The organism is Desulfovibrio desulfopostgatei (genome assembly GCF_053570645.1).
In genome coordinates this window covers 2537167-2767852 of the sequence record NZ_JBRBQS010000002.1, presented here as the reverse complement: position 1 = coordinate 2767852, position 230686 = coordinate 2537167, and the positions used below count along the sequence as shown (strand labels likewise).

Below are 230686 nucleotides of genomic sequence, written 5' to 3'. Positions count from 1 at the left end.
GTCCCGGCCGTTGGCCACTGCACGACGTAGATAACGGTTGACGTATTCCATGGATTTTTCAGCGCAGGCGTCGGTCATGGGGGTCGCAGCAATGGAAACATAGGCCTCCACGGCATGGGTCAGCGCGTCCATGCCCGTAGCGGCGGTCAGTGCCGGAGGCATACCCATCATCAGCAATGGGTCGTCAATGGCCACGCTGGGGGTGCAGCGCCAGTCGCCAATTGCCATTTTGACCTTGCGGGAAGTGTCGGTGATGACGCAAAAACGGGTCATTTCCGAAGCCGTGCCCGCCGTGGTGTTGACAGCTACATAGGGCGGGAAGGGATTTTTGGACTTGTCCACGCCTTCATAATCGTGAATTTTGCCACCATTGCTTGCAAGAAAACCCACGCCTTTGCCGCAGTCGTGCGAACTGCCGCCGCCAAGCGTAATGATACTGTCGCATTTTTCTTTTTTATATACACCAAAGGCCTCAACAACGTTGTTGTCGGTGGGGTTTGGAACGGTCTTGTCATATATGGCGTACTTCATTTTTGCAGCATCAAGGATGTCGGTGATCTGCTTGAGTATGCCGGCGTTGACAATGCCTGGGTCGGTAACAAGCAAGGGTTTGACGCCGCCAATATTTTTCAGACGATCAGGAATTTCTTTGGAACACCCCTCGCCGACGAGAGTGACGTTGGGAATAAAAAAGGAGGTGATCTGTCCCATATGCATCCTCTTAAGCTCCGTACTCATTCGTGACTCCTTTGGTTATACATGACAACTTTAGTTTTAATTGTCATGCATGGATTAAGGTATGTTCTGTGAGTAAAGATATGCTTCATCGATTGACAAATCAAGAAAATAGCAACAATTACTCAATTCTTTGTTCTAATTTTTTACATAATACATTATTTTTTGTTCAATATTAAATTTACAAGTGTTTTATTACATTTTAGATAAGATTGATTGATTGAACAACAAGATTTTTTAATCCATGATTCGATATCTTGCACAAATATTCCTTTTTACTGAGAGCGCGGCACGCAGCAATCAGAGGTCAGGGAAACGAGGTGGCAAAGAGGATGTTGCATCGGGCCGAGGCGAATAAAATTGGCGCGCGCATTGCCCGTTAGCGACACGTGAACACAGGCGACCTGCGCAATCTGCATGCGACAGGCCAGCTCAATTCGCTCCGAATTCCTTCAGGCAACAGGCTGGAAAAGTTGACGGGAGATCGGGATGGACAATTCAGAATTGCCATTAACATGCAATGGCGCATATGCTTTCGGTAGGAAGATGGAAACGCATATGATGTGGAAGTGGTGGATTATCACTAGCGGCAAAGCTACTGGCAAAGAACAGCGAAACACCACGCATGGTTAGGAGATGTTTTATGATTGCTATTCACCCCGGCGAGATATTGCGCGAAGAATAATGGCCCCCCTTGGCCTCACTGCCTCCACCCTTGCGCTGGAGCTGCGGATTCAGGCCTCAAGAGTGTATGAGATTATTAACGAGAAGAGGGGCATTTCTGTTGATACGGCCCTGCGGCTTGCAAAGTTTTTTGAAACTGACCTCAATCTGTGGGTCAACTTGCAGGCTCAGTACGAAGCGGATTCGATGGATGCCCAGAAGCGCACGGATATGGAGAGGATTGTTCCTTATAGCGAGTTGCAACGCTCAGGTTTCGTGCAGAATTGATTAAGGCATTTGAAGAAGATGCCATTCCCCCGCCAAAGGCAATTTTCATTGAACCTGTAGGGCAAAACAGGTAGATATTGGGGGACAGCAAAAGGGCAATAAAGATGATTATAAATACGTTTCAGCATATTAAGGGAATTAGTAAGCAAGGCGAGTTGAACCTCTGGAGAAAAGGGGTTTTAGACTGGCGGCTTTACACTAATATGCATCCCACGCAACTTTCTTTGTTTGGATCAAGTCCTCATCCGATATTTAAGAAGTCATTTGAGGCACTTGCCGCAGGTGATATGTCTTATTTCGCTGAGCACCTTGCTTCGACTGAATTCTATCGTGTTGCTCTAGCATTTCCCAATGAAATTATGTTCTTAGATATCGAAACAACTGGTTTAAGCCACTACTATGACCAGATTACGATTGTGGGGTGGTCGATTGGGACCAATTATGGCGTGTACAAGGCCGGTGGCGATGATACATTGTTCCGTGAAGACCTTGCCAAGGCAAAGGCTATCGTGACGTTTAATGGGGCTCGGTTTGATCTGAAATTTATTAAAAATCATTTTCCTGGGATAACTTTTCCTAAGATACACATCGACTTGGTATATCTTGCAAGACGAGTAGGGTTGACTGGTGGGCAGAAAGCAATTGAAGAAGAGATAGGATTCAAACGGCAAAAATCAATTGAAGGTATAAAAGGAGAAGCTGCTCCAATCCTCTGGCATATATACAGGAGAGGAGACAACCGCGCTTTAAAAAAGTTAATAGTGTACAATCATGCCGACATAGAAGGGATGAAGTCAATTCTTGATGTTTGTATAGATAGGATATTTGTAAAAGATAATATTCCGCGTAAAATTAAGCCAAAGTTTAAGTTTAAGAGCATAAAAAGTAAAATATTGTGGAAAGTACTAGATCAAAATTCAAGGTATGTTATTCCAATTTCAAATTATGACGGTGAATATCCTGTTACATTCAGTGCTCTTGACGACCTTAAACGTGTTGGGACTCCAACTGTTGTAGGTATTGATCTTGTTTTTCGTGAGAGCAAAGAATCTGGAGTTTGTACGTTAAAGGGGAATGTAGCATCTACCTGCCGACTTAAGACAGATGAAGAGCTGATTCAATATGCATTAGAAGCAAAAGCCGATCTCATTTCAATTGATTCTCCTCTTAGCATTCCAAAAGGAAGAACAACTTACTGGAATGATGATCCGTATAGAGACGAATTCGGAATTATGAGAGAGTGTGAACGCATCTTACATAAGCGAGGCGTATCGAGTTATCCTTGTTTAATTGATAGCATGCAAGGGCTTACTCGTCGTGGAATGGAATTGGCGAAAAAATTTCGGCAACTGGGGATACCCGTTATCGAAAGTTATCCGGGAGCTGCTCAGGTTGTTATGCATATCCCGCGCAAGCAGGATGGCCTTGAATTCCTTGTGGACGGACTCAAAGAATTTGGAATTACTGGCGATTATGAGACATCTTCCATAAGTCATGATGAATTAGATGCTATTACATCTGCAATTGTGGGGCTTTTCTTTTGGGCAGGCAAGTACGAAGGTCTTGGCAATGAAGATGAAGAGTACTTGATTATTCCAGACGTCCACGCCGATCACAGGCGTTGGCTAGAAAGACAAGTGATCGGCATTAGTGGTCCCATCGGCGCGGGAAAAACGACTCTCGCGACAGAGCTACAAAGAAAGGGTTACGCTTATTCGCGCTTTAGCATGGTCTTAGATGACATCCTTTCAGAGCAAGGCAAGGTTGTATCTAGGTCTTCCTTGCAGGAACTTGGGGCCACTCTTCGTGAGGAGAAGGGCCAAAGGTGGCTTGGTAAGCAAACAATCCGCAGGGTTCAGGATAACGCAAAAATTGTGATTGATGGTATTCGCTTCCCGGAAGATCACGCCCTGCTTGCAGAAACTTTTGGGCCATCATACAAACATGTTCATGTAACAAGTTCGTTCGATGTGCGGAGAGCACGTTTAGCTAAGCGCGGCAAAGAGGATGTTGTTTTTGACGAGGCAACTGAAAATCCGCTTGAGGCAATGACAGCGAGTCTGATTAGCCTAGCTGATTTTCAGCTGGATAACTCTGGCAATATGTCAAATATAGAGAGCTTCATTGAAAGCCTAGGTTAAAGGATTATCATGCCAGTTACCGTAGTTGTTGGCGGGCAGTTTGGCTCAGAAGGGAAGGGAAAGGTCGCTCATTATCTTGCAAAAGAAATGAGTGCCACGTTTGCAGTTCGCTGTGGTGGGTCAAATTCCGGACATACCGTTATTGATGAACATGGTAAGATTAAAATTTTTCAGCAACTACCGACAGCTTCAATCCTTCCTGATATCAAGTTAGCCCTTTGTGCAGGGTCATATATTGACGTGGATATTCTTCTTGCAGAAATTGCTATGGCAAAAATTTCTCCAGATCGTCTTTTTGTAGATCCAGATGCGGTCATCATAACAAATGAGATGAAAAAAAGAGAGCAACTCGGCGGTCTGATAGAGAGCATTGGGTCAACGGGGAGTGGAACTGGGGCAGCGGTCGCAGCGAGAATTAATCGCGAGACATCGCTCGTGTTTGCTAAAGATCTCCCCCAGCTTAAGGTGTATGTAAAGGATGTTTCATCGCAGCTTAGGGCTGTGCTAAACAACGATGAGCGTGTGATTGTTGAAGGAACTCAGGGGTTTGGGCTTTCGCCGCTCCACTCGCGATTTTTCCCAAAGGTGACAAGTCGAGACACTACAGCAGCTGCATGCATCTCCGAAGTAGGGTTGAGCCCCTTGGACGTAGACGATGTGGTGCTAGTTATTAGGGCATTTCCTATTCGGGTAGCTGGAGATTCTGGCCCGTTAGAAAATGAAATTACGTGGGAAGATGTTGTCAGTGAAGGGCTTCATGAGCAGCGCATTGAGGAAAAGACAACCGTGACCAAAAAAGTTCGACGAGTGGCACGCTTTACTCCGGGCGTAGTTAAGCGTGCAATTTTAATAAATAGGCCTACTAAAATCGTACTAAACCATGCTGATTATTTCATGTCAAAAAATAATTATAAATTCAAGCACGTTGTCGCAAGTCAGCTTTGTGAGATTGAGCAACTAGTTGGGCAAAAGATAGATCTTGTGGGAATTGGTCAACGCGAAATCTGCCCTAGAAATCTGTTTATTGAAGAGTGATCATATGAGTCAGTTCGCAATATCAGATCAAGAGGCAGGAGAAAGGTTTGAACGTTTTAAATCGATAGACCCTTTTCCTGAAATATTTCCAGCACTTTTAAATTCTGCGGACATCCTTGACTACGTTGCCGCTACTGGGATGATTTATCCTTTCGACCCTAATAAAGTTGGCCCTGCTTCTTATGATATGGTCATAGATGGAGAATACTTATACTGGGACGCTGACGGGAAAAAACGCCAGGGCCTTTTTAACCCATGTACTCCTATCCCGATTTTAAAAAACTCTATAACCTACGTTACGGTGCGGCAACGGTTTAGGCTGCCGGACTATATTGCATTACGTTTTAATTTTAAAATCGTTCATGTTCATAGGGGGTTATTGCTCGGAACGGGGCCGCTAATAGATCCCGGATTCCAAGGTAAGTTAATGATTCCGATCCATAATTTGACAAGCAATGAATACTCAATATGCCAAGGAGAGCGTTTAATCAGCGTAGAGTTTACAAAGATTAGCACAAATTCTCGGTGGAATTCTGTAAACCCTATAGAGTCGCAGCTGACAGACCCTTCTCATTTTGGACAGTACGCACCAAATACAATGAGGTTAAAAGATAAAAAATTTGAAGATTACTTAAAGGTTGAACTCCCTGTTGGGACGATTTCTGTGGAGAGTTCGCTTTCGGGCACTCTGGCGCAAGCTAATAAGTCGATCAAACAATTCAAATTGTGGCAAAAATTTTCATATGGTGCAAGTGTCTCCGTTTTTGTTGCTGTTGTCGCTGTTATACTCAGCACATGGAGTCTTATCTCTGACGCGAATAAGAATGTTGCAGATGCGTCTGCCGCAATCAAAGCTCAGCCTTCGGTGGTGGAGCACTCACCTAGTCCACTTTCAAAAGATTTCGATTTGCTAAAAAGAAAGGTTGAAGATCTGGAACAACTGGTCAAAAATTATGAATCAAAATTAAATTCTTCAAAGCAAGACCTGCAAAGTGGAAGTGTTGAAAATTCAAACAAGTGAGTTGTGACAATTGAAAGGCAGCTTAATGGGTAATGGAGTAGGTGAGGTCATAGGAGTTTGTGGGGGCATTGCCTCGGGCAAAACAACATTATGCAAGCAAATAGAACGAGCTGGTGCAAATGTTATTTATGAGAACTTTGAAGATAATCAGTTTTGGGAGAAATTTTATTCCGAACCTGTAATTTATGCCTTTGAGACAGAAATATCCTTTTTGCTACAGCATTGTGCAGAGATAAAATCCGGACGGGTTTTTAAATCTGTTATTTGTGATTTTTCCATTCTTCAAGACATCGCCTACGCCGATGTCAATCTACACGGCAAAAGACATCACATTTTTTGTGCACTTGCGGATGAACTTATGCTCGAAGTAGGCCAACCTACTCACCTGATCTATTTGACTTGTCCTGCGGAAGTCCTTCAAAAGCGCATAGAGCAGAGAAATAGGGAGGCAGAGCGAGAAATTTCACTTGATTATTTGGTCAGGCTTAATAATGCGCTAGAGAAGCGAGTCAAGGATGTCTCTCGTATGACATCTGTAATTACAGTTGATAGTAATCGCATTGATTTTCGATATGGCATTGAGGCTCTGCCGGAGGTAGTCAGCTTGGTAAAGGAGGGAGCTTGGCGTTGAGGTATAATCGTCAAGTGTGATCGGTCAGTTATTCTGTGTTTCCTCGTCAATGGTTGTTCATTTGTGAATATTTTAGTGCGGAAGTTAAAGAGAAAATCGGGTGTAGTTTTGGACATAAAACCGTATATTGTTTTGTGCAGAAAATTAATTATAAAATAAATTTAATGGCTTGGGAATTTTTTCGAATCCCACCCTCTCCGCCATTAATACGTAATAAAAACGGCGTGTTGCTTTAGATAGCAACACGCCGTTTTCGCGTTCAAAAAGGGTATGTTTTTAGCGAGTGCGCGACCCAAATACATGCCGTAATCATACCTTGGCCCTATCTGTAAGAAAAATTAGGAGAGGGTCATTTTCGTTCATCTAGCCTTTGGCACGTTGGTGCTTTTTCAACTCGGGCGGCATCGACTTTGTGCTTGCTGAATCAAAAGCATATCGGCTAAATAGTCGCAGCGTAAATCTTAGCTCTACTCAGTAGATTCCTTTTCAGGGCAATGTAATAAAAAACATTGCTTAAATTATAGTCCAGCGACAGCTGACTATTCACTATGCTAGCACGGGGTTTTTGCTGCCTCTGCACTATTGTGAGCAAAACATGAATGCACCCATCCGACTTTCACTTGTAATCCCCTGTTATAATGAAGAACGTACCCTTCGTGATTGTGTAAGTCGTTGTCTTGCACTGCGTGAGCGGAATATTGATCTGGAGCTTGTCGTTGTAGACGACTGCTCCACAGACAATAGCCTCGCCGTTGCTCGTGAGCTGGAATCAGAGATTCCGGGGATCACGGTAGTGCGGCATGAAGTCAACAAGGGCAAAGGCGCAGCGCTTCGAACGGGTTTTCTGCACGCAACAGGTGACTACGTGGGCGTTCAGGATGCGGATCAGGAATATAATCCTCTGGATTATCTCAAGCTGCTTGTGCCGCTGGTGGAGGGCGACGCCGATGTGGTGTACGGCTCGCGATACCTGCGCAGGCAGACACGGCGCGTGCTTTCTTTCTGGCATACCTGGATGAACCGCACGCTGACCTTTATCTCCAATATGTTCACAGGCCTTGATATCAGCGATATGGAAACCTGCTACAAGCTTTTCAGCCGGGCCGCCATTGCCGAAATCGCTCCGCTCCTCAAGGAGGAGCGCTTTGGTTTTGAGCCAGAAGTGACGGCGCTGATAGCCCAGAAAAGGTTTCGCGTATATGAATGTTCCATACATTACGAGCCGCGCGGCTACGAGGAAGGCAAAAAAATCGGCTGGCGAGATGGCATACACGCGTTGTACTGCATTCTGCACTACAGCGCGCACTGCGCGCCCCTGCCTATGCAGGTTCTCATCTATTTGTGCATAGGGCTTGTGTGCGCGCTGACCAATATCAGCATTTTTTCAACACTCATCGGCATTGGATTCAGCGCTGCCGCTGCCATCTGGATTGCCTTTTTGCTGGCTGCCGGGCTCAACTATCTGCTGTGCATTACGGTGCTGTTCCGCCACAAGGCGCGCTGGTCCGGCCCACGCGAGGTTGCCATCTACATTGCCTGTGTGCTCCTTATGGGCTGCGTGGACTACGCCATTACATCCGGGTTTATCCTCTGTGGCATTTCGCCTTACTGGAGCAAGGTCTGGTCAACACTGCTGGGCTTTGTGGGTAATTTTCTGTTGCGCAAATTCTGCGTGTTCTAGGGACGGAAGATGCTGCTTCTGGCTGTTGCACTACTGACGTGCTCCCTGCTGCTCTGGCTGGCTGGCGTGTTCTTGCTGGAGGCACTGGGGCTGCAAAACAGAAATCCCTTTCTGGCATTCTGGGCGGGGATGTTCCCTATTGGGCTGACAGGTTTGTTGCTCTCTCTGTTTGTTCCGCTTCAAGGGGCTGCTGCCGCGCTGTGCTTCTGGGCCAGCGGATTGGGCCTTTGGCGGCTCTGGCGCATGGGTTTTCGCGAAACGGGCCTGAGCGTTCCGGGAACTGCGCTGACCTTGGTGCTTATAGCGCTGCTGGCTTATAAAACCGGCTATGCGGAATTCAAGGACGGCGGCGGAGGCGATACGCCAGGCTATCATCTCAATCTGGTGCGCTATCTGCACGACTACGGCACGGTAGCGGGCATTGGCAATCTTCAGTTCCGCCTGGGCATGAACTCCACCTGGCATGCGCTGGCGGCGCTGTTTGAGCAAGGGCTGCTGCTTGGGCGCAGCGCCTACCTCATGCAGGGTTTGCTGGGCCTTGGAGCCGTGGGCTGGTGTGTTGCCGAAGTCACCACAAGCGCGGTTATCTGGCGCAGGCTCTACGCAGTAGTCCTCATCCCCATGGTGGCATACTACCTGCGCGATATGCGTCCCTCGCTGTACTACGACAACGCGGCGCTGTTTTTATGCGCGGTTGTTTTTTCCATCTGTCTGCGGATTCTCTTGCAGAAAGATAACCGAACGGTCATGGCGCACTGTGTTCTGGTGCTGACGGCAACGGCTTTTTTGCTCAAACCGTTGAATCCGTTTTTTGTGTCTGGTTGCGTGGGGATTGCCGCCTGGGGCGTATGTCAGGATTCCCCTCGGGGGCGTCTGCGGCGTCTGGCTCTTGTTTGTGTGCTGCCAGGTTTTGCAGCGCTTGTCTGGGTTGCCAAAAACGTGCTGCTCACAGGGTATCCTGTGTATCCATCGACCATTTTCCCCTTTCCTGTTGATTGGCGCATGGCGGAAGCAAAGGCGCGGGAATGTCTGGAGTGCATTCTTGGCTGGGCCCGAATGCCCAATGGGCTGTACCACGAAAGCCTCCGGCAAGGGCTGGGGTTCTGGTTCCCCTCCTGGTTTGAGCGCCAGATTCAGTCGTTTGAAATGTGGTACAACGGCTTTGCGCCGTTGGGCCTTGGGTGCATTGTCTGGCTGCTGGCATGCGTGCGCCAGAGAGGCGCTGTAGTCTGGTGCATTCTTGGGCTGACACTGGCAAGTCTTGCGGGATGGTTTGGCAGCGCTCCCGAAATTCGTTTTGGCTCTGCGTATTTTTGGATATTTCTGGCTGCCGGAGTGGCCTGCCTTTTCAGAAACCAGACTGCATCGGACGTGACGCCCAGAGTGCGGGTGGTGTTGTGGGCCTTGGGTGCTTCGTTGCTTGGCCTGCTTGTATTTTTTTATCAGCGCGGCTCACACCACAGCGAACGCGACTGGTTGGCGCCCGCTCCTGCGGTGCTGGGCAATGCCGTTCCCGCGCGTATTCAGCCGGATGACGGAGCAGAGCCCTTTGACGTTTTTGCGCCGCGCGGAGAGGGCAAGGGCTGCGCCAACGGACCTGTGCCATGCACCAGTGAGCCGAACGGTGGTTTCTGCCTGCGTGATCCTCAGCAATGGGCCAATGGATTCCGCGATTGTCAGTCGCACTTTGCTGGCTACGTTTCGCCCTGATCTCAGCTACACGAAAATATGCAATTTTTCGGTTACATGCGCGCGGTGGTTAGCTGCTATTTACGCAGATAGCGCTGTCAATTGGTGGAGGTCGTCAGCATGCGTGATCGGCATCCATGTGCATCAGGCAACACTCCTTCACAGATGCTTTGCCGCAAGAATGCTTCACGGATGGTCACATCATCTGTTTGTCCATCAACACCCGCTGAAAAAACTCCAGCGTCCGCTGCTCAGCGTCTGTTGCGGCAGAGCGGTTAAAGCCGTGGCCTGCGCCGGGGTAGATGACCATCTCAGCGGTTTGCCCAAGGCTGCGGGTCAGTTCCACCAGTTCCTTGCCTCTTTCCATGGGCACAACGGTATCCGCATCGCCGTGCAGTTCCAGCAAGGGCGGCATGTGGGTAATGGGGTGCTTGCCGTCAGCCCTGCGTTGAGCGGGGATGCCGCCGTAATACACAACCAGCGCCGCGATTCTTGTATCCTTGCTGGCTACGGATGTTCCCAGATATCCCCCCTGAGAAAAGCCCACGATGCCAACGGGGCGGGCCTTCTGCCCCTGCGCGAGCACGTCTGTCACAACATCGCTGACCATCTGCGACCACGCGCCTATACGTTTTGAAAAATTTGCGCGTCGCGTTTCCACAGTTTTGGAGCATGCGACATCCTGTTCATTATAATAATCCAGCACATAGGCATCAAAACCAGCGCGGGCGAATTGTGTGGCGTTGCGCTCATAAAATGCCCGAAATTTATCCAACCCCTGGCTGCCGTGCAGCACAATGATAGCCGGGTGCGGCCCTTGCCCGGCGGCAAGGAAGGCCTTAACCACAACTGGGCCCTGGGATGTTGTTTGCGTGCCCTCGTGAACCTGAATATCGCCCGCAAGGGCGCGGCCAAATCCGCCAAAAAACACAAAGAGAAAACACCAGCAAAAGATTTTTGCGCTCCGCATATTCCCGCCCTTGGGTGATGAGTGAAATTCCGTCAATGCTTTCGGCTACTCGCTTTGTGCGAGTAAGACAAGACCACCTTTGCATCCATGTTGTGCGGATGCGCCGCGCACAGGCTTGTCAGCGGCCCGTTGCGTCAGTTTCGCCGCTGGGGTAATGATACGCCTCTGCAGGGCGCAGGTGCCGCGTTTTTTTTTTGCGCGCAGCGCTGGTCACCCGGTTTGCGGATCGCGCAACGCACCATCGCAGGGCAGGCACAACCCAGAGCAACTACAGCTATGGGCAGAATCATATCACCGTGTTGGAGAATATTTTGGCATTTTTGAGCATGCAGGGCGTTACCCTGAACCTCGGCGGCAAGCCGCTACTGGATTCTGCGGATTTTTCGGTTGAAGTGGGCGACAGGCTTTGTCTCGTGGGTCGCAACGGCGCGGGCAAGTCATCGCTGCTGGCGCTGCTCGGCGGGCAGATGCAGCCCAATTCCGGCATGATTATCCGCCCCGGCACGCTCATAGGCCAGATGCCGCAGGATGTGCCGGAACGCTGGCGCGGCACGGTTTTTTCTCTGGTGGCGGAGGTTCTGGGCGAGGAGGGCACGGCCCTTGCCGCAGCCCATGCCGGGGCCGAGCACAGCCTTGAGCTGAGCAGCGGCTGGGAGCGCTACGGCGATGTGCTTGCCGTCATCAATCATCTGGGGCTGGATCCCGATGCAGATTTTACCTCGCTCTCCGGCGGCACCAAGCGGCGCGTGGCTTTGGCGCGGGCGCTGATCTGCTCTGAAGACCTCATTCTGGACGAACCCACCAACCACCTGGACATCGCCACCATCACCTGGCTGGAAGATTTTTTGCTGCGCAAAGCCCGCACACTGATTTTTGTCAGCCATGACAGGGCGTTTGCCAAGCGCCTTGCCACACGTGTTGTGGAGATCGATCGGGGCAAGCTGCACAACTATTCCTGCGGGTTCGACCGTTACCCCGAGCGGCGCGAGGAACGCCTTGCCGCCGAGGAGCGCGCCTTTGCGCTGCAAGACAAAAAGCTTGCGCAGGAGGAAGTGTGGATTCGTCAGGGCATCAAGGCCCGCCGCACGCGCAACATGGGCCGGGTGCGTGCTCTTGTGGCCCTGCGGACCGAGCGCGCCGAACGGCGCGACAGGCAGGGCAACGTGCGTATGGCCGCGCAGGAGGCCGGGCGCTCGGGCAAGCTGGTTATTGAGGCCGACAATATTTCAGTCGGCTATCCCGGTCAGCCGCCCCTTATCCGCAATTTTTCCACAATCATTCAGCGTGGCGACCGCGTGGGCCTGATAGGCGAAAACGGCACGGGCAAAACATCTCTTATCCGCGTGTTGCTGGGCGAGCAGCAGCCCACAGAAGGCGAGGTGCGCCTGGGCACCAATCTGGAAATCAGCTATTTCGATCAGTTGCGCGAAACGCTCGATCCGGAAGCCAGCGTCATGCACAGCGTTGCAGAGGGCAACGACGTGGTCACAGTGGGCGGCAGCACGCGCCATGTGGCAGGATATTTACAGGATTTTCTCTTCACTCCCGACCGCTTGCGTCTGCCGGTCAAGGTGCTCTCCGGCGGCGAGCGCAACCGCCTGCTGCTGGCAAAGCTCTTTACCCGGCCATCCAACGTGCTGGTGCTGGACGAACCCACCAACGATCTGGATGCGGAAACCCTTGACCTGCTGGAAGAGCTGATTGCGGATTATTCCGGCACCGTGCTTGTGGTCAGCCACGACCGCAGTTTTCTGGATAATCTTGTCACCAGCGTCATCGCGCTGGAAGGCGACGGCATGGCGCACGAGTATGTTGGCGCGTATACCGACTGGCTGCGTCAGCGCTCGACCCCTGCGCAGGAGCGCAAGCCGGAAGAAAAAACCGCCCGTACAAGCCAGCGCCTCGCCTCGGACAAGCCCCGCAAACGCAGCTTTAAGGAACAGCGGGAATTTGAACAACTGGGCAAGGAGCTGGAAGCCCTGCCCGAGCGCATGGACGCCCTGGAGCAGGAGCAGAAAACTCTGGAGGCAACCCTTGCCGATCCTGAGCTGTTCGCTCGAGATCCAGAAGCTTTTGCCAAAACCACAGACCGGCTGGTGGCGCTGGAAACAGAGCAGACCGAACTGCTGCTGCGCTGGGAATTTGCGGAGCAGCGCCTGCAAGAGCTTGGTGAACTGGCAGGGTAGAGCAAACTCCCCCTGTCAGCGTCAGCCCGCATGTATGGTGTCATGCCGTACATGCGGCACCCGTCCTTTTTTTGAGTTAAGCAGCCTTCCCCCTCCCCCCGCGCCATTCTGCACTCTTACCGGAGTGCAGCTTCCGCAATCCTGCGTTTGCTATGTGAATACCGCCGCCCGGTCATATGCGACTTTATGTCACACGTGACTATCATGGAACACGTTTGACCTTGAAGCGCGCATGCTTTCCTTTGTTGCTGTAGTGAGAAGTTTTAATACTCATTGTTTTGTTCAGTATAACAGTGATTATTTTGTTTATTTCCAAAAAAATTATTTTTTCAGCTAATAAAAAATTTAATGCATCCGTTATGTCTCAAACAAGGCAGGTGCTATGGTCAATGGATGGGGCGGTGAATCTCTAGCGACTTTTTTTGATTTTATTATACAGACTACTCAAGAATGGGTAGGCTCTTTGACATCGATTTAAAAGATAGGAAGCTACCGTATTTCTTTAGTGACAGTTGTATTTAAATTTGTATAATTATATATAAAAGTTGTTAATATTCCCGTTGAGTTGTTTAGCCAGCATTTTTATCGGAACCGTTTTTGCTTCCTGAAAATCGACAATCGACTACATCAGGGGATCTGTCATGGCTATTGCATCAGGAACAAGCCTCTCATTCCGGTTATTTTCTTCTGCTGCCGTGCTGATGTGCGGTGGCGCAGCATCATTCACATATGGCGTTATTTCTAATGCATCGTTTATAATACACGGCGCATTATTTTTATTGGCGGCCACGGCTGGTCTTTTTTTAATATGGACGGTCTATAGGCAGCTGATACTTCCTTTACGCAGCATACGTAATTACGCACAAGAGATCGCCAGTGGCCGCCCCGCAGCATACCCAGCGTGTTCCATGCCCAAAGAATATTCAGACCTGCGCGAAAGTATTTGCACTATGGTTGCCTCGCTGGATCAGGCGCTTAAAGATGCCCGGCATAAAGGCGACGAAGCGCACCGGCTCGCGGCAGACAGCGAGCTTGCATTGCAGGAAAGCCGCGCTGCGGAAGCGCAGGTGCGGCAACTGCTCAATGACATGCGCACCGCCTCGCAAAAAGCAGCCACTGCATCCTCGAGTATTTTTTCCGGTATCCGCGAACTTGGTCAAAACATGGAGAATGTGGACCGCGATGTGGTGCATCAGCGGGAGAGAATGCAGGAAGCCTCGCAGGCCATAGAACAGATTAATTCCGCCATTCAGAGTATAGCGCTCAATACCGTTAAAGCTGCGGATGACGCTGCTTTGGCGCAGCAGGGGGCTGTGTCGGGCGCGCAAGGGGTGCGCTCGGCAGTTCTTTCTATTGATCAGGTTAAAGAGCGCATTCTGCTGCTCAAGGAAACCATGGCCAATCTTGGGCAACAGGCCGAGGGCATTGGAGCTGTGCTTGGAGTTATTTCCGACATCGCGGATCAAACAAATCTGTTGGCCCTGAACGCCGCCATTGAGGCCGCCAGGGCAGGCGAAGCCGGCCGCGGATTCGCCGTGGTCGCCGACGAAGTGCGGAAGCTCGCGGAAAAGACAATGAAGGCCACCAGCGAGGTCGGCGAGTCATTGAGAAATATTCAGGCCAAGGCGCGCGAAAATGTTCAGGCTGTAGATGCCGCCGCACAAGATATTGTTACAAGCGCCAGCGCCGCAGAACAGGCCGCCGAAGATGTGGACAGGATTGCGGGATTTGTTCAGCAGGCCGCCAACGAAGTTTCTGCCATCGCGGCGTCCAGTCAGGCACAGACCGCAGCGAGTGAAGATGTTCGCAGAGGTGCGGCTGAAGTCAACACCATTGCAAAGGAAACAGCGGAACACGTCAATAATTCCATCCGCGTGCTCGTGGAAATATCTGGTCAGGCAGAAGAACTGGACGCCATCGTCAGCGCCATGGGGCAGGGAAATCTTGGCGGCGTTGTTGATTCCGATCAGCTTATATGCTGGACAAGCGATCTTTCTGTGGGAATTGCAAAGATTGACGAGCAGCACAAGGCTCTTGTGGCCCTTATCAATGAGCTTAATTCCGCCATGCGGCAACGCCGCTCAGAAGAGGTGCTGGCAGGCGTGCTGGACAGGTTGAAGCAATACACGGTAAAGCATTTTGCCACGGAAGAAGAGCTTTTTGACCGCTATGGCTACGCAGAAGCGCCTGCACACAAAAAAGCGCACCGTGATCTGGTAGAAAAAGTTCTGGCCTTTGAGCAGGAACTTAAAAATGGTCGCGCCAAGGTCACCATGGAAATCATGCGTTTTTTGAAAGAGTGGCTCGTGGGCCATATCATGGGAACGGATAAACGCTACGGCCCATTTCTTAATGGCAAGGGCGTGCAGTGACCTGAAAAGCAAACTCTGATATTTGTAAAAAGAGCCGGAGTATGGTCTACCCCGGCTCTTTTTGTTTGTATGCTCTGGGCATTAACGGCAACGCTCTAAATTTGATAAACCATCGCAACAAGCCAATATAACAAATACATCAGATGCTGGAGCGCAAGCAATGCAGATACCAACAGATGGAATCAACTGGTTTTATACAACAGAAGGACAGGGGGAGCCTCTTCTCTTTTTGCACGGCGGGCTGGATACCTGCGAAAATTACGAAACCCTGCTGGCAGAACTGGCAAAGGATTTCCGCGTGATTGCTGTTGATCGGCGCGGGCACGGCAGAACCGCGGATACCGACGCTCCGTTTGAGTATGCCCTGATGGCGGATGAACTGATCTCTTTCACACAGGCGCTTGATCTGCCGCCTTTTCACATTGTTGGCTACAGCGATGGGGCAAACCTCGGCTTGCATATGGCAAACCGCCTGCCAGACAAGGTAAAGAACCTCATTGCCATATCGGCCAATTATCTTGGCGTGTCGGGGATGTCGCCAGGCTGGCTGGAAACGGTTGAGGCTTTGTCTGTGGATTTTGTTCAGGAGCATATGCCGGAAGTTGCGCAGCAGTATGCCGAGCTGAACCCTGCTCCAATGCTTGAGAGTTTTATCAGTAAGACAAAAGAGTTGTGGAGCAGGGATTGCGTTGTTGAAGTTGAAATTTTGCAAGCCCTGCAAACGCCAACGCTTATTGTGGGCGGCGACCGGGATATCGTTTTGCCAGAGCAGCTTGTGGACATGAAAAAACTGGTCCCGGGTGCCTCCCTGCTCATGCTGCCGTATTGCGGACATTTTGTTTTTCAGGATTTTGCCTGGAGCAACACTGCGGCCTCATCTGTAGCCGTGTTCAAGGATTTTTTGACAACACGTTTCAGCGCGCATAATGCGGATTTTTTCTGATCTGTTGTATCCCGGTATAGAGCATGATTTCACTGAATCACCAGATATTTCTTGCTGTTAACGCCAGCGACGCGGCCTCTCCCTTTGCAGTGTGGGCCGGGGCCATGCTGGCTGAGTGGCCTGTCGGCATCGCCATGCTGCTTGCTCTGCTGGCTGTTGTGCGGCAAAAGCCACGCGGGGTTGCCGTTGCTCTGGCGTTACGCGTGGTTTTGACCGTCGCGGTGTCCATGGGTTCAGCCTGCCTGATCCGAATGTTTCACTATAATCCCCGCCCCTTTGTATTGGGGCTTGGGCGAATGCTGATTGCCCATGACCCCACATCGTCCTTTCCCAGTTTGCACGCTACTTTTTTGTTTTCGATGGCGTTTGCGCTGCTTTTGCAAAAGGGTTCGCGTGGCATTGCGCTGTTTGTCATGCTGCTGGGAGGTGCTACGGCCTGGGCCAGGATTTTTGTGGGGGTGCATTATCCGCTGGATATGGCGGGGGCGTTTTTGACAGCTTGCCTTGCCGCCGTGGCGGTAAATTTCTGCTTTCAGCGAGCCAGAGGCGGCTGGGCTGTAAAAAATGGGGGAGCAAGGGGTTAGGACCTTTACTGGCGGGCATGCGGCTGATTTTTCTGGCACCATTAAAAAGGGCGGGTTTTCCCGCCTTTTTTAATGGTGCGCAAGCTGCGGGCCATTGCCCCGGCGCTAGACAGCCTTGTGATTTTCTTCGTCCAGAATCAGGTATTGATCGTTGGCTTTTAACACCACAGCGCGTGAACGGGCATTGTGCTTGGCGTGGTACAGGGCTTTGTCCGCCCGGTCAAAAAGCTGCTCTGCCGTTTGGATTCGCGGCGCTTTGGCATCCAGCAACGCTATGCCAGCGCTGACGGTAATGTGCAGGTTGTTTTTTTCAACATTGCCTTCCGTATCGCGGATGAGCAGGTTGAAATTTTTGATGGCCCTGCAAAAACGGCTGATGATTTCGGGCAACATATGCGCGTTGGCCCCTGAGGCCACAAGGGCAAACTCATCGCCGCCAAAGCGCGCTGCAAGGGCATCTGTCTCTGTATCAATTTCTTCGCGCGCCCTGCGGAGGTGCGAGCCAACAACCTTAAGCACCTGATCGCCGATAAGGTGACCGTAGGTGTCGTTAAAGGTTTTGAAGTGGTCGATATCAAAGAGGGCCAGGGCAAGGGGTTGCCCTTCTTCGTGCCACCGGGCCGTAGAATTTTTGATAAAAAGATCAAGGCTCAGGCGGTTGGCAACCTGAGTCAGGGGGTCAATGAAGGCGAGGTTTTCAAGGTTGCAGATGTCTTCCTCAAAAAGAACTTTGACCCTGTGAAAGGCTGATTGCAGCTTTTCAAGCATGACGGTGCTATCGCCGTTTTCCGCCACAATGGAAAGGCTTTCTTTCTCAAGGTGGGCAATGTCGCCGTAGCGCGAAGACAGCTTGCTGAAGAACTGGTCTATGATGGAAGACGTTTCGTGAACCATACTGTCGAGCTGATTCACAATTGGCTTGCTGAAAATTTCGCTGCATTTGCGGATTGTGGAAACAAGCTGTTCATCAGAGTAGTGTCTGTTTTTTAACAGTTCTTCCATCTGCTCGAGAATGGCAATTTTTTGTTCTTCATCAAGAAAATGGTAGTCCTTCATTTCCCTGAAAAAAAGCAGCAGGGAACGCCAGCGCGTTTCTGGCGGGACGCCTGCTTTGTCAAACATATCAAATAATTTGAGATATGTGTTTTTGCAGTGAACAGAAGACTCTTTGGATTTCACCATGGCGCTTGTTTCGCAGTAATGTAAAATATGGATAGATTGTGGAGCGGATAGCGGCGTTATAATCTTGGGGAGGATATCTTCTCGGGAAAGGCCTGTCAAAGAGGATGATGATCGTTTCCCAGAGCCGGTATGCCTTTATTCATGTTTGGCTGCGGCTTCTTTTGTTGTTCCTGATTTTTCCAGCAAAAAATTCTGCGCGAGTTTTTCCGCCTTCATGGCGGCGGGGGCATTGTAGTTTGGTGAGAAAGGGTCGCAAAAGCCATGCCTTGCATTAAATATCTCGCCGCGCACATTTGGGATGGCAGAAAGTGAGGGCAATATGCTCTCCGGCGAAAAAGACGCCTCCTGACCGGCGAAGAGAAGCAAAACGGGACAAGACGGGGTAAGTTGCAGGTGGTCTCTGATACGAGAGCCGTAATGACATACGGCTCCATCAAATATCCCGCTGGCGGAAGATATCCAGGCAAGGGTCGCCCCTACGCTGAACCCCAGTAGAAAAATTTGCTTATATTCTCGGCGTATGCTTTCACACAGGTCTGTAACAAGGCTGTTCCTGTCAAATCCTCCATGCTTGATGAAATGAGCGTAGGCGATATCCTGTCTGTCGTAGGGAAAATATTCAGATCTGCCCAGAAGATTTGGGCAGTATGCATCATAGCCCAGTGAATGATATTTTTGGCAAACAGCGTGCATAAATGGATTAATGCCATATATTTCATGCAAGACAATAATAGCCGCATCTGAATTTTTTGTAAGTCGCAATCCTTCTGGCATGTTGCCGGTTCTCCCGATATATGCGGTCTCTTTGGAACTGGCGTTCCGTTCCGCCGTAAGTTTGTCTGCGAAAGATCGTAGTCCGCGCCTTGCAGAAATCCGTGCGAAGCATTTTCGGCGATTCAAGCTTGTAACGCCAGTTTTTTATTGGGGCATAGGAAGATGTTTTTTTTGTCTTTCAATCTGGTTACGCAAAAAGCGGCGGCACATATGTGCCGCCGCTTTTTGCGTAATGCTGCTATCCGCCTCCCTGTTCAGGGCAAGGCTTTGGTATGCTAGGGTTTGCCGTAAGCGCCGGGCAGGCGCGGCTGTGCCGCTGCCGCCTGCGGCGCGGCCTGATCAAAAGACTGCACATGCGCGCGCTGGGCATCGCCCGTCTGGCGGGGAGCCTCCGCCGCCGGGGCTGCGGGGCGCATGGCGCTACGGCCATAGGCAGCCTGAGCGTGGGAGCGCGGCACGGCGGTAACTGTTGACGGTATGATGGGCTGCGCGGATCTGGTCATTGTTCCCATGGGTTGCAGGCGGGTGGCGATATCGTTACTCGCCTGACGGGCCTCTGGGGTTTCAATAATCTGGGCATAGGCGCCGCGCAGGCCCGAAAGGATAGATTCCACACTGTTGAGTGAATCCATATCCATTTTCAGGTTGGCGCGCAGCAAACGGGCCGTGCAGAGCAGGTACAGGTTGTTCAGGTTCACAGCCAGGCTGCCGCCCTTGTCCATGTTCAAAGAAGCGGAAAGCTCATTGATTATGTCGATGACCTTGGAGATAAGGATGCCCTTTCCCGCATAGTCATTGGCAATCATTTTTGTGCGCGCCTGCTGTATGAATGTGAGTGCGCCGTCATAGAGCATGAGCAAAAGTTGCCCCTGATCCGTGGTGCCGACCTTGGTCTGAAAATATGCTTGCGCCGCTTTGTTCATAGTGTGTCCTTATGGCGGTGTTCTTTGGCTGACCTTATTGTTGTTTCATGCAGGTTAGGAGGAGCTGCTTGACGAACTGGAAAGCTGCTTGAGCTGTGACGTGAGCTGATCTTTCTGGGTATTGTATTTTTTAAGCAGGGTTTCAAGGTTGGCAAAGTATTTTTTTTGCCGGGCTTCCCACGTATCAAGGCGCTCCTGTTCCTGGGTAATCTTTTTATCGATATTTTCCATGATGCTCTGATAATTGTTTTTCAGAACCATCAAGGCGCCGTTTTTCGATTTAAGCGCAATTGCTGCGGACGTCTGCTCTGCGGTACCAGTGCCCGAGACGTTGACGTCCGTATAGGTTAGTTCACCCTTGAGGAATGTGCTGACCGTCTGAATCAGCCCTTCCTTGATGCGTATCTGGCCCGAGTGATCGCCGGGGGTGAGGTTGTCTATCTGGAGCGAGAGACCCCGCGCATCACCTGAAGCAACGCTGTAGTAATAGCCCGGCTGGCTCGTGTCGCGCGTTGCGGCCACGCCGCCAACCGTGACATTGGTAATATTGCCGCCAGCGTCAACCGAGTAGTTCACATCATACGAACCACCCTTGGTAATGCCCGCAATGTGGCTGCCGTAGCGAAAATCAGAACTGGTAGTCGTGCCGGTGCCGCTGGAGCAGAAAAAATCCACAACATCCGAAAGGTTGCTGTTGATCATTTTTTCATAATTGCTCTTGTCCATCTGCTGCAATTCAGCAATGCCGGACGAAGGCGCAATTACCAAAAGCCCATAGTTGGAACTCGACTGGTCGGTTTCAACCTTGATGCCCATGTTGGCGAGGTTGGCAAGCACATCGCCCGACAGCACATCAGAGGCAGACGTCCGGCTGGCAAAACCAGGGGGCGCGCTGTTGATCAACGAAGTGAAGCGCGATTTGAACAGTTGCACGCCGTAGTTGCCCTGCAACAGGCCGCCTTTTTCAGTAGTCAGTTGCGAGGTGCTATAGTTGCTGCTGCTCGTATTTTTGGGATCGTTGGTGGTGACGTCCTTGTTCGGATCAAATTTTGTGTAATCATTGATGGTCATCAAGACAGAGTTGACGGAATCAAGAAACGTCTGAATGGATTTTTCCACCGAGGTGATGTCTGTATTGACCGTAATGGCTGCGCTGCCTTTGTCCTGAATGGTAAAGACCACGCCCTCGATCACGTTGCTCACGCTGTTGGTGTCGGATTCCATGGTCAGGGGCCAGTTGTCCACCGTAAATTTGGCGTTGGCCGCACCGCGGATATTCCAGTTGGAGGACGATGTCACCTGACCGGTAATGCCCGGCCCGCTGAGGGAATCAATATTGTCGAGCTTGAGAAAATAACTGCCGGTCGTAGGCAGAGTGCCTGTTTGCAGGTCAATGGTTGTTGCCCCGTCCGCGCTTACAAGTGAGCCAGACAGGCCTTTGCTCTTGAGTTCGGCGATCACGTCCGCCATCTTGGAGCCGCCAGGAATCGTAAATGTCTGCGGCGTGGAGCTGTTATTGGCGGTGTAGGTATAGGTCAGGGGCGGGGGCGTCTCCAGTGTGCTGGCTGCGGCCATGTTGGTGATGGTGGCCGTGGAGTCTGTCTTGACGGTGATTCCGTCCATGCCGCCGCCCGTGCCGCCTGCGCTCAGGTAGAATTTTTCCGTATTCGCAAAAGTTACGGTTTTGCCATCTCCACTTAATGTGCCGCCAAAAGATTGAAGCTGGGTCAGCAGATCCTGATAGGTTGCGTCCTGCTTGATGGTCAGGCTTTGCGTTCCGCCATTGTTGTCAACAATGGTATAGGTAAAATTTTTTGTGCCGTCAGCGCTTGTGCCGCCAAGTTTCTGCGAGAGCTTGGCGCTGTCAAAGGTAATAGCCGTGCTGGCGGTAAAGCTCTGCGAACCGGAATCGCCCACCACCTTGGTGCCAAGCTTGGTCTGGTCGGCAACGACGGTCGAAGTCATCTTGCCAGAATCGCTGGCGCTGTCAGCAAAACTAAGGGTTGCGCCGTTCACATTGGAGAGGTTCAGCTCCCAACCGCCAGTGGCGTTGTTGTAGGTCATTTCAGCCGAACTGGCGCCGGAAGCCTGGGCGATCTGCAATGCGGCATCCTTCATGGTGGTGCCGGCAGCAATGGTCAGGGTGCGTGTGCCAGTGGTGACGCCATCGTTGATGTTCAGATCAACAGTCAGGGCGCCCGTAAGCTTGGTTGTTGTGGGCGTTGAGCCCATGGAAAATTTTGTGACCGGGGTGCTGAACGATGTCTGCGTACTGCTGTCGCGCCGATACATGGCCTTGACGTCAGCAAGTTGCAGATTGCCGGAGCCGTCAATGCTGGCGATGCTGCGCCCCACCTGCGCATTAATGGCGGTTGCAAGATCCTGGTTGGTCTTGTCGCCGTTGATTTTTACCGAAAATGTGTTGCCGTCCTCCATGATGAGGTCGTAGGCATATTTTGTGGGGTTGTTGAGCGTGCTGCCCATGTCCAGCACATTGTTGGTAGACCATGTGGAGGATGCGCCAGATGCGCTCATGCCCACAAGGCCGGAACTGTGAATGACCAGGTCGTTGGCCGCGCCGGTGCTCTTGCCCGCAACCTGAAAAACATAGCCGGAGCTGGCCTGAACAATGCTGACCTTGATGCCGGGGTTGTCGGAAGAATTGTTGACCATACTCACAAAGGAATCGAGCGTGGTATTGGCCGGAACGGCCATGCTGTATTCCTTGCCGGCATAGCGGTATGAAAATGTCTGCGATGTGCCGGATGTGTTGATGATGTCCGTCTTGCTGGAAAAGACATGCCCGGTGTTGGCCCATATGGCGTTGCTCGCCACCTGGCTGACATTGATGGTGTGCTGAACGTCGTCCGCGGAGGCGCTGGCAACAGCAGAAATAATATTGCTGTTGCTGCTGGTTACGTTCTTGGTAACAAAGCTGTTTTTGTTGGCGAGGGTTGCGAGCACATTGCTGGCGGTGCTGACCTGCTCAATAACTTTGTCAAAAGCATCATAGCGAAGTTTCCAGTCGCTTTTCCACGCAGTAAGACGATTGAGTTGCGTGGACTCAACTTTCTTGAGGTTCGCGAGAACCGTATCAAAGTCAGTATCCGAACCACTGAGGTTGGATATGGCGTTGGAGCCGGATATGGTACTGGCCATGGGTGCCTCACAAGAAAGATGTGCCGTTCCCGGTGCGGGCATGCGCAAACCTCGGGGAACCGCCAGCCGTCATGCACGTTGTTGGCGGCAATACATGCCGGAGACATGACGGACACTCAAAAATTTGCAAAATACGTGCAAACTGGTGGATACGGCGGGGCGGGGGTATGCAATGCCGGAAATGCTGAAAAAAAATCAGCAGATAGCGTGAATGCCCGTCTTGGTCGTATTTTTCCGCCTGCGCATGCGGAGCATTCGTTTTGCTCCGGGCTGCCGAAAAGGCAGTTTTTGCCTCCATGCAAAATTGCCGAAGGTCTTGCGCCTCAGTTATTTTAACGGAGCAAGGGCGAAAAAGTTTAGAGACTGGCGGCGCGTGAAAAATGGGCAGGTATGGTTGGCGGCTGACCTGGCTGGCATAAAAATGACAGGCTGGTTCCCCGGTACTCGGGGGGGGGCTGCGTCTAGGCAGGAGGGTGCAGCCCGCTGGCCTTGCAGCCGGGGCAAAAAAGAAGAGGCGGGTTGCCCCGCCTGCTCCTGATTCTTTAACTTTGTAGCCATGCGACATTTGCGGGCGGTTTGTCCCGTCCGCATCATTGGTGCGTGCCGCGCCTTAGTGCATAAATTCGGCCCAGCGGGCCAGCAGGGCGCGCAGGGCATTGCCCCGGTGGCTGCGGGCGTTTTTTTCGTCCCGCGTCAGTTCTGCGGCGGATTTGCGCGCTGATGGATCAAAAAAAATAGGGTCGTAGCCAAAGCCGTTGTCTCCGTGCGGGCTTTCCAGCAGGGTGCCTTCCCATGTGCCGCGCACAACCATTTCATCGCCATTGGGCTTGGCGGCGGCCATGCAGCTGACAAAGCGGCAGGCGCGTTTGTCAGCGGGCACTGCGGCCATTGCGTGCAGCAGCTTGCGGATGTTGCGGGCATCGCGGCTTTCGCCGGGCAGGCTCTCCCAGTCATCGGAATAGCGGGCGGAGTACACGCCCGGTGCGCCGTTCAGGGCGTCCACTTCCAGGCCGGAATCATCGGCAACACTCACAAGGCCGGTCAGGGCCGCCACGGCCCGGGCTTTGATGAGAGCATTTTCTTCAAATGTGGTGCCGGTTTCTTCGATGTCGCCGATTTCAGGAAAGGACGAAAGCCCCAGAACTTCCACGCCGAATTCGGTCAGAGGGTCGGCCAGTTCGCGAACCTTGCCCGCATTTTGCGTGGCCAGAACGATACGAAGTGTCTTGCTGTGCGCCATGTCTGCATCCTTTATGGGTTTGGGCAAAGAACATATCCGCAGGTGGGGCGCAGGTAAAGAGCGTTGGGCAAAACGGCTGGATAGTTTAAATGTATAGTTATTATAGTGCATTATGAGAATTTGCCGCAGCGTATGCTTTTCTTTTGCATCTTGCGGGAGTATAGTTTTTACCCATCATTCATCAGAGAGGAAATGAGCATGAAACTCATGGAAATATTCGACGTCCCCACTCAGGAAACCCATATCCCCGTTCCCTATGTTATTGCCGAGGCTGGCGTGAACCACGAGGGCAGCATGGACATCGCCCGCCGTCTGGTTGACGAGGCCGCCGAGGGCGGGGCCAACGCCATCAAGTTCCAGACCTACAAGGCCGGAACCCTGGCCTCCAAGGATTCGCCCGCCTACTGGGATACCTCCAAGGAACCCACCTCCAGCCAGTACGAGCTCTTCAAGAAGCACGATTCTTTCTGGAAAAACGAATTTGAAGCCCTCAAGAAATATTGCGATGCTGCGGGCATTGCCTTCATGTCCACGCCCTTTGATGTGGAGTCGGCGCACTTTCTCAACGACCTCATGGACGTGTTCAAGATTTCCTCGTCCGATATCACCAACAAGCCTTTTATCCGCATCCTTTGCGATTTCAAAAAACCCATTATTCTTTCCACCGGCGCGGCGCATCTGCACGAAATTGCAGAAGCCGTGGAATGGATTGAAGAAAAGGGCAACAAGCTGGCCCTGCTGCACTGCGTGCTCAACTATCCCACTGCGGATGAAAACGCGGCCCTGGGCATGATTCCCGCGCTCAAGCGGCATTTCCCCCAGCATGCCATCGGCTATTCCGACCACACCCTGCCCAACGACATGCATATTCTTGAAACCGCCACCCTGCTGGGCGCGCGTATTCTTGAAAAACACTTTTCGCACGACAAAACCTTGCCCGGCAACGACCACTACCATGCCATGGACAAGGAAGACCTCAAGCATTTCTACAAGCGGCTCAACGCCACGCTGGCCAGCGTGGGCGGCATGGAACTGCGCGCCCTGCCGGAAGAAGAACCGGCACGTCAGCATGCCCGCCGCTCCCTGGTGACGGCGCGGGCCGTGCCTACCGGTCAGCCGCTGACCGCTGCCGATCTTACCTGGAAGCGCCCCGCGCATGGCATCTCCCCCCGTAATTACGACGAGGTGCTTGGTATGCGCGCCCGCCGAGATCTGCCCGAAGATACCGTGCTTTCCTGGGCCGATCTTGACAGGGCCTGATTATGAGCAACGGGCGCATAACCCTTGTTCTTGGGCGCATGCCCCACAAGGCCGACCCTGCGTTTTTTCGCGCGGCCGGGCCTTGGTGTTTTGCCGAGCAGGAAGAATTTTTTCCCGACTGGGATAAAAAATTCACCTTTGCTCCTGAGCCGCTGGTCGAGATTCCCTTGCAGGAGCGGGCCTGCCAGGAGGTAAAGGCTCTCTGTGCAGATATGCTGCCTCATGTTGCCGAGCGTATCTGCCCGCATGCCCGCAATTTGCCCCCTGCCTATTGGGAAACCCTGCTCACGCCCTGGGCAATGAATGTTTCCAAGCAGGTTGTGGAACGCTGGTGGCGGGTCAAGGCCATGGTGCAGGCCTGGGGGCAGGAGCCGCTGCATGTGCCGCTGCTGCCGAGGGACTGCTCGTTCAGTTTTGCAACCGGGCCGGACTTTGTGATGCACGGGGCGCTGGGGCATACCTACAACCACTGGCTGTTCTCGCGCCTGCTGGAAGAGGTATTTCCCGCAGCCTGGAGCATGGAATATCTGCCTGCGGTGCAAAAAAACTATGGCGAGCAGGAAAAGCTCTCCGGCAAGGAGCAGGTGCGTGAGGTGCTGCGCAAGCTGATGTTGCGCCTGCCTTGCCCCCGGCTCAAGGGCATGAGCATTGCCCAGACCTTGCGTTTTTCGCTGGCCTTGCTGCACCGCAGCCATGGGCCGGACAGATCGCGCCCGCAGGCGGAATACAGCAGCGCCGCCACCGGTATTGCGGCGGATCTGCCAGAAAATTTCGCCAGCACGCTGGTGACGCTGTTCATGGCTTCCTTGCCGCAACTGCTGGCAAGCCACAGACATCCGGCCCGTCTTACGCCTGATCCGCTGGGGCCGCGCCTGCGTGTTGCCAGCGTGCTGGCCTATGAAGATGCGGATTACCGCCAGTCGCTGGCCAAGTGGCGGGGGCGGGGCAACCGCCTCATGTATGTGCAGCATGGCAGCGACTACGGGCAGGTGCGCTGCGTGTCGGATGTGGAGATGGTGGAATACAGCCAGCATGCCTTTGGCACATGGGGCTGGAAGCAGCATCAGGGCAGTGCGGGCAATTTTATTCCCCTGCCGTATCCGCAGCTTGATGGTCTTGAAGGGCGCTGGCAGGGGCAGAAGGGCGAAAACCTGCTGTATGTCGGCACGGAAATGCCCGCCTTTCCCTATCGGCTTGACGCGCATCCCTCGCCCTTGCAGATAGTGGAATACCGCAAGGACAAGGCTCGATTTTTTGAAGCTCTGGGGCGCGATGTGCAGGCCTGTTCGCTGTACCGTCCCTATTTCCCGGTTCCCGGCTCCCTGCGCGATGCGGATTGGGTGCTGGAGCGTTTTCCCGCGGTGCGGATGGCCACGGGCACGTTGTCAAACCACCTCTATGCCTGCCGTTTGCTGGTGCTGGACCACAACGGTACAACACTGCTGGAATCGCTGGTTGCCAATATCCCCATGGTGCTGTTCTGGCGGCGCGAGGCCTGGGCGCTGACAAGCGATGCCACGGCCCTGCTGGACATGCTGGCCGAAGCCGGTATATGGCACGAAACACCCCAGAAGGCCGCCGCCAAGGCCGCCGAGGTCTGGAGTGATCCGCTGGCATGGTGGATGAGCGATAAGGTGCAGCAGGCGCGCAAGGCGTACTGCGCGCAGCAGGCCCTGACCGTTCCGGGCGGTCCTAACCCTTACTGGCTGAAAATGCTGAAGAGTCTGTAACACATGCAAGTTCGTGTTTTTTCGTTGTCGCTGTTGGTGGCTGCGGTATTCTGTTCTGTTCTGCTCATGGGCGGCACTGTTCTGGCTGATGACGCCTCGACCCTGCGCGAGGCTCAGGCCGCGCTGGACAAGGCCGATTACGATCAGGCCGTGCGCGTGCTCAAGCCGCTGGTGGACAGCGGCAATGCTGAAGCTCTCTATGTCATGGGTCGCCTGATCCTTGAAGGCAAGGGCGTGAAGAAAAACAATACGCGCGCTGCGGAATTTTTCCGTCTGGCGGCGGAGAAGGGCGACGTCAGCGCCATGAATTCTTGGGCCACGTCGCTGGTTACCGGGGATGGCGTTCCCCGCAATTACCACGAGGCCGCCCGCTGGTTCCGCAAGGCCGCCGATCAGGGCCTTGCCATGGCCCAGTACAATCTTGGCTACCTCTATGCCTATGGCAAGGGCGTACCCAAGGACGAAGCCGCCGCCATTGACTGGTACACCCGTGCCGCCAATCAGGGGCTGGCTTCGGCTCAGTATTCCCTTGGCTGGACCTACATGAACGGCAAGGGCGAAAATCAGAGCGACACCAAGGCGGCCCACTGGTTTGAAAAGGCCGCCGAGCAGGATCACGCCAAAGCCCAGAACAACCTGGCCTACATGTACGCTGAAGGGCGCGGCTATGCCCAGGATCCCGCCAAGGCAGTGCAGTGGTATACCCGTGCGGCGGAGCAGGGCTATGCGGAAGCGCAGTACAACCTCGGCTATATGTATGAGCAGGGGCGCGGCGCAGCGCAGGATTATACTCAGGCTGTGGACTGGTACCGCAAGGCTGCGGAGCAGAACGAAGCTGCCGCCCAGTACAGCCTTGGCCTCATGTACGAACAAGGTACGGGCGTTCCCCGCAACCTGACCGAAGCCAGCCGCTGGTATCAGCTTGCCGCCAAGAACGGAGACCCTGATGCCAAGGCCGCCCTGCGCAGCATGTCCACCAAGGCTCCTGCCAAGGCTGCGGCTCCCAGCAGCCCCACCAAACAGACCCGCGATAAAAAGAAACAGTAAAAGACGGGCCAGAAGGCCCGACATTCAACAATATAAAGGCCGCCCGGCATACCCGTGAGTATGCCCCGGGCGGCCTTTATTTGTTTCTGCCAATCTGCACGGCCTGTTCCGGCGGCGGCCCTGTTGCCGCCATTGTGGCAGAAAAAAACTATTTTTTGTCATTGCTGCCAGTACGGTCGTTTTCTATTCTGCACACATGAAACAGCGCGTTGTTTTCTTTCTTTATCCCGGCATTGTCTCGCTGGATGTATCCGGCCCGCTGGAGGTTTTTGCCACGGCTACGGATATTCTGGCGCACAGCAACAAAAAGGATCAGGGCTATACGCCCGTATTTGCCGCGTGCACGCCCGGCCCTGTGCGCACGTCATCCGGCCTTGTGCTGACGGCGGAGACAACACTCGAAAATCTTTCACCGGATATTCTTGTTGTTCCCGGCGCCGTGGATGCGGAAGCCACATCGGAGAATCCGGAAATCATAAAGCAGGTAAGCGCGGCGGCGGCCCTGTCTGCGCGCATAGCAAGCGTGTGCAGCGGGGCGTTCATTCTGGCGGCCTGCGGTCTGCTGCACGGCAAAAGGGCGACAACCCACTGGCTGGTGGCTGACCGCCTGGCCGAACTGTACCCGCAGATTACAGTGGAGCCTGACGCCATTTTTGTACGCGATGGCAACACGTCCACAAGCGGCGGCGTTACGGCGGGCATAGATCTGGCTCTGGATATGGTTGAGGAAGACTACGGCGACAAGCTGGCAATGGAAGTCGCCCGCGTATTGCTTTTGTACCGCCGCCGCCCCGGCAACCAGAGCCAGTACAGCTCTGCCCTGGCCGCGCAGGTCAATGCGGGCAGGTTTGCTCCTCTGGTGCGTTGGATGGAAGGGAATCTTGGCAAAAATCTGACTGTTGAGCGCCTGGCCGAGGTGGCGAACATGAGCCCCCGGTCGTTCGCGCGGGTATTCCCCGCAGAAACCGGCAGCAGCCCCGCACGCTTTGTGGAAGGCTTGCGTATTACCCGGGCGCGGGAGCTCATTGAATCCGGGGCTGATTCCTTTGCCTCGGTGGCGCAGTCGGCTGGTTTTGGCAGCGAAGACCGTTTGCGCAAGGCTTTCATCCGCCGCCTTGGCTTGAGTCCCCATCAGTACAGCCGACATTTTTTTAAAGGAGAATAAAGATGAAAAAAGGCCTCACATACGGAATATATATTTATGAACAGGTGGCGGAGCTGGATTTTGTAGCGCCCATGCAGGTTTTTGCGGCATCCAACCAGTTTGCCGGGGGCGGCAGGGTGGTGACGCTGAGCTGCACTGGCCAGACGCTCTGCGGATTGAGCGGCTTGCGCATCACGCCGGACTACAGCCTGCAAAACGCCCCGCCGCTGGATGTGCTGCTGTTGCCCGGCACTGCGGAAGTTTCCGAATACGCCTGGAGCGACCCGGCCATTCTGGACTGGGTGCGCCAGCAGTACGAAAAAGTGGAATACCTCGCCGCAGTGTGCACAGGTGGGCTGATCCTGCAAAAGGCCGGTCTGCTCAAGGGGCGCAGGGCCACAACGCACTGGCAACTCATGGACGCCCTTGAAGGCGACCCGGAAATAACGGCTCTGCCGGATGCGCGCTATGTGCGCGATGGCAAGATCGTCACCTCGCAGGGCGTGTCTGCGGGTATGGACATGGCCCTGTGGCTTGTGGGCCAGATTCATGACCCTGATCACGCCCGTCTTGTGCGCAAAATTTTGCAGTACGATCCGGCCCCGCCGTACACCGCCGAAGTTTAGTCGGATTCAGGCTACGCCAGACGGGATTGTCTGGCAGAAAATATAACGGCGCAGCGCTGTGAGGGTAACAGGGCTGCGCCGTGCGTGTGATGGTAAGTTGCGGAAATATTGTCAGGTTATTTAGGGCGCTTAATCCATTTCATCCACAAACGGCCTTACCGCAGGCCGTTCTTTTTTTGAAATGCGAGGATGGACAGAAATTCAAAGCCGATGTTGGCGGCCAGATAGGCTGTCAGCTCTGCCTGATCTATGCCGGGCATGACTTCCACAATGTCAAAGCCCACGTAGTGCAGATTTTTGAGCGCGCGTACCAGGCTCAGCACCTCCCATGAGGTAAAACCGCCGACCTCGGGCGTACCGGTGCCGGGGGCGTAGGCAGGATCCACAAAGTCGATATCAAAGGTGAGGAATACTTTTGTGTCGCCAACGCGCTGCTGGATGGCTTCTATAACCGCAGACAAGCCCATCTCACGCATGATGTGCGCGGGCAGCACCTTGAAGCCAAGGTCGGCGGCAATCTTGAAGTCGTCCGGGTCATAGAGCGAACCGCGCATGCCCAGCTGGATAGAGGTGGACGGGTCGATGAGGCCTTCTTCCAGCGCACGCCGAAAGGGTGTGCCGTGGTTGTACGGCTGCCCGAATACGGATTCGTTCAGATCCAGGTGCGAATCAAAATGCAGCAGGCTTACCTTGCCGTGCTGGGAGGCAACGGCGCGCAGTTCGGCCAAGGTGATGGCGTGGTCGCCGCCAAGGCCCAGCGGCACTGCCCCGGCTTCAAGCAGGGGCTGCATGAATTGGGTGATGGCAGCGTAGGAAGGTTCGATGTAACCGGGCACAATATTGACGTCGCCAAAGTCGCCGCCGGTCAGCTCGTTGAGAATATTGACTTCAAAGATCACGTTGTTGGGCTTGATCATGCTCGAAATATGCCGGATGGCCGAAGGCCCGAAGCGCGAACCCGTGCGGTAGGAACTGCCCGTATCAAAGGGAATGCCGAAAACCGCAAAATCCATGCCCTTGGGGTCGTCCATACGCGGCATGCGCATGAAGCTGCCGGTGTTGCAGAAACGTGGGGACGAAGACGCGCTGGGTGGTTGCATGGAAGCCATATAAACCTCGATGTTTGGGCCGGAAGAGTTCGGTCTGTTATGGTGCGCCGCCGCAATGGGGGCCGGTACTTGTCTTTTTGCCGCGCGATCAGGCCGCGTAGACCTTGTATTTGATGTCAGAAGGCACGCAGTTTTTACCGTTGATGGGCAGAATATCCTGCGGGCAGGCAGACATGACCACCACGCAGTCAAAATGGGCTTCAAGCACCACGTAGTCGCCCGCCTTGCTCAGGGGCGGCAGCCAGTGGGCCTTGTTGTCCACAATGGGGGTGTTCATCCACAGGTTCAGGGGGCAGGGGCAAAAATCCAACTGCATGCCCAGCTTGCGCAGGGCCGCATACATGTTGTCCGTGCAGTTGGCGTGGTAGCCCTGCACGCCAAGGGCCATGTAGCGGTAGATGTCGCAGGCGGCCATAAAGGTGTCGTGCGCGCCGTTGCTGGTGTCTTCCTGCATGGTGAGCACCGGGCGGCGGCAGTTGGTCACCAGCCTGTCGCCCGGGCCGGGAATGCCTTTGTTGAGGTCGGGCCGCACATGCTGCATGGACATATATTCCTGCGGATTGCGCAGGTTGAAGGCCCAGGTGTCCACCACCTGCTCCCCCGTGATGTTGACGATCTTGATGCGTTCACCGGCCCGCACAATGGCGGCATCGCCGCAGCGGCCGGGAATGGTGATGTATTCGCTCATGGGCATGTTCTCCTGCCAAGTGCTTGTGCCAGATACTGTGCCTGCCGCTCGTAACTGATGTTGGCGGCAAGTACCGCGGGCGCTAGGCAACCTGTCCGTTGCGGTGCGTCCAGCTTTTCAGAAAGGCCGCAAGGCGCGGGCTTTCCGGCGTATGAAAAAGTTTGTCCGGCGGCCCTTGCTCCACAACGTGCCCGCCTTCCATAAAGACCACCCGATCCGCCACCTCGGCGGCAAAGCCCATTTCGTGGGTCACTATGAGCATGGTCATGCCGTCGTTGGCCAGGCTGCGCATGACTTGCAGCACATCGCCCACAAGCTCGGGGTCAAGGGCAGAGGTTGGCTCGTCAAACAGCATGATGCGCGGCTCCGTTGCCAGGGCGCGCGCAATGGCAACGCGCTGTTGCTGCCCGCCGGAAAGCTGGGCCGGGTAGCTGTTGCGTTTTTCGGCAAGGCCCACGCGTTCAAGGCATTCCAGCCCTTTTTTTTCGGCGGCGGCGCGGCTTTTGCCAGCAACGGAAATGAGCGCCTCGGTGATGTTTTCCATCACCGTCATGTGCGGCCAAAGGTTGAAATGCTGAAACACCATGCCGAGGTCGCGCCTGCTTTCGCGGATGCGTGTTTCGCTGGCGCGGCGGCGGGTGCCGTTGTACTGCACTTCGTAGCCCATCAGTGCGCCTTCAACCAGAATTTCGCCCTCGTCGTACACTTCAAGAAAGTTGACGCAGCGCAAGAGGGTGCTTTTACCGGAACCGGAAGGGCCTATAAGGCAGACCACTTCCTTGGGCATGACTTCCATATCAATGCCCTGAAGCACTTCGTGCTGCCCATAGCGCTTGCGCACATCGCATATTCTGATGGCAGGGGTGATTGTTTCTTCCATGACCTGTTCTCCTTTGGAGCCTTGGCGGCGCGGATTTCTGTATAAATCCGTGCGGGTCTGATGCAGCGCTAACGCGTCAAATGCCTGGTCAGGCGGGCCTCCGCCTTGCCGCACAAAACTGCCACTGCCTCGGAAATAATCCAGTAGAGCAACGCCAGCAGGCACAGGGGCATGACAATTTCAAAGCTGATGTTCATGATGCGGGTGGCAGTCTTGGTCAGTTCCGCCACGGTGATAATGGAGAGCACCGCTGAATCCTTGATGAGCGTGATGATCTGGTTGACTGCGGGCGGCAGGACTATCTGGGCCATCTGCGGCAATTCTATGCGCCACAGCCTGCGCCAGGGGCGAATGCCAAGGCAGTGCGCCGCCTCGCGCTGACCTTCGGGGATGGACTCGAATCCGGCGCGGAAGATTTCGCAAAAATAGGCGGCGGCATAGAGCGACATGCCCAGCATGCCTGCGGGTTCCGCATCCAGCACAATGCCGATTCTGGGGCCGCCGTAATAGAGCAGATAGAGCTGGATGAGCAGGGGCGTACCGCGAAAAAACTCCACATAACAGGCCACGGGCTTGCGTAGCCACGGGCAGATGCGGCGGCCAAGCTCCGCGGCAAAACCCAGAGCCAGACCGCACACTATGGCAACCAGGCTGATGCGGATTGTCACCCAGAGCGCTGCGCCAAAATCCGGGCCGTTCTCAATCAAAAAGCTCTGCCAGCGGGCCAGAAAGGTGGTGAGGGCGTCCATCAGTGTTTCCCCTTGAGGCGTTCGCCCAGGCGAGAAATAATCAGGCACAGGGCCAGATAGATAATGGCTGCTGCCAGATACACTTCCACAGGCTTGTAGGTTGTGGACACAAGCTGCTCGCTGCGGCGCATGAGTTCTGTGACGCCGATAACAGAAATAAGCGACGAGTTCTTGAACAGGATGATGAACTCATTAACCAGCTCCGGCCCTGTGAGCGACAGCACCTGCGGCAACTGGATGCGCGTGAGAATGCGCATGCGGCTGAGGCCCAGCGCCTTGGCAGCCTCTATCTGGCCCACGGGTATGGAGTTGAAGCCGCCGCGGTAAATCTCGGCCTGAAAGGCGCTGGTGTTGAGGCCAAGGGCCAGCACGGCAACCAGCAGCGAGGGTACTTCAATATTGACTGCCGAGGGCAGGTAGAACAGCAGAAACAGAATCACCAGCACGGGAATGCCCCGCATAAAGCTGATGTACAGCCCCGCCGCCCGCTTGAAACCCCAAAACTGCGACCGCCGCATCTGGCACACCGAAATGCCCAGCACAACACCCAGCGAGATTGCCGCCATAGCCACAAGAACCGAAGTTATTGCGCCCTGGAGCAGCTCCGGCATTATGGAAAGGATGAAGCTGCATTCGTTCATGATAGCCTGCTGTGGATGCATCCACTCGGTTGGGCGTTTTCGGCGGGGAACAGTGGGAGGACTCCCCTGCGGCACAGCTCCCCGCCTGTCAGTATGGTGTTTTGAGCAAACTGGATGCCATCTCGGCAATTGTTATTTATTTACAGTAAGTTGCTCATTTTTGATTGATATTTTTCAGAGGGCCATGAGAACAAAAATGTTTTGATTTCGGGATGTTGGATTTATGCAAAACAGTTTTGTTTCATCAGATCAATCTGCGGTCCGAGGCTGCGCGCCTCGAAAGGCTGCCTGCGCCGCAAGAAAGGCAAAGATCACGGAGGCTCCTGCCAAAGCGGTAATGCCCGCCACGTCCTTGTCGGGCAACACTTCCACCAGATCCATGCCAACCGCGCGGCGCTTGCTGCAAATGCCGCGTACAAGGCTCATGGCCTCGTAGGTGGTGAAACCTTCCACCTCTGGCGTGCCGGTGCCGGGGGCATAGGCCGCATCAAGAAAATCAATGTCAAAGCTCAGAAACACCGGGGCATCGCCGATGCGCGCGAGGGCCTCGCGTATCACAGCCTCCAGCCCCATTGCGTGGGCCTCGTGCCCCATGATGATGCGCAGGCCCTGCTGGCGGGGCCAGTCAAGGGCGTTGCGGCTGTAGAGCGGCCCGCGAATGCCGATCTGCGTGGAATGCTGCGGCAGGATGAGGCCTTCTTTCAGCGCCCAGTAAAAGGGGGTGCCGTGGTTGTAGGGCTTGCCGTAATAGCTGGGTATGGTGTCGCTGTGCGCGTCAAAATGCAGCAGGGCCACTGGCCCCAGCTCCGCATGCACGGCGCGCAGGTTTGCCAGGCTGATGCTGTGGTCGCCGCCCAGAATGACGGGCAGGGTTTTGGAGGCGAAAAAAGGCTTCAGGCTGCTGGTGATGGCGGCAAAGCTGTCTTCCATGTAGCCGGGTATGGTGTCGATGTCGCCGTGGTCGGCAATGGTGAAGCTCTCGTTCACGTCCACATCAAGCTCGGGCGAGTATGGCTTGAGCAGGGTTGAGGCCTCGCGGATAGCCGCAGGACCAAATCTGGTGCCGGGCCGGTATGATACGCCGCTGTCAAAGGGAACGCCGATAATGGAAACATCGGCCTGCGGGGTTTCACCCGTTGCCGCCGGCTGCCGCATGAAGGTGCGGATGCCGCAAAACCGGGGGGATTGCAGGGAATTGACCGGACTCATACCTATTCTCCTGAAATAATGTATAAACTGTCAAAAGCAGGCCCCGGCCTCATAAGACCGGGGCCATGTGCGGAGGAAGGAAAGGCTATTGAACGGGCGTGGGCAGCTCTGTGGGAATTTCCATGGTAAAGCCAAACCACTTCTGCTGAAGCTCTGCCATTTTGCCGCTGGCGATGAGCTTGCGCAGACCGTCATCAAAGAAAGCCGCAAGGCTTGCGCTGTCCGCATCGTTGCGGCCAACCCAGGTAAAGTAGACCTTGGGGCCGAAGGGAGGGGTGAGGATCTTGAACACGCCGGGGCGGCGTTTGATAACGTCCGCAAGGTTGGGGTAGGACTGCGCCACGCCGTCAAGGCGTCCTGCGGCAAGGTCGGCGTAGGCTTCGTCAAAAGCCACGTATTCCTTGATCTTGATCTTGTCCTTGCCGCCAAGTTTTTCGGCAAGCAGGTCGATGGCCTTGATCTGGGCGGAGCCGGTCTGGCAACCCACGGTTTTGCCGCTCAGGTCTTCGGGCTTTGCAAAGGGGCTGTCTGCGCGTACCAGCATGGCCACGGTGGCGTCAGCTACGGGCACGCTCAGTGCGTAGTGCTCGTTGCGTTCCTTGGTGGCGGTGACAGACGTGACGATATAGTCAAATTTTTTAGCGCTCAGGCCGGGCAGGATGCCCTGAAAGGGAATATCCATGCGCTTGACCTTAACGCCGGGCATGTCCTTCATGATGACTTCAAGCAGGTCGGTGCTGTAGCCCACGATTTTGCCATTTTCCATAAACTCAAACGGCGTAAAACGGGCTTCGGTACCAATGACGATTTCGCCCTTGGCCTTGATATCCGCAAGCAGGTCGGCACGGGCGGTATTGGCGCCCATAAGGAGCGAACTTGCCAGCGCTGCACCAACCACAACTTTTTTCAGCAACATATTCATACGAAAACCCTCCAGATTTTGCAGAGGGTATTGCAACATGATTGCCAAAGTTGAAAATTGTTTTATTTCAGTAAATTAAATATTTTTAATTGAAAAAACAGGGTGGTACCAAAACAATATTGTTTTGTTAACCTCGGAAAGCCACTGTAGATTACAAATTTGTATTGCATCCGGGGCAAGCATCTGTTTGGAATGGGCCTTGCCTTAAATAAAAGGCCTCCACGAGGAGGCCAATAATGATGGAAAATTGCAGGTGGTTTGGGCGCTACAACCATGCCCGCCAGATGCAGACGAGAGCAGCAGCGGCAATGATGCCGCGCAGCACGGTGCGGAAGCGTTCAGGATTGATTCTTTTCGCTACAGGGAAAGCGCACAGCGTGCCCAGCACCGTGGCAGGCATGCCGTATGCGGCGTAGCGCAGCACTTCGGGCGTGTATAATCCCGCCCCGGCCTGGAGAACGCAGGTCAGCGAAGCCCTGATGATAAAAAATACGCCCAGCGTGCCGAGAAATATCCGTGGAGTCCACCCGGCATAAAGGCCGTAGGCGCCTACAGGGGGGCCGTCAAAAGAGATGGCCGACCCCAGCACGCCCGAGGCAAAGCCCGCAAGCCCGCCTTTGAGCCAGGATTCCTGCCCGGTCTGGCTTACGCGCGAACGGCTCTGCCAAAGCACAAATGCCAGCAGGAGTATGCCGGTCATGCCCTGGAGCATGCTGCCAGGAACCATCTGGAGAATGAAAAGACCGATGATGGAGCCGGGGATGGCACCGGCAAACAGAGGGTAGAGCGCGCGAACCTTGCAATACCGAAAATGCATGGCGGCGATCGCGCCGTCCATAACCAGATTAAGTATGCAGCTCAGGGCGATGACAACCTGAATGGGAATAAACAGGGCCGCAAGGGGCAGGGCGATCATGGCGCCGCCGATGCCGCTTGCACCTGAAACAAAGCCGCCCACAAACCAGGCGAGCACAACTACAAGAACAGGAGTATCCATAAGGCCTTCGCTGATCCGGCATCAGGGCCGGGGTGGAACGTATTCAACAGGCAACACGGCAGGTTGCAGCCACCTATTGGCCTTACGCGTGAAGGACGGTGCAGGTCAACCAAGCGGAAAGGGGCGGCAGTGCAAAAGGCGTGCTCTTGTCTGGCAGGCTGGGGAAGTTATTGCGCCTTTTCAGGTATGCATCAACATGCTAATCTTGCTTAATGTTTCTGGGGCATTCTGACCTTTTTTGGCTTATTCCCAACCGTTACGGATCGTTGCCAATGATTGATCTTTTGAGCAACTTTGATGCCTTCACCATGGCAGTTCTCGTGGCGGCTCTCTATTTTTCGCTGTCTTCCGTGCTTGTGTACACGTATCTGTACCGCCGAACCTATCCTGGGTTCGGGAGTATGACGCTCGGGCTGGTTTGCTGGTCTGTAGGGCTGTTTCTTAACTACTTCCGTCCCTTTGATCTGTTGCTTTCCCTCTACATTGGCGGAGTGCTGATGCTGCTCTCCGGGGTTTTTCTGTTCCGTGGCCTGTTGCTGTACGGAGGGGTCAGGCCGAGGCGCCGCATGGCAGTGAACTATGGTGTTTTTGCGGTTATTTCAGCCGCAATAGCCTACTATATGTTTGTTGATTTCGACACCTGCACAAGGGTTGCCGTATTTTCCCTTGGCATGGCTTTCATGTTTTTCCGCATCGGGTTTGAACCGTATGTGGTCAAGGGCTGGAAACGATATGCGACGCAATCCCTGCTGTCGGCGATGTTTGTTGTTCTTGGGGCGGTGTTTGTGCTGCGCGCATACAAGGCCTTCAACGCTGTGCAGTGCCTTCCCTCCGGGCCGGATGACATGGCCAAGGCCCTGTTGCTCATGGCAATGTTCATTGCCTCAATTTTGACTTTCAGCATCATCACCATGACATTTGCCAGAATGGAAGCGGAACTGCGGGTCGCCAACGAAGAACTTCAGGATATGTCGGAGACGGACGCCCTCACCAGCCTTGCCAACCGGCGCAAGTTTGATGCCGCGTATGAGAGCGAATGGAAGCGGGCCGTGCGTGGGCGGCTTGGCATGGCGATTGTGATTCTGGATGTTGACGACTTCAAGAATTTCAATGACCAGTACGGCCATCAGGAAGGCGACGAGTGCCTGCGCAAGCTGGCGCAGGTTCTGCAGGCTCATGCCCGGCGCACCACGGATGTAGCCGCCCGCTATGGCGGGGAGGAGTTTGCCCTGATCCTGCCCGGCATGGGCGCTACAGAGGCGTTTGCGCTGGCGGAGGATGTGCGGCAGGCCTTTGCAAAGATAGGCATTGAGCATGCCACTGGCAGGCACGGCAATGTTGTCACCGTGAGCGCCGGAGTCGCGGTGCTGGAACCTGCGGGAAAGAAAAACAGGCGTGAGCTGCTGCGCGCGGCAGATGCCGCCCTGTACGCCGCAAAGGCCAAGGGAAAGAATATCGTGATGCACTCCGCCGGAGCGGAGGGGGCTACTGGTCGCGTGTGATAATTGTTGGCCCGGTGCTGACGAATCCTCTTTTTTCCAGTTCTTCCACAGAAAGCGCTTTTGCGAAAAAGAATCCCTGCCCGATATTGCAGCCCATCATTTTGATTTTGGTGAACTGCCCTTCGTTTTCAATGCCTTCCGCAATGGATGCTATGCCCAGATATTTTGCCAGATCAATAACCGTCTGCGTGATGGCGCAGGCATCCGGGGCCTCGTCCAGATCCCGCACAAATGATTGATCGATCTTGAGCCTGTTGATGGGGTAGTGGCGCAGGGACGACAGCGAAGAAAAGCCGGTGCCAAAATCGTCAATGGAAATTTCCAGCCCCATATCGCGGAACTTGCCCAGAGCGCGGCGAGCCTCCTTGGGGTCAGTCATGAGGGCGCTTTCCGTCAGCTCAATGGCAAGCAGATACGGCGGGATGGAATATTTGTTGAGGATACGCTCAATCATGGGCAAGGCCGCGCCACGCAAAAATTGCGATGGTGAAATATTTATGGAAACCTTGGGCGGGTTGAGCCCTGCGGCGCGCCATTGCTCGATCTGCGCGGCGGCACTGTCGGCAACCCATTCGCCCAGCTTGTCGATAAGGCGTGTTTTTTCCGCCTGGGGAATGAACTTGCCGGGGAACAGCAGCCCGTCATTGGGGTGCTGCCAGCGCACCAGGGCTTCAAGACCGATTATGCGCCCGGAATCCAGTTCCACCTGGGGCTGGTAGTGCAAAACCAGCTCATTTTCTGTAATGGCGCGGGGCAAGCCGCTTTCTATCTGCAGCTGGATGGCCGCCTTGATCTGCAACTCGTCGTTAAAGAAGCTGAAAGTATTTTTGCCCTGCCCCTTGGCATGGTACATGGCAATGTCGGCATTTTGCAAAAGGGTGCTTATGTCGCTGCCGTGCTGCGGGTACACGGCTATGCCAATGCTGACTCCGGCGTAGATTTCAAAGCCGCATACAGAAATGGGCTGGCGTAAAGATTCAATGATGCGCTGCGCAGTGGCCGCCGCCTTGGCATCGTCCACATTTTCCAGCAGCAGGGTAAATTCATCGCCGCCAAAGCGTGAAACAACGGCATCCGCGCCCGCTGCGGTGGTGAGGCGGAGGGCCATTTCTTTAAGCAGGCTGTCGCCCGCCGCATGCCCGATGGAATCATTGACTATTTTAAAATCATCAATGTCGATAAAGGCAACAGCAAACTGGCAACTGGTGGGCGGGTAGCAATCCAGCGCTTTTTGCAGGCGGTCGCAAAACACGGCGCGGTTGGGCAACTGCGTCAGTTCATCGTGCGTGGCCAGAAACTCAATGCGCCTTTGGGTTACGGCAATTTTTTTTATGTCGGCAAACACGCCGATATAGTTGGTTATGGCCCCGCGCAGGTTGCGCACTACCTTGATGTTCAACCACTCAAGGTAAAAGGTGCCGTCCTTTTTCTTGTTCCAGATTTCGCCTTCCCACCAGCCGTTTGAAAACAGCTGATCCCACATGTGCTTGTAAAATTCCGTCCCGTGACGGCCTGAGGCCAGCACACGCGGGGTCTTGCCTATAATCTCCGGCTGCGAAAAACCCGTGAGGCGGCAGAAGGATTCGTTGACGGCCAGAATGTTTGTTTCGCTGTCTGTTATGCAGATGGCCTCTCCTGTGAAATCAAATACCTGCCCCGTAAGTTCCAGCTGTTTTTCGGCTTCATCTCGGCGGCGCAGGCTGTCGTAGGCAAGAAAGGCCAGAGCCACCAGCAGGGCAGATACCAGCGCTGCCGCGCACAGTGTGGCAGTGCGTATCTGTTCAAAGGGCGCAAAGGCGTTGCCCACGGCGCTGCCCACCACAAAAGTCAGCCCATACTGGCCAAGTTTGTAATAGCCGAATATTCGTTCAATGCCGTCAATTTGCGATGGGCGGCGGAAGTTGCCGCTGATGGGGGAGTTTGCTTTCAGATAGGCTGTGCCGCTGATGATGTGCCCGTAGATGAGGCCATCGCCGGTGGAGCGCACAAGCAGTGTGCCGTCCGAGCGGATGACATCGATGGAATCTTGCACGTCAAGGCCCAGGCTGCGAAAAAATGAGGCAAAGTAGTCTGGCTCAACAGAAATAACAATGACGCCGACAAGTTTGTCTTGCCGGACAATGGGGCTGGAAAACTGGATGGTCCATTTGCCGGAAACTCGGCCCAAAACCGGCTTGCCAACATGAATTTCCCGCCAGGGGGGGGTGAGGTGCACACTGAAGTGCTCTCTGTCGGCTATGCTTATGCCCGCAATGTGCGGCAGGGTTGAATAGGCAACAAGGCCGTTGGGTTCAACTATGGAAATTTGCAGCGCAAGATCGCCGATAATTTTTTTCAGCCGCTCTGCTTCTGTGCGGATATCATTTTGATCGGGAGTCCATGCTGCATCCAGTTCCTTGATGGCAAGCTCAAGGCGCTTGATTGTGGACAGCATGTGTTCGCTCAGGGCGCGGGCCAGGGTGCGCGTGGTAATTTCAACGGTAGACTGAACTTCTTTTTCTGAGCGCGCAATGTCCCACAGGGTTGCCGACCAGATGATCGTCAGCAGAAAAAGAAGGGACGCCGCCGTGATGGCAAGCATGCGCCTGTTGCAGTTGCATAACGCGCCTTTCTTCTCTCTGGTGCTTTGCTCTGCTATGGGCATGATCTCACCATCATTTGAAAGGAATTCAGCCGGGTGCCAGTGAAAGCCGATTCTCCCGCCTGCCGTGCTGGTGCAGCACCAAATACTCGCTGTTGCACCAAGTTTACATGATGCCGTATGTTTTTTGAATAAAAATAGTTGGATAAAACATAAATATTTAAAATTGTAGGGTTTCTTTATTGGTTGAGGCCGCAGAGTAAAAATATGCGCCGACATTTAAGGTACGCAAAGGCGGTCGCTGCTCTGCGTACAGCCTGGTCTTGATCAAATATCTGCTGACCTGGTTATTGTGTCGGAAATGGATAAAGGTGCTCCATACACGTGCCAGTCTTTGCAGCGCATAGAAAATATGGTGTTGAATAATGCATTAATTGTTCTATGCATATATTTTTTATTTTCTGTCGGTTATAGTTGTGGTTTACAAAGGTGATGTATGATGAAAATTTATTTCTATTAATATATCGTGCCGTTAGTTTGTTGTTAATGGAGTATGTATCTATGAGATTTATAAAAATCATAAAAACAATATTTAGAACAGGATATATAAAAAGGAAAATATTAGTGGCAATAATGTGTTAAATTTCATCTTTGTACGACAATTTTGTACTGAAATGATGCCGCATTAATGTGATGAAAAAATAAAGCTTATAGAATTGTTGCGGTTATGAGTATTGCGAAATAACAATATTTTTATCTAGTCAAGCCGTATTTACAATGCTATTTCTCGAACATCTTCAGCTAAGCACTGATGTTCGGAGGAAGCATGGATAAGTTTTTGCGTTTTATCTGTTTGTGTTCTGCCCTGACCCTCATGCAGCTGGGGGCAATGGCGCTTGTTTCAGGAACCTCCCTTGCGCAAAACGACAGAGGCACGTCATCCGGCCCTGTCCAGGCCAAGGGGTATCCTCACCCCGACCAGTATCTTACTGTCCCCAGCGTTAAAATTGCCGACAATCTGGAGCCTGTCATCCCCCATCCGGAGCAGGACAAGGCCGTTCGGGAAAAACTGGCTGCGCTGGAAAAAAAGTTCGGTAAAAAACCCAACATCCTGGTTTTTGTGCTTGATGACGTGGGCTGGATGGATGTGGGCTTTAACGGCGGCGGCATAGCCGTGGGCAACGATACGCCCTCGCTGGACAAGTTCGCTTCCGAAGGGCTTATCATGACCTCGGCGTATTCGCAGCCAAGCTGTACGCCAACACGCGCCACCATAATGACCGGGCAGCTGCCGGTGCATCACGGCCTGCAATACCCGCCCATGTATGGGCAGGCGGGCGGTCTGGACGGGGCCATCACCATTGCAAAACTGCTTTCCGATCAGGGCTACGTGACCCAGGGCATAGGAAAGTGGCACATGGGTGAAAACGAAGGCTCCCTGCCCAACAATGTCGGCTTTGACGATTTTCGTGGATTTCTGTCGGTTTCTGACGAATACACCGAATGGCGCGACATCAATGCCAATCCAGAAATTGCCCTCAATCCCCCCAGATTTGCCGCGTTTGAAAACGCCCCCTTCAGCCACAGCGAAGTGCAGTGCAAAAAAGGCGAAAAAGGCTGCAAGGATCTGCGGGTTATTGATCTCGACAGCATCAAGCATCTGGATGACGACCTGACGACCTACGGCGAAAATTTCATCAAGGCTCAGGCAAAAAATCCCAAGCCTTTCTTTCTGTATTTTGGCACGCGCGGATGCCATTTTGACAACTATCCCAGCGACAAGTATCTGGGCAGATCCCGCGCCTGCACACCGTATTCCGACTGCATGGTGGAAATGGACGATGTCTTCGCCCGCCTGATGAAGGCCCTTGAAGATTCCGGCCAGATTGACAATACGCTGGTCATTTTCACCTCGGATAACGGGCCGGAAGGCGAAGTATCCCCCTATGGCCGTTCGCCGTTCCGCGGATACAAGGGCACCACCTGGGAAGGCGGCACCCGCGTGCCCACGTTTGCCTATTTCAAGGGCGTGATCTCCCCCCGCAAGACGGAAGGTCTTTTTGACCTGGCGGATATCCTTCCCACTGCGCTTTCCCTTGCGGGCAAGCCCGGAGCAGAGCTTGCCAAGCTGCTGCCTCCAGACCGTTATGTGGACGGCATCGACCAGCTTTCCTTCCTGCTGGCGGACAAGGGCAATTCCAACCGGCGTAGCATCCTGTACTGGCTGGGTACTACCTTTGCGGCTGTGCGGATTGACGAATTCAAGCTGCACAAGGCTGTGCAGATCACCGACATGATCACCCGCAAGGGCTACAATGGCGGCTTTACCGGCGGCATCGTGGAAAAAACCGGCGGCCTTGTGATGTTCAACCTGTATACCAATCCGCAGGAAGACGATTCCGTTGGTATTCGCCACATACCGGTGGGGAATGTCATTAATTCGGAATTTGGCCGCTATCGTGGCGTGTTGCAAAAGTATCCGCCCAATTTCCGTTTGCCAGGGTACTAGGCTTGAAAATAGCAGAAAATATATGCAGATGCGGGCAGGCCCTTTTGCTGGGGCTTGCCCTTGTCTGCGGGCCGGACGCGACTCTTGCGGCAGACGCCTCTGATGGATTTGCCGGTTCGCAAAGCTGCAAGAGCTGCCACGAAAAATTTTATTCCCTCTGGTCCACATCCCGCCACGGGTTGGCCATGCAGCCGTATTCAGATGCCACGGTTGGCGCGCAGCTAGCCCCGCAGGGTAAAGGCATTGAATCCGGCGGGCGGGTGTACCGCGCCTATTGCGGGCCAGGGCAGGGCTTTGTGCGTGAGACTGGCCCGGACGGCGAGCACGACTACGCCATTGCGCAGGTGCTTGGCGGCAAAAACGTTTATTATTTTCTTACCAAGCTTGAGCGCGGGCGCTTGCAGACCCTGCCTCTGGCTTTTGACGTGCGTAACCGCCAGTGGTTTGCGGTTGCAGACAGCACGGCGCGGCGCAGCCCCCATTTTCGGGCTGGCGGGCGCGAAGGCCTCAACTGGCGCGACCGCGCCTACACCTTCAATACCTCCTGCCACGCCTGCCATGTCAGTCAACTGGCCACCAATTATGATGCGGCAACCGATAGCTACAGCACCACATGGCGCGAACCGGGCATCAACTGCGAAACATGCCACGGGCCGTCGCAGGCCCACAATGACGTCTGCCTTGCCGCGCAACAGGGAAAGCCGCCTACGGATCTGAAAATCATCCGTATAAAAAAAGATCTGGATCGCCAGCAGCGCGACGATTCCTGCGCCTCGTGCCATGCAAAAATGTCGCCCATCACGGATTCGTTCCGCCCTGGCGAGCGTTTTTTTGACCACTTTGATCTGATCCTGCTGGAAAATGAGGATTACTATCCAGACGGGCGCGACCTGGGGGAAAACTTCACCTTCACTTCCTGGCTGTCTGCCCCCTGCGTGCGCGCGGGCAAACTGGAATGCATCTTTTGCCATACTTCCAGCGGGCGTTTCCGTCAGGCCAAGGATCCGGATCAGGCCTGCCTGCCTTGCCATAAAGACAAGGAAGCCGGGCTGGACAAACACACCAGGCACAAGCCGGAAAGCCCCGGCTCCCGTTGTATTGCATGCCACATGCCCAAGACGGATTTTGCGCGCATGAGCCGGAGCGACCACTCCATGCGCCCGCCAACGCCTGCCGCGACTGCCAGTTTTGGTTCGCCAAACGCCTGCCTTGGTTGCCATCCGGACAAGGACGCAGCATGGGCAGATGCCCTTGTGCGCCAATGGCGGCCCCGGGACTATCAGGCCCCGGTGCTGGCCCGCGCCCGGCATATTCTGGATGCGCGGCAGCGTAACTTCAGCCAATTGCCAGCCATGCTTGCCTCCCTGACGGAGCCGGGGCGAGATGCTGTCTACGCCGCATCCATGTTGCGCCTGCTGCGCGCCTGCCCGGACAGCGCCAAGTGGCCGGTGGTTCGCGCCGCCCTGAACGATGAATCAGAGCTGGTTCGCGCCAGTGCCGCAGCCTCGCTGGCCGAAAATCGCGAGGCAGCTACGGTGAGCGCCCTTGCCAAAGCCTGCGCCGATCCATCCCGGCTCGTGCGGGTTCGGGCTGCCGAAGCCTTGGCTGGCGTGCAGAGCCAGGATATTCCGGAATCCTTCTTACAGGTTGTTGCCAGGGCCAGGTTGGAACTTGAGCAATCCTTTACCGCCAGAGCCGATGACTGGACGGGCAGTTATAATCGCGGCAACTACCTGTTGCGCTCGGGCGACCCCGCTGCGGCTCTTGCGGCCTATGAGGCCGCCTTGCGCCTGCGGCCGGACGCCAGCGCCGCGCATGTCAATTCCGCCATGGCTCTGGCCCGTCTGGGCAGTATGGCCGGGGCGGAAGCCTCCTTGCGCAAGGCATACGAGATTGATCCCGACAATGCAGCCATTGCCTATAATCTTGGCCTGATACTGGCAGAACGAGGTTTCAGGGCGGAGGCAGAGCAGATGCTGCTCAAAGCTTTGCGCCTTGCACCGACCATGTCTGATGCCGCTTATAATCTTGGCCTCCTTGCTGCCAGAACTGACCGCGCAAAGGCGCTGGAGTTTTTGTGTCAGGCCGCAGGAATGCAAGGCGGCAATCAGCGTTATGCCCAAGCCGTCCAACAGATCAGCGGCGATTCCGATATTGAGAGCGCGTGCGCAAAAAGTTCTGCCAGGCAGGCGCAGTGAGAGCCGGTATGGCCTGGCTGCGGGCTGTGATTTACGGCTAATGGGGGAGATTTGCGACTGCTGTGCGTGCAGGCAGCAGTAGTTTTGGCAGTAACAGTTTGGGAAATTGAGATTTTTTTGGTTATCGTGCGGTTGGGCTGTACTATGAATCAGGCAGCGGCAGGGATAACTTCAAGGTCAACGCTGTTCAGCATGGCCCTGTTGTAGGGCTGGCACCTATATTCTACTAGGTAAAACCTCTTCTGGCGCAGCCGGAAGGGAAGGTAGCCGCCCCTGATCTTTTTTGCTGAAGATCAGGGGCGGTTTTTTTTTGTGTGGGTACTGCAGTGTTTGTGTTGCGATGCAAAGCATGGGGGCTGGTGTGGAGCAGGCGTGAAAATGCCTATGAGCGGTTGTCGCGTGCCTGATGAACGCTTCGGGTGAGGAACTTGTTGAAATAAAACGAAAAAAGCCTTTGCGATTTCTCGCAAAGGCTTGCTTTCTTTTGGCTCCCCGAGACGGACTTGAACCGCCAACCTAGTGATTAACAGTCACCCGCTCTGCCAATTGAGCTATCGGGGATCGTTCAGGCAAGGAAGTGTTTACGGAAAATCAGGGGCAAGGTCAAGCGAAAATTGCAAAATTCTTTTGCTCAACCCTTGATGCACCGCAAAAGTTTTTTCTGGTAGCGCTCCGCCTCGCTGTAAACGCAGCCGCAGTAGGGCTGGCGGTAGAGTTCCATGGCCTTTGAGCGGTCTATGCCTTCCTGCCAGTCCGCGCGAAAGTCGCGATAGGCAAAGCCCGGCGCGCCCTCCTGAGCCGCCAGTTGCTCACCTGCGGCCTTGATGACCTCGTGGGGCTGATAGCGCGAGTAGAGCAGGCTGCTGCTCACCCAGGCAAAGCCCTGCTGCCGCGCAAAGGCAAACGCTGCCTGCATGCGGCTTTCGCAGCAATAGGCGCAACGGGCGGGCGGCGTGTCGCGCCCCGCCACAGCGCGCAGCCAGTTGGTGATGTCCCATGTTTCATCGGCGTAAATGATTGGCACGCTCAGACGTTCGGCGCATTGTCCGGCGGCCTCGCGGCGGCGCAGATATTCTGCCAGCGGCTGAATGTTGGGATTCATGAACCATGCGGTTACGGCAAAGCCTTCGTCCAGCAGGCGCGTGATGGGCATGACGGCGCACGGGCCGCAGCAGACATGCAGTAGCAGGCTGTTGGCGGGCAAGGGATTTGCGGGTGCAGCATCAATGGAGCCTGCCAGAGCAGAGCCTGCGGGTGCGGAGTCAGCGGGGGAGTGCTGTGCAGAAAAAGCAGCCGGGGTTTGCACCCCGGCTGCCGTGCCGTATTCTAAGGACGAACCATTATTTCCAGACATTTACCATAATCCTGCTCAATCTCGCGCAGGGTGTCGCGCTTGTGGTTCAGCAGATAGAGGGCCAGTTCCGGGCTTGCCGGGTATACGCATTTTTCCTTGGGTTCCGCGCTGACCATGCGGCGCAGTTCGCGCAGGGCCTGCAATGCCTGCCATTCGATATTGCGGCGCATGCCTGTGCCGCCGCAGGCGGGGCAAGGCTCAAGCGAAATGGCCAAAGCCGAGGAGCCAGTGCGCTGGCGCACCAGTTCCAGCAGGCCAAAGGAACTCATACGGGCAACATCGTGCCGGGCACGGTCGTTCTTCATGGCTGTGCGCAGGGTTTTTTCCACTTCAAGCACATGTTTTTTGTCGCGCATTTCAATGAAGTCGATAACCACCTGGCCGCCGATGTCGCGCAGCTTGAGGTGGCGTGCAATGGCTTCTGCGGCTTCCATATTGGTTTTGTGAGCCATGGCCTCAAAGTTGCCCTTGCCGGAAATTTTGCCCGAGTTGATATCGATGGCCATGAGGGCTTCTGTCTGGTCAAACACCAGACGCCCGCCAGAGGGCAACAGCACCTCGCGCGAATAAATCTGCTCCAGCTGGCGGCGCAGATTAAAGCGCTCCCACATGGGCGTGCGCATGTCGGTATGTACGCGCACAAGATCCTTGCGGCGAGGGAACAGCAGGTTCACCGTGTCGCGCACGCTCTGCGCCACTTCGTCATTATCAACCCAGATTTCGCACACGTCCTCGGTCAGATAGTCGCGCACAGCGCGCTCTGAAAGGCCCGGCTCCTGATAGATAAGGGTCGGGGCGGAAACCTCGGTGGCCTTTTTGCGGATATCGCGCCAGACACGCTTGAGATACTGCAAATCATTCTTGAGCGTCGTCTTGGTGGTCCCGGCGCTGACAGTGCGCACAATGACGCCTAGCCCCTGACCGGGGTCAATGCCGTTCATCATTTCACGCAGGCGCGAACGCTCGTCGTCGTCATCCACCTTGCGGGAAACGCCGATCTGATCCTGCCCCGGCGTAAGCACAAGGAAGCGCCCGGCAAGGGAAAGCCATGTGGTCAAAAACGCGCCCTTGCTGCCGGTGGGTTCTTTGACCACCTGCACCAGCACTTCCTGACCAGCCTTCAGCACCTTCTGAATGGGCGGAAACTTTTTGCCCTTGGAGGGTTCGTGGTGGGCCAGCCAGTATTCGGGATGCACTTCGTCAATCTGGAGGAATCCGTTCTTGCCCGCGCCGTAGCTGACAAAGGCGGCCTGAAGGTTGGTGTCGATATTGTGGATGACACCCTTGTAAATATTGCCCTTGATTTTGCGCTGGTGCAGCATGTCCAGATAGTATTCCAGCAACTGGCCGTCTTCAGCCAGGGCGACTTCTACCTGTTCGCCGGGCAGCACGCTGATGAACATGCGCCGCTTGCCCTTGGGGGCTTCGGCAGGAGCCTTGCCAGCATTGGCGGGCTTGTTGCCCTCAGCGGATTTGTTGCTTTCAGCAGGCTTGCCGGTTTCAGGCTTGCTCTGTTGCTGCTGCTGCTGGGGCTTGGCCTGTTTGGCGGGCTTGCTTTGCCTGGGGGCGTTCTGGGGGCGCGTATTCTGCGCACGGCTGGCCTGTTCTGGCGCATCATCGGCCGGATCAAGTGCGTCGTCATCATCGTCGAGGGGGGCCATGCTGGCCTGATCCTCGGCGGTTTGCGCGCCATCCTGCCCGTTCAGCTCTTTTTTGCGGTTGCGGCCACGCCCGCCACGACGTCCACGCCTGTTCTTGCGGCGCGGGCCATCCCCGGCAGCGGCCTCGCCAGATGCCTGGGCAGAACCGCTTTCAGCGGCCTGTTCTGCACCCTGTTCCGCCTGGACGGCAGGTGTATCGGCGGCCTTGTCCGTGGGCTGGCTTGCGGCCCGGCTTGTGTTTTGGCTCGCGTTTTGGTCAGCAGCCTGTCTGGGGCTTTGCCCACGTTCCGATGCGGGGGCGTTCTGGCGCGGCGTTGCGTCTGCGGGCTTGTCTGAAATTTGTTCTGACGCCAGATTTGCGCTCGGCTCAGCCGCTTTTACAGGGGCTTGTGCCACAGGGGCCGGGCTCGTGAGAGCCGCAGAAACCGCGGGTTTGTCTGCTGCGGGGCTCGCGGCCTTGGGGGCTGTGTCTGCAGGCGTTGCGTCAATGGTCTGCGCAGTTGCCTGAGCCGTGCTTTTTGCCGCTGCTTTTGCGGGCCGACCTTTGGGAGCCTTTGAGGCAGGCTTTTGGGGAGCGGCAGATTTTTGCTGTGTGGCTTCCTGCCTGGAACCCTCAGACGCTTCGGAAGCTTTGGCCGTGGCAGTGAATTCCGGCGCGTTGGCTTCTGCGGCCTTGCCCTTGCGGGGCGTTGCGGCTTTGCCAGCAGTCTTGCCCGCAGCCTTGGCAGGGGTTTTGGCAGAAGATTTGCTCGCCGTTTTGCCAGCAGCCTTGGGGGACTCAGCAGCAGGGGCCGCAGTTGACTTGGGCGCTACGGCATCTGCCGTGCTGCCAGAAATTTCTTTGGAGGCGTCGGCCGATTTTTTGGCCCTGGTGGTAGTCGTCTTTGCTGTTTTGCCCGCGCTGCGGCCTGCGGCCTTGGCAGTGGCGGCGGCTTTTGCTGCCGTGGTCTTGGATGAAGCTGATTCGGCCTGGGCGGCCTTGGAATCGGAAGCGCCTTTAGAATCAGAAGAATCCTTGGCGGGCGTTGACTCGGAGGATTTGGACGCAGCCTTGCCGGAAGCTGTTTTGCCAGAGGCTGGCTTGGCGGCTGGTTTGGCTTTGCTGCGTGTTGTGGTTGAACGTTTGGGTTTGGAAACTTCCTGCGACGATGCATCCGTGGCTGGCTGTGAAGCGGCCACGGGGGTGTCTTGGTCTATGGTCATGAAAATCCTTTTGCTGCGGGGCGCTGAGCCACCGCGAAAATTTCAGCCAGCATGCCATGCACTTACGGGAATGTGCCGTATTTGCTCCGCCGCAGCGCCAACAAGGCGCGCGAAGGCGGCAGCATGCTAATCCGCTTTTTGGAGAGTACGTTTTTTTTGAAAATATGCAAGCGGGCAGGGGCGGGGCGGGAAAATGCGGGAGGCAAGGCTGCATCATGTCATTATAAGATGCTGCGGCGGCAGAAGAAAAATTGTTGAGGCGGCGCGGAGCTGGGGCAAGGGCCGCATCCGCCGAAGTGCATCCTTGCAATGCGTTCCGGCAGATGCGGCAGGCGAAAATCAGTCTTCAAGCATCTTGAGTTCGGCGGAGAGCTGGCCCGAATTGGAGCGCAGCAGCACGTAGCCGCCCTGCGCCAGCATGCCGGGGTTGACCACAAGGGTGCGCCCCACGCGGTCCATGGCGCGTGATTCGTGGATATGCCCGCACAGGCAGATGTCCGGCTGGGCTTCTTCCAGAAATTCGCGCACGGCAGTGGAGCCTACATGAATGCCGCCGGGGATCATGTCGCAAGCGGTATCCTTGGGCGGATTGTGCGAAACAAGCACGCTGTGCGGATAGTGGCGGGCTTTTTGCCAGCAGGTTTCAAGCCACGCGGAGAATGCGGATTCCGGAAATTCGCTCGGCGTGCCAAAGGGCGTAAATGTGGAGGCCCCAACGCCAAAGATGGCGATTTCGGGCGTAAGCTCACGGGTGACGGCGTGGAGGTTCCAGCCTTTTTCGCTCAGCCACTGGTCAACTTCAGGCCTGTCCATGTTGCCGATCTGGGCCAGCACGGGGATGTCGTGGACGCACAGGGCGTTCATGACCAGCTCTGCCTGCTTGACGCCGCCGGTGATGGTCAGGTCGCCGGTAACGATAATGCCGTCAGCCTGCGAGAGTTCCGGTATCTGGGCAAAACGTTCAGGCTCGTCGTGGATGTCGCCCACGGCGATCCAGAGAAAATCCTGAGAGTCGGCGCTTGGCATGGTATTGCTTCCTTTGTTACAGTGGCACAGGTGTTGAGAATGCCACACATTGCACCACAAGGAAAGAGCCGCTTGCCCTCCAATGCCACGCCCCCCGCGCCTGTGCCGCCCAGCCAGTCAGTGAATCAGCCGGATGCTCCGCCAACGAGTTTGGCGGGCAATCTTTCTGGCGAGTTGTCCGATGCTACGGCTCAGGCCAGAAACGATGTGCGTAAAGTTATGCGCCGTCTGCGGGCGGAGCAGTCGCCCCAGTTGGCCGAAATCCGCAGCGAGGCGGCGCAGAGCAGGCTGATGGAATCCGCCCTGTGGAAGAATGCCCACTCCGTGGCCCTCTATGTGGGCGTCAGGGGCGAGCTTGGCACGCAGGCCCTGCTGCGCGCAGCGTGGCAGGCCGGTGTGCTTGTGTGGCTGCCGCGTGTGCGGCGCAGCGAACCGGGATTTATGGATTTTGTGGCCTGCAGCGGCCCGGATCAGTTGCGGCCCGGCCCTCTCGGCCTGCTTGAACCGCACGATTCCCTGCCCGGTTTCGGGCCGGAAGCAGCGGGCGGCAGCGGCGCGGGGGAAGCGCACCCACTTGCCCCCGATCTTGCGCTCCTGCCCGGCGTGGCCTTTGATCTCGCTGGCGGGCGGCTGGGCTATGGCGGCGGCTATTACGACCGCTTTCTGGAAAAAGGATTCACCTGCCCCCGCGTGGGCCTGTGTTTTGAATTTCAGCTTGTGGAATCCCTGCCCCTGGCCCCCTGGGACCAGCGGGTCAACTACATATGTACTGAAGAGCGTATGCTGTGTCTGTAAGCTATATTCCCTTTGTTTTCCCCGGTGTTCCGCAGGTGCGTTGCGCCTTTCAGACCCGCGCCGGAGGCGTGAGCCTTGGCGAGTTTGGCGGCGGCAACATTGCTTTTACCGTGCAGGATAACCCCGAACACGTCATTGCCAACCGCCGCAGCCTGCTGGAAGGCCTGCGCCCGCAAGGCATGACCGCCTGGGCCGAACTGATGCAGGTGCACGGCGATGGTTTTGTTTTTGAGCCGGAAGCCGTGGCCTGCGAAACGCCCGTCACGGCGGAGGGCGACGGCATGGCCACAGCGCGTCCCGGCCTTGGCCTGCTCATTAAGACGGCAGATTGTCAGCCCATCCTCATTGCCCACAAAAGCGGCGCGTATATCGCCGCCATGCACGCGGGCTGGCGCGGCAACCGCTGCGATTTCCCCATCACGGGCGTAGCCCGCTTCTGCGAGCGTTATGGTCTTGAACCGCGCGATCTGCTGGCAGTGCGCGGCCCCAGCCTCGGGCCGGGCAAGGCGGAATTTGTCAATTTTGACAAGGAGTGGGGCGATCCCTACCTGCCCTGGTTTGACGCCAGCAGTAAAACCATGGATTTGTGGGGCCTTACGCGGCACCAGCTTGAGCGCGCGGGGCTTTTGCCGCGCAATATCTACGGGCTGGACATCTGCACCGCCAGCAACAACGAGCAGTTTTTTTCCTACCGCTGCGCCAGACGCTCGGGCCGTCAGGCCAGCCTTGTGTGGATAGCAGCCTTGAGCCATTGACAGGCCGCAGGGCCGCGCCTAGAGTGTTGGCGGCATTGGTAGCCGGGTAGACCGGCTTGAAAAGGGAATCCCGTGAAAAACGGGAGCGGACCCGCCGCCGTAAGGTTCTTAACCTTGCTCCATATTGCGCCACTGGAAACGGGAAGGCCGGAGCAGGGGAACCAAGCCGGAAGACCTGCCATGCCCCAAGGTGCGCAGTCATGGAATGACGGCACCACGGTGCGGCATTGGCCGCCCCACGGCAACGGGTTTTTGCCGGCAGGACAGAGGAAATACGGGCCTCTTCCACCACGAGTGGAAGAGGCTTTTTTTATGCTCGCGCGGCGCAGGCCGCCACTGGGCAAGGGTCTGACCCCTGAGGTCAGCCAACGCTTTGGCCCGCGTGTGCCCCCGCAGGCTACGGCCAGAGGGCTGGCATGACCAGAACGACCGCATCTTCTCACTCCTCCTTCCCGCAATCCCGCAGGCTGTGGCCGGTTTTTACCGGTCTTGTGGTCGTGTGGCTTGTTTCGCTGCCGCTGGCCTGTTTGCCGGGGCCTGTGCCCTTGAGCGCACAGAGCGTATTTCGCGCTTTGGCGGCATTGGCAGGCTTTGCGTCCGCACCCGATGATCCGGCCCTGACCGGGGTTGTGGTAAGCATCCGCCTTGCCCGTGTGTGCCTGGCCGCCCTGTGCGGCGGCGCTCTGGCTATGGCCGGGGCAGCATTGCAGGGCGTGTTGCGCAATCCGCTGGCTGATCCTTTTACTCTGGGCATTTCCGCCGGGGCTGCCTGCGGGGCCAGTATGGCTATAGCCCTTGGCGGGCCGCTGGTGGCCATACTGGGGAGTATTCCGTGGTTGGGCGGCGTGCCGGGGCTGGCCGGGTTCAGTCATGCCGGGCTGGTGGCCCCTGCGGCCCTGATCGGCGCGCTGGCGGCCCTTGGCGGCGCACTGTGGCTGGGGCGCGGAGATGGTGCGTTCAGCCGGGAGAGCATTATTCTTGCGGGCATTGCCGTAGCTGCATTTTTGGGGGCGCTGGTGGCCCTTGTGAAGGCCCTCAACGAGGAATCCGTAACCAGCATCGTGTTCTGGATCATGGGGTCTTTTCAAGGCCGGGGCTGGAGCAGCCTGCCCCTCTTGTTGACGACCCTTGTACCGGGCTTGCTGGCAACGGCCTTTGGCTGGCGCGCTCTGGACGTGCTTTCCCTTGGGGATGAGCAGGCCGCCCAGACAGGCCTTGATGTGGGCCGCGCCCGCCTGTGGCTGCTGGCCGGGGCAAGCTGCATGACCGCGGGCTGCGTGGCCGTGGCCGGGGTGATCGGCTTTGTGGGGCTGGTGGTGCCGCACGTGCTGCGTCTGCTGCTGGGTTGGGGGCACGGCCCCTTGCTGACTGCGGCCTTTTTCGGCGGCGGGGTGCTGCTGGTCTGGGCGGATGTGCTGGCCCGTTGCGTGCTTTCCGGCGGGCAGGAATTGCCCGTGGGCGTGGTCACGGCCTTGCTGGGCGGGCCATTTTTCGCCCTGCTGGTGCGGAGGCGCTGATGCTGCGGCCTGACCAAGATATTCGTCATGAGGGGCGCACTGCACCGCCTGTGCTGCGTGTTGCCGGGGTGCGCGCCGGATACGGCGGGCAGAGCGTGCTGCGGGACGCGGGCTTTACCCTGCACGCCGGGGAGTGCGCCGCCCTGCTTGGCCCCAATGGCAGCGGTAAAACAACGCTGCTGCGCACCCTTTCGGGGGTGCTGACGCCGCAGGCTGGCGCCATTGAGATTCAGGGCCGTCCGCTGGCAACATTGAAGCCGCGCGAGCGCGCCCGCATGGTGGCCGTGGTGCCGCAGCGAGGGCAGTTGCCGCAGGGCCTTACCGCGCGGCAGATGGTGCTGCTCGGGCGTTTTGCCCACCTTTCGTGGCTTGGAGCTTATGGGCGGGAAGATTATGCCGCAGCAGACCGGGCGCTTGAAGAAACCGGGGCCGCGCCGCTGGCGCACCGCAGGCTCACAGAACTTTCGGGCGGCGAGTTGCAACGGGTTTTGCTGGCCCGCGCCCTTGCGCAGGAAAGTCCGCTCCTGCTGCTGGACGAGCTGGCCGCAGGGCTGGACTGGGCACGCATGGTCGATCTGTTCGACTTGCTTGAGCGCCGCCGCGCCGCAGGAGCCTGCGTGCTCATGGCCGTGCACGACTGCAATCTGGCGGCTCTGTATGCCACGCGCCTCATGGGACTGCGGGATGGAAATCTGGTTTTTGACGGGCCGGTAGCAAATGTTTTTACCGAGGAGAATCTTGGTGCGCTCTACAACATACCCATCTGCGTGTTGCCCCACCCCCGGTGGGGACTGCCTCAGGCCCTGCTTGCCAGCGCAAAAGGCCCGTGGAGCGGGAAAAAAACTGCTAGCCCGGCTGCCCCTGCTGATGCTGCTGAGCCTGATGCTCCGTCTGGTTATGTTCCCGGCAGGAGCGCAGGCGGCCAACTCTGAAAACAGCAAGTCCAGTGATTCCGTCCCTATTGTCATCACGGACGACACGGGCGCAACAGTAACTTTTGCCCAACCCGTCAAAAGGGTGATCGCCCTGTACGGTGCGTTTAACGAGATTTTTCTGGCTCTGGGCGCTGGCGACCTGCTGGTGGCGCGCACCGCTGCCGACGGCAATCTGCCGGAGCTTGCGGCCCTGCCTGCCATTGGCACGCACATGCGCCCCAATGCCGAGCTTGTGCTGGCGCAACAGCCGGATGTTGTCTTGCAGCTTGAAGGCCGCAGCGAAGCCCAAACCCAGACCGAGAATTTGCGTTCCTTGGGACTCAAGGTACTGACCTTTGAAGTAAATTCCTTTGAACGGCTGTTTGAGGTGACGGAAACTCTGGGGCGGCTTGCCGGGCGCGAGGATAAGGCCCAAACCATCGTAAACGGCTGGAAGAGCCGTGTGCAGGCATTGCGCAGCCGCAATGCTGGCAAGCCCGTGGCGCGCGTCTTTTACGAGGTGCGTTATCCCAATCTGCTGGCTGCCGGACGCGGTGGCATCAGTAGCGAGATACTGGCCCTTGCGGGGGGCGAAAACGTGGTGAGCGACGGTAAAAAACTGGTGCGCTACAGCGAGGAATCCCTGATTGCGGCAGACCCGGATGCGTACATTATTCAGAAAGGTCCCATGAATCCTGAACCAACGCCTCTGGCCGAGCGCGATCATTACAGGGATTTGCGCGCTCAGCGCGCTGGCCGCGTACTTATAGTTGACGAAGAGCGGTTTGCCCGCCCCGGCCCTCGCGCCCTGGATGCGGCGGAAGAGCTGGAAAACTGGCTGCACAGCTGATTCCATAAATATTTCAGAGTATTGTAAAGAGAGCAGGTAATGAACGGAATTCTCTACGGCGTGGGCGTCGGCCCCGGCGCGCCCGATCTTTTGACCCTGCGGGCAGTCAGGGTGTTGGGCGAGGTGGATGTTATCCTTGCGGCAGCCTCGCCCCGCAATGACTTTTCTGCGGCGCTGGACACGGCGCGTCCGCACCTGCGGGCTGATGTGCGCGTATTGCGGCTGGAATTTCCCATGACGCGCGACCGCTCCGTGCTGCGCGAGGCATGGCGCGTAGCGGCCCAGACCACCAGGGACGTGCTGGAAAGCGGCCAGAGCGCCGCCTTTCTGACCATTGGCGATCCGCTGGTGTACAGCACGTTTGGCTATCTCATGCGTACCCTTGGCGAATGCGCGCCGCATCTGGCGGTGGAGGTTATTCCCGGCATCACTTCCTTTCAGGCGGCAGCTGCCCGCACCCGCACCGTTTTGTGCGAAAACGGCGAGACCTTGCGCATCATACCGGGCATCAACAGTCGGGAGAGTCTGGAAGAATCATTGCAACAGAGTGATACTGCTGTGATTCTCAAGGCCTATCGCAACCTGCCCGCCATTGCGGAAGCCTTGGGCGCAACCAACAGGCTGGAGTCGTGCGTACTGGCAAGCCATGTGGAGCAGCCTGCGGAGAAGGTCTGTCAGGGCCTTGGCGGGGCTTGTGCTGCGGGTGAAACTCCGCCCTATATGTCGTTGATTTTAAGCCGTAAGCCGCAAGTGTAGCCCTGCGGCACAGGGAATGGCTGGGAGGGTAAGAAAAGGCGGGAAGAGTTTGGTGGCGGGGTGGGTGAGCCTGTCAGGCTGATTACGCAAACCCGACTTTTACGCCCTGAATGCGTCAGCGCCGGGATTTTGATGCTCACGTACTTGAGTACGCTGCGCTCAAAATCCCGGCGCTTCCTTTTCAGACCGCAAAAAGCGTATTTTGCAAATTCGCCCAACACCAGCCGTCGCCTCCGCCTTGCTGCGCGCCGCACAGGCGTCCCAACTCCGCCGGACGGCAGAATCTAACGCTTGACCGGCATAAACAGGTCAAACGGCATACTCGGATTCCAGTCCGCAGGGTACAATTCAAAGCAGGGGGCCTGCTCGTTCAGTTTCCATTTCTGCTGCCCGCCAAGCCACGTCTGGTACATGAACATGTATCCCGCACCGATGCTTTCCAGATTTGGCACAGTGCAGCGGGCGTAGGAGCCGGACGGTATGGCGGTGGTTTCAATCCCTGCCGGAATCTGTTCGTCAGCCTCAACAGCGGCCCAGTAGTCAAAATCCTGGGCATTGAGCATGATGGAAACGCCGTAGCTTTCCTTGCCATAAATTTTGGGCATTTGCGGGCAGAAGTTCTGCCATAGGGTTGGACAATCTTCCTTGGCTTTTGCCATGTTGGTACGCACCTTGATGCCCATAAGCTGCTTGGCCGGAAAATCCACAACTTTTATTTCAAATCCGTTCATAGGTACTCCTTGCGGGGATATATTGTGTGGGGTCAGCATGTTCCTGCTGGCGAAAATTCGCTCGACTTTTTTTGCGCTTCTGCCCACCGTGGCCCTTGGCGGGCAGAACCGAGATGGGAGAATAAATGGAAACACTTACCTACCAGCAGCGTATAGGCCTTGTGCTGCGCCACATTGAGCAGCACCTTGATGCCAGGCCAAATCTGGAAGAGCTGGCGCGCATAGCCTGTTTTTCGCCCTACCATTTTCACCGGATATTTTCTTCAATGGTGGGCGAGAGCGTTGCAGCATACGTGCGCCGTTTGCTGTTGGAGCGCGCCGCCATGCAACTTGGGCATTCCCCTGAATCTGTCACCCAGATAGCCCTTGGCGCGGGCTACGATAGCGTGGACGCCTTTACGCGGGCTTTTCGGGCGCATCTGGGCATGCTGCCATCCGAATACCGCCGCAGGAAGGGGCATCTGGAGGTTGCCCGCAGGCGAGATCTTACGCGTCCCCTGTTTTACCATGAAATGAGCGATCTCCCGCCCATGAATGTACGTGTTGAAAAATTTGCGCCGTGCTTGGTGGCTGCTGTGCGGCATACAGGGCCGTATGACGAGAGTTTCCCTGCATGGGAAAAACTGTGCGGCGCGCTGGAGGCTAACGGCCTGCTTTCTGATGCCTCAGTGGCGTACGGCGTGAGCTATGACAACCCGGACATTACCGCGCCCCAAAAGTGCCGCATGGATGCCTGCGTCAGCCTGCCGCCAGGATTGCTGGAAGCAAGTGCTGAATTGTGCCCCCTGCTACAGAATGAGGAGATTTTTTTGCGGCATATTGGCGGTGAACAGGAGTATGCCGTGCTGCGCATCAGGGGGCCGTACTTCCTGCTGCATCCTGCTTACAGGTCGCTATTTGGCGTATGGTTCCCGCAGAGTGGACGCGAGCCGTATAATGATCCGGGCTTTGAAATCTACTGGAATTCACCGCAAAAGACCCCTCCCGCAGACCTGCTGACGGAAATATGCATTCCTCTCAGGCCGATTGATAAGTCCTGATTTTCCGAGCGTCGTGTGCACACGCTGCTGGACACTATGGCAGGAATTTGGTTGGGCAGCTAAACAAAGGATTGTAGTGTGTTATATGAAAAATATTTTTAATTACTTTTGCTGATAACCTAAAATGTTTAAAGACTATGCCGATAAAGAATGTAGTGTGCTAATAGTATAAAATCCCCCTCCCCTGGAGAATTGACCATGAGCCTTTTAAAAAATACACGACTGCAAACAAAGCTCATTGTGAGTTTTATCCTGTCTTCGCTGATGACCTTGGGCGTAGGTGTTTTTGCCGTTTTTGAACTGGGAAAGGTCAATAATGCGGACACAATCCTTTATGAGCGCGCCACCGTCCCAATGGCGGATCTGCTGAAGCTGGCCGTAGGTTTTCAGCGCATTCGCGTCAATATGGAAGGTATCGTTGGTGCATCGTCTGATGCGGAGGTTAAGCAACGTACTGCCCAGATTGAAGCGCTGCGCAAAGAAATAGACGAAAGCTCAAAAGCTGTGGAGAAAACTCTCATTTCTGCCAAGGCAAAGCAGATTATCGAAGAGTATAAGGTGCACCGCGCTGCGTTCAGAGGCATGACGGACAAGGTTCTCAAATTGAAGCAGGCTGGTGATTCCGCCGGAGCCGAAGCTTATCTTGACAGCGAAGGAAACAAGCTGGCCGACCAGTATCAGGATTCCATAAACCGCCTTGTGGAATCCAAGGAGGAGCAGGGCCATCTGCTCGCCCAGTCCAATGACGAACTGGCTGATTTTTCCAAAAAAATGATTTTTGCGGCCATTGCTATTGGTTTTATGCTGTCTGTGGGGCAAGGCATTTTGCTCACGCGCGAGGTTATGCGGCAGCTTGGCGAAGACCCTGGCTATCTTGCCGAAGTAGCGGGCAAGATTGCTGACGGCGATCTTAACGTGACTTTCCGTCCGCAAAAGAAGCCCGGCGGCGTTTATCATGTCTTGCAGAACATGGTGGGAACCATGAAGGACAAGATCGCCGAGGCGGAGCAGAAAAGCGCAGAAGCTTCGGAGCAGGCCCACCATGCGGAAATAGCCACGCAAGAGGCTCAGGCTGCCAAGGTGCAGGCCGAGCGCGCCAAGGCCGAGGGTATGTTGCAGGCCGCGCACCAGCTTGAAAGCGTGGTTGAGGTGGTATCAACTGCCACAGAGCAGCTTTCTGCATTGATTACGCAATCGAGCAATGGGGCAGAGGAACAGTCTCGGCGGGTTTCGGTTACGTCCTCTGCCATGGATGAAATGAACGCCACCGTGGGCGAAGTTGCGGAAAATGCCGCCAAGGCCTCTGATACCTCCGATACCGCGCGCACCAAGGCGCAGGAAGGCGCGCAGCTGGTTCGCAATGTGGTGAGCGACATCACTGAGGTGCAAAAGCAGTCGCTTGAAGTCAAGGCCGATATGGCCACGCTCGGCAAACAGGCCGATGGCATTGGGCAGATCATGAGCGTTATTTCCGATATCGCAGATCAGACCAACCTGTTGGCCCTTAATGCCGCCATTGAGGCCGCTCGGGCTGGCGATGCCGGGCGCGGCTTTGCCGTGGTGGCCGATGAGGTGCGCAAGCTGGCGGAAAAGACCATGACAGCCACGCAGGAAGTGGGCGGCGTTATCCGTGGCATTCAGGAAGGAACCCGCAAAAGCATTGACGGCGTGGACAAGTCTGTTGCCACCATTGAAAGCGCCACGCGCCGGGCCTCGCTCTCTGGCGAGGCGCTTACGCAGATTGTCAGCCTTGTGGAACAGGCAAGCGATCAGGTGCGCTCCATTGCCGCAGCCAGCGAGCAGCAGTCGGCATCCAGCGAAGAGATCAGCCGCTCCGTGGAGCAGGTAGCAACGATTTCGGCAGAAACCGCGCAAGCTATGGGAAGGGCCAATCAGGCCATGAGCGAGATGGCCCAGCAGGCCCAGGTGCTGCGGCGGCTTATTCAGGAAATGAAGGCTGGCTAACGGAACGCCGTAGCCAGGTTTGAGATCAGGAAAAAGAAGAAAGCAAAGAGCGTCTGAAGGCGACAGTGGCCGCAAGATGCTTGTTTGCTGATTATCCGCCAGTTTGGCAGCTATGGGCAAGGGGAGGATCGGAAAGATCCTCCCCTTGCGGATTTTTATGATTTGTTTGCGCTTGCTGCTGCATGATATCTGGCAGGTTGCTGCGTGTGCCTGCCAGATATTTTTTAAGTATTGCAGTGATGTTGCGGTCTGGTCACGTTCTTGCGCAAGTTGCCGCCGCCCGGTTTACGCGCATTGCGCCTTGCTGGCGGTTGGGTTATGATTTTGCGCATCGAAAGTTTGCCTGGGGCGCAATCCTGCGCGAGGCGAGCTTTTGCGGCCATGTCTCGGAGGCTTCAACGTGCGGCGTTTTTATCAGGAAAGCTGGCAGGGCATACCCTTCACGTCCTTTTCACATATTTCATTCTTTCATCTGGCGGAACCAAAGTTTTATGCGGTTTTTTACGAAGAGCTGTTCCGCCGCTACAAGAATTGGGATGATTTGCCATCTGTCTGGCGCGAAAACAAGCGCACAGACGCAAAATGGCTTATCGGTCAGTTGCGTGCAAAACTGGCGCAAGACCCCGCAGGGCGCACGGAACCCGTGCGCGTGCTGTCCATTGGCAGCGGCGTGGGCTATATGGAAAAGATTTTGCTGGAAGAAATGCCGGAGCTTGAACTGCACGTCAACGAGCCCAGCACAGTAGGCATGAAGTGGCTGCGGGAATACATACCCAGCGACCGCATCTATATCGGGCTGCCGCCCATGTGCCTGCCCTCTGATGTGCAGTACGACATGATCTACCTGTCTACTGTCGACTACGGCATTCCTACGCGCGAGTTCCAGCATCTGCTGTGGGAACTGCGGGCGCAGCTTGCCCCCGGCGGGGAACTGGTGCTGCTTTCTGCGTCATTGCTGGAAGAAGATTCGTTTATCGGCAGTTTCGTGAACGCTATCAAGATCGGCATCCGCGCGGCCCTGCACTATATGGGTATTCGTCGGCAGCAGTTCTGGGGCTGGCGGCGCACGCAGGATGAATACCGCGATCTTTTCAAAGAGGCTGGCTTTACCCGGGTGAAGGACGGCTGGCTTGAAGACGGCTTTGAAACCTACTGGATTCGCGGCCAATAACGGTCATGCAGGCGTGAGCGCCTCCGCTGAAGAATGTAAACGGCCCAAAGGCAACTATGCTTTTGGGCCGTTTGTTGTTTGCCGTGCGGGATTTTGTTGGGTGAAATGCCGGAACAATCCGGCACCTGCCGGGTTGGGCTGGCTGGGGTCGCTCTTGTTATGCTTCCGCAAAGGTCTGCAAGGATCCGTAGCGCGCCAGCACGGCGCTCAGGCTGCCGTCAAGCAGCATGGTCTTTTCTGCCAACCGTGCGTGGCTCTGGTAAAAACCGCGGTGTCGTATGCAAGCATCGCTGGCGTCATGCCCTCCGCCGGGGTGACTCATGATTTCCACCAGCGGGGCGCGCTCCTTCTGTCGCTGTATGGCCGCAAGGGACGCCTCGGCCCGTGCCGCAGTAAGGTTGCCGCCGCTAACAAGCCCGCACAAAAAACTGTTGTGGGCAACGCCTGTCTGATCCAGCAGGGCCGCAAACCCCTTCGACCAGTGCGCGAGCAGGGCGCGCCGCATGCATCCCACAAACATCTGCGTCAATGGCAGCGGGGGCAGGTGAGCGGGTTCCCTGGGCAGACGCACATAGGCAGGCGGGTGCTCCCGCATGAGGTCGCGCATGATTCCGCGCAGGGCGGGGATCGTATGCACGTGCAGATGCCCGTCCAGATGCAGCCCTCCCCTTTGCCGCAATGGTGAAAAGCCGCTGGCAAAGGCATCTATCTGGGCTTCAAATTCATTACGAATGGCTGAAAGCAGGGCCTTTTTGCTGGGGCCACTGCCAGTGGCAAGGTTACAGAGCATCTGCCCAAGCCCGTACCGAAAGATGCCATCTGCATCAACCAGCGGGCGCACTTGTGAAACGGGCGCCGTGCAGCGCCCTTCAAGAATATTCAGGTGCAGGCATACGCGCACACTGGGCATGGCAGCCAGTTGTTGCAGACTCTGTGCCGCGTCTGAGCCGCCCATAATAACGGAAACGGAGTTGAGCGACCCCTGTGCAAGGCAGGCAAAGATATCCTGGCTGATCTGCCGGGTCAGGCCGCAGTCATCCGCATGGACGATAAAACGCATGGAAGGCAGTTTTTCGGCATCGCTTTGCTGGCGCATGAATCAGGCGTCCGTCTTGTCGCCTTCCAGCGTTTCGGCCAGAAGATAGCGGGGTCTGCCCTTAAGCTCGACAAAGGCGTGGTGCAGGTAGGCCGACAGAATGCACAGGCCGGTGAGAATGGCGCTGCCGGTCAGCAGCATCAGCAGAATGACCGTGGTAAATCCCGATTCCGCTTGTCCTGTAGCATAGCTCCAAAGAGCCTCGCAGCCCACCATAAACGAAAGACTATAGAACAGCAGGGTAATAATGCCAATGACCAGCAAGGGCTTGCCGCTGAAAGACGTCATGGAATCAACGGCCAGGGTAACCCTGCGGGCCAGGCTCCATTTGCTGGTGCCGCCGCAGCGGGCGCAGGGCGTAAACAGTATTTCCTTGTGTCGAAATCCCATCCACGAAGTCAGCCCCCGGTAAAAGAGCTTGCGTTCGCCAAGATTTTTCCAGGCATCAACCACCTTGCGGTCAAGCAGTTTGAAGTCCCCCGAACCTTTGAGGTCATATGAAGTCAGCATCTGGAAAATGCGGTAAAACGATACGGCGCAGATTCTGCTTAAAAACGACTCCACTTGCCGTTCCTGCTTGCGTACATCAACCACGTCTACAGCGCCGGCGCGCCACAAGTCCACCATTTCTGGTATAAGCGCAGCGGGGTGCTGCATGTCGCTGTCCATGGTGATGACGGCATCGCCCCGCGCGGCCTCCAGGCCCGCGGAAAGGGCGGCATCCTTGCCGAAATTACGGCTCAGGCGCAGGCAGCGCAGGTTGGCATATTGTCCGGTCAGTGCACGCATGGCGGCCCACGTGTCGTCTGTGGAGCCATCGTCAACCAGTACTATTTCGTAGCTGAGGCCGGTTTCTGCCTTCAATGGGGCGAGCACCTCGACGAGAGCCGCCACAAATTCGTGCAGATGGCCGCCCTCGCAGTACACGGGGGCAACAACCGAGAGAGTGATTTGGCGCATGCAAAGCCTCACTGCGTGACGTGTTCAGCCGCAATGCCGCGTCTGGCGATAAACCAGCGGTCATTGCTCCAGAGAACGGTTCCCTGCTGCTCAATGTTCTGCCGCTCAGACATGGTGCCGCACAAAACCCACTGGGTGCCAGAGGCAAGCCATGCTGCGGTCAATCCCTGTTTATCCCGAATGGCGGTCAGGTCAAGCCAGCGGGCGGCCCCTTGCGCGTCCTGGCTGTACAGATAGGAAGATCCGTCTTTAAAAGCGTAGGCCAGGGGCCGGTACAGGCGATAGCGCACGGCCATGGCATCGGGGTCTGCAAAAATGGGGGCATCTTGCGGGACAATCCGCTGCACGGCTTGCAGGGCTTCGGCGTAGTCTGCTCCCCGGCGCAGACGAGCCTGTACTTTGGCAGGCTGCGGCAGTTCCAGTACATGTCTGAAAGCGAACCTTACCCCATAGGCCCATCGACCCTGATCGCACACAAGAACGACGATGACAGCGGCGATGGCAACAAGGCCCGCCCACTTGGGCGCGCGTTGCCAAAAGCAGGCAAAGCCGCAGACAATCATGAGCCAGCATAAAAAGATGACAAAGCGGACTCCACGGGGAAGCTCCGCTCCCATGGGCATTCTGCCGAGAGCCTGGGCTATGTGTGTTTCTGCTACGGAAAAGAGCAAAGCCAGGCACAGGCCCAAAAGCAGGGTGGGTACAATGGATGCCAGGCGTTTCATTAGTGCAGTGCCGTAACGGCGCACGACAAAAAATCCGGCAATGCCGCCAAGAATGAGAAAAAAGCTGTCGCTTCTGTAATGCAGGTGTCCTATCAGTCTGCTCCAGAGCCCGCCTTCGTCTTCAAGAAAGCGGCGGTCAAAAACCTGCTGGAGCACGGCCAGATCCTGCGGCGAAAATGGCGTGGCGGATTTGATGGAGCTTGTCAGATAGAGCAATGTGGGAAGGCACCAGGCAACAAGGCTCAACAGAAGCCATGCCCCGTGCCGCAACAGGCTGTCGCCCTTGGCCCTGTGAAGTAAAAAGACGGTAAACAGCATGCAGCTCGCCACCAGGGAACTGATGCTGTGCAGGTACATGCCGCAGCCCGAAACAAACATGATAAGAGGGCGCAGCTGTGGTTTGTCGAGAGCGGAAAGTGTTGCTGCCAGTAGTGCTGGGAACAGAGCGGCATAAAAAACACGCGGCGTTATGTCACCCGAGCCAAAGCCCCAGTATGTGCCAAAGCTGACCCATACTGTCACGCCTGTCAGCAGGGCAAACAGGGCGGCAATCAGCGGCGTGCCAAAAAGGCGGCGTCCGAGATAATAACAGGCAATGTAGTGGAAAAACACCCCCACAGCGCCAGCCCGCAGCATCCCCTGCACAATGTCGTCACCGGGCTGAAGAAGGCTTGCCAATGTTGATTCAAGACTGATGATGGAATTTGCGGTGGTTGGAACTGCTAATAGTGGGTCAAGTGAAAACAGTTCACGACGCAGTTCGCCAGCCATATTTTGTACATAGCAGCAAAGGTCGCTGCTGATTTTAAGTCCATCGCACGAAAGCAGGCTCACTCCCCACAGTCCAAACAGGGTATAGCCAGCAATGGCAATGATAAAAATCGTATCCCATAATGCGTAATTTTTTGAAAATCTGAAGAACATTTGCTGAACGCCTGGGTGGATTAGTTTGTAAGTCAGTCTGGTTAAGTAAAAGTATATCTGTGAGTAGTGGTTATGCGGTGCAGTTAGGTATAGGCTATTTCTGTTCTGTGCATTCTTTTGCGCGAGTTGGGTGCACACATCTTGATGATGCTATATGTCAGTTTAATTTCAGTGAGATAGCGAATTCAGGCTATTGCAACCTAACATATTTATCAACCTTGTAGAAAGTATGGATTATGTTTGGATGGAGATTGAACAGTATGTTTTCTATGTATAATATCGCGTTTATAATTAAAAGACACGCAAAAATATACAGGGGGCGTGGCTCAGGCCTGGCGATTATGCGATAAGGGCGGCAGCAACAGGCGCTGGTTAGTGCGTGCCCGAGTTGCGTGTCTGATTATAGTCCCAAGGGTCTTGGGTATATCGCAGGAGAAGTGACGCATGGTGGCGGGGGGAAGCGCCAGTGGGTGCTACCCGCCTTGAAGCGTCCGGGCGTATGTTGCTGCTTGGCGCTGGCCAAATAAAAAAAGGCCGGGACTTGTCCCGGCCTTCAATCACAGGTTGATTACAGCGTGCGGTGTCACATGCTGTGCTTAAAAGCGGTCGGCGGCTGCCAGCATGCGACGCCACCAGTTCATCCAACCACCCCAAACAGAGCCGAGGATTGAATCCTCTTTGCGGCATCCGACGGTCCCCAGCATAACGGCATATTCCATACTTCGCCTCCTTGGTTCTGGTGGTTGCGAACAAAAAAACTTCGCAAGTAAAAAATAGCACTCTCATAAATGGCTTGCAATAGTTTGGGGGCCTTCGGAGGCCGGGATATCCGGGTTGGAAATCTTGCCTGCTAATACTGCAAGGTATTTTAGCTGGTTGTGTTGGTAAGCAGAAATAAAAAAATCTCGTGCTCAATGTGCTGCCATCCTCAAAACCCAAAGAGCATCACAACTGGATAAGGCGGTGATTGAGAAAACTTGATGCTTCACCATTTGGAGTATGCTTGTTTTTAAATGCTCCTCGCATTATTCAGCAGTATATGTGATTGCGTTTTAGTTAACGGATTGGAGGGGGCATGTCGCGTCCGGATTTAAATTTGCTTTTGGCCTTAGATGCGTTGCTGGATGAGGGGAGCGTCATTGGCGCAGCCCGTCGCATGAATTTGAGCTCCCCCGCGATGAGCCGCACCTTGAGCCGGATTCGGGACGCGCTGGGTGACCCCGTATTTGTTCAGGTGGGCCGAAAGCTCATCCCAACACCTAAAGCGCTCGCTCTGCGCGAGCAGGTGCGCATGGCGGTCGAGCAGGCTGCGCAGGTTTTTTCATCCAACGCTGAGATCGATCTGAAATCGCTGGAGAGGCGCTTTAATGTCCGCGCCACCGATGAATTTGTAAGCATGCATCTGGGGCATCTGTTGGGAATTATGGCAACGGATATGCCCCGCGCCATGTTGCGTTTTTCGCCGGAAGAGGATGACGTGGACGAGGAGGCGCTGCGCAATGGCCGCATTGACCTGTTCATCAGCGGTTCACGCAAAATGGGGCCGGAGATTCGCGTGCAATCGCTGTTCACCACGACTTACGTCAGCGTTGCCCGAGCAAATCATCCGGTTTTTGACGACGAAATTACCCCCGAGCGCCTCGCCCGCTGGGAGCATATCAACGTTTCTCGGCGCGGAAAGTCTGTTGGGCCCGTGGACGCAGCGCTGGAAGAACAGGGGCTGCGTCGTCATGTTTCCCTTGTCGTGCCGAATCCGTACACGGCATTGTTCGCGCTGCAGGATTCTGACCTGTTGCTGATCTTGCCCAAAAATCTGGCCAGCAGCGCGCTTGCCGCAGGTTTGCGCATCCGCCTGTTCGAGCTGCCGGTTCCATTGGAAACAGTGCTGCTGACGCAGGCCTGGCACCCCCGGTTGGAGAACGATCCTGCCCATCAGTGGCTGCGGCGTACAATCCACGCCCTCTGCAACGGCAATGCTGCGCAGACGGCCAGACAAGCAAAATAGTGAGTGAGGGGCAACCTTCAATGCGTGCGTTTAACGCAATCATAAAAATGCAATAAATTCACTTTTCGGAATGGTAGGGCATATCTACAGTGGCGCTTATTACGTCATTGCAGAAGGGTTCTATCATGTCTTATGCGAATGTGCCTTCGGCACCTTCAGGTTTCTTTACCTCCCATCTCTCCCTGCTCCGGGGATGGTTTCTCCGCGGGCTGCCGTATCTTGACCTGACCACGCCACGCGCGACCTACGTGATGCGTTCGATTCTTGCCGCAGGCATGGCGCTTGTAGTTGCCTATATGCTGGATCTGCGCGCGCCGTATTCGGCGGCATCCAGTGTTCTTCTTGTCATCAACCCGGTGCAGGGCGCTGTGATAGGAAAAGGCGTGTGGCGGATACTCGGCACGCTGGTCGGGATGCTGGCGTCCTTTATTCTGATGAGTTTATTTGGCCAGAGTCCCTGGCTGTTCCTGCTCGGCTTTGGCCTGTGGATGGGCGTGTGCGTGGTGGGAATGACGCTTCTGCGTCATTTTCGGGCGTATGGCGCTACCCTTGCGGGGTATACCGTGGGGATGGCGGCCTATGGAGCCATGGAACATCCGGAACTTACGTTTTCTCAGGTGATGGGGCGCGGGGCTTCCGTGTCGATCGGCGTGGTGTGCCTGGTGTGCGTGTCTGCACTTTTCAGCACCCGGAGCGTAAGAAATCGTTTGGAAACGCAACTGCGGCGGTTGGCAGCGGCCACCGCAGGCATCCTTTCGACAAATCACCAGGCGACCCATACTGGTGAGACACCGGAAATCAGGCCTCTGGATGCGGGCAGGCGCAATCTCATTATTGAAGCGTATGGCGTGGATGACCTGCTGGCGCTGGGAAAAGCCGAATCCCCCGACCTGGCCCAACGTGCCGGTACAGTTCGGCAGACAATGGTTTCCCTGTTTTCCGCATTGGTAGGCGGCATGCCCCCCATGCGCGAAGGCAGCGCAAGCCTGAGCGCCCTGAAAGCGCTCAAGCCTGACTGGGAGCTGGCATGGCAGCAAGTCAGTCAGGCGCTGGCGCAGGAACAAGGCCCCATCGGGGTGGATCGTGCCGTTCAGATATTGGCAGATATGCGCGCTCGATTAACAGACACGCTTTCCACGGCATCGCTTGATGAAGCGTCGGAGCATGCCGCACTGATGATCGCTGGAGACCGGCTGCTCGAACAGCTCGACGACTATATTGAAGCCCTTAAGGGCATTGAACTTTTACATGCTCCGCTACCAACAGCGGCGCAAGTCTCCGTGCCGTTCTACCGGGACAGGACGGCGGCGATGCAGAACGGGCTGCGAGCAATGCTGACGGTGCTGCTTGGCGGCGCTTTCTGGCTAGCGACTGGCTGGACGTACGGAAGCCTGATGCTGGCGGGCTTGGCATCAGGCTGCGCGCTACTGTCCACGGCTCCCAATCCGGCTCTCGGCGCCGTTGAATTTATGAAGGGTACTGTGGCTGCCGTTGTAATGGCATTCCTCTGCACCTTTATAGTGCTTCCCCATGTTGAAGGGTTGCCGCTGTTGCTCCTGGTGTTGGGGATATTCTGGCTGCCGGGCGTTTACGCAACCTCCATGCCCCGCCACATGGCGGCCGGGGCCACCTATCTCGTGGCTTTCACCACGCTGGCCGCGCCAGACAACCCCATGAACTATGATTTTGCGTTATTTCTCAACAGTTCCGTGGCCTGGATACTGGCAGTATTTTTTACGCTGGTGGGGTTCAAGGTTCTGCTGCCGCGCAATCTGTCGCGCGACGCCGAGCGTTTGCACCTTGCTATCCGCGATAATGCGCTTGGCACCTTCAGAGGGAAACGGACGGATGCGAAAGTCTGGCAATGGAGCCAGCAGCACCGCACGGCTCAACTCGGTGCGCTGCTTAGGGCGCAACCGGAGGTAATGGAGCGAGAGATCGCCAATGCGCTGGACAGTATTCATCTGGGGCGGGAGGTTTTGCGCCTGCGCAACTGGCTGCGCCATGCGCCCAAAGATTCTGAATTGCGCCGCCAGCTCGCAACCGCTTTTCGCTACATGAACCGCCGGGTTGGAGAACCCAAAATGGCGGCTCGGCATGCCCGCCGTGCTGCAAGGTCCTTGTCGAAATTGTCACTGACAGGGAGCGCCGCCACAGCCGAAGCGCAACGATTGACGGTCGTGCTGCTTGATATTGCAGCGCTGCTTGAAAACCGCGCGGATTACTTTTCACAACATTCTGGAGGTCGTACCGATGCTGAGTGAGTTCTCGGTGGCTGGCATCTACCTGCCGCCATTCTTTGTCTATGCGTGCGCCGCGCTGCCAATATACCTGGGTCTTCGCTCCCTGCTTACACGCTGCGGCGCGCTGAGGTGGGTCTGGCATCCCGGTTTATTCGGGTTTGCCCTTTCCCTCTGCATAGTTTCGATGCTGATTCTCTTTGTTTAACCGCTTATTCCCAGAAAAGGTGTTGGTTTTCCATGTCTAACAGTTTGTTTCCGGCAAAACAGATATTCAGGGCAGGGCTTACAGTCACTGTCGTCATTTTTGCGTGGATTTTGGTAAGCGCGCTCTGGCGTGCCTATGTCTTGGCCCCCTGGACACGGGATGGCCGCGTCAGTGCGCAGATCGTCCGCATAGCCCCGGAGGTGTCAGGTACGGTACTGGATGTCTCGGTGGTTGATGACCAGTTTGTGAAACAGGGGGATGTGCTCTACCGCATAGACCCTGCCCACTTTGCTCTGGCTTTGGCGCAGGCCGAGGCTCAACTGGCTGCGGCGGACGTGTCGTTGCGTCAGAAAATGGAAGACGCGAGACGCCGCCGGGGTATGGAAGATATTGTGCCCGCAGAAGAAGTCCAGCGTGCGAATCAGACAATGGCCATCGCCCAGGCCGAGTTGCGCAGTGCGCAAGTTGCTGTAGACAGGGCAAAGCTTGATATGGAGCACACAGTGCTGCGGGCCCCTGTGGATGGATATATAACGCGTATGAGGCTGAACAAGGGCGACTATGCGGTGACTGGCCAGCCGAATATCGCGCTGGTGGACGCGAGCAGCTTCCGGATCATCGGCTATTTTGAAGAAACCAAACTGCACGGTATTGAGCCCGGCGCCTCAGCGCAGATCCGCCTGATGGGTTTTGATGAGGTGATTCCTGGCAAGGTGGTGAGTATCGGGCGTGGAATAGCCGATGCCAACCAGCAGGCTGATGCGCAGGGTTTGCCAAGCGTTGCGCCAAGTTTCAGCTGGGTTCGCCTGGCGCAGCGCATTCCGGTTCGCGTCGAATTTGGGCAACTCCCGCAAAATCTTGTTTTGGCCGCAGGCATGACAGGCAGCATCGAGGTGACTGCGCCAGGAGGCGACAGGCCACCCCAGGGTCGCCTCGCAACGCTTTTGCAACGTTGGCTGTAGGAGTGCGCATGTACACAGCACGAAATCATGCGCGACTGCGTATTTGCAGCGTGTTTCTGCTCGTCTCGTTGTTGCTGGGCCTTTCAGGCTGCCTGTCCGTAGGCCCTGACTATACCAAACCCACATTGAACCTGCCTGCAAACTGGGTTGAGGCCAACAGTGCCTTGCCTGGCAGCTCTCAGGATGGACTGCGCATGTGGTGGCGGTCATTCAACGACCCGCTGCTCGACAGGTTGGTCGAGCAGGCGCTGGAGCGGAATCAGGATATTGGTATCGCGCTGGCGCGGTTGCGGCAGGCGCGCGCGGAGCGGGTTCAGACCGCGTCGGCCTTTGGGCCGACGGTTTCCGGCGGCGGGGCAGGTGAGGCACGGCGCACCAGCGAGGCCCTCACCGGGCAAGTCGGCGGCGAGTCGCGGACTTGGCTTGCTGGCTTTGACGCGAGTTGGGAGCTGGATATCTTTGGTGGAACGCGCAGAGCCGTTGAAGCGGCAGATGCGGGCATTGAAGCGGTTGCCGAAGATCATCGCGCATTGCAGGTGAGTCTGGTTGCGGAACTAGTGTCCAACTACGCGGGCCTGCGTGCAACGCAGCTACGCCTGGCCATCGCCCATGACAACATCCGTACGCTGCTTGAGAGTGAGCGACTGGCTGAACAGGCCCAGTTGAGGGGCATGGGCACCCTGGCCGATGTGATGCAGGCCCGGGCAGAGCGCAAAACAGCCGAGGCGCAGCCGCCTTTGATGGAGGCGGATATTGCCCGGTTCAGTCATGCCATCGGCGTACTGGCTGGCGGTTTTCCTGGTGATTGGCGCACAGCGCTGGCCGAACCGTCTTCATCTTTGCCTGTGCCCGCTCGCCTGCCGCTTTCATTGCCATCGGAGGTGATGCGCCAACGCCCAGATATACGGGCGGACGAACGGCGCCTTGCAGCAGCAACCGCACAGATCGGCGTTGCCGAGGCCGAGCGTTTCCCCAGGTTTACCATTCCGTTAGGCATCAGCAGCACCGTAAGCCTCATCCATGACCTCTTTTCCAGCGCCAGCACGGCCTGGTCGGTAGGGGGGCAGGTCAGCCAGTCCATCTACGATGGAGGGCGGGCACGCGCTGGCGTGAAGGCGGCGCAGGCCAATGCCGATGCGGCACGGCTGGTGTATGAGCGAGACGTGAGGCTTGCCCTGCGGGACGTGGAAGATGCCTTGACGGCATTGAATAGTGAACGCCTGCGGCAGGCCTCACTAAAAGAGGCCGTTGTCGATAGCCAGAAAGCCCTGGAACACTCGTCCCGGCTCTACGGCAGGGGGTTGAGCGCCTATATGCCGGTGCTTGTTGCGCAGCGCACCGTTAACAATGCACGGGATGCCCTGGCCCTTAGCCAGTGGGAAGAACTGCGCGGCGTCATTGCCCTCTATAAATCATTGGGGGCAGGGTGGTCAGATGACACATCGGCAGCAGGAGCAGATCAAAAAGATGCGTTCAAAACGTCAGCCGCCCGGTAGCTGACCAACATCAGGCCAACAAAAAAGCCCTTGCAGTTTTAAACTGTAAGGGCTTTATCTGTAAGCTTTTATGGAGCGGGAAACGGGATTTGAACCCGCAACCTTCAGCTTGGGAAGCTGACACTCTACCGTTGAGTTATTCCCGCAAAAGTGGAGCGGGAGACGGGATTTGAACCCGCGACTTCAACCTTGGCAAGGTTGCACTCTACCACTGAGTTACTCCCGCATGGTATGCGAAACGGCGAAGCGTAAAGGATGCTGTTGGAGGCGGCATCCAGATTTGAACTGGAGATGGAGGTTTTGCAGACCTCTGCCTTACCACTTGGCTATGCCGCCAGCAAAAAAAATGGAGCGGGAGACGGGATTTGAACCCGCGACTTCAACCTTGGCAAGGTTGCACTCTACCACTGAGTTACTCCCGCTCAGCGAGAAAACGTTCTACGCGGACTAGGCTGAGGTGTCAAGCATTGCTGGACTTTTTTCGCCGCTTTTTTGACAAATTTGTTAATTGGCTGAAATAACGAATAAAATATCCAACTGTCATCCGCCGAGACTGTGCCCCTTCTTTGCAACCAGGGCCATCGGCAGTGCCGATGGCCCCCACACATGCCTCACGTGCCGCGTTTAGGCGCGCATGCAGGCCGTATATTTCGCTTGGCCGGTAGCCTAATCCTTGCGGTTATCCACAATACGCTTGGCCTTGCCCTCGGAGCGCTCAATGGAGCGGGGTTCCATCAGGCGTACCTTGGCGGAGACGCCCAGGTATTCCTTGATGGTCTTTTGCAGGCGGCCTTCCAGCATTTGCAGCTTGCGGATTTCATCGGCAAAGAGATTCTCGTTCATTTCAACGCGCACTTCAAGCGTATCAAGGTTGTGCACGCGGTCCACGATGATCTGATAGTTGGGGGAAAGCCCTTCGCTTTCCATCAGGATGCCCTCAATCTGCTGCGGGAACACGTTGACGCCGCGGATGATGAGCATGTCGTCGCTGCGGCCCTGGAGGCGCGAAATACGCACGTGGGTGCGGCCGCACCGGCAGGGGGTGTAATCAAGGCTGGTGAGGTCGCGCGTGCGGTAGCGCAACATGGGGATGCCTTCCTTGGTCAGCGTGGTCAGCACCAGTTCACCCACTTCGCCGGGGGGGAGCTGGTCGCCCGTAACGGGGTCAATGATTTCGGGCAGGATGTGGTCTTCCCACAAATGCATGCCGCACTTGGCTTCTTCGCATTCCATGGCAACGCCGGGGCCCATGATCTCGGACAGGCCGTAAATGTTCATGGCGCTGATGTCCATTTTGTCTTCAATGTCGCGGCGCATGGCTTCAGACCACGGCTCGGCGCCGAACACGCCCACGCGCAGGGGCAGATCGCGGAAATTAACGCCCACTTCCATGGACGCTTCCCACAGATGCAGGCCATAGGACGGCGTGGCGCAGAGCACTGTTGCGCCAAAATCGCGCAGCAAACCGGCCTGACGCCGGGTCGCGCCGCCAGAAGCGGGAACAACAGTGGCGCCAAGGCGTTCTGCGCCATAGTGCGCGCCCAGCCCGCCAGTAAAGAGGCCGTAACCATAGGCCACATGTACTACGTCCGAGCGCACCACGCCTGCGGCTGCCAGGCTGCGGGCCATCAGTTCCGCCCAGGTTTCAAGGTCGCGCTGGGTATAGCCCACCACAACAGATTTGCCCGTGGTGCCGCTGGAGGCGTGCAGGCGTACGATGTGATCCTTGGGAACCGCAAAAAGGCCATAAGGATAGTGGTTGCGCAGATCCTGCTTTTCCGTAAAGGGCAGCAGCTTGAGATCCGCCAGCGACTTGATGTCGGCAGGGGTGATGCCTACCTCGTCAAAGCGTTTGCGATAAAAGGGCACGTTGGCGTAGACGCGGTTGCACAAATCACGCAGGCGGCGCAGTTGCAGCGCCTCCATTTCTTCGCGTGGCAGAGTTTCCTGTTTAATGTTGAAAAGCACGGCCCTCTCCTTCTGCGGCTGGCGTTTGGCGGCGCAAAAGCGCGACGCTGATCCCTGAAAAGCTTCGTTTGGGTATGCCGCAATGCGCTGGCGCGGTCAATACGGATTGGCGCGATTTTGCGCCCGTTTCAGCGCGCTGGCGGCTTGCAGCGCCATTGCTCTTGCCCCGTCTTTACGTTATGTGCAGGGGTATGGAAAACAACACTCCTTCTTCACCTGCAGGGGGCACTGCCCCCAAGCGTTATTCGGATGTCCCCCTGGAAGAAAAGCTGGCGGACGTGGTCACCTGGCTTGAAGAGCACAAGGCCGCGCGCGTGGTCAGCATAGATATGGCCGGGCAGGGCGGCTTTGCCGAGGCTCTGGTCATTGCCAGCGCTGGTTCGGTGCGCCACGCACAGAGCCTCGCCGATGGCGTGGGCGAACTTTGCCGCCAGCGCAATTTTGAATATCTGCGTATGGAAGGCTACACCGCCGGCCAGTGGATTCTGGTGGACATGAACGACATTGTCGTCAACGTCTTTCTGGAGCCGGTGCGCGAGCTTTACGGCCTTGAGGCCCTGTGGGGCAAGGCTGCATCACTGGCCGAAGCCCGAAGCGGGGAATAATCATGACGCCCACGCTCTTGCTGATTCTTGACGGCTGGGGAATTGCCGAGCCGGGGCCCGGCAACGCGCCCTATGTTGCAGCTACACCCAATATGGATGCGCTCGTCGCGCGCTGCCCTCATTCCCAACTGGCGGCCTCCGGGCGCGATGTGGGGCTGCCGCGCGGCTACATGGGCAATTCCGAGGTGGGGCATCTGAACATCGGCGCAGGCCGCGTGGTGTATCAGGACATGACCCGCATCGACGTGGCGCTGGAAGACGGCAGCTTTGCCGCCAATCCGGTACTCAACGGGCTGCTTGAATCAATTCGCAAGAGCGGCGGCAAGCTGCATCTGGCGGGGCTGCTTTCTGATGGCGGTGTGCACAGTCACATCCATCATCTTGAAGCCCTGTGCGGCATGGCCCATAAGGCAGGGGTGCCTGTGCGCATCCACTGCCTCATGGATGGGCGCGACCGCGACCCGCACAGCGGCGTGGATTTCATGCGCGCACTGCAAAAAAGCATTGAAGGGCAACCCAAGACGCGCGTCGCCAGCATGGTGGGCCGTTTTTTTGCCATGGATCGCGACAAGCACTGGGAGCGCCTTGCGGAAGCATGGGAAGTGATCGTTCACGGCATCCCTGCAACCACACTTGCGCCCGTAGCGGCCATTGAAGCCTCTTACGCGGCTGGCATCACAGACGAGTTCATCAAACCCCTGTGTTTTGCTGTGGGCGATGATGCCGGTATGGCCGATGGCGACGGTCTGTTCATGTTCAACTTCCGCGCAGACCGCATGCGCCAGTTTACCCAGGCTTTTATTCAGCCGGGGTTTGACGGTTTTGACCGTGGCCGCGTTCCGGCTCTGGCCGGGGTTGCTTCCATGACCGCCTATGAATCAAGCTTCAATATACCCGTGGCCTTTCCCAAGGAGGCCGTGAGCATGGGGCTTGGCGAGGTGGTTTCCCGGCAAGGGCTGAAGCAGCTGCGCCTGGCGGAGACGGAAAAATACGCGCACGTTACCTACTTTTTCAACGGTGGGCTTGAAGAGCCTTTTGCTGGTGAGGATCGCATTCTTGTGCCGTCCCCCCGCGAGGTGAAAACCTACGATCAAAAGCCCTCCATGAGCGCCGTTGAAGTGACGGACAAGTTTGTGGAAGCCTGGAATTCCGGCGTGTACGATCTTGTGGTCTGCAATCTCGCCAATGGCGACATGGTGGGCCATACGGGCATTCTTCAGGCTGCGGTCAACGCATGCGAAGTGGTTGACGCCTGCCTGGGGCGCATGGTCGCCGCAGTGGAGGCCCGCAAGGGCCGTATGATTGTCATTGCCGACCACGGCAACTGCGAAAAAATGCTCACGCCCGAAGGGCAGCCCCACACGGCCCACACCACCAATCCTGTTCCCTGCATTCTGCTGGAGCCGGATGGAAAGGTGCGCACTCTGGCAGACGGCAGGCTGGCCGATGTGGCCACCACCATTCTTGGTCTTTGGGGGATGCCGCCTTCTGAACTGATGACCGGCCGCAATCTGGCCGCGCCACAAAATGAAGGGGAGGCCAGCCGTGGCTGAGCGCAAGCGACCCGTCCAGCCTGTTGCGCCTGACGGGATGGAAATCCTGTTTTTTTATCAGTGCCCCAACTGCGGCAAGCACGTGCCGCAAGCCAGCCCAACGGAGCCTCGCATGGTGCGTTGCCCTGGCTGTTCGCAGTCCTTTCCCATTATCCCGGTTGACGAGCACAGCCTGCACTATGTGCGCATCATGCTGGCAGAGGGCAAGGCTGCCGCTGATCCTGATTTTCTGTAAGTTGAATTACAGGTAATTTCTGATTTTTGGGTGAGCCCGTGGCCCGCCCCTGTTCATGATGCAGCGATGCTGGCGATGAACAGGGGCGGGCTTTTGCGTGTGAACCTGCCTCCTTTAAGATGATGAGGCTTTTTTACCCTGCAAAAAATTTGAACGCATACTTGCGGCAAGTCCGTCCAGAGAGCTTTGGCCAAGAATGCAGGGTGAATGGCTTCCTGTATAGCAACGCCCGCGGTTTTAGATCGGTAGAATGAAGGACTTGGCATTGCCTGTATGGCATTTTAGCGTCATATTTCTGCCATTGTGACAGTCTGGTAAAAATTTTTTGACGAAAACGGTTGCCTTCATCCATGATTCTGGGTATGTTTTCTCAGCCTGTGTTGGAGCAGGCCTGTGTCAACCCTGTGGGAAAAACTAGAGAGGAAGGGATTTATGAAACGCATCTGTACGCTTATCCTGGCCGCCGGCCTGGTGTTCGGCGCGGCCACCGGTGCCAGCGCCATTGATTTCAAGGCCAAGGGCCAGTGGCTCATGGGCTTCGGCGTGGGCACTGACAGCCCTGTCAGCAAAATTTCGAAGAATGGCAACAAGACCAAGGCCGACAATACCGACACCTTTGACGCTCAGCAGCGCGTGCGCTTGCAGTTGGACGCCGTAGCTTCTGAAGCCCTGTCCGGCACCGTGTACTTTGAAATCGGCACGCAGAAGTGGGGCAAGAGCGATAACGGCGGCGCCCTCGGCGCTGACGGCAACAACCAGGTTCGTGTGAAAAACGCCTACATCGACTGGGCTATCCCCCAGACCGATGCCAAGGTGCGCATGGGTATCCAGGGTCTTGCCCTGCCTAACACCTATGCTGGTGGCTCCGCTGTCATGGATACCGACGTGGCCGCTGTTGTCGGTTCTTACAAGTTCAACGAAAACGTCAGCATGACCGCTTTCTGGGCGCGTCCCTTCAACGATAACTTCAATGGCAAGGATGCTCGCTACAGCAACAACCATGCGAACTATCTTGACAACATGGATCTGTTTGGCGTGACCGCTCCCCTGACCTTTGACGGTGTGAATCTCACGCCTTGGGTTATGTACGGCATACTGGGCAAGAACACCCTGACCAACTATGTTGACAACACTGATGATGGTGTAGACAACGGCTCCTATAGCAATATCGGCAGCCGTGACGGCAACCCCCCCTATACTTTGCTGCCCTTCCCCGTCGCTTCCAATCCTAGCAGCCTTGGCGGCACCAGCAAGGCTTACGGCTCCATGTTCTGGGCCGGTCTGCCCCTGGCTGTGACCATGTTCGATCCGTTGAACATCGAACTGGACATCAACTACGGCTATGTTGAAGGCATGGGCCGTTATGATGTGCAGAAGGGCCAGGGCGGCGACATGGTTCGCGGCAGCACCCAGCGTCAGGGCTGGCTGGCCAAGGCCCTTGTTGAATACAAGATGGATTGGGCCACCCCCGGTCTGTTCGGCTGGTACGCTTCCGGCGATGACGGCAGCGTGAAGAACGGTTCCGAGCGCATGCCTTCCCTGGTGCCCACCGGCAACTTCACCTCCTACATGGGCGACGGCAACTACGGCTGGCTGCGTCAGGACTACGGCGTTGACTATGCCGGTACCTGGGGCATCGGCGCCCAGTTGAAGGACATGAGCTTCCTGGAAGACCTGAAGCACACCTTCCGTCTGGCCTACTGGGGCGGCACCAACAGCACCAGCATGGTTAAATACATGAGCTCTGCCTATGCCTGGACTGAAGGCGTGGGCGCTGCCACCGTGCCTTACCTGACCACCAAGGACGGCCTTGTGGAATTCAACCTCGTGAACTCCTACAAGATCTATCAGAACCTGGAAATGAACCTGGAACTGGACTACCTGGTCAACTGCATGGACAACAGCACCTGGAAGAAGGCCAACACTCCCAGCTCGTTCAGCAAGCAGGACATGTGGAAGGCTCAGGTTACCTTCGCGTACAGCTTCTAATCCAAGCGCAACCGTCTGCGGACGGCTTGATACGCATTCAAAGGGAGGCCTTCGGGCCTCCCTTTTTGCGTCTGCGCCAAGGCTGTTCTTTGAGCGATGGCTCTGGCTGTCTGCCCCGCATAAAGCTGTCGGCAGCAGTTCGGCTGTGGATCGCAGTAGGCAGAAGCGCAAGACCGCGTGCCTTTTCGTAAGGCTGACACCCTCTCAGCTTGTCTTTACAGCGGATAGAACGAATCCAAGCCCGCCGGATGGGCAGCCATGCAGCAGCTTGCCCCTTGCCTTTAGCCCTCGTGGCAGGATCAATACGACCAGAGCCCGCTCGCGCGGGCTCTGACAGAGAGGAGGGAAGGAGAGGGTATTGGAGTTTGGAGGAGGGAGGGTGTGAGATTAGTGACGCTTCTGCAACCTGTCTCGCAGGATGATGGCAAGCAGGTTCATGCCCAGTACCAGCAAGAGCAGCACGAGGCCGGTGCCGTATTGCAGGGGGCGGGTCTTGTCGATTTCCGTGCCTGCCGTGGCAAGAACATACATATGGTAGGGAAGCGCCATGACCGGGCTGAATATGGAATCCGGCCCCTTGGGCATATAGAATACCGAGGCCGTAAACATGATGGCGGCGGTTTCGCCCGCGGCGCGCGCCACACCAAGAATGGCCCCAGTGAGCATGCCGGGCAGCGCACTTGGCAAAATAACGCGGGCAATCGTCTGCGATTTGGTTGCGCCCAGAGCAAGCGAGGCCTCGCGGTACGTGTCCGGCACGTTACGCAACGCTTCCTCGGCTGTACCGATAATAACCGGCAAGGTCAGAACCGCAAGGGTAAGCACGCCAGAAACAATACTAACGCCAAATCCGCAGAAGGTAACAAAAAACGAAAGCCCGAACAGGCCAAAAACAACAGAAGGCACACCCGCGAGGTTGTTGACCCCCAGCCGCACAAAGCGGGCAAAGGCGTTGCGTTTGGCGTATTCATTGAGGTACACGGCGGAGGCCACGCCCAGAGGAAAAGCCAGCAGCAGCGAACCCAGTGAAAGAATCGCCGTGCCAATGATGCAGGGGAAGATGCCGCCCTGGGTCATCATCTGGCGGGGGGGCTCGGTCAGGAACGACCAGCTTAAGGCAGGTAAACCGTTTTGCAGCAAAAAGGCGCATACGGCCAGCAGTGCCAGCACGTTGCAGGCGGCAATCGCGCGCAACAGCCAGAACATGAAGGTCTGGTACTGCCCGCGGCCCTTGCCGCTGGCAAATTGTAGGCGCACGCCTTCTTCACGCGGCGGTTCTTCTGCATCGTGGTGTTTGAGGTCTGCTTCCAGAGGGCGCGGCGTTAGCTTGATGCTCGGCCCGGTGGAAGGAACAGGGGTAAGGCGGCTGGTGGCTGACATGGATTTTTCCTCGTTCTGAACTGGCGTCATACTGCGCAACCTTGCAACACTGTGCGTTTACAGGCTGGAGGTTCCCACCTGACGGTGTTTCTCGGCTATGTATCCGGCGGCCAGATTGAAGGCCAGCGTCAGGAAAAAGAGCACAATGCCAATGGCAAAAAGCGCGTGGTAGTGCTCGCTGCGGAAGGCGGCCTCCGCCATCTCGGCGGCAATACTGGCAGGCATGGGCCGCACCGGATCGAGCAGCGAGGTGGGGATGATGCCCGCTCCGCCAGCAACCATCAGTACTACCATGGTTTCACCGATGGCGCGCGACATGCCGAGCATCACAGCCGTGCCTATGCCCGAAAGAGCGGCAGGAATAACCACTCGCACAGTTGTCTGCCAGCGTGTCGCGCCCAGTGCCAGCGAGGCCTCGCGCAGGTCGCGCGGCACGCCGAACAGGGCATCTTCAGACACGGAGCAGATGGTCGGCACGCTCATGAGCGCCAGCACCAGCGAGGCATTGAGCAGATTCAGCCCTGTGGCCGCGTCCAGAAAATCCTGCAAGAAAGGCGCAAGCACCACCATGCCCAGAAAGCCCAGCACAACCGAGGGCAATGCCGCCAGCAGCTCCACAAAGGGCTTGATGATGCGGCGCACGTTGGGGTGGGCGATTTCCGTCAGGTAAACCGCTGTCAGTACCCCCATGGGCACCGCCAGCAGAGACGAAAGTACCGTCACCGCCAGAGAGGCAACCAGCAGGGGAAATATGCCGAACAATCCCGGTTCCTCAGTGGGATACCAGAGGTGCCCAAACAGAAAATTGAGGAAGGGGTATTCGCTGAAAAGCGGCAGACCTTCCATGAAGAGAAAAATGACAATACCAGCCAGAGCCAGCAGCGAACTGCCTGCCATGGTGGTAAGGGTGACGCGCACCGCTTTTTCCTTGATGTCTCTGGAGCGCATTGCGCTTTCTCCCCGGCGGGTGCGGGAGGCTCATGCCTTCCCGCTCCGCCGATGCTGTGGGTGTAACGCGGGTAGTAAGTCTACCTACTTGCCCAGGGGCACATAACCCACTTCAAGCACGTTCTTCTGGCCCTTGCCGGGATCCAGCAGGTAATCCACAAAGGCCTTGGCGCCGCCAGCAGGCGCGCCGTTGGTGAAGACAAAAAGTTCGCGGGCGATAGGCCACTGCTTGGAAAGGGCGGTCTGGGCGGTGGCGGTCACATCATTGACCTTGAGGCCCTTGGTGGACTTGTCGAGATAGCCAAGGCCAACGTAGCCGATGGCGTTCTTGTTTTTGGAAATGGCCTGCACCACGGCGCCGTTGGAAGCCTGCATGAGAGCGGCGGGGTTAACGCGCTCTTCCTTCATGATAAGTTCCTGCCAGCATTCAAAGGTACCGGAGGACGTATCGCGGGAGATGACAACGATCTTGCCGTCCTGGCCGCCAATTTCCTTCCAGTTGGTGATCTTGCCGGCATAGATGTCGCGCAGTTGGGCAGTGGTGAGGGCGGCAACCGGGTTGGCGGGGTTGACCACAGGCACGATGGCGTCAATAGCAACAACAACGCGGTTGGGGGTCACGCCGTTTTTCTTGGCGGCTTCAACTTCCTTTTCCTTGATGTCGCGCGAGCTCATGGCGATGTCGCACTGCTTTTCAATGAGGGCCTTGATGCCGTTGCCGGAACCGCCGCCGGAAATGCTCAGTTCCACATCGGGGTGGGAGGCCATGAAAGCTTCGCCAGCTTTCTGAACCACAGGAAGAACCGTGGTGGAACCGTTGATGACGACCTGTTGGGCAGCCATGGCAGGAGCGCTGAGGCTCAGAACCGTGAGGGCAGTGGCGAGCAGTTTTCCGATAGACATGGATTTTCTCCTTGGTTTCTGGTGTTGGTGCCGGGGCGTTTCCCGGTACGTTTCTCTTTTTGCCCGCCTCTGTTACAAAAATATGACGAAACGCAGAAGACTGCGTGAAGCTGCAATATGCGCAACTAACATGCTGAAATGTTGCAGATTGTTTAAATTGTTTTTCGTCACGCAATTGTAACATGCCCTCCATCAGTTTGGCGCACAAAGCCGCTGTACTCTGTTTGCGTCATAGAGGTGAAACATATGAGCCAGCAAATACTGATAGTTGAAGACGAAGCCGACATTCGTGAACTTTTGCGTTTCAATCTTGAGCGCGAGGGATTCACAGTGCATGAAGCCGCCGATGGCACACAGGGCCTGGCCCTTGCCCGGCAGCATACCCCCGACCTGGTGCTTCTTGATGTGATGCTGCCGGGTGTGGATGGATTTGAAGTGTGCCGCCGTCTTGGCGCGCAGGCTGAAACCTCCCACATCCCGGTGCTCATGCTCACCGCACGTGGTGAAGAAGTGGACCGGGTGGTGGGGCTGAGTCTTGGTGCCGATGATTATGTGGTCAAACCCTTCAGCGTCCGTGAGCTGATGCTGCGGGTCAAGGCAGTGCTACGACGCGGCGGGCGCAAGGTTGAAAGCCCTGTGCTTGAGCGGCATGGCATACGCCTGCGCACCGAGGCGCATTCCGCCGAAGTGGAAGGCGAATTGCTGAACCTCACGGCTACAGAATTCCGACTGCTTGAAGACCTGCTGCGGCATGCCGGATCAGTCCGCACCCGGGAGCAGCTCCTCAACAACGTGTGGGGCTATTCCTTTGAAGGCTATGCCCGAACCGTGGATACCCATGTGCGCAGGCTGCGCGCCAAACTGGGCGAGGCGGCTCCCATGCTGGAGACTGTGCGCGGCGTTGGCTACCGCATCAAGGAATAAGGGCGCAGAGGCGGGAGCCGGGCAGTGCGCCTACGGTGGCGGGGCGTCTGGCTAATGGTAGACTGCGTTATCGTTTGATCGTTTTGAGGCTGCACATCTTCAAAATGTAATTGCCCACGACAGCATGTTACGAGCGAGAAAAACCATGCTTTCTTTCAGAACACGAATTTTTTGCAGCGTGCTTGCCGCAGCGCTCATTGCTTCGGGAATTGCCGTTTATTACGGCAGAGCTTCCTTTGAGCAGAGTCAGGTTGACGCGGCGCGCGAAAGACTGTTGCGCGAAACGACGCTGTCTGCCGCTATTCTTGACAAGACAGGGGCGAATCCTGAAGGTCTGCGCGAACTCGCGGCCATATTGCAAATGCCTCAGGAACGGCTCTCGCTCCTTGACAACAGCGGCAACGTGCTGGCCGACACCGCGCCGGGCGCGCAGCCGGTTTCCAAGCTCGACAACCATGCAGACAGGCCGGAGGTACGGGCTGCCATGCAGGGCGGGCAGGGGTATTCTGTGCGTTCGAGCGGAACTCTGGGTACAGATATGGCGTATGCCGCGGTGCGCGTAAATGATGCGCGGCTACTGCGCATTGCCTTGCCGCTGAACAACCTGCAACAGGAAATCGAAAGCCGCGTGGCCGTATTTACCAGAATCGGCATTGTGACGCTGGTGCTCTCGCTGATTCTTGCGGGTCTGCTCTCCGGCGCGTTGCGCAATTCGCTTTCACAGATGGTCTCTGTGGTGGAAGCCATCTCCTTGGGGAATTTTCAGAGGCGTTTACGGCGCATTCCCGGCAGGGAGTTTGCCCCGCTGGCTGAAGCCGTAAACCGCATGGCCGAAAATATTGAAGACCATGTCCGCACGGCTGCGGAGCAGACAGCACAGCTTGAAAGCATACTGGAAACCATGAGCGATGGCGTGCTGGTGCTGGGCCCGCATGGGCGCATCCGCCGCTGTAACCGGGCATTGGCTCGTGAATTTCCTGCTGCGGCATCGGCCTTGGGCGCGCAGGTGGTGGAGGTTATTCCATCCCCGCAGTTGCAGGCCGCTGTGGATGCGGCCATGGCCGCCTGCCCCGTGCCAGGTTCTGTGTCAGGTTCCGTGCCCAGCTCTGGGGCAGGCCATGCAGACGCCGCACAAAACAGTGGTGCTCCCTCTGCGGAGCATGAAGGCGCTGCCGCTGGCGAAGAGCCAACGCTCAATCGCGAGCAGTGGTATCTGCAACTGGAGCTTTCGTCCGGTCAGGTCATGTCGGTATGCATTTCCCGCCCCTGCGGCCTTGAGCATCTGGGCCAGACAGGCGTGGGCGCGGTGGCGGTATTCCACGATATTACAGAGCTTATGCGGCTGGAGCGCGTGCGCCGCGATTTTGTGGCCAATGTGTCGCATGAGCTGCGCACCCCGCTGACGGCCATTCAGGGCTATGCCGAAACCCTCATCAGCCTGGATGCCTCGCCCGAATGCCGCCGCTTTGGCGAAATAATTCTGAAGCACGGGGTTTGCCTGAGCCGCATGGTGGACGATCTGCTCACCCTTGCCCGGCTGGAGGGCAAGACAGGCAGCCTGGAACTCAGCCCCACGGATCCACGTGATGCAGTATCGCAGGCCGCGGGCATGTGCCGCGAAATGCTTGAGCGCCGTAAGTGTTCGGTTGTTGTGGATATCCCCGAAGATTGCCGCGTCATGGCAAGCCAGCCGCATCTGGCGCAGGTTTTCAGAAACCTTATTGAAAACGCGGGCCGTTACGCGCCGGAAGGCGGAGATGTTCGCATCAGCGCGCGCGTGAGCGGCCCGGATGTGGTTTTCCGCGTGGTGGACGACGGCCCCGGTATTCCCAAGGCTGATCTGGAGCGCATTTTTGAACGCTTTTATCAGGTGGAGCGGCACAGGGGCCAGGCAACTACCGGTCTTGGACTGGCCATCTGCAAGCATATTGTTGAACGGCACGGTGGCCGCATCCGGGCGGAAAGCCCGGCGCAAGACGGCAGCACGGCTCTTGTTTTCACCCTATCTTCCGTTTACGGAGCGGCACTTTCATGAACGAGCATCTGCTGGCACGCAACGTCAGTGTATACTACGGGCAAAACAAGGCCCTGCACGAAGTAAGCCTGAATTTTGAGCCGCGCAGGGTCACGGCCCTGATTGGCCCCTCGGGCTGTGGCAAATCAACCTTTCTGCGTTGTCTTAACCGCATGAACGACCTTGTTCCCGGCGCGCGCGTTGAAGGCGAAATCCTTCTGGATGGTCAGGACGTGAACCGTCCCGATACGGATGTGGTTTCGCTGCGCTGCCGTGTGGGCATGGTGTTTCAAAAGCCCAATCCCTTCCCCAAAACCATTTACGAAAACGTGGCCTACGGCTTGCGCGTCAATGGCTTGCGGGACGAAAGCCTGATTGCCGAAAAGGTGGAGCTTTCCCTGCGCAGGGCCGCCATTTTTGAAGAAGTCAAAGACCGCCTGCAAAGCCCGGCGCTTGGGCTTTCCGGCGGGCAGCAGCAGCGCCTGTGCATTGCCCGTGCCCTGGCTGTGGAGCCGGAGGTGCTGCTCATGGACGAACCCGCCAGCGCCCTTGATCCCATTGCCACGCAAAAGATTGAAGAAAGCATCCGCGAACTGCGCGAATCGCTTTCCATCATCATTGTTACGCACAACATGCAACAGGCTGCCCGCGTTTCTGACTACACGGCATTTTTTTACATGGGCAGGCTTATTGAACACAACGCAACGGATGTCATGTTCACCAGACCGGCCAAAAAGCAGACGGAAGATTATATTACAGGCCGTTTTGGCTAACCGCCTGCTCTCGCAGCCGTCAGGACGTCATGTTCAAGCGCTGCCAGCGCGCCGCAGAGAGCGCAGGGCAGTTCACATTCAAGCGTAATTGTTCCGGGAGAACGATCATGCAGCAACAGGCCAATTATTTGCAACAACTGCTCGTATCACTGCGCACCAGGCTGCTGGTCATGTGCGCCAGCGTGGGCATTGCCCTGGAAGACGCCGGCAAGGCCATGGCGGCAGGTGACCCGGGCCGCGCAGCATCCGTCATTGAAAACGATGCAGCCATTGACGCTCTGGAAAATGAAATTGACGAGATGGCCCTGCAACTGCTTGCCCGCACACAGCCCGTTGCCGGAGATCTGCGTTTTGTGGTCAGTGCCCTGCGTATGGTGGTTGACCTTGAGCGTATTGGCGACGAGGCCGTGAGCATGGCCGAGCAGGCTATTTTGATGCAGGACAAGCCGGGCTTTGGGGTGATTCCCCATGTGCGCGAAATGTACTACAAGGCCAGCGATGCTTTTGACCGCGCCGTGCGCGTGTTCCGCGAGAACAATGCGCAAGATGCCCTGCATATGCTGCGCGGCGATGAAGAGGCCGTGCAAAGCGAAGTGCGCATCATCCAGCAGATTATGGAAAGCCTTTCTGACCCTGATTCCAGCCTGGATCCCTATCAGGCCATGCACATCATACTTGTGACCCGCTCGCTCACGCGCGTGTGGCGGCGCTCCATCAACATTGCGGAGCAGGTCTATTTTATCAGCCAGGGTGAAAGCGTGAAGCACAAGGGTGATGAACGCGGGGAAGTCGCGCGCGCTACTGGCGATGTCCAGTCAGCCGGTATGGCTGACTCCGCGTCCGGCACATCATCGGTTTCCGCCATGCATGAAGACGCGGACGATGCGGCTGATGATGCGGCAGACGATATAGCTGGCCCAGAAGACCGCGCCTGATATCAGATTTTTGTTGCAGGCTGAACGCAAAAGCCCCCGAACCTGAGAGGTTCGGGGGCTTTGTCATATCTGCTGCAGCAAGGCTAGATGAGGTTCTGCTGGCGCAGCACTTCAATGAGCTTTTGCTTGGTGCCTTCGGCCATGGGGCAGAGGGGCAGGCGGATTTCCGCTTCCATGCGGCCCATGAGCGCAAGCGCTGTCTTGGCCGGAATAGGATTGCTCTCAAAGAACAGGGCATCGTGCAGGGGAAAGAGCGCATGGTGGATACGCGCTGCTTCCTTGAGGTCGCCCTTGTTGAAGGCATTGCACATGGCTGCCACGCGGCCGGGCACAAGATTGGAGGTAACGGAGATGACACCCTTGCCGCCAAGCGCCATGAGGGGCAGAGCGGTAAAGTCGTCGCCGGAGAGAACGCTGAAGTTCTCGGGACAGCTTTCAAGCACGCGGCTGCCCTGAACCAGGTCGCCGGTGGCTTCCTTGACGCCCACAATGTTGGGGAAGTCGCGCGCCATGCGGGCCAGAGTGGCGGGCAGCAGATTGCAACCCGTGCGCCCCGGCACGTTGTAGGGCACCAGGGGCATGTCCACAGCCTGGGCAATGGCCTTGAAGTGCTGGTACAGGCCTTCCTGGGTGGGCTTGTTGTAATAGGGGGTGATGAGCAGCGCGCCGTCGGCCCCGGCCTTTTGCGCAAACTTGGTCAGGCGGATGGCTTCCATGGTATTGTTGGAACCCGCGCCCGCAAGAACCGGAACACGGCCCTTGACCTGATCTATGCATATTTCGATGACCCTTTCGTGTTCCTCGTGGGTCAGGGTGGCGGATTCGCCCGTGGTGCCGCAGGGAACCAGACCGTGAATGCCTTCGCTGATCTGGTGTTCAATAAATGCGCGGTATGCTTCTTCGTCCAGAGCGTTGTTTCTGAACGGGGTTACAAGCGCGGTCAATGCACCTGAAAATTGCATTACAGACTCCTGTGTGTCAGCGCGCTGCAAAAAGCGAACAAAAGCCCGCGCGAAGGTTTGGCCCTCGCAGGCAGGCGGCCCCGCACGGGCCTCAGGTTCGGCAGCGCGTTACAGCCTTACTGATTGATAAATTCTTTCAATTCCTTGCCCGCTCGGAAAAAGGGCAGGCGTTTCGATTCAACAACGACGCTTTCGCCGGTTTTAGGATTGCGGCCGGCGTAGCCTTCGTACTCCTTGATTTTGAAGCTGCCGAAGCCGCGTATTTCAATACGCTCTCCGGAAAGCAGAGATTTTTTCATTGCGTCAAAGAAGGTGTTGACCACCAATGACGCGTCGTCCAGAGGGATGTTGGTTTCGTCGGCCAGTGCCTTGATAAGCTCGCTCTTGTTCATCATGCCTCCGTGACCGCGTTACAAGTTTGCCCAACAGGGCGACAACGTCGGGCATTTATTAGTAATTCAACCCTATACCTTTTTCCAGACAAGGTAAACTGTTTGACAAAAAATCTAGTCCTGAACCGGAACAGGTTGCAAAATGTTGCGCGAGCCAAGCCAGTCAAGCATTCCCAGCCGGATGCGTTGCAAGCGCGAGGCCATATTCTGCAAATCCAGCGCAGCGGGGCTGCCCGGAGAGTGCATCATCAGCGGCTTTTGCAGGCAGACTGCTTCTGGCAATTTTTTGTCGGAGCGCACATGCCCCAGCAAAACAGGCTCTATGTGCAGAAAATGTTTGCACGCGCCGGAAAGTTTGTCGAATGAAGATTTTGCCTCGGCCTGGGAGGTTGCCTGATTGACCAGCACCATGAAGTCGCGCAGGCCGTAGCGGCTGTTAAGCACCTTGATGAGGGCGTAGCTGTCCGTCAGGGATGTGGGTTCGGGCGTGATGACAACGATGCGCACCGAGGCCATGGCGGCAAAGGTCTGCACAGTGCCGGAAATACCCGCGCCTATATCCATGAAGACAAAATCATATTTGTGCAGCACAGGTTCCAGCCGGGAGAGCAGCAGGTCGCGCGCGTCGGGCTGCAGCTCGGTCAATTCCGGCACGCCAGACGCTGCGGGCAGCACGGCAAAGTCCTCGCCATCAATCTGGCAGAGCACGTCCGATACATCGGCTTCGCCCAAAAGGGCCGTCTGGAGGTTGCCTTCCGGCGTAATGCCCAGCAGTACGTCAAGATTCGCAAGACCCAGATCGCAGTCCATCAACAGGGTTTTAAAACCCTGCTGGTGCAGGGCGCAGGCTATATTGAGCGACATGTTTGTTTTGCCCACCCCGCCTTTGCCGCTCAGCAGGGCAACGCTCAATGTCGTATTCGCCATCAGTTTCCCCCAAAGAAGAGAAATCGTTTTTCGCTGGAATGCATAAGGGTGGTTCTGGCGTCCAGGGCAGCGCCACCCGCTATGCAAATGTGGCCGTGCTTTTGGGCCAGAGCCTCGTCCGTGGCCTGTGCGGCCTTGCCCAACAGGGCCTCGGGGGTTGGTCTGCCCCCCTGATCGGCGCAGGCTATGCCCAGGGCGCAATTGGCCTTTGCCGCATGCCTGCCCTTGCTGGCAATGGGAATTTCCGCTGCCCGGACAGCAAAGATTTTTTGTATCTGTTCGGCCATCAGGCGTGCGCGCAGCACGCTGACGCCGGGCAGGAGCAGGGCAAAGCGCCCAAGGCCGGTACAGCCCAGGGTATCGCATTCCTCGCGGCACTGCCGCAGGCAGTCCACAAGCAGCGTTTCCAGCGCCAGTACCGAGGCCTCGTCCAGATGCGTCTTGTCCAAAATAACAGCCTCAATCACCGCCAGATCCCCCCCGGTACGGGAAAGGCGCAACAGTTCGCGGTTTATCTGCACCGTAAACATTTCGGCCATGAGCAGGTGGGCAAGGTGCCCAGGGGCATTGCTGGGGCCACCGCCAAGTTCCGGCAAAAGGCCGGGGTTGGCAGGCAGTGCGCACCAGCGCCCGGTGGGGTAGCGGCGCAAAAATTCCTGCCACCTGCTGACGTTGAAACCCGGCAACAGCCGGGCCACCAGCACAGATTCGCCGCTGCTGCGCGAAGCTGCGCCGTCTGCCTGCCGCAAGGCAAGCAGCTCGTTGGCAAGTGCGTCAAAATCAGCGTTGTTGCTCATGTCGGTGCAGCAGGTAATCGTGTTGGAACTGGTCGATCTGACCGTTCAAAACGCCTTCCACATCTCCGGCTTCGGAGCCGGTGCGGTGATCCTTGACCAGCCTGTAGGGCTGCAAGGTGTACGTGCGGATCTGGCTGCCAAAGGCGATGGCGTCCTTGCCGGCGTATTCCGCCTGTCGTTCCGCATCGCGTTTTTGCAGTTCAATGTTGTACAGGCGGGCGCGCAAAACGCGCATGGCCGTATCCTTGTTGTGGTGCTGCGATTTTTCGTTCTGGCACTGGGCGGAAACACCCGTGGGGATGTGGGTCACGCGCACGGCCGAACTTGTGGTGTTGACGCTTTGCCCGCCGGGGCCGCTGGAGCGGAAAATATCCACGCGGATGTCGGATTCCTTGATGTCCAGCTCGATATCGTTGCCCACGTCGGGGATTACGTCCACAGATGCAAAGGAGGTGTGGCGGCGGCCCGATGAATCGAAAGGCGAAATGCGGATAAGGCGATGGATGCCGCGCTCGCTCTTGAGAAAGCCAAAGGCATGCGGCCCGGCAATGCGCAGGGTAACGCTTTTAACGCCCGCCTCGTCGCCCGGCAGGTAGTCCAGCTCTTCCACTGTGTACTTGTGGCGCGCGGCCCAGCGGGTATACATGCGCAACAGCATTTCGGCCCAGTCCTGCGACTCTGTGCCGCCAGCGCCGGGGTGGATTTCAAGGATGGCGTCCTGATTGTCTTCCTCGCCGGAAAGCAGCATGACAAGCTCGGTTTCGTCCAGCAGGGCGGCAAGATCGCGGTTCTGCTGGTCAAGGGATTCCAGAGCTTCGGGGTCTTCGCTTTCAGAGGCCAGGGCCAGCCATTCGTTCATGTCGTCATGGCAGGTCTTGAGGCGGCTGAGACGCTCGATTTCTTCTTCAAGACGCCGCTTTTCCTGCAAAACAGGGGTCAGCGCTTCAGGATTATCCCATGCGCCGGGGCGGGAAATTTCGTGTTCGATGTCCTGCAGGCGCTTCTGGCTGGCGGCAACGTCAAAGACGCCCCCAGAGGGTGGCGAAACGTTGGGAAAGGGGCTGGCATGCGGCGCGCAGATCACTGAGTTGCAACATTGTGGATACTATGGGGGTTAAGGTGAATGCCCTGAGGCGTAAAACCGCGCAACCGGGAGGATCAGACCTCCGCGTGCGCGCGGCGCTGACTGCGTCAAGGCCGAAAAAAAATCAGGAACAGCTGGCGGCTTTGTCGCGGTCTTTTGCAAACCTGCCGCCGGGGCCGAGCAGCAGTAGGGTCAGAAATACCAGGGCAGCTCCGGGCATAAGCCAGGGCGAAATACTGTGGAACAGGCTTGGCGCAGTTACAAGCGCTGCCTTGCCCCAGACGGCCTGAGCCTTGAACTGGCCTCCCTGCATGGTCAGCCGGGCGCGCGGATCCACCACAACAGAAATGCCCGTGTTGGTGCCGCGTAATATCCAGCGGTTCTGCTCCACGGCCCGCAGGGCAGTGAGGTAGAGATGCTGCCGTGCCGCCGGAGTGTTGCCAAACCAGCCGTCATTGCTGATATCTACAAGAATGTTTGCCCCATCCGCCACGCGGTTCTGGGCAAGCCACGGGAATATTCCCTCATAGCAGATGAGCATTCCCAGAGCAAGATTGTCCTGCCGCAGCGGGGCGACAGCCGTGCCAGTCTGGTACACGCCAACCCCTTGCAGCAATGCCTCCAGAAATCCCCAGTTGAGCCATTCTGGCAGATATTCGCCAAAGGGAACCAGGTGTTCCTTGTCGTAATATCCGACAGTATCGCCCTTGGGGTTCAGCAAAAAGGCCCGGTTGAAAACATCGGGATCTTTTTTGCCGGGGTGGCGCTCGAGGCCCGGCGCGCCAAACAGCAGCGGGCTGCCGCTGTGGGCCGCCAGCTCGCGAATGCGCGGGGCATGCAGGGCGTTGACCTCAAAAAAGAAAGGCATGGCTGTTTCCGGCCACACAATGAGGGGGCGGGCATCGGGTTTTTGCGCAAGGCCCTGATACGTCAGGCCCAGATACAGATCCACAGTCTGCCGCTGAAAGGCTGGAACCCACTTCTGGTTCTGGTCAACGTTGCCTTCCACGTAGAGCACATCCACGCTGTCCTGCCCGCTGGGTTCGGTGACCATCGGGTTGGCGTAAAGCCGCCAGCCCCCGTAGCACAGAAGGGAAATCGTGAGCACAAGGCCGGGGATCAGGCTTGCGCGGTCGGGGCAGAAGCGCCGCGGCCCGCAGACAAAGGCAAGGCAGCACAGCAGGGCCGCCATGCTCCACAGGCCTGTAAGGGCGTAACCGCCCACCATGTCCGCAGCCTGCACCAGTATGGGCCAGGGGGACAAAGCCCCGGCCATGTCAAGCCAGGGAAAGCCCAGGGCAAGGGCATAGACCGCCTCAAGCAGATACCACAGCAGGCCAAGCAGCACGGCCTGCACCCAGGCGGGCCTGTGGCGGAACATGTGGGCCGCGAGGGCAAACAGGCCGCCGGCACTGCCAATGCAGGTTACGATGAACAGCGCGCAGGGAACGGCCAGCAGCCAGGGCAGGCCGCCCACGTTGTGCACGGGCAGGGTAAGCCAGTAGAGCGCGGCCATGCCGCCAGCAATGGTGCCAATCCAGCCCATGCGCAAGGCAATGGCGCGGCTCGCGGCCTCCCGGCCAAGCAATGCCAGCGCCACAGGCCACAGGAGCACCAGTGGAGGGAAACTGATAAGATCGTTGGGAAAGCCCAGCCACAGGCCTAGTGCGGCAGCAAGGCACAAAACCCAGCCGCGCTGCGTGGCCCCTGGCGCTTCAGGACGGAACAGCTTCATGCTTTTGCCGCTTCTTCCTCTTCCGTGGCCGGAGCGGGCGCGGCGTGGTCAGCAGGTTCCATGCGCAGGCGGATAATGAGCTTCCTGTCAGCTTCAAGCACGGTAAAGGCCCAGCCTCGCAGGGTAAAGCGCTCGCCAGGGCCGGGGACGTGCCCCGCCTCCATGCTCAGGTAGCCGCCGATGGTGTCCACCTCGTCCGAATCCAGATCAACGCCCAGATCTTCAAGGTCTTCCAGCAGGGCGCGGCCAGTGAGTTCATAAACATTTTCGCCGAGGGGGCGGATGTCTTCCTGACGCGGCGCATCGTGTTCGTCTTCAATATCGCCCACGATTTCTTCCAGCACGTCTTCGATGGTGATAAGGCCGGATGTGCCGCCGTATTCGTCAAGCGCAATGGCAATGTGCTGTTTGCGGGCGCGAAATTCCTGCAGCAGGGTGCGGATGGATTTGGTCTCTGGCACAAAGAAAGGCTCGCGCATGACCCGCGAAACTGCGGGGGCGTGTTCCCCCTGATCCAGCAGGCTGCTGAGAACATCCTTGGCGTGGAGAATGCCCACGATATTGTCGCGGGTGTCCTTGTAAACGGGAATGCGCGAATGACCGGAACGCACAATGATGCGCGCCACTTCCTGAAGCGGCATGTCATCGGGAACGCAGTCTATATCGGTGCGGGGGATCATGGTATCCTGCACCTGAAGATCGTTGAAGCGCAGGATGCCAAGGAGCATGGATTCCTCGTAGGGTTCCACCTCGCCGTCGGCTCGTGCTTCCAGAATGGCTTTTTCGAGAGATTCCTGATCGTCGTGCCCGAACAGTCTGCTCAGGCGCGACCAGATGGTACTGTGACCTTCCGTGCCGCCGTCCAAAATAACCTCCTAGGTTGGCGTACTCACTACGCGCCGCGCGCGTTTGCCTGCGGTGCAACCGCCACGGCAGAATTTTCCTGCCTTGAGCGGATGATTTCAAAATCCGACCCAGGCAGCACGTTATTCAAAGATAGTTTGATCTAGCCAGTCAGCTTGCGCTGCTGGATATCCATCTGCATCACCCACTGGGTAATGGGCGAAACACCGCTCTTGGGGGTGCTGTGGAACCAGTTGATATCGGCCTTGCCCTGTTCCAGAACCGCCCAGTTGCTGAATTCTGTTCCCAGAACCAGGGCCGGGGTGGGTTCTTTCTGCATGCGGATATTGAGCACGTCACAGGTGCACCAGAATGTGACCACGCGGTCTTCCTTGCTCATCTGATAGATGATGAGACAAAGTAACTGGGAACCTTTGTCGAGGTCAACTGGCTTGTCTTCCAGCGATTCAGCAGGAAAGCGCAGAGCCATGCCCGTGGCGGAAATGTCGGCCACCTGCACGAGCTCGTTTTCCATGCCGGATTTATAATGCAGCAGGGGTCTGCCAATTTCTGCCGTGTTGCGGGGCATGGGTTTGGCGGGATCCATCTCCCACACGCCGATAACACGCACCAGATCCTTGGGCGGTTTAACGCGGATGAAATGGCGTTTTTGCCCGGCGTCTATATCCTTGGGCATGGAAAGAAGAAGGCGCGATTTGTCATACGCGCCCTTTACCTGCTGAATCTGTGCCTGGAATTTAAAAAAGGAGGGGCCTTCGGGCAGGGTGGCGCGAAAGAATACTTCCACCGGGGTGCCTTCAAGCTCACGTGATACATAGGAAAGAACTTCCATCTCAAGCTGCGTGGAAAGTATCCTGACGAGGGTGCCGGCCATGCCCTTGCTGTTGTGGAGTTCCTCAACATTAAGGTCGAATATTTCGTTCTGTTCCTGCGCAGTCTCAAGCATGCGGCGGATGATCTCCGCACGCTTTGCCGCGTGGCGCATGCTCTGCAACCGGCCTTTGACCGAGACGAGCGTGGCGCAAAGCGCCGCAAGCAGAATGCCGACAACAATAAGAAGTTGGGTGCCCGTCATAGATTCACCGGTGTCAACAGTTGTGTGGCGTCATCCCTCACTGCGGGGATGCAGCAGCGCCATTGGGGTATTTTTCAGGGCGCAGCAATCCAAGTTTGTGGAGGTGAACCTCCAGGCATGCAACCGCCGCAGGGGTTACGCCGGATATCCGTCCGGCCTGCCCAAGGCTGCAAGGTCGCACCCTGTCCAGTTTTTCTACCACTTCATGGGATAACCCAGCTACTTTGGCATAATCGAGTTGCGGGGGCAAGGCCGTTGCCTCAAGCCTGGCCGAGCGCGCGATAAGTTCGCGCTGACGTGCCAGATAGCCCTCGTACTTGATTTCTGTCTGCACGCTCTCACAGGCGCCGGTTCCGGCGGCAGCTCTGGCAGCCGCCAGATCAGCCCCGGTTTCGGCCAGCGCTTCGTGTTGGGTCGCGGTCAGCATGGCTTCAAGCGAGTCCAGGTCAACATCCGGGCGTTTCAGGGCTTCTGCCAGAGTTTTGCCCACAGGCAACTGGGCCTCGGGCGCATCCTCGGGCAACTTGTGTCCGGGTATGCGTTTTTTGCCCAGATATTCCCTGAAACGTTCGGCGGCTTCCTGTTTGATGCAAAACGCGCGCCACTGTTCGTCGCTCACAAGGCCAAGTTCACGGCCAATCCGGGTCAGCCGCGTATCGGCATTGTCTTCGCGCAGCAGCAGCCTGTGCTCCGCGCGCGAGGTGAACATCCGGTAGGGTTCCTGAGTGCCGAGTGTTACAAGATCATCAACAAGCACAGCCATATAGGCCTGATCGCGCCCCGGCGTAAAGGGGGCAAGACCGCGCATGGCGCACGAGATGTTCAACGCGGCCCACAGGCCCTGCGCTGCGGCTTCCTCGTAGCCGGACGTTCCGTTGATCTGCCCTGCAAGCCACAATCCCGGCACGGCCTTGGTTTCAAGGGTGGGGCGCAGCTGGATGGGGTTGGCGTAGTCATATTCAATGGCGTAACCGGGGCGCAGCACCACAGCGTTTTCCAGCCCCTTGAGGGCGTGAACCATGTCGAGCTGCACATCAAGGGGCAGGCTGGTGGGAATGCCGTTGGCATACACCTCCGCGCTGTTGAGTCCCTCCGGCTCCAGAAATATCTGGTGCCGCTCCCGGTGCGGAAAACGGGCCACCTTATCTTCAATGGAAGGACAGTAGCGCGCGCCAGTGCCCTTGATGACGCCCGTGAACATGGGCGAGCGGTCAAAACCGCTACGGATGATTTCGTGCGCGCGTTCGTTTGTCCACGTCACATGGCACGACACCTGTTCCAGGGCCGGGCCGGGGCCGTGAAAGCTGAAGCCCGGAGGCGGCGTGTCGCCCGGCTGTTCTTCCAGCTGGGAATAGTCGATGGATGATTTGAGGATACGCGGCGTGGTGCCGGTTTTCAGACGGCCAAGGGTCAGGCCTAGGCTGCGCAGACTGTCTGAAAGGCCCAGCGCCGGGGCATCGCCCAGGCGGCCGCCGGGCAGATTGGTGAGGCCCATGTGGATGCGTCCATCCAGAAAGGTGCCCGTGGTCAGCAGCACATGGCGCGCTGCAAAGGTCAGCCCCTGAGCCGTGCGCACGCCAGTGACGCGGCCGTCATCGGTGGTCACGTCCACCACGGAATCCTGCCAGATGCGCAGGCCGGGCGTGTTGTAGAGCGTTTTTTTGAGCACGCGCTGATAGGCCTCGCGGTCGATCTGGGCGCGTGTGGCCCGCACCGCAGGCCCCTTGCTCATGTTCAGCACGCGAAACTGTATGCCCGCAGCATCGGCCCACAGGCCCATCATGCCGCCAAGGGCGTCAATTTCGCGCACCATATGACCCTTGGCCAGGCCGCCGATGGCGGGGTTGCACGAGAGGTAGCCCAGCCGGTCAAGGTTGCCGCTGATGAGCAGCACGTTGTGCCCCATGCGGGCCAGGGCCACGGCGGCTTCGCTGCCAGCGTGACCGCCGCCCGCGACAATACAGTCAAATATGGAATCAGACATGGGCTGCGTTCATGAGGATGTGGGCAAACACCTGCGAATCCTTGATGGTAGCGGTGATGGATGAGCGTTCGTCCGGTTGGTGGCAGGTGTTTTCAAGGCAGCCCCAAACGGCGGCGGGCAGGCCCTTTTGCCGCAAAAATGCCGCAACGGTTGCCCCGCCTATGCCCACGGCCTGCGCCTGAACGCCGTAAATGCGGGCGATGGCGGCCTTGAGCGCTGTAACAACGGTGCCGGTTTGCGGTATGGCCGTGGCGTCCTGCCGCTGCACCACGCTCACCTGTATCTGTACGGTGTGCTTTTCCGCCACTTCGGCGGCCACTTCACGCATCTTTGCAAGCACGCTGTCCATATCCACATGGGGCAGGAGGCGGCAGTCAATGTAAAAAACATCATTGCCTGGAACTGTGTTGATGTTCGGCACATTGGCTTCGTGCTTGCCCGGCACAAAGGTGGAATAAGGCGGGTCAAACAGGGGATTGGCATCGGCAAAGGCGGAGCGCAGGGCATTGTGGCACGAGAGGGCCATGTCCGCCCCTGCCAGAAATGCGTTGCGGCCCTTTTGCGGCGTGGAGCCGTGGCACTGGATGCCCGTGGTCTGCACCTTGAGCCAGAGCTGGCTTTTTTCTGCGATCTCGATGACATCGCCCTTGGACGAACCGGCGTCCGGCACGATGTAGAGATCATCGGGATTAAAAAAGTGCGGGGCTGTGTTGAGAAGATGCTCCAGGCCGTAAAGACTGCCGGTTTCTTCATCAGCCATGAAAACAAGACCCAGTGAAAGCTCGGGGGTAATGCCCTGGGAGAGCACTTCTTCCGCCAGCAGCAGCATACTGACTATGGCCTGCTGGTTGTCTTCCACGCCGCGTCCGTACAGAAAATCGCCATCGCGGCGCACCTGCCAGGGGTTGCTGGTCCAGGCTGCGAGGTCGCCCGGAGGCACCACGTCCGTATGCCCGAAAAGCCACAGAGTGCGGCTGCTTTTGCCGGGGATGCGGGCCACAAGGTTGGGACGCTGACCATCGGTAACGCGCGGATCCGGCGCGTCAACGCGTGAAAGGGCGGTTACGCCGCAGGCCTTGAGCCAGTTGGTGATGCAGCGCACCTTTTCCATTTCGCCCTGGCCGCCGTTGTCCGGGCCAAGGGCCTGGCATGCCGTAAGCACGGCCTGAAGCTCCGCAACGCGGTCTTCTCGCCCGGCCAGCCCGCGCAACAAGGTGTCGAGTGTCTTGAACATGGGGTTTCCCGTATGGCGTTACAACGCGCAAGAGGCTGCTCGCGCAGCCCCTTGAAAAAGTCTTCAGCCCCGGCATGACCGTTGTTGAATCGGCCTGTTGCGATAAAATCGCAAACTGACCGCCAGCGGCATGTCGGAACCGATGTAAGCCTGGTTGGCCTAGCGGCCACCCTTGGCGGCGCGCTTGGACGCCTTCAAAGGGTTGACCTTGGCGGCAGCGGCAACAGAGGCCTTCACGTGCGTGGCAAAGTTGCAACGGCCAGCAGTCCACTTTTTGGCAGGGACAGGGTAGCTGGAGCAGAACTCTTCGCCTTCAAATTCGCGCACGCGGTCACAGCCAGAACACTGTTCAACCACCGGGGAAAGAACAAAACCGTTGACCACCACGCCTTCAGCGGTTTTGGTGGCTTTTTCCAGAGGGGTCATAGCAAAACCTCCATGCGCAGCAGCGCCGTATTGCTAAAATAACGGCGGAATGGCCGCCGCGTTGGAATGGAAAAATATAGTTGAAAGCAATTTTCTGTCAAGTAAAAGAAGTGGAAAATTTTTCAGCCGGCTTGCGGTGCGGGAACCTCGTGCTATTGCGGCCGCTTGTAAAAAAACAGTCGCCGGTCTGGCTAGCCGCCCAGATAGGCCTCGCGCACGCTGGCATTGGCAAGGAGGTTTTCGGCCCGGTCTTCCATGACCACGCTGCCAACTTCAAGCACATAGCCGCGCGTGGCCAGCTTCAGCGCCGCACGGGCGTTTTGTTCCACCAGCAGCACCGTTACGCCTTTCTTGTTGATGGCCCGCACGGTTTCAAAGATGGAGCGCACCAGCAGCGGGGCAAGGCCCAGCGAGGGTTCATCCAGCAGCAGCAGGCGCGGTTCGGCCATGAGGGCGCGGCCTATGGCGAGCATTTGCTGTTCGCCGCCGGAAAGCGTACCCGCGAGTTGATCCTTGCGTTCGTGCAAACGCGGAAAAAGATCAAAAATCCATTCCAGCGTGCGCTCGCGGCGGGCCTTGTCCTCAATGCAGAATGCCCCGAGGCGCAGATTTTCCAGAACGCTCATGATGCCGAAAACACGCCGCCCTTCGGGCGACTGGGCAATGCCAAGGCCCACGACCTTGTGGCTCGGCATGCTCAGCAGGTTTTGCCCTTCAAAGAGAATTTCACCTTCAAAGGGGCGCACCAGCCCGCTGATGGAGAGCAAGGTGGTGCTTTTGCCCGCACCGTTGGCCCCGAGAATGGTGACGATTTCGCCTTCGTCCACCCTCAGGTCGATGCCGTGCAGCACTTCAACACTGCCGTAGCGCACGCGCACATTAGACAATTGCAACAGGGACATGGCTTACCACTTTTCGTCGTCTGCGCCCAGATAAGCCTCAATGACGGCGGGATCCTGCCGCACGTCTTCGGGCTTGCCCTGGGCAATCATGGTGCCGTGTTCCAGCACCACCAGTTTTTCGCAAATCTTCATCACCAAGCGCATGTCGTGCTCAATGAGCAGCACGGTGATGCCCCTGTCGCGGATAGCCCGGATGGTATGCACCAGGGCGGCGGTCTCCTGATCGTTCATGCCGCCTGCGGGTTCGTCCAGAATCACGAGGCGCGGGTCGGAGGCCAGTGCCCGGGCTATCTCAAGCAGGCGCTGGTTGCCGTAAGAAAGGCCACCTGCGGCCTCGGTATAGCGGTCGGCAAGGCCCACAAATTCCAGCTCTTCCATGCAGCGGGCAACGGCGGCTTTTTCTTCCTCGCGCTGACCCGGCGTGTGCAGCATGCACGATATCAGACCGGATTTCATGCGGCAGTGCCGTCCGGCCAGCACGTTCTCCAGCACAGAAAGGCGGCCAAAGAGGCGGATGGTCTGGAACGTGCGGGCGATGCCCAGTTCCACCACCTTGTGCGGGCGCAGTCCGGCAATGGATTTGCCGTCAAAAAAGATGCGGCCCGACTCCGGCGTATAGTTGCCGGTTATGCAGTTGAACACGGTGGTCTTGCCAGCGCCGTTGGGGCCGATAAGCCCCACAATGCTGCCAGCGTCAACGTCAAAGGTAAGATCGTTCAGGGCAATGAGGCCGCCGAACATCTTGCTCATTTCTTCAAGGCGCAGCAGGGTCATGCGGGCCTCCCGTCACTGGCTGCTGGCGGCGCAGCAACCTTGTAGCGCCGCTGCCTCGGGGGCAACAGGCCCTGGGGCCGCCAGACCATCATGACCATCATGGCAAGGCCGAAGATGAGCATGCGCGCATTGGAAAATTCGCGCAGCACTTCGGGCAGGCCGATGAAAAGAAACGCGCTGATAAGCACGCCAAGCTGGCTGCCGCCGGAAAGTATGACCACTGCAAAGATGATCACGGATTCCATGAAGTTGAACGATTCCGGCGCGATGGTTGTCATCTTGGCGGCATAGAGCGTGCCAGCCATGCCCGCCCAGAAAGCGCCCAGAACAAAGGCCGCCAGCTTGTAGTGGGTGACGTTGACCCCGCAGCCTTCTGCGGCCACGTCGTCTTCCTTGATGAAGTTCAGCGCGCGGCCAAAGCGGGAATGCCACAGGCCGTAGAACAGCAGCAGGCTCACGCCCACCATGCCCCAGACCAGAAAATAGAACTGCAGGCTCTTGACGATCTTGAAGCCAAAAAACATGGGGCGACTGATGCCGAAAATGCCGTTGGCGCCGCCTGTGAGGCCGAAAACATCGTTAATAAGCGCAATGCGCACAATTTCCACAATGCCGATGGTGACGATCAGCAGATAGTCGCCACGCAGGTGGATGATGGGGCGGGCCACAATAAGGGCGAAGATAGCCGCCGCCGCGCCGGAGAGAGGCATAACCCACAGCACGGGCCAATGGCAGACCGTGTTGAGGATGGCGGTGGTGTAGGCACCCACGGCAAAAAAGGCGGCGTGCCCCATGTGGAATATGCCCGCCTGCCCCAGAATGACGTTGAGCGAAAGGGCCAGCAGGGCGTAGAGGCCAATGCTCACGCACACGTCAAGCCAGTAGGCGTTGCAAAAGAGCGGCAACGCGCACAAAAAGAGGCCCGCAGCCGCATACACGGCAAAGTTGCACGGAAGTTTTTTCATAGTTTGTCCGCCGTGCGCTCGCCCAGAATGCCGGTGGGGCGGATAATCAGAATGAGAATGAGCACCAGAAAGGCGATGGCGTCCTTCCAGGCAATGGCTATGTAGCCTGCGGCAAGGGCTTCGATAACGCCGAGCAAAAGCCCGCCCAGCATGGCGCCCGGGATGTTGCCGATGCCCCCCAGGATGGCGGCGGTAAAGGCCTTGAGGCCGTAAGACCAGCCCATGGTAAAGTCGATCTGCCCGTAGTAGATGCCCACCATCAGACCAGCCGCGCCGCCAAGGCCGGGGCCGATAAGAAAGACCAGCGAGATGATGCGGTCAACATTGATGCCCATAAGCTGCGCAGCGCCGGGGTCGATGGCCACGGCACGAATGGCCGCGCCTGTGCGCGTGCGCTGGATAAAGGCCCAGAGGCCGAGCATCAGCACAACGCTGGCCGCGATGACCAGCAGGCGCACGCCGGGCACTTCAAGGCCGAGCATCCTCACCGTAAAGTCGGGGCGCAGATAGTCGGGGTACACGTAGAAGCGCGCGCCGTAGATCAGCATGACCGCGTTCTGGAAAAATATGGATGCGCCAAGGGCGGAAACCACGGCGGAAAGGCGATTGGCGTTGCGCAGTGGGCGATATGCCGTACGCTCAAGCAAAAAGCCAATAATCGCCACCAGCAGGGCCACCATGACAAAAACGGCGGCTACAGCCAAAAAGGGATTGAGCGCGCCCGCCATATTGCAGCTGACAAGCAGGGTAAGCCCCAGGTAGGCGCCAATGGTAAACAGGTCGCCGTGGGCAAAGTTGATGAGCTTGAGCACGCCGTACACCATGGTGTAGCCCAGCGCCACAAGCGCATAGATGCCGCCCACGGCCAGGCCGTTCAAAAGCTGTTGGAGAAATTGTTCCATAATGTTCGGCGTTGGTACTCGGCATTTGGCGGGCGACCGGGATACCGGTCGCCCGCCGTAATGAACGCGTCCTCAAGGGGATTGCGCTTTTCGCCGGGGTGTTTATGCCCCGGGCGTGTATCTGTGCAACATGGGCGCGGCTAATGACCGCGCCGCATTACTTGGGCTGCAAAACGAAGTTGCCCGTGGCGTCAACCTTGTAGGTGCGGTAGAACTCACCCACGCGGTCGCCCTTGGCGTCAAAACCCAGGTTGCCGGAAAGACCGGGCATGCCCTTGAGTTCCTTGAGCCATGCGGCCATTTCCTTGGGAGTGTCCTTGCCGGCTTCAAGCGCGCCTTCAATAACCTTGAATGCATCGCCAGCCAGCACGGCCCACACGGAAACAGGCACGGTATTGTACTTGGCCTTGAAGGCCTTGAGGAATTCCTTGGCTTCAGGCGTGTCCATATCCTGCGGCAGCGGCGGGCTGATGAAGAAATAGCCCGTGGCGGCTTCGTTACCGGCGATCTTGACCAGATCCTGATGGTTTGCGGCATCGCCGCCCATCATGGGAACGTTCCAGCCCATTTCTCTCTTCTGCCGCAACAGCATGCCGGTTTCCGGGTAGTAACCGGTAAAGAACACGAGGTCGGGATTGGCAGCTTTAAGCTTGGTCAGAATGGCGGTGTAGTCGCGCTCTCCGGGGGTAAGAGCATCGTAAAACACCACTTTCATACCGTCTTTTTCAAGCACTGCCTTGGTTTCTTCCGCCAGGCCCTTGGCATACGAAGAATTGTCGTGCAGCAGGGCCACGGCCTTGTAGCCGCCCTTCTTGATGGCTTCGGCGGCGGACTTGCCCTGCGCGTCGTCGCGCGGGCAGGTGCGGAAAAAGAGCTTCAAGCCCTTTTCCGTAAGGCGCACGCTGGTGGAGCCAGTGCCGATCTGCACCAGTTCCGCCTCGTCCAGAATGCTCTGGCTGGCCTCGGTCACGGCGGAGCCGTACGTGCCGATAACGGCCACAACACCAGCGGAAGCAAGCTTCTGCGCGGCCAGAGCGGCCGTGCGCGGATCGCCCGCGTCGTCTTCGACAACCAGCTGAACCTTGCGGCCCTTGATGCCGCCCTTGGCATTCACATCGTCAACCAGCAGGGTAACGATGTTCTTCATATCCAGGCCTTCGGAGGCCCATTTGCCCGTAAGCGGGCACATAAGGCCAACCTTGATGTCACCAGCCAGCGCCGCAACGGGCACGAGCAGGGTAAGGGCCAGAGCCCCAAGCCAACGACCAAGTGCTTTCATGAACTACCCCCGTCAGGTATGCAAATATTGTGAGCAACGAACAAGCGTACCCTAAAAATGAAGAAAGAAAAAGCCCCCAGTACAGCCGGGCCGCGCATTGGCGCAAACAGACGCAAGCCAGCGAGGGCGGCAGGGCTGCGTTATGACCATACAGCTTGCGCGGCAGTTGTAATCAGTAGTGAGTACATGCGCCGTGTTTATACTGCAAAGCATTGTGAACCTGTTCAGGCAACCATGGTAACTTGCGCGATTGTAACGCGATGCTCACACGATGATTTCAGATTGGTCAAATTCTTCATATAATATTAGCCAGCTAACAAGCACGTCGTGTTTAGTGCATCGCTAAGGCGATAAAACTGGAAACAAAAGTGGCACGCGCTCGACAGTCAAAAAATAATGGGGTAAGGTAAAGCTGTAAAAACAGAGAACACCTTTATTTTCTTAAATGTTTTTCTGTTGCGGTTTTCGCGGTCAGAGGTTCGGCTGTTTCAGTTTCTCTCTGCGCCCTTTCCGCCGTACCCCTTCCGCAAGCATTGCCGCAACTTGGGCCGCCCAGCATCGTCTGGCGGTCAGGCGGCGATTGCGCCCTTCGTCTTCCCGCAGCATTCGCCGTCGCGCTCCATATGGGCGCCAAGGAGGCCGTATGCGGTTCAGCTTTGACAAGGCAGCCTGCCAGAATACGCGCAGGGCGCTGCACCGGGAGTGGCTGCTCACCAACGAACGGGGCGACTGCTCCGGCAGCAGCATTTTGTGCTGCAACACGCGCAAATATCACGGCCTGCTTGCCGTCAACACGCCGTACGGCCGTCATGTGCTGCTCTCTGCCCTTGAGGAATCGGTGTGCGGCGGCGGCAGGGAATTCTTTTTTTCCACCCGCCAGCATCCTGGCACGCTCTATCCCAACGGGCACGAGTATCTTGAAGCTTTCCAGCTCGATCAGTGGCCGCAGAGCACCTATCGGGTGGGCGAAGTAAGCCTGAGCCGCGAGGTGCTGCTTGCGCGGGATAAAAGCCTGCTGTTGTTGCGCTATGAACTGCGCGGGCCGGAGGATATCCCCCCGCTCACCCTGCGCATCAAGCCTTTGCTTGCCTACCGCAATGTTCACGCGCTCACGCGGGTAAACCCGGCCCTGCGAACGGATACCCTCCTTGTGGCTGGCGGTTTTGCAGCTCGCCCGTATGAGAGCTTGCCCCCCCTGTATATTCAGGCCGCCGGGGATTCCGGCAAGGCTTGCGCGAGGGCTGCAAATGCCGAGGGCGCGGCGACCAGCGAAAAATGCGGGCCGCATGCCGCTGCCAGTTTTTTTGCCGAGCCGGACTGGTGCCGCAATGTGGAATATTTTGAAGAGCGTGAGCGCGGTTTTGACGACAGTGAAGACCTCTTTATGCCCGGCACGCTTGAAATAGCTCTGCCGCCGTTGCCACAGGGCGGTTACGTGTATGTGGCGGCTGGTACGGAAGCCTGCGGTGAAAACCTGCGCACCCTGTGGGAGACGGAGAGCCGCGCCCGCACCGATGCTCACCTTGCGGGCGGCGGTCTTGCCGGGCAACTGGCGCAGGCTGGCGGCCAGTTCTGCATTACGACGCCGTCTGGCCGAGCCACCGTGATTGCCGGATATCCCTGGTTTGACGACTGGGGGCGCGACACCCTCATCAGCCTGCCGGGTTTGACCTTTTACGCCGGACGCGAAGAGTTTGGGCTGCACGTTCTGGCCGAGGTGGGGCGGCATATCCGCAACGGCCTTGTGCCCAACATGTTTTCGGAGTCAGGCGAGCATGCCTACAATTCAGTGGACGCGTCCCTGTGGTATGCCTTTGCCCTGCAACAGGTGCTGGCCGCTGTTCCCGATGGTCTGGCCTGGGCGCGGCAACATGCCTGGGACGCCCTGAAAGCCATCATCAAGGGCTACCGCAAGGGGCCGGGCATGGGCATCTTTGTGGATGCCGAGGGCCTGCTGCATGCGGGCGATGCCCACACCCAGCTTACCTGGATGGATGCCCAGGTAAACGGCTGCCCGGTTACGCCCCGGCACGGCTGCCCTGTGGAAATCAACGCCCTCTGGTACAACACCCTTGCCTTTGCCGACAGCCTTGCCGCCGCATTTCAGGAGCCGCTGCTCACGGGCGAGCGCCAGCGCGCCGCCATGCGCGATGCGTTTTTGCGCCGCTTCTGGACAACGGAGGCGGGCGGCTATCTGGGCGACGTGTGGCGCAACGGACAGCTCGACCGAAGCGTGCGTCCCAATCAGATATTTGCCGTGTCCCTGCCGCATGCCGTGCTTGCGGACGATTTTCAGCCGCAGGTTGTGGAATGCGTGCGCAACAGGCTGCTCACGCCTTTTGGCCTGCGCACCCTTGCCCCTGATGCCGCCGCATACAAAGGCAGATACGAAGGCAACGGCGAGAGCCGCGATGCCGCCTACCATCAGGGCACTGTCTGGCCCTGGCTGCTGGGCCATTATGCTGATGCACTGCTGCACACGGCCTGGGATATGAACGGCGCTGTTCAGGGTTTGCTTGATATGGTTACGCCCCTGTTTTGTCAGCATCTCTGCGAAGCCGGGCTTGGCAGCATTTCAGAAGTGTTTGACGGTTCCCCACCCTACAATCCCGGCGGCTGCACCGCCCAGGCCTGGAGCGTGGCCGAGTGCCTGCGCATGCTCAAAAAACTGCAAAAGGCCGCGCCGGATGTTTACGCCCATTGGGAGCAGAGGGTGGCGCATTGTCTGGCCCATCCCGCATCCGGCGACAAAACCGGCATATGCAGGGCAACCATGACTCTGGGCGTGTCAGCGTCCGGCAGTGAAGAATAAGGGTTTAGCCATGCGAGTGCTAATGTTTGGCTGGGAATTTCCGCCCCATATCAGTGGCGGCCTGGGAACGGCATGCTTTGGCATGACGCAGGCTCTGGCGAAAAAAGGGGCGGAGATCGTCTTTGTGCTGCCCCGCGTGGACGGCGGCAGCGGGCAGAACAGTTTTTTGCGCCTGCGGGGGGCCTCCGGCACTCCGGTTGCGGCCCAGCTTGCGGAAAGCATGACGCAGGCAGGGCATGAACTCTGGGCCAGCAGCATCCGCTGCCTGCCGGTGGAAAGCCCGCTTGTTCCCTACCTCACGCCGCAGGGCTATGCCGAAGCGCTGGAAAATCTGCGTCAGGAGCCAGGCAATGCGGCGAGTACGCGCGCTTTTGCGCCGCATGCGGGCCATACCGCCTGCGAAGGCGAAATTACGTTTGAACTGCACGGCGGTTATGGGGCTGACCTTATGGCCGAAGTGCAGCGTTACAGCCGTCTGGCCGGGGCCATTGCCGTGCAGGAACAGTTTGACGTCATCCACGTGCACGACTGGATGACCTACCCTGCGGGCATGATGGCCAGGGCGCTGACGGGCAAACCGCTGGTGGCGCATATTCATGCCACGGAATACGACCGCAGCGGCCTGAACATCAACGAACAGGTGGCGGGCATAGAACGCGCCGGGCTGAATGCCGCCGATGTGGTGGTGGCCGTGAGCCGTCTGACCCGAAAAACCGTCATTGACCGCTACGGCGTGGCACCCGAAAAGGTGGTGGTAGTGCACAATGCCGTTGCGCGGCACGAGGCAGGGCGCTGCTATCTTGTGCCGCAACGCATACGGCATGAAAAGCGGGTGCTGTTCCTCGGCCGCGTGACATTCCAGAAAGGGCCGGAGTACTTCATGGAAGCGGCCCGCCTTGTGCTGCAAAAAAATCCCAATGTCCGCTTTTTCATGGCTGGCAGCGGAGACATGCTGCCGGCGTTGATCCGCAGGGCAGGGCAGTTGCGTATGGGGCGGCGCTTCCATTTTGCCGGATTTTTGCGCGGCGAGGATGTGGACCGCATGTTCGCCCTCAGCGATCTTTATGTCATGCCTTCAGTCTCCGAGCCTTTCGGCATAACGCCGCTGGAGGCCATGCTTTACGATGTGCCGGTGCTGCTCTCGCGTCAGTCGGGTGTTTCAGAAGTGCTTGAGCACGCCCTCAAGGCTGATTTTTGGGATACGCGCGACATGGCCGACAAAATCTGCGCCGTGCTGCGTTACCCCTGCCTTGCCGCCGAACTGGTGAAAAACTGCCGCGAAGAAATGAAATCCATTAGATGGGAAAATGCCGCCGACCAATTGCTGACCATTTACCGGGATGTCCTTGGAGGTCACTGATGCCTGCGCTATGTCTGTGTTTCAATATACATGAGCCGTACCAGTTCCGCCGCTACACGGTTTTCGATATGGGGCAGAGCTCCGTTTACGAAGACGATGACCGCAATTGCGAAACCATGCTGCGCGCGGCGCGCCTGTGTTATCTGCCAGCCGCAGAAATGCTGCTCAGGCTTGTGCGCCGTCATGAAGGCGCGTTTGCGGTATCGCTGTGCGTTTCGGGCACCGCTCTGGATCTTTTTGAGCAGTACACCCCTGAAGTCACAGAAAGCCTGTGCGCTCTCGCGGCTACGGGCTGCGTGGAATTTGTCGCCGAAACTTCGGCGCATTCGCTGGCCTTTTTGTATTCACGCGAGGAATTTGACAGGCAGGTCAAGGCGCAAAGTGCGCGCATCAAAAAACTGTTTGGCAAAAAGCCTACCACCTTCATGCATACGGAATGCGTGTTCAACAATGACCTTGCCGCTGCCTTGCAACAGCTTGGTTTTAAAACCGCGCTGGCCGAGGGTGCGGATCAGGTGCTTGGCTGGCGCAGCCCCAACTGGGTGTACCGCCCGGTTTCCGGCCCCAAGATGAATCTTTTGCTGCGCAATACGGCCCTTTCTGACGACATGGGCCTGCGCTTTGGCGACAGGGGCTGGAGCGACTGGCCGCTTACTGCAGACAAGTTCGCCTCGTGGTGCCACAGCCTGGGCGACAAGGCGGATGTAATCAATATTTACAATGATTTTCATGTATTTGGTCTGCGTCACGGGCAGGATTCGGGCATCTTCGATTTTATGTCGGCCCTGCCCGAGGCCCTGCTGCGCGACAACCGCTTCAGGTTTGCCACGCCCGGCTCCATTGCCGGAAAGCGCGCCCCCGCCGGAGAGGTGGATGTGCCCCAGTTCGTGTCGTGGGAAGAAAGCGGCCATGACCTGACCTCGTGGCTTGGCAACGACATGCAGAAAGACGCCATCCATACGCTTTACAGCCTGGCTGCTCGGGTGAGCGCTAGCGGCGACAAGATGCTGCTGCACGACTATGAGCGTCTGCAAACCGCCGACCATTTCCGGCACATGTCCACCAAGTGGTTTTCCGGCCCTCGGCAGGACAGGCCCAGCCCCTTTGACAGCCCCTATGATGCCTACATCACCTATATGAATGTGCTGGCAGATTTTGAGCTGCGTCTTGAAGCCGCAGAACTGGCAGGCAAGGAACTCAAGCCCCGCAAGGTACGCAAGAACAGCCTCCGTTCCGGCACTAATGCGTCCGTTTAAGCCAATCGGCCTTTCCATAAGGAGAAAGCATGAATTTCGATAACACCACCGTCACGTTGTTTGAGGTCAGTTGGGAAGTCTGCAACAAGGTGGGGGGCATCTACTCTGTGGTCAGCAGCAAGGCACTGCAGGCTGTAGAGCAGTTTGGCGAGGACTATTTTCTCCTTGGCCCGTCCCTGGCGGAGAATGTGGGTTTTGAAGAAACGGACGAGAATATCTGGGATTCGCTCCGTCTGGCATTTGCTACAAAGGATCTCAAATGCCGTATGGGCCGCTGGAATATTCCCGGTCGTCCCAAGGCCATCCTGGTGGATTTTTCCAAGAGATATTCCAGCAACCAGCTTTTGTACGATCTGTGGAAAAATTACGGTGTGGATTCGCTTTCCGGCGGATGGGACTATATTGAACCCGTCATGTTCGCAACAGCCTGCAGTGCGGTTATTGCGGCCATTCATGAAAGCCGGGTGGAACCCCTTGAGGGACGCAGCGTTGCCCTGTTCCACGAATGGATGTGCGGCGCGGGCCTGCTTTCGCTCAAAAGGCTTTCTCCCGGCATAGGCACTGTGTTCACCACCCACGCCACCATGCTCGGGCGGGCCATGGCAGGGACCGGGCGGGATATCTATTCCAACCTGCGCAGCATTAATCCCGCCAACGAAGCCGCAGCCCTGAACATCACGGCCAAGTGGTCTCTTGAGGGGGCCAGCGCCCGCGAGGCGGACGTGTTCACCACCGTCAGCCCCATCACCGGGGAAGAATCCGCGGTGCTGCTGGGGCGGCAGCCCGATGTCATCACCACCAACGGTCTGGATATGCGGGTTATCCCCGATTATTCCGTAGACCGCTCCCGCCCGGCGGAACACCGTGCGCGCATAGTGGAGGCCTCCAGCCGCTTTCTGCGTTGCGAACTGCCAGCCAACACACGCATTTTCGCCATTTCCGGCCGATATGAAATGCACAACAAGGGCGTGGACATCTTCCTTGATGCTCTGGCCAAGCTTGAGCAGAGCCTCGCGGGCACGGACGCTTCCATTCTGGCCCTGTGCCTTGTCATGGGTGGGCATACGGGCGTTAATACCGCTGCGGTTTCTGGCGACCCCGAGGCCAACGACAACGGCCTGCCCTTTATCTGCACGCATTTCGCCTGGAACGCGCCGCAGGATCCGATTCTCAATGCCTGCCATCGGTTGGGTCTGAACAACAGGCCGGAAAACAGGGTCAAGGTCATCTTTGTGCCAGCCATGCTCAATGGGGAAGACGGCTTTTTGAATATGCCCTACGATGATGTCATGTCGGCCTGCGATGTGGGTTGCTTCCCCTCCTGGTACGAGCCGTGGGGGTATACGCCGCAGGAAAGCGCGGCCTGGGCCGTGCCCACCATTACCACTGACCTTTCAGGTTTTGGCATGTGGGCGCGCACGCAGTTGCAGGAGGGAGCCGTTACGCCCAAGGGCGTGTGCGTCATGCCCCGCCGGGGTATGAATTTTGAGCAAAGCGCCACAGTGCTGCACGAGCATCTGATCCGCGCCGCCACCTGCGCAGTGGATGATTTGCCCCAATGGCGCGCGGAGGCGCGTGCGCTGGCGGAAAAATCATCGTGGCAGTTCTTTTTTGAAAACTATGTCAGGGCCTTTGAAATAGCCTTCAAAAAGGCCTCCACCCGGATTAACTGCGATTGCGGGCATGCGGCTCTGGCGAGGGTGCTTTCCACATCGTGTTCCGCCACGCCATTTTTGCGGCCCATCATGGCCGTTGCCGAGGTGCCGAAAGAGCTTTCCCGTCTGCGCGACATTGCCCGCAATGTGTGGTGGTGCTGGCACGACAAGGCCAAGGCCCTGTTCATGGCCCTGAGCCCTTCCCATTGGGAAAGCTGGCGTAATCCTCTCAGGGTGCTGGAGCAGGCCGATCCGGAGCGCTTCCGCGATCTGCTGGAAAACGAAGACTACATGAATCTTTACCGTGAGGTCGTCGCCAAGTTCGATGCCTACATGGCCGAACCCATCCGCTCGCTCAGCACGGATGTGACGCCAGAAGCCCCCATTGCCTATTTTTCTACAGAATACGGCCTGAGTGAATCCATCCCCATTTATTCCGGCGGGCTTGGCGTCCTCTCTGGCGATCACCTCAAGTCTGCCTCGGATATGGCTATCCCCCTTGTGGGCGTTGGGCTTTTATACAAGAACGGCTATTTCCGGCAGGATATAGATGCCGATGGACGGCAGGTGGCCCAGTATCCCGTCAACAACTTCGGCCTCATGCCCATTTCGATGTTGTACGATGCGGACAATCAGCCGGTCTATGTGCAGCTTGAACTGCCGGGCCGTCTGTTGTTTGCAAGGGTGTGGAAACTGGCCGTGGGGCGCATAACCCTGTACCTCATGGATACGGACACCCGCCGCAACACTGACGAAGACCGCCGCATTACCGACAAGCTCTATGAGGCCAACCGAGAGGTACGCCTGCTGCAGGAAATGCTGCTGGGCATGGGCGGCATGCGGCTGCTGCGAACGATGCGTATAATGCCCAGCGTTTTTCATATGAATGAAGGGCATTCGGCCTTTATGGCCATGGAACGCCTTCAGGAATGCCTGAGCATGGGCATGAACTATGCCGAGGCAACTGTGCGGGTGCGCTCCAATACGGTGTTTACCACGCACACGCCCGTGCCCGCTGGCAACGAATCGTTTTCTCTGGAGCTGATGGAGCGGTATTTCAGCGGAATCGCCGCCAACCTTGGTTTGTCCTGGCAGCAGTTTGTGCAGCTTGGGCAGATAGAGGGCGGCAACAGCAGTTCCTTTGAAATGACGGTGCTTGCTTTGCGGCATTCGTGCTGGGCCAACGGTGTGAGCCGCCTGCACGGTGTTGTTTCGCGCCACATGTGGAACAACCTCTGGAAAAGCCTGCCCGTGGCGGAAACGCCCATCGGGCATGTTACCAACGGTATTCACGTGCCGTCCTATGTGGGGAGCTGGATGCATGAACTGCTGCACCAGTATCTTGGTTCTGGCTGGATGCAGTCGCCTCCCGGTTCCGGCGTATGGGACAAGGTGGACCAAATTCCTGACGAGGCCTTCTGGGCGGCCCGCATGCACCAGAAGGAAGCCCTGCTTGATGACCTGCGCCGCCGGATTCCGGAATTTATCCAGAAGTTTCATCTGTCATCGGATGAGCGCAAGCGCATGGAATCCATGCTCAAACCTGATACCCTCATTATCGGCTTTGCCCGCAGATTCGCCCCCTACAAGCGCGCCACGCTGATTTTTGCAGATCTGGACAGGCTGGCCCGCATCCTCAGCAATACCAATCGGCCTGTGGTGCTGGTATTTTCCGGCAAGGCGCATCCAGCGGACGAGGCGGGCATCAACATGATTCAGGAAGTGCTGCGCATGTGCCGCGACGAGCGCTTTCTGGGCCGCATATTCTTTGTGGAAAACTACAGTCTGGCTGTATCGCGCATTATGGCGCAGGGCTGCGATGTCTGGCTCAATACGCCGCGCAGGCCGCACGAGGCCTCGGGCACCAGTGGGATGAAACTGCCCGTCAACGGCGGCATCAATCTGAGTATTTCTGACGGCTGGTGGTGCGAGGGCTACAACCGCCAGAACGGCTGGACCATTGGCCCGGTTGTTTCCACAGAACTGCCCAGCAGCGAGCAGAATGACTACGCCGATGCAGAGGATCTGTATTCACTGCTGGAGAACGCCGTTGTCCCCCTGTATTTTGAGCGCGATGCAGAAGGACTGCCCCTGGAATGGATTGCCACGGCCAAGCGTTCGCTCAAAAGTCTCACGGCCATGTACAGCAGCAACCGCATGCTCAACGATTATATACGTCAGTTTTATCTGCGGGCAGCGCGCAGGCGCAACATGCTGCGCGACAATAACTGGGAGGCCTGCCGCGCCCTTGCAGCATGGCAGAGTGATTTGCCTGCGCGTTTTGGCACGGTCAAGGTGGACGAACTGACCATCAGCGGGGTGGAAAACAACACCATGATCTGCGGCGAACCCGTGAGTGTGCAACTGCGCATGCATCTTGGCGAAATGAAGCCGCAGGAGATACTGGTGCAACTTGTGATCGGGCAGGCGCTCATTAACGGCAGCTTCCGCGACAAGCCGGAAATATTGCGGCTTGAACCGAGATCAGGAGAAAACGGACAGGACGGCATGCGCTATACCGCAAGCTACATCCCTTCGTTCAGCGGCCACTACAGATATGGTGTACGCATCATGCCCGTGCATCCGGCGCAGGCTTCGCCGCTGGAAACGGACAATATTCTCTGGGCCTAGGAGTTTTACCGTTCTTTATGGGCTGAAAGCGTAGTTCTGCCGCGCTCCGAGTTTGATACGGGGCGCGGCAGTTTTTATCAGGCGGGGCAAAGGGGGCGAAGAGTGTTATTGCAGAGGGTCGCCCTGCTGGGCATCGCCATTCATCTCTTTATAGAACACGCATCTGTTTCTGCCCAGTTTTTTTGCCGCATAGGTGGCCTTGTCTGCCTTATTGAACAGTTCGGCATAGGTTGTGCCGTCCCGTGGGCTGCATGCCACGCCAACGCTGGCGGTCAGGGTGAGGCATGAGTGCTGGTCGCAGCACTGGGTGTGCAGTTGTTCCACTAGTATGTGGGCGCGCTCGCGTATTCCGTGCAGCGACATCTTTTCTGTACAGAAAACCAGAAATTCATCGCCGCCGATGCGTCCCACAATGTCCACGCCACGGAAATTGCGGCGGATGATCTGGGCCATGTCAAAGAGGGCCTTGTCGCCCATGGCATGGCCGAAACGGTCATTGACGCCTTTGAAATTGTCAAAATCAACCATGAACATGGCATAGAATTGCGGCAGGGGGGATTCGTGCGTTTCCAGAAATTGGGATACTGCCTTCTCCGTAGACATCTTGTTGCGCATTCCGGTGCCGCTGTCGCGTGTGGCCTGGGTGCGTAATTGCAGCTCCAGAGATTTTTGCTTGTCGATATCAGTAATAATGCCAATGGAGTAGATGGGGGAACCCTGGGTATTGGCTATGTTGGAGGCCTCAATGCGAAACCAGCGGTATTCCCCCTCGGCATCACGCAAACGCGCTTCAAGGGTGCATTTATACTGATGCGGCGCAAGGCGCACTTCTTTTTGAAAAGCCACCAGGCGTTCCTGATCGTCAGGAAACAGCGGGATGGCCGGGTCGTTCTCGAGGATATTGAAAACAGCTCCGAAGGTGTGCAGCCATTGGGCCGAACATGAAAAATAGCCATTGACCAGATTTTGTTCAAATATGTTGATGTCGTGCTGTTCCAGAATAAACTGGTAACGCTCATCGGATATGCGTTTGGAAAGCGCCGCTTCTTTATTGCGGGTAATGTCAAAGACAATGCTTTGTATGTACGATCGGCCGTGCTCAATGTTGACCACGGACCCTTTGTGGTACAGCCAGATCAATGCTCCGTTCTTGGTGCGGGTGCGGTATTCCACGTCTATGGGCTGGCTGTTTTTCATCTGCTTGCGCATGGTGCGCAGCGTGGATTCGCGGTCTTGCTCATATACTGTGGCAGAAAAGCTGTTGCCGTATGTTTTTTTAAATTCCGCCTCGGTAAATCCGAGCATTTTTACATAATTGGGGCTGACAAAAAGGAATGTGCCATCAGGGCTGAAAAATTTGAGCACCCCGCCGGACATGCTGGTGATAATGGAGCGGTAATCCTCCTGCTGGCGGCGCAGCTTGCGTGAGGAGTTGCGCTCGAGCAGCAGCAGGAATGTGAGGATTATGCCAGCCAGAATGACCAGCCGCCAGACAAGCTCATTGGTGATGAGCGACTGTTTTGAAGCTGCCGCATTGCCTGCTTGCTGCGGAACAAAGGAAACCATGCGCCAGCCAAAACGTTCAACAGGCGTTGTGGCGATGAAAAGGCCCGTGGCTTTGTCGAAAAAAGTTATGGACTGCTGCGCGCCGTCTGCAAATTTTTGTCGCAATATGTCCGTCACATTCGGGGAAAGCCCGCATGTGGCGAACGAAGCAAAGAGGTCGTCCATGGCCTTGCCGGGGGGCGGCGACCAGAACAGGGGCTGGCCTGAATCGTCAAAAACCATGTTGTAGGTGTTGTTGCTGAACGCCCACGTTTCCATATTGCTTTCTATGGCTTCTGCCGGGAATTCGCTGATAAGAACCGCCTGTACCTTGCCGCGGGCAACCAGCGGGTTGGCAATAATCAGAAGCCGCGGGCCGGTGGTGCTGCCAGCAGTCGCAACATGGGTCAAGCCCTGGCGTGCGCGTAAAAAAATCGGGTCGTTGCTGTAGTCTGTCTGCGCCCCTCCGCCGTCAAAACCTTTGCCTTCAGCATCCGCAATGCTGAAACGCCGCACGCCATGGGCGTAAAACAGAGGGGCAAGGCCAAGCACGTATTCCCTGCTGACGCGGTAATCCTGTTGCGCCAGATACTTGGTCATGCCGCTCATTTCCATCATGCTGTTGCGCACAGCCTGATAAAAATTGTTGCCCGCGCGGGCGTTCACCTCGGCAAGGCGCGTAAGTGTAGTGGCAGAGATGTTTGATGTAACATCGCTTGCGTAATCATGAATAAAAAATATTGGGGCAAGAAACAGGAGGACAAGAACGGCAAATGATATGAGAGGCTTGGAGATATCTGACATGTCTCATTATCCGTGGTGTTTGAACCAGGGTAGGCCGTTGAGACGAAAGAACTCCTGAGCATGGCCCGGGAGTTTGTATCTGCACGGTGCGGCAAAAGAGCCGCTGAGTATCAGTTGCTGCCGCTCCAGCTGTATAGGGGGAGTCTCTGTATCACTGCCAAAAGCCGGGAAAGGGAAAATTCTTCTGTTTGTACTTTTCCTGTTATGCGTAAGGAAAGTGCAATCAGTATCAGTAGTCGTGATATTTTCTAGAGTTTACGTGCGGTTTCCAGATGTTGTCAACATATATAGTCTGGATAATATTGTTTATTTGTAACAAGCTATAACACGATGGATTAACTGTTAAAAATATTGTTGAGGCCCAATTTGCAATGGCGGATGTGATCTGCCTCCTGTGCGGCAATCACATGACAGCTTGGCAAAAACAGCAAAAGGCCCTGCAAAAGCAGGGCCTTTTCTATACATAACCGCTTACAGCAAGATGTTTACCGGGCAGACCGCCGAGGCAGGCGCTCTTGGCTGTAGAATGGCAAACTAGGCAAGCTTGGAGAGCAGGGTTTCCTTGATGGAATCAATGCTGCCTTCGCCATTCAGTTCGATGTATTTGGTTTTGCCAGCGCCAGCGAGGTCTTTGTAGAAGTACGCGGCGGCCAGGGTGCCATCGGTGGTGTTGTAGTAAATGTCGTGACGTTTGTTGATGGCGGTTTCGTCCTGATCATCGGAGCGGCTGGAAAGCGCGCCGCCACAGACGCGGCAGACATCGCCGTTGGGCTTGATGGCGTCGATGAAGATGTTGTTGGGGTGGTTGTTGTTATTCTTGCAGAGGCGGCGGCCCATGATGCGGTTTTTGGCCACTTCGCGGGGCAGAAGAATTTCAACCACGTAGTCAAGCTGCATGCCTTCTTTCTGAAGGGCGTCCCACAGCTTCTGGGCCTGCACGGTATTGCGGGGGAAGCCATCAAGCAGCCAGCCCTGCTGACCCTTGGTCTTCAGGGTTTCCAGCACCATGGGAATGGTGATGTCATCGGGCACGAGGTCGCCGCGATCAATGTAAGCCTTGGCTTTTTTGCCCAGCTCGGTGCCGCCGCCGATGTGTTCACGGAAGATGGCCCCGGATTCGATGTGGGCGAGGTTGTACTTCTGCTTGATCAGGTCGCCCTGAGTGCCTTTGCCGCTGCCGTTGGGGCCAAAAATAAGGATATTCACTGGTACTCTCCTTGCCGGAACCGAGTTAGTTTGTGCAAAAAAGAACACAACTGGCACCCTATCCCCTAAAATAGGCCCTGTCAACGGGTGCTGGGAAGAATGCTCGACATGTTGCAGCCCGCAGGCCGCTGCTTACCGAAAGAGCTTCCAGGTGCCTTCCACCACGCTGCCAAGCACATCTACAAAACCCTGGGTGATGCCGCCAATGGTGTTGAGCAGCAGTTTGCCAGCGCCAATAGATGTTTTGCTGTTGTCCAGGCTGCCATAAAGGCGCATGGGGAATTCTGGAAGATTCTTCATGTTTACGGTAAAGTTACAGTCAAGGGTCTCACTATTGAGGTCTATCCATCCGCCGCCGGTAACGGTGAGATCCTGCCCCTTGAGATAAAAATCACCACTTTTTGCAATGCCGTTGGTGATTGCGCCGGAGCTGCCCGCAGCATCAAAGCGGGTGGGTTTGCCCTTGAGCTGGCCGTCTTTGTCGCGTGACTGGTAAAAGCCATTATGAACGTTGAAGCGCCATTTGCCGTTCAGGCGCGCAGGGAGCTGGTTTGCCCCTGTCAGCTCTGCGTCAACCTCGGAGCTTATGCTCGCGCGCCCGCCAAGGGCAGCGCTGCCGCCGCGATCCTTGCTTGCTGCGGCAAGGTCAAAGCCCTCGATGGACAGGGCATTGGCAAATCCCATCCCTTTGTTGAAGCGCATTTCACCATGAGCAGACACGGGGGAGCCATAAAATTTGCCGCCCTGGCTTTCATAACGCAGGGTTCCGTTTTCCATTTTGGCTTTAAGGCGCAGGTCATCGGTGCGCAGTTTCCACAGGGTGAGCTGGCCAACGTGCGCTTCGCCTTCAGCGGAAAATGCCCGCATGAAGCGCAGATCCCACGGTTTGCTCTCAGCCTTTTTTTTGTTCTTGCCGCCATCTGCCTGCCCGGCGGCCTTGTCGCCCACGTAGCGGTCAAGATCAATCTGCGGAGCGGAGAGCTTGAATCTCAGGGCCAGCTCCTTGCGCCAGTCGAGGCTGATACTGCCGGAAATATCGTTTTGATCCACCTTGGCGCGGAACTCTGACAGCGCCAGGGATCCGCTATCGCCCTTAAAGGCAGTGTCCAGCTCGATCCGGCGAAGGGGTTGGGGCACATTGGGGTTGGCAGCGCCAAGCAGGCGCAGTGTTTTTGTGCTGTCCGGGATAAAGGCGGAAACCTTGCCCTGCCAGACCATGCCGTCCTTGCCCATGCCCAGTTGCCCTGCGCCGGAAATGTCCGCCCCCAGGGCGTTCACGTGCATATCTGTTGCCGAAAGCTGGTTGCGCGCCGCCTGACAACTGAATTTGCCGCTGATCTGCGCTTGCAGGCCCTCTGGCTGAAAGGATTTTTCCGGGCTGAGGCCCAGGCTGATGGTGCCGGGCAGGTTTTGAAAATCCATGTTGCCGCCGCCCTGGCCATCGCCGCTGAACCAGAGCCTGCCGTTAAGGCCCACGCTGGCGTCAATGCCTTCATCTTCAATGGTGGCGGTCCACTGGCCTTCAAGGCCCAGACGGCTTTGCTCCCAGGCCGCCGTGCGGACTTTAAGGTTTACATCAAGCGCTTTAAAGCCCACTGCGCCGGGGGAGGCCTTGCCGGGGATATTGTTCGGCGGGCGCAACTGGCCTTTTTCGGCCCTGGCGCTTACCGTGCCGCGCAACTTGCCCAGAAAAACATCCAGCTCCCGTCCCTGGCTCATGACGTCCACATCACCGCGCAGCTTGCCGCCGCTCACGGGCATGACCGGGAGGTCTTTCGCCAGATTTTCGCCGTTAATGTCACGCATGTGCAGGCGGATGGCGTAGGGGGTATCCGGGTGACCGCCCATGATGGTGTCGCCCTTGACGCTGCCGCCGTATAACGTGCCGTCAACAATCAGCAGCGTGTCTTCAAAATGCGTGACCTGGTCGACCAGCCCCTGCTTGATGACGACCAGCGCGTCGCTGATAACAATGGGGCCGTAGTTCACCCGGGTTGCAGCCAGGCGGATGTTGTAATCAAGACCGATTTCGCCGGGTTCGACCGGTTTGCCGGGCATGGGAGTGAGCGGCCCGTGGCCGTATCGCGGCTCGGCAGGCAATACCCCCACAGATTCAGGGATGGCGCGCCCCAGATTCACAGTCTCGGCCTTGAGATCCAGCAGCAGTTCAGGCCTGGCCCAGCTCGCAACGCCGCCGGAACCCAAAAAGCGGCTGCCAGCGGCGGTTACATCAATATGCGGAACGCGCAGCCCTTTGCCGTCCACTGAAAAATCAAGGGTGCCAAGGGTTACTTCGTCCAGGGCCACCTGAAGGCCGGGCGCCAGATTGCGGGCAAAGCCCAGCCACTCCGTCAGGCTTGCGCGCTGCAGCTGCAGGCGGCCTTCGATACTGAATGTGTCCGGCCCGCCAAGGCGCAGCATGCCATTGACGTTCACATCATCCTGCCCAAGCCGCAGGCGCAGGTTTTCAAGGCTGATGCCTTGATCTTCCTTGTTGCGTTGGGCCACGGTGCCGGTCACGTGGGCAGGCAGCAGCACTTCATCCTTGCGCAGTTCGCCTTCAAGGTCGCTGGTCAGGCTCCAGCCATTGGCATCAGCCTTGAGGCCCAGTGCGAAGTTGAGGCGGGCCAGCCAGTTGGGCAACTGCATGGTGCCTTTGGCCGCCAGTTGCGGCGTTTTTGCCAGTGGGGCCGAGAGGTCTGTCTTGCCTTCCAGATTGAGGTGTTCAATCCGGGCTGGCAGTTGGCCTTCTGGCTGAAGAATCGCTGTGGCGCAAAAAAAGTTGCCCTCAAGGCGCGTGGCCGAGGCTGTTTCCACATCGCATTGCAGCCCGCTTGCCGCCAGTTGTGTTTTGTCCGCGCCTGTGATGTCCACTTCGCCCTGTGAAACAGCCAGCCTGAACCGACCCGGCAAAATGCCCGGCAAAAGAGCCGTGCCTCCAGTCGTGTCCCCGGCAAGCCGGGCAAGCCATGATTGCACGGAATTCTGCGCAGGGGGCTGCTCTTGCGCGGCAGCGCTTTGCAGGGGGGCCGCCGCATCGGTTACGGCTGGGATTGTTGCATCTTGTGTCGGCGGATTGCTGGCCTTTGCCGTGGAGGAAGCGGCAGGCTGAGGGGCGGCTTTTGGGGGAGTTCCGCCATTTGCTGGCGCAGCCTGAGCTGCAACAGGCTGGTCGGCTTCGGCAGTGTCAGGGAACAGAAAGGGCAGGCTGAGAGCCACGGGCAGTTCGCCCTTGAGGCGGGGGCGCAGCAGGGTGATATTGCGGGGCAGCAGTTCGCCGCGCAGCAGCGCCAGAAAGTCGGGCCGGAGTGTGGCGTAGGCAACGGTAAAACTAAAGTTCTTGCCCTCCACGCTGGCATTGCTGACAGCCAGGGAGGGCAACGGCAAAAGGGCCACATTGACCGATTCAACAGTAATATTCAGGCCGGTGCTGGCGGCAATCTGTTCAATATAATGTTGGGCCAGTGCCTCGGGATTGCGTTGCAATAGCCAAAAGACCGCCGCCGACATAGCCGACAGGGTTAACAGAAGCGCCAGAAAAATGCGCGTGAGAAGGCGAAGTCGGCCAGGGTTGAGCAGCATGTGCATTCTCGCGTCTTGACGCCTTGGGGCGTCGAGGCTAGGTTTTGAACCTATTGCAAATCGGGCCTGTTGGCAACTGTCAGGCATGAGATGCCAAGCACTGTGCGCAGTTAGCGCAGAACCACATTACTGTTGCCGGGGGCGCATGAAGCGGCTTTTGTGGATAGGCAGTCCTTTTTTTAGCGACGCCCTTTCTTCCTGCGGCTGGGATGCTGTGGCCCGGCATAATTTTGAGCATGCCGCCGTGTTTGGCTGGCATGATCTGGTGCGTATTGCGGGTTTTGAGCCAGACGTGCTGGTAGTGGCCGACAAAAGCCGCGCTCCCTATGTGCTTGGCGTAGAGGACTTTCCGTGCCTCACTGTGTTCTACAGCGTGGATTCTCACATCCATTCGTGGCAACCGTATTACGCTCAGGCTTTTGATGTCTGCATTGCGTCTTTGCGTGATCATTTGCCGCGTTTTGCAGGGCCATATCTGCCCGCAGATCGGGTGTGGTGGTCACCTGCCTTTGCCTGGGCTCAGGATGCGCCCGAGCCTCAGACAGCCAAGGATATGGACTGCGTGTTTGTGGGCACGGTCAATGCCAATCTGCCGTGCCGCACAGCCTTTCTGGAAAAGTGCCGCAGCGGATTGCCGGAATTGCAGATTGTAACCGGCTCCTACCGCCATTTATACGCCCGGGCGCGGGTGGTGCTGAACCACTGCGAGCACGGCGACCTGAACTTTCGGGTTTTTGAGGCATTGGGCTGCGGCAGTTGCCTTGTGACCCCGCGCATCGGGCACGGGCTGACGGATATCTTTGCCGAGGGCGAGCACATGCTCTGCTATGGGGCGGATACGGCGGACAATGGCAGTATTGTAGATGCTGCAACCGCTGCTGGCGAGGCCGTGGCCCAGGTGCGCTATCTGCTTGAGAACCCGGATGTTGCTGCGCGCATGGGGCAGGCCGCGCTGGCCTGCATAGATGGAGGCCATAGGGCGGTGCACCGCGCAAGAACATTCAGCGACAAGGTGCGCGCCCTCCTGATCAGCGACCCGCAGTGCGTTGCGCGCCGCAGGGGCAGGGCCGCAGCTATCCGCAAGGATTACCTGCGATTGCCCTATTTGCATTGGGCCGAGGAGTTGCGCAGTACCGGGTTGAGCGAGGCCTATCTGGCGGCTGCCAAGGGAGAATTCGGGCTGACAGGGCGGGAATGAGCATTAAAAAAACGTTGAGAATGGGTATTCTCAACGTTGATGGTGTTTAATTTCTGCTGTTCCTGCCCGATGAAGCAGGGATGCCCACAGCCGGGTCAAAATGCAGATCCAGCGCCGGGTCTACAGCGGGCGCAACGCTGACGCTCTGCGCGGGTTCATCAAAACTCAGATGCAGCAGGGGGTCTTGTGCTGGCTGCGGGGCAGGGCGGGGCGCAAGGCGGGCGGCTCCCCTGGGGGAGAACTCTGCATCGGCAGGTTCCGTCATGTCCAGCGCGTCAAGGCGCGATTCCAGCGAGCGCAGCAGCACACGCATCTGGGCGTGCTCTTCGTGCAGCGCCCTGCAAAGTTTTTCCTGGCTGCGCAGCATGTGATACAGCACGGCCAGTATTCCGAAAAAACACAAAAAAATGAAAAGCATGATGGAAAACATGGCAGGCCTCCAAAAATACGGGCCGGGAAGGCCCGGCCAGCAGTTTTTATATACGTTCAACACCTCTTGGGCAAGGAGCTTTTATGGCCGCGCAACACATTGAACCGCATCTTGTAATGGCAGACGAGCGCGGCAATATCTATGACGATCCCGATCTGCTCATGGTCTGTCGGCGTGGCGCTCAGTGGGGGCTGCCGCGTCCGGACGAGCTGATTCCCCTGCCGGAGGAAAGCGAGTTCTTTCTGTTGCCTGGCAGGCAGGCTGTGGGCCTTGACCCCGAAACCGGGCGCATCGCGCCCCCTGAGGGCGAGGCCCAGCTTGCCGTGGCGGCCTTTGCCTCACCCGGCTACACGCTTTCGGCCCACCCTGCCTATGAAAGCGGCGAAAACGCACCCATGTTGCCCCTGTTTGCCTACGGAGCCGTGGGCTTTGCCAGAGGGCGGTTCTATATCTGCGCCCGCAGGGTGGATAGCGAACCCCGGCAGATTTTCAGCAATATTCCGCGTGGCCGCATTGAGCAGGGTGCCCGCGCCCTGCTGCGCGATTACCCCAAGAACAGGCTTATCCGGCATATTATGGATAACTGCGTGGCGCGCTACGATTGCCCTGCGGCCCGCAACTTTGCCCTAGGCCGCTACGAGGCCCCGTTGCCGTCGTCCCGCGCCTGCAACGCCAGCTGTATTGGCTGTATTTCCGCGCAGGAGAAAGATTCGCCCATTCAGTCAACGCCGCAGTGCCGCCTTGCCTTTACGCCCAGCCCGGAAGAACTGGCCGAGGTCATGCGCGTCCATTCCGGGCGTGAAACCCGTACGCCAATTTATTCCTTTGGGCAGGGCTGCGAGGGCGATCCGCTCATGAATCCCGATCTTCTGGTGGAGAGCGTGCGTCAGTTCCGCGCGGGCGATGGCCCCGGCACGGTCAACTGCAATACCAACGCCTCCCGGCCCGAGGCTGTGATCCGCCTCGCGGAAGCCGGGCTGACCAGCATGCGCGTGAGCCTGAACAGCGCCCGAGGCGGCCTCTATGAGCGCTATTACAGGCCATCCGGCTATTCCTTTGACGATGTGCGCGCCTCCATCCGCGAGGCACGCAGCCGTGGCATCTGGGTTTCGTTGAACCTGTTGGTCTTCCCCGGTGTTACGGATACGGAAGAAGAGCTGGACGCTCTGGCGCGTCTGGTGGGCGAAAACGGCGTGAGCATGATCCAGTGGCGCAACCTCAATATTGATCCCGAATGGTACTTCAAGCTTATGAGCGGCGGCGAGGGGCAGCAAAAACTGGAACTCTCGCCCAGCATGGGGCTGACATCGTTCATGAAGCGCCTCAAGAAGCTCTGCCCCTGGCTGCGCTATGGCTATTTTAATCCCTATCTGGGTGCAAAGGCCGAACTTGCCGCGCCCATGCCGGGCGAATGGACCATGCCAGCCCCGCGCGCCAGGGAAGCGGCAACGGAAGATGGTCTGGACGCCGGGGCGGAAGAGGACTCGCACAACGGTTCAGACAGCGAATAATTAGCGTATTCTACCGGTTAACATTTTCGGAGCCTTGCGAGTTGCGCGGGGCTCCGTTTTTTTCGCCTTTTTTTATTTTTGTGACCAATATCACAGTTTTTTCCTGCTGGCAGTGCTGAGGTGGAGTTGCGCAGGGTGTGATTCCCGCACAATCTGCTCGAAAAATGCCGGGCGTGGGTGACAGGGATGTAATAAAAGAGTCATGGTGATTCTTCCCCTTGACAGGCGAATCGAACATCCCTATCCATTTAGAAAATGAATTTCAATTTTAAATAAGACGCAACGAAGGAGAATGTCATGAGTAAGGTACTGATTGTTTTTGGTTCCAGCACTGGCAATACGGAAAGCATCGCCCAGAAGCTTGAAGAACTGATTGTTGCTGGCGGGCATGAAGTCACGCTGCTCAACGCGGCGGACGCCTCGGCAGAGAACCTGGCTGACGGCTACGATGCCGTTCTGTTTGGCTGCTCGGCCTGGGGCATGGAAGACCTGGAAATGCAGGACGACTTTTTGTCCCTGTTTGAGGAATTTGACCGCATCGGGCTGGCTGGCCGCAAGGTAGCCGCCTTTGCATCCGGCGACCATGAATATGAACATTTTTGCGGCGCGGTGCCTGCCATTGAAGAGCGCGCCAAGGAACTGGGCGCGACCATCATTGCCGAGGGGCTCAAGATGGAAGGCGACGCCTCCAACGACCCCGAAGCCGTGGCCTCGTTTGCCGAGGATGTGCTCAAGCAGTTGTAAAATTCTGCTGCGCACGGCGTTAAGCCTTTCGGCTGCGTCATATGGGCCCGCTGTGTTCCAGGTCAGTGTCATGTCTGTCCTGAAGCCGGCGGGCTTTTTCTTTGCGTTCATCGTGCAGCTCTTCTCCGATTCTCACTCTCAGGCTGTACCGGTGCGCAGACAAGACATTGCACCTCTTGCCAAACCCTTACGTCGAGTGCAGAATTATTGTTCGCAAGAGCGAAACGTAACGGACAAGCGAGGAGTTCATGGCAATTCTGGTTTGCGGCGGTGCCGGATATATCGGTTCCCACAATGTGCGCGCCCTTTTGGAGCGTGGCGAAACACCTGTGGTGCTCGACAATTTTCTTACGGGACATCGTAGTTCCGTTCCGCAGGATGTGCGCCTCTATTCCGGCGATATGCGTGATCCGGCATTGCTTGATGCCGTATTTTCAGAACAGCCCATTGAGGCCGTGCTGCACTTTGCCGCCTGCTCCCTTGTGGGTGAGAGCATGGAGCAGCCGCTCAAATATTTTCAGAACAACATACATGGCATGATGGTGCTGCTTGAAGCCATGGCGCGCCACGGGGTGGACAAAATCGTGTTTTCGTCCACGGCTTCGGTCTATGGCGAACCTGATGTCGTTCCCATTCCCGAGCACGCGCCACTGCGGCCCACCAATCCCTATGGCGAAAGCAAGCTCGCCATGGAGCGCATGATGCACTGGGTGGGCAGGGCGCACGGTATACGCTCTGTTATCCTGCGTTATTTCAATGTGGCTGGCGCATGGCCTCAGGGCCTTATTGGCGAGGATCACAGGCCGGAAAGCCATCTTATCCCCATCATTCTTCAGGTGCCGCTGGGCAAAAGACCCCATGTCACCATTTTTGGCGATGATTATCCCACACCCGACGGTACGTGCATTCGCGACTATCTGGACGTGATGGAACTGGCCGACGCGCACCTGCGTGCTGTGGATTACCTGCGTGGCGGCGGCGGCAGCGAAGTGTGCAACCTGGGCAACGGCACGGGATTTTCTGTGCGGCAGATGGTGGAAGCCGCGCGCCGTGTGACCGGGCGCGACATTGCCGTCAGCATCGGCGCACGCCGCCCCGGCGATCCGGCGCGGCTCATTGCCTCCGCTGAGCGCGCCGCCGAGGTGCTGGGCTGGACAGCCCGCGCTGATATAGACAGCATCATCGCCTCGGCCTGGAACTGGCACTCGCGTAATCCAGAAGGATTTTCCGAATAACATGCTGGTTTGCGCCGCAACCGTCTTGCGCCTGTCCGCTCTGCGGATGGGCGCTTTTTTGTGCGGTGCGCCGGAAGGGCAGACCGTGCATCCCCCTCGACATGATCGCCCTTGTGCTTATGTAAAACGTATGCGCTGCCTGCGCCGGGAGGAACCCATGCCCAGATTAGGACGAACGAGTTGTCTCCTTATTTGCACATTCATGCTGTTGGCTCTGCTGCCGGGTCTGCCGTTGGCGGTTTCTGGCGCTTCGCCCTCAGCTTCGGAGGTTTCGATGCAAAACACGTATCCCATGCCGCCGCTTTCAGGCCTGGAGGCGGACGTGCTGTTGCGCAAGGCCACAGAGCCGCCCTATACGGGCAAATATGTCAACAATCATGAGGCGGGCACCTATATCTGCCGCCAGTGCGGCATGCCGCTCTACCATTCTGACGACAAGTTTGAGTCCGGCTGCGGCTGGCCCAGCTTTGACACGGCAGTGCCCGGCGCGGTGCGCCGTGTGCCCGATGCCGATGGCCGCAGGGTTGAGATTATCTGCGCCAACTGCGGCGGGCATCTGGGGCATGTGTTTGAGGGCGAAGGATTTACAGAAAAAAACACGCGATATTGCGTCAATTCGCTGTCCATGAGTTTTGCCCCTGCGGGCAGCGATGCGGAAAAAGCGGCTCTGGCGCGGCTGGCCGCCAAAAAGGAAACCTCCGCTGCCGGGGGCGCTCCGCTGGCGGCTACGGGGGCTTCGGCGCTGACAGGTGCCTCTGGAGGATGCACGGCCACAGCCATTGTGGCTGGCGGCTGCTTCTGGGGGGTGGAAGACGCTTTTCAGAAAATACCGGGAGTGTGCGAGGCGATCTCGGGCTACACGGGCGGTCACACGGTCAACCCCAGTTATGAAGACGTGTGCCGGGGAGATACCGGCCATGCGGAGGCCGTGCTGGTGCGCTACGACCCCTCGCGCGTAGGCTACGAGCAGATTTTGCGCCGTTTTTTTGAAATTCACGATCCCACCCAGCTCAACAGGCAGGGGCCGGACTGGGGCGAGCAGTACCGCTCTGCGGTCTTTTATCAGGGCGCTGAGCAAAAGGCTGTGGCAGAAAAGCTGGTGGCGCGCCTGCGCGAGCTTGGCTACAAGGTGGTTACGCAGATTGCGCCTGCCGGGCCTTTTTATGAGGCCGAGGCCTACCATCAGGATTTTGCCCGCCGCACGGGGCGGGGCGTATGCCACATGTCTGTGCCGCGCTTTTCGCAACGGGTGGATGGAACCCCGGTTAAATAAAGGGCTTGGCTGACAGCGGCACGCTATTTTCCTCTGCTGAACGCAGACAGGCCCGTTTCAGGTGGCGGAGCGTCTGCTCTCCCTGAAACGGGCCTGAATTTTTTTGAATTTTTTGCAGTTAACGCAGAATCTGGGCAGTGGAGGCGCAGGGCAGCCCAAAGGCTTCGGCCACGCCAGCAAAGGTGCACTGCCCATCAACCGTATTGAGGCCGCGCTCAAGGGCGATATTTTCGCGGCAGGCGCTCTTCCAGCCTTTGTCCGCCAGCTCCACGGCAAAGGGCAGGGTCGCGTTGGTCAAGGCATAGGTTGAAGTGACCGGCACGGCCCCTGGAATGTTGGCAACGGCATAGTGGATGACGCCGTGCTTTTCATAGGTGGGTTCGTGGTGGGTTGTGGGCCTGCCCGCCGTGGTTTCAAACGAACCGCCCTGGTCAATGGCCACGTCCACCACCACGCTGCCGGGGCGCATGGTTTTGATCATGGCTTCTGTCACCAGTTTCGGGGCCATGGCGCCGGGAATAAGCACGGAGCCGATAACAAGGTCGGACTCCTGTACAGCCCCGGCGATATTGTATTCATTGGAAGCAAGGGTCTGGACGCGGGAAGAGAAAATGTCGCCCAGATAGCGCAGGCGGTTCAGATTGTTGTCAAGAATGGTAACTTCCGCGCCAAGGCCCATGGCCATCTTGGCGGCTTCCGTACCCACGGTGCCGCCGCCCACAATGGCGACCCTGGCGCGCTGCACGCCAGCCACGCCGCCCAGCAGCATACCCGCGCCGCCTGCCTGTTTGGTCAGGATGTAGGAACCCATCTGCACGGCCATACGGCCCGCCACTTCAGACATGGGGGCCAGCAGCGGCAGGCTGCGGTCCTTGGGCTGTACGGTTTCGTAGGCAAGGCCCACCACCCCGGAATTGAGCAGGGCGTCGGTAAGCTCCTTGTCCGCCGCAAGGTGCAGGTAGGTAAAGAGCAACAGGCCGGGGCGGAAATATTTGTATTCGCTGGGCAGTGGCTCCTTGACCTTCATGATCATTTCAGCCTTGGCCCATACATCGCCCACTGGCAGCATGCTCGCGCCAGCCTTGGCAAATTCGTCATCGCCAATACGGCTGCCAAGCCCTGCGCCGCTTTCTACCAGAACCTTGTGCCCGTGGTCAGTGAGCGCCTTGACCCCGGCGGGCGTGATGCCCACACGGTATTCATCGGCCTTGATCTCCTTGGTGACGCCAATAATCATGGATAGTCCTCGCAAGCTTATGGTTGTGGCGAAACCGGCAATACCGGTTACGCTGGGGGCATGCTTCTTCCATGGTCTGGGGCGCAGGGGGGGATGACGCCTTGCGGGCGGCCTGATCCGCCCGATATGAAACCGTATATTTTTTCCCGTTTATCAGCAATGAAATTGCGATGTTTTGCGGCGTGTTCTTACAGACAATCGCACAAGGTGCGTTCCCGCAATGATTTGAGCCGGATGCCGCCGTTGAGGATTTCACCCCGCAGTTCGCGCAGACGGCGATCCATATCCGGGGGAAGATTCTTGCCAGCCGCAGCCTTGAAAGGCTCCATGGATGTAATGTCCACACCACCGTTTTGCAGGTCGCGCACGAGGATTTCCTTGCCTGCAAAGTGGCCGGAGGCCGCTGCGGCTATGATCTCGTACACGGCCTTGTTGGGGTGCTTGAGGATGGAGGTGAGTACATGGCCGGGCAGCAGGCTGTCCTTGTCAGTGTTCAGGCCCACGGCGTAGGCGTTGCGCGCTTTAACCTCCTGCAATGCAGGGCCGTTGCCCATGCCGCTGGCCAGCACCAGAACATCCGCACCCTGGTCGAGCAGATTTTTCGCTGCGGCGCGGCCAGCCTCCGCATTGGCGAATGAGCCTGTAACCACGTTGACGACACGCACCTCAGGATCAATCACACGCGCGCCCTCGGTGAATCCTCCCAGCAGGGAGCGCATGGCGGGGCAGTCCTCGCCCGTTATCCAGCCGATAATTTTGCGTCCGCTTATGCCGGGCATGCCGGTCTGACGCGCAAGCATGGCCGCAGCCGCCCCGGCAAGATAGGCAGCCTGCTCGTCAGCAAAGGTCACGGACATTATATTGGGCGCGCGGATGCCGGTATCAATGCAGCCAAACATGGTGCGGCGAAAGTTTGCGGCGTTGTTGCGCAGCACTTCGTGCAGGCCATTGGAGGCCACCAGCACCAGATCATTGTTGCCCGCAGCGCTACGAAACATTTCCTGAAGCGCCGCCTCGTCATGCCCTGGCTGAGCTGTAATCACAGAAGCCTTGATGCCCAGCTCGCGCTCGGCCTGCCTTAAGCCGTCAACAAGGCTGTCGTTCCAGTCGTTGTCGCCCGTGGGCGTTTCAAGCAACAGGGCCACGCGCAGGGGGCCTTGCGTCTTTTCGGCGCCTGCGCAATGGGCGGGCCGGGAAAAGCCAAGGCAAAGGAAGAGCAGGAGTGTCAGCACAAGGGACACGGGGCGGAGTGGGAACATGGATTTTCCTTGGAGTGAAAGTGTCGGCAGCGGGATCTGTTTTTTCAAGGTTTCTGGCAGGCAGACCGCGCCTTTTTCGCCATGCGCAATATATCGCTGTGGCTTTTGCGGCGCAAGAACATCTGTTGGCTGACACTGCGCAAATAAATACAAAAAATTTTGGGTCATGACTAGGACAGAGGTTTTTCTCTGCACATTTTGAGGATGATTTTATACAAATCCTCACCTCTATGATTAAACCGAAACTCACATTCTTTCAAATGAAAATAAAAAGTCTGTCTTTGTATGCCCCGGAAGCGTACCAAACGAGTTTTGGCATAAGCCCAAAAACTCTCTATGCCATTGATATGGCTATATTCATTGGCAAATTCATTGTCACCATGGTGGACTCGATAATGTTTCTGGTAACCGAGATCTACCAAACCGTTATACCCTCTCCAACCGTCAGAATGAATAATACTTTCGGGATCCACGCGGCCACGGATGATGCCTTGCAGAGTGACCTTGGAGCAATTAGGGACAATCTCTGTATAAACCTTCCCTTGCCTTTTGAAGAGGCCAAAAACTATTGTTTTTCCTCTAGCGCCACGACCTCTGAGCCCTCGGACTCGGCGAGCGCCAAAGTAACTTTCATCAACCTCAACCTCGCCGGAAACAGGCGATTCTACTTCACAGGCAAAGGCAATTCTCTCTCTTATCCCCTGTAATAATCTATTCACGGTATTCCTGTTTAAATCTGTTACCTGGGCGATTTGAGTAGCATTTAAATCAACGCAAAAAAGCCTGAGAAGTTGACGGAATTTAGCCTCAGAAATTTTAGAACGAATGATGTACTTGTTTTTTATTGCCATAACTAGACATTAGCCTTTTATTGGCCTCTGTCCTAGTCATGGCCCAAAATTTTTATGTGTTTGATTTTTTAATAAGGCTGGATGCCGCAAATTATATCTATCCAGTTTAATTTAACTTATTTTGTTGCTGCCCGTAAAATTTATAGTTTGATTAATCAAACAACTTGGCGTACACACCTTGACTTGCGAATGTGAAATAAATAACGTGTTGCTTGTGAACAAAGTAACATGAAGCGCAGGATTGTTATTGCGATAATTCTGCTGAAGTTATTGAAAATTATTGCAAGGAAGGTTCCCATGTCTGTTGATGCACAGCCCCGCTGGTTTGATGCCCAGGCCATTGGTACAGCTCTGGAAAGGGAAACAGCACCTGACGCCGCAGAGCTTCGGGATATCCTCAACAAGTCACTTGAATTACAGCCTTTAACCTTGGCGGAAACCGTTGCCCTCATGCGTGTGCAGGACGGCGTGGGCGTTGGCCGCATCATGGCAGCCGCCGATGAAGTTAAGCAACAGGTTTACGGCGACCGCATTGTGCTTTCTGCGCCCCTGCACATCTCCAACCACTGCGGTAGCGAATGCCTGTATTGCGCCAACCGCAAAAGCAACAAGGCCGTTGAGCGCAAGTACATGACCTCGCCTGAAATGCGCGAGGCAGCCCTCAAGCTTATCCGTCAGGGCCACAAGCGTATTTTTCTTGTCAGCGGCCAATTGCCCAATGCGGATATTGAATATCTGGCCGAGGCCATCAGCATCCTGTACACGGCTTTTGACGGCGTGGGCGAAGTGCACAGCGTCAACGTAAACGTGGGCGCTCTGGAATCGCACGAGTATGCCGCCCTGCTGGAATCGTATGTGGGAACCGTGCTGATCTATCAGGACACCTACCACGAGGCCAGTTATCGCGCGGCCCATATCTCTGGCCCCAAGAGTGATTACTACGCCCGGCTGAACGCCGCAGATGTTGCTTTTCAGGCGGGTGTACCGGACGTGGGCGGCGGCCTGATGCTGGGCCTTGGCCCCTGGCAGTATGACCTGCTGGGTATTGTGCAGCATCAGGCGCACTTGCTGCGGGCCTATGACACCGGCTGCCGCACCCTGAGCCTGCACCGCATGCGTTGCGCCCCCGGCAGCAACATGCAAACTCCCTATCCCGTGAGCGATGCCGACTACCTGCGCTGCGTGGCTATTGCCCGGCTGGCGGTTCCTTACGCTGGCATCATCCTGACCACCAAGGAACCTGCGGGCCTGTGGCGCGATGGCTGTAGCGCGGGTGCTTCGCAATTGCTCACAGGCAGCGTTGCCAACCCCTACGGCAACTGGATCGACAATCCCGAGCACAAGGTTCCCTTCCCCATTGGCGAAGACTGCCATGTGGATGAAGTGGTGCGTTTTCTGCTGGAAGAAGCCCGCCACCTGCCGTCATTTTGCGCGGCCTGCCCCCGGCTGGGGCGCACGGGCGAGGAGTTCCTTTCCATGGTACGCGAGTGCGGCATGAAAAATCAGTGCGGCCCCAACTCTGCGGCGTCGTTTCTGGAATTTCTGCTGCACTACGCTACGCCCTACACGCGCATGATTGGCGAACAGCTGTTGGCCGAAAAAATGGAAAGGATGACCACGGGTGAGCTTGGCGCGGCCAAAAGGCTGCTGACCAAGGTGCGCGCTGGCCGTATTGACGAATTCATTTAACAGACCGCTTGCAGATAAAACCCTCAACGGCAAGCGTACTCTGTTGTTAACGCAGAAAGGCGGGCTTTATGCCCGCCTTTTTGTATGTTGGCGTTGTCAGGTTGTGTCAGCAGTCAGCTCCCCGGCCAGCCCAGCCGCCTAGGTAAAGAAAAACCAGGTCAGCAGGGCAAACAGCGGCACAAGAATGCAGACCGACCACAGAATGTAGCCGAAAAACCCAGGCATACGCACGCCCTGATCTTCCGCAATGGCCCGCACCATAAAGTTGGGCGCGTTGCCTATGTAGCTGCATGCGCCCATAAAGACCGCGCCAGCCGAAATGGCCGACAGAGTTTCGGGCATATGGTGCATGAGCGTTTGCGCATCACCCCCCGCCGTGTTGAAAAAGACCATGTATGTCGGAGCGTTATCCAGAAAACTGGAAAGAATGCCCGTCAGCCAGAAGTACATGGCATTGACCGGCTGCCCATCACGCGAGACCAGTTCCACCAGCGGGGCCAGCGCGCCGGAGGTTCCTGCCTTGAGAATGGCCATGGCCGGAATCATGCTGACAAAAATGCCAAAGAACAGTTGGGCCACCTCTTCAATGGGCCCCCACGTAAAGCCGTTCAGTTCGCGGCATCTGCGGCTGGTATGGCGCATGGAAAGCCACGCCAGGCAGAGCAGGGCGGCATCGCGCAGCACGTTTTGGGCTTCCAGAGGCACGCCGCCCACCGTGGCGATTGTTCCCAGCGGGAACAGGCCGGAAAGCAGCACGGCAAGCACCACGCCCAGCAGGAACAGCAGGTTGATCTTGCCGTCAAGCCCGAGTTTTTCCTGGCTGGGCATTAGTTGCCCCGGCTTCGCGGGCGCGGAGTCAGCAGGGCTGATCGGCGGTACGGGGCGGCCCTCCTTATTATAAAGCACCATGTCCAGAACAAAATAGATCGCCAGCAAGGCTGTGGACAGGCTCAGGGTTTTCAAAAACAGGTGCGAGGTTGTCCAGAAAAAGTCCACGCCCTTCAAAAAACCCAGAAACAGCGGCGGGTCGCCCAGCGGCGAGAGTGAACCGCCGATGTTTGCCACCAGAAAGATGAAAAATACCACAGAATGCACACGGTATTTGCGGTGCGCATTGGCCCGCAGCAGCGGGCGCACAAGCAGCATGGCCGCTCCTGTGGTGCCCATCCAGCTTGCCAGCACGGTTCCTATGGCAAGAATCCCCAGATTCACTGGCGGCGTACCCGTGAGGGAGCCCTTAAGGCGTACCCCGCCCGCAACCGTGTACAGTGAAAAAAGGAGCACAAGGAAGGGCACGTAATCCAGCAGGATGATGTGGCAGAATTCATAGAAGGTCACGCCGGGGCCATAGACAGCCAGACATGGGACAAGAAAGGCGAGCGCCCAGAAAATGGAAATCTTGCCCCTGTGATGTTCCCAGAAAACATGGGCGGTCAGCGGCAGTATGGCTATGGAAAGCAGCATGCCCGCAAAAGGGATGATCCACCATGCGGAGAGGGTGCCGGGAACTGTAAGATGGTCGGCGGCGGCAAGAGCCGTGTAGGGAGTAAGCAGCAGTGCGCTCAGAGCATATGCAGAGAGGCGGAATAGATTCATGTTGCTCCTGAAAAAAGTGAATGGATTGCAGGTCGATAAGAAAAATCGGCCAAGACTAGTGTGTTAAATGTACCCTAATTGGCATTATCCGTCCATCCCTGCAGATCGGCGCACTTGCCTGAAAGGCCGTTTTCTGCCACACAAGGGCAGCAATAAATTACAATGTGTAAGGAATCAGCTATGCCCAAAGAACCTACAGCACGGCGCAAGGCCCGCTTTCTGGAAGTGCTGAGTCACCGCCAGCCGGACCTTACACTGGTGCTTGCCAATATTCACGACCCGCACAACGTTTCGGCCATTTACCGCTCGTGCGATGCCTTTGGCGTCAGCCGCGTGCACCTGTATTACACCAACACGGCTTTTCCCGTGCTGGGGCGCAAGACCTCCGCTTCTGCCCGCAAGTGGGTGGAAAGCGTGCGTCATAAAACCAGCGAAGACATGCTTGCCGAACTGCGCGGTCAGGGCATGCAGGTGCTTGCCACCTCGTTTACAGAAAAGGCCCGCCCCATGCGGGAATGGGATTTTACCCGCCCCACGGCAGTGATTATGGGCAACGAGCACAGCGGCGTTGAGCCGGAACTGCTGGCCGCAGCCGATGGCGAGCTGTACATCCCCATGTACGGCATGATCCAGAGCTTCAACGTGTCTGTGGCTTCAGCTATCATTCTTGCAGAAGCAGCCCGCCAGCGCGAGGCCGCAGGCATGTACGCCACCCCGCGCTTTGATGAGGCAACTCTCGCAACCCGTCTTGGGGAGTGGCTGGAAAAATAGCGATTGCCCGAACTGGCCGATATCCGGCCACGAAAGCCCGGGCCGCCCGCGCGGCGTATGCGGGCGATACTTCGGGCTTCCGCAGCATGTAACTATTCGCCAAGAATAGTCATGAACAATCCCGCGCTGATCTGTCAGGCCTATGCCTTTGCCACCGTCGTGCTGTGGTCAACCGCCTATGTGTACACCAAGGTTGCGCTGGCGTTTTTTACGCCGGGGCCGTTGGGCCTTGTGCGGTGCGCTGTTGCGTCGCTGGCCTTTGTTGGCATCCTGCTGGCAAGGGGCAGGGCGAGCGGGAGATTTTTTGTTCCTTCTGCCCGGCATCTGCCCCTGTTTGCGGCAGCAGGGCTGAGTGGCTTCACGCTGTATCTGCTGGCCTTCAATGAGGGTTCCATCACCCTCAACCCCACGACCAACTGCATTGTCATTTCCACGGCTCCCATTCTGACGGCGGCGCTGGCGCGTCTGTTTTTCAGTGAGCGTTTGCCCGTGCTGCGCTGGCTGGCGCTTGCGCTGGCATTTGGCGGCGTAGTGGTGATGAACGGCGGCGGGCGCGGATTTATGCTGGCCCCCGGCATGGGCTGGGTGCTGGTGGCCGCAGTGCTCATAAGTCTCTATAATATCACGCAGCGCACGTTGTCGCGACACTACGGCTCCATGGAAATCGCCGCCTGGAGTTTTTTTGCGGGTACGCTGTTTTTGCTGTACTGCCTGCCGCAAACCGTGGCCCAGTTGCAGGCTGCGCCCGCCAGCGCGCTGTGGCTTGCACTTTTTCTGGGGATTTTCCCCAGCGCGGCTGCCTACCTGCTCTGGACCAGAGCTCTTGCCCTTGCCCCCCGCACAAGCCTTGTGACCAACTACATGTTCCTGACGCCCTTTTTGTCCATGCTGCTTGATTTTGCGGTGACGGGCGACCTGCCGGAGGCCGCCACCTTTGCGGGCGGGGCGATCATTATGGGGGCTTTGGTGCTGTTCAGCCTTGCGGGCAGGCGGGGTTAAACAGTTCTTTTGCTTTCTGGCAACGCCAGAGAATAAAATAGCCATGTAGCTGTTGCCGCCACGCTGACTTTTTACACAAAAACAAGGCCCGTTTCTGCTGGATATTTTCCGTCAGAAACGGGCCTTTCCCTTGCGGGAACCCAACCCTGATTTTTATGCTGAGCTGTTAATCAGCCTGCGGCTGCACCAGCTTGTCAAAACTTTTGCCATTCCACTGAAAGCTTACGTCATTGTCTACCGGGACATGTGCCATGCCCGTATTGGTCCAGAACATGGGCTGCGCCTTGAGACCGCCGAGGCCAAGGCAGATCATGACCGTAGCCTGAACATCGGGCGGCATTTTGCGGCCCGGGGCAAAAAAGGCGCTTATGTCCGGTTCTTGCGGGGTGTCCACAGGTACGGCGCGGCCAGAGGAGTCAACCCGCCACAACTCAAGGGTGCACACCGCGCCGCCCAGAGTGCCGAATGCGGCAAGTACGGAGCCGTCCGCAACGTTGCGGAACAGGCGCAGGGCAACGGCTGTATCCCTGAACGGCATGGAGGCGAACACCAGAACGTCCTCCGTTTCTCCGGCGATCTCCCAAAATTCCGAATGCCCTGCGGAAAGCAGTTTCTGCTTTTCCTGCGGACTCAGACCTTCAGGAGTGTTTTCAAAAATACTTTCGGGCAGCAGTGCAAAGATACTGCGGGCAGTGACCTCGCTTTCGGCGGCCTGCGCAGAATCCGACAGTGCGGCAAGCAACAGAACAATCAGTAAACAGTGTATATGACGCGGCATACATCCTCCCGCAGACAGATGGTTGCAGAAACAGACGTGCTGTAAAAATTTTTATACCGCTTTCGGCAAGGCTTGTCCATGCACGCAGGCAAAGGATTGCGCGAGCCGGGCGGTTGGGCGGCGGCAAGCGCATTTTGCAGCGGCGGGCGCGCGCAAAAATACGCTGGCTCTGCCCTTGCCAATGCCCCTTGGGCCGCTTACATATGCTTTCATGAACACAAGCAAGCCCTGCATCCACATCGAAAAGGCCCGCCAGCACAATCTCAAAAACATCAGCCTGGACATCCCACGCGACGAGCTGGTGGTGATTTGCGGCCCGTCAGGTTCCGGCAAGTCAACGCTGGCGTTCGATATCGTGTACGCCGAAGGCCAGCGCCGCTATGTGGAATCGCTGTCTGCCTACGCCCGCCAGTTTTTACCCCAGATGGACAAGCCGGACGTGGAAAAGATCGAGGGGCTTTCGCCCGCAATCTCGCTTGAACAGCAGAGCGTTTCGCGCAACCCGCGTTCAACCGTGGGAACGGTCACGGAAATTTACGACTTTTTGCGCGTATTTTTTGCCAGGCTTGGGCGCATGTATTGCCCCCAGTGCGGGCGGCCCATCGAGGCCCGCGCGGCAGATGAAATCATTGGCGATATCATGGCCCTGCCGCAGGGCGCCAAGTTTATGGTCATGGCTCCGCTGGTGGAACTTCAGAAGGGCACGCATCAGGACAAGTTCAAAAAACTCAAGGCTGAAGGTTTTGCCCGTGTGCGCGTCAACGGCGAGTTTTATACGCTGGACGATGTGCCCACGCTGGACAAGAACAAGAAGCACTCCATTGACCTGGTGGTTGACCGCCTGGTGAACAAGGAGGGCATCCGGGGGCGTCTGGCGGATTCGGTCGAGCTGGCCCTGCGTTATGGCGAGGGCCGCCTTGTGCTGCACGAGCCGGACAAGGCCGCCGCAGGGCAGGATGCAGACACCGTGCATTCCACCACTTCGGTGTGCGCGCATTGCCGTATTTCTCTGCCTGCTCCCAGCCCGCAGCTGTTTTCGTTCAACGGGCCGCAAGGGGCCTGCCCGCGCTGCGTAGGCCTTGGCGGCGTGGATTATTTTGAGCCGCGCCTCATTGCGCCCAACATGGGGCTTTCGCTGAACACGGGCGCACTGCTGCCCTGGGCCACGGATAAAATGTTCAGCCGCTATGAGGACGCCCTCAAGGCTCTGGGCAAACGCTTCAAATTTCAGCTTTCCACGCCGCTGGAGCAGTTTAGCGAAGACGCGCTTTCCGCTCTTTTTTACGGCGAGGATGAACAGGGCCGCCCTGCGCGCGCTTCGCTGGGCCTGCGCCGCAACTGGATGGGCGGCAGCGTGGCCCTTGGCGCTGGCGGCGATTACCAGAGCGAGCATTTTTCTGATGCCCTGCGCACGCAGGGGCAGGTGGGCGTGAGCGAAAAACGCTGGCCCGGCGTTATCCCCCTGCTTGAAAGCGGCATGCAGTACGGCGATGCATGGCGCGAGGCCCTGTCTCGTTATCGGCAGACCATGGATTGCCCGGACTGCCACGGAGCGCGGCTGAACACCAACGCGCTTTCCGTGCGGGTGGACGATCTGAATATCGCGCAGTTCTGCAACCTTTCGGTTGAGCGCGCGCTGGAATGGCTGGAAAAACGTGAATTTACGGGGCGGCATGTTGTCATTGCCGAACCGCTCATGAAGGAATTGACCCACCGCCTGTCGTTCATGCGCAGCGTGGGGCTTGAGTACCTTTCGCTGGGGCGCTCCATGTCCACGCTTTCGGGCGGCGAGGCCCAGCGCATCCGTCTGGCATCGCAACTCGGTTCAGGTCTTGTTGGCGTTACCTACGTGCTGGACGAACCCTCCATCGGTCTGCATCCGCGTGACAACGAGCGGCTGCTGGGAACCCTGCGTTCACTCCAGGCGCGCGGCAATACCGTGCTTGTGGTGGAGCATGACGAGGCAACCATCTGCGCGGCGGATACGGTCATTGAACTTGGTCCCGGCTCCGGCTCGCAGGGCGGCGAAATCATGTTTCAGGGGCGGGTGGACGATCTGCTCGGCAAGGCGGATACCCTCACGGCCCGTTACCTGCGCGGCGACGACGTGATCGCCCTGCCGGATGAGCGGCGCGAAGGACAGGGGGCGCTGGTCATGCACGGCATAACCACCAACAACCTGCGCAATATTGATTGCCGCATCCCTCTGGGCGTGCTCACCTGTGTGACCGGGGTTTCCGGCTCAGGCAAGAGTTCGCTGGTGGTGGATACGCTCTACAAGCATGTGGCCCTGAACCTTGGCCTGCGCGTGGATCAGCCCGGCACCATCGGCGGGCTGGAATATGAAAAAGGCTCCGCGCCTGTGGAGCGCATTGTGGCCATTGACCAGACGCCCATTGGCCGCACGCCGCGTTCCAACCCCGCCACCTACACCAAGATTTTTGACGAAATTCGCAATATTTTTGCCATGACTCAGGACGCCCGCAAACGTGGCTACAAGCCGGGGCGTTTCAGCTTTAACGTGCGTGGGGGCCGTTGCGAAGCCTGCGGAGGCGACGGGCAGATTCGCGTTGAAATGCATTTTTTGCCCGACGTGTACGTGACCTGCGATGTGTGCAAGGGCAAACGCTATAACCATGAAACCCTTGAAGTGCGCTACAAGGGCCTGAACATCGCCGAGGTGCTCGACCTCACCGTGCATCAGGCCCGCCAGCTTTTTGAAAGTTATCCCTCGCTGGAGCGCCGCCTTGCCGTGCTGGAAGAGGTGGGGCTGGAATATCTGCGGCTGGGGCAGCCCGCCACGACTCTCTCGGGCGGCGAAGCCCAACGTATCAAGATTTCGCGTGAATTGGGCAAGCGGTCCCTGCCGGGAACCATGTACATTCTTGACGAGCCGACCACGGGCCTGCACATGCACGAGGTGGGCAAGCTTATCAAGGTGCTGCATGCGCTGGTGGACAGGGGAGCCAGCGTGGTGGTTATCGAGCACAATACAGACATGATTCTGGCATCCGACCATGTGCTGGATATGGGTCCCGGCGGCGGCGAAAACGGCGGGCAAATAGTCTCTGCCGGAACGCCCGAGGCCATTGTTGCTGACCCCAATTCCGTCACCGGGCGCTTCCTCATGCAGGAGAGGCTGGACAGGCTCAAGCGCAGACGGGAATAACATCCTCAAATAAATAAACTGTCAGACTGCCGTAATGCCCTGTTGCATGGCGGCTTGTTGGGCGCATCCGGTTTACCGGATGCGCTTTTTTCTGTCAGCCATCCTGGGAGTGAGCGAATGGATCGGGGCATACGTTCGTTCAGAATTTTTGTTGACATGGAAACAATTTTTCAAGATTGTTTCCATGTCAACAAAAAGGAGCAGTCATGAATCAGCCTCACAGGATTGTAGCCGAGCTCATCAAAATTTCTGAGCATGCCGATGCCTTCAGGCATGGGAGAGAAGACTTTTTTGATGACCTGAACCTCACGGAGGTTCATTGCATCCATTGGATAGGAACTCTTGATCATGCCAATGTGACAAAGGTTTCTAACGAGATGGGCATGACGCGTGGGGCCATAAGTAAAATCTGCAAAAAGCTGCTGAAAAAAAAGTTTATCGAAAGTTATCAGGAGCCGGAAAATAACAAAAATATCTATTTCAGGGTTGCAGAAGGCGGAAAAAAAATATTTGAAGCCCATAAAATCAACCATGACAGAACATTTGGCGAAAAAGTCTGCATCGTAAATAAATATGATGAAGACGAGCAGGCAATTATACTGCGTTTCCTCATGGATATTAACGCATTTGTTGAACGCGGCTATGAACATATTTACACAAATTGCGAGAAAGATGAATAATGGAGAATATTATAATGAATTCAGCAACAGTCAAAAAAGACGTTGTGTATTCCATATCGTTCGCGCATATGCTGAATGACTGGTATATGAATATTATTCCTATACTTACGCCATTTCTCATTGCGGCTGGTTTTGGTATTGGAGAGGTTTCGTTTGCCATTTCCGCCTTTACCATTACCTCATCGCTTTCTCAGCCGCTTATTGGCTATATGGTGGACAGAAAAAACCAGAGCTGGATGATATATGTGGGCACGGCCTGGCTGGCGATACTGCTGAGCTGCATAGGTCTGACCCACAGCTCCACCATGCTGATTGCGCTTGCGGCCCTTTCCGGTCTTGGAGCTGCGGCTTTTCATCCGCAGGCATCGGCTATGGTTAGCGCTGCGAGCGGGCAGAAAAAGGGAATGTATCAGGCTGTTTTTGGGGCTTCGGGGAATCTTGGCTGGGCGCTTACTCCCCTGTTTGTCATCCCGCTGGTGGAACGGTTTGGCCTGAGCGTCACGCCCTACTTTGTGGTGCCGGGCATTATTGTTACGGTATTATTGGCCTTCAAGGCTCAGAAAACGCCCGCAAGATCGCAGGCAGAAACAGTGTCGATGATGGAGGCCCTGCGCCCCGCCTGGAAAGAGCTGAGCAAGCTGGTGCTGATTATTGCCGTCCGCACACTGACTTATTCCGGCCTTGTGGCCTTTCTTCCTCTGTACTTGCAACAGCAGGGCATGAGCTTGTCCGTCTGCTCCCACTTGCTGTTCATTCTGCTGCTTTCTGGTGCAGCAGGCGGCATCGCGGGTGGTTATCTTTCAGACAGGTTCGGTAAAACCATTGTTATTTTCTTGTCCCTGGCCCTCTCTCCCATTTTTTTCTACCTCTTTCTGCATGTTGGCGCAGGCCTGCAACCTGTAGTGTTTGCCCTGGCCGGGGCGACGCTTCTTTCGTCCTTCTCGCCCATTGTGGTGCTGGCGCAAGAGCTGCTTTTCCGGCAGGCCGCAATGGCATCAGGATTTTCACTGGGATTTGGCATCGGCATTGGTGGACTTGGCGTTGGCCTTGTCGGGCTTGTCATCCAGTATGCAGGTCTTGCCCTTGCCATCAATATGCTGATCTGCCTGCCCTTTGTTGCTGCCTGTATAGCCCTGACGCTGAAAGGCCGCAAAACATTGGAGCAGGAGGGGTTCGCGCAATAGCGCCCCTGGCCGATGAGGTGGTGACTTTTTGCGGTCTCGTTGGGCAGCATGAAAAAAGCCCCGGCACATGGTACAGGCCAGGGCCGGGGCTAAGCCGGTTCGCACTCTGCCTACATGACGAACCGGAGGAGGGGGCATGTGGGATCGGGAGTTTTTGCCTTGATCTCTATTTTTTGGGGTCAAATTTCAGCCGCTTGCTTTCAAGGCGTTGCGCCTCTGCATCGTTGGGGGTGCAGCCGCATGAGCTTTTTTTGCCATCGCCGCAGCCGCCATCGCAACAGCCGCATTTGCCCTTGCTGACCGCCGTATAAATCCTGCGGCCAAAGTAATATGCAGCCGCAATTATGCACAGTATGACGATAATCAGTTGAATATCCATGTCTTCACCTCTTGTTTCCTCCAAAGTTCCTTGCGGCGCAGGGAGGATGTGCGAGTAGTTTGCCCTTGTAGAAAATGAATGTCAACTTCATTTAAACGGGCCATAAAAATTATTTACCTTGTGCGGAAAGCATACACCCGTTCACTACGGAATAAAAAAGGGCTGCCCAAGGGCAGCCCGAAAAAATCGCTAAAGCGCAAAGCGTGGGCCTTAGTCGTCCTTGGCGGCCTTGTCTCGGCAATCCTTGCAGATGCCATACAGGTTATGCACATGACCGCGCAGCTTGAAGCCGTATTTTTCGGCCATTTCACGCTGGAGTTTTTCAATGCGCGGATCGCATATTTCCACAATCTTGCCGCAGTCAAGGCAGACAAGGTGGTCGTGATGGCTGTCCGGCTTGGCAATTTCGTAGCGGGTGATGCCGTCGCTGAAGTGAATTTCCATGGCAAGGCCAGCATCGCAAAGCAGCTTGAGCGTACGGTATACGGTGGTTTGGCCGATGCCGGAATCGCGCTTGATCACGTGCTGATAAAATTCTTCAAGCGAGTGGTGCCCGGGCAATTCAAAAAAAGCCTCGGCTATGATTCGCCGTTGGGATGTGGTGTTCAGGCCTTTGCGGTTCATGAAATCCAGAAATTCCGAAAGACCGGCATTGTTTTGCTGTGTTGTCATATATATGCCCACCCCCGAATAACAAGTGTGCGTTTGTTAAAACTGTCGATGCGGCCAGGGCTTGCAGTCGCCAGCATGTAGGGTACCTTTTGGCCTAAAAAAAGGCAAAAAGCAATGCAGCGGCTAAAAGGCGGTTGTGCACTGTTTTACTGCCCTGCAAGCTATGGTAGGGTTGCGGCGCGTGGAGAGCAAGGGCGTGTGCGGAAAAAAGAGATTTTTCAGCCGTAATTTCTTGACAGATTAAATAGGATTGAATACTGTTTTCAAAACGAAGTTGCAGCAACCTCTGCCGGAGCGTCACGCTTCGCCATAAGGATACAATCATGGGAAATCTCATCAATAAAGCGGTTGAACCTTTCAACGTAAAGGCTTTTCACGGTGGCGAGCTGAAAACTGTTACCGAAGCAGATATAAAGGGGCACTGGTCCATCTTCTTTTTCTATCCCGCGGACTTTACCTTTGTGTGCCCCACGGAGCTGGAAGATCTGGCCGATAACTACGAGCAGTTTAAAAAGCTCAATTGCGAAGTCTATTCCGTATCGACCGACAGCGCCTTTGTGCACAAAGCCTGGGCCGATGCCTCGCCCAGCATTGCCAAGATTCGCTACCCCATGCTGGCAGACTGCGCCGGAACGCTCTCCAACGCGTTCGGCGTCATGATTGAAGGCGCGGGGCAGGCCTTGCGCGGCAGTTTTCTGGTAAATCCCGATGGCGTCATCAAGGCCTATGAAATCCACGACACGCCCATTGGCCGCAATGTTGAAGAATTGCTGCGCAAGCTGGAAGCCGCGCAGTTTGTGGCCGAACACGGCGATCAGGTATGCCCAGCCCGCTGGAAGCCCGGCAGCGCCACCCTTAAGCCCGGCCTTGATCTTGTAGGCAAGATCTAGGCAGAGATTTTTCACACGCAGACACAGCGCCTTTCTCTTCCTCCAATGCCCTCCTCAGGCAACCCCGCTAAAAGAGGCCAGCACGCAAGTGTTGGCCTCTTTTGACGTGTGGGTTTTGCCGCGCGGCGGCGTGGAGGAAGGAAAGGCAGGACTGTTTGGGCGCGGGGTGGGTGGGGGAGCCTGTCGAGCGTATTTACGCAAACCCGACTTTTTTGGCCTGACGGCGTTAAAATCCTGTTTTTGATGCTCACGTACTTGAGTACGCTGCGCTCAAAAACAGGATTTTAACGCCGTCAGGCCAAAAAAATGCGTATTTTGCAAATTCACTCAACACCAGCCATCGCCTCCGCATCCGCTCCGGCGAGTATAAGGAAGGCGACCCCACGACCAGCTTCTGATGGTGAATATATTTTTTGACTCGTAAATTTCCTGTCTGGTCATGGCTGAACGGAAATTGGTATCGTTACAAGTAATTTGCGGGGATGTCAGAATATTCAGAGCTACTGAGAATAATGTAAATGCAATCCAGAAACTAACAATTATATTAGGGGTATCGAGTTGAAACTGTCCCACATTCAAAGCGAAAGTGTCCTCTGGCATTAACGCGGCGTTGGCGGAGGGAGATCACCTGAGAGAGTGCAGCGAACGAAGGAAGCTCCCGCAGCAGATGCCGCGTTGCCCTCGCCACGCTAAGGAAGTTGAAAGCCCTTCTTATGGGGGTGCTTCGGGGGGGATGCAAGGGGGGCCGAGAAGGGGGCGTAGCCCCATAACCGGCCCCGCCTTGCCGCGCGCCGCGCAGGCGTCCCAAGCTTCGCCTAAGGGCGAAATAGTGCGCCCGCAGGGCTGCAACCACTCACAACACCACGCCGGGAAGGCAAAATTGCGCGCCGCACAGGCACCCCAAAAAAGAGGCCAGCACTCACGCGCTGACCTCTTTCAATTGCAACGCACCGTGCGTTGGCAATGGCGATCCTTTTTAAGCCATGGGCTTGAGAGAATTGTTGTAAATGCGCGCCACGCGTTCCCGCGTGCCTTCCACAGGCGCAACGGAAATGAGCAGGCCCAGCGAAGGGGTCTGTTCCACCAGATCACAGAACTTGTCCACGTCAGCGGCGGTCACGCCGATGTCTTCAAGCTTTTGCGGCACGCCCACACTGGCAAGCCACTGCTCCACAGCCTTGGCGGCCTGCGGAGCTTCTTCCGGCAGGCCCTTGAGGCCGGGGGCCAGGGGCGCAAGAATGTGCGCCAGCACATCGGGCCGCGCGGGGTAGCATTCCAGGATTACTGCGGGCAACAGAACGGCAAGCCCAAGACCGTGCGACAGGTCGGGGCTGACGGCGCTCAGGGGGTGCTCAAGCGCATGCGTGAAGTGCAGCAGACCGTTATCAAAAGCCACGCCTGCCTGCATGGCGGCGTAGCACAGCTGATAGCGGGCCTTGAGGTCGCAGGGATCGGCAAGGGCGGCAGGCAGCCACTGGTGCACAAGCCGGATGGTCTCTGCCGCCAGCGAAATGGCAAAGGGGTTGGTGACAGTGGTAGTGGCGGCTTCCACCACATGGTTGACGGCGTCAATGGACACATAACGCGTCTGGTCGGGTGAAAGCCCGGTCATGAGCGCGGGGTCGTCAATGGCAAAGCGGGGGTAGATGCAATCGTAAGCAATGGCGGGCTTGTAGTTCAGCTTGGTCACAGTTGCCACGGCAAAGCGGTTGACTTCACTGCCGGTGCCGTGGGTGAGGTTGATGGCAATGATGGGCAGGGCCGCTTGCGGCGTAAAGCGGAAGCAGTACAGATCATCGCCAGTCTTGCCGGGGTTTGCCAGCAGGATGGCGGCGCTCTTGCCGCAGTCGATGGGGCTGCCGCCGCCTATGGCCAGCACTGCGCCCGCATTGACTGAACGGCCCAAGGCTGCGGCCTCGTCCACACTGTCGGTGGTGGGGTTGGGGGTGACGCGATTGTAGAGCGCCAACGTGACTCCGTGCTTCTGTGCCGCGGCTTCAACCTTGTCCCAAGCGCCCGTGATTTTGTATGAACGCCCACCGCAAACGCAGAGTATGGACGTGATGCCCTCGCTCTTAAGCTGGGCAAGGATATCGTCTATTTTATCAATGGCGCCAACGCCCAGATAGGTAGTTGTCTTAACGCGGATTTCCCGCACATTCTTGTAATCGGCAGCCTGATCCCACATATGATCCTCCAGTGTGCTATGGCACATATCCGCCGCGAGGGCGGGTTGATTGAAATTTTGTTATTTTTTTCACATGAAATGTTTATAAGAACTTTCGGGCAGATAGTAAAGCTCTTTGAGCGCACAAACATTTTTCCACGCAAAATTGACACACGGGAGAAGCTGCGCGGCGGCATGCAGAACGGGCAATGCCAGCGCGCTCAGAACTTTGAGGGGAGGGTGCGTTCCGCTGTGTGCGGGAGCAATCATTATGGGGTATGCAGGCCGCGATGCTCCTGCTGAGGCAAAAAAAGGAGGCCTCCTTGCGGGGGCCTCCTTCAGTAAATCAGGGAACCTGCTCGACAATGATTTTCTGAAAAATCCTTGTCGCAAAATGCGGGCAGACAGGCTTTTGCCCGCAATAAGCGAGCATTTCAGCTGTTAAATGTTCTAATGGCCGCGCAGCATCTTGACGGAGCAGAATTTGCCGCACATGGCGCAGACTTCTTCTGTCTTGTGGTCTTCGCGGCGTTTTTCGAGCATCTGCGGGTCAAGGGCGGCCTTGGACATGGCTTCCCAGTCCAGAGCCTTGCGGGCGGCGTTCATGGCAGCCTCGCGGGCAACTGCGGCGGGGCGGCCAAGGGCCACTTCGCCCACATGGGCGGCCACGCGCGAGGCCATGACGCCAGCGCGCACGTCCGCTTCGTCAGGCAGGGTAAGGTGTTCGGCCGGGGTGAGGTAGCACAGAAAGTCCACGCCAGCCTCAACGCCCATGGCGCCGCCGATGGCACCGGCAATGTGGTCATAGCCGGGGGCGCTGTCGCAGCACAGGGGGCCGAGCACGTACAGGGGGGCATTGTTGGTCAGGCGCTTGATGCCCTGAATCTGGGTGCGCACCTGATTGAGCGGCACGTGACCGGGGCCTTCGATCATGCACTGCACGCCGCGTTCAAGGGCGTATTTGGCAAGCTGGCCCAGGTTGATGACTTCTTCCCACTGGGCGGCATCGCCCGCGTCCACGCCCGCGCCGGGGCGCAGGCCGTCGCCCAGCGAAAGGGTGACATTGTAGGGGCGGCAGATGTCCAGCAGGCGGTCGTAGTATTCCAGCAGCGGATTTTCCCGGTTGTTTTCGAGCATCCAGCGGGCGAGCATGGAGCCGCCGCGCGAAACAATGCCCAGCACGCGGTTGTTTTTGACGGCCATTTCAGCGCCGCGTTTGGAAAGGCCGCAGTGCACGGTGATGAAGTCCACGCCCTGTTCAGCCTGCTTGGCGATTTCGGCAAACAGGGCATCGGGCTGCATGGTGGCGATATCCAGCTCCGCGTCCAGAATCTGCTGGCCCACGGCATAGAGCGGCACGGTGCCAAGCGGCAGGGGGCAGGCCTTGAGCATGCCGAGGCGCAGGGCGTCAAGGTCGCCCGCGATGGAAAGATCCATCACGGTGTCGGCTCCGGCATCAAGGGCGGCCTTGATTTTGCGTTCTTCCGTAGCAGGGCAGTTGCACAGGGGCGAAGTGCCGATGTTGGCGTTCACCTTGATGCGTGAGGGCTGGCCCACAAGAATGGGCTTGAGGTTGGGATGCGCGGGGTTGCCCAGCAGCACCATTGTGCCCGCCTCTATGGCTTCAACAATGGATTCGGGGGCGAGTTGTTCTTCCTCGGCCAGATTGGTGAGGTGTTTGTCCAGCAGGCCGCTCAGAGCGGAATTCTGCGAACGAAAAGATGCAGACATGGTTGTGCCTCGCGGGTTGCGACGCAGGGCGCAAAAAAAGCCACAAGCAGCGGAACAGCGTCGTGGCCGCGGCTTCCCTACGGCAGTGCGAACTGCGTCAGGTTCATAGGGTCTGGGTTTATCCCACTCTCAGCCGCCAAACCTTACGATCCGCGGCTCCCCTAGCACTGGTTACATGAATACTCCGTATGCCATCTGCTGTAAAGCCCGCCTTGCCATGCCTTGCATTTACCTGCCCCGGCTGGCATAGACGGGATATGGCAAGAAAACGTTTTTTGAGTCCCTTCACCTGGCCGGTGTTGTCATTCCTTGCGGTTATCATTGCGGGGTCAGTACTGCTCGGTCTGCCTGCAAGCTGGGCCAAGGGGCAGAGCATCAGCCCCATTAACGCCTGCTTTCTCGCAACCTCGGCTGTCTGCGTTACCGGTCTTTCGCCGCTGGACATAAGCGAGGTGCTCAGCCCTTTCGGCAAGGGGGTACTGTTGTGCCTCATCCAGACCGGCGGGCTGGGGGTCATGACCTACACAAGCATCATTTTTCTGCTGTGGCGCAATAACGTGCCCTTCAACAGCCGCGAGGCCGTAAGTCAGGCCTTGCTGTGGGGTGACTTCAGTCTTGCCGCCTTTTTGCGGCAGGTGCTTGGGCTGGTTTTTGGCATTGAGGCAGTGGCCGCATTCCTGCTCTGGCTGCACGACCCTGTATTTTTCTACCCGTTCAGCGCCGTGTTTCATGCTGTTTCAGCCTTCTGCAATGCAGGCTTTGCCCTGAGCACAACCAACCTGGCTCTTTTTCGGGACGACGTGGTCGTTAATGCCGTTATTGCGTCCAGTGTTGTTCTGGGGGGCATAGGCTTTGGCGTGCTGCGGGAATTTCTGGGCATCTGCACGGGGGGGCGCATGGGCGCGCCTGTGCGCCGCCTCAGCCGCTTCAGCCGTCTGGTGGTGAAAACAAGCCTTTCAATTATTGTTCTTGGCTGGGTGGTCATGTTCGCCATTGAGTTCTGGCGAGGGAGCGTGCCGAGAACAATGGATGGATGCGCCGATCTTGCCATCACCATGTTTTTTCATTCGGTGGTGGCGCGTACAGCAGGCTTCAGTTCCATTGACCTCGTCGTGCTGAGCGATGCCACCCTGCTGGTGTTGATAGCCCTGATGTTTATCGGCGGTGGCCCCGGTTCATGCGCTGGCGGCATCAAGGTTGTGACTTTTCGCGTGCTTGCGGGCTACATTGCCGCCCAGTTCCGGGGCGACAGCCAGATTGTGCTTGAAGGGCGCGGCGTGGCGGCTGAGAATGTCAGCCGGGCGCTGACCCTGTTTTTTGCCTATTCAATGCTTGTGGGGATTTCGGTCTTTCTGCTTGCCATCACGGAAGGTGAAGTTATTGCCGGAGCGGGCACTCAGGCCGCATCCTTTTTGCGCCTGCTGTTTGAAGAAGTTTCGGCACTTGGCACTGTAGGGCTTTCCGTAAATTTAACGCAGGATTTGAGTTCTGCGGGCAAGGGAATCATAATTTTCAGCATGTTTGCGGGCCGGGTGGGCATTTTGAGCCTGCTTATGGCGGTGCAGAGCCTGCGGTCAAAAAAGGCCTACAGTGTGGCAGAGGCCCAGCTTCCCATCGGGTAGGCGGGCCTGCCCGGTCGTGGCCTGACGGTCAGAGAGGTAATTATGGCGGAAAAAAAACTGGAAATCGGCGTTATCGGCCTTGGCAAATTTGGCCTGCGCATGGCCTCCACCCTGGTGTCGCTGGGGCATACAGTGCTTGGCATTGATATGTCCGAGGTCAGGGTGCAAAGGGCGGAAGAAGCGCTGGATACCGTATACAAGGCCGATGCCACCAATATTGCCGTACTGCGGTCGCTGCATGTGCAGGATCTGGACTGGGTGGTGATCAGCGTTGGGGAAAGCGTGGAACAGTCGTTGAGCATCACCCTCAACGTGCAGGAGCTGAACGGCCCCAAGATATGGGTAAAAGCTTCCAACGAAGAACACAAAAAAATTCTGCAACGCCTGCATGTTACCCGCGCAATGGTGCCGGAAACCGAGGCTGCCGTCATGGCGGCCCACCAGTTGACCCACCCCGGCATGCTCGACCTTATCCCCAAGTACGGCGGCATTGCCATTCAGGAACTGCGCGTGGAAGAGTGGGACGGGAAAACCCTCATTGAATTGAACCTGATACAGCAGTTCAATGTTATGGTCATGGGTATTCGCCCGGCGGGGAAAAATGCCTTTGTTTTTGTGCCGCCCGCCACAACAGTTCTGCACAAGGGAGACTCTCTTGTGGTGGCCGGAAAGGCAGATTCCATGCGCATGCTCAAACCCTGAGCCTGACCAGATGCCGAATAGAAACAAAAAAGGCCTTCCCATGAACCGGAGAAGGCCTTTTTTTACGCTATCCCTGACGGGCGGGGCGTGGTTTGCCCACATAGAAAATGAACGCGCCCAGCATGACAATGACAGCCCCGGACAGGGCGTTTTTTTCCGCGCCGGAAAAGGCGATGAGGCAGAACATGCAAGCGCCGAGCGATGCCGCAACCTTGAGCCATGCGGCCCGGTTGCGCAGACCATACCGCTTGAGCAGCGCCAGAGCAGAGTAATAATAGGCCGGGAGCGTCAGCAGCACGGCCACGCTGGTAATGCTGTTGAACAGATCCTGCGTGTCCCCCGCGCGGCTGACAAGCATCATCAAAAGCAGCATGGCGCTCATCATGCAGGCTGAAAGAACCAGCCCTGCTACGGGCTGACCTTTGGCGTTTTTTCTGCCAAAGATGGGCGGCAGGGTTCCGTCCTGCGCGGCGCGGCAGCCAGCGTTGGAAACAAGCATTATCCATGAGCCCAGCGAGGCCAGGCAGGCAAAGGCGGTCACTGCCGAAACCATGTCCGGCACCAGATGGGCCAGGGGCAGCCCTGCGCAGATATGCCCCATTGCCAGCGAAAAGGGCGCGCCGGATTCCGCCATCTGCTTTGCGGGAAACATGCCCGATATGGCCGTGCAGGAAAGTATGTACACAAGCCCGGCCAGAGCCGTGCCGATGAGGGTGGAAAGCGGAATGTTGCGCTTGGGGTTGTCCACCACGGCTGTGTTCACCGAGGCGCTTTCAACCCCTATGAAGCTCCAGATGCAAAGCACAACGGCGCTCATGACGGAGCTGCCCGCAGGTTTGCCCCCGGCGAGCCAGTTGGCGGAAAACACTGCAGGATCAAAATACAGCCAGCCCACAGTGCCCGTAATGAATACGGGGATCAGCAGCAGGACGACCCCGATGGAAACAAGCCTGCCTATCCAGGCCGCGCCCAGAATGTTCACGCCTGTGAATATCCAGATGAGGGCCAGCGATGCGAAGCCTGCCCACAGGGGATGCTCCAGAGCGGGAAAGAATACCGAAAGATAGTCCACGCCGGTTATGGCTACGGCCAGATTGCCTATCCAGTTGGCGTGATAATAGAGCAGGCCCGTCTGATAGCCCAGCTCCGGCCCGATTTCGCTGGCATAGGCTATGGGGCCGCCCTCCTGCGGGTCTTCCATGCCCAGACGGGCAAACACATAGGCCAGGCCCATGGCTCCCAGAATGGCCACCAGCCAGCCAATGACCGATATGCTGCCGATGCCCGCAAGGTTTGCGGGCAAAAGAGCAATGCCAGACCCCATCATGTTGCCCGCCACCACAGTGATGCAGGCGAAAAGACCAAGTTTTTTAGTGCCCGGCGTGGTCATGGCTGCCGTCCTTTTGCTGCGGTTAAAAATTGCTCTCCGGCGCTCCGGGGCAGGAATCAGCGGACATGGCTACTTTTTTACGCACAATACGCTGAAGTATTTTTTGCCATCGCGTTCTATGCGTTCTACGCCGTGGATGTCGCTTTCATAACCGGGAAAGGCATTTTCAAAGTTTTGGCGCGCCTCAAGATAGGCAAATATGGGTTCCGCCGCCTCGTTCATCACCTCGCCGCCCATCATGACGGGAATGCCTGGCGGGTAGGGCACAATCATGACAGCCGGGACGCGCCCGCGCAGGTCGGCCAGTTCCACATATTCCACATTGTGGCGCACCACTTCATGGTAGGCCTCCGCAGGCCGCATGACCTGATCTGGTATGCCCTGAAAGGCTGCCTGCATCTTGTCCAGCAGCTTGTGCTCGCGGAAGTGTCGATGGATGGCGTTGCTGTGATCTCTGAGGCCAATACCTTTGTATGTTTCAGCAAAGGCGGCGTAGAGATCGGGCAGGGCAACGCTCAGCGGGGCATTGGCGTCATAGAGCTGCTTGAATTTGAGCAGGCCCGAGATGAGCGCCCCTTCCTTGGCCTTGGTAGTGCCGATGGAGTTGAGCAGCAAAAAGGAATAATAGTCGGTTTTTTCGCACACCACGCGGTGCCGTATCAGGTAGTTGGTGACAATAGCAGCCGGAATGCCCGTATCCGCCATTGTGCCGTCTTCCGCAAGGCCGGGCGTGATGAAGGTCAGCTTGATGGGGTCAAGCATGACGTAATCCGGCTCAATATCGTCAAATCCGTGCCAGTTGTTGTCGCTGTTCAGCACCCATGGAAGCTGGTTTTCTGCCAGATATTCGGCGGGCACTTCCAGAAAGTCATGCATACCCTTCTGATAAGGAACCCTTCTGGGCTGCCACATGCTGAAAAACCAGTCGCCCCTGGCGGTCATTTCTCGCTCCATGAGGGTGATCTTGCGGCGGATGCGAACGGCCTCGGCAATGGTGTCGCGCAGCAGCACCTCGCCGTCGTCGTCCATCATCTTGGTGGCCACATCGAGCGAGGCGATCATGTTGTATTGTGGCGATGTGGAGCCGTGCATCATGTAGGATTCGTTGAGTTCATCGCGGTTGATCCGCACATGCGTACCGTGCTTTACGTGCAGCATGGAGGCCTGCGAAAAGGCCGTGAGCAGCTTGTGGGTGGACTGCGAGCAGAAAATGGGCGGATGATCGGCCACATTGTCGGCATCCGTCATGCCATAGTGGTTCTCATACATGGGGCTGAAACGGGCGTATGCGTACCACGCCTCGTCAAAGTGCAGGTTGTCCACGCTCTTGCGGAGCTGCTTCTTGATGTTGGTCACATTGTAGCACAGCCCGTCATAGGTGGAGTTGGTGAGGGCGGACATCTTGACCCGGCAGCTTTTCAGCTCGTCAGGAATGAGCTTGTTGGCGGCGATTTTTTTATGGATGCTTTTTTCTGAAAATTCGGAAAGCCTGCACGGCCCGATGATGCCGCGCCGGTTGCGCCGTGGCGTCATATACACGGGGTATGCCTCGGTAATGACCATGGCATAGTTGAGCGATTTGTGACAGTTGCGGTCAACAAAGGCTATGTCGTCACGCAGCACCTGGCTGCGCCAGATGATCTGGTTGACGTTGGAGGTGCCGTTGAGCACATAAAAAGTTATGTCCGCCCCAAAGACTCTGGCGGAATTTTCTTCCGCATCGCCAACAGGGCCATTGTGGTCAAGCAGGGAGCCAAGCTCGGGAACGGAAATGGAAAGGTCGGCGCGGAAGACGTTTTCGCCAAAAAACTTGTGCATGGCCACGCCTGCGGGGCTTTTGAGAAAACCCTCGCCGCCCATGTGACCGGGCGTGTGCCATGCGTATTTGTATTCATTGGCGTAGCGGGCCATGCCGCCGAAAAAGGCCGGATACACCGTTTGCAGGTAATCGCTGACCAGCACTTCGATGCGTCCGGCCAGAAAATCCACGGTATCTGTTATCTTCCAGATGCAGTCGTCCACCTTGGAAAGAACATCCGTGGGCAGATTCTCCAGCTCGGAATGATCAGTGAGCAGCACAACCGGGATGGTTTTATTGCGCAGGCGGATGTTCTCAAGCAACTCTGCTGCCGTTGCCTGCTCTCCGGGGTCTTCGCACTGTATATCCCAGTCTATGATAACAGTTCCAAGGTCTGCGCGGGATGCAAAAATATTTATAGCGTCTTCATATCGCAGGGATATGAGAACAGAGCATCCCTTGTTTTCCACAAGCTGCTTTTTCAGGTCGCGCAGTCTGCAACCTTCATCTGTTGCCGCGTCAAATTCACCAGAAACAATCAGTACAGGCCATTCATGCTTGTCTATGGGCATTGGCGCGCTCCTTACCATTACAGCGGCAAGTAGAGGGTGTGCGCAGCAGGGGATGCCTGCGCATGATGACGGTGTGTTGTGCAGACTGAATGCCTATCTGTCTGTTTGTCTTTTATCGCTCAAAGTATAAACTTTGTCCATTTCTGTCTGGCTAAGGTTCAATAAAAATTATGCATTTTCCGTGAGGGCTTATGCAATATATTGAAGCGTCATTGCGGAATACTCTGGATATTTTTTAATATAACCCGCCATCGCGCGCGGGTTTGCACCTGTCGCTCATTTATGGAGCATCTTGGTAGTTGGTGTGCGGCGTGGTTCATGTTGTCAGCCGATGCAGGATTGCGCATGTTTGCGCGCGGAGCGAGGGCGAGGCTTGGGGGAAATCAGCGGCTGGGGGAGGCATCCTCGCCGGGCAGCGCCCACCATGGCAAGCTCCGCCACGCGGCGTTGAGCGCCTTTTCACGCGCGGGCCATTGGGGCGAAAAGCGGGCTAGCTCCTCCCTGTAGGCCGGGGAATGATCCATATGGCGCAAGTGGCACAACTCATGCCAGCACAAATGCTCCAGCAGCGGGGCTGGCAGAAGCAGGGCGCGCCAGTTGAGGCTGATGCGTCCCTCCGGATGTGCAGGGGCGAGGGCTGAGCCGCTTTGGGCAAAGGATGGGGCCGCGTCATATGCGGCGGGCAGGGGCGGGGTGGAAAAAAAGTTGCGGATGCGCGTGGTGAGCTGTTCCAGCGATCTGGGGCGACCAAAAGCCCCTTGCGGCAGCTTTGACCGTTGCGCTACGGGCTGAGGGGGGCGGCCCCGGCGCAGGCGGGAGCAACTGCCCCAGCGTCCGCTCTGGTCCCGCACGCTGACACCCGCAAGGGCAAAGCCTTCCGTTGTCGCAAGCTGCTCCAGATACGGCGGCAGCAGGCGTGCTGCTTTTTTGCGGCACCACTGGCGCAAGGCCTGCGCGCATAAAGAGATGTCATCCACGGCGCCATACAGGCGCACCTGATCTGAACTTTCCACCAGCAGCAAACGCCGTGCACCGTTGGCAACCTGTACCGTGGCAGTTTTGCCGGTTTGCGCAGTGGCGGCTTTGCGCCCTGCTGCCATATCCCCACCGGGTACAACGGCAAAAAATTCGCCTGTGAGCGGCAGGGTGATGCTGGGCGGCAACTGGGGGGCGGGCACCCTGCGCAGCAGGGTTGTGCGGGCGCGCTCCAGCCAGGGCAAAAAGAGCGGCAGGCTTGATTGGAGTTGTGCTGGTCCCATGGTCAGCGGGGTAGTCAGCACAAGGCCGCCCCGAGGCGTGAGCGACAGCTTTGCCCTGCGCGAACGGGTTGAAAGGCGCACTGCCGCCGCCAGCCGCGTTCCATCGGCCAGGGTAAATTCTACCGTGGCGGGCAGGTCGTGAAGGGGGGTGGCAGGGACTTTGCGGGCAGGCATGCAGCAAAGCTGCCATAGGCGGCCAAGGCTGTAAAGACTGCCTGCGGCATGGTTGTTGCTGTACTACCTGCGGAAAGGTGCATCCGGCAGATTTTGCCGGGTGCAAACCCGTTGGGCAGCCGCACCCAGGGTTTCTGTGGGGGAGCCACTATTAAAAATGATGCGGCATTTCGCAGCTAAGATTACTGCGGGGGGCGTCATATGAGTGCAACAGGGATTGGCAATCTGTTGGGTTCCAGCAACGCTGAGGCGGTTTACAAGGTTGGTCTGGGGTCGAATACCATCCGTACGCGCAGCGATTCGTCCGATTCAGGCGACACCGTTGATATATCTGATGAAGCCAAGAAGCTTTTTTCTGAAAAGATCCACATGTACGACAAAGGCTCGTCAACGGCTGCGACATCGCAATCTGCGGAAGACAAGGGCGATACTTCTGCCGAAACTGCCGATGGTGAAACCGGCAAAGCTGGTGGCGGTGGTTCGACCAAGGCCGGGGGCGCTGGCGGCGGCGGTAGCGACAGCTCTTCCGATCCTACCGAGAAGATCAAGAAGCAGATTGAGGCCCTGAAGAGCCAGCTTTCCAGCTTGGCCAGCCACGCTGGCAGCGGCAGCAGCGCGGCGGTGGAAAGCAAAATCCAGTCGCTCGAGTCGCAGATTGCGGCTCTCGAAGCACAGCTTGCCGAAGCGGAGTCTACTTCTGCTTGACATAGGAATGATTCCTGATTAGAGTGGTTCAAGAAGAGGGGCGCTGTTGACCATGCTCTTCTTTGCCGTTGCGCCAATAGGCGCGCAGCCACCAATCATTCCAAGGAGAAGACGCTATGAAATCGCTGAAAGGCAGCCAGACGGAAAAAAATATTCTTACAGCCTTTGCTGGTGAATCTCAGGCGCGTAACCGCTATGACTACTTTGCCGGGCGGGCCAAGAATGACGGTTTTGTGCTGGTGCAGGAAATTTTTGTAGAAACTGCCTTGCAGGAAAAAGAACACGCCAAGCGCCTGTTCAAGTTCCTTGAAGGTGGAGATGTGGAAATCACGGCGGCGTATCCTGCCGGGGTCATCGCTGACAGCGAGGCCAACCTTATCGCAGCCGCCAGTGGCGAAAACCACGAGCACACCGTCATGTATCCTGAATTTGCGGCTACGGCTGACAAAGAAGGTTTTTCTGAGGTTGCTGCCGTCATGCGCCAGATCGCCGTTGCCGAGGCCTACCATGAAAAGCGTTTTCTTACGCTTGCCAAGGATATCAAGGAAGGGCGCATGTTCATGCGCACCAAGCCTACGGTATGGCGTTGCCTGAACTGCGGCTGTCTTGTGGAGGGTGACCACGCTCCCGAGATGTGCCCCGCGTGTGCGCATCCCAAGGCCTACTTTGCAGAGCTTAACTACACGTTCTAGGCGGCATCGGCTCCGGGATTTTTTGTCTTGCCCGTTTTCACACCGAGGCTGACAGCACGCGATGTGTGCCAAAGGCACTCGCCGGACGAGATGATGTTTTTCACGTAACCACCTTGAATTATTGTCTACAGGTATCAGTCGAGCTGCGTCGACCACAAGCGCCAAATCTTTTGGGTCTGGCGCTTTTTTTTTGCGAAGCGGCATGCGTCTGACGCAGAGCCGTCACCGTTGAGGGGCAGCATGCTGATGCGTGCCTTGTTGGATTTGAAAAGTAATCAACTATTTATTATGCAAAGTTTTTGCGTGTAAATATAGTTCGGGCAGTTGTCTTTTGCTGTTTCCCGCCATTTGAAAGGTATCTAAATATCTTGCAGGACTGGGGCTAAGTGGTTACAGCTAGTAAAAGGCATGTCGTTATATGGGTGGGGAAGGGACTCTGCCATCTATGTAATGTGGTCCATACTGGTCGATATGCCCACAAGCGGGAGAATGCGGACGGTGCATTTTTCAAGCTGAGGAGTCAACCGTGAAACAGATTATCTGGGGAGCCCTTTTTTCCCTGCTTTTGGCAACGGCGGCCACTGCGGCTGAAACCGGTTATCCCCCACCCCCGCCAGCGGGAAAGCCGCTTTCGGTCGAGGATTCCATCTATGGAGTGCTGCGTAATCACCATAATCTGCGGGGCATGATCGAAAACCGTGAGGTGCTGGATCATGAAGTAAGGCGCGCTCAGGCTGGCTTTGGCCCCCGCGTTGACGTTACAGGGCAGGCTGGCGGCAGCGTCTTGAGCGATTCGAGCACCCGCAGCCAGAACCTTGATTCGCAGATGTGGGGCAAGGTGGGCTACAGCGCCCAGCTTGTGCAACCCATATGGGATGGTTTTGCCACCCGTTCGCGCGTCCGTACTGCCAAATCCACTCTCGAATCCCAAAAGTACCGTGTATTCGATACGGCGACATCGCTTTCTCTTGATGCGATTATCGCCCATATTGATTTGCTGCGCCGCAGAAAAATCTACGAACTTTCCGAAGAAAACGTGGCCCACCACAAGTCTCTTGTGGGGCAGGCCCAGGATCGCGCCAGCCTTGGCGCGGACACTGCCGCAGACGTAACCCAGGCGCAGTCGCGCTTGCAGCGGGCGCTTTCAAGCCTTTCTGAAGCCAAGGCATCCCTGCTTGTGGCCGAGGAAACCTATACCCGGCTTACCGGCTTGCCAGCGGCCAGCCGCTTGCAGACCGTGACCATGCCGCCCCAGCTTTACACCGCATCGCAGGCTGTTCTGGAAAAGGCCAAAAAAAGCAATCCCAAACTCGCTGCCTATTTGCAGGATATCCGTGCTTCGCGGGCCGAGCGCGAATTGGCGGATTCGGCCTTTTCTCCCGCGCTCAATCTTGAAGCCGGCCCCAACTATACCAACCTTGGCGGCACAAGTGATCGCTGGGTGTACAGTTTTGACGTCATGGGCGTAGTGCGCTGGAATATCTTCAACAGCGGGGCAGACGTGGCTGAACGCCGCGCCGCCTCAGCCCGCATGCGCCAGTCGCGCCAGGTGATGTACAATTTTATTGATGATCTCAAGCTGGATGTGGACAGCACCTGGGTCAACTATCTTGCTGCCCAGGAACAGTACAACCACTATTCCAAGGCCATAGAATACAACAAGTACACGCGCACCGCCTATATCGAACAATTCCAGATTGGCAAGCGCAGTATTCTGGATGTGCTGGATACAGAAAGTGAGCTGTACAACTCTGCAACCCAGGCAGAAACCGCACGGGGCAATATTCTTGTGGGCGCGTACAGGCTTTCGGCGCTCACTGGCAATATGCTGCCAGAAATGTCCATCAATACCGGCCCGCTTGGGCAGAGCGCACCCAAGGAACCGGAAGATCCCCGCGAGGAGTTCGCTCCTGGCTGGTTCAACTGATAATCCATTCCGCATGCCCCGGTTAAGCCGGGGCATGCGGCGCTTATGTAAAGGGCGCAAATCCTTCTTTACCAGGCCGGGATCCTTGGCTGGCCCATGCGGCGCGCCTTGTGCCTCTGGTCTGTAAAGTGAACTCCCTCGGGGTAGGGGCTTTGCCGCTCTGCGTGATGATAACGAAATGATGATGCCGATTTATCCCCATCGGCATCGATGGAATATGCATGGATACAATTTCCACGGATTCAGAAGAAAAGGCACAGCTCACATCACCTGAACAGAAATCCGGCGGCAGGCGGGCTCCGCAAAAGCCAGCAGAGGCGGCACCGGAGCAAGCCTCCAGCCTTGCAGGACACAACTCAACCGAGGTTCCGCGCACAGCGCCGACCATGGGACCGTTGCGGCCTTCAGACGTGGACTTTATGCCCGGCTTGTTGCGCAGCCTTTCGGTCTTGATGCGCCTGCGCGGGCGGGTAGTGTCGCCGCATGTGCTCATGGCCGGGCGTATCGCTTATCGCCCTGATATCGCAGATATTCCAGGCCTTGTGCTGCCGTGCATTCTGTTGCTCTCCCACGACCGTTCGTGCGTGCTCACCGCCCTTGACGGCGACATGGCCGAGGTGATTTTTCCGGAAACCAGCGAAAGCACGCAGTTGGTGCCAGTAGAGGCATTGACGGACGAATACTCCGGCTATGCGCTCTTTGCCGCAGTGGAGGCAGCGCCGGATGACCGTTCCGAACACCTCAGCATTGCCCGCGGCAAGCGCTGGTTCTGGGATGTGCTGCGGTACTATGCGCCCATCTACAGGCACGTGGCCCTGGCCAGCGTGGTCATAAACCTCATTGCAGTGGGCAGCCCGCTGTTTGTCATGAATGTCTATGACCGCGTGGTTCCCAACAATGCCATTGAAACATTGTGGGTTCTTGCCAGCGGCATCTGCATTATCTACATGTTCAATTTTCTGCTTTCGGCCCTGCGCACGCATTTTGTGGATGTGGCTGGCCGCAATGCGGATATCGTTCTTTCCAGTTCGCTGGTGGAGAAGGTGCTTTCCATGCGGCTGGATGCCAAGCCCGAATCCACCGGGGCGCTGGTGAACAACCTGCGCGAGTTTGAGCAGTTGCGCGAATTTTTTAGTTCCTCAAGTCTGCTTGCCTGCATCGACCTGCCTTTTCTGGTTATTTTTCTGCTGCTTACGGCCTTCATTGGCGGCCCTATGGTGCTGCTGTCCATTGGGGCAATGCCCATCATGATCGGCATTGGCCTGCTGCTTCAGCACCGTTCGCGCATGAGCGCCGAGGCCAGCTACAAGCAGAACATGCAAAAAAATGCTCTGCTGGTGGAAATTGTGGGCGGGCTGGAAACGCTCAAGTCCTGCATGGCTGAAAGCCGCATGCAGAAGCTGTGGGAATCTGTGGTAGGCCTTTCGGCCCGCTCCAACAGTGAATCCCGCAAGTATAACAACCTCGCTGTCACATCTTCCATGCTCATTACCCAGCTTGTTACTGTGGCCATGGTGGTGTGGGGCGTGTACCGCATATCTGATGGCCTCATGACCATGGGCGCGCTTATCGGCTGCAATATCCTGGTGGGGCGCACCATGGCCCCGCTGCTCCAGATGGCCTCGCTGCTCACCCGTTTGCAAAATTCGCATGTGGCCCTCAAGGCGCTGGACATGCTGATGATGCTGCCTTCTGAAAATCAGACGGAAAAAACCTGCATGGATTTTGGCATGTTGCGGCCTTCGTTCGCTCTTGAAGGTGTTTCTTTTGCCTATCCCCGGCAGGAACGCCTGGCTCTGGAGCATGTTTCACTGCGCATTGAGCCGGGAGAACGCGTGGGCATTATCGGACCCATGGGATCGGGCAAAAGCACGCTGTCAAAGCTCCTCATCGGCCTTTACCAGCCCAAGGAAGGGGCGGTGAAGTTCGGCGACGTGGACATCAGGCAGATTCCCAGCATGGAACTGCGTGGCCGCGTGGGCGTGCTGCCGCAGGATGTGGTGCTGTTTTACGGCAGCATTCGCGACAACATCGCCCTGGGGGATCCCACCATCAACGATCACCTCATTCTGCGTGCTGCCTCCCTGGCTGGCGTCACAGACTTTTTGCGCAACAATCCCGCTGGGTTTGCCGCGCAGGTGGGCGAGCAGGGCAAGGCGCTTTCTGGCGGGCAGCGTCAGGCGGTGGCCCTTGCGCGCGCTTTGGTGCGCGACCCTGAGGTGCTCATTCTGGACGAGCCCACCAGCAATATGGACACGGATTCAGAAATGCTGCTGCAAAAAAGGCTGCAATCGGTCATTGGCGGGCGCACCCTTGTGCTTGTGACCCACCGGCTCTCCATGCTGCGCATAGTGGATCGGCTCATTGTTATGGAAGGCGGACAGATCAAGCTGGACGGCCCCCGCGATGCTGTATTGCAGAGCCTGCGCGACCGTTCGAAAAAGAACGTGACCAATGTGCAACAGACTGCCCCGCAGGAAAAATCTGCGAACGCCTTTGCCCATGCCGCCAACGCCTGAAAAATCCGGCTTTGCTGAAGACCTTGGCTTTTTGTTTTGAAATGACCGCCCAGCGGTTTTTGGAGAAGGGCGCATGCAGTTGCCACAGAAGACTATGGATATGACCGGGGCTGAAAGTCAGCCAGAACATAAAGCAGGGGCGCAATGCGGCACGTCAAAGCCCGATGTGCTCCTGCCTCCTGGCATGGAGCCTTCGGTCTTTCCGCAGCCGGGCGGCATGCCGGGCATGCCCTTTGGCTCGCATTTTTCACGGCCCAATATTGACGCGCCCCTGCCATCAATGCCCGGCAGCGATAACATGCTGGAACCTGCCGCTGATTTTGGCGCGGCCGCGCCGCTCGGGTCAGGCCCGGATGCGGGCGCTGGCCGATTGCCTGATCTGGATGCGCTGATGGCCGATCTGGGCCAGAATGCCGGAGACATGCAGCCCATGGGGCTGGATGCTGCCGCTGCCAAAAAGAAAGAACCGAGCAATCTTGAGCTTTTTTTGCGTCAGTTGCTGCGGGGCGGGGAGCACGAACAGCGCCCGGATAAAAGCCTGAAGCAGTCGTTGCATGAAACTGTAGACAGAATTTTGGGCAAGGGCGGTCAGCAGGGATCTGGCGGCATGGCGAACGCTCTGCAGCAAGGCAATCCCGGTCTGTTCGCAGCCATGGACGCGCCCCTGCGCGGCCTGACGCCCGATGATATCCTTTTTGCCAACGAAGTGGACGCCGCCCTCGCCCGGCGGCCCAAGTTCGGCGTGCGCGCGCTGTCCATCAGCGTGGCAGCGTTTTTTCTATGTCTGATCATCTGGGCGGCTGTTGCCAGCGTGGATGAAGTGACCCATGCGGAAGGTTCGGTTGTTGGTTCGCAACGCACCCAGACCATCCAGAACCTTGAGGGCGGTATTCTGCGTGCAGTGCTTGTGCACGAAGGGCAGATTGTGGACAAGGGGGCGGTGCTGGCGCAACTGGACAATGAGATGGCCGAAAGCGCCTACCGCGACGCCGTAAACAAGGCCATGGAAAACAGCCTCGCCATTATCCGCCTTGAAGCCGAGATCAAGGGCGACAAGCCTGTTTTTCCAGAAAATTTTGACATGTGGGCAGAAAAAGTCATTGGCCGCAGGGTTGAGGCCGGCATGCTGGGGCGCATTCACCAGATCATTCAGGATCAGGAAAATGCCTGGCACAGCCGCCGTGAACAGCTCAACGCGGAAATTGATGTTCTACAGTCCCAGTATGTGCAGCGTCTGCATGATGTGGAAGAACTGACTGCCCGCAAGGTGCAGCTCGACCGCAGCCTCGAGCTTTCTATCGAGCAAAAGAATACGGCCTACGCCCTTGTGCAGCGCAACAACTTTTCCAAGCTGGAATATCTCGGCATGCAGCAAAAGGTTGTGGAATTGCAGGGCCAGATAGATTCCCTTGCCGCCACAATCCCCAAGGCCAAGGCCGCGGCGGACGAATCCAAGCAGCGCATAGCATCCCGCAGGGCCGAGCAGATTGCAGCGGTTACTGACGAGATCAACAAGCGCAGGCAGGAACTCAATTCACTGCGCGAAAATCTTTCGGCAGGGCGCGACCGCGTAACCCGCACGGAACTGCGCGCGCCTGTGCGCAGCACGGTCAAGCAGATATACATTTCCACCGTGGGCGGCGTGGTCAAACCCGGCGAACCCATCATGGATCTTGTGCCGCTTGACGACACCCTGGTCGTGGAAGCCAAGGTCAAACCGCAGGATGTGGCCTTTCTGCGCCCGGGACAGAATGTCATGGTCAAGGTTTCAGCCTATGATTTCTCCATTTACGGCGGGATTGAAGGCAAGCTTGAATCCATCAGCGCCGATACCATTGAAGACAAAAGGGGCGAGCACTTTTATCTTGTAAAGATCCGCACCCAGAAAAACGCCATTGTCTACCATAACGAATCTCTGCCCATTATGCCGGGCATGGTGGTGACGGCAGACATTATGATCGGCAAGAAAACCGTGCTGGATTATCTGCTCAAGCCCATTCTCAAGGCCAAGCAGAATGCCCTGCGCGAGCGGTAGAACGAAAATGCGGGCAGACTGGCTTTAGCCTGCGCAAGCCAGCATTTTCAGTGTTCAATGATTCAGAAATCGGCGCGGTCTGGGGCAAGCCGTTCGGGCATGTACCCTCTGGGTTATTATACTGGTTTATCGAGACGCGCAGCCCGATGAAGGAAAATATATGGCACCCCAAGAACTGACTCTCCCAGGCGTAGCCCAGCGCAACCGCAAGGCGGCGTTGACCATGTCGGCACTATTTGTGCTGGTGCTCTGCCTGATTTTTATTTTTGCACGTTGGTATCTGCATGATTCGCGCGCTCAGCTGCTGCGTGAAATGGGGCAGGACATGAACTCCCAGGCCTCGGGCAAGGTGGCCCTGCTCACCGTGTGGTCTGGCACCCTTGCCGGTCAGGTAAATATTTTTGTCGCGCAGGATATGCTGCGGCTGTTTGCCGCAGAGGTTGCCAGCGCGGGCGTGCCCGCCACGGATATGCTGCAGATGGCCCGGCAAAGCCAGAATGGGGCCGAAGCGGATACGGAGCCCCCGGCGGACACTGCCAGCAACAGCGAGCTACTGAAAAAAATTGCCCCGCGCCTTCCGTTGATGGTCGACTATCTCAGCGACTTCATGGAGAAAAACAGCTTCAGCGGCGCGAGCCTGGTTAACACAGACATGCAGATGTACCTCGCCCCGGAAGGAGTGCAGCCGCCCGATGAGGAGCAGAAGCCCTATTTGCAGCAGGCCCTGAACAGCAAACAGCCTGTTCTTATGCCTGTGCGGCGTGAAAACGGCAGGCTTGTCATGGATATGGCCTTTCCCATTTTTGCGCCTTTGTATGTGGATTCAACCGGCGACCGGGTGGTTTCCCTGTTGCTGGCCACCTACAGCGTCTTGCCTGTAACCGCTGCGGCAACGGGCGAAGCGGGCAATGGCAGCCAGTACAATACATTTATTCTTCAATCCTTTGGTGAAAAGCTGCAACGCATTGCGCCTACCGAAGTGTCGGGCGTATCAGATTTGCCCGGCTGGTCGCTGCATGATGAAAAACTGCCGCTCGGCACACGTATTGATCCCGGCCTGCCGGAAGGCGAGCGCGAGATATACGGGCTTGCCCTGCCCGTGCCCAACCTGCCCTGGCTTGTGGAGCAGACCTTGCCCATGAGCCGCATTGATGAAAAGTTTGCCGGCATACGGCAGAATGTCGTTGTGGCTTCGCTGATCATGGCGGCGCTGGCTGGCGGCCTGCTGGCCGCACTGTGGTGGAGCCTTGTGAGCCGTAACGAGCGCGCCGTGGCGGAGCAGATGCACAAGCTCTATCTGGTGGTCAACCAGCAAAAGCAGATCATGGACGGCGTAAATTCCGCCCTGTCGGCAGGCATAGTGCTCAACGACCTGAACGGCGTCATCCATTACGCCAACCAGAGCTTTGCCCGTTTGTGCGGCAGGGAAAAAGCCACGGAGCTGCGCGGGCTGAAATATTCCGAGCTGGATATGGAGCTTGCGCGCAGCCTTGTAACCCACACGCTGGCCGTGCACAGGGCGGGCGAACCCTTCAGCTTTGCCGAAGCCCTGCTGGTGGATGGCAAGCTGCGCTATTATCTTACCTCCTGCACTCCGTTTCGGGATGAAAACGGGCGGCTCTCGGGCATGGTCTCCGTGTACAGCGACATGACGGATATAGCTGTGGCGCAGCAGCGTTCTCAGCAAATGGTCGCCCAGACCGTCAACGCTTTCGTCAAGGCCATTGAAGCCGTGGATACCTATCTGCGCGGGCAGTCGGCCTTTACGGCGCAACTGGCGGTTTCTCTGGCCTGCGGGCTTGGCCGCAACGATGCGGAAACCCTTGCCACCCTGCGCACGGCAGCCAACCTCTCGCATGTGGGCATGATCCAGCTTCCCAAGGATCTGCTCACCAAGACAGGCGCGCTCTCGGCGCAGGAACGGGCTTTGCTGCAACAGCATGTGGAATTTGCCCGCGAGGCCCTGGCAGACATAGACTTTGGCCTGCCGGTGCTGGAGGCCATCACCCAGATGTACGAGCGCCTGGATGGCAGCGGCTATCCCCTGGCCCTGAATGATGGGGCCATCTGCCAGAACGCCCGTATTCTGGCGGTTGCCAATACCTTCTGCGCGCTTATGCGGCCACGCTCCTACCGCGAGGCGCACAGTACGGAAGATGCACTGAATATCCTGTCCGAAACTCCGCCCAAGTATGACGCCACCGTTGTTGGCTCTTTGCGGGCTTTTCTGGAAACAGAGCAGGGTATGGTTTTTCTGGAGCATTTGCTTGGCGATCCGCAGCCAAACAGCGCCTAATAGGTACAGGGGTTAACAATGCGCATTCTTTTTCTGAATTCTGTTTTTCCTGGTCGCTTTCGTTCTCTTGCCCAGGCCTTTGGCGCATCCCAGAACAATACCGTGCTGTTTCTTGCAGAAACCGGGCAAAAACTTGCCATTCCCGGTGTGCGGCGGCTGCGTTTGGCGCCGCCTGCGCCCTATGAAAGCGATGACCCGGCAGAAAAGGAAATCGTAACGCGTCTGCGGCGTGGCGCACGGGCGGGCAATGCCCTGCTGTCGCTACGGAGAAACGGTTTTATCCCAGACATTGTCTGCGCTGCGGCAAGCATGGGCGGCAGTTTTTACGTGCGCGACATCTTCCCCAAAGCTTTTTATGTGGCTCAGGGCGACTGGTTTTACAACAACGGCGAGAGCCATTGCTTTTTTACGCGTGGCAACCCTCGCCCCCCGGCGGATTTTGCCCCCCTGCGGGTTTGCAATCTGTGGGAATACAACGCGCTGGGCGAATGCCAGCTTGCCGTTACCTCCTCCCTCTGGCAACGCGCCCAGTACCCCCCCGCGCTGCAACGCGACATAAAGGTTGTGCCCAGCGGCATCAACACGCGCTTTTTTATGCCCGGCGAGGAAAAAAAGGATGGCGATGCCACCGGCGATGGCGTTGCTGATTCCTGGGGATGCGCAAGCAATGAGCTGGTGACCTTTTGCGGCCCCATGCACGACCCCGCGCGCGGCTTTGACCAGTTCCGCAAGAGCCTGCCGCGTCTGCTTGAATTGCGCCCGAACTGTCTGGTGGTGCTGGCCTGGCTTGATATTGCCCAGACCGGACGCAAGCCGGGCAACGGCGCAGATACGCCATCCGAATGCTCCGAGACTGGCAAGGCCATGCGCCGCGCGGTGGATATTCTGGGCATTGACCAGAGCTTCCGGGCGCGTGTGCACCTGCTTGGCGCGCGTTCGCTCAAAGAATACCGGGCCATGCTGCAACATTCCACCGCGCATGTGTATCTGGCGGCGCCGCATGTGTTTTCCACCGGTTTGCTTGAGGCCATGGCCTGCGGCTCACTGGTCGTGGCGTCAGACACGCCGCCCGTGCGCGAGGTGGTGCAGGACGGCGTAAACGGCTTTTTGTGCGACTTCTGGGATCATGAAAACATGGCGCAAAAACTGGCCGATGTGCTGGCGCGGGCTCCGCAGCTGGGGCATGTGCGGCGTAATGCGCGGCAGACGGTGCTGCGCTCGTATGATGCGGATGTGCAGACGCGCAGATTCATGGATCTGATCAGCGCAAGCATGAAGGACAGGGCAGAAGGCTGACATCAGGTTTTTTAGCATCAGGCCCTGACATCAGGCCAGTCTGGGCGGCCTTGCTGCACCGGGCGGTATGATGCGCGGTGACCCAATAGTCCGGCTTACAGGCCCTGCATGGCGAGCCTTGCTTCAAATTCGTGCGAAGGCTCTGGTTTGGCGTAAAAAAATCCCTGCGCCGTGTAGCAGCCCAACTTCATGATGATGGCAGACTGTTCTGCTGTTTCCACACCTTCGCTGATGACATTCATGCCAAGATCAGAAGCCAGGCGAATGATATTGCCAAGCACTATCTGCGCCCGTTGCCCCGGCAGGTCGCGCTGGATGAAGCTGCGATCGATCTTGAGGCAGTCCGCGTCAAGCATCTGTACAATGCCCAGGGACGAATAGCCTGCGCCAAAATCGTCAATGGCCGTTTTAAAGCCCATTTCCTTCAGTTGAACGATCTGTAGCCAGACAGCTTCAGGGTTGTTCATGATGGCGCTTTCGGTGATCTCCACTTCCAGCAGGTGGCGCGGCACGGAATAGCGGTCGGCAATATCCGCAAGCCGCTGGGTAAAGTGGGGACGGTCAAAATGCAGCCGTGAAAAATTGCAGGAAACCGAATGCAGCGGAAGGTTGCGCGTCTTCCAGCTACGCAGGTTGCGGCAGACCTGCTCAAATACAAAAAAATCAATGGACGTCACAAGGCCGTTGCGCTCAAACATGGGGATAAAACTGCCCGGCAGCAGCATTCCCCGTGAGGGATGATTCCACCGCACCAGCGCCTCGCTGCCGGTAATGGCTCCTGTGCGCATGTCCACCTTGGCCTGATACCACACCTGCATTTCACCGTTGGTCAGGGCGTCTTCCAGCTTGCCGTTCAGTTCATGGCTCAGCAAAGCTTCCTGCCGCATATGTTCGTTGTAGAGCACCATGGGCATGCCAGACGAACGTTTGGCTTCCAGCCGTGCATAGTTGGCCAGATCCAGCATAAGCTGCACGTCCCTTTCCTGCTCCCTGGGTACGCGGTAGGCTCCGTAGACGGTGCGCACTGTGTAGGGCAGCGCCTGACTGCGCCGCCACTCGTCCAGCTCCCTGTCCATTTCGCGGACCCTGCCCGAAAGCTGCTCCCATGTATCGAATCTCAAGAGCAGAACAAAGAGATCAGAGGATATTCTGGCGCAGCACTCTTCTGGCAGGATGTTACGCTGCAAAACCGCCGCATAGGCCTGTAACAGCCTGTCGCCCATGCCAAATCCGAACTGGTCGTTGATTGTCTTGAACTGGCAGATATCACCGGAAAGCAGCATGTAGTCAGAGGTGACCTGGGTGGTTATGAGGCTGTCGCACAGCACCTTGAATTTTTCCATGTTGGGCAGGCCAGTCAGTTCATCCTTGTTCATCTGGGCTTCCATGCGGCAGATGCGGCTGCACTTGCAGCCCAGGCAGTAGAACAGAAAGATGATGACGCCCAGGAAAAAGGCAATGAGGCCGCCAATGACCTGAAAGGGACGCTTCTGAATTGAGCAGTTTATGCTCCGATCAATGCGGGCTGCAACGGAGTGCTCTTCTTCCGGCGGATACACCGGCAAGCCTGCCTGGTCGTTGAATGGAGAGGTCGGTACGGCGGCGGAGGACTCGTCCTGCGCGGTTGTGGAATCTACGGCTGCCTGCGCTGGCGTCAGGTTCGCAAAAAGGCAGCAGAGCAGGAGCATCAGCATGGAAAGGCGGAGGCGAAGTGTCTTCATGTGACGGTGTCCTCGGTCTTCCTGGCGTGGGTGCTGCCAATGGTTGCGAGTGTCCCCATATAAGGCGGTTTGGCTGCGGCCGCGAGCGTGCCGGAGTCACGGACGGCCTTTGCATCCTGCGCCAAAGGGAGATGATGCATTCAATATAGGGTGCTGCTCGCGAAAAAGTCAAACACTTCCCCGGAGTACGGAATCATCACCGAAACAAGGCCTGTCGCTTTGGGGTGACGGAGGACGCGGTACGCGTTTTGCCCCCCCCCCCGGCTGTCAACCTGAACGCAATCAGGGCACAGGCTTGGGCCGGGGGGGGCAGGGACGTTAAAGTATACTACAGGCAGGCGGCAACTGCCGCCACAAGGCGGTCAATGGGTTCTTCGCGCGCGCCTTCGCCCATGACGCCAACGCGCAGCACCTTGCCAGCCAGGGCGCCAAGGCCGCCAGCCACTTCAATTTTGTGATCCTTGCGCAGGCTGGCGCGCAGGGCATTGGCGTCAACGCCTTCGGGCGGCACAAACAGGTTGACCTGGGGCGCGGCCCCTTCCGTCACATAGGGCTTGAAGCCAAGCTTGCCCATACCCTGCTTGAGCCTTTCGTGCATGGCCTGATGCCGCGCAAACGAGGCCTCAAGGCCTTCGGCCAGCAGATTGTCCAGAGCCTGATGCAAGCCATAGTACATGTTGATGGGGGCCGTATGGTGATAGGTACGGGGTGTGCCTTCCCAGTATTTGCGGATAAGCGGTACATCCAGATACCAGTTGGGTATCTTGGTCTTGCGGCGCGCCATGGCCTCCATGGCTGCCTCGGAAAACGAGGCGGGCGCCAGACCGGGAGGGGTGGAAAGGCATTTTTGCGAACCGCTGTAAAAAGCGTCGATGCCCCATTCGTCCACGCGCACATCCACGCCGCCCAGGCCAGCCACGCTGTCCACCAGAAAGAGCGTGTCGCTGTTTTTGACCAGCGCGCCGAGTTCAGCCACAGGATTATTCACGCCGGTGGATGTTTCCGCATGCACCACGGCAAGAATCTTGTAATTTTTCTGCGCCAGCTGCTTTTTTACCGCATCCACAGAAATGGGCGCCCCCCATGGGCATTCCACTGTGTCTACCAGCGCGCCAAGGCGCGAGGCCACTTCAACCATGCGCGAGCAGAACAGGCCGTTGTTGACAATAAGCACGTTGTCGCCGTGTTCCACCAGATTGACAAAGCAGGCTTCCATACCTGCGGAGCCTGTGCCTGAAATGGGAAACGTCACGGCATTGCGCGTTTTGCACACAGCGCGAAGCTGCTCTTGCAGGGCATCCATAACCTTGATGCAGTCAGGGTCAAGATGCCCGAGAGTGGGCAGGCTCATGGCCTCAAGCACGTTGGCCGCAACCGGGCTGGGGCCGGGGGCCATCAGAAGCACATGGTCCAGTGTTCCGAAAACCGTGGTCATGACAATCTCCTGGTTTATGTGGGGGCCTGCGCTCGCAGGCCCATGCCGGGCGCTTGCTGCGACGGCGGATAGAGAACGCTACCACGCATGGAAATGTTTCGGAACCGTCTTGCGGGGGGCGTGCCCGGCATTGTGGAACGGCGTACTTTTTTGGGTGAACAGCTCGACTATCAGGTACGTGTGGGTGAGCAGAGCGTGCGGGTGCAGAAGGGGAGGTACGCCCGAGGCCCGCAGGAAGGCGAAACCTGCCACCTGCACTTTTTAAAACCCCTGTGGTTCCCCGTGGATGCTGCCAGCTAGAAGCGTGGTTCACCAGAAGGCCTGATCTGATTGCACAGTTTGCGGCCATGCGCTTTTTTGGAGATTGCGCATGGCCGTTTTGCATCTTTGCAATACCCCTTGCCGGGAGCGGCCATGATTTGCCTTTGCAGCGGCAGAGGGGGGGGGGGAAAAAAATTTTAACCGACACCCCTCAGACAGATTGTAAGCCAGCAGCGCGGAAATTTGGATGTGTTCCGCAAAAAAATGACACTGTGACAGGTATGTGTCAGAAATTTTTTTTATATCTAGAGTTTGTTTAACATGCTTAAATATAAATATATATGCAATTTTGAGCCAAAGTTGCTCTTTTTTGGTAAAAATTTTTGCACGATAGGGCTTGCAAAGTGTTTAGGCCTTCCATATATTCACACCGAAGCGGGAAACCGCTCCATAGGCGTTTGTATGAAACCATAGTCCCAAGCGGGGCAAAAGAAAGGAAGGATAACCATGAAAAAGATCGCTACTCTTCTGTTGGCGGCCGGCCTTGTGTTCGGCGCTGCCACGGGCGCCAGCGCCATCGACTTCAAGGCCAAGGGCCAGTGGCTCATGAGCTTCGACTACGGCCAGAACGGCGGTTTCACCGGCGGTAACGGCAAGACGGGCTTCAACGGTGCCTCCAAGCAGTACAAGAACGAAGACGAATTTGAAGCTCGTCAGCGCGTTCGTCTGCAGTTGGACGCCGTGGCTTCTGAAGCCCTGTCCGGCACCGTGTTCTTTGAAATCGGCGACCAGACCTGGGGCCGTTCCGACCAGGGCGGTTCCCTTGGCGCTGACGGCAACAACGTTGTCGAAGTGAAGAACGCCTACATCGACTGGATGGTCCCCCAGACCGACCTGAAGTTCCGCATGGGCATTCAGGGCATGGCTCTGCCCAGCTTCACCACCGGCAGCAACGTCTTCAACGATGACGTGGCCGGCATCACCGCTTCCTACCAGTTCAACGAAACCGTTGGCGTGACCGCCCTGTGGGCCCGTCCTTACAACGACAACTACACCAACAGCTTTGACCACAGCAGCAACCGCAACAACTACATGGACAACATGGACGTGTTTGCCCTGCTGGTGCCCATGACCTTTGACGGCGTGAAAGTGACCCCCTGGGCCATGTACAGCGCCATCGGCCCCAACACCTTCCGCAAAGAAGGCTACAACAACTACTTCGGCAACTCCATTCCCACCAGCGGCAAGTACCCTGTTGCTGGCATGATGCCCGTGGGCGGCGCCCTGCATAAGGACGGCACCACCAGCACCAAGGCCATGGGCAGCTACGGCAACGCCGTGTGGGCTGGCCTGACCGGCGAAGTGACCGCGTTTGATCCCTTCCGCATCGCGTGGGATTTCAACTACGGTTCCGTTTCTTATGATGACAGCCGCGCCAACCGCGCTGGCTGGCTGGGTTCTTTGCTGTTCGAATACAAGCTTGATTGGGCCATCCCCGGCTTGTACGGCTGGTACGCTTCCGGCGACGACGGCAACCCGGCCAACGGTTCCGAGCGCATGCCTTCCATCAGCGTGAACAACAACAACAACGGCTTCTCTGACTTCGCCTTCAACGGCGGACCCATGATCGGCCGCGAAGCTGTTCTCGGCTACGACATGTCCGGCACCTGGGGTATCGGCGCCCGCTTGAAGGATATGAGCTTCATCGAAAACCTGAAGCACACCTTCCGCTTGAACCTCATCGGCGGTACCAACAGCACCACCATGACCCGTTACCTTGCTTCGCACAACTCCGTTTACAACAACGGGACTACCCGTGGCGTGTCTGGTCAGGGCCCCAACGCCCAGGCCGCTGGCATGAACCCCTTGTACATGACCACCAACGACACCGCGTTGGAATTCGGTCTGACCAACGAATACAAGATGTATGACAACTTCACCGTGGCTCTTGACGCAGCCTACATCGCCACCTGGCTTGACCAGTCCCGCGGCGTGTGGGGCAACAGCAAGATGAACGGCCGTAGCGACCAGGAACGTGATCCCTGGAACGTGAACGTCCGTTTCGTGTACTCCTTCTAAGAGTACCTAGCCTTACGATTAAAAGGGGAACCTTCGGGTTCCCCTTTTTTGTTGCCCTGCATCCAGCCTGTTTCTACAAGCCCTTAGTGTTAGCCATGAGGGCTGCCGTGCCGTTGCTTGTTTCATCCTTGCTCAAAGTGTATTGATGCGCTGCTGTTTCTCGGTATTGCATTCTATTGATTCTGGATGCTTGCAACTTGAGGGTTGATACAGTTCGGGAATCGGGTAGTGGTGCGTAGTATGAAACGTCAGTGGCCCCGCAATTCCCTACGACGTTTTTCTATTTTTTGTACACGAGCGTCATATGCATTAACTTGGGACATCCAGGTTGCCTGTCATCAGGCTGTGCCTTCCCCGGTTGGTGCATTTGCTGCGGCACGATTAATAGCTACGCATATGGCCCAGTCGTATAAATGCCAAAAGGCGGCGCACCCATTACAGGTGCGCCGCCTTTTGTATGCAGGGAGCGGCAGGGCAATCTGCCGCCCTTTGAACCGGGGATTAACCGAAGAAAGCCTTAAGGTCGTCCTGCGGAGTGCTGATGCCGCCGATGCCGAACTGCTCCACCAGCACCTTGGCCACGTTGGGCGAAAGGAAAGCAGGCAGCGTGGGTCCAAGGTGGATGTTCTTCACGCCAAGGGCGAGCAGGGCCAGCAGTACGATAACAGCCTTCTGTTCGTACCAGGCAATGTTGTACACGATGGGCAGGTCGTTGATGTCGGCGAGGCCAAACACTTCCTTGAGCTTCAGAGCCACAACGGCCAGGGAGTAGGAGTCGTTGCACTGACCGGCGTCCAGCACGCGGGGGATACCGCCGATATCGCCGAGGTCAAGCTTGTTGTAGCGGTATTTGGCGCAACCGGCGGTGAGGATAACGGTATCCTTGGGCAGGCCTTCTGCAAACTCGGTGTAGTAGGAGCGGCCCTTTGCGCGGCCATCGCAACCAGCCATGACCACAAACTTTTTGATGGCGCCAGACTTCACAGCGTCAACAACCTTGTCGGCCAGGGCCAGCACCTGATTGTGCGCAAAGCCGCCCACAATCTCGCCGGTCTCAATTTCCGTGGGGGCCGGGCAGGTCTTGGCGTGAGCGATAATGGCCGAAAAGTCCTTGTGTTCGCCGATTTCGCCGGGGATGTGCTTGCAGCCGGGGAAGCCCACAACGCCTGTGGTGTACACGCGGTCTTTGTAGCTGTCCTTGGGCGGCACAAGGCAGTTGGTGGTCAGCAGGATGGGGCCGTTGAAGGTGTCAAATTCTTCCTTCTGCTTCCACCACGCGTTGCCGTAGTTGCCCTTGAAGTGGCTGAACTTCTTGAAAGCGGGGTAGTAGTGGGCGGGCAGCATTTCGGAGTGGGTGTACACGTCCACGCCCGTACCTTCGGTCTGCTCGAGCAACATCTGCAGGTCGCGCAGATCGTGGCCGGAAATCAGGATGCCGGGGTTGGTGCCCACGCCAATGTTGACCTTGGTGATCTCGGGATTGCCGTAGGTACCGGTGTTGGCGGCATCCAGCAGAGCCATAACGCTTACGCCCTTGTTGCCGGTTTCAAGGGTCAGGGCCACGAGATCGGCCACGGAAAGGCTGTCGTCCAGGGTCTTGGCCAGAGCTTCCTGCAGGAAGTTGTCCACGGCGGGATCATGCTTGCCCAGCACATCGGCATGCTTGGCATAGGCGGCCATGCCCTTGAGGCCAAAGGTCACGAGCCAGCGCAGGGAACGAACATCGTCATCGCTTGTGGCAAGAACGCCCACAGTAGCAGCCTTGGCGAGCATGGCGGCTTTGTCGTCCGCTTCCCACAGGGCAGCGTCGGCCAGCCCGTCGCGCGAGCCAAGCTCGGCCATCAGGGCTTTCTTGGCGGCACAGGTCTTGCGCACGCGCTCGGCGATCATGTCATCGTCAAAGTTGGCATTGGTGATGGTGCAAAAAAGGTTGCCCACGACCATGCGGTCGATTTCGTGGTTCACGGTCTTGCCCAGGGCGCGCACTTTGGTGGCGACCTGCGCAAGGCCCTTGGTCACATATACCAGCACGTCCTGAAGGGCTGCTGTTTCGGGCTTTTTGCCGCACACGCCGATCTGGGTGCAGCCTTTGTTGCCCACGGTTTCCTGGCACTGATAGCAGAACATGGCGTTACTCATGGGGTGTCTCCTGATACTCCGCAAAGCGGAGGCTGGGGGGTGATCCGCCTACGCGGGGGTCTTGGGGGAAGGAAAAACGACGGTAAGCAGCATCTTGAAGCGCTCTTGCGCGCGTACAGAGTGCGGCTGGCCGGCGGGCATGATAATCACTTCACCCGCCTGCACGGTATGTGACTGGCCGCTGATGGTTACCTGCGCCGAGCCTTCAAGCACGAGAACCATGGCATCACCCGTGGAGGTGTGGGCGCTGATTTCTTCGTTGGCGTCAAAGGCAAACAGGGTGATGCCCACAGAGGCGTTTTGGATAAGGGTCTTGCTGGCGATCTGGCCAGGCTGGCACTCGACCTGCGCGGCCAGGGGCAGCGCTGCGGCGAATTCAAGGTTCTTGAGAATGTGGTCCATGAGGCCCTCCTTGTGTTGACGATTCCGTTCTATCAAGGCTGGGACAATGGTTCTGTAACAAATGTTACGGATGCTCAAGAAAATGAAAATATTTTGGGCGCGGGAGAAAAAAGGAGGCGATGTGCAATAACCTGAAATTACTTATAAAAAGAATATATTTCAATCAGGCCGGGAAATATTCGCACAAAAAATTCAGTGAGGCTATGTCAGGTACGCGAATGCTTCTACCCTCCATTTGCAGAAGGCCTTCGTCGCGCATGGCGGCGAGTTCGCGCGAAAGTGAGGGGCGGGTTACACCCAGGAAATCAGCCATCTGTTCACGGTTCATTGCCAGTGAAACCATGCCGTCAGGGCGGCGGTGCTCCAGCAGCAGGGCTGCAAGTTTGCGCCGCAAGCTGCCGCAAGACAGCAGTGAAATGCGGCGTGTGAGAAAAAAAGCCTTGTGCGCAAAAATACCGAGCATGTTGCGGATCATGCGTGAATGGACGGAGCAGGCTTTTTCGCAGGTGGCGTAGAAGAACCGGGCGGGTATGCCCAGTATGCGCACAGGCGTTTCGGCCAAGACGCTGCAACCATAGCTCGGGCGGCCCAAAAAAACATGCACCTCGCCAAACAGGTCGCCGGGGGCGTCAACGCGCGCCATGACGGCGCGTCTGCCTTCGGTTGATTCACGGCACACGTTCACCGCACCTTCCAGCAGCACATACAGCCTTTCCGGCGGGTCAGATTCTGCAAAAATCAGCGCGCCCTTGCCGTGCTGCTCTTCAAATGCGCCGCTGCATGCAAGGCACATACGCGCCTCCTGTCCGGTCATTCCAGAAAACAGGGGGGATGCTTCCAGGGCGCGTTCCATGTATTCCTCTTGTAGATTTTGCATTCCTTGCAAAACCATACCCCAAATTCCGTTTGTGATGCAACCGCACGTTTGCAGCGTGTGCGCATGAAATAAAAAAGGGGGCAAAAGCCCCCCTTTCTGCAGAATTGCGTAAAGCTTACAACGACGGCATGCCCAGCAGCAACCGGGCGGAAACAACCACCTGCATGATAACCTGGGTGATGTCCTTGACTGCCTGCATGTTTTTGGATTCCACCTTGGGCAGTACCATTACCTGATCGCCGGGCAGGATGTCATCGCCGTTCTGCGACACCGAGCCGTTCTGGTGCAGCACCAGAACCTTGTCGTGGTCTGCGCGGTTGGTGTAACCGCCAGCACCCTTGATGTAGTCGTCCACATCCTTCTTTTTGCCCCACAGCATGGCCTGCGGCATCATGACCTCGCCGCTTACCAGCACCACGTCGCTCTTGGGCGGGATCACAATGATATCGCCGTCTTCCAGTGAGAGGTCGGCCTTGTCAGGCCCGCCGTCAAGCACAACCACGCCTTCCGGTTCCACGCTCTTGGCCCGCTCCACAAATTTGGAGACCATCTCCGCCTCCTTGGCGCGGATGGCTGCTTCATCCGCGCTGGCAGAGGAAGCCGTGAGGGCTGTTTCCTCCAGTCTGCGCAGGGAATCTGCAATGGCCTTTTTCTGCCGGGCGGCAACGCTCTTGCGTTTGATGTACATGGCCTGGAGGTTGGCGCGGCCAGGTTCAACGGCAATAAAGTTCTTCACTTCCTGCAAGCGGGCCCCGCGCCGCACGGGAAAGCGGGAAGCTCCGCGCACTGCGCCCTGCACCTCAACCATCATGGTATTGCCTGGCGCATCAGCAATAAACTGCACCTGATCGCCGTCTTCAAGCATCAGGTTGCGCAGTTCCTTGAGCGGCAGATAGGTGCTGTAAGGCGCGCCGTTGCGGGTGCCGGAAAGGGCGATGTGCGAGGCGCTGTTCTGCGGTTCGGCCAGTTCAATCAAGGCCGTGCCTGTGGACTTGCCCTTGGGGAACTCAAATTTGGCGGAGGTGCGCACCGCGCCGATGGCCGTAATGGTGGGGCCTTTGTCGCCCACCACAAGCGTGTCGCCTTCCTGCACACGCACGGCGGGCAACACGCCCTTGCGGGCAAAGGGGTAGAGGTCAAGGTTGGCAACGGCCTTGCCGTCACGCATCAGGCGGATGTCACGATAACTGCCGCGCATGGGGTCAAGGCCTCCGGCCTTGTCCAGAAAGCTCAGCAACGGGTCGCCGGGGGTGCCGGTGTAACGTCCAGGCCTGGCAACGCCGCCTGTGACAAAAACGGCCACAGGCCGGGCATCCAGAGGCGCAGCGTAAATCTGCGCATCGGCATGGCCGTTGGCGGCAAGTTTGCTGCGCAAGGCTTCGGCCAGCTTGTCGTAACCAAGGCCAGCCACGGGTATGGCCCCCACCTCCGGTACGTCCAGATGCCCGTCAGCAGCCACAGTCAGGGTGCTGTCCACCTTGAGGTCGCCGCCCCACAGGCGCAGCACCACCCGGTCGCCCGGCGCGATGATGGAGGCATCCTTGGCGTCCTTTGCGGCATCCTTGCTCTGCGAAAAATTGCCCTGAAACAGGTTGGCAGCGTAAGGCTGGGGTGCATTTTCGGCCTTGACCGCGCTGGACAGGGCGAAAAAGATCAGCAGAAAAGTGAAAATAGTTCTGTGCGACATGGCAGTGTTGATGCAATGGATTCGGGCTTGCATGGCCCCCAGAGGTGGTTCCGCAAACAGGCTGTTGGCCCTAGGGTTCCGTAGTCAATATCCTCGTAACGCCTTGTATCTCCAGTGTCTGAAAGCGCTGAGACATGCTCAGGGCGTGTCGGTTCAACAGGGCTGCGAGGCTGCAACTGCAACAAGGAAAGCGCACGGGCGTGGTATTCGCCGTGCGCTTCCATAAATAATCACATTTGCCCGGTTTAGCCAGAGGCAATGCACCCTTGATCGTTTTTTGCCAAGGGCCTGCTGGCAATAAGCCGGAGTCTCAGCCTCGCTACTGCGAAAGACCCTGTCCCCACACTCGCGGGGCCATGGTCCAACGGCCTTTGTCATCCTTACAGATGACAATAACTTCCGCTTCACGCTGGCCTGAAAGCACGGTGCCGCGTTTGCAGTCTTCGCCCTTGGCCGAGGTGAAAAGCTCGTCCAGGCTCACGCGCACCCCCTTGCCAAAATCAGGGTCGTCAACAGTAGCGGTTTCTCCCACTGCGGAGACGATCATGAAGCCAGTGACAGGGCCGGGGGGCGTTTCCGGCTGGGCCGGGGACCCGCCGAAGCCGCACCCGCCGAGCAGCAGAGCCGTAAGAACCGCCAGACCGGAAAGGCCCAGTCGGCCTTTGCCGGGCAGAGCCATCGGCCAATGAGCTGAACGCGTTTGCATGGCATTTCCTTTTAATGGCTGCCGTATTCTGGGCAAATACAGCGGCTTTTTTCCTTCCCTCTCGCAAAGAAACGCGCGGCTGTCAATGCCGCATGAATTTGAGACCTTGGCCCGGTATTTGTCATGGGGACAATAGTCACGCTTTTTGCGAAAAAGAGGAATTTATCTGTTGATACCATTGAAAGCCAGATGGTTAGCAAAAGCACAATTAATAAATAACGAATTTTATTTTGCAATTTGTTGTAAGGGTGGTATTTTATGCACAATCTAGAAGTCAGCTTCGGGAGAGGTCATGTCCAAACTGGCAATGAAAACCATCCATGTGCATGACGCCGTGGGCAGTGTTTTGTGTCACGACATCACCAGGATTATTCCTGGTGAAAGCAAAGGGCCTGTTTTTCGTAAAGGCCATGTTGTGCGGGAAGAAGACGTTGAGGTGCTGCTGCAGGTTGGCAAAGAGCATCTTTATGTTTTTGAATCCCTGCCCGGCATGGTTCACGAAAATGATGCCGCCGCGCGTGTTATTTCTGCCGTTTCCGGCGGCAACCTGACATGCACGGAACCCAAGGAAGGGCGTATCGACCTCAAGGCCGCCTGTGACGGGCTGCTGCGGGTGGATGTGCCAGTTCTCAACCGCATAAACAGCCTTGGCGAAATTTCTGTCGCAACCATCCACACCATGCAGCACGTAACCAAGGGGCGCTCGGTAGCGGGAGCCCGCGTGGTGCCGTTGATGATTGAGGATGAAAAATTGCGGCAGCTTGAATCGTTCGTCGATGGGCCGGTCGTTGAAGTTCTGCCTTTGCGCCGCGCCAGGGTTGGCGTGGTCACAACAGGCAGCGAAGTTTTTTACGGGCGCATCCAGGATGCCTTTGGCCCTGTGCTGCGCAAAAAGTTCGTCGCTCTGGGCAGCACGGTGGTGGGGCAGACCCTTACCAGTGACGAAGTGCCCATGACTGCCGGAGCGATCAGGGATTTTCTCGAACAAGGTGCTGATTTTATTGTGGTAACTGGCGGAATGTCTGTTGACCCTGACGACCGCACGCCAACCGCCATCCGCGCTTCCGGAGCGGAGGTGGTCAGCTATGGCGCGCCGGTGTATCCGGGCGCCATGTTCCTTCTGGCCTATGCCCAGGGGGCGGCAGGCCGGGTGCCCGTGTTGGGGCTGCCCGGATGCGTCATGTACCACAAGGCCAGCATTTTTGATCTCGTTGTGCCGCGCCTGCTGGCCGGCATTGAGGTAACGGCTGCCGATGTGGCGGCATTGGGGCACGGGGGCTTTTGCTCCCAGTGTGAAGAATGCCGCTATCCGGTCTGTCCGTTCGGGAAATAGGAGGCGGGAAGTTTGACCCCGGGCGCGGATTCACCGCGCAGGCATATACCTTTGTTCATCATTAAAAGGAGTCGCGCATGGAAACAAAAACCCTTGTGATTAACGGCATTCCCCGGCGCTTGCTGGCTAACCCCGACGATATGCTTGTGGACGTGCTGCGCGATCAGTTGCAGCTCACCAGTGTCAAAGTTGGTTGCGGCAAGGGTCAGTGCGGTGCCTGTTCGGTGATCCTTGACGGCAAAGTGGTACGCGCCTGCGTGGTAAAAATGAGCCGCGTGGCGGAAAACGCCGCCGTGACGACGCTTGAAGGCGTGGGTACCCCCGACCATCTGCACCCGTTGCAACATTCATGGATTTACCACGGCGCGGCCCAGTGCGGTTTCTGCACCCCTGGCTTCATCGTTTCGGCCAAGGCCCTGCTTGATTCCAATCCTAATCCCAGCCGTGAAGACGTGCGCGACTGGTTCCAGAAAAATCACAACGTCTGCCGCTGTACGGGCTACAAGCCCCTGGTGGACGCTGTCATGGACGCAGCCGCCCTTATGCGCGGCGATAAAACGCTGGACGACGTTACCTTCAAGATGCCTGCCGATGGCCGCATCTGGGGTTCCACCATGCCCCGTCCTTCTGCCGTCGCCAAGGTGACGGGCACCGCCGAATTCGGCGCGGACGCAGCGCACCGCCTGCCCGCCAACACTCTGCACCTCGCCATTGCCCAGGCCAAGGTATCCCATGCCAACATCAAGGGCATAGACACCTCTGAAGCCGAAAAAATGCCCGGCGTGTACAAGGTGCTGACCCACAAGGATGTGAAGGGCAGGAACCGCATCACCGGCCTGATCACCTTCCCCACCAACAAGGGCGATGGCTGGGAACGGCCCATCCTTAACGATACCAAAATCTTCCAGTACGGCGATGCGCTGGCAATCGTCTGCGCTGACTCCGAATGCAACGCCCGCGCCGCGGCTGAAAAGGTCAAGTTTGACCTTGAGCTGCTGCCCGAATATATGAGCGCCCCCGAGGCCATGGCCCCGGACGCCATCGAAATCCACCCCGGCACCCCCAACGTCTACTATGACCAGATTGAGGAAAAAGGCGCGGATACCGCTCCCTTCTTCAATGATCCGGCAAACGTTGTTGCGGAAGGCGATTACTACACCCAGCGCCAGCCCCACCTGCCCATCGAACCCGATGTGGGCTACGGCTATGTGAACGACAAGGGCCAGGTGGTCATCCACTCCAAGTCCGTTGCCATCCATCTGCACGCGCTGATGATCGCCCCCGGCCTCGGTCTGGAATTCCCCAAGGATCTCGTACTGGTGCAGAACACCACCGGCGGCACCTTTGGCTACAAGTTCAGCCCCACCATGGAAGCCCTTGTGGGCGTGGCTGTTATGGCCACGGGCCGTCCCTGCCACCTGCGCTACAACTACGAGCAGCAGCAGAACTACACCGGCAAGCGTTCGCCCTTCTGGACGACCGTGCGTTTTGCCGCCAACAAGCAGGGCAAGATTCTTGCCATGGAAACGGACTGGAGCGTTGACCACGGCCCCTATTCCGAATTTGGCGATCTGCTCACCCTGCGCGGCGCGCAGTATATCGGCGCTGGTTACGGCATCGCCAACATTCGCGGCAAGGGCCGTACCGTTGCCACCAACCACTGCTGGGGTGCGGCTTTCCGCGGTTACGGCTCGACGGAATCCGAATTCCCCTCCGAAGTGCTCATGGACGAACTGGCTGAAAAGCTGGGCATGGATCCCTTCGACATCCGCGAGCTGAACTGCTACCGCGAAGGCGATACCAACCCCTCTGGTCAGGTGCCTGAAGTCATGAGCCTGCCCGAAATGTTCCAGAAAATGCGTCCCTACTACGAGGCCGCCAAAAAGAACGTCAAAGCCAAGTCCACCGCTGAAGTCAAGCGCGGCGTGGGTATTGCCCTTGGCGTGTACGGCGCTGGCCTTGACGGGCCTGACACCTCCGAAGCCTGGGCCGAACTGAACCCCGACGGCAGCGTAACCGTGGGCAACTCGTGGGAAGACCACGGCCAGGGCGCTGATTCCGGCACCCTGGGCACCGCCCATGAAGCCTTGCGCCCCCTGAACATCAAGCCCGAAAATATCCATCTGGTCATGAACGATACCAGCAAGACCCCCAATTCCGGCCCTGCTGGCGGTTCGCGTTCTCAGGTGGTCACGGGCAACGCCACCCGCGTGGCCTGCGAAATGCTTATTGAAGGCATGCGCAAGCCCAGCGGCGGCTTCTTTACCTATGACGAAATGAAGGCCGAAGGCCGCCCCGTGCACTATGACGGCAAGTGGTCTGCTCCGGCCAAGGACTGCGACGGCAAGGGCCAGGGTGAACCCTTTGCCTGTTACATGTACGGTCTGTTCCTTGCCGAAGTGGCCGTTGAGGTCGCCACCGGCAAGACCACAGTTGAAAAGCTTGTGTGCGTGGCCGACATCGGCACCCTGTGCAACAAGCTGGTGGTTGACGGTCAGATCTACGGCGGCTTGGCGCAGGGCGTTGGCCTTGCCCTGACCGAAGACTACGAAGACCTGAAGAAGCACAGCACCCTTGCTGGCGCGGGCGTGCCCACCATCAAGATGATTCCTGACGACATGGAAATCGTCTATGTGCAGACCCCCCGCAAGGCTGGCCCCTTTGGCGCTTCCGGCGTGGGCGAAATGCCCCTTACCGCGCCGCACCCTGCCATCATCAACGCCATCTACAATGCTTGCGGCGCGCGTGTGCGCCACTTGCCCGCCCGCCCCGAAAAGGTGTTGGCGGCCATGCCCAAGTAGCGTAAGATTGCGGTAACCATCTGGAGACACTGGGGAGAATCCTGATTGAAAAGGGGTTCTCCCCACATCCCAGCCCCATGTTTATTTGCTTGGTTTACCGCACGCCAGGCCATGAGCGCCGCTACGGTGTGCAATGTTTTTGCAGCGGGGCTTTCGGGGGTATCTCTGAAAGCCCTGTTTGTATTTTCGGCGGCAATCCGCGCCGCCCGCCCCTTGCCGCAGCGCCAGTCTGCACCAAGCCAGCGAGAGCAATCGCCATGATGGATCAACAACGTCTGCACGAAATAGAGTCGCACTGCACACAGGAAAGTCCGCCCCGTTGCCGGGTGGCCTGTCCTTTTGATCTGGATGTGCGCGCCTTCATGGCCCGCATAGCTGAAGGCAAGCAGGGCGAGGCCCGCAAGGTGCTTGAGCGGCACTTGCCCCTGCCCGGCATTATTGCCCGCATTTGCGATCACCCCTGTGAAAACGCCTGTCTGCGGCAGGATCTGGGCGGCAGCCTCGCCATGCATGGGCTTGAACTCTCGTGCATGCTTGCTGTGGGCGCGCAGAGCCGTATGTTGCCTTTGCCTCCCAAAAAATTCCGCATGGCCGTCATGGGGGCCGGGCTTGCCGGGCTCACGGCCGCCTGGGATCTGTCGCGCAAGGCCTATCCCGTTACTGTCTTTCACTCGGGCGCGGCGGGCGAATTTTTGCAGGCAGCGCATCCCGCACTGGCGGCAGACAATGAGGCGGGCATTGCCAAGAATTTTCTGGCGGAAGACATGGAAGCCCTTGGCCGCCAGAAGGTCAGTTTTACCCAGGCGACGCTTGATGCCGCGCTGCTGGAAAAGCTGGCTGCGGAGTATGACGCCGTGCTGGTGGACGCCGATGCCGTGCAGCAGCATGCACCCGGCATTGCCCCGGACGAAGCCCAGGTGGATGCGGAAACCCTGCTCTGGCGCGGCAATATCTGCTGCGCTGGCTGGCGCAGCAGCACCCCCACAGGCCACACGTTTGCCTCACCTTCGCGTCAGGCGGGGCAGGGGCGGCATGCGGCGCAGACAATGGAGCGCGTGACCAGCGGCGTTTCCCTCACAGCCGCGCGAGACAAATCTCAGGGGCTGCTGCACACCGATGTGACAGGTATAGCGCCCGTGCCGCGTGTGGAACCAGCCTTGCAGGCTGCTTGCGGCGAGCCGCTCTATTCTGCGGAGGAATCCGCGCGCGAGGCGGAGCGCTGCCTGCAATGCCAGTGTATGATCTGCGTGCGCGAATGCGTGTACTTGCAGAAATACAAGGGCTATCCGCGCCTCTACGCGCGTCAGGTCAATAACAACGCGTCCATCGTCAAGGGCCTGCACACGGCCAATGCCCTCATCAACGGCTGCGCCCTGTGCGGCCAGTGCGAGGAACTGTGCCCGGAGAATTTTTCCATGGCCGAGCTGTGCCTTTCCGCACGGGAAGACATGGTGGAACGCGGCTTTATGCCGCCCACGGCCCACGAGTTTGCGCTTGAGGATATGGAAAGCGCCTCAGGGCCGGAATGCGCCCTTGTGCTGCCGCCCTTGTCGGCAGCCGCAGAATCCCAGGGCGCTGACGCGAGTCAGGCGGTGGGCGAGCAGTGGCTGTTTTTTCCCGGTTGCCAGCTGGCTGCGGCGCGCGTGGAACAAACGGCGGCGCTTTATGATCTGCTGCGCGAAAAATTTGGCAACGGCCTGAAATCCGGCGTGGGCATCATGCTTTCCTGCTGCGGCATCCCAGCGCGCTGGGCCGGAAGAACCACCCTGTTCAAGGAGCATATGGACAAACTGCGCAAGGCCTGGGAGGGGCTGGGCAAACCGCGCATCATGGCGGCCTGTTCTTCCTGTATTACGGCCTTGCACGAGGCCCTGCCGGAAGCGCAGACTGTTTCCGTGTGGGAGGTGCTGGACAGCTTGCCGTTTGAGGCTCCCACTGCTGGTAATTCCCTGCCCTCGGTTTTTTCCATTCAGGATCCTTGTACCGCCCGGCACGATGCGTCATGGCTTGCCGCAGTGCGCAGTCTGGCGGGCAAATGCGGGGCAAAAATTGAAGAACCGCGCCTTTCCGGCGCTTCCACCGCCTGTTGCGGTTACGGCGGCCTTGTGTGGTGCGCCCAGCCGGAAACCGCCCGAGCCATGAGCGATCACCGGGCCGCCCAGCTTGAGCACCCCGGCCTTGCCTCGTGCATCATGTGCCGTGACCGCATGGCGGCCAGCGGCAAGGAGTGCTGGCATCTGCTTGATCTGCTGCTGCCAGCGTCAGGCAAGGCGCAGTCCGGCGCGGCTCAAGGGCCGGGCCTTTCGGCGCGCCGCGCCAACAGGGCTGCCTTGCGCCGCAAACTGCTGGAAAAATATGGCAGCGCCGCCGGGCAACAGGCCCTGCTTGCAGACACGCCCGAGCAGGCCGGAAAGGGCAGGGTGCTGGTGGCGGCGGACGTGCTGGCGCGGCTGGAAGAGCGGCATATTCTGCTCTCAGACGTGGAAGGGGCCGTTGTGGGGGCCGAGGCCAGCGGGCATTGGTTTGAAAATCTGGATGACGGGCATCGTCTTGGCTCGTGGCGGCCCAGAAAGGTGACTTTCTGGGTGGAATACGAGGCGCAGGGCGAGGCCTTTGTTCTGCACGATGCGTGGTGTCACCGGATGGTGGTGCCGGGTTCCGGCGGTCAGGAAGCTGCGGATGTCATCAACAGCCACCAGTGCTGCACCGATGGGCAGCGCCCCAACATGTTGGGTGCGCAAAATGGCGGGCAGAGAGGTGAACAGTCATGAGCATGGGGCCAAACTACGGGCCGGACGGCGGCCAGTGGGTGTGCGGGCGTTGCCGCGTTGCCCTTGAGCAGGTGAAGGTTCCGGTTTTTTATCTCAACAGCGCCTTTGACGTGTTTTTGCCGCGCTGCCCCAAGTGCGGGCTGACGCAGGTGCCCAAATCTCTGGCCGAAGGCAAGATGCTTGAAGTGGAAGCTCTGCTGGAAGATAAATGAACGCACTGTGGGAAAGGCCCGACTTTCGCCGCGCGGCTGGTGACGCATGGCGTCCCGGCGGCGTGGAACTGACGCGTCGAGCGCTTGCGTGGTGCGCTTCTGCGGGCCTGCTTGCGCCCGGTGGGCTGGTTCTTGACTTTGGCAGCGGGGCAGGGGCGACATTGCGCCTGCTTACGCAGATGGGCTACCGCGCCGTGGGGCTGGACAAACACGCTGAGGCCGGACTTCCTGTGGATGCAGCCCCTTCTGCTGACGTCCGCATTGTGCGGGCCGATCTTGAGCGCCCGCCGCTGACCGCAGACTCCTGCGACTGCATAGTGTGCGAATGTGTTCTTTCCCTGTTGCATAATCCCCTTGTGGCCTTGCGTGCCGCCTGCCGCGCCCTGCGCCCCGGCGGGGTGATGGTGGTCAGCGACCTCATGTTGCGGCCAGGGTATGAACGCCCCGGCAGCACCGGCTGCTCTGGTGTAGGCTCTTCCCGCTCCAGTTGTTCCTGTTCCGGTCACGCAAGCGCAGTACAATCGAACTCGTCCCAATCTATCCCGCCGACAACAGCGACAGCTGAGCCACTCCCGGAAAAATACGCCGCACCGGGTTCATCGTGCCTTGCGGGTGCGCGGCCTGAATCTGCGTGGCGCGGGCTTGTGGAAGCGGCTGGCTTGCACCTGCTGCATTTTGAGGACAACAGCCGCGCTCTGGTGGAACTGGCCGCCCGCATGATCTGGTACGGCGACGATGCAACCCGGCCTGCGGCGGATTACGGCAGCCAGGGCTGCGCATGCGGGGGCGCAGCTCCCGGCAAAGCTTGGCGCGCCTACGGATACGGTCTTTGGATTGCCCGAAAGGAGACGCTATGAATCCCATGATGATGGAATTATTGCCCCTGGTGCATCAGGGCTATTGTTGCAGCCAGTTGCTGCTCCTGCTCATGTTGCAGGCTCAGGACAGGCAGAACCCCGGCGTTGTGCGCGCCGCACAGGGGCTGTGTCACGGCATCGGTCAATCGGACGGCCCTTGCGGCCTTTTGACGGGAGGGGCCTGTGCCCTGGCTCTGGTCGCGGGTAAGGGGGCGGAAGATGAAATCCCGCATCCCATGCTCACCCCCCTGCTCAATGATTACGCCACGTGGTTTTATGACCGCACGGAAGCTTACGGCGGCCAGAGCTGCGGGCAGATTGCGGCGGGGCTTGGCGCGACTTCCGGCGCTGCGGGCGAGCAGCCAAACCCTGTGGCCTGCGGCGACTTGCTGGCGGAATGCTGGGGAAAAATCATGGAACTGGTTCAGAGTTACGAACTGGATCTGACGGAAAAAGCATGACCCTGCGCCGCACCCAGAGCCTCTGCCCCGTGTGCCTGCGCCGGGTAGAGGCCACCTATGAACGCTCGGCCAAGGATGCACTCACTGTCGTACTGCGCAAAACCTGCCCGGATCATGGCACGTTCAGCGTCCCCGTATGGCAGGAAGCCAAGCCCGGTGCAGTGGCCACGCCAGCCTTTGCCGCATGGTCACGGCCCAAAAGCCCTTCCTACCCGGCCAATCCGCACACGCCAATCCGCGATGGCTGCCCCTTTGACTGCGGCCTTTGTCCTGCCCACGCCCAGCATACCTGCACCGGTCTGTTTGAAGTGACCATGCGGTGCGACATGGCCTGCCCCGTGTGCTATGCCTCTGCTGGTTCTATGTCGAATCAAAATTCCGGAGAGGCGGGAGACGTGCCGCTGAGCGTGATTGCCGCGCAGATGGATACCCTTAAGGGAGCGTCCGGCCCCTGCAATGTGCAGATCTCCGGCGGAGAGCCGACCATGCGCCATGACCTGCCGCAGATCATCACGCTTGCGCGGCAACGTGGCTTTGGGCTGGTGCAGATCAATACCAACGGTCTGCGTTTGTCGCGCGAGCAGGGCTATGCCCGCGCACTGCGCGAGGCCGGGCTTGATTCCATCTACCTGCAATGGGACGGCGTGCGCGAAAGCAGCTTTACTAGCCTGAGGGGCAGAGAATGCCTTGATTTCAAGCGCCGCGCCGTGCGCAACTGTGCAGAGGCCGGGCTTGGCGTAGTGTTGGTGGCGACCCTTGTGCGCGGCGTCAACGATGGCGAACTGGGCGATCTGCTGCGCATGGCGTTGGAGCTTGGCCCAGCGGTGCGGGGGCTGCACATGCAGCCAGCCGCCTTTTTTGGGCGCTACCCCTGGCGGCTGGAGGAAGCCCCGCGCCTGACCCTGCCCGAAGTCATGGCAGCACTGGCCCAGCAGGCACCGGAAATGGTCAGCCCCAGTCACCTGCATCCGCCGGGATGCGAAAACGAGCTGTGTTCCTTCAGTGCAGTGTATCGCCGGGTGCAGAAAAACGGCGCACCTTCGCTGGAATGGCTGGCCGATGCGGGGCAGACGTGTTGCTCGCCAGCGCCGAAGGCCGCTGGCGCGGAAGTGCCTCCGCCCGCTGAGGACGGGGCGCGCAAGGCCAAGCAGTTTGTGGCCCTGCACTGGAAAGGGGGCAACAGTGGCGGGGAATCTGCCTGTAGCTGCGGGGGCGCATCTGGCTCTGACTCTGGCAGCGCAGGCAGCAAGGCCAGTGCGGACGGCTTCAGTCGGTTTCTGGCTCAGGCCGGGGCAGAGCAGCGCTTCACGCTTTCGGCCATGGCCTTTCAGGATGCCCTGAGCCTTGACCTTGACCGTGTACGCGGCTGCTGCATCCATGTGGTGCGGCCAGACGGGCGCATGATTCCGTTCTGCCTGCACAACCTCACTGCCAGCGACGGCACGCGCCTGTACGGTGACGCATAGTGGCAAATGCAGCAACTCAACCTTCCATAGCAGGTTTCGGCTCCTGCCCGCTGGATCTCTGGCTGGCCCGTCAGTGCGGGGCACGCAGTTCCGGGGAGCTGCCCGGCAGGCTGGCGATTGCGCAAACGGCCCTGCTGCGCAGCACCTTGCGGCAGGCTGTGCGCGGGGCGTTTTACGCCGCCCGTTTGCGGGAGTGCAAGCTGGATATAACCAGTGTGGGCGATCTGGAACGCCTACCCTTCACCACAGCGGAAGACCTGCGCAACTGGGGGGATTTTTTGTGTGTTTCGCAGGGGGATGTGCAGCGTATGGTCACGCTGCACACGTCAGGCACCACGGGGCAACCCAAACGGCTTGCCTTTACTGATGCGGACCTGGCCCGCACGCGCGATTTTTTTGCGGTGGGTATGAGCCAGCTTGTGGGCGCGGGGCAGCGGCTGGCAGTGCTGTTGCCCGGTGCGGAGCGGCCTGACGGCGTGGCCGACCTGCTGCGACAGGCCTTGGGCGCAGCGGGTGTGGATGTGCTGGCTCCACCGCCGGAAGTCCACGCGACCCCATCGCCAGATGCTGACCCTTGCGCGGAGCCGGGCAAAGCTCTTGCCCAATGGCTGGAGCAGGCAAAGCCACATTGCCTTGTGGCCGCGCCCGCGCAACTCGCCCTTTTGCTGAAGCATTTTCCCCACCGGGGGCCGCAGGGGCTTGCGGGCATACTCACCAGCGCTGAGCCTCTGGATGATGCGCTTGGTCTGGCCTTGCGCCGGGCGTGGCAATGCGAGATTCTGGATCACTACGGCCTTACCGAAACCGCTTACGGCTGCGCGGTGGAATGCCCCGCCCACCAGGGCTTTCATGTGCGGGAACTGGACGTTCTGATAGAAATAGTAGATATTTCAGGGTGTAAAATATTGGCCCCAGGCGAGGAGGGCGAGGTTGTCATTACCACGCTCCAACGGCAGGCAATGCTTTTGGTGCGATATCGAACCGGTGATGTGGCCTGTCTGCTGCCAGCCCCTTGCGCCTGTGGTAGCCCTTTGCGCAGGCTTGGCCCTGTGCGTGGCCGCATTGAACGCAAAAGCGGGCAGCCGCCGCGCATCGTGCGCCCCGCCAAGGGGCGGGGTGTTTAACGCTTGATGGCATGCCCCAGCGATGGGGCTATTGTATCAGCCCAATATTATTGATTGTTCCCAGCGCAGTAACGCGAAGAAGAAAGCACATGAAACCAGCCGTTCTGATTCTTGCCGCAGGCATGGCCTCGCGCATGGGCGCAGCCAAGGCCCTGCTTTCCCTGCCCTCGCTGCCCGAAGGCGGGCGCTGCTCCGCCCTGAGGGGACTGGTCAGTCTGTACCGTTCCCTTGGTGTGGAAAATGTGGTGATCGTCAGCGGGTTCCACGCCGAAGTCGTGGAAGCAGAGGCTCTGGCGCTGGGGCTAAGTGCGGTGCGGAATCCCGACCCGCAACGGGGCATGTTTTCATCTGTGCAGGCGGGCGTGGAGGCCCTGGTGAAGGGCGGTTTTGAAGGGCAGTTTTTTGTGCAGCCTGTGGATGTGCCGCTGGTGCGGCCCCTGACCATCCGCGCTTTGCTCGACGCCGCCGGGCAGGAAGAGGCTGACCATGCGGCAGCTCTGGCCGTGAGCGGCAAGGCCGCGCCTACGTCGGTGCTTGTGCCGACATTTGACGGACAGGAGGGGCATCCCCCCTTGATTTCCATGGCTTTGGCCCAGCATATTCTGACGCATCAAGGGCAAAACGGGCTGCGCGGGGCGCTGGAAGGCGCGCCTTTGCGGCATGTGCCTGTGGCTGATGCCCTGATTCTGGAAGATATGGACACTCCCGATGACTATGCGCGCCTGCGAGTGCTGGCCCGCGAGCGGCATACCCTCTCGCCAGTGGAGGCCGAATGCCTGCTGTGCATATGCAATGTGCCGGAAAAAGGCTTGCGTCACGCGCGGGCTGTGGGGGCCGTGGCCTGCTGTCTGGCTGAGGCTCTGGCCCATGCGCGCGAGGCCGCAGGCTATGATGCCGGGGTGGATCCCCGCCTGGCGCTTGCTGGCGGGTTGCTGCACGATATCTGCAAAGGCCAGCCCAGGCATGAGGCGGCGGCAGGGGAATTTTTACGGCGGCTGGAACTGCCGGAGATGGCGCGTCTGGTGCAGGATCACCGCGATCTGTCCTTGCCGGAGGACGAGCCTGTCACTGAGCGGGAGCTGGTCTATCTGGCGGACAAGTATTGTTATGGCGGCAACTTTGTGCCCGTGCAGCGGCGCTTTGGCCTCAAACTGGAGGCTTACGCCCAGGATGCCCCGGCCTGCGAGGCCATCCAGGGGAGGCTTGGTCGCGTCAAGGCGCTGGAAGAGCGCATTGCCCGCGAAATAGGCAAAGAACCCGCCCTGGTGGCGGAACGCGCCCTTGTGCGTAATTGCAATGCTGCGCGCGGCAATGTTGCCCGGCGTGAGGTTGCATGAGCGGCATCTGGCTGGTGCGGCACGGCATGTTGCCGCCCAATCCGGAGCGGCGCATGGTCGGCGCGCGGGATATTCCCTTAAGTTCTGCGGGCCGGGAGCAGATAAGCCTCTTGGCGCGGCAGTTCATGCCAGCGGTGCAGGGCGCGCTTGGCGCGGTCATCTGCTCGGATCTTGACCGCTGCCGTGAGACCGCCGCCATCCTGATGGAGGCATTGCCGCAGGGGCGGCCCCCCCTGCATGTGGAACCCGGTCTGCGCGAGATTAACCTTGGCCTCTGGCAGGGCATGACCAAGGCGGAAATTGAGCGCGCGTGGCCCGGTGCGTATGCCGCTCGCGGGCAGGATATGGCGCACTTTTGCCCCCCGGATGGCGAAAGCTTTATGCAGGCCCAGCGCCGCGCCCTGGCGGCTGTGGCGCGCTGGCGCAGTTTTTACCCAGGTGCAACCCTGCTCATGGTTTCGCATGCGGGTATTCTGGGCAGCCTGCTGGCCCACTACCTTGCCCTGCCGCTCAGGGATGTGCTGCGCATCCCCCAATACTACGGGTGCCGCGCCTTTGTGCCGGAATGGTAGCCTGCTAGCCGCAACCTGTACGCGCTGGCAGCACTCCCCCTTGCCTCAGATCCAGGCCGTGGGATTGTACACACGGATGTGCAGCTTGATGTAACGGTCTGTGAGTACCTCTGCGGGCAGATTCAGGGCGATATGCTCCTGTTCGTGCTGGCTGAATTTTGCCAGCCAGTCCGCTGCTTCGCGTCCCAGTTCCGCCATGCGCGCCAGCGGCGTAAAGAGCGACGCCGGGCAAATCTGATAAAGGTACATCTCCCCCGCGTTCAGCACAAAAGGAAAAAGCCCGCAGGCCACAGGCCGTTCTGGCCGGGGCAGGCGGCAACCCTGATTTGTGCACGAGCGGCAACCCCGCCCGTCCATAAAGGCCGTATCCTTGTTGAGCAGATAAAAGTCGTTGGCAAGACCGGGGCGCAACTGCTCGGGCAGCAGGCCCATGGGAAAAAGCTCGTTGGAATCCTGCGGGCCACAGCAATAGCGGCAATCGCGGCAATAGCCATTTTGCAGCCAGCCTTCACGCCAGTTGACGGCGCGGCGGCGGGGAAAGACCTTCTGCCAGTGCGACAGGTAGTCCCAAAAACCTTTGCTCATACGTTCTCCTGAAAGCAGCTATCCGGCCCTGAATCAGCTTGTGTGCAGCAGCACCATGCCGCAGACAAGCAGGGCAATGCCTGCAAATGCGCTGGGGTTGAGCTTTTGGCGCAGCAACACCCATCCGCCCACGGATGTGCCAAGCACGCCAAAACCGCCCCACATGGCGTAAGCCACGGCCAAATCCATATGATGAACTGCCAGTGAAAGGCAATAGAAAGCCAGCCCCACCAGCGCAAGGGCCAGCAGGCCCACGGCGCGGCGGCGGAAGCTGTCGGAGCGCACAAGCAGCATATTGGCGGTCACGTCCAGCGCGGCGGCCAGCAAAACCAGCGGCAGGGCGGCGTTCTGGAACAGGCTTGAAATATCCATCATCTGTTCCCTCCTGCGGCAAGGCCGTTATTCAGGGTGGGCGCTTCTGCGCGCGGCTTGCGGGCTTCAGCCTTGTTGCTGGCCGTGGGGGAGTCCTCGCGGCTGGGCTTGGGTGCCCCGTGCCCGGTTCCATAATTGACCAGCAAAGCACCAGACAGCACGCAGGCCAGCCCCAGCGCGCGGCGCAAGGTCAGGGCTTCGTTCAGAAAAAGCACGCTGCCAAGGGTGATGCAGGTCAGGCCCAGCCCCTCCCAGAAGGCAAAGGTCACGCCAACGGGAATGCCCGTAACAGCCTTGGACAAAAAAAAGTAGGACATGGCGATGACCAGCCACATGACAACCAGCCCCAAAACCTGTGCGTGGGGAAAAGCCCAGCCCTGCGCCAGCTTCATGACAAGTGTTCCGCCCACCTCCAGAAATACGGAGGCAACAAGGCAGCACCAATGATACGGTTTTGATCTAAGCATAAAAATCTCTCGCGGAAAATAGAAAGGCAATCCTTCAGCATTGAAGGACAACAATGGCTATGACCAGAGGAAGTAGCGAGAGATGCTAGAGCAGGGAACGCCAATAGCGTTCTTCAGGAAAGCCTGAAACGCATGGGCGTAAAAGAGGCATAAAAGCAGAGTTGAAGCATAACATGGATAGATCATAAGGCCGTGAGATGGGGGAGTCAAGGTTGCAGTATGCGCTGACTATTTCTACCGCTGATGAATGCAGCTTTGTTTAGACAGGCTCATGATTGCGCCTTGCAGGCGTAAGCAAGCGAAAGTTCATCATAAAAAAGGCGGGCCATCCGGCCCGCCTTGAATCTGCAATTATATGCCGCTTATTGGGCGGCGATCCAGGCGTTGGCTTCCTCAAGGTTGAGGGTGCCCTCGTACAGCGCCCTGCCGCTCACAGCTCCCGCAAGGCTGGTAGTGAGTGTGAGGGGGTAGAGCTTCTGCACATCCGCGAGCGTTGCCACGCCGCCCGCCGCAATGACAGGCACCGTGGAAAGGCGCGAAAGATGCTCCAGAGCAGCTACGTTAACGCCGCACTGCATGCCGTCGCGCTCGATATCCGTATAGATGATGAATGCAGCGCCATCGGCCAGCAGGCGGGGCAGAGCCCCGTCAACGGTCAGGCCGGTATCGGCAACCCATCCACGGGTTTTGAGCTTGCCGCCCTCGGCATCCAGCGAAACGCCAATGCGGCCAGGAAAGGCGCGGCACATCTCGGCAAAAAGCTCGGGCTGTTCCAGAGCCAGGGTGCCGATAATCAGGCGTGAAACGCCCGCATCAAAGTAGGCCTGGGCTGTTGCCATGTCGCGGATACCGCCGCCAAGCTGCACGGGAATGGACAGCTCGGTGCAGATGCGGCGCACGATCTCGCGGCTTTTGGCCGCGCCGTCAAAGGCTCCGTCCAGATCAACCACGTGCAGCCATTGAGCGCCTCGCGCTTCCCAGGCTTTGGCGGCGTCTGTGGGGTCTTCGGCAAAGACGGTGCTTTCATGGGCGCGACCCTGCTTGAGGCGCACGGCCTTGCCGTCCTGAATGTCCACGGCGGGAAACAGAATCATAAACCCATATCCTTTACTGCTTTGCGCATGCCGTCTTCGGTCAGTTCTTCAGCCGTGACCCACTGGCCGCGCCGCTTGAAGAACGTACCTACGTTCATCAGGTTGTCCACAAGGCCTTCCTGTTTTTCTTCAAAGACGGAGCGCGACATGATGGAGCCGTTGGCAACGTTGATGAGGAAAAATTCCACGCGCACATGGGCGGGTTCGGTAACACCGGCAGTGGAGCCCTGGCGTTCGTGCCAGTCAAGAATCTGCGGCACCAGCAGCAGTTGCGCGCCCTGCTTCTTGCCATAGGCAATCCAGAGCGGCAGCGCCTGGGGCTGCTCGGAACTGTGGAAGCGCGTAAGATCCCTGGGCAGATCAATGGTGTCAATATACTTGAACTGACGTTTGGAATCGGTGGTAAGCACATTGCGGAACCGGCGGTCAAGCGAGGGCAGCTGTTCATCGGCAATGCGGCCCTGATTATCAGGGATACGTCCGGTAATAAGCTGGCTTGCGTTGATCGGCTGGGTAAAGGGCGCAACCGATATGACATACGAAGGCGAAATAACGCGGGGAACGTCCGCCGTGCTTGTGGGACGGCGGCTGCAGGCGCAGGCGATCAGCATGAGGCAAAGCGCGGGCAGCAACAGCATACGAAGTCGGGATTGCATCAATCAAGACCTCCCTTTGTGCTTCTGATGGTTGTGCCGTTTCGGCGCACTGCCTGGGCCAGGGCAAGCCCTAGCCCTTTGGCCGCCGATTCCAGCAGATGATGGCCGTTCTGGCCATAGCGGAACTCCACATGCAGATTGCAGCGCGCACTGCTTGCAAATGCCTTGTAAAATTCCCGCCAGAGGTCTTTTTCTTCCCCCGCCAGAACCGGGGGCAGCAACTCTCCGCCGCGCCACTCAAGCCAGGGGCGGCCCGAAAGATCAACAGTGGCTTCTGCCAGGGCTTCGTCCATGGGAACGCGCCCATAGCCTACGCGGGCAATGCCAGCCCTGTCGCCAAGTGCTTCTAGCAGCGCCTTGCCGAGCAGCAGCCCCACGTCTTCTGTGGTGTGGTGGGCGTCCACTTCCATGTCGCCCTCGCACACCAGCCGCAGATCCATACCAGCCCAAAAAGCTGTCAGCGTCAACATATGGTCGAGCAGGCCAAAACCTGTTTTCACATCCGTAATGCCCTGACCGTCAATGTTCAGTTCAAGCCGGATGTCGGTTTCGGCGCTTTTGCGCTCTTGCGTGGAGGTTCTGGGGGCGATGTCGCTCATGGCTTCTCCGAGGTATTTTCATCCTTGTCCGGTTTTGTCCCGGCATCGGGGGTTTCGCCGTCTTCGCCTTCGGGCTTTTCGTCGGACTCGTCTTCTTCCTTCGCAGGCTTTTTGCCAAAACCAGCCGCCACAAAGATGCTCACTTCATAAAGAACAAGCATGGGCGCGGCCATGAGCAACTGCGAAACCACATCGGGCGGTGAAAGAATTGCCGCCACGATGAAAATGGCCAGAATGGCATAACGCCGCACGCGGCGCATGAGCTCTGCCGTGATAATGCCCATGCGCGCCAGAAAGAAGGCAAACAGCGGCATTTCAAACACAAGGCCAAAGGCAAGAATGAGCTTGAGCACAAAGCTCAGATAATCGCTGATCTTGGGCATAGCCACGATGGTGTCGGTGGCATAGCTCATGAAGAAGGCAAATGCGTTGGGAAAAACCACAAAGTAGCAGAAGGCCCCGCCGCTGATAAAGAAGAAGGCCGACATCACGGCAACGGGTATGATGCTCCGTTTTTCTTCTTCATACAGACCGGGGGCGATGAAGGCCCATACCTGATAAAAAATTGCAGGGCTGCTCACAAACACGCCAGCCACAAAGGCAATGTGCATGCGGGTGAAAAAGCCTTCGGGCAGGGTGGTGTAGATGGCGTGCGAGCCGTCAGGCAGGACGCTCAGCAGGGGCGCCACAAGTGCGTCAAAAATGGGATCAACCACGGCCCAGCAGGCTATAAAGCCCACCATGACGGCGAGGCAGCAGCGCACAAGGCGACCGCGCAGCTCCGAGAGGTGATCCATGAGGCCCATGGGTCTGTCGTCAGCTTCTTCCTCCACCTCGTCTTCCGGCGTGGCAGGAGGCGTGCTTTCGCTCTGGATGGGCAGGTTCTCAGGCTCTGCCGCAGGGCTTTGCACTGTGCCCACTGGCGGAACCGGGGGCAGAGGAGGCTGCCCGTCAGCCTGTGTTTCCGGCGTGGCTTCTGATATAGTTTCGGGTGCTGACGCGGCAGACGCTTCTGCCGCTTCTACAGGCGTATCCGCAGGGGCCGCCCCCTGAAGGGACGGCTCCGCTGCGGTTTCATTTGTCTTGTTGAGGTCGGAATGTTCCCCTGCGGTCTCAGGGGCAGACGGGGATGCGGCCACCTCGGGGCTCAAGGGTTTATCCGCACTCATGCCTTGCCGCCATTGTCAGGGGTGGCGACGGCCTGAGGCGCGCCAGTGGAAGCAGATACCAGCTTGGCTTCCGCGGCTTCTGCCTCGGCCTTTGTTTTGGCAAGGGCTTCAGCCAGCGGGCTGCCAGCAGGCGGAGCAACAGGGGCTGCCCCTTCGGCGGACGCTGCCGTGCCCGCGACAGGCTGGGCTTCGGCCTTGGCCTCTGCGGCGTGGGCTGCTTCGACAACCGGAGCTTCGGCAACCGGCGCGTCAACAACAGGAGCGTCCGCAACCGTGGGCTTTGGGGCCTCGGGCTGAGCCGCTTCGTTCGTTGCCGTGGCTGTGTTCTGCCCCGCATCGGCGGCAGGCCGGGTAGCAGTGGCGTCAATAACCGCCTCTGAGGCCGGAATATTGTCAGCCTGAGCCGTTGTAGTTGCGGCAGGCTGGCCCTCGGTTGCCGCTGCGGCAGCGGCGGCCATTTCGGCGGCGCGGGCTTCCTTGGCGGCGGCGGCAGCTTCTTTCGCCGCTCTGGCGGCTTCCTGCTTGCGCTTGCGTTGTTCCTCTTCCTCGGCCTCAGCATTCAGCGTGCGCTGAAAGTCTGTGGATACGCGGCGGAACTCGCCCATGGCCTTGCCCAGCGTGCGCGACACGTTGGCAAGGCTTTTGGGGCCAAGTACAATGAGGGCCACCACAAGGATGACCAGAAGTTCAGTGCTTCCTATCCCGAACATGCTGCCCCCTTATTCCCACTCAATTGTGCTCGGCGGCTTGGAAGAAACGTCGTATACCACGCGGTTGACGCCCTTGACCTCGTTGATGATGCGGCTCGACATGCGCTCGATCAGTTCCGCAGGCAGGCGCGCCCAGTCAGCGGTCATGGCGTCCACGCTGTCAACCACGCGCAGGGCGATAACATGCTCGTAGGTGCGGCCATCGCCCATGACGCCAACGGTCTTGAGCGGCAGCAACACGGCAAAGCCCTGCCACACCTTGCGGTACCAGCCGGATTCGCGCAGTTCCTGCTGCACGATTTTGTCGGCCAGGCGCAAAATCTGGAGGCGTTCTTCGGTGATTTCGCCAAGTACGCGGATGGCGAGGCCGGGGCCGGGGAAGGGATGCCGCCACACGATGGAGTCGGGCATGCCAAGCTCTGCGGCGACCTTGCGCACTTCGTCCTTGAAGAGTTCGCGCAGGGGCTCGATGAGCTTGAGCTTCATGGTGTCGGGCAGGCCGCCCACGTTGTGGTGGCTCTTGATGACGGCGCTGGGACCCTTGTGCGAGATGGATTCGATTACGTCAGGGTACAGGGTGCCCTGCGCCAAAAAGTCCACCTGCGGCAGCTTTTTGGCTTCTTCGTCGAAAATTTCAATGAAGGTGTGGCCGATGATCTTGCGCTTTTTTTCGGGGTCATCCACGCCCGCAAGTTTGGAAAGAAAACGTTCCTGCGCCTGCACAAAGTCGAGGTTGAGGTCAAAGTGTTCGCGCAGGTAGCTGACTACTTCGTCGCCTTCGCCAAGGCGCAGCAGGCCGTTATCCACAAAGATGCAGTGCAGACGCTTGCCGATGGCCTTGTTGAGCAGCACGGCCACCACGGTGGAATCAATGCCTCCGGAAAGGGCGCATACCACGTGGCGGTCGCCCACCTGTTCGGCCATTTCGGCAACCACGCGCTCCACAAACGAAGACATGGTCCAGTCGGGCTTGATGCCCGCAACCTTGAACAGGAAGTTGCGCAGCATGCGCTCGCCGTCCACACTGTGGTGCACTTCGGGGTGGAACTGCACGGCGTAGATTTTGCGGGCTTCGTCAGCCATAGCGGCCACATCCAGAGTCGGCGTGCGGCCCGTCACGGTAAAGCCTGGCGGCGGCGCAAGCACCTTGTCGCCGTGGCTCATCCACACGCGACTGGTGGATTCAATGCCTTCCCACAGGGCGCAGGGCGCGGTGAGGGTAAGGTCGGAGGGGCCGTATTCGCGCGTGAGCGACTGGGCAAGCTGGCCGCCAAGATTCTGGGCCAGCAGCTGCATGCCGTAGCATATGCCGAGCACCGGCACGCCAAGCTCAAGAAAACCGGGGTCAAGAACCGGAGCATCGGCTTCGCCCACGCTGGCCGGGCCACCGGAAAGGATGACGGCGGAAGGCTTCATTGCCGCCACCTGGGCAGCGGTGGTGATGCAGGAATGTATTTCGGAGTAAACCCCGGCTTCGCGCACGCGGCGCGCGATGAGCTGGGTAACCTGTGAGCCGTAGTCAATAATTATGACTTTGCTGGGCATATGTGTCCTCGCCTGGTGCTGGCCGTGGCCTGTTGCTGTGCGCCGCTACTGCGCGCCCGGTTGATCTTGCTCCTGATCGTTCGCCTGATCTTTTTCTGATCTTTTGCCCGATGGTCGTGATGCCGGGGCCTGTGGGCTATCTACGGCTTTGGGAGCCGCTGCTCTTTCCGCTTGTGTTGCCGCGGGATTTTTGTTCTCCGCCAAACAAGACGCGCCTGCTTTTTCGGCTAGTGCTTTAGCGGCACGTTGCCGGAAAAGCAGGCGAAATCTCATGCCGCCGGAGGGCAAAAGACCGCTGGCAGCGGTATTGCCTAGTTCTCGATGCGGTAGTTCGGCGCTTCCTTCGTGATAACAACATCGTGGACATGGCTTTCGCGCAGGCCCGCAGGTGAAATTTCACAGAAGGTGGTGTTTTCAAAAAGGTCGTTCAGGTTGTGCGCGCCCACATAGCCCATGCCGGAGCGCAGGCCGCCCATGAGCTGGTACACGGCTTCCATGACCGGGCCGCGATAAGGCACGCGGCCAACAATGCCTTCAGGCACGAGCTTCTTGCTCTTTTCCTGGAAGTAGCGGTCAGAGCTGCCATCCTTCATGGCGTCAATGGAACCCATGCCGCGATAAATTTTGTAGGTACGGCCCTGATACAGAATGGTTTCGCCGGGGCTTTCCTCGGTGCCGGCAAAGAGGGAGCCGATCATCACCGAGTGCGCGCCAACCACAAGGGCCTTGACGATATCGCCGGAGAACTTGATGCCGCCGTCGGCAATGCAGCAGCGGTCCATCTCGCGCGCGGCGCGGCTGCCGTCCATAATGGCGGTAACCTGCGGCACGCCCACGCCAGCCACAATGCGGGTGGTGCAGATGGAGCCGGGTCCGATGCCGATTTTGACGGAATCAGCGCCTGCCTCAAGAATGGCCTTGGCGCCTTCGTAAGTGGCAACGTTGCCTGCCACGAGCTGGCAGTTGGGGAACGCGCCCTTGACCATGCGGATGGCGTTGAGCACGTTGACCGAATGCCCGTGGGCAGAATCGAGCACCAGCACGTCCGCGCCAGCCTCGATCAACTGCTCGGAACGTGATTCGCAGTCGCGCCCGATGCCGATGGCGGCACCCACGCGCAAGCGACCGTTGGAGTCTTTGCAGGCGTTGGGGTACTTCTGGACTTTGTCGATGTCCTTCATGGTGATGAGGCCGCGCAAAAGGCCTTCCTCATCTACCACCAGGAGCTTTTCGATGCGGTGTTCGTGCAGGTGACGCTTGGATTCTTCAAGCGAGGTGCCCATGGGCACCGTCACGAGGTTGGTGCTGGTCATCACTTCAGAAACGCGCACTGCCGCGCCGTCCTGCACAAAGCGCACGTCGCGGTTGGTAAGAATGCCTACCAGGCGGCCATCTTCAACCACGGGCAAGCCCGACACGCGGAAGTCGGACATGAGGTCCAGGGCTTCCTGCACGGTGTTGTTGGGCGAAATGGTCACAGGGTCAAGGATCATGCCGCTTTCGCTCTTTTTGACCTTTTCCACCTCAAGACGCTGCCGCGCAACAGGCATGTTCTTATGGATGATGCCGATGCCGCCCATGCGGGCCATGGAAATGGCCATAGCCGCTTCAGTCACGGTGTCCATGGCGGCGGAGAGCAGGGGGATGCGCAGGGGAATTTCGGGGGTGAGCCAGGTGGAGATGTCAACGGCGTCGGGGGTGATGTCCGAAAAGCCGGGGACTAGCAAAATGTCGTCGAAGGTCAGCGCCTTACCGCGATTGGTGAACATGACGTCCTCGTAATTGGCTGTGATAATTATGCAAATTATAATCCAAAAGACTATCCCCTTGTGCCCCATATGTCAATGATGGCAGCGCTCGCCAGCCCTTGTGTTTCAAGGGGCAGCGGGTACGCGGGATATTCCTGCCGGTGGCGGTTTCAGCGCTAAAGCATGAAGGCGTGCTTTACGTCCGGGCGGTGCTTGTGCTGACTGTGCAAAGCCGACTTGGCGGGGCGCGTCAGCAGGCAATCGTGTGTGCGCCGCTGGGTGAAGGTAAAGTCAGCGCGACCAGAAATCAGAGGCATGTAAGGGCGGTACTGCGCCCTTGGCTACTGGTTTTTGTGTCAATCCGCTTGGGTATGCCGCAGTATGCCACAGTGTGGCGCGGCTGGTAGCATTGAATTGCGGCAGGGCGTGGCGCTCTGCTGTAGTTCAATGGGGTGCTGGCGGCGTACAGCTTTTAGCGAAAATTTGCAAGAGGCCCGCCGTGTGTTGTATGGTGCGGCTCAGCAGGCGGCCCTCTGAAAAGCCGGGCTTCGCGCGGGCATTCTGCGCCTAAGGCTTGACGTGGTGCATCAAACAGCCTATGAATCAGCACTTCGACCAATGCGCGGCTGCACTGTGTGAACAGCGGCTGGCGCAGGGCGGGCGCGAGAGCGCCGATTTTTTCGCCGCGAGGCTGCGGCGCAATGGGGACTTCATGTTCGAGAGCCTTTCCGACAGACTTTCAGGCGTATTCCGCACATTCAGCGGGCGCGGGCAGCTTACCGAAGAAAATGTGCAGGCTGGCCTGCGCGAGGTGCGCCTTGCCCTGCTTGAGGCGGACGTCAACTTCAAGGTCGTTAAAGACTTTGTGGAAAGCGTGCGCGAAAAGTGCCTGGGGCAAGAGGTGCTCAAGGGCGTGAGCCCTGCCCAGCAAGTCATCAAGATTGTTAACGATGAACTTGTGCAGCTGCTTGGCGGCGAAACCGCCGGGCTGAATCTGCAAGGGCGCGAACCTGCGGTCATCATGCTTGTGGGCTTGCAGGGCTCTGGTAAGACGACCTCTGCGGGCAAGATCGCCAATATTCTGCGCAAGCAGAAGCTGCGTCCCTATCTTGTGCCTGCCGACGTTTACCGCCCGGCGGCTATTGACCAGCTGACCGTGCTGGCCAAGCAGCTCGACATGCCTTGCTTCCCCTCCACGGTGGACATGAATCCCGTGGACATTGCCAAGGCCGCGCTTGAAAAAGCCCGCGAAGAGCAGGCCACCGTGCTGCTGATCGACACTGCGGGCCGCCTGCATGTGGACGAGCCGCTCATGCAGGAGCTGGCCGCCATCAAGCAGGCCGTGCAGCCGCAGGAAATTCTGTTTGTTGCAGACGCCATGACCGGTCAGGACGCCGTGACCGTGGCCGAAAGCTTTAACGAGCGCCTCGGCATCACCGGTGTGGTGCTCACCAAGATGGACGGCGATGCGCGCGGCGGCGCTGCTCTCTCCATCCGCTCGGTTACGGGCGCGCCTGTCAAGTTTGTGGGCATGGGCGAAAAACTGTCGGAGATGGAAGTCTTCCACCCCGACCGTATCGCTGGCCGCATCCTCGGCATGGGCGATGTGCTCACCCTGGTTGAAAAGGCGCAGAGCGCCATCAACGCAGAAGAAGCCGAAGAACTGGCCCTCAAGATGAAGAAGGCCAGCTTTGATCTTGAAGATTTTCGCACTCAGATGCGCCGTATAAAAAAACTCGGCTCGCTCGACAGCATCCTTAAAATGATCCCCGGCATGGGCGGCCTGCGCGACAAGCTGGCCGAGGCCAGCGGGGCCATGCCTGAAAAGGAAATGGCGCGCACTGAGGCTATCATCAGTTCCATGACCATGGCTGAACGCCGCAATCCCGACATCCTCAACGGCAGCCGCAGGGCGCGCATAGCAAAGGGCGCAGGCGTAACTGTCGCCCAGGTCAACCAGCTTGTGCGCCAGTTTGAGCAGATGCGCCAGATGATGAAGGGCATGATGGGCGGCAAGGGCGCCAAAATGCCCGCCATGCCGCGCATGCGCGGCATGCCCCCAGGCATGAACCTGCCCAAGGGGCTTGGCGGTATGCCTAATCTTGGCGGCATGGGCGGAATGCCCGGCATGCCGGGAATGGGTGGAATGCCTGGAATGCCCGGCATGGAAGGTATGCCCGGCGCTCGCGCTGGCGCAACCAAGGCTGCGCCCAAAAAGCGCAAGAAAAAAGAGCGCCCCAAGCGCAAGAAAAAGTAACAATATTTACGGGGCAAGGAGCGCCGCCACGCGCGGCGATGAATCTCTTTGCGCCAGGGCTTCCCGCCCTTGCCCTTTCCCGGGCGCAACGCTAACATAACATCAATCAAAGGGAGTTGGACTCATGGCAGTAAAGTTGAAATTGACCCGCCTCGGCAGCAAGAAGCACCCCTTCTACCGTGTGGTGGCCGCAAATGACGAAACCCGTCGTGATGGCCGTCCGCTGGAATTCCTGGGCTACTACAATCCCATGGTCAATCCGGCTGAAGTGAAGCTTGATGCCGCCAAGATCAAGGAATGGCTGGGTCGCGGCGCTGAGCCCACCAACACCGTGCGCGCTCTTATCAAAGAGCACCTGGGCTAGTTTATTGGGCTTATCTTTGCGGCAGCGCAGAGCCTACGGCAAATCTCTTTCAGGCATGCCCTGAAGGAGAACTTTGCTGCTGGCTGTTTTTTGGGAAAGCTCAGGCAATATCTGTCCCGGTTCATCAGAACCGGCGGTGGTCTGCAAGCAGGCCCCGTTTGAGCCGGGGGCGCGCTTGGCGCGCCCGAGGCCCACTGGCTGACCCCCACTGGAGGTACACATGAAGGCCCTGATAGAATACATTGCCAAATCCCTGGTGGATAATCCCGAAGAAGTGCAAGTCAGCGAAGTAGAAGGCGAGCAGACGACGGTTCTTGAGCTCAAGGTCGCCAAAGAGGACCTGGGCAAGGTTATCGGCAAGCAGGGGCGCACGGCCAGGGCCATGCGCACCATTCTGAGCGCCGCTTCCATCAAGTGTAAAAAACGCACAGTGCTGGAAATTCTGGAGTAGCGCCGCGTTCTTTCCAGGCCTTTGTTTCCTGACGGAAACGGGGAATGGGAAAAACCCGGTTCCGCCTGCTGCAATGCCTGGCATTGCAGTTACGCCTCAGCCCGCCGGAAACCCGGCAGAACTGGAAGTATGACGGAAACCTGGATTCATATGGGTACGCTGGCGCGGCCCCACGGCATCAAAGGGGAGATCTGCATCGACTGGCATGCGGACTCCCCCTTGCTTTTGGATACCCCCCTCTGGCTGCAGAAGGGCAAGGACGCGCCGCGCCGTGTCAAGATTGCGGCTGTGCGCAGCCACAAGGAGCGGCCCCTGCTCCTGCTTGAGGGCGTGGCCGACCGCACAGCGGCAGAAGCCCTGCGCGGCTGCAAGCTGTTTGTGCGGCGCGAAGATCTGCCGGAGCCAGATGACGACGAGGTCTATCTGGAAGATCTGCTCGACTGCGACGTGGTGCTGCCGGATGGTGCCCGCATCGGCAGGCTCGACCATTTTGAGTACCCCGCGGGCCTTGAAATGTGGGTCATCATGACCGATGACGACAAGGAAGTGCTCTTCCCCGCGCGGCCTGAATTTATTGCGGGTTTTGATCTGGAAATTCCCGCTGTGGTCATTGACCCGCCCGAAGGCCTGCTGGATATTTATCTTGCCGAGAGCAAGGCCGAGAGCAAGCCAGAGGACAATACAGAAAACAGTTAAGGCACGGCGCAGGCTGTGCGCCGCAAGGTTTTCTGCTGCTCTGGCGGGCAAGATTTGATTGCGCGGCATGAGCCGCACAGGAACGGGGGAGGAACTTTCGGCGGAAGGTTCTTCCCCTGTAGTCGTTTACGCACCGCCAGCCGCACACAGGAATGATCATGCCGGAATTGCCAGAAGTCGAAACTGTGGCGCGCACCTTGCGCCCCCATGTGGAAGGCTGCGCCATCACGGGCGCAACCCTGCTGCGTGATTCAAGCCTGCACCCCTTGAGCCTGCGGCCCGAGGATTTGCGGGGCTGCGTCATCACTGGCGTGGGCAGGCGGGGCAAACTGCTGCTGCTTGAGCTGGACGCCGCCAAGGCTGCCAGGGCAGACCTGCGCGGCGCAGCCGGTCTGCGCCTTGCCCTGCACCTGCGCATGACGGGCCGCCTCATGACCTATGCCGCCCATACCGCGCCCGGTCTGCATACGCGCTGCGTGTTTGACCTGACGGACGCGCAGGGGCAGGAACGCCGTCTTTTTTTTGATGATGTGCGGGCCTTTGGCCTGCTGCTGGCAGGAACCCCGCAAACAATGCAGCAGTGGAGCTTCTGGCGGGAGCTTGGCCCCGAGCCGCTGGAACTGACGGACGCCGCCTTTTCCGCCCGGCTTGAAGGCAAAAATTCGGCCATCAAGGCCGTGTTGCTGGATCAGAAGGTCATAGCGGGCGTAGGTAATATCTATGCGGACGAAAGCCTGTTTGCCGCAGGCATCGACCCGCGCCGCAAGGCCGCCTCGCTCTCCGCAGCCCAGCGTAGCCGCTTGCTGCGCTGCCTCAAGGATGTGCTGGAGCTTTCCATATCGCAGTGCGGCAGCTCCATACGCGATTACCGCGATGCCAACGGTAATGTGGGCGCTTTTCAGAACAGCTTTGCCGTCTATGGCCGCAACGGGCAGGCCTGCAAGGCCTGTGGCCGCGCTCTTGAGAAAATCAAGGTGGCGGGCCGCGCCACCGTGTACTGCCCCCACTGCCAGAAGTAGCGGTTTGCGAGCAGTTGCTTTTTTCCCCGCAACACTGCCGACCGTCAAACTACCCGCCCTTAGGGAGCAGGTCTCACGCGAATATTGCGCCGTGCCGCCCGGCCCGCATCGTCCACCACCCTTACGCTCACATCGCCTGTAGTGGCCTGCCAGAGCAGCGGTTCTCCCGGTGCGGTGCTGCCCACATAGCTATCGTTGGCAAACCAGAACAGTTCGTTCACGCCTGCCTCGGTATGGGCCATAAAAACCATGCTGCCATTTTGCGCGTCCGCTGTGCGGCGGTAAACAAGTCCGCTCTTGGGCTGAATGATGGTGGGCGGCTGACCGGATATTTTCTGCTCGCGGCGACACTGCTCTTCAAATGGCGGTGGCGGCGGTTTGGGCATGCCCGCGCGGGCAAACATGCGGGCCAGATCGCTGGGCCAGAACTCCCATACGCGCTGCTCCGTGCGGCCATCCTGCGGGGCGCATGCCCGCAGACCGCTGGCCTTGTCTATCAGGATAGTGCGGAACACGCCCGACGGCGCTACCGGCGACACTCCGGGGATGAACCATGTGAGGGTGGTTTCCGGGCAGAGGGACGTATCAAGGTCGCCCGTTGCCACGCAGACGCGCAGTTTTTCCACATTGAGGCTGGGGGCCGGATCGCGGAAAGGGTCTGTCATGGGTTCCGCCGCCGCCAGCTCGCGGGCCATATCCATAAACAGCGGCGCTGCCACCATGCCGCCCACCAGCAGTGGATTGGCGGTATTGTTGAAATTGCCCACCCACACGGCCAGCACGTAGGGGCCGAACTGCCCCACGGCCCAGGCATCCCGAAAGCCGTTGGACGTGCCGGTTTTAAGCCGCACGGGCAGCACTGCGCCGCCCTGCGAGCGGGCCATCTTGTCCGGGTCTGGCGCTTCAAGCATGGTCAGGGTCACAAAGGCCGCCTCCGGCGTCAGCAGGGGCAGGGCGGGCGCTGACGGCGCTTCGTCCGATAGAAAACGCAGGGGCCGCCATACGCCCTTGTTGGCAAGCATGGCATACAGCCCCGCCAGTTCACGCATGCTCACTTCCGCCCCGCCAAGCACCAGCGACAGACCGTAGTGGTCTGCGCCATCGGCAAACTCCACTCCGGCGCGGCGCAAAAATTCGTACAGGCTCGGGCGGGTCAGTTTGGCTGCGAGGGTTATGGCGGGCACGTTGCGGCTGGCGCGCAGGGCTTCTGCTGCAGAAAGGGGGCCACGGAACGCGCCGTCATAATTTTCCGGATCATAGCCTGCAAAGCTGTGCGGCGTGTCTGCCAGCAGACTTTGCGGATGGACGAGGCCCTGCTCCAGAGCAAGGGCGTAGATCATGGGCTTGAGGGTGGAACCGGGCGACCGCCGCGCGCGAGTGCCATCCACCTGCCCTTCAATGGATTTGTTGAAAAAATCGGCGGATCCTGCCAGGGCACGCACTTCCATGCTGGGCCAGTGCAGCAGCAGGGCCGCGCAGTTGGTGAGGCCGTAGGCACTGTGCCGCGCTGCAAAACGGGCAAGCTGGCGCTCTATGCGGCGTTGGGCCGTGGTATCCAGCGTTGTGCGCAGTATGTCTGCGCCGGGGCGTTGCAGCAGCTCGGTGCTGAGATGCGGCGCGATGAAGGGCATGTCCTGCGGGCCGTAGACGCGCAGAGGAGCGGATTCCTTTTTGCCGAACCACGTTTCGTTGAGCCTGCGCACGGCCTGGCTGAAGGCCTTGTTGTCGCGGGCCGGTCTGCGGCGGGAGGGGTTTTGCGGCACCAGCATAAGGGCGGCGCTTTCCGCAGGGGCAAGCTGGGCGGCTGTTTTGTGAAAATAGCACACCGCCGCCGCGCCCAGACCCTCCACATTGCCGCCGTAGGGCGCAAGGTTGAAATAGGCCTCGAGGATTTCTTCCTTGCTATAGTGCCATTCCAGTTGCAGGGCCAGCAGCATCTGCCGCAGCTTGGCCTTCATTTTCCCGGTTTCCAGCCCGTATGCCAGCCGGGCCACCTGCATGGTGATGGTGGAGCCGCCCATGCGGCGGCCACCCGTCACGATGCCTGCGGCAGCACGGAAGAGCGAAAGGGGATTGATGCCGGGGTGGTGCCAGAAGAATCTGTCTTCGTAGCGCAGAACAGTATCCACGGCAGCAGGGGGAATATCCGCCAGCCGTGTGCGGATGCGGTATTTCTGATCGGCGGAAAGGCTGACCCGCATGATGCCGCCGCGTTTGTCCAGCACCATGCGCGAGAATTCCACACCCGCCAGCGGGTGCGGGCAGGGAGCAAAGGCCAGCCAGAGCAAAAGAGCCGTTAGCGGTAGAGCCAGCACGCCTGCGGCAAGTGCCAGACGCCTTCTGCGCCGCAACAGGGCGCAAAAGGCGTCTGGCATATGGGCAGCCCGGTTCCGCACAAGCGGCAAAGCCATACGGAACCGGGCCAGAAGCTTATTCGACAGTGACATTACCGCCGCCCGTGCGGGCGTTTACAGCCGGGTTGTACATGGCTTCCGCAGTGGCTGCGGGCAGCACAAAGCGCCCTCTGGAGGCCGCCCGCACCTTGTAGGTAAAGGTCTGGCGGTCGCCGTTCAGATCCACAAAGAAGATGCCTCTGTCTTCGCGGCGTTCGTAGCGCACCAGCCCGTCCTGCGGCTGATTTTGCCCGTTCTTTTCCAACACGGGTTCAAAGCCGCCGGGCAGCAGATCCAGCAACACAACGTTGTTGATTTCTCCGCTGGCCTGAATCGCCAGCTCAACAGTGATGACATCACCAAGTCTGGCCGTGGTAATGGCCTCGCCTTTGGAATCAAGGTAGCGCCTTTGCAGGCTGATGCCATTGGAAGCATCGCTCATGACCGCGCGGTCAAAACCTTCTGTAGTTACCAGCAGGCTGAGCAAGGGCTCGCTCTGCGGCATTTCGACGCGGTAGCGGGTGCAGCCCGGCGCATCAAGAACAAGCGCTCCGCCAAGGGGCGACGCCTTGCCCTCTGCCGGGGTAAAGCCCTGCGCGTACTGCTGGCAGGTCAGGCTGAGGCTGTCCGCCTTAAGGGCTGTTGCTTCACCCATGGCCAGCAGGGTTCTGGCCCCAAGGCCCATATCCACAGTGGTGGCGTTGGTGCTGAAGGCGCTGTCCAGCAGGTCGGCCATGCGCAGTTGTTTTTTCTTTTCCGGGAAGTGACGCACCACCATAAGGGCATGCAGCGCCTGGACTGCGCCATTGCTCATGAATTCGTCATCGCAGCGGGTGAGTGCCGCAGGCATGCGCTGTTCGGCCCTGCGCCGCAGGCGCAGCATATCGTAGCTGTCCGCCAGAAAGGCGGCGGCTATGTCGTTTTCCCATCCCTTGAAGTTGTCCTTGAGCCACTGCTCGATGCGCTCCAGATCCTGAGTCATGATGCGGCCATCACGTTGCAGAATCCAGGCTCCGTAGAGCTTGACGCGGGCATCGGCCATGTCTGTGGGCGAGCGGCCCACAATGGATTCAAGGGTATCGAGCAGGTTGTGCGAAAGCCCTTCGGGCGTGACGGTTCCGCTGTCCCGCAGGGTCAGCAGAAAGTCCGCCGCGTAGGCGGTGACAAAGTCGTTGGCCGTGCCGCCGGGCCACAGGCTTACCCCTTCATACTGGGTAAAGTTGCCCATGATGGCGCTCAATGCGGCGCTGATGACCTTGTTGCCGCGCTTGAGCATGGCTTCGGGGCTGAGGTTGGGATTGCGCAAGACCTCGTGCCGTGCCTCGGGCGAACCCAGCAGGGCGGCGTAGGGCATGGCTCGGCTGATGAGCTGCTCCGTGCAGCCGTAAGGGTAGGTGTTCAACCTTGCAAGCAGGGAACGCAGGGCAAGCACGGGCATAGCGCCCACGCTGGCCTGCCCCTGAGCTTCAAAAGGATACAGGTTGCGCTGCACGTCAACGCTTGTGGGGCCGCGCAGCGGGGTAACGCTCTCCGTGCGCAGACGCGGCATGGGCGGGCGTATGGATACCGTCTGCGTGCGAATGATGGGCTTGTCTGCCCCGATGTTGTCTGGCCCGGCTTTGTCTGCCTTGGGGTTTTCAAGGCTTGCGGTAAAGCGCACGGCGGCTTCGCCAAGGATATCCTGCGCCCGCATGCGGAAGTTGATGGTTGCCTCGCCGTTTTCATCCACGGTCACGGTTTGGGGTGCGGGTTCCTGAGCAAAGGCCAGCCCGCCGGAGGCGCTTTCCATCTTCACGCGCACCCGCGCGCCGGGGCCGCTGCCTTCAATGGTGTTGGCCACAACCAGCGCGCCGTCAAACTCGTCGCCGGGGGCGGCTGCCAGCGGCAGCAAGGGCTTGAGAATAAGCGTGCCGCGCACTTCCATGGAAGCCTCTGTTCTGCCCGCCAGGGCAATGCCCTGCCTGGGCGCGGCGCTGCCCACGGCCATGATGCGGATTTTGCCGCTGGCATACTGCGGTACGGTAAAGCGCACCTCAGTACCCTTGGCGTCCACGGGCACAATTTCCTGCCACAGGGCAAAGGGCGGCTCGCCCCTGCGTTTGAAAGGATTGAGGAAGCGCCCGCCGGGGCCGGACATGTCGCCGCCGAAACCGGGAATGCGCCCGCGCAGGCGCGCATGGTCGGGCATGAGCAGGTCAAATATCTGGGCGGTGCTCACATCCAGCGCCCGGTCGCCCAAAAGATCGCGCAACGGGTCTGGCGTGGTAAAGCCAGTGAGTTGCAGCACGCCTTCATCCACGGCAAAGATCAGTGCGCGGCCCGGCACCCGTGAGGTAAGCCGCACGGTGACGGTATCGCCCGGCAAGGCGCGCGCCGGGGCGGTGAGGGCAAGGCCCAGATCGCGCTGGTCAATGCCCGCCATAAAGGGAGCCACGGCGACCACATGCGGTTTCATGTAGACCACGTCCGAATCCAGCGAACGGGCGTAGGAAACGTTCACGTAGCCCCGACCCTGAAAATCGGCGGGAATGCGGATTTCCTGCACGCTTTCACCAGCCTGCGCCGTGAACCATGCCTGAGCCAGCACGTTTTCGCGTTCAATGGTGATGAGGCCTGCGCCCGCATAGGGCGTGGAAATGCGCATCTTGATGGTGTCGCCGGGGGCGTACTGCTGCTTGTCGAGCTTGAGGCGCAGATCGCCCTTGGCAAGGGATTCGGTGGAAAGTGCCGAAGGCTGGGCAAGCCTGTCGCCAGCCACCGTGTAGGGAATGACCGCCAGCACTGCCCCGTCTGGCTGCCGCACGGTGAGCAGAAAATCGCCCGCATCCGTGGTGGGCAAGGGCAGGGAGAGGCCCTGCGCGCCGAGATCAAGGGTTTTGCGCGTCAGTTCCGTATCAACGGGCGTGGCATCGTAGCGGTATTCGCCTCTGGAATCCGTCACCAGGCTGTTGACGTAGCGCCGGGCGGAAAAGACTGCTTCGGCCTTGGCAAGCGTGACAGGCGCAAGGTCGTTGTTCAGCACCAGCAGGCGCAGGGAGGCCTTGGCGTTTTGCGGGATATAGTCAAGGTTGTTGACCTCGCCTTCGGGCTTGTAGCCAAGTGCCACCGCCAGAGGCGAGAACAGCGCATCAAGCTGGCGGGTAACAGCCCTGCCGCCCGCAGGCTCAAAGCCTTCTATCTGCACGGCCCCGCGCAGGGTACCGGCCTGCAACCTGCCCAGAGGCAGGGCAAAGGCGGCTATGCCCTTGCTGTCTGTAAAGGCCGCAGGCAGTTCCAGAGACTGGCCTTCGCCTTCAAAGCCCGCAGGCTCATAGAATGTATAGTCTTCGTAGCCTGCAAAGTGCAGGCGGCTTTTTTCCGTGCGCAGGGTCGCTTGAACGCGGTGATTGGCCGCAGGTTCGCCATACAGATTATCCAGCCGCGCCTGCGCTTCCACGGCCGGAGCGTCCTGCCCGGTGCGTATCCAGCCCTTGGGCGCTGCGGGCGTAAACGAGGCCGCAAGGGCCAGAGTGTCGGGCTGGAATTCTTCAACGCGTACACGGGTGCTGCCCAGCACGGGCGAAGCGCCGGATCGGGTAGTGTCCCCCGGCAGGCGCACATCAAGCTGGTATGAGCCAACGGCTGCATCTTCGGGGCAGGCCCAGTCAAAGGAATTCAGACCGTCTTCGCCCACGGTAAAGGCGCGGCGCATGACCTCCGCCCCGGTGGGGCTGACCAGCACTGCCTCCAGCGGCAGCCCGGCGGGCATGGGCTGCCAGTCAAACCGCCGCACAATGCAGCCAAAATGCAGGGTCTCGCCCGGCAGGTAGATGCCGCGCTGGCTGAAAACCGAGGCGCTGAGGCCATCCGCCGAGGTGTGGCGGCCAGAAATGGCAAAGTTGCTGTAATCCACCATGCGGGTGGCATCGTCCAGCGAGAGCCATGCCAGATCCTGCGGGCCAGCGTCCTTGCTGGCATCGGCGTTTTTTCCGGCTGCGGGGGCCAGAGCCACCACGGCCACGGGGCGTTTTTCGCGTTCAAGGCCATTGGCGGGCGGCAGGTCGGCGCGGCCCTGCGCGTTGGTGACGGCGCTTTGCAGGGGTAAACCGTTAAGGCCCAGCAGACGCACTTCCGCGCCCTGCACGGGCTGACCAGTGCCCAGATGTTGCACAAAGACCGTGCGCGCTCCGTCTCCCGCCATTTTAACCGTCAGGCCCATATCTGTAACCAGCAGCAGGCGAGCAGCATAGGCAATGGATTTATCGCCGTTGTATCCGGTCAGCTCTATGCGCATGAGGCCGTGCACCGGCTCCTTGCCGCCTCGCAGCAGCGGGGCCAGATCAAGCACGGGAAAGGAAGAAGCGCCTGCCTGTTCCTTGCGTACTTCAATGCGGCCTTCCACCACATCGCTCATGACGTCCATGTCTGCCGTGGGATACTCAAACCCCGATTCTTTTGCGGCAAGGGCCAGAAATGGATCGCGGACGCGCTCGGCGCGCCAGGCCACGGAGGTAAGACCCGTGGCGTAAATATCCAGCTTTTTCTGCCCGCTCAGGGTCAGTACGTTGCCGGGCTGCAAAAAGCCCACTTCGGTGCCGAGGGAGGGGACTGTCATGATAAAGCGGCGAACCTGGGCTGTTTCCGGCCCTGCGGTGGAGGGCAGGCCCTTGTCCACGGCAGCCAGCAGACCGCGCCCGGCCTCTGCGGGAATGCGCAGCAAAATACGGTCTGCCGGTTCATCGGCGGCCTGCATCAGCTCCGGCTTGAGGCGCGTGCCGTTTTTAACGTCATCAGGGCTGATGGCGGGCATTTTTGTCCAGTCAGCGTCTTTCCCGGCTTCGGCGGTGAGCTTGCGGGGCAACTGGATAAGCTCAAGCTTGCGCAGCAGCTCTGTAGGCAGGACGCGCAGTGTGGTTTTAACCTCGAGCTGGAATTTTTTGTCCAGCTTGTCGTCATAGACGGGATTAATGGTAATTTTAGCCACATCCATCAGGCGCGCCCGCCCGGTGATGGAGAAGAGGGCCTCCACGCTCGGCGGAGCCTTGGCGTCCTTCTTGGGCGCGACAACCACGCACTTGCCCGAGCCTTCGGCAAAGGCGGGCAAACCCTTGATGCTGATGCGGGCGGCGGCGTTGTTATCCGGCAGGGCGGTTACGGGCGCGGTGACGACCACCTCGTCGCGGCGTTCGTTCCACACAAGGCGGGGTGCGCCAAGTGCAAGGCCGCTTTTTGCATCGCTGGGAGCGATAGTGATTCGGCCATCCATATCCTGCGTGCCCACGGGCCAGATGAAGCGCAAGGGGACGGAAACCGCATGCGCCCCCTTGGGGGAGGGATCAATCCAGAAGGTTTCCTTGCCAACGCGCACGGCCTGGGGCTGGGTGGCATACACGGCCTGTCGCTTGAGAGAGAATCGCCCCGGCAAGGCCATTTTTTCCAGCGAAATGGTGTAGCGGGTGTCGGGCGACAAGTGCTCCTTGGGGGTGAATTCCATGGTGGAGTCGTCAACCCAGCGCCACACGCCAGCCACGGGTGGGGTCATGCGCACGCCATCCACAACGCGGCCTTCCTCCCCAGCGGGGGAAGAGGCGCATTGGCGCGACCAGTCCGCGCCGTATTCTTTTTTGCAGCGGGCTTCATCCACCTGAAAAGTTATGGAAAACCCTTCGCGGCGCAGCCAGTTGTCCTCCTGCGGATTGCTGGGCGCGGCCACCCGGTAGGCAGGCCCGGCCAGAGCAGGAGCGGCTTGCAGAAAAACGGCCAGAATTATGAGCAGGAAACGCAGTGGCGTTGTCGGCATGATTCCTCCGCAGTGCGGTAAAGGGCAGGAGCGAAAATCCGGTGCCCGCATGGCCCGGAGCGCTGCAAAACAGGTGGAATTATGAAGGAAGCGCCCGCTAACGCTACGCGTTAACAGGTGCTATGCTATGAATGCCGGATTCGGCACTATTTGTCTACGGCGGTCATGAAACAGGGGCGGGGGCTGCCAGATCGCGCCGGGGGGAGGCGCAGTCGGCGAGAGATGAAAAGCGTGCAGGCAGTGGGCTGTGTTGCAAGCGATCTGTGCACACAAAACATGTGCGGAATCGCGGCAGCCTCGTGTGTTGAGGCCGCGTGTCGGCCTAGTGCGCCAGCACGGGGCAGGCCCGGTCTTCAAGGCTGTCCGCATTGAGCCACATATGGCGGATGATGCCGTCCACAAGGCCTATCTTGGGTATGACAAGCTGCTTTGCGCCCGACATGTCGACTACGCCGAGGAATATATCCAGTGCCGGAACAATAACGTCCGCGCGGTAGGCGTTGAGTCCGTATTTTTCCATGCGGCCTTCCAGCGGCAGGGCCAGCAGATCCTTGTACAGGGCGCGCAGTTCCGGCGCGCCAACGGGCTTGCCGTCCCGCTTTTCGAGCAGTTTTGAAACCTTGTTGATGTTGCCGCCAGAGGCAATGACGCATTCCGGCGCATAGGTTTCGCCCAGTCTACGCATTTCTGTGGCAAAGCGTTCTCGTTCCGCCGGGTTCACCGCATTGGCGAGAATGCGCACCGTGCCGAGCTGAAAGGAAAAAGCCTCTTGCAGCTTGCCAGCGCGCAGGGCGACCACCTCTGTGCTGCCGCCGCCCACATCCACATACAGAGCGCTGTCCACATCGGTATATCTGGTGAGGGCGTTGGCGTTAAAGAGAATCTGCGCTTCTTCAAGCCCGCTGATGATATCAATGCGCAGGCCTGTTTTTTCGCGTACCAGATTCATGATGTCCTGACCGTTGGCGGCATCGCGCATGGCGCTGGTGGCGCAGATGCGGTAGTGGTCAACCCCGTAGGCCCGCATGATGTGGGCAACGCCGATCATGGCGTCCACAAAGGCGGCCTGCTTTTGTTCAGAGATGGCCCCGTAAAGGAAAACATCCGTCCCAAGGCGAATGGGAATGCGAAGGTAGGCATTTTTTTTGACTGGCTTGTCGGGGCTCAGCTCTTCAACATTGCTGATGAGAAAGCGTATGGCATTGGAGCCCACGTCAATTGCGGCAAGCATGCTGGGTTTCACTCGGTCTCCTCTAGAGCATTTAACACTTGAAATACTCGCTTACGGCAGGCAAAACCTGCCTGCGCGTATTTCGCGGCAAGAATTTTTAGAAAAATCCTTGCAGAGCAGTTAACTCACTTCATTCGTAAACTGCTCTTGCGGCAGGGTGTGGAATGCCTTGTGGTGGTTACCGCACGCCCTGAGGCACGGTTCGGCAAGACTACACCAAAACCGCAGGAATATACACTGGTTTTTGGGGGCGGAGCGTGCGGAAAAGCCTGCGTCTCCAGAGCATCATTATGCCGAATCTGCCTGTCCGCAAGGCGGTATCGCCGTGCAACCGTCCAGAGTGCGGATTGTTTTCATAATCCGCGTACGGCAGTAAATCCATTGAAGGATAATCCACTCTAGGTTTCGGTCAGTGCGTCAGCCATATCACCCTGCACTGCGGAGGGGGGCTTGCGCGCGGGCCTTCGGCTTTTGGCAGCGGGCGTCCGCTCCTTCTTGCCTCGGCTGGTTGGGGGCTGGGCAGCAGGCGCATCTGCCGCAGGGCGGGCGGCCATGCGGCTGTAATATTCGTGCAGCACCGTTTGCGAGCGGCAGGGGGCCACGGATTCGCCCTTGCTGTATTTGTTGACCCCGGTGCCGTCAAGAATGCGGGCCTTGACGTTGTCCGCCCACTGGATGTCAAAAATATCCCGCAGATTCTGGCGCAGGGCCGGGCAGTGGACAGGTGCCGCCACCTCCAGCCTGCGGTCAAGATTGCGGGGCATCCAGTCGGCGCTTGAAATGTAGGCCAGTTCACTGCCGTTGTTGCAAAAGAGCGCAATGCGCGCATGCTCGAGAAATTTGTCCACAATGCTGATGGCCCGGATATTTTCGCTCAGATCCTGAACCTGCGGCTTGAGGCAGCAGGCGCTGCGCACAATAAGGCGTATTTCCACCCCGGCCTTGCTGGCGCGGTAAAGCAGCCGGATCATGGATTCATCGGTAAGGCTGTTGAGTTTTACGTGGATGTACGCCTTTTTTCCGGCTTTGGCATTGCGTATTTCGCGCTCGATGGCGTTGGTGAAAAAGGCGCGCATGCACTGGGGGGCCGCCACCAGCTCCCGGCACGAAACCGGCTTGTGCGAGGCATTGAGAAAATTGAAGATGGTGCGGGCGTCTTCCGCAAATCCGGGATTGGCTGTCAGCAGCCCCATGTCGCTGTACAGCCGCGCCGTATCTTCATTGAAGTTGCCGGTGCCGATGTAGACATAGCCTGTTTTTTTGCTGCCCTCGATGCGCTCCACAAGAATGACCTTGCTGTGTACCTTGAGGTCCTTGAGGCCGTGGATAACGCGCACTCCGCCCTGATGCAGCATGTCGATGCTTTTGACATTGCGCTCTTCATCAAAGCGGGCCATGAGCTCTACGCAGGCCGTAACCCTTTTGCCGTTCTGCGCCGCATTTATAAGGGCATTGATGATACGCGAATGGTCTGCCGTGCGGTACAGGGTGATGGAAATATCCGTCACCTTGGGGTCGATGGCCGCCTCGCACAGAAATTCCACCACATGATTGAATGTGTGGTAGGGAAAGTGCAGCAGAATATCCTTGTTGCGCACCACCTTGAGAATGCTGGAAAATGGTTTGATATCCGGATGGGTGAGGGCGGGCATGACGGCGTTTTCCAGATCGGGCCGCACGCGCGGAAAGTTCATGAGGCTGCGCATCATATGGTAGCGCGCGCCAGGGTCAAGCTCGCTTTTCTTGAGGTTGAGCTTTGAGGCCAGCAGAAAGAGCAGGTCTTCTGGCATGGCGCTGTCGTAGATAAGGCGCACGGGGCGGCCCCGCAGGCGGTGCTCCAACCCTTCTTCCATTTTTTCAATGAGGCTTTTGGACACGTCGTCGTCAAGGCTCAGTTCCGCATCGCGCATTACCTTGAAGGTGTATGCGGAAATGCGGTCGTAGTTGAACATGAAGAAAATATTGTTCAGACACAGCCTGATGATGTCGTCCACAAAGATGATGTCGTGGCAGCCGGGTGACGAGGGCATTTCCACAAAGCGCGGGCAGGCCGCGTTGACGGGGATGCGCAGCACCGCATAGCGGCATTTGCCGGGGGCCGCGTCTGATTCCATCTTGACGGCATGGTATATCTGGCTGTCTTGCAGAAAGGGCAGCCGGGCGGATTTGTTCAGAATAAGCGGCACCAGCTGTGGATAGACCACATTGCCGAAATAACCCCGGCAAAAGGCATCCTGACCTTCGCTGAGTTCGGTTTCATCACGCACGCGTATGCCCTCGTGCTCCATGGCGTCCAGCACTTCCTCGTAGGTTTCGCGAAAGGCCGTTTGCGCGGTGGCGGCCTTGTCGTTAACGCGCTGCAAGGCTTCATCCGGGGTCAAGCCGCCCATGAGCAGCGGCTTTATTTTGCTTTTGGAGCGGGTAAGTCGCACAAGGGAAGCCACGCGAACCTTGATGAATTCGTCCTGATTGCTGGAAAAAATACCCAGAAAGCGCAGCCGCTGCATAAGCGGCGTGGAGTGGTCGCGGGCTTCCTGCAATATTCGTTCGTTAAAGCTGAGCCAGCTCAGTTCCCTGTTGTTCATAACAGCCGAAGGCTTCATCGTGTACTCCCGTGGCATTGGCGTAACCATCAGGGCAATAACTACCCGCGCTTACGACTGTTATGTATGATGGATTTGTTACAATTGCGTGGCGCAATCCCATATTTGCCGATGCGCCGGACAAGGCTCTGCAGCTTTTGCCACGCGTCAATAAAAAGGGCGTCCACCTTTGCATGGCGGACGCCCCGATGGGTGTTGCAAGGTATGTGTCGCGTTAGCCGCGCTTCATGTCGGCCACCAGCTGACTCAGCGTGTTGGCCTGGGTTGCCAGATCCGCCACAGAGCCGGAAGCGGCGTTCATGGCGTGGGCCGTCTGCTCGGAGCGTTCATTGACCTCAAGAATGGACTTGTTGATCTCGTCGCTGCTTGCGGACTGTTCCTCACTGGCAGTTGCGATGGCGCGCACCTGATCGGCAGTGGAAAGCGCGTTGTTGACGATTTCGCGCAGGGCTTCGCCCGACTTGTTGGCAAACGTTGTGGCGGTTTGCACCTGTTCAAGGGCGTTGTCCATGCTTTGCACGCTCTTGGATGTGCTTTGCTGGATGGCCGCAATGGCGTTGCCCACATCGTTGGTGGAAGCCATGGTCTTTTCCGCCAGTTTGCGCACCTCATCGGCCACCACGGCAAAGCCGCGTCCGGCCTCGCCAGCGCGGGCTGCTTCAATGGCGGCGTTGAGGGCCAGCAGGTTGGTCTGGTCGGCTATGTCTGAAATAACGTTCATGATGCGGCTGATGGCCTGGGCATGCTCGTTGAGCGTACCCATGTCATCCTTGAGCGCCATGGAAACCGAGTGTACGCGGTCAATGCTTTGCAGGGCCTGCTGCACGATTTTTTCGCCGTTTTCGGCATTGGCTCTGGTCTGGTCAGACATGTCGGAAGCGGACGAGGCATTGCTCGCCACCTCGCGCACCGTGGCGTTCATCTGGTTCATGGCTGTGGCAGCATCGCCGAGGCGCAGTGCAGACTCGCTCGAAAGGTGGTTGGCCTGGCCAATGTGGGCTTCAAGCTCGTTGGACGCGGAGGATATGACCTTCACCACTTCTTCCAGTTGCATGGCGGCAGAGAGCATGCCCTCGCGGCGGGCGTTCTCCGCCTCTTTGCGCGCGGCCTCTGCCTGCTCTGTGGCGGCTTTTGCCAGGGCTGTCTGCTGCTCGGCCTCCTCGCTCTTCTGGCGGGAGGTGGTGATCATTTCCTGCAGGTTGCCAACCATGTTCAGCAGGGCAGCGTGCAGCTCGGCCAGCTCGCCGTAGAACTGCCGGGCGTCAAGATTCACGTTGAGATCGCCGGTGGCGACCTTGTCGGCCTCTTTAACAATAAGGCTCAAGGGCCGATTGATGGAGCGCGCTATGGCCCAGGCGATCAGTAGCATGATCAGGGCAACGCTGAGGGTAATGATTACGCTGGCACGCACGGCGGTGTTGGTGGCCGCAAAAATCTCTTCCTCAGACTGGAGCATGAGGATTTTCCAGCCGTGCGGCGTGGTGAGCACATTGGCGCGCACATCCCGTCCGTTTACAGCGGTTTGCAGAGAGCCGTCCTTGGTGTTGAAGAGCTTCACAAGTCCGGGATCCTGTATGTCCTTGCCAATGATCTTGCCAGTCAGATCCTTGTTGCGCGGGTCGCAGAGGATGCGCCCCGTGTTTTCGAGCAGCATGAAGTAGCCGGTCTTGCCGAAATTGAGTTCGGCAAAGCGCTGCGACAGGCCGTTGAGCGAAACGTCGATACCCAGAACGCCTGTAAAGTCGCCCCGGCGCGAAAACATTTTGTGCGTGATGGCCACCACCAGTTCACCAGTGATGGAAAGGTAGCTGTCGGCCAGACCGACCTTTTGCGACGAAGCCGCGCGCTGCGTGTACCAGGGGCGCTTGCTGGTATTGTAGCCAGCGGGCACCTTGGTATTGTCGGCAGAGGTCGCGTAGCTGCCGTCAGTGTAGCCTGCGTACGCTTCCACGTAATCTTCGGAGCCTTCGTCAAGCCGCACCAGCGGCTGAACAGTTTTGAAGGCATCCACCGAAAGATCGGCCCGAAGAAAAACGTCCGCTTCTTTATTGTTGGAGAAGTTGGGGAAAAGACCCACAGCTTCTGCAATGTATGGTTCCTGCGCCAGCAGGGCGACGTCTCGTTCCGCACTGGTGATGAATGTTTCCACATAGTTGTTCATGAGGCGCAACTGGGTTGAGGAATTGGAAATATAACTTTCCTCGGCATTGTTGCGCATGGTCATGATCATGAAGGGCAGGGTGCCTGCTGCCATCACAATAATTGTAAAAAGGAATCCTAGGATAACGCGCAGTCTGATAGTCATAGCAAGGCTCCTGCTCAATCTGAAGTGGACGTGCGTCCAGCCTGGCGGATCTGACGCTCACAAGATTATCGGTTTGTTTTTCAGAATCTTAATATCTGAAATACAAATGTAACATGAAAAAAAACGATGGGGGCAGGTGACACATACGTACTACTCCCCGTGCGCGCAAGAGGGGCAGACCGCACTTGCCTGCTGCCCATGAGTGCGTATACCGTCAGGTTGCAATACGGCAGCATCCGGTGTTGCTGCGCGGTCAGGCTGCGCACCGCCGGTTAATCAAAATTAAAGATCGGGAAGGTTTGCATGAGTGCAACAAGCTTTTGGAGCAAGTGCAATGTGTCGGGCATTACCCATAAGGGCGAAGAATTCCTCAAATTTGTGGGGCCTGGCCTACTGGTGACAGTGGGTTTTATCGACCCCGGCAACTGGGCCGCCAATCTGGCCGCCGGGGCGGAGTACGGTTATTCCCTGCTGTGGATGGTGAGCCTTTCCACCTTTATGCTCATTGTATTGCAGCACAATGCGGCGCATCTGGGTATTGTGACGGGCAAGTGCATGGCCGAGGCCATAACGGAGTATTTTCCCTGCACCATTGGCCGACTCGTGCTGTTTAGCGCCTTTGGCGCTTCGGTCATGACCAGCATGGCTGAAATCCTCGGTGGGGCCATTGCCCTGCGCATGCTCTTTTCCATTCCCCTGCCCATTGGCGCAACCCTTACGGCCCTTCTGGCTGGCGGGCTTTTGCTGCTCAATACGTACAACAAGGTTGAAAAGTGGATCATCGGCTTTGTGTCGCTGATCGGCATCGCCTTTTTGTACGAACTGTGGCTGGTGCCTTCCGGGTGGGTTCCCAAGGCTGCGGTGGGCTGGGTGATGCCAGCCTTTCCCGAAGGTTCCATGCTGGTGATCATGAGCGTACTTGGCGCGGTGGTCATGCCGCACAATCTTTTTTTGCATTCCGAAATTATTCAGAGCCGTCAGTGGAATCTTGAGGGTGATGCCTTTATCAAAAAAAGGCTCGACTATGAATTTTTTGACACGCTCTTTGCCATGCTGGTGGGTTGGGCCATCAATAGCGCCATGATTATTCTGGCTGCTGCGGTGTTCTGGACAGCGGGGGAGCATGTGACGGAGCTTGAACAGGCCCGCGACCTGCTCAAACCCCTACTGGGCGACAGCGCCTCCGTGATTTTTGCCGTGGCCCTGCTGTTTGCCGGGGTGGCCTCGTCCGTCACATCGGGCATGGCGGGCGGCATCATGACATCTGGCATGGCGGGCGAACCCTACAATACCAAGGACAAGCACAGCGTCATGGGCATTGTTGGCTCGCTGGGCTGCGGCCTTGTGCTCATCTGGCTGACCAGCGACCCCTTCAAGGGCTTGCTGCTCTCGCAGATGGCTCTTTCGGTACAGTTGCCCATCACCATGATTTCGCTGGTGGCGCTGACATCGTCCCCCAAGGTCATGGGCAAATACGCCAACGGCAAGGGCACAAAGCTGCTGCTCTACACGCTCACAGGCATCGTGACAGCGCTGAACATCATGCTGCTCTTCAGCGCGCTGGATTAGCGGTACTTCACAGACTGCCCCAGCATATACCGTACTGCGCGCCAATATTGTATCGAACTGCGGCTGCGGTACAATATTGTTTGGACTCCGGCTGAAGGTGAAAGGTAAATTAACTTACATATCGGTATGTTGAGATGAGCCTTGCATCGGCATGTTCCTTGCTCTACCCAGAGCGGTTCCCAAACTTTTTGCGGAAAGAGGCACCATGAAAAGGCTTGAACATCTCATGCAGTCATTGCAGCAGCAGGAGGACATCCCCATTATGGGCAAAACCGACCTGCTGCTCTATGCCCCCTGCCCGGTAAAGCTTGTGGTCAAGGAGCGAATCGAGGCCATTGCCGCAGCGGCAACCCCGCCCCTGACGGCGCATATCCCCATGGGCTGCACCTCGGTTGATCCTTACGACCCGCTGTATATGGAATCTGACGCAAACAAGCTGCCCGCCGTTATAGCGTCCATTGGCTATGGCGACTTCTGGCGCGGCGAATTTGTGCGGCGTTTTGTCAACACGGGCATTTTTGAAAGCGTGCAGCCCCGCGTGCTGAACCCTCTGTACGCTGATGCCGGGCTGATTGACCCCGCCGGGGCCTATACCATCTACGGCGTGACCCCGTACATTTTTCTGGTAGACCACAAAAAGCTGGACGGCCTGCCCGCGCCGAAAAACTGGGCAGACCTCATGAATCCCCGTTATCGCGGGCAGATTGTCATGTGCGGCGATGGCGACGACATGGCTGATGCCGTGCTCCTTAACCAGTACAAGGATTTTGGCGAACCGGGCGTTACCGGGCTTGCCGCCAACATCAAAAGTTTCATGCACTCCTCGCGCATGGCAAAGGTCTGCGGCACCGCCGCGTCCGATGCCGGGGGCATCTTTATCATCCCCCTATTTTTTGCCGAAAGCACCAAACTGCCGGAGCATGTGGAAATTGTCTGGCCCGAGGACGGCGCAGCCGCAAGCCCCCTCTATCTGCTGGCAAAAAAATCAGAAAAGGCGCGTCTGGCTCCGGTGCTGGACTTTTTTGCCAATGGCTTTGGCGGCATAGACAGCGCCGCCTGGTTCATCCCGATGGACGGTTCGCGCCCCTCGCAGTTGCCCGCAGGGGCAAAGCTCAAATGGGTGGGCTGGGATTTTGTGGAAAGCAACGACGTGAACAGCCTGCGCGATATTCTGGCCTTGAAGTTCCGGCGGTTGCAGGCGGGCACGGCATGCGTCTCATAACCGTGGCGGGGCCGCCCGCGTGCGGCAAGACCTCGCTTGTGGTCAGGGCTGGCGCGGCCCTGAAGGCGCGGGGCGCAACCTGCGCCGTCATCAAGTTTGATTGCCTGCAAACCCGCGACGACGAACTCTACGCGGCGGCGGATATTCCCGTTTCCGTCGCGCTTTCCGGCGGGCTCTGCCCCGATCACTTTTTTGCCACCAATCTGGAAGAAGCCTTTGCCTGGGCCGCAGAAACCGGGGCCGACATCTGCATTATTGAAACTGCGGGCCTGTGCAACCGTTGCTCGCCGCATCTGCGCGGAGCCTTGGCCCTGTGCGTCATCGACAACCTCATGGGCATCGACGCGCCGGAAAAAATCGGCCCAATGCTGCGGCTGGCAGATGTGGTGGCCGTGACCAAGGGCGATCTTGTTTCGCAGGCAGAGCGCGAGGTCTACCGCTACCGCATCCGGCAGATGAACCAGCGGGCCGTTATCCGGCACGTGAACGGCCTGACAGGGCAGGGTTGCGCGGAGCTTGCCGCCATCATGACCATCGCGCCGGACATTGCCTCCGTTACCGACATGCGGCTGCGCTTCGCCATGCCCGCAGCCATCTGCTCCTATTGCCTGAGCGAAATGCGCATCGGCGCGCGTTACCAGAAGGGCAACGTCAAAAAGGCGGAATTTGGAGAAGGTCATGGAGCGTGAAAATATGGAACTGGCCCTGCGCAGTCTGAGCCTGACCCCTGGGCGCGACAAGGCAGGCCAGCCGGAAAAAACGCAGATTCACTTCCGCCCCGGTGAAATCACGGCCCTGTTGGGGCCAACGGGCGCTGGCAAGAGCCGCTTTTTGAGCGATATTGAGTCGCTGGCCGCGGGCGATACCCCAACTGGCCGCACCGTGCTGCTCAACGGCGCAGAACCCGATGAAGACACGCGTTTTGATCTGCAAGGGCGGCTGGTGGCCCAGCTGACCCAGAACATGAATTTTGTGCTGGATATGGGCGTACTGGATTTTTTGCGCACCCACGCCCTGAGCCGCGAGGTGCCAGACCCCGAAACCGCTGCGGCCAGGGTTTTTGCCGCCGCCAACGAACTGGCTGGCGAATCCTTTGACGGGTGTACGCAGTTGACCCAGCTTTCCGGCGGGCAGTCGCGAGCCCTGATGATTGCGGATACAGCCCTGCTCAGTTGGTCGCCCGTGCTGCTCATTGACGAAATTGAAAACGCCGGAGTGGACAAGCGCAAGGCCCTTGATCTGCTGCTGGCATCGGACAAGATTATTGTCATGGCAACGCACGATCCCGTGCTGGCTTTGGCGGCAGACAGGCGGCTGGTGTTTGAACAGGGGGCCGTGGCCGCTGTGCTGGCGCGCACCCCGGCGGAAGACGCTCTGCTGGCCCGACTGGAAGATATGGAAAGGCACTGGTCTGACGTGCGCGAGGCCCTGCGCAAAGGGGCGGACATGTCGCCCTGGATTATTTAGCGGGCATTCTTTGCGGGGGAAACGCCCCACACTAATAATCATCTGTTTTGCTTGCAGTTTTGGCAGGCTCCGTCTGAAGCAGGGGCAAAGAGCAGAATGTGCAATGTGTAAAAGGCAGAGGCCGTCCCTTGGGACGGCCTCTGCCTTTGCATATCTTGTGCAGCGAACGTTATTTCTTTTCAAACATCTCGATCTGGGCAACCACCATGCGGCTGAACACGGCGGCAATGCTCTCTGCATCCACAGTGGCGGAGCCGGAACCGGCAAAGGCTTCGGCCACCTTTTGCGCATTGCTCACCATGGTGGAAAAAATCTGCGGGGTCACGTTGGCGTTCATGGCGCGCTGATAGGTGGAATCCATATTTTTTCCTTTCAGGCGGGGGGCTCCCGCATTCGGTTGAAACAAAGACAACAGTTTCAGGGGGCAAAAGAACCGTAGTGGCATGCCCTAACAGATGCGGGGCAACTGCGCGCCCTCCAGCATACCCAGCAGGCGGCGGCCTCCTATGCGTGTTTGCAGCGCCACCTGTGCCTTGCCTTCCGTTACCGTGCCGATGCGGGCCGCTTCCTTGCCGTAGGGCGAGCGGCGCATGGCCTCAAGGGCTGCTTCCGCGCTGCTTTCGGGCACAATGCAGATGCATTTGCCTTCGTTGGCAAGGTACAGCGGATCCATGCCGAGGAAGGAACAGCCGTTGCGCACGGCTTCGTGAACGGGAACGCTGGCCTCGTCAAGCAGGATGGACACCTGCGACTGCTCGGCGATTTCGTTGAGCGTGGTGGCAAGCCCGCCGCGCGTGGGGTCGCGCAGCACATGCACCTCGCCCACAGTGTTGATGATGTCTTCAATCATGTGGTTCAGCGGGGCGGAGTCTGAGGCCACGTCCGTAAGGAAGGACAGGCCTTCGCGGCTGCCCATGACCGTAAGGCCGTGGTCGCCCATGGCTCCGCTGACCAGCACCACATCGCCGGGCCGGGCATTATGGCCCGAGGGCGAGGGCGAGGCAAACACCTGCCCGATGCCTGTGGTATTGATGAAAATTTTGTCGCAAGCACCGCGCGGCACAACCTTGGTGTCGCCCGTCACAATGCTCACGCCCGCCTCGCGAGCTGCCGAGCCCATGTCGGCCACGACGCGCTCAAGGGTTTCGAGGGGCAGGCCTTCTTCAAGAATGAAACCGCAGCTCAGGTAGCGGGGCCGTGCCCCCAGCATGGCGACATCGTTGACGGTGCCATGCACAGCCAGACTGCCGATGCTGCCGCCTGCGAAAAACAGGGGCGTCACCGTGTAGGAATCGGTGCTCATGGCCAACGGGCCGGAGATATCGGTCAAAAGCGCTGCATCGTCCATGCGTTCCAGCAGGGGATTGGCAAAATGGCGCATGAAACACTGTGCAATAAGGCGCTGCGAGGCTCTGCCGCCGCTGCCAGCATCAAGAAGAAGGCAATCGTCCATTATCGCTCCGAATATTTAAAGTAGGCCGCGCAACTGCCCTCGGTAGAAACCATACATGGGCCAACGGGATTGGCGGGGGTGCAGCGCTTGCCGAAAAGCGGACAGTCCGGCGGGGTGATGCGCCCTTTGAGCACATCGCCGCAGCGACAGCCGGGCAGGGGGGGGACATCCGGCAAGGTGAGGTCAAGGCGCTTCATGGCGTCCATACTCTCATATTCCGGGCGCAGGGCCAGGCCGCTCTGGGGTATGCGGCCTATGCCGCGCCACAGGGCGTCCGCCGGTTGGAAAAACTGTTCCAGCAGGGCGCGGGCGCGGGGGTTGCCCGTGTCGTCCACGGCGCGGGGGTAGGCATTGACCACATCGGGTTTGCCGTCGCGCATCTGCTCGGCCATGAGGCAGAGGGCCAGCAGAATGTCGGCGGGCTGGAAGCCGCCCACAATGCCGGGAACATGAAAATCGCGCGCCAGAAAGGCGTAGGGCTCCAGCCCAAGAATGGTGGAAACGTGCCCCGGCAGCAAAAAGGCTTCTACGCCGCACTGGCTGTCTTCAAGCAGAATGCGCAGGGCGGGGGGCACAAGCTTGTGCAGGGAGAGCACGCAGAAGTTGTTCAGCCCGCGCTGCTGGGCGGTGAGCAGGGTGGCGGCCACGGTGGGGGCGGTGGTTTCAAAACCAATGCCCAGAAAAACCACTGTATCGCCGGGGTTGGCCGCCGCAAGGGTCAGGGCGTCCAGAGGCGAATAGACAATCTCAACCCGCGCGCCCTGGGCCTGAGCGTGTTTGAGGCTGAGGCCGCCGGGGCCGGGCACGCGCAAAAGGTCCCCAAAGGTGGCTATGATGACGCGGTCACGGCCCGCAAGCTCAAGAAAGGCGGCAACTTCCGCATCGTGCGTGACGCATACGGGGCAGCCGGGGCCGGAAAGGTGCGTTACCGATTTGGGCAGGAGCGAGCGCAGGCCGCTCTGGAAGATGGCAACTGTATGGGTGCCGCACACTTCCATGAAGCGCATTGTGCGACCATCAAGGGCGCGGTTAAGGCGATCAAGAAGGCTGTGGCACAGTTGCGGATTCTGAAAGGCGGTTTCCAGTTGCATGGGCATTCCTTTTTTGCGGCCCGCAGGGGATCGGCGGGCAAAACTCTGGCGGCATTCTCCGGGGCAAAGGCTCGGCCATTACTGGCGGTTCCGGCAAGGAGAAAGGCTTTTTACCTGCTGCGCACACGCTGCATCCAGCAGGAATAAAAAGCCTTTCTGCCGAGCCTTGAATGTAAAATGGTTGTGTGTATCAGGTCCATGATATGTTAACAATATGAGAAATTTTGTTCCCTGCCAAGGAAGTAAGCCTTTTTATGGAGAGAGTGTACTGCTTCGGTACTCGAGCGGAATAAAAAGGCTTCCTGACGCAGGTAGGGGGCAACAGGGCCATATTGTTAATATATCATTAGGCCAGCGGGGCCAAAGTATTGAGGCCCGTTTCTACCGGCAGCCCGCACATGAGGTTTGCGTTGGCCATGGCCTGACCGGATGCGCCCCTGCACAGATTGTCGATGGCGGAAACGATGATGAGCCGCCCTGTACGGGGGTCTACCACAAGACCAAGGTCGCAGAACATGCTGCCGCGCACAAAACGGGTTTCCGGCAGCGCCCCCTTGGGCAGGATGCGAATCCACGGGCTGTGTTCCCACGTGCGGGTAAAGGCCTCGCGCACTTCGTCCAGACTGGTGGCGGGGTTTTTGAGTTTTGTGTAGATGGTGGACAAAATGCCCCTGTTGGTGGGCAAGATGTGCGTGTTGAACGAAACCCGCATGTCGTGGCCCGCCAGCAGGCTGAGTTCCTGCTCGATTTCCGGCGTATGGCGGTGCGTGGGCAGGCCGTAGGCGCGGAAATTGTCGGAAATTTCGCAGAACAGCGTAGGCACGGCCGCCTTGCGGCCAGCGCCCGTGGCTCCGGATTTGGCGTCCACCACGATGTCGTCTGTATGCACGAGGTCGTTCTTGATGGCGGCGTACAGGCCCAGAATCACCGAGGTGGGGTAACAGCCGGGGTTGGCGATAAGCTTGGCCCCCGCGATTTCAGCGGCGTACAGTTCGGGCAGGCCGTACACGGCCTTGTGCAGCAGATCAGTGCACACGTGCTCGCGTTTGTACCATGTAGCATAGGTTTCGGGGTCGCGCAGGCGAAAATCCGCCGAGAGGTCAACAACCTTCACTCCGGCGCGCAGCAGCATCTCTGCCATATCCATGGCTGTGCCTGCGGGCACGGCAAGAAAGACCACATCGCACTGGCGGGCGGCTTCCTGCGGGTCAAATACGCTGATGACCACATCCGCGCCGGGCATGTGGTTCAGAAAAGGATAGAAATCCCCCAGCCGTTTGCCGGATTCTGCCCGCGAACAGGCCATGGCAAGCCGCATGGAAGGATGGCTCACGAGAAGCCGCGTCAGCTCCATGCCCGCGTAGCCGGTAATGCCCACCAGACCCACATTGATTGTCTTCATGCCGCCGATCCTTTGGAAACTATGGTCAATGGTAGTGACGGGGCCGCGCCGCGCAGACGGCAGATTGCCGCTGTTTGCGCCGCACCGCAGTGCCTCAAGCTTTTTTTGACTGACAGGCGCAGTCCGGGCCGCACTTGATCACGAACTTCATGCGCAGTTCGTAGAGGATGCTTTCCAGCAGCTTTTGCTCCTGTTCTTCCAGCCCGTTTTCGGTCTTGGCGCGCAGCATTTCCAGCACGTCAATGCTGTGCTTTGCCAGCGGCAGGTTTGTTTCCGTGCCGCCGGTTTCGGGATTGGGCACTTCGCCCAGATGCACCAGAGCCGATGACGCCAGCGAAATGATAAAGGTCGAAAACGTCACTTCCGGCATGGGGCCATCGGCCTTACAGCCGCAGTTATTGTCACTCATGGCGACCTCGTGGCACGTAAACGGTTACGGTAACAGCAGTTTGCGCCAAATGCCTGCGCCCAGCATACAAGCTTTTACCACCAGCGCAAGGGCTTGCGGCCTAGCTGTGGATCAGCGGCAGTGGCTCGCCGGGTTTGCCCGCCAGGGCCATGCGATAAGCTGCCAGCGCTTCTTCAAGATAGTCACGCGAGCCGCAGTGTCCACCCGCTTCAATGATGCCCCGGTTAAGGGCATGCAGCCCGGCCACCAGATCGGCCCAGTCCACCCAGCCCATATGGCCTATGCGCACCATGCGGCCCTTCATGTGATCCTGACCGCCAGCCATGCACACTCCGTAGTTGTCCATGGCGATGCGCAGCACCTCGGCTCCGTCAACGCCCGCAGGCAGCATGACGCTGGTGATGCCCCAGGCAAAGTGGGTTTTGGCGTAAAGCTCAAGGCCCATGGCGGCAACGCCTGCGCGGGCCAGCATGGTCAGCGCCCACTGCTTGGCGTAAATGGCTTCAAGACCGTTTTCCAGCAGCATTTCAAGACTTTCGTCCAGGCCGACCACAAGGTTCACCGCAGAGGTGAACAATGTCTGTCCCTGAGCGATCTTGGCTCGTTCCTTGGGCAGGTTGAAATAGAAGCAGCCGGGCGTGACGCTTTCGGCCCTTTTCCATGCGCGGGGCGAGAGCGCCAGCAGCGCAAGGCCGGGGGGCAGCATGAGGCCTTTTTGCGAGCCGGTGACAAGACAGTCGATACCCCACTGGTCCATGGGGCAGGGCGCGAGGCTCACGGCAGAGATGCCGTCCACCAGCAGCAGGGTGTCGGTATCGCGGGTGATGCGGGCCACTTCTTCCACAGGATGCAGGACGCCAGTGGAGGTTTCGGAGTGCTGGATGAGCACCGCCGCGATGCCCGGATCGGCCTTGAGGGCCGCCGCTACCGCCTGCGGGTCAACGGCTTCGCCCCACGGCACTTCAATGGTGGTGACTTCAAGCCCGCGCGAAACAGCGATCTCGCGCCAGCGCTGACCAAACTTGCCGCCCTCAACCACCAGCACGCGCTGACCGGGGGTAAACAGACTGTACACCGCCGCCGTCATGGCGCCCGTGCCGGAACAGGATAGGGGCAGAACCACATCGTCCGTGCCGAACAGCACGCGCAGGCGCTCCTGAACTCGGCCCATCACGGCCTTGAATTCGCTTTTGCGGTGGTGGATCATGTCTTTGGCAAGCACAAGACGCACGCGCTCCGGCAGAGGCGTGGGGCCAGGGGTGAGCAGGCGGACTTTGTTCAGCATGTCAAATCCTTCTAGTTAAGCGCCCACTTGGGCGATAAAGCACTTCAGATAGGCCGTTTCGGGCATGGCGGCGTGGATGGGATGATCCGGCCCCTGGCCTCCGGCAAAAAGAATACGGGCATGCAGTTTGCGCTTGGCGGCGGCCTGCGTCAAGCAAGCGCGCAAAGACTGCGTTTCAAGATGGTGTGAACAGGAGGAGGTGGCAAGTATGCCCCCCGGCGTCAGCAGTTGCACCGCCAGATCATTGGCCTGTTTATAGGCCGCAAGCCCGAGGGCAGCGTCCTTGCGGCGCTTGATGAAGGCCGGTGGATCAAGGCTGATGGCCTGAAAACGGCGGCCCTCGTCGCGCATCTGGCGCAGCAGGTCAAAGGCGTCGCCGCACAGGGTGTGGGCTTCGCAGCCGGGGGCGTTGGCCCTGGCGTTTTCTTCCGCAAAGGCGAGCGCCTGGGCCGAGGCGTCCACAAAGGTGACGGAGCGCGCGCCCGCAGCCGCTGCGGTAACGCCGAACCCGCCAACATAGCTGAAAATATCCAGCACATCTGCATCCTTGGCATAACGCGCCAGTTCCGCCCTGTTGGGGCGCTGGTCGTAAAACCAGCCCGTTTTCTGGCCTGTGGCGCAGGGCGCGAAAAAGCGGCAGCCGTTTTCCGGCACTTCCAGCCTTTCAGGCAACTGGCCTTCGCTCTGCTGCTCGCGGGAGAGGTTCTCAAGCCCGCGCGCGGCTAGGTCGTTGGCCCAGAGAATGGATGTGGGATGCAGCAGCGTGTGCAGGGCGGCTGTGAGCGCTTCGCGCCTTTGCTCCATGCCCGCAGTGGTAACCTGCACGGTCAGGTGGTCGCCGTAGCGGTCAATGACCAGACCGGGCAAAAAATCGCCCTCGCCGTGGCAAAGTCTGTACCAGGGGCCGGGGTAGAGGCGCTGGCGCAGGGCCAGTGCCGATTCCAGCCTTTGGGCCAGCAGGGCCTCGTCCAGCTCCACATCGGGCTTGCGGCTGTGCAGGCGGGCGCAGATAAGCGAAGCAGGATTGACGCACACGCTGCCAAGGGGCGCGCCGCGCCAGTCGCAGAGGGTTGCGGACTCACCGGGGGCAAAGTCGGTGAGCGGGCTTTGTTTTACGTCCACCTCATTGGCGAATACCCAGAGGTGCCCGGCGCGCAGACGCCGATCTTCATTTTTTTTGAGACAGAGTTTGCGCATATGCTACTTTCCCGCTGCTTCGGCGGGGGCGGATGTTTTGGCGGTTTGCGCCGCAAGGGCGTTGATCTGTTCTTCCAGCGTCTTCTGACCGGCAACGGCGGAGCAGGTAAACAGCGCGCCGGGGTCGTTCAGTGCGGCCAGTATTTGCAGAATGCCTATGCGCTGGCCTTTGGCGCTGGCGGCTTCAAGCTGACCCGGGCGCTGCACAAAGGTCAGCAGGGCCTGACGGATGGCGTTGTTCTGCGGGGTGGGGGCGAGATCCAGCCCCTTGTCCAGGGTCTGGTGCAGGGCCGTGGCTGCTGCACGTCCGTCGTGGGAAAGATTGAGGCCAACCCAGGCCAGCGCTCCGTGATCCTTCACAGCGAGGTGCAGATCGCTGAAGCTTTGCATCAGCAGGGCTTGCTCGCTGGTACTGATGATTCCGGCATCGTACAGGGTGAATGAGCAGTTCACGTCCGCGAGGCCTTCGGCCTTGATGGACATTGTTTTTTTGTGCGAGGCCGTGCTCAGGCCAAGGCTTTCAAAGGTCATGTTGGCCTTGAGCGCGGGCATGGCAAGGCCGGACGCATCCTCAAGCAGGCTTTTGGAGGCCGCAAGGTCGCGGATAAAGCTGGTTGTGTGGCGCGGCGAGTTGGAAAGCCAGTCAAAACCCACGCTGCCAACAGTCACGCTGCCGTTTTCCACGGCAAAGGTCATGCCCGAGGCGCGCACCTGCCGCACAAGGGGCGGGTCGGCAGCCAGAATTTCTTCCACAATCGGGCCAAGGGCCTTAACGGCTGCGTCCATGTCGTTTTCACTCATGGCGGCTGCGTCCATAAGGCGGTGCAGCAGGCCCAGCTCCGGCAGGGTGAGGCCGTTGGCTTCAAAGCTCGCCATGCGCATGCTCTCGTGTCCATCGAGGCGGCTCTGCATGTCTTCAATGCGCATATGCTCAACGGAAGCGCCGTCCCATCCCTTGATCAGCGATTCCTTAATGGTCAGTTGGGCCAGACCTTCCTTGCCGGGAATGCTGACGCTCAGAAAAAAGCTGTGCGCCTTGTCTGCGCTCATGAGATACGTGGCGGCCAGCGCGTCGATGGGGGCACCGTCAAGAAAACGGGCCACCAGCTCGCTCTGACTGCGCAGTTCGTCAATTTCTTCGCGCTGCACCGAGCCGCGGGCCTCGGGCGTACGCAGGGCCAGGTTGCGCACCACGATGTTTTCGGCCACGGGCATCATGCCCACATCCTTCAGCACCATGGACCGCAAGGGTGTGTAGGCCAGCAGCATGCGCAGGGGAATGCGGAGGGAAACCTCCGCTACTTCATACGCAAGGGGCCCCTGAGGCGTTTCACCGCGCAGGCGCAGGCCGTACAGGGTCAGGGTGCGCGACAGGGGAGAAAATTCCACCCTGTCCACCGCGGCCTGCGTGGATATGCCGTCGCCGGAGATGCCGATGTTCTGGATGCCCCTCTGTACCTGTCCCTCCACCAGAGGGCTCAGGCCGAAAAACAGACCCAGAAAACCCGCCGCGATCAGAATCACCACGGCGGCAGGCAAATATGCTTTTTTCATTCAGGTTTCTCCAGCTTCAAAACTTCAGTGGCCAAATCGCAGTTGCGGGCATGCGCCGCGCAACGCAGACATTCAGCCGATTTTGCTAAAATGTGTTCAGGCAAGGGCCGTGGCCGACATGCACTTTAATCCACCCGATGGTGGCAGCCAATACTTACCTTGTTGCGCAACGCGGCCTGCGTGATGATGTACGAGGTCTGCGAGCCGTGGAAAAGATCCACCAGCCGCCGCGATATGCGTGTGCGCTTGTAAAAGTCGTGGATATGCCGCACAAGGTCGCGCATATCTTCAAAGGCGCGGCGCAGGCGCGCCTCTGTGCGGGCAATGCCCACATAGTTCCACATGGTATTGCGGATGTTTGTCCAGTCCTGGGCCACAAGGGCCGGGTCGTCCCTGCGTTCGTCGCCTTCGTGCCGCCAGTCGGGGATGGCTGCGGCCAGAGCCTTGGGCAGGCCGCTTTCGGCCACCACGCGGTGGGCCAGATCCTTGCCGCTGCTCACGCCCCATACCAATGCCTCAAGCAGGGAGGTGCTGGCAAGACGGTTGGCCCCGTGCAGGCCGGTGCAGGCGCATTCGCCGA

At 58.0% G+C, this 230686-nt stretch carries 181 protein-coding genes, 5 tRNA genes and 2 riboswitches (2 of these 188 running past the window's edge); of the genes, 89 read left to right on the top strand and 97 right to left on the bottom strand.

Annotation, left to right across the window (positions count from 1 at the left end; translation table 11 throughout):
- Positions 1 to 738: the 5' portion of an iron-containing alcohol dehydrogenase gene (locus tag ACUZ9Q_RS12165; protein ID WP_449247957.1), read on the bottom strand. 465 nt of this gene lie to the left of the window's left edge; the window shows 738 of its 1203 coding nt (coding positions 1-738); the start codon lies at positions 736 to 738; its stop codon lies off the left edge, out of view.
- 386 nt (positions 739 to 1124) lie between these two features.
- Here ACUZ9Q_RS12165 and ACUZ9Q_RS12160 point away from each other — a divergent pair, with 386 nt between their 5' ends.
- The 8 genes from ACUZ9Q_RS12160 to ACUZ9Q_RS12125 all read left to right on the top strand — a co-directional run bounded on the left by ACUZ9Q_RS12160 (position 1125) and on the right by ACUZ9Q_RS12125 (position 9905).
- The gene (locus tag ACUZ9Q_RS12160; RefSeq protein ID WP_227119440.1) at positions 1125 to 1277 is read left to right on the top strand and encodes a type II toxin-antitoxin system RelE/ParE family toxin; all 153 of its coding nucleotides are present in this window, start codon (positions 1125 to 1127) and stop codon (positions 1275 to 1277) included.
- A gap of 142 nt (positions 1278 to 1419) precedes the next feature.
- The gene (locus ACUZ9Q_RS12155; protein ID WP_449247956.1) at positions 1420 to 1686 is read left to right on the top strand and encodes a HigA family addiction module antitoxin; all 267 of its coding nucleotides are present in this window, start codon (positions 1420 to 1422) and stop codon (positions 1684 to 1686) included.
- 104 nt (positions 1687 to 1790) lie between these two features.
- Positions 1791 to 3827 carry a ribonuclease H-like domain-containing protein gene (locus ACUZ9Q_RS12150; protein ID WP_449247955.1) on the top strand — a complete coding sequence of 679 codons (2037 nt, stop codon included), beginning with the start codon at positions 1791 to 1793 and terminating at the stop codon, positions 3825 to 3827.
- Between the two features lie 9 nt (positions 3828 to 3836).
- Positions 3837 to 4862, top strand: coding sequence for an adenylosuccinate synthetase (locus ACUZ9Q_RS12145; protein ID WP_449247954.1), 1026 nt, complete (start codon positions 3837 to 3839; stop codon positions 4860 to 4862).
- 4 nt (positions 4863 to 4866) lie between these two features.
- Entirely contained in the window at positions 4867 to 5883 is a 1017-nt protein-coding gene (locus ACUZ9Q_RS12140; RefSeq protein WP_449247953.1) for a dCTP deaminase domain-containing protein, read from the top strand.
- 25 nt (positions 5884 to 5908) lie between these two features.
- Positions 5909 to 6514: a deoxynucleoside kinase gene (locus ACUZ9Q_RS12135; protein ID WP_449247952.1), complete on the top strand. Its 606-nt coding sequence runs from the start codon at positions 5909 to 5911 to the stop codon at positions 6512 to 6514.
- 595 nt (positions 6515 to 7109) lie between these two features.
- Positions 7110 to 8195 (top strand): glycosyltransferase, encoded by a 1086-nt coding sequence (locus tag ACUZ9Q_RS12130; RefSeq protein ID WP_449247951.1) that lies wholly within the window; start codon positions 7110 to 7112, stop codon positions 8193 to 8195.
- Positions 8196 to 8204: 9 nt separating this feature from the next.
- Positions 8205 to 9905, top strand: a complete 1701-nt coding sequence (locus ACUZ9Q_RS12125; RefSeq protein ID WP_449247950.1) for an LIC_10190 family membrane protein — start codon at positions 8205 to 8207, stop codon at positions 9903 to 9905.
- A gap of 175 nt (positions 9906 to 10080) precedes the next feature.
- Here the strand turns inward: ACUZ9Q_RS12125 and ACUZ9Q_RS12120 are convergent, their stop codons facing one another.
- Entirely contained in the window at positions 10081 to 10854 is a 774-nt protein-coding gene (locus ACUZ9Q_RS12120; protein WP_449247949.1) for a dienelactone hydrolase family protein, read from the bottom strand.
- Positions 10855 to 11165: 311 nt separating this feature from the next.
- On the opposite strand from ACUZ9Q_RS12120, the gene ACUZ9Q_RS12115 reads away from it, so the two are divergent.
- The 4 genes from ACUZ9Q_RS12115 to ACUZ9Q_RS12100 all read left to right on the top strand — a co-directional run bounded on the left by ACUZ9Q_RS12115 (position 11166) and on the right by ACUZ9Q_RS12100 (position 16939).
- A complete protein-coding gene (locus ACUZ9Q_RS12115; protein ID WP_449247948.1) occupies positions 11166 to 13040 on the top strand; it encodes an ATP-binding cassette domain-containing protein in 1875 nt (624 codons plus the stop codon).
- Positions 13041 to 13948: 908 nt separating this feature from the next.
- Entirely contained in the window at positions 13949 to 15412 is a 1464-nt protein-coding gene (locus tag ACUZ9Q_RS12110; RefSeq protein ID WP_449247947.1) for a bacteriohemerythrin, read from the top strand.
- 160 nt (positions 15413 to 15572) lie between these two features.
- Positions 15573 to 16355: an alpha/beta fold hydrolase gene (locus ACUZ9Q_RS12105; protein WP_449247946.1), complete on the top strand. Its 783-nt coding sequence runs from the start codon at positions 15573 to 15575 to the stop codon at positions 16353 to 16355.
- A gap of 23 nt (positions 16356 to 16378) precedes the next feature.
- Positions 16379 to 16939 (top strand): phosphatase PAP2 family protein, encoded by a 561-nt coding sequence (locus ACUZ9Q_RS12100; RefSeq protein WP_449247945.1) that lies wholly within the window; start codon positions 16379 to 16381, stop codon positions 16937 to 16939.
- A gap of 105 nt (positions 16940 to 17044) precedes the next feature.
- Here ACUZ9Q_RS12100 and ACUZ9Q_RS12095 read toward each other — a convergent pair whose 3' ends face one another.
- The 4 genes from ACUZ9Q_RS12095 to fliD form a co-directional block, all read right to left on the bottom strand.
- A complete protein-coding gene (locus ACUZ9Q_RS12095) occupies positions 17045 to 18061 on the bottom strand; it encodes a GGDEF domain-containing protein (RefSeq protein WP_192113832.1) in 1017 nt (338 codons plus the stop codon).
- A gap of 195 nt (positions 18062 to 18256) precedes the next feature.
- Entirely contained in the window at positions 18257 to 18895 is a 639-nt protein-coding gene (locus tag ACUZ9Q_RS12090; RefSeq protein ID WP_215648796.1) for a dienelactone hydrolase family protein, read from the bottom strand.
- 275 nt (positions 18896 to 19170) lie between these two features.
- On the bottom strand, positions 19171 to 19818 hold the full coding sequence (gene fliS / locus ACUZ9Q_RS12085) for a flagellar export chaperone FliS (protein ID WP_192113834.1): 648 nt from the start codon (positions 19816 to 19818) through the stop codon (positions 19171 to 19173).
- 54 nt (positions 19819 to 19872) lie between these two features.
- Positions 19873 to 22977: a flagellar filament capping protein FliD gene (gene fliD / locus ACUZ9Q_RS12080; protein ID WP_449247944.1), complete on the bottom strand. Its 3105-nt coding sequence runs from the start codon at positions 22975 to 22977 to the stop codon at positions 19873 to 19875.
- Between the two features lie 105 nt (positions 22978 to 23082).
- Between fliD and ACUZ9Q_RS12075 the strand changes: the two genes are divergently transcribed.
- The gene (locus ACUZ9Q_RS12075; RefSeq protein WP_192113836.1) at positions 23083 to 23313 is read left to right on the top strand and encodes a hypothetical protein; all 231 of its coding nucleotides are present in this window, start codon (positions 23083 to 23085) and stop codon (positions 23311 to 23313) included.
- A 274-nt stretch (positions 23314 to 23587) separates the two neighbouring features.
- Here ACUZ9Q_RS12075 and rdgB read toward each other — a convergent pair whose 3' ends face one another.
- Entirely contained in the window at positions 23588 to 24217 is a 630-nt protein-coding gene (rdgB, locus tag ACUZ9Q_RS12070) for an RdgB/HAM1 family non-canonical purine NTP pyrophosphatase (RefSeq protein ID WP_192113837.1), read from the bottom strand.
- A 198-nt stretch (positions 24218 to 24415) separates the two neighbouring features.
- Between rdgB and ACUZ9Q_RS12065 the strand changes: the two genes are divergently transcribed.
- The 5 genes from ACUZ9Q_RS12065 to ACUZ9Q_RS12045 all read left to right on the top strand — a co-directional run bounded on the left by ACUZ9Q_RS12065 (position 24416) and on the right by ACUZ9Q_RS12045 (position 30024).
- Positions 24416 to 25477 carry an N-acetylneuraminate synthase family protein gene (locus tag ACUZ9Q_RS12065; RefSeq protein WP_449247943.1) on the top strand — a complete coding sequence of 354 codons (1062 nt, stop codon included), beginning with the start codon at positions 24416 to 24418 and terminating at the stop codon, positions 25475 to 25477.
- 2 nt (positions 25478 to 25479) lie between these two features.
- The gene (locus ACUZ9Q_RS12060) at positions 25480 to 27207 is read left to right on the top strand and encodes an LIC12162 family transferase (protein ID WP_192113839.1); all 1728 of its coding nucleotides are present in this window, start codon (positions 25480 to 25482) and stop codon (positions 27205 to 27207) included.
- A gap of 3 nt (positions 27208 to 27210) precedes the next feature.
- Positions 27211 to 28254: a tetratricopeptide repeat protein gene (locus ACUZ9Q_RS12055; RefSeq protein ID WP_192113840.1), complete on the top strand. Its 1044-nt coding sequence runs from the start codon at positions 27211 to 27213 to the stop codon at positions 28252 to 28254.
- A 196-nt stretch (positions 28255 to 28450) separates the two neighbouring features.
- A complete protein-coding gene (locus ACUZ9Q_RS12050) occupies positions 28451 to 29419 on the top strand; it encodes a GlxA family transcriptional regulator (RefSeq protein ID WP_215647351.1) in 969 nt (322 codons plus the stop codon).
- A 2-nt stretch (positions 29420 to 29421) separates the two neighbouring features.
- Positions 29422 to 30024, top strand: a complete 603-nt coding sequence (locus ACUZ9Q_RS12045) for a DJ-1/PfpI family protein (protein ID WP_215647350.1) — start codon at positions 29422 to 29424, stop codon at positions 30022 to 30024.
- Positions 30025 to 30179: 155 nt separating this feature from the next.
- Here the strand turns inward: ACUZ9Q_RS12045 and speB (ACUZ9Q_RS12040) are convergent, their stop codons facing one another.
- The 8 genes from speB (ACUZ9Q_RS12040) to ACUZ9Q_RS12005 form a co-directional block, all read right to left on the bottom strand.
- Positions 30180 to 31133: an agmatinase gene (gene speB, locus ACUZ9Q_RS12040; protein WP_192113843.1), complete on the bottom strand. Its 954-nt coding sequence runs from the start codon at positions 31131 to 31133 to the stop codon at positions 30180 to 30182.
- 88 nt (positions 31134 to 31221) lie between these two features.
- Positions 31222 to 31821, bottom strand: coding sequence for a DUF1989 domain-containing protein (locus tag ACUZ9Q_RS12035; protein WP_449247942.1), 600 nt, complete (start codon positions 31819 to 31821; stop codon positions 31222 to 31224).
- Between the two features lie 82 nt (positions 31822 to 31903).
- A complete protein-coding gene (locus tag ACUZ9Q_RS12030; RefSeq protein ID WP_449247941.1) occupies positions 31904 to 32701 on the bottom strand; it encodes an amino acid ABC transporter ATP-binding protein in 798 nt (265 codons plus the stop codon).
- Between the two features lie 68 nt (positions 32702 to 32769).
- A complete protein-coding gene (locus ACUZ9Q_RS12025) occupies positions 32770 to 33450 on the bottom strand; it encodes an amino acid ABC transporter permease (RefSeq protein ID WP_192113846.1) in 681 nt (226 codons plus the stop codon).
- Complete coding sequence (locus ACUZ9Q_RS12020) at positions 33450 to 34091, bottom strand: amino acid ABC transporter permease (protein WP_215647346.1); 642 nt, start codon at positions 34089 to 34091, stop codon at positions 33450 to 33452. Before ACUZ9Q_RS12020 ends, ACUZ9Q_RS12025 begins: the two co-directional genes overlap by 1 nt.
- 249 nt (positions 34092 to 34340) lie before the next feature.
- Entirely contained in the window at positions 34341 to 35300 is a 960-nt protein-coding gene (gene speB / locus ACUZ9Q_RS12015; RefSeq protein WP_449247940.1) for an agmatinase, read from the bottom strand.
- A gap of 85 nt (positions 35301 to 35385) precedes the next feature.
- Positions 35386 to 36222, bottom strand: coding sequence for a transporter substrate-binding domain-containing protein (locus ACUZ9Q_RS12010; protein ID WP_449247939.1), 837 nt, complete (start codon positions 36220 to 36222; stop codon positions 35386 to 35388).
- Positions 36223 to 36487: 265 nt separating this feature from the next.
- Positions 36488 to 37219 (bottom strand): sulfite exporter TauE/SafE family protein, encoded by a 732-nt coding sequence (locus ACUZ9Q_RS12005; RefSeq protein ID WP_022657477.1) that lies wholly within the window; start codon positions 37217 to 37219, stop codon positions 36488 to 36490.
- A 272-nt stretch (positions 37220 to 37491) separates the two neighbouring features.
- Here ACUZ9Q_RS12005 and ACUZ9Q_RS12000 point away from each other — a divergent pair, with 272 nt between their 5' ends.
- On the top strand, positions 37492 to 38721 hold the full coding sequence (locus ACUZ9Q_RS12000) for a GGDEF domain-containing protein (protein ID WP_215647345.1): 1230 nt from the start codon (positions 37492 to 37494) through the stop codon (positions 38719 to 38721).
- Here the strand turns inward: ACUZ9Q_RS12000 and ACUZ9Q_RS11995 are convergent.
- On the bottom strand, positions 38705 to 41365 hold the full coding sequence (locus ACUZ9Q_RS11995; RefSeq protein WP_192113851.1) for a bifunctional diguanylate cyclase/phosphodiesterase: 2661 nt from the start codon (positions 41363 to 41365) through the stop codon (positions 38705 to 38707). The genes ACUZ9Q_RS12000 and ACUZ9Q_RS11995 overlap by 17 nt on opposite strands.
- Positions 41366 to 42128: 763 nt before the next feature.
- On the opposite strand from ACUZ9Q_RS11995, the gene ACUZ9Q_RS11990 reads away from it, so the two are divergent.
- Complete coding sequence (locus ACUZ9Q_RS11990) at positions 42129 to 43811, top strand: sulfatase-like hydrolase/transferase (protein ID WP_215647343.1); 1683 nt, start codon at positions 42129 to 42131, stop codon at positions 43809 to 43811.
- Positions 43812 to 43813: 2 nt separating this feature from the next.
- Positions 43814 to 46009, top strand: a complete 2196-nt coding sequence (locus tag ACUZ9Q_RS11985) for a tetratricopeptide repeat protein (protein WP_449247938.1) — start codon at positions 43814 to 43816, stop codon at positions 46007 to 46009.
- A 485-nt stretch (positions 46010 to 46494) separates the two neighbouring features.
- Here ACUZ9Q_RS11985 and ACUZ9Q_RS11980 read toward each other — a convergent pair.
- The 4 genes from ACUZ9Q_RS11980 to ACUZ9Q_RS11965 all read right to left on the bottom strand — a co-directional run bounded on the left by ACUZ9Q_RS11980 (position 46495) and on the right by ACUZ9Q_RS11965 (position 51253).
- Positions 46495 to 46570, bottom strand: a tRNA-Asn gene (locus tag ACUZ9Q_RS11980).
- A gap of 70 nt (positions 46571 to 46640) precedes the next feature.
- On the bottom strand, positions 46641 to 47363 hold the full coding sequence (locus tag ACUZ9Q_RS11975; protein ID WP_449247937.1) for an epoxyqueuosine reductase QueH: 723 nt from the start codon (positions 47361 to 47363) through the stop codon (positions 46641 to 46643).
- Positions 47336 to 50227, bottom strand: a complete 2892-nt coding sequence (locus ACUZ9Q_RS11970) for an Rne/Rng family ribonuclease (protein WP_449247936.1) — start codon at positions 50225 to 50227, stop codon at positions 47336 to 47338. The genes ACUZ9Q_RS11975 and ACUZ9Q_RS11970 overlap by 28 nt, the downstream gene beginning before the upstream one ends.
- A 339-nt stretch (positions 50228 to 50566) precedes the next feature.
- Positions 50567 to 51253: a metallophosphoesterase gene (locus tag ACUZ9Q_RS11965; RefSeq protein WP_192113854.1), complete on the bottom strand. Its 687-nt coding sequence runs from the start codon at positions 51251 to 51253 to the stop codon at positions 50567 to 50569.
- Positions 51254 to 51292: 39 nt separating this feature from the next.
- On the opposite strand from ACUZ9Q_RS11965, the gene ACUZ9Q_RS11960 reads away from it, so the two are divergent.
- The 6 genes from ACUZ9Q_RS11960 to cobI all read left to right on the top strand — a co-directional run bounded on the left by ACUZ9Q_RS11960 (position 51293) and on the right by cobI (position 56840).
- Positions 51293 to 52048 (top strand): 5-formyltetrahydrofolate cyclo-ligase, encoded by a 756-nt coding sequence (locus ACUZ9Q_RS11960; RefSeq protein ID WP_449247935.1) that lies wholly within the window; start codon positions 51293 to 51295, stop codon positions 52046 to 52048.
- Positions 52039 to 52803 (top strand): polyphenol oxidase family protein, encoded by a 765-nt coding sequence (locus ACUZ9Q_RS11955; RefSeq protein ID WP_449247934.1) that lies wholly within the window; start codon positions 52039 to 52041, stop codon positions 52801 to 52803. The genes ACUZ9Q_RS11960 and ACUZ9Q_RS11955 overlap by 10 nt, the downstream gene beginning before the upstream one ends.
- Before the next feature lie 18 nt (positions 52804 to 52821).
- Positions 52822 to 53000, top strand: a riboswitch (cobalamin riboswitch).
- A gap of 219 nt (positions 53001 to 53219) precedes the next feature.
- Entirely contained in the window at positions 53220 to 54320 is a 1101-nt protein-coding gene (locus ACUZ9Q_RS11950; RefSeq protein ID WP_449247933.1) for a FecCD family ABC transporter permease, read from the top strand.
- Positions 54320 to 55252 (top strand): ABC transporter ATP-binding protein, encoded by a 933-nt coding sequence (locus ACUZ9Q_RS11945; RefSeq protein WP_297894298.1) that lies wholly within the window; start codon positions 54320 to 54322, stop codon positions 55250 to 55252. Before ACUZ9Q_RS11950 ends, ACUZ9Q_RS11945 begins: the two co-directional genes overlap by 1 nt.
- Positions 55203 to 56084 (top strand): ABC transporter substrate-binding protein, encoded by an 882-nt coding sequence (locus ACUZ9Q_RS11940; protein ID WP_449247932.1) that lies wholly within the window; start codon positions 55203 to 55205, stop codon positions 56082 to 56084. The genes ACUZ9Q_RS11945 and ACUZ9Q_RS11940 overlap by 50 nt, the downstream gene beginning before the upstream one ends.
- 39 nt (positions 56085 to 56123) lie before the next feature.
- On the top strand, positions 56124 to 56840 hold the full coding sequence (cobI, locus tag ACUZ9Q_RS11935) for a precorrin-2 C(20)-methyltransferase (protein WP_215647311.1): 717 nt from the start codon (positions 56124 to 56126) through the stop codon (positions 56838 to 56840).
- 284 nt (positions 56841 to 57124) lie between these two features.
- On the opposite strand, the gene ACUZ9Q_RS11930 is transcribed toward cobI, so the two are convergent.
- A complete protein-coding gene (locus ACUZ9Q_RS11930) occupies positions 57125 to 57571 on the bottom strand; it encodes a GyrI-like domain-containing protein (RefSeq protein ID WP_233483286.1) in 447 nt (148 codons plus the stop codon).
- 125 nt (positions 57572 to 57696) lie between these two features.
- Here ACUZ9Q_RS11930 and ACUZ9Q_RS11925 point away from each other — a divergent pair, with 125 nt between their 5' ends.
- The 3 genes from ACUZ9Q_RS11925 to ACUZ9Q_RS11915 all read left to right on the top strand — a co-directional run bounded on the left by ACUZ9Q_RS11925 (position 57697) and on the right by ACUZ9Q_RS11915 (position 61747).
- On the top strand, positions 57697 to 58611 hold the full coding sequence (locus ACUZ9Q_RS11925; protein WP_449247931.1) for an AraC family transcriptional regulator: 915 nt from the start codon (positions 57697 to 57699) through the stop codon (positions 58609 to 58611).
- Positions 58612 to 58809: 198 nt separating this feature from the next.
- Positions 58810 to 60576 carry a methyl-accepting chemotaxis protein gene (locus ACUZ9Q_RS11920; protein ID WP_215647308.1) on the top strand — a complete coding sequence of 589 codons (1767 nt, stop codon included), beginning with the start codon at positions 58810 to 58812 and terminating at the stop codon, positions 60574 to 60576.
- 400 nt (positions 60577 to 60976) lie between these two features.
- The gene (locus ACUZ9Q_RS11915) at positions 60977 to 61747 is read left to right on the top strand and encodes a hypothetical protein (RefSeq protein ID WP_192113249.1); all 771 of its coding nucleotides are present in this window, start codon (positions 60977 to 60979) and stop codon (positions 61745 to 61747) included.
- A 157-nt stretch (positions 61748 to 61904) separates the two neighbouring features.
- On the opposite strand, the gene ACUZ9Q_RS11910 is transcribed toward ACUZ9Q_RS11915, so the two are convergent.
- From ACUZ9Q_RS11910 to ACUZ9Q_RS11895, 4 genes are all read right to left on the bottom strand, one after another.
- The gene (locus tag ACUZ9Q_RS11910; protein WP_449247930.1) at positions 61905 to 62843 is read right to left on the bottom strand and encodes a carbohydrate deacetylase; all 939 of its coding nucleotides are present in this window, start codon (positions 62841 to 62843) and stop codon (positions 61905 to 61907) included.
- A gap of 3 nt (positions 62844 to 62846) precedes the next feature.
- Complete coding sequence (locus ACUZ9Q_RS11905; protein ID WP_449247929.1) at positions 62847 to 63803, bottom strand: glycosyltransferase family 2 protein; 957 nt, start codon at positions 63801 to 63803, stop codon at positions 62847 to 62849.
- Positions 63804 to 63811: 8 nt separating this feature from the next.
- The gene (locus ACUZ9Q_RS11900) at positions 63812 to 65452 is read right to left on the bottom strand and encodes a translation initiation factor 2 (protein ID WP_215647305.1); all 1641 of its coding nucleotides are present in this window, start codon (positions 65450 to 65452) and stop codon (positions 63812 to 63814) included.
- Between the two features lie 596 nt (positions 65453 to 66048).
- Positions 66049 to 66171 carry a hypothetical protein gene (locus ACUZ9Q_RS11895; protein WP_022659440.1) on the bottom strand — a complete coding sequence of 41 codons (123 nt, stop codon included), beginning with the start codon at positions 66169 to 66171 and terminating at the stop codon, positions 66049 to 66051.
- A 356-nt stretch (positions 66172 to 66527) separates the two neighbouring features.
- On the opposite strand from ACUZ9Q_RS11895, the gene ACUZ9Q_RS11890 reads away from it, so the two are divergent.
- From ACUZ9Q_RS11890 to ACUZ9Q_RS11870, 5 genes are all read left to right on the top strand, one after another.
- The gene (locus ACUZ9Q_RS11890) at positions 66528 to 67457 is read left to right on the top strand and encodes a LysR family transcriptional regulator (protein ID WP_449247928.1); all 930 of its coding nucleotides are present in this window, start codon (positions 66528 to 66530) and stop codon (positions 67455 to 67457) included.
- A gap of 125 nt (positions 67458 to 67582) precedes the next feature.
- On the top strand, positions 67583 to 69721 hold the full coding sequence (locus ACUZ9Q_RS11885; protein WP_449247927.1) for an FUSC family protein: 2139 nt from the start codon (positions 67583 to 67585) through the stop codon (positions 69719 to 69721).
- The gene (locus tag ACUZ9Q_RS11880; protein WP_192113254.1) at positions 69711 to 69905 is read left to right on the top strand and encodes a DUF1656 domain-containing protein; all 195 of its coding nucleotides are present in this window, start codon (positions 69711 to 69713) and stop codon (positions 69903 to 69905) included. The genes ACUZ9Q_RS11885 and ACUZ9Q_RS11880 overlap by 11 nt, the downstream gene beginning before the upstream one ends.
- Before the next feature lie 32 nt (positions 69906 to 69937).
- Positions 69938 to 70867, top strand: a complete 930-nt coding sequence (locus tag ACUZ9Q_RS11875; protein WP_449247926.1) for an efflux RND transporter periplasmic adaptor subunit — start codon at positions 69938 to 69940, stop codon at positions 70865 to 70867.
- Positions 70868 to 70875: 8 nt separating this feature from the next.
- Positions 70876 to 72363, top strand: coding sequence for an efflux transporter outer membrane subunit (locus tag ACUZ9Q_RS11870; RefSeq protein WP_300553761.1), 1488 nt, complete (start codon positions 70876 to 70878; stop codon positions 72361 to 72363).
- 71 nt (positions 72364 to 72434) lie between these two features.
- On the opposite strand, the gene ACUZ9Q_RS11865 is transcribed toward ACUZ9Q_RS11870, so the two are convergent.
- The 5 genes from ACUZ9Q_RS11865 to ACUZ9Q_RS11845 all read right to left on the bottom strand — a co-directional run bounded on the left by ACUZ9Q_RS11865 (position 72435) and on the right by ACUZ9Q_RS11845 (position 74331).
- A tRNA-Gly gene (locus ACUZ9Q_RS11865) sits at positions 72435 to 72509 on the bottom strand.
- Positions 72510 to 72514: 5 nt separating this feature from the next.
- Positions 72515 to 72589 (bottom strand) — tRNA-Gly (locus tag ACUZ9Q_RS11860).
- Between the two features lie 36 nt (positions 72590 to 72625).
- Positions 72626 to 72699, bottom strand: a tRNA-Cys gene (locus ACUZ9Q_RS11855).
- Positions 72700 to 72710: 11 nt separating this feature from the next.
- Positions 72711 to 72785: transfer RNA gene (locus ACUZ9Q_RS11850), tRNA-Gly, on the bottom strand.
- A gap of 244 nt (positions 72786 to 73029) precedes the next feature.
- A complete protein-coding gene (locus ACUZ9Q_RS11845; protein WP_192113257.1) occupies positions 73030 to 74331 on the bottom strand; it encodes a phenylacetate--CoA ligase family protein in 1302 nt (433 codons plus the stop codon).
- 191 nt (positions 74332 to 74522) lie between these two features.
- Between ACUZ9Q_RS11845 and rsfS the strand changes: the two genes are divergently transcribed.
- From rsfS to ACUZ9Q_RS11825, 4 genes are all read left to right on the top strand, one after another.
- Complete coding sequence (gene rsfS, locus ACUZ9Q_RS11840; RefSeq protein WP_192113258.1) at positions 74523 to 74936, top strand: ribosome silencing factor; 414 nt, start codon at positions 74523 to 74525, stop codon at positions 74934 to 74936.
- Positions 74933 to 76489 carry a 2,3-bisphosphoglycerate-independent phosphoglycerate mutase gene (gpmI, locus tag ACUZ9Q_RS11835; RefSeq protein WP_449248140.1) on the top strand — a complete coding sequence of 519 codons (1557 nt, stop codon included), beginning with the start codon at positions 74933 to 74935 and terminating at the stop codon, positions 76487 to 76489. The genes rsfS and gpmI overlap by 4 nt, the downstream gene beginning before the upstream one ends.
- Positions 76482 to 76724 carry a hypothetical protein gene (locus ACUZ9Q_RS11830; RefSeq protein WP_022659449.1) on the top strand — a complete coding sequence of 81 codons (243 nt, stop codon included), beginning with the start codon at positions 76482 to 76484 and terminating at the stop codon, positions 76722 to 76724. Before gpmI ends, ACUZ9Q_RS11830 begins: the two co-directional genes overlap by 8 nt.
- A gap of 432 nt (positions 76725 to 77156) precedes the next feature.
- Positions 77157 to 78713, top strand: a complete 1557-nt coding sequence (locus ACUZ9Q_RS11825; RefSeq protein ID WP_449247925.1) for an outer membrane homotrimeric porin — start codon at positions 77157 to 77159, stop codon at positions 78711 to 78713.
- A 387-nt stretch (positions 78714 to 79100) separates the two neighbouring features.
- Here ACUZ9Q_RS11825 and pstA read toward each other — a convergent pair whose 3' ends face one another.
- The 3 genes from pstA to ACUZ9Q_RS11810 all read right to left on the bottom strand — a co-directional run bounded on the left by pstA (position 79101) and on the right by ACUZ9Q_RS11810 (position 81944).
- On the bottom strand, positions 79101 to 79919 hold the full coding sequence (pstA, locus tag ACUZ9Q_RS11820) for a phosphate ABC transporter permease PstA (protein WP_192113399.1): 819 nt from the start codon (positions 79917 to 79919) through the stop codon (positions 79101 to 79103).
- A gap of 231 nt (positions 79920 to 80150) precedes the next feature.
- On the bottom strand, positions 80151 to 81041 hold the full coding sequence (pstC, locus tag ACUZ9Q_RS11815; protein WP_192113260.1) for a phosphate ABC transporter permease subunit PstC: 891 nt from the start codon (positions 81039 to 81041) through the stop codon (positions 80151 to 80153).
- Between the two features lie 84 nt (positions 81042 to 81125).
- Positions 81126 to 81944 carry a PstS family phosphate ABC transporter substrate-binding protein gene (locus ACUZ9Q_RS11810; RefSeq protein ID WP_449247924.1) on the bottom strand — a complete coding sequence of 273 codons (819 nt, stop codon included), beginning with the start codon at positions 81942 to 81944 and terminating at the stop codon, positions 81126 to 81128.
- 246 nt (positions 81945 to 82190) lie between these two features.
- Here ACUZ9Q_RS11810 and ACUZ9Q_RS11805 point away from each other — a divergent pair, with 246 nt between their 5' ends.
- From ACUZ9Q_RS11805 to phoU, 4 genes are all read left to right on the top strand, one after another.
- Positions 82191 to 82868 (top strand): response regulator, encoded by a 678-nt coding sequence (locus tag ACUZ9Q_RS11805; RefSeq protein ID WP_022659455.1) that lies wholly within the window; start codon positions 82191 to 82193, stop codon positions 82866 to 82868.
- A gap of 145 nt (positions 82869 to 83013) precedes the next feature.
- The gene (locus tag ACUZ9Q_RS11800; RefSeq protein ID WP_192113262.1) at positions 83014 to 84903 is read left to right on the top strand and encodes a sensor histidine kinase; all 1890 of its coding nucleotides are present in this window, start codon (positions 83014 to 83016) and stop codon (positions 84901 to 84903) included.
- Positions 84900 to 85655 (top strand): phosphate ABC transporter ATP-binding protein PstB, encoded by a 756-nt coding sequence (pstB, locus tag ACUZ9Q_RS11795; RefSeq protein WP_022659457.1) that lies wholly within the window; start codon positions 84900 to 84902, stop codon positions 85653 to 85655. Before ACUZ9Q_RS11800 ends, pstB begins: the two co-directional genes overlap by 4 nt.
- Positions 85656 to 85762: 107 nt before the next feature.
- A complete protein-coding gene (gene phoU, locus ACUZ9Q_RS11790) occupies positions 85763 to 86590 on the top strand; it encodes a phosphate signaling complex protein PhoU (RefSeq protein WP_192113263.1) in 828 nt (275 codons plus the stop codon).
- 83 nt (positions 86591 to 86673) lie between these two features.
- Here phoU and dapA read toward each other — a convergent pair whose 3' ends face one another.
- The 16 genes from dapA to ACUZ9Q_RS11710 form a co-directional block, all read right to left on the bottom strand.
- Positions 86674 to 87552 carry a 4-hydroxy-tetrahydrodipicolinate synthase gene (gene dapA / locus ACUZ9Q_RS11785; protein WP_022659460.1) on the bottom strand — a complete coding sequence of 293 codons (879 nt, stop codon included), beginning with the start codon at positions 87550 to 87552 and terminating at the stop codon, positions 86674 to 86676.
- Positions 87553 to 87668: 116 nt separating this feature from the next.
- Positions 87669 to 87944, bottom strand: a complete 276-nt coding sequence (locus ACUZ9Q_RS11780; RefSeq protein ID WP_022659461.1) for an HU family DNA-binding protein — start codon at positions 87942 to 87944, stop codon at positions 87669 to 87671.
- Between the two features lie 114 nt (positions 87945 to 88058).
- Complete coding sequence (locus ACUZ9Q_RS11775) at positions 88059 to 88871, bottom strand: MinD/ParA family protein (RefSeq protein WP_022659462.1); 813 nt, start codon at positions 88869 to 88871, stop codon at positions 88059 to 88061.
- Positions 88871 to 89668: a GGDEF domain-containing protein gene (locus tag ACUZ9Q_RS11770; RefSeq protein WP_449247923.1), complete on the bottom strand. Its 798-nt coding sequence runs from the start codon at positions 89666 to 89668 to the stop codon at positions 88871 to 88873. Before ACUZ9Q_RS11770 ends, ACUZ9Q_RS11775 begins: the two co-directional genes overlap by 1 nt.
- Positions 89652 to 90765, bottom strand: a protein-coding gene (prfB, locus tag ACUZ9Q_RS11765) for a peptide chain release factor 2 (RefSeq protein ID WP_192113265.1) whose coding sequence is annotated in 2 segments (ribosomal slippage) — positions 89652 to 90689 and positions 90691 to 90765 — 1113 coding nt in all. Because the reading frame shifts where the segments join, the coding sequence is not laid out codon by codon here. Before prfB ends, ACUZ9Q_RS11770 begins: the two co-directional genes overlap by 17 nt.
- A gap of 111 nt (positions 90766 to 90876) precedes the next feature.
- Positions 90877 to 92487: an apolipoprotein N-acyltransferase gene (gene lnt / locus ACUZ9Q_RS11760; RefSeq protein WP_215647932.1), complete on the bottom strand. Its 1611-nt coding sequence runs from the start codon at positions 92485 to 92487 to the stop codon at positions 90877 to 90879.
- Complete coding sequence (locus ACUZ9Q_RS11755; protein WP_192113267.1) at positions 92484 to 93353, bottom strand: hemolysin family protein; 870 nt, start codon at positions 93351 to 93353, stop codon at positions 92484 to 92486. The genes lnt and ACUZ9Q_RS11755 overlap by 4 nt, the downstream gene beginning before the upstream one ends.
- A 140-nt stretch (positions 93354 to 93493) precedes the next feature.
- Positions 93494 to 94426 (bottom strand): hypothetical protein, encoded by a 933-nt coding sequence (locus tag ACUZ9Q_RS11750; protein ID WP_192113268.1) that lies wholly within the window; start codon positions 94424 to 94426, stop codon positions 93494 to 93496.
- 37 nt (positions 94427 to 94463) lie between these two features.
- The gene (mnmG, locus tag ACUZ9Q_RS11745; protein ID WP_192113269.1) at positions 94464 to 96410 is read right to left on the bottom strand and encodes a tRNA uridine-5-carboxymethylaminomethyl(34) synthesis enzyme MnmG; all 1947 of its coding nucleotides are present in this window, start codon (positions 96408 to 96410) and stop codon (positions 94464 to 94466) included.
- Entirely contained in the window at positions 96403 to 97644 is a 1242-nt protein-coding gene (locus tag ACUZ9Q_RS11740; protein ID WP_215647930.1) for a M20 family metallo-hydrolase, read from the bottom strand. Before ACUZ9Q_RS11740 ends, mnmG begins: the two co-directional genes overlap by 8 nt.
- A 159-nt stretch (positions 97645 to 97803) precedes the next feature.
- The gene (locus tag ACUZ9Q_RS11735; protein WP_022659470.1) at positions 97804 to 98070 is read right to left on the bottom strand and encodes a PxxKW family cysteine-rich protein; all 267 of its coding nucleotides are present in this window, start codon (positions 98068 to 98070) and stop codon (positions 97804 to 97806) included.
- Positions 98071 to 98261: 191 nt separating this feature from the next.
- A complete protein-coding gene (locus ACUZ9Q_RS11730; RefSeq protein WP_192113271.1) occupies positions 98262 to 98972 on the bottom strand; it encodes an ABC transporter ATP-binding protein in 711 nt (236 codons plus the stop codon).
- Between the two features lie 3 nt (positions 98973 to 98975).
- On the bottom strand, positions 98976 to 99746 hold the full coding sequence (locus ACUZ9Q_RS11725; RefSeq protein ID WP_022659472.1) for an ABC transporter ATP-binding protein: 771 nt from the start codon (positions 99744 to 99746) through the stop codon (positions 98976 to 98978).
- Positions 99743 to 100711, bottom strand: coding sequence for a branched-chain amino acid ABC transporter permease (locus tag ACUZ9Q_RS11720; protein ID WP_022659473.1), 969 nt, complete (start codon positions 100709 to 100711; stop codon positions 99743 to 99745). The genes ACUZ9Q_RS11725 and ACUZ9Q_RS11720 overlap by 4 nt, the downstream gene beginning before the upstream one ends.
- Positions 100708 to 101613, bottom strand: a complete 906-nt coding sequence (locus ACUZ9Q_RS11715; RefSeq protein WP_022659474.1) for a branched-chain amino acid ABC transporter permease — start codon at positions 101611 to 101613, stop codon at positions 100708 to 100710. Before ACUZ9Q_RS11715 ends, ACUZ9Q_RS11720 begins: the two co-directional genes overlap by 4 nt.
- Before the next feature lie 157 nt (positions 101614 to 101770).
- Positions 101771 to 102892, bottom strand: a complete 1122-nt coding sequence (locus tag ACUZ9Q_RS11710; RefSeq protein WP_192113273.1) for a branched-chain amino acid ABC transporter substrate-binding protein — start codon at positions 102890 to 102892, stop codon at positions 101771 to 101773.
- Positions 102893 to 103535: 643 nt separating this feature from the next.
- Here ACUZ9Q_RS11710 and ACUZ9Q_RS11705 point away from each other — a divergent pair.
- The 4 genes from ACUZ9Q_RS11705 to glgP are packed head-to-tail and all read left to right on the top strand — an operon-like array spanning position 103536 to position 112606.
- Positions 103536 to 105704: an amylo-alpha-1,6-glucosidase gene (locus ACUZ9Q_RS11705; protein WP_215647928.1), complete on the top strand. Its 2169-nt coding sequence runs from the start codon at positions 103536 to 103538 to the stop codon at positions 105702 to 105704.
- Between the two features lie 10 nt (positions 105705 to 105714).
- Positions 105715 to 107064 carry a glycosyltransferase gene (locus ACUZ9Q_RS11700; protein ID WP_215647927.1) on the top strand — a complete coding sequence of 450 codons (1350 nt, stop codon included), beginning with the start codon at positions 105715 to 105717 and terminating at the stop codon, positions 107062 to 107064.
- Positions 107064 to 108320 carry a glycoside hydrolase family 57 protein gene (locus tag ACUZ9Q_RS11695; RefSeq protein WP_449247922.1) on the top strand — a complete coding sequence of 419 codons (1257 nt, stop codon included), beginning with the start codon at positions 107064 to 107066 and terminating at the stop codon, positions 108318 to 108320. The genes ACUZ9Q_RS11700 and ACUZ9Q_RS11695 overlap by 1 nt, the downstream gene beginning before the upstream one ends.
- Before the next feature lie 29 nt (positions 108321 to 108349).
- Complete coding sequence (gene glgP, locus ACUZ9Q_RS11690) at positions 108350 to 112606, top strand: alpha-glucan family phosphorylase (protein WP_227119020.1); 4257 nt, start codon at positions 108350 to 108352, stop codon at positions 112604 to 112606.
- A gap of 105 nt (positions 112607 to 112711) precedes the next feature.
- Here the strand turns inward: glgP and ACUZ9Q_RS11685 are convergent, their stop codons facing one another.
- The 3 genes from ACUZ9Q_RS11685 to ACUZ9Q_RS11675 all read right to left on the bottom strand — a co-directional run bounded on the left by ACUZ9Q_RS11685 (position 112712) and on the right by ACUZ9Q_RS11675 (position 119743).
- Positions 112712 to 114955: a sensor domain-containing diguanylate cyclase gene (locus ACUZ9Q_RS11685; protein WP_192113278.1), complete on the bottom strand. Its 2244-nt coding sequence runs from the start codon at positions 114953 to 114955 to the stop codon at positions 112712 to 112714.
- Between the two features lie 534 nt (positions 114956 to 115489).
- Entirely contained in the window at positions 115490 to 116161 is a 672-nt protein-coding gene (locus ACUZ9Q_RS11680) for an adenylate kinase (RefSeq protein WP_192113279.1), read from the bottom strand.
- 132 nt (positions 116162 to 116293) lie between these two features.
- Positions 116294 to 119743, bottom strand: a complete 3450-nt coding sequence (locus tag ACUZ9Q_RS11675) for an AsmA-like C-terminal region-containing protein (protein ID WP_192113280.1) — start codon at positions 119741 to 119743, stop codon at positions 116294 to 116296.
- A gap of 145 nt (positions 119744 to 119888) precedes the next feature.
- Here ACUZ9Q_RS11675 and ACUZ9Q_RS11670 point away from each other — a divergent pair, with 145 nt between their 5' ends.
- A complete protein-coding gene (locus ACUZ9Q_RS11670; RefSeq protein ID WP_215647923.1) occupies positions 119889 to 120941 on the top strand; it encodes a glycosyltransferase family protein in 1053 nt (350 codons plus the stop codon).
- A gap of 46 nt (positions 120942 to 120987) precedes the next feature.
- Here the strand turns inward: ACUZ9Q_RS11670 and ACUZ9Q_RS11665 are convergent, their stop codons facing one another.
- Entirely contained in the window at positions 120988 to 121371 is a 384-nt protein-coding gene (locus ACUZ9Q_RS11665) for a hypothetical protein (RefSeq protein ID WP_449247921.1), read from the bottom strand.
- Between the two features lie 83 nt (positions 121372 to 121454).
- Between ACUZ9Q_RS11665 and ACUZ9Q_RS11660 the strand changes: the two genes are divergently transcribed.
- From ACUZ9Q_RS11660 to ACUZ9Q_RS11645, 4 genes are all read left to right on the top strand, one after another.
- Positions 121455 to 122882 (top strand): radical SAM protein, encoded by a 1428-nt coding sequence (locus ACUZ9Q_RS11660; RefSeq protein WP_449247920.1) that lies wholly within the window; start codon positions 121455 to 121457, stop codon positions 122880 to 122882.
- A 297-nt stretch (positions 122883 to 123179) separates the two neighbouring features.
- Entirely contained in the window at positions 123180 to 123626 is a 447-nt protein-coding gene (locus tag ACUZ9Q_RS11655; protein ID WP_300555212.1) for a flavodoxin, read from the top strand.
- Positions 123627 to 123874: 248 nt separating this feature from the next.
- Positions 123875 to 124861, top strand: a complete 987-nt coding sequence (gene galE, locus ACUZ9Q_RS11650; RefSeq protein WP_308586447.1) for a UDP-glucose 4-epimerase GalE — start codon at positions 123875 to 123877, stop codon at positions 124859 to 124861.
- Positions 124862 to 125135: 274 nt separating this feature from the next.
- Positions 125136 to 126134: a bifunctional methionine sulfoxide reductase B/A protein gene (locus tag ACUZ9Q_RS11645; RefSeq protein WP_233483265.1), complete on the top strand. Its 999-nt coding sequence runs from the start codon at positions 125136 to 125138 to the stop codon at positions 126132 to 126134.
- Between the two features lie 118 nt (positions 126135 to 126252).
- Here the strand turns inward: ACUZ9Q_RS11645 and ald are convergent, their stop codons facing one another.
- The 3 genes from ald to ACUZ9Q_RS11630 form a co-directional block, all read right to left on the bottom strand.
- A complete protein-coding gene (gene ald / locus ACUZ9Q_RS11640; RefSeq protein ID WP_233483264.1) occupies positions 126253 to 127371 on the bottom strand; it encodes an alanine dehydrogenase in 1119 nt (372 codons plus the stop codon).
- A gap of 188 nt (positions 127372 to 127559) precedes the next feature.
- Entirely contained in the window at positions 127560 to 128630 is a 1071-nt protein-coding gene (locus tag ACUZ9Q_RS11635) for a BMP family lipoprotein (protein ID WP_297894208.1), read from the bottom strand.
- 170 nt (positions 128631 to 128800) lie between these two features.
- Complete coding sequence (locus ACUZ9Q_RS11630; RefSeq protein ID WP_449247358.1) at positions 128801 to 129481, bottom strand: IS1595 family transposase; 681 nt, start codon at positions 129479 to 129481, stop codon at positions 128801 to 128803.
- 297 nt (positions 129482 to 129778) lie between these two features.
- Here ACUZ9Q_RS11630 and ACUZ9Q_RS11625 point away from each other — a divergent pair, with 297 nt between their 5' ends.
- Positions 129779 to 131170 (top strand): radical SAM protein, encoded by a 1392-nt coding sequence (locus tag ACUZ9Q_RS11625; protein ID WP_192113292.1) that lies wholly within the window; start codon positions 129779 to 129781, stop codon positions 131168 to 131170.
- Positions 131171 to 131308: 138 nt separating this feature from the next.
- On the opposite strand, the gene ACUZ9Q_RS11620 is transcribed toward ACUZ9Q_RS11625, so the two are convergent.
- Positions 131309 to 132766 (bottom strand): sodium:proton antiporter, encoded by a 1458-nt coding sequence (locus ACUZ9Q_RS11620; protein ID WP_449247919.1) that lies wholly within the window; start codon positions 132764 to 132766, stop codon positions 131309 to 131311.
- 180 nt (positions 132767 to 132946) lie between these two features.
- On the opposite strand from ACUZ9Q_RS11620, the gene ACUZ9Q_RS11615 reads away from it, so the two are divergent.
- Together ACUZ9Q_RS11615 and ACUZ9Q_RS11610 are read left to right on the top strand one after the other, a co-directional pair.
- Positions 132947 to 133537 carry a TrmH family RNA methyltransferase gene (locus ACUZ9Q_RS11615; protein ID WP_192113294.1) on the top strand — a complete coding sequence of 197 codons (591 nt, stop codon included), beginning with the start codon at positions 132947 to 132949 and terminating at the stop codon, positions 133535 to 133537.
- Between the two features lie 111 nt (positions 133538 to 133648).
- Positions 133649 to 134536, top strand: a complete 888-nt coding sequence (locus ACUZ9Q_RS11610; RefSeq protein WP_449247918.1) for a DMT family transporter — start codon at positions 133649 to 133651, stop codon at positions 134534 to 134536.
- 166 nt (positions 134537 to 134702) lie between these two features.
- Here the strand turns inward: ACUZ9Q_RS11610 and ACUZ9Q_RS11605 are convergent, their stop codons facing one another.
- A complete protein-coding gene (locus ACUZ9Q_RS11605) occupies positions 134703 to 135314 on the bottom strand; it encodes a hypothetical protein (protein ID WP_215648095.1) in 612 nt (203 codons plus the stop codon).
- 211 nt (positions 135315 to 135525) lie between these two features.
- On the opposite strand from ACUZ9Q_RS11605, the gene uvrA reads away from it, so the two are divergent.
- The 3 genes from uvrA to ACUZ9Q_RS11590 all read left to right on the top strand — a co-directional run bounded on the left by uvrA (position 135526) and on the right by ACUZ9Q_RS11590 (position 140347).
- The gene (uvrA, locus tag ACUZ9Q_RS11600; RefSeq protein ID WP_192113297.1) at positions 135526 to 138483 is read left to right on the top strand and encodes an excinuclease ABC subunit UvrA; all 2958 of its coding nucleotides are present in this window, start codon (positions 135526 to 135528) and stop codon (positions 138481 to 138483) included.
- Positions 138484 to 138689: 206 nt separating this feature from the next.
- Positions 138690 to 139163 carry a MarR family transcriptional regulator gene (locus ACUZ9Q_RS11595; RefSeq protein WP_449247917.1) on the top strand — a complete coding sequence of 158 codons (474 nt, stop codon included), beginning with the start codon at positions 138690 to 138692 and terminating at the stop codon, positions 139161 to 139163.
- A 14-nt stretch (positions 139164 to 139177) separates the two neighbouring features.
- Positions 139178 to 140347 (top strand): MFS transporter, encoded by a 1170-nt coding sequence (locus ACUZ9Q_RS11590; protein WP_192113299.1) that lies wholly within the window; start codon positions 139178 to 139180, stop codon positions 140345 to 140347.
- A gap of 166 nt (positions 140348 to 140513) precedes the next feature.
- Here the strand turns inward: ACUZ9Q_RS11590 and ACUZ9Q_RS11585 are convergent, their stop codons facing one another.
- From ACUZ9Q_RS11585 to ACUZ9Q_RS11575, 3 genes are all read right to left on the bottom strand, one after another.
- Positions 140514 to 140726 carry a hypothetical protein gene (locus ACUZ9Q_RS11585; RefSeq protein ID WP_192113300.1) on the bottom strand — a complete coding sequence of 71 codons (213 nt, stop codon included), beginning with the start codon at positions 140724 to 140726 and terminating at the stop codon, positions 140514 to 140516.
- Positions 140727 to 140936: 210 nt separating this feature from the next.
- On the bottom strand, positions 140937 to 141398 hold the full coding sequence (locus ACUZ9Q_RS11580) for a Fur family transcriptional regulator (RefSeq protein WP_192113301.1): 462 nt from the start codon (positions 141396 to 141398) through the stop codon (positions 140937 to 140939).
- 94 nt (positions 141399 to 141492) lie between these two features.
- The gene (locus ACUZ9Q_RS11575) at positions 141493 to 141723 is read right to left on the bottom strand and encodes a hypothetical protein (RefSeq protein ID WP_215648092.1); all 231 of its coding nucleotides are present in this window, start codon (positions 141721 to 141723) and stop codon (positions 141493 to 141495) included.
- On the opposite strand from ACUZ9Q_RS11575, the gene ahpC reads away from it, so the two are divergent.
- Positions 141722 to 142288: an alkyl hydroperoxide reductase subunit C gene (gene ahpC / locus ACUZ9Q_RS11570; protein ID WP_215648091.1), complete on the top strand. Its 567-nt coding sequence runs from the start codon at positions 141722 to 141724 to the stop codon at positions 142286 to 142288. The genes ACUZ9Q_RS11575 and ahpC overlap by 2 nt on opposite strands.
- A 976-nt stretch (positions 142289 to 143264) precedes the next feature.
- On the opposite strand, the gene ACUZ9Q_RS11565 is transcribed toward ahpC, so the two are convergent.
- Together ACUZ9Q_RS11565 and thiC are read right to left on the bottom strand one after the other, a co-directional pair.
- Complete coding sequence (locus tag ACUZ9Q_RS11565) at positions 143265 to 144476, bottom strand: iron-containing alcohol dehydrogenase (protein ID WP_300552659.1); 1212 nt, start codon at positions 144474 to 144476, stop codon at positions 143265 to 143267.
- A gap of 429 nt (positions 144477 to 144905) precedes the next feature.
- Positions 144906 to 146186 carry a phosphomethylpyrimidine synthase ThiC gene (gene thiC, locus ACUZ9Q_RS11560; protein ID WP_192113305.1) on the bottom strand — a complete coding sequence of 427 codons (1281 nt, stop codon included), beginning with the start codon at positions 146184 to 146186 and terminating at the stop codon, positions 144906 to 144908.
- 57 nt (positions 146187 to 146243) lie between these two features.
- Positions 146244 to 146359: riboswitch (TPP riboswitch) on the bottom strand.
- Between the two features lie 84 nt (positions 146360 to 146443).
- On the opposite strand from thiC, the gene ACUZ9Q_RS11555 reads away from it, so the two are divergent.
- A complete protein-coding gene (locus tag ACUZ9Q_RS11555; RefSeq protein WP_227118838.1) occupies positions 146444 to 147808 on the top strand; it encodes a TrkH family potassium uptake protein in 1365 nt (454 codons plus the stop codon).
- 42 nt (positions 147809 to 147850) lie between these two features.
- The gene (locus ACUZ9Q_RS11550; RefSeq protein ID WP_192113307.1) at positions 147851 to 148510 is read left to right on the top strand and encodes a potassium channel family protein; all 660 of its coding nucleotides are present in this window, start codon (positions 147851 to 147853) and stop codon (positions 148508 to 148510) included.
- Positions 148511 to 148577: 67 nt separating this feature from the next.
- On the opposite strand, the gene ACUZ9Q_RS11545 is transcribed toward ACUZ9Q_RS11550, so the two are convergent.
- The 3 genes from ACUZ9Q_RS11545 to ACUZ9Q_RS11535 all read right to left on the bottom strand — a co-directional run bounded on the left by ACUZ9Q_RS11545 (position 148578) and on the right by ACUZ9Q_RS11535 (position 153703).
- Positions 148578 to 149900 carry an amino acid permease gene (locus ACUZ9Q_RS11545; protein WP_297145937.1) on the bottom strand — a complete coding sequence of 441 codons (1323 nt, stop codon included), beginning with the start codon at positions 149898 to 149900 and terminating at the stop codon, positions 148578 to 148580.
- Positions 149901 to 149969: 69 nt separating this feature from the next.
- Complete coding sequence (locus ACUZ9Q_RS11540) at positions 149970 to 152270, bottom strand: Orn/Lys/Arg family decarboxylase (RefSeq protein WP_449247916.1); 2301 nt, start codon at positions 152268 to 152270, stop codon at positions 149970 to 149972.
- 383 nt (positions 152271 to 152653) lie between these two features.
- On the bottom strand, positions 152654 to 153703 hold the full coding sequence (locus ACUZ9Q_RS11535) for a M48 family metallopeptidase (RefSeq protein WP_449247915.1): 1050 nt from the start codon (positions 153701 to 153703) through the stop codon (positions 152654 to 152656).
- Between the two features lie 201 nt (positions 153704 to 153904).
- On the opposite strand from ACUZ9Q_RS11535, the gene ACUZ9Q_RS11530 reads away from it, so the two are divergent.
- The 7 genes from ACUZ9Q_RS11530 (at position 153905) to ACUZ9Q_RS11500 (ending at position 165173) form a co-directional block, all read left to right on the top strand.
- Positions 153905 to 154408 carry a FlxA-like family protein gene (locus tag ACUZ9Q_RS11530; RefSeq protein WP_227118835.1) on the top strand — a complete coding sequence of 168 codons (504 nt, stop codon included), beginning with the start codon at positions 153905 to 153907 and terminating at the stop codon, positions 154406 to 154408.
- Positions 154409 to 154524: 116 nt separating this feature from the next.
- A complete protein-coding gene (rbr, locus tag ACUZ9Q_RS11525; protein WP_192113312.1) occupies positions 154525 to 155100 on the top strand; it encodes a rubrerythrin in 576 nt (191 codons plus the stop codon).
- 526 nt (positions 155101 to 155626) lie between these two features.
- Positions 155627 to 157027 carry a TolC family protein gene (locus ACUZ9Q_RS11520; RefSeq protein ID WP_192113313.1) on the top strand — a complete coding sequence of 467 codons (1401 nt, stop codon included), beginning with the start codon at positions 155627 to 155629 and terminating at the stop codon, positions 157025 to 157027.
- 221 nt (positions 157028 to 157248) lie between these two features.
- Complete coding sequence (locus tag ACUZ9Q_RS11515; protein ID WP_227118833.1) at positions 157249 to 159546, top strand: type I secretion system permease/ATPase; 2298 nt, start codon at positions 157249 to 157251, stop codon at positions 159544 to 159546.
- A gap of 73 nt (positions 159547 to 159619) precedes the next feature.
- Positions 159620 to 161581, top strand: coding sequence for an HlyD family type I secretion periplasmic adaptor subunit (locus tag ACUZ9Q_RS11510; RefSeq protein WP_297145948.1), 1962 nt, complete (start codon positions 159620 to 159622; stop codon positions 161579 to 161581).
- A 160-nt stretch (positions 161582 to 161741) separates the two neighbouring features.
- Positions 161742 to 163877 carry an HD domain-containing phosphohydrolase gene (locus tag ACUZ9Q_RS11505; RefSeq protein ID WP_449247914.1) on the top strand — a complete coding sequence of 712 codons (2136 nt, stop codon included), beginning with the start codon at positions 161742 to 161744 and terminating at the stop codon, positions 163875 to 163877.
- An 18-nt stretch (positions 163878 to 163895) separates the two neighbouring features.
- Positions 163896 to 165173, top strand: coding sequence for a glycosyltransferase (locus tag ACUZ9Q_RS11500; protein ID WP_449247913.1), 1278 nt, complete (start codon positions 163896 to 163898; stop codon positions 165171 to 165173).
- Positions 165174 to 165268: 95 nt separating this feature from the next.
- Here the strand turns inward: ACUZ9Q_RS11500 and ACUZ9Q_RS11495 are convergent, their stop codons facing one another.
- Positions 165269 to 166894, bottom strand: a complete 1626-nt coding sequence (locus tag ACUZ9Q_RS11495; protein WP_215648081.1) for a putative bifunctional diguanylate cyclase/phosphodiesterase — start codon at positions 166892 to 166894, stop codon at positions 165269 to 165271.
- Positions 166895 to 167222: 328 nt separating this feature from the next.
- Positions 167223 to 168329, bottom strand: coding sequence for a pyridoxal-phosphate-dependent aminotransferase family protein (locus ACUZ9Q_RS11490; protein ID WP_233483248.1), 1107 nt, complete (start codon positions 168327 to 168329; stop codon positions 167223 to 167225).
- An 87-nt stretch (positions 168330 to 168416) separates the two neighbouring features.
- On the opposite strand from ACUZ9Q_RS11490, the gene ACUZ9Q_RS11485 reads away from it, so the two are divergent.
- Together ACUZ9Q_RS11485 and ACUZ9Q_RS11480 are read left to right on the top strand one after the other, a co-directional pair.
- Positions 168417 to 168629 carry a TOBE domain-containing protein gene (locus ACUZ9Q_RS11485; protein ID WP_192113319.1) on the top strand — a complete coding sequence of 71 codons (213 nt, stop codon included), beginning with the start codon at positions 168417 to 168419 and terminating at the stop codon, positions 168627 to 168629.
- A gap of 468 nt (positions 168630 to 169097) precedes the next feature.
- The gene (locus ACUZ9Q_RS11480; RefSeq protein ID WP_449247912.1) at positions 169098 to 170669 is read left to right on the top strand and encodes an outer membrane homotrimeric porin; all 1572 of its coding nucleotides are present in this window, start codon (positions 169098 to 169100) and stop codon (positions 170667 to 170669) included.
- A gap of 501 nt (positions 170670 to 171170) precedes the next feature.
- Here ACUZ9Q_RS11480 and hcp read toward each other — a convergent pair.
- From hcp to ACUZ9Q_RS11455, 5 genes are all read right to left on the bottom strand, one after another.
- Entirely contained in the window at positions 171171 to 172796 is a 1626-nt protein-coding gene (gene hcp / locus ACUZ9Q_RS11475; RefSeq protein WP_215648117.1) for a hydroxylamine reductase, read from the bottom strand.
- 60 nt (positions 172797 to 172856) lie between these two features.
- Positions 172857 to 173210, bottom strand: coding sequence for a cupin domain-containing protein (locus tag ACUZ9Q_RS11470; RefSeq protein WP_215648079.1), 354 nt, complete (start codon positions 173208 to 173210; stop codon positions 172857 to 172859).
- A 163-nt stretch (positions 173211 to 173373) separates the two neighbouring features.
- Complete coding sequence (locus tag ACUZ9Q_RS11465) at positions 173374 to 174063, bottom strand: Crp/Fnr family transcriptional regulator (protein WP_192113323.1); 690 nt, start codon at positions 174061 to 174063, stop codon at positions 173374 to 173376.
- Between the two features lie 139 nt (positions 174064 to 174202).
- Positions 174203 to 175807 carry a polysaccharide biosynthesis/export family protein gene (locus ACUZ9Q_RS11460; RefSeq protein ID WP_297892286.1) on the bottom strand — a complete coding sequence of 535 codons (1605 nt, stop codon included), beginning with the start codon at positions 175805 to 175807 and terminating at the stop codon, positions 174203 to 174205.
- A 286-nt stretch (positions 175808 to 176093) separates the two neighbouring features.
- Entirely contained in the window at positions 176094 to 176480 is a 387-nt protein-coding gene (locus ACUZ9Q_RS11455; RefSeq protein WP_225530038.1) for a DVU3141 family protein, read from the bottom strand.
- 307 nt (positions 176481 to 176787) lie between these two features.
- On the opposite strand from ACUZ9Q_RS11455, the gene ACUZ9Q_RS11450 reads away from it, so the two are divergent.
- The 10 genes from ACUZ9Q_RS11450 to ACUZ9Q_RS11405 all read left to right on the top strand — a co-directional run bounded on the left by ACUZ9Q_RS11450 (position 176788) and on the right by ACUZ9Q_RS11405 (position 189414).
- Positions 176788 to 177813 carry a molybdopterin-binding protein gene (locus tag ACUZ9Q_RS11450; protein WP_366005714.1) on the top strand — a complete coding sequence of 342 codons (1026 nt, stop codon included), beginning with the start codon at positions 176788 to 176790 and terminating at the stop codon, positions 177811 to 177813.
- A gap of 77 nt (positions 177814 to 177890) precedes the next feature.
- Entirely contained in the window at positions 177891 to 180614 is a 2724-nt protein-coding gene (locus ACUZ9Q_RS11445) for a molybdopterin-dependent aldehyde oxidoreductase (protein WP_308584891.1), read from the top strand.
- A 257-nt stretch (positions 180615 to 180871) separates the two neighbouring features.
- Positions 180872 to 183385, top strand: a complete 2514-nt coding sequence (locus tag ACUZ9Q_RS11440) for a pyridine nucleotide-disulfide oxidoreductase/dicluster-binding protein (RefSeq protein WP_449247911.1) — start codon at positions 180872 to 180874, stop codon at positions 183383 to 183385.
- Entirely contained in the window at positions 183382 to 183597 is a 216-nt protein-coding gene (locus ACUZ9Q_RS11435; RefSeq protein WP_192113326.1) for a DVU_1557 family redox protein, read from the top strand. The genes ACUZ9Q_RS11440 and ACUZ9Q_RS11435 overlap by 4 nt, the downstream gene beginning before the upstream one ends.
- Entirely contained in the window at positions 183594 to 184454 is an 861-nt protein-coding gene (trsM, locus tag ACUZ9Q_RS11430; protein WP_449247910.1) for a DVU_1556 family methyltransferase, read from the top strand. The genes ACUZ9Q_RS11435 and trsM overlap by 4 nt, the downstream gene beginning before the upstream one ends.
- Positions 184451 to 184915 carry a DVU_1555 family C-GCAxxG-C-C protein gene (locus ACUZ9Q_RS11425; protein WP_192113328.1) on the top strand — a complete coding sequence of 155 codons (465 nt, stop codon included), beginning with the start codon at positions 184451 to 184453 and terminating at the stop codon, positions 184913 to 184915. The genes trsM and ACUZ9Q_RS11425 overlap by 4 nt, the downstream gene beginning before the upstream one ends.
- A complete protein-coding gene (gene trsS / locus ACUZ9Q_RS11420; RefSeq protein WP_297145977.1) occupies positions 184912 to 186381 on the top strand; it encodes a radical SAM (seleno)protein TrsS in 1470 nt (489 codons plus the stop codon). Before ACUZ9Q_RS11425 ends, trsS begins: the two co-directional genes overlap by 4 nt.
- Positions 186381 to 187505 (top strand): DVU_1553 family AMP-dependent CoA ligase, encoded by a 1125-nt coding sequence (locus ACUZ9Q_RS11415; protein ID WP_449247909.1) that lies wholly within the window; start codon positions 186381 to 186383, stop codon positions 187503 to 187505. Before trsS ends, ACUZ9Q_RS11415 begins: the two co-directional genes overlap by 1 nt.
- Before the next feature lie 89 nt (positions 187506 to 187594).
- A complete protein-coding gene (locus ACUZ9Q_RS11410) occupies positions 187595 to 188842 on the top strand; it encodes a DVU_1551 family NTP transferase (RefSeq protein WP_449247908.1) in 1248 nt (415 codons plus the stop codon).
- The gene (locus tag ACUZ9Q_RS11405; RefSeq protein WP_297145987.1) at positions 188839 to 189414 is read left to right on the top strand and encodes a histidine phosphatase family protein; all 576 of its coding nucleotides are present in this window, start codon (positions 188839 to 188841) and stop codon (positions 189412 to 189414) included. The genes ACUZ9Q_RS11410 and ACUZ9Q_RS11405 overlap by 4 nt, the downstream gene beginning before the upstream one ends.
- A 45-nt stretch (positions 189415 to 189459) precedes the next feature.
- Here the strand turns inward: ACUZ9Q_RS11405 and ACUZ9Q_RS11400 are convergent, their stop codons facing one another.
- From ACUZ9Q_RS11400 to guaB, 10 genes are all read right to left on the bottom strand, one after another.
- A complete protein-coding gene (locus ACUZ9Q_RS11400) occupies positions 189460 to 189999 on the bottom strand; it encodes a hypothetical protein (RefSeq protein ID WP_233483237.1) in 540 nt (179 codons plus the stop codon).
- Between the two features lie 33 nt (positions 190000 to 190032).
- Positions 190033 to 190371 carry an SMR family transporter gene (locus ACUZ9Q_RS11395; protein WP_233483904.1) on the bottom strand — a complete coding sequence of 113 codons (339 nt, stop codon included), beginning with the start codon at positions 190369 to 190371 and terminating at the stop codon, positions 190033 to 190035.
- Positions 190371 to 190838, bottom strand: a complete 468-nt coding sequence (locus ACUZ9Q_RS11390) for a DMT family transporter (protein WP_449247907.1) — start codon at positions 190836 to 190838, stop codon at positions 190371 to 190373. The genes ACUZ9Q_RS11395 and ACUZ9Q_RS11390 overlap by 1 nt, the downstream gene beginning before the upstream one ends.
- Before the next feature lie 362 nt (positions 190839 to 191200).
- The gene (gene hisA / locus ACUZ9Q_RS11385; RefSeq protein WP_449247906.1) at positions 191201 to 191932 is read right to left on the bottom strand and encodes a 1-(5-phosphoribosyl)-5-[(5-phosphoribosylamino)methylideneamino]imidazole-4-carboxamide isomerase; all 732 of its coding nucleotides are present in this window, start codon (positions 191930 to 191932) and stop codon (positions 191201 to 191203) included.
- On the bottom strand, positions 191929 to 192588 hold the full coding sequence (locus tag ACUZ9Q_RS11380; protein WP_192113334.1) for a hypothetical protein: 660 nt from the start codon (positions 192586 to 192588) through the stop codon (positions 191929 to 191931). The genes hisA and ACUZ9Q_RS11380 overlap by 4 nt, the downstream gene beginning before the upstream one ends.
- Entirely contained in the window at positions 192588 to 193187 is a 600-nt protein-coding gene (locus tag ACUZ9Q_RS11375) for an imidazoleglycerol-phosphate dehydratase (RefSeq protein WP_225530041.1), read from the bottom strand. The genes ACUZ9Q_RS11380 and ACUZ9Q_RS11375 overlap by 1 nt, the downstream gene beginning before the upstream one ends.
- The gene (tatC, locus tag ACUZ9Q_RS11370; RefSeq protein ID WP_192113406.1) at positions 193184 to 193993 is read right to left on the bottom strand and encodes a twin-arginine translocase subunit TatC; all 810 of its coding nucleotides are present in this window, start codon (positions 193991 to 193993) and stop codon (positions 193184 to 193186) included. Before tatC ends, ACUZ9Q_RS11375 begins: the two co-directional genes overlap by 4 nt.
- Before the next feature lie 359 nt (positions 193994 to 194352).
- Complete coding sequence (tatB, locus tag ACUZ9Q_RS11365) at positions 194353 to 195066, bottom strand: Sec-independent protein translocase protein TatB (RefSeq protein WP_300552847.1); 714 nt, start codon at positions 195064 to 195066, stop codon at positions 194353 to 194355.
- A gap of 9 nt (positions 195067 to 195075) precedes the next feature.
- Positions 195076 to 196611 (bottom strand): glutamine-hydrolyzing GMP synthase, encoded by a 1536-nt coding sequence (gene guaA, locus ACUZ9Q_RS11360; RefSeq protein WP_192113336.1) that lies wholly within the window; start codon positions 196609 to 196611, stop codon positions 195076 to 195078.
- A gap of 311 nt (positions 196612 to 196922) precedes the next feature.
- Positions 196923 to 198380: an IMP dehydrogenase gene (gene guaB / locus ACUZ9Q_RS11355; RefSeq protein ID WP_215648072.1), complete on the bottom strand. Its 1458-nt coding sequence runs from the start codon at positions 198378 to 198380 to the stop codon at positions 196923 to 196925.
- Between the two features lie 691 nt (positions 198381 to 199071).
- Here guaB and ffh point away from each other — a divergent pair.
- From ffh to mutM, 5 genes are all read left to right on the top strand, one after another.
- Positions 199072 to 200616, top strand: coding sequence for a signal recognition particle protein (ffh, locus tag ACUZ9Q_RS11350; RefSeq protein ID WP_227118840.1), 1545 nt, complete (start codon positions 199072 to 199074; stop codon positions 200614 to 200616).
- A 124-nt stretch (positions 200617 to 200740) separates the two neighbouring features.
- On the top strand, positions 200741 to 200980 hold the full coding sequence (gene rpsP, locus ACUZ9Q_RS11345) for a 30S ribosomal protein S16 (RefSeq protein WP_192113338.1): 240 nt from the start codon (positions 200741 to 200743) through the stop codon (positions 200978 to 200980).
- Positions 200981 to 201200: 220 nt separating this feature from the next.
- Positions 201201 to 201431 carry a KH domain-containing protein gene (locus tag ACUZ9Q_RS11340; RefSeq protein ID WP_192113339.1) on the top strand — a complete coding sequence of 77 codons (231 nt, stop codon included), beginning with the start codon at positions 201201 to 201203 and terminating at the stop codon, positions 201429 to 201431.
- A gap of 129 nt (positions 201432 to 201560) precedes the next feature.
- Positions 201561 to 202127 carry a ribosome maturation factor RimM gene (gene rimM, locus ACUZ9Q_RS11335; RefSeq protein WP_227118816.1) on the top strand — a complete coding sequence of 189 codons (567 nt, stop codon included), beginning with the start codon at positions 201561 to 201563 and terminating at the stop codon, positions 202125 to 202127.
- Between the two features lie 158 nt (positions 202128 to 202285).
- Entirely contained in the window at positions 202286 to 203146 is an 861-nt protein-coding gene (gene mutM, locus ACUZ9Q_RS11330) for a bifunctional DNA-formamidopyrimidine glycosylase/DNA-(apurinic or apyrimidinic site) lyase (RefSeq protein ID WP_449247905.1), read from the top strand.
- Between the two features lie 59 nt (positions 203147 to 203205).
- Here the strand turns inward: mutM and pbpC are convergent, their stop codons facing one another.
- The 5 genes from pbpC to ACUZ9Q_RS11305 all read right to left on the bottom strand — a co-directional run bounded on the left by pbpC (position 203206) and on the right by ACUZ9Q_RS11305 (position 217457).
- A complete protein-coding gene (gene pbpC, locus ACUZ9Q_RS11325) occupies positions 203206 to 205593 on the bottom strand; it encodes a penicillin-binding protein 1C (protein WP_449247904.1) in 2388 nt (795 codons plus the stop codon).
- Positions 205577 to 211318, bottom strand: coding sequence for an alpha-2-macroglobulin (locus ACUZ9Q_RS11320; RefSeq protein WP_449247903.1), 5742 nt, complete (start codon positions 211316 to 211318; stop codon positions 205577 to 205579). The genes pbpC and ACUZ9Q_RS11320 overlap by 17 nt, the downstream gene beginning before the upstream one ends.
- Positions 211319 to 211640: 322 nt before the next feature.
- Positions 211641 to 212561, bottom strand: coding sequence for a Ppx/GppA phosphatase family protein (locus tag ACUZ9Q_RS11315; RefSeq protein WP_449247902.1), 921 nt, complete (start codon positions 212559 to 212561; stop codon positions 211641 to 211643).
- Between the two features lie 386 nt (positions 212562 to 212947).
- Entirely contained in the window at positions 212948 to 215152 is a 2205-nt protein-coding gene (gene ppk1, locus ACUZ9Q_RS11310) for a polyphosphate kinase 1 (protein ID WP_300554563.1), read from the bottom strand.
- A 214-nt stretch (positions 215153 to 215366) separates the two neighbouring features.
- On the bottom strand, positions 215367 to 217457 hold the full coding sequence (locus ACUZ9Q_RS11305; protein WP_449247901.1) for a methyl-accepting chemotaxis protein: 2091 nt from the start codon (positions 217455 to 217457) through the stop codon (positions 215367 to 215369).
- Positions 217458 to 217760: 303 nt separating this feature from the next.
- Here ACUZ9Q_RS11305 and ACUZ9Q_RS11300 point away from each other — a divergent pair, with 303 nt between their 5' ends.
- The 4 genes from ACUZ9Q_RS11300 (at position 217761) to ACUZ9Q_RS11285 (ending at position 221715) form a co-directional block, all read left to right on the top strand.
- Entirely contained in the window at positions 217761 to 219026 is a 1266-nt protein-coding gene (locus tag ACUZ9Q_RS11300; RefSeq protein WP_192113346.1) for an Nramp family divalent metal transporter, read from the top strand.
- 205 nt (positions 219027 to 219231) lie between these two features.
- Complete coding sequence (locus tag ACUZ9Q_RS11295; RefSeq protein WP_449247900.1) at positions 219232 to 220248, top strand: ABC transporter substrate-binding protein; 1017 nt, start codon at positions 219232 to 219234, stop codon at positions 220246 to 220248.
- Entirely contained in the window at positions 220236 to 220937 is a 702-nt protein-coding gene (locus ACUZ9Q_RS11290) for a GTP-binding protein (RefSeq protein ID WP_449247899.1), read from the top strand. The genes ACUZ9Q_RS11295 and ACUZ9Q_RS11290 overlap by 13 nt, the downstream gene beginning before the upstream one ends.
- On the top strand, positions 220927 to 221715 hold the full coding sequence (locus ACUZ9Q_RS11285) for an ATP-binding cassette domain-containing protein (protein WP_192113349.1): 789 nt from the start codon (positions 220927 to 220929) through the stop codon (positions 221713 to 221715). The genes ACUZ9Q_RS11290 and ACUZ9Q_RS11285 overlap by 11 nt, the downstream gene beginning before the upstream one ends.
- A gap of 169 nt (positions 221716 to 221884) precedes the next feature.
- On the opposite strand, the gene ACUZ9Q_RS11280 is transcribed toward ACUZ9Q_RS11285, so the two are convergent.
- The 9 genes from ACUZ9Q_RS11280 to nadB form a co-directional block, all read right to left on the bottom strand.
- Entirely contained in the window at positions 221885 to 222076 is a 192-nt protein-coding gene (locus ACUZ9Q_RS11280) for a hypothetical protein (protein WP_192113350.1), read from the bottom strand.
- A gap of 87 nt (positions 222077 to 222163) precedes the next feature.
- Positions 222164 to 223168, bottom strand: coding sequence for a hydrogenase expression/formation protein HypE (gene hypE / locus ACUZ9Q_RS11275; protein ID WP_215648063.1), 1005 nt, complete (start codon positions 223166 to 223168; stop codon positions 222164 to 222166).
- Positions 223168 to 224259: a hydrogenase formation protein HypD gene (hypD, locus tag ACUZ9Q_RS11270; protein WP_192113352.1), complete on the bottom strand. Its 1092-nt coding sequence runs from the start codon at positions 224257 to 224259 to the stop codon at positions 223168 to 223170. Before hypD ends, hypE begins: the two co-directional genes overlap by 1 nt.
- 346 nt (positions 224260 to 224605) lie before the next feature.
- Complete coding sequence (gene argC, locus ACUZ9Q_RS11265; RefSeq protein WP_192113353.1) at positions 224606 to 225661, bottom strand: N-acetyl-gamma-glutamyl-phosphate reductase; 1056 nt, start codon at positions 225659 to 225661, stop codon at positions 224606 to 224608.
- Between the two features lie 94 nt (positions 225662 to 225755).
- The gene (locus ACUZ9Q_RS11260; protein ID WP_192113354.1) at positions 225756 to 226070 is read right to left on the bottom strand and encodes a DUF1844 domain-containing protein; all 315 of its coding nucleotides are present in this window, start codon (positions 226068 to 226070) and stop codon (positions 225756 to 225758) included.
- A 100-nt stretch (positions 226071 to 226170) separates the two neighbouring features.
- Positions 226171 to 227355, bottom strand: a complete 1185-nt coding sequence (locus ACUZ9Q_RS11255) for a pyridoxal-phosphate-dependent aminotransferase family protein (RefSeq protein ID WP_192113355.1) — start codon at positions 227353 to 227355, stop codon at positions 226171 to 226173.
- A 15-nt stretch (positions 227356 to 227370) separates the two neighbouring features.
- The gene (locus tag ACUZ9Q_RS11250) at positions 227371 to 228552 is read right to left on the bottom strand and encodes a class I SAM-dependent rRNA methyltransferase (RefSeq protein WP_449247897.1); all 1182 of its coding nucleotides are present in this window, start codon (positions 228550 to 228552) and stop codon (positions 227371 to 227373) included.
- 3 nt (positions 228553 to 228555) lie between these two features.
- Complete coding sequence (locus ACUZ9Q_RS11245) at positions 228556 to 230106, bottom strand: hypothetical protein (RefSeq protein ID WP_192113357.1); 1551 nt, start codon at positions 230104 to 230106, stop codon at positions 228556 to 228558.
- A 125-nt stretch (positions 230107 to 230231) separates the two neighbouring features.
- Positions 230232 to 230686, bottom strand: partial view of an L-aspartate oxidase gene (gene nadB / locus ACUZ9Q_RS11240; protein WP_192113358.1) — the final stretch only. The gene runs 1144 nt beyond the window's last position; only the last 455 of its 1599 coding nucleotides appear in the window; the start codon falls outside the window, past its right edge; the stop codon is at positions 230232 to 230234.

What these genes read in the sequence shown, in the direction of transcription:
- ACUZ9Q_RS12155 (WP_449247956.1), top strand. Translation starts at nt 1,420, where the DNA reads ATGGCCCCCCTTGGCCTCACTGCCTCCACCCTTGCGCTGGAGCTGCGG.
- ACUZ9Q_RS12150 (WP_449247955.1), top strand. Translation starts at nt 1,791, where the DNA reads ATGATTATAAATACGTTTCAGCATATTAAGGGAATTAGTAAGCAAGGC.
- ACUZ9Q_RS12145 (WP_449247954.1), top strand. Translation starts at nt 3,837, where the DNA reads ATGCCAGTTACCGTAGTTGTTGGCGGGCAGTTTGGCTCAGAAGGGAAG.
- ACUZ9Q_RS12140 (WP_449247953.1), top strand. Translation starts at nt 4,867, where the DNA reads ATGAGTCAGTTCGCAATATCAGATCAAGAGGCAGGAGAAAGGTTTGAA.
- ACUZ9Q_RS12135 (WP_449247952.1), top strand. Translation starts at nt 5,909, where the DNA reads ATGGGTAATGGAGTAGGTGAGGTCATAGGAGTTTGTGGGGGCATTGCC.
- ACUZ9Q_RS12130 (WP_449247951.1), top strand. Translation starts at nt 7,110, where the DNA reads ATGAATGCACCCATCCGACTTTCACTTGTAATCCCCTGTTATAATGAA.
- ACUZ9Q_RS12125 (WP_449247950.1), top strand. Translation starts at nt 8,205, where the DNA reads ATGCTGCTTCTGGCTGTTGCACTACTGACGTGCTCCCTGCTGCTCTGG.
- ACUZ9Q_RS12120 (WP_449247949.1), bottom strand. Translation starts at nt 10,854, where the DNA reads ATGCGGAGCGCAAAAATCTTTTGCTGGTGTTTTCTCTTTGTGTTTTTT.
- ACUZ9Q_RS12110 (WP_449247947.1), top strand. Translation starts at nt 13,949, where the DNA reads ATGCCCAAAGAATATTCAGACCTGCGCGAAAGTATTTGCACTATGGTT.
- ACUZ9Q_RS12105 (WP_449247946.1), top strand. Translation starts at nt 15,573, where the DNA reads ATGCAGATACCAACAGATGGAATCAACTGGTTTTATACAACAGAAGGA.
- ACUZ9Q_RS12100 (WP_449247945.1), top strand. Translation starts at nt 16,379, where the DNA reads ATGATTTCACTGAATCACCAGATATTTCTTGCTGTTAACGCCAGCGAC.
- ACUZ9Q_RS12095 (WP_192113832.1), bottom strand. Translation starts at nt 18,061, where the DNA reads ATGTTTGACAAAGCAGGCGTCCCGCCAGAAACGCGCTGGCGTTCCCTG.
- ACUZ9Q_RS12090 (WP_215648796.1), bottom strand. Translation starts at nt 18,895, where the DNA reads ATGCCAGAAGGATTGCGACTTACAAAAAATTCAGATGCGGCTATTATT.
- fliS (WP_192113834.1), bottom strand. Translation starts at nt 19,818, where the DNA reads ATGAACAAAGCGGCGCAAGCATATTTTCAGACCAAGGTCGGCACCACG.
- fliD (WP_449247944.1), bottom strand. Translation starts at nt 22,977, where the DNA reads ATGGCCAGTACCATATCCGGCTCCAACGCCATATCCAACCTCAGTGGT.
- ACUZ9Q_RS12075 (WP_192113836.1), top strand. Translation starts at nt 23,083, where the DNA reads ATGACGGACACTCAAAAATTTGCAAAATACGTGCAAACTGGTGGATAC.
- rdgB (WP_192113837.1), bottom strand. Translation starts at nt 24,217, where the DNA reads ATGGCGCACAGCAAGACACTTCGTATCGTTCTGGCCACGCAAAATGCG.
- ACUZ9Q_RS12065 (WP_449247943.1), top strand. Translation starts at nt 24,416, where the DNA reads ATGAAACTCATGGAAATATTCGACGTCCCCACTCAGGAAACCCATATC.
- ACUZ9Q_RS12060 (WP_192113839.1), top strand. Translation starts at nt 25,480, where the DNA reads ATGAGCAACGGGCGCATAACCCTTGTTCTTGGGCGCATGCCCCACAAG.
- ACUZ9Q_RS12055 (WP_192113840.1), top strand. Translation starts at nt 27,211, where the DNA reads ATGCAAGTTCGTGTTTTTTCGTTGTCGCTGTTGGTGGCTGCGGTATTC.
- ACUZ9Q_RS12050 (WP_215647351.1), top strand. Translation starts at nt 28,451, where the DNA reads ATGAAACAGCGCGTTGTTTTCTTTCTTTATCCCGGCATTGTCTCGCTG.
- ACUZ9Q_RS12045 (WP_215647350.1), top strand. Translation starts at nt 29,422, where the DNA reads ATGAAAAAAGGCCTCACATACGGAATATATATTTATGAACAGGTGGCG.
- speB (WP_192113843.1), bottom strand. Translation starts at nt 31,133, where the DNA reads ATGGCTTCCATGCAACCACCCAGCGCGTCTTCGTCCCCACGTTTCTGC.
- ACUZ9Q_RS12035 (WP_449247942.1), bottom strand. Translation starts at nt 31,821, where the DNA reads ATGAGCGAATACATCACCATTCCCGGCCGCTGCGGCGATGCCGCCATT.
- ACUZ9Q_RS12030 (WP_449247941.1), bottom strand. Translation starts at nt 32,701, where the DNA reads ATGGAAGAAACAATCACCCCTGCCATCAGAATATGCGATGTGCGCAAG.
- ACUZ9Q_RS12025 (WP_192113846.1), bottom strand. Translation starts at nt 33,450, where the DNA reads ATGGACGCCCTCACCACCTTTCTGGCCCGCTGGCAGAGCTTTTTGATT.
- ACUZ9Q_RS12020 (WP_215647346.1), bottom strand. Translation starts at nt 34,091, where the DNA reads ATGAACGAATGCAGCTTCATCCTTTCCATAATGCCGGAGCTGCTCCAG.
- speB (WP_449247940.1), bottom strand. Translation starts at nt 35,300, where the DNA reads ATGAGTCCGGTCAATTCCCTGCAATCCCCCCGGTTTTGCGGCATCCGC.
- ACUZ9Q_RS12010 (WP_449247939.1), bottom strand. Translation starts at nt 36,222, where the DNA reads ATGAATATGTTGCTGAAAAAAGTTGTGGTTGGTGCAGCGCTGGCAAGT.
- ACUZ9Q_RS12005 (WP_022657477.1), bottom strand. Translation starts at nt 37,219, where the DNA reads ATGGATACTCCTGTTCTTGTAGTTGTGCTCGCCTGGTTTGTGGGCGGC.
- ACUZ9Q_RS12000 (WP_215647345.1), top strand. Translation starts at nt 37,492, where the DNA reads ATGATTGATCTTTTGAGCAACTTTGATGCCTTCACCATGGCAGTTCTC.
- ACUZ9Q_RS11995 (WP_192113851.1), bottom strand. Translation starts at nt 41,365, where the DNA reads ATGCCCATAGCAGAGCAAAGCACCAGAGAGAAGAAAGGCGCGTTATGC.
- ACUZ9Q_RS11990 (WP_215647343.1), top strand. Translation starts at nt 42,129, where the DNA reads ATGGATAAGTTTTTGCGTTTTATCTGTTTGTGTTCTGCCCTGACCCTC.
- ACUZ9Q_RS11975 (WP_449247937.1), bottom strand. Translation starts at nt 47,363, where the DNA reads ATGTCTGGAAATAATGGTTCGTCCTTAGAATACGGCACGGCAGCCGGG.
- ACUZ9Q_RS11970 (WP_449247936.1), bottom strand. Translation starts at nt 50,227, where the DNA reads ATGACCATAGACCAAGACACCCCCGTGGCCGCTTCACAGCCAGCCACG.
- ACUZ9Q_RS11965 (WP_192113854.1), bottom strand. Translation starts at nt 51,253, where the DNA reads ATGCCAAGCGCCGACTCTCAGGATTTTCTCTGGATCGCCGTGGGCGAC.
- ACUZ9Q_RS11960 (WP_449247935.1), top strand. Translation starts at nt 51,293, where the DNA reads ATGCCACACATTGCACCACAAGGAAAGAGCCGCTTGCCCTCCAATGCC.
- ACUZ9Q_RS11950 (WP_449247933.1), top strand. Translation starts at nt 53,220, where the DNA reads ATGACCAGAACGACCGCATCTTCTCACTCCTCCTTCCCGCAATCCCGC.
- ACUZ9Q_RS11945 (WP_297894298.1), top strand. Translation starts at nt 54,320, where the DNA reads ATGCTGCGGCCTGACCAAGATATTCGTCATGAGGGGCGCACTGCACCG.
- ACUZ9Q_RS11940 (WP_449247932.1), top strand. Translation starts at nt 55,203, where the DNA reads ATGCTCCGTCTGGTTATGTTCCCGGCAGGAGCGCAGGCGGCCAACTCT.
- cobI (WP_215647311.1), top strand. Translation starts at nt 56,124, where the DNA reads ATGAACGGAATTCTCTACGGCGTGGGCGTCGGCCCCGGCGCGCCCGAT.
- ACUZ9Q_RS11930 (WP_233483286.1), bottom strand. Translation starts at nt 57,571, where the DNA reads ATGAACGGATTTGAAATAAAAGTTGTGGATTTTCCGGCCAAGCAGCTT.
- ACUZ9Q_RS11925 (WP_449247931.1), top strand. Translation starts at nt 57,697, where the DNA reads ATGGAAACACTTACCTACCAGCAGCGTATAGGCCTTGTGCTGCGCCAC.
- ACUZ9Q_RS11920 (WP_215647308.1), top strand. Translation starts at nt 58,810, where the DNA reads ATGAGCCTTTTAAAAAATACACGACTGCAAACAAAGCTCATTGTGAGT.
- ACUZ9Q_RS11910 (WP_449247930.1), bottom strand. Translation starts at nt 62,843, where the DNA reads ATGCGCCAGCAAAGCGATGCCGAAAAACTGCCTTCCATGCGTTTTATC.
- ACUZ9Q_RS11905 (WP_449247929.1), bottom strand. Translation starts at nt 63,803, where the DNA reads ATGCGCCAAATCACTCTCTCGGTTGTTGCCCCCGTGTACTGCGAGGGC.
- ACUZ9Q_RS11900 (WP_215647305.1), bottom strand. Translation starts at nt 65,452, where the DNA reads ATGTTCTTCAGATTTTCAAAAAATTACGCATTATGGGATACGATTTTT.
- ACUZ9Q_RS11895 (WP_022659440.1), bottom strand. Translation starts at nt 66,171, where the DNA reads ATGGAATATGCCGTTATGCTGGGGACCGTCGGATGCCGCAAAGAGGAT.
- ACUZ9Q_RS11890 (WP_449247928.1), top strand. Translation starts at nt 66,528, where the DNA reads ATGTCGCGTCCGGATTTAAATTTGCTTTTGGCCTTAGATGCGTTGCTG.
- ACUZ9Q_RS11885 (WP_449247927.1), top strand. Translation starts at nt 67,583, where the DNA reads ATGTCTTATGCGAATGTGCCTTCGGCACCTTCAGGTTTCTTTACCTCC.
- ACUZ9Q_RS11880 (WP_192113254.1), top strand. Translation starts at nt 69,711, where the DNA reads ATGCTGAGTGAGTTCTCGGTGGCTGGCATCTACCTGCCGCCATTCTTT.
- ACUZ9Q_RS11875 (WP_449247926.1), top strand. Translation starts at nt 69,938, where the DNA reads ATGTCTAACAGTTTGTTTCCGGCAAAACAGATATTCAGGGCAGGGCTT.
- ACUZ9Q_RS11870 (WP_300553761.1), top strand. Translation starts at nt 70,876, where the DNA reads ATGTACACAGCACGAAATCATGCGCGACTGCGTATTTGCAGCGTGTTT.
- rsfS (WP_192113258.1), top strand. Translation starts at nt 74,523, where the DNA reads ATGGAAAACAACACTCCTTCTTCACCTGCAGGGGGCACTGCCCCCAAG.
- ACUZ9Q_RS11825 (WP_449247925.1), top strand. Translation starts at nt 77,157, where the DNA reads ATGAAACGCATCTGTACGCTTATCCTGGCCGCCGGCCTGGTGTTCGGC.
- pstA (WP_192113399.1), bottom strand. Translation starts at nt 79,919, where the DNA reads ATGTTCTGGCTGTTGCGCGCGATTGCCGCCTGCAACGTGCTGGCACTG.
- pstC (WP_192113260.1), bottom strand. Translation starts at nt 81,041, where the DNA reads ATGCGCTCCAGAGACATCAAGGAAAAAGCGGTGCGCGTCACCCTTACC.
- ACUZ9Q_RS11810 (WP_449247924.1), bottom strand. Translation starts at nt 81,944, where the DNA reads ATGTCTATCGGAAAACTGCTCGCCACTGCCCTCACGGTTCTGAGCCTC.
- ACUZ9Q_RS11805 (WP_022659455.1), top strand. Translation starts at nt 82,191, where the DNA reads ATGAGCCAGCAAATACTGATAGTTGAAGACGAAGCCGACATTCGTGAA.
- ACUZ9Q_RS11800 (WP_192113262.1), top strand. Translation starts at nt 83,014, where the DNA reads ATGCTTTCTTTCAGAACACGAATTTTTTGCAGCGTGCTTGCCGCAGCG.
- pstB (WP_022659457.1), top strand. Translation starts at nt 84,900, where the DNA reads ATGAACGAGCATCTGCTGGCACGCAACGTCAGTGTATACTACGGGCAA.
- phoU (WP_192113263.1), top strand. Translation starts at nt 85,763, where the DNA reads ATGCAGCAACAGGCCAATTATTTGCAACAACTGCTCGTATCACTGCGC.
- dapA (WP_022659460.1), bottom strand. Translation starts at nt 87,552, where the DNA reads ATGCAATTTTCAGGTGCATTGACCGCGCTTGTAACCCCGTTCAGAAAC.
- ACUZ9Q_RS11780 (WP_022659461.1), bottom strand. Translation starts at nt 87,944, where the DNA reads ATGAACAAGAGCGAGCTTATCAAGGCACTGGCCGACGAAACCAACATC.
- ACUZ9Q_RS11775 (WP_022659462.1), bottom strand. Translation starts at nt 88,871, where the DNA reads ATGGCGAATACGACATTGAGCGTTGCCCTGCTGAGCGGCAAAGGCGGG.
- ACUZ9Q_RS11770 (WP_449247923.1), bottom strand. Translation starts at nt 89,668, where the DNA reads ATGAGCAACAACGCTGATTTTGACGCACTTGCCAACGAGCTGCTTGCC.
- lnt (WP_215647932.1), bottom strand. Translation starts at nt 92,487, where the DNA reads ATGAAGCTGTTCCGTCCTGAAGCGCCAGGGGCCACGCAGCGCGGCTGG.
- ACUZ9Q_RS11750 (WP_192113268.1), bottom strand. Translation starts at nt 94,426, where the DNA reads ATGACGGGCACCCAACTTCTTATTGTTGTCGGCATTCTGCTTGCGGCG.
- mnmG (WP_192113269.1), bottom strand. Translation starts at nt 96,410, where the DNA reads ATGTCTGATTCCATATTTGACTGTATTGTCGCGGGCGGCGGTCACGCT.
- ACUZ9Q_RS11740 (WP_215647930.1), bottom strand. Translation starts at nt 97,644, where the DNA reads ATGTTCAAGACACTCGACACCTTGTTGCGCGGGCTGGCCGGGCGAGAA.
- ACUZ9Q_RS11735 (WP_022659470.1), bottom strand. Translation starts at nt 98,070, where the DNA reads ATGACCCCTCTGGAAAAAGCCACCAAAACCGCTGAAGGCGTGGTGGTC.
- ACUZ9Q_RS11730 (WP_192113271.1), bottom strand. Translation starts at nt 98,972, where the DNA reads ATGTCCCTGTTGCAATTGTCTAATGTGCGCGTGCGCTACGGCAGTGTT.
- ACUZ9Q_RS11725 (WP_022659472.1), bottom strand. Translation starts at nt 99,746, where the DNA reads ATGACCCTGCTGCGCCTTGAAGAAATGAGCAAGATGTTCGGCGGCCTC.
- ACUZ9Q_RS11720 (WP_022659473.1), bottom strand. Translation starts at nt 100,711, where the DNA reads ATGAAAAAACTTCCGTGCAACTTTGCCGTGTATGCGGCTGCGGGCCTC.
- ACUZ9Q_RS11715 (WP_022659474.1), bottom strand. Translation starts at nt 101,613, where the DNA reads ATGGAACAATTTCTCCAACAGCTTTTGAACGGCCTGGCCGTGGGCGGC.
- ACUZ9Q_RS11710 (WP_192113273.1), bottom strand. Translation starts at nt 102,892, where the DNA reads ATGAAAGCACTTGGTCGTTGGCTTGGGGCTCTGGCCCTTACCCTGCTC.
- ACUZ9Q_RS11705 (WP_215647928.1), top strand. Translation starts at nt 103,536, where the DNA reads ATGCGGTTCAGCTTTGACAAGGCAGCCTGCCAGAATACGCGCAGGGCG.
- ACUZ9Q_RS11700 (WP_215647927.1), top strand. Translation starts at nt 105,715, where the DNA reads ATGCGAGTGCTAATGTTTGGCTGGGAATTTCCGCCCCATATCAGTGGC.
- ACUZ9Q_RS11695 (WP_449247922.1), top strand. Translation starts at nt 107,064, where the DNA reads ATGCCTGCGCTATGTCTGTGTTTCAATATACATGAGCCGTACCAGTTC.
- glgP (WP_227119020.1), top strand. Translation starts at nt 108,350, where the DNA reads ATGAATTTCGATAACACCACCGTCACGTTGTTTGAGGTCAGTTGGGAA.
- ACUZ9Q_RS11685 (WP_192113278.1), bottom strand. Translation starts at nt 114,955, where the DNA reads ATGTCAGATATCTCCAAGCCTCTCATATCATTTGCCGTTCTTGTCCTC.
- ACUZ9Q_RS11675 (WP_192113280.1), bottom strand. Translation starts at nt 119,743, where the DNA reads ATGCTGCTCAACCCTGGCCGACTTCGCCTTCTCACGCGCATTTTTCTG.
- ACUZ9Q_RS11670 (WP_215647923.1), top strand. Translation starts at nt 119,889, where the DNA reads ATGAAGCGGCTTTTGTGGATAGGCAGTCCTTTTTTTAGCGACGCCCTT.
- ACUZ9Q_RS11665 (WP_449247921.1), bottom strand. Translation starts at nt 121,371, where the DNA reads ATGTTTTCCATCATGCTTTTCATTTTTTTGTGTTTTTTCGGAATACTG.
- ACUZ9Q_RS11660 (WP_449247920.1), top strand. Translation starts at nt 121,455, where the DNA reads ATGGCCGCGCAACACATTGAACCGCATCTTGTAATGGCAGACGAGCGC.
- ACUZ9Q_RS11655 (WP_300555212.1), top strand. Translation starts at nt 123,180, where the DNA reads ATGAGTAAGGTACTGATTGTTTTTGGTTCCAGCACTGGCAATACGGAA.
- galE (WP_308586447.1), top strand. Translation starts at nt 123,875, where the DNA reads ATGGCAATTCTGGTTTGCGGCGGTGCCGGATATATCGGTTCCCACAAT.
- ACUZ9Q_RS11645 (WP_233483265.1), top strand. Translation starts at nt 125,136, where the DNA reads ATGCAAAACACGTATCCCATGCCGCCGCTTTCAGGCCTGGAGGCGGAC.
- ald (WP_233483264.1), bottom strand. Translation starts at nt 127,371, where the DNA reads ATGATTATTGGCGTCACCAAGGAGATCAAGGCCGATGAATACCGTGTG.
- ACUZ9Q_RS11635 (WP_297894208.1), bottom strand. Translation starts at nt 128,630, where the DNA reads ATGTTCCCACTCCGCCCCGTGTCCCTTGTGCTGACACTCCTGCTCTTC.
- ACUZ9Q_RS11630 (WP_449247358.1), bottom strand. Translation starts at nt 129,481, where the DNA reads ATGGCAATAAAAAACAAGTACATCATTCGTTCTAAAATTTCTGAGGCT.
- ACUZ9Q_RS11625 (WP_192113292.1), top strand. Translation starts at nt 129,779, where the DNA reads ATGTCTGTTGATGCACAGCCCCGCTGGTTTGATGCCCAGGCCATTGGT.
- ACUZ9Q_RS11620 (WP_449247919.1), bottom strand. Translation starts at nt 132,766, where the DNA reads ATGAATCTATTCCGCCTCTCTGCATATGCTCTGAGCGCACTGCTGCTT.
- ACUZ9Q_RS11615 (WP_192113294.1), top strand. Translation starts at nt 132,947, where the DNA reads ATGCCCAAAGAACCTACAGCACGGCGCAAGGCCCGCTTTCTGGAAGTG.
- ACUZ9Q_RS11610 (WP_449247918.1), top strand. Translation starts at nt 133,649, where the DNA reads ATGAACAATCCCGCGCTGATCTGTCAGGCCTATGCCTTTGCCACCGTC.
- ACUZ9Q_RS11605 (WP_215648095.1), bottom strand. Translation starts at nt 135,314, where the DNA reads ATGCCGCGTCATATACACTGTTTACTGATTGTTCTGTTGCTTGCCGCA.
- uvrA (WP_192113297.1), top strand. Translation starts at nt 135,526, where the DNA reads ATGAACACAAGCAAGCCCTGCATCCACATCGAAAAGGCCCGCCAGCAC.
- ACUZ9Q_RS11595 (WP_449247917.1), top strand. Translation starts at nt 138,690, where the DNA reads ATGAATCAGCCTCACAGGATTGTAGCCGAGCTCATCAAAATTTCTGAG.
- ACUZ9Q_RS11590 (WP_192113299.1), top strand. Translation starts at nt 139,178, where the DNA reads ATGAATTCAGCAACAGTCAAAAAAGACGTTGTGTATTCCATATCGTTC.
- ACUZ9Q_RS11585 (WP_192113300.1), bottom strand. Translation starts at nt 140,726, where the DNA reads ATGGATATTCAACTGATTATCGTCATACTGTGCATAATTGCGGCTGCA.
- ACUZ9Q_RS11580 (WP_192113301.1), bottom strand. Translation starts at nt 141,398, where the DNA reads ATGACAACACAGCAAAACAATGCCGGTCTTTCGGAATTTCTGGATTTC.
- ahpC (WP_215648091.1), top strand. Translation starts at nt 141,722, where the DNA reads ATGGGAAATCTCATCAATAAAGCGGTTGAACCTTTCAACGTAAAGGCT.
- ACUZ9Q_RS11575 (WP_215648092.1), bottom strand. Translation starts at nt 141,723, where the DNA reads ATGATTGTATCCTTATGGCGAAGCGTGACGCTCCGGCAGAGGTTGCTG.
- ACUZ9Q_RS11565 (WP_300552659.1), bottom strand. Translation starts at nt 144,476, where the DNA reads ATGTGGGATCAGGCTGCCGATTACAAGAATGTGCGGGAAATCCGCGTT.
- thiC (WP_192113305.1), bottom strand. Translation starts at nt 146,186, where the DNA reads ATGTCTGCATCTTTTCGTTCGCAGAATTCCGCTCTGAGCGGCCTGCTG.
- ACUZ9Q_RS11555 (WP_227118838.1), top strand. Translation starts at nt 146,444, where the DNA reads ATGGCAAGAAAACGTTTTTTGAGTCCCTTCACCTGGCCGGTGTTGTCA.
- ACUZ9Q_RS11550 (WP_192113307.1), top strand. Translation starts at nt 147,851, where the DNA reads ATGGCGGAAAAAAAACTGGAAATCGGCGTTATCGGCCTTGGCAAATTT.
- ACUZ9Q_RS11545 (WP_297145937.1), bottom strand. Translation starts at nt 149,900, where the DNA reads ATGACCACGCCGGGCACTAAAAAACTTGGTCTTTTCGCCTGCATCACT.
- ACUZ9Q_RS11540 (WP_449247916.1), bottom strand. Translation starts at nt 152,270, where the DNA reads ATGCCCATAGACAAGCATGAATGGCCTGTACTGATTGTTTCTGGTGAA.
- ACUZ9Q_RS11535 (WP_449247915.1), bottom strand. Translation starts at nt 153,703, where the DNA reads ATGCCTGCCCGCAAAGTCCCTGCCACCCCCCTTCACGACCTGCCCGCC.
- ACUZ9Q_RS11530 (WP_227118835.1), top strand. Translation starts at nt 153,905, where the DNA reads ATGAGTGCAACAGGGATTGGCAATCTGTTGGGTTCCAGCAACGCTGAG.
- rbr (WP_192113312.1), top strand. Translation starts at nt 154,525, where the DNA reads ATGAAATCGCTGAAAGGCAGCCAGACGGAAAAAAATATTCTTACAGCC.
- ACUZ9Q_RS11515 (WP_227118833.1), top strand. Translation starts at nt 157,249, where the DNA reads ATGGATACAATTTCCACGGATTCAGAAGAAAAGGCACAGCTCACATCA.
- ACUZ9Q_RS11510 (WP_297145948.1), top strand. Translation starts at nt 159,620, where the DNA reads ATGCAGTTGCCACAGAAGACTATGGATATGACCGGGGCTGAAAGTCAG.
- ACUZ9Q_RS11505 (WP_449247914.1), top strand. Translation starts at nt 161,742, where the DNA reads ATGGCACCCCAAGAACTGACTCTCCCAGGCGTAGCCCAGCGCAACCGC.
- ACUZ9Q_RS11500 (WP_449247913.1), top strand. Translation starts at nt 163,896, where the DNA reads ATGCGCATTCTTTTTCTGAATTCTGTTTTTCCTGGTCGCTTTCGTTCT.
- ACUZ9Q_RS11495 (WP_215648081.1), bottom strand. Translation starts at nt 166,894, where the DNA reads ATGAAGACACTTCGCCTCCGCCTTTCCATGCTGATGCTCCTGCTCTGC.
- ACUZ9Q_RS11490 (WP_233483248.1), bottom strand. Translation starts at nt 168,329, where the DNA reads ATGACCACGGTTTTCGGAACACTGGACCATGTGCTTCTGATGGCCCCC.
- ACUZ9Q_RS11485 (WP_192113319.1), top strand. Translation starts at nt 168,417, where the DNA reads ATGGAAATGTTTCGGAACCGTCTTGCGGGGGGCGTGCCCGGCATTGTG.
- ACUZ9Q_RS11480 (WP_449247912.1), top strand. Translation starts at nt 169,098, where the DNA reads ATGAAAAAGATCGCTACTCTTCTGTTGGCGGCCGGCCTTGTGTTCGGC.
- hcp (WP_215648117.1), bottom strand. Translation starts at nt 172,796, where the DNA reads ATGTTCTGCTATCAGTGCCAGGAAACCGTGGGCAACAAAGGCTGCACC.
- ACUZ9Q_RS11470 (WP_215648079.1), bottom strand. Translation starts at nt 173,210, where the DNA reads ATGGACCACATTCTCAAGAACCTTGAATTCGCCGCAGCGCTGCCCCTG.
- ACUZ9Q_RS11465 (WP_192113323.1), bottom strand. Translation starts at nt 174,063, where the DNA reads ATGGAACGCGCCCTGGAAGCATCCCCCCTGTTTTCTGGAATGACCGGA.
- ACUZ9Q_RS11460 (WP_297892286.1), bottom strand. Translation starts at nt 175,807, where the DNA reads ATGCAAGCCCGAATCCATTGCATCAACACTGCCATGTCGCACAGAACT.
- ACUZ9Q_RS11455 (WP_225530038.1), bottom strand. Translation starts at nt 176,480, where the DNA reads ATGCAAACGCGTTCAGCTCATTGGCCGATGGCTCTGCCCGGCAAAGGC.
- ACUZ9Q_RS11450 (WP_366005714.1), top strand. Translation starts at nt 176,788, where the DNA reads ATGAAAACCATCCATGTGCATGACGCCGTGGGCAGTGTTTTGTGTCAC.
- ACUZ9Q_RS11445 (WP_308584891.1), top strand. Translation starts at nt 177,891, where the DNA reads ATGGAAACAAAAACCCTTGTGATTAACGGCATTCCCCGGCGCTTGCTG.
- ACUZ9Q_RS11440 (WP_449247911.1), top strand. Translation starts at nt 180,872, where the DNA reads ATGATGGATCAACAACGTCTGCACGAAATAGAGTCGCACTGCACACAG.
- ACUZ9Q_RS11435 (WP_192113326.1), top strand. Translation starts at nt 183,382, where the DNA reads ATGAGCATGGGGCCAAACTACGGGCCGGACGGCGGCCAGTGGGTGTGC.
- trsM (WP_449247910.1), top strand. Translation starts at nt 183,594, where the DNA reads ATGAACGCACTGTGGGAAAGGCCCGACTTTCGCCGCGCGGCTGGTGAC.
- ACUZ9Q_RS11425 (WP_192113328.1), top strand. Translation starts at nt 184,451, where the DNA reads ATGAATCCCATGATGATGGAATTATTGCCCCTGGTGCATCAGGGCTAT.
- trsS (WP_297145977.1), top strand. Translation starts at nt 184,912, where the DNA reads ATGACCCTGCGCCGCACCCAGAGCCTCTGCCCCGTGTGCCTGCGCCGG.
- ACUZ9Q_RS11410 (WP_449247908.1), top strand. Translation starts at nt 187,595, where the DNA reads ATGAAACCAGCCGTTCTGATTCTTGCCGCAGGCATGGCCTCGCGCATG.
- ACUZ9Q_RS11405 (WP_297145987.1), top strand. Translation starts at nt 188,839, where the DNA reads ATGAGCGGCATCTGGCTGGTGCGGCACGGCATGTTGCCGCCCAATCCG.
- ACUZ9Q_RS11400 (WP_233483237.1), bottom strand. Translation starts at nt 189,999, where the DNA reads ATGAGCAAAGGTTTTTGGGACTACCTGTCGCACTGGCAGAAGGTCTTT.
- ACUZ9Q_RS11395 (WP_233483904.1), bottom strand. Translation starts at nt 190,371, where the DNA reads ATGGATATTTCAAGCCTGTTCCAGAACGCCGCCCTGCCGCTGGTTTTG.
- ACUZ9Q_RS11390 (WP_449247907.1), bottom strand. Translation starts at nt 190,838, where the DNA reads ATGCTTAGATCAAAACCGTATCATTGGTGCTGCCTTGTTGCCTCCGTA.
- hisA (WP_449247906.1), bottom strand. Translation starts at nt 191,932, where the DNA reads ATGATTCTGTTTCCCGCCGTGGACATTCAGGACGGCAAGGCCGTGCGC.
- ACUZ9Q_RS11380 (WP_192113334.1), bottom strand. Translation starts at nt 192,588, where the DNA reads ATGCAATCCCGACTTCGTATGCTGTTGCTGCCCGCGCTTTGCCTCATG.
- ACUZ9Q_RS11375 (WP_225530041.1), bottom strand. Translation starts at nt 193,187, where the DNA reads ATGAGCGACATCGCCCCCAGAACCTCCACGCAAGAGCGCAAAAGCGCC.
- tatC (WP_192113406.1), bottom strand. Translation starts at nt 193,993, where the DNA reads ATGGGCCTCATGGATCACCTCTCGGAGCTGCGCGGTCGCCTTGTGCGC.
- tatB (WP_300552847.1), bottom strand. Translation starts at nt 195,066, where the DNA reads ATGTTCGGGATAGGAAGCACTGAACTTCTGGTCATCCTTGTGGTGGCC.
- guaA (WP_192113336.1), bottom strand. Translation starts at nt 196,611, where the DNA reads ATGCCCAGCAAAGTCATAATTATTGACTACGGCTCACAGGTTACCCAG.
- guaB (WP_215648072.1), bottom strand. Translation starts at nt 198,380, where the DNA reads ATGTTCACCAATCGCGGTAAGGCGCTGACCTTCGACGACATTTTGCTA.
- ffh (WP_227118840.1), top strand. Translation starts at nt 199,072, where the DNA reads ATGTTCGAGAGCCTTTCCGACAGACTTTCAGGCGTATTCCGCACATTC.
- rpsP (WP_192113338.1), top strand. Translation starts at nt 200,741, where the DNA reads ATGGCAGTAAAGTTGAAATTGACCCGCCTCGGCAGCAAGAAGCACCCC.
- ACUZ9Q_RS11340 (WP_192113339.1), top strand. Translation starts at nt 201,201, where the DNA reads ATGAAGGCCCTGATAGAATACATTGCCAAATCCCTGGTGGATAATCCC.
- rimM (WP_227118816.1), top strand. Translation starts at nt 201,561, where the DNA reads ATGACGGAAACCTGGATTCATATGGGTACGCTGGCGCGGCCCCACGGC.
- mutM (WP_449247905.1), top strand. Translation starts at nt 202,286, where the DNA reads ATGCCGGAATTGCCAGAAGTCGAAACTGTGGCGCGCACCTTGCGCCCC.
- pbpC (WP_449247904.1), bottom strand. Translation starts at nt 205,593, where the DNA reads ATGTCACTGTCGAATAAGCTTCTGGCCCGGTTCCGTATGGCTTTGCCG.
- ACUZ9Q_RS11320 (WP_449247903.1), bottom strand. Translation starts at nt 211,318, where the DNA reads ATGCCGACAACGCCACTGCGTTTCCTGCTCATAATTCTGGCCGTTTTT.
- ppk1 (WP_300554563.1), bottom strand. Translation starts at nt 215,152, where the DNA reads ATGAAGCCTTCGGCTGTTATGAACAACAGGGAACTGAGCTGGCTCAGC.
- ACUZ9Q_RS11305 (WP_449247901.1), bottom strand. Translation starts at nt 217,457, where the DNA reads ATGACTATCAGACTGCGCGTTATCCTAGGATTCCTTTTTACAATTATT.
- ACUZ9Q_RS11300 (WP_192113346.1), top strand. Translation starts at nt 217,761, where the DNA reads ATGAGTGCAACAAGCTTTTGGAGCAAGTGCAATGTGTCGGGCATTACC.
- ACUZ9Q_RS11295 (WP_449247900.1), top strand. Translation starts at nt 219,232, where the DNA reads ATGAAAAGGCTTGAACATCTCATGCAGTCATTGCAGCAGCAGGAGGAC.
- ACUZ9Q_RS11290 (WP_449247899.1), top strand. Translation starts at nt 220,236, where the DNA reads ATGCGTCTCATAACCGTGGCGGGGCCGCCCGCGTGCGGCAAGACCTCG.
- ACUZ9Q_RS11285 (WP_192113349.1), top strand. Translation starts at nt 220,927, where the DNA reads ATGGAGCGTGAAAATATGGAACTGGCCCTGCGCAGTCTGAGCCTGACC.
- ACUZ9Q_RS11280 (WP_192113350.1), bottom strand. Translation starts at nt 222,076, where the DNA reads ATGGATTCCACCTATCAGCGCGCCATGAACGCCAACGTGACCCCGCAG.
- hypE (WP_215648063.1), bottom strand. Translation starts at nt 223,168, where the DNA reads ATGGACGATTGCCTTCTTCTTGATGCTGGCAGCGGCGGCAGAGCCTCG.
- hypD (WP_192113352.1), bottom strand. Translation starts at nt 224,259, where the DNA reads ATGCAACTGGAAACCGCCTTTCAGAATCCGCAACTGTGCCACAGCCTT.
- argC (WP_192113353.1), bottom strand. Translation starts at nt 225,661, where the DNA reads ATGAAGACAATCAATGTGGGTCTGGTGGGCATTACCGGCTACGCGGGC.
- ACUZ9Q_RS11260 (WP_192113354.1), bottom strand. Translation starts at nt 226,070, where the DNA reads ATGAGTGACAATAACTGCGGCTGTAAGGCCGATGGCCCCATGCCGGAA.
- ACUZ9Q_RS11255 (WP_192113355.1), bottom strand. Translation starts at nt 227,355, where the DNA reads ATGCTGAACAAAGTCCGCCTGCTCACCCCTGGCCCCACGCCTCTGCCG.
- ACUZ9Q_RS11250 (WP_449247897.1), bottom strand. Translation starts at nt 228,552, where the DNA reads ATGCGCAAACTCTGTCTCAAAAAAAATGAAGATCGGCGTCTGCGCGCC.
- ACUZ9Q_RS11245 (WP_192113357.1), bottom strand. Translation starts at nt 230,106, where the DNA reads ATGAAAAAAGCATATTTGCCTGCCGCCGTGGTGATTCTGATCGCGGCG.